The organism is Autumnicola tepida, assembly GCF_031846485.1.
Lineage (GTDB): Bacteria > Bacteroidota > Bacteroidia > Flavobacteriales > Flavobacteriaceae > Autumnicola > Autumnicola tepida.
The window spans coordinates 1-189,173 of the sequence record NZ_JAVRHQ010000005.1 but is presented as its reverse complement, the minus strand read 5'-3'; the positions used below and the strand labels follow the sequence as shown (position 1 = coordinate 189,173).

Here is a 189,173-nt window from a genome sequence, read left to right as displayed (position 1 = left end):
TTTATGTTTGTAGGGATTCTGTAAACCTAAAATTTATACTTCTACAATCTTATCCATATAGGGAATAAGATCTTCTTCTGAGGCCAGATCATCTGTGTAATAGATCATTTTCTCCTTTTCCTTAATGATAAATTGCGCCTTAAAATTTCCGTAGGTATCTGTTTTTATTCCTCTTACCTTTTCCTTTTTAAAAACAAATTCTGTACATATTATTTTTCTAAATCCAAATAATGCTGCTATTTGCCTTGCCGGCACTTCGGTGCAACCGGTGAGCAGCACATCGGCAGAGTTACTATTCCCGATTAAAGTGTGTCCAAGGGGAGTCAGGGAATCCATAAATTTTGGGCAGTAGACTTTTTCAAAATAGTTTTCCAGATCGGCTTTTTTCTGACCTTTAAAATAAATATTTATGAGCAGCCTTCTTGATTTGCTGGGATGATATTTTTTTGTGTAAATAAGGAAAATGGCTATAGCACGTCCTAAAAACAATCTCTCATATTTTTTTTTATATCGAAGAAAACCATGCGCAAAATCAAATGTGCTGTTAAGTGTTGATAAGGTACCATCCAGATCATAATAATGTTTTTCCGCATTTTCAGAAACCACATCTAACATAGGCTTTTCCTTAATTTTCATAAGTGCTGATGCTTTAAATTAAAAACTTTAATAGAACTAAGTATTTTCAAAAGTCATATTTGCAGAAACAGCCCTTGAATTGTCAAATTTTCGCTTCTCCCTCTTAAGCTCTTTCATTTTAATCTGAATTAGAAATTCGTAATAAGCCATGTTGGCACAGTAAATAAATCCCGGGGTTCCTTCAGTGAAACCAAGATTTAAGAAGTAGGCCTGGAAAAATCTCAAAAAAGGCCAACCAGGTATCCTGCTCAACCAGGATTTTAATGCCGGATTTCTTACACTGGCATCTTTGGTAAATATCTTTTTAAAAGGAGGGCGCTTCCCAGACCTGGCTACTGCTTCCTGCGTAGAATATTTATTATGACGCTCAATCCAGTAAAACCAGCCTTTTGAGAATCCATAGTGAAGATATGGCTCCTTTATATATTTAATTTCGCCATGCACTTTATCCTCTTTTTGCCCATGTCCAAAATCGGTAAACCTGGCTTTCCCTTTACGCATAAGCCGAAATTGCCATTTTGGAAAATTATCGCAGCGCTTCAGCCATTTTCCATAAAGCATCATTTTCCAGCAACAGTAGTATCCCGCAACATCTTCATCTGCATCCCGTATAGCCTTAATTAATTCTGCCTTAAATTTTTTAGTTACTACTTCATCTGCATCTAAAAAAAGTATCCAGTTATGAAGCTCCAGGTTATCCAGGGCGTAATTTCTTTGCTCTCCAAAGCTTTTAAAAGGATTGATACTTATTTTTGCTCCGTGTTGTATGGCAATATCTACGGTTCTGTCGGTACTGCCGGAGTCAAGAACATGAATATCTTTGCACCAGCTTACAGAATTAAGGCACCGGGGCAAATCTTTTTCTTCATTTTTGGTAAGGACCACTATTGAAATCATTTCCTGCACTTATAAATTTATTCCTTCCAGTTTTCTTTCTTTCACCGGAACGCATGGGTGGCCTGCACAAACCATCCATGGTGGCATATCCCGGGAAACCACAGCACGCGCGCCTATTACACTACCCTCCCCTATGTTAACTCCGGGATGCACAAAGGCTTCAGCAGCAATCCATGTATGTGCGCCAATTTTTACTGGCCTTGTAAACAATGGAAAACCTGGTTTTGTATAATCATGTGTGCCTGCAACGAGATGGGCTCCCTGGGAAATTACGGCGCGCTTTCCTATCACAATTTTTCCCTGGGAATATAAGGTTACCCCATTGGCTATTCCGCATTCATCCCCAAGCTCCAGGTTCCACGGAGCCCAGATCTTAACCCCGGGATAAACATGTACATTTTTACCCAGTTTCGCACCAAATAAACGTAGTAAAAAGGCCCTCCATGCATGAAAAGGATTTGGAGTGAACCTGAACAGAAAAAAACATACTAAGTTCCATATAAACCGTTTTAATCTGTTTTGAAAGCTGAAGGATGGCCCCGTAAAAGTATCTTCGTTAGTATTTGCTGAAAAATTTAAAACTGCCTTTTCCATGATCAACTAAAATTTTCTTTAAAATACAACCTCATCGAAATGAAAAATTTGTCCATTAAATTAAGAGTATCTTCTTCTTCAGTATTTATCTGTACAAGCTCTGACTGCCCGGTCTTATTAAATTCTGAAAGGCTGTTTTTAAACATATATTTTCCAGGACCTGCAAAATGAAAAATTGAACCTCCCTTTAACAGGTGTCGAAATTCTTCAAAGGAATTAATCATTCCTTTTTTGCCGAAGTACTTATACCCGTTACGCTGTATTTCCACAACAGATCTTTTACGCATACCAGAAGTAACTTTTACCTGATTACCGTTGAAAAGGACCCTTCGCTTACTTTTACCCGCAAGACATGACCAGGCAGATTGCTCAGACCACCAATAATCTTTACATGTTTTAAAATATTTGGAAACGATTTCTTCCAGATATGCAAAATCGATCACTTTGGGATTAACCGTTATAAGTCCTGCGTTAAGGGCGGGCACCATTTTCTCATTCCATGCTATATTCCATTTTCCCCTGTACGCCGGTACATCTTCTCTCATATAAGCAATATCAAAACCATTCATTGGAAGTATAACCTTGTCCTTTATATATACATCTGTATCTATAATGGTAATCTTCTCCACCTTCGGAAACAAAATGGCCGCATCAATAACTTTCCTCCAGGTACTATCTTTTATCCTTATTTCCTTTAAACAAGGATAGTCAGTAAGAAAATCTTCAACAACAGAATTAGAATTTAGCACCTGGAAATTCATTGAAGAAAAAACAACCTCCTCTCTGCTGCTCAAGGTATTATCCGGCAACACATAAAATTGTGAAGAAGAAATATTCTGGATATTTCCCCAACTCTTCATGCAGGGGATGGTCCAGTCATTATCTATATAATTAGAACCGTATAATGTAATTAATGGATTTTCTTTGTTCATATTAATAAAATTCAAGGCAGCTTAAAAAGAGAGGAAAATTCCGCTTCAAAAAAATCAAAATTTAATATGCTAATAATGAAGGTGCTTCTTTAAAAAGAAAGGACTCCTTCCATTGATTTACAAAAGAATCCATCGCATATTGGTTTTTATAGCATTCGGCAGCATTCAAACCTATTTTCGCTTTTTGCGGATCTGATAAGCCGAACCAGTTTTCTAACAATTTTATAGTTCCCGAAAGAGAAGCCGGTGCCACCATACCTGCAGAAGCCTCCTCAATTTCCCTCCAGATATTTACCTGGTCTGATATAAGTACAGCTTTTGCACAGGCGAGGGCTTCTACTATTGCAATACCAAAATTCTCCTGTTCACTGGGCAAAATAAAAGCTTCACAGCCATAAAAAGCCCCCCATTTATCCTTGGCAGTCAACATTCCTGGAAAAAATACCAACTCACGTAGCATTTGATTTTTTTCTACCATCTCTGTTACTTTCCTTCCATAGGAAGATTCTTTACCTGGCCCTGCTATTACCAAAGCGGGTAAGTCAGCCTGGTTTTTCTTTACTAGGAATTCATAAGCTTTTATAAGGTTTTCTACTCCCTTTTTCTCGTGGATCCTGCTCAGGAAGAGAATGTAAGTTCTCCCTTCCAGGTCACATTTTTTACCAAAAGCATGTGTCATGGACAACTCATAAGCGGGAGGGGCTTCAGTTCCCAGCCCAACTACAATTTCTTTCCCTGGTTTATAGGGATGGAAAGGTTCATGAGCCAAACGCCGCTCCTCCTCACAGGTAAATAAAATTCCATCTGCCGCATTAATAACTTTAGATTCAATAAATTTCCAGTACAAGGTATTTCGAACTGCTTTTATTTTCCTGGTACTCACTTTCTGGAAATAGGGATCCAACATTCCATGAGGCATGATGTAAAGCCGAGGGCATTTTTGATTTTTTAATCCTGATCTTTTTTGCTCTTTAAGATTTTTAAAGGCTTTATAAGTGGCGTAGGAATTATATAACCACAGGCCATGAATAATAACAAAATCATAATCCTCCAGGTTCTTTTGCAGCCATGGCACAAGCCCTTTACTATAGCTCCATGGAGATTTGGCTGGCCCCAGTGCATAGACAGGAAAGTTATCTTCTTTTAAAAATGCCGCTTCCGGATCATCAAGGCTCAAGACTTCATTTTTAACTTCTTCCCCGGAAAGCCCTTTTACAATGGTTCGTACCGCTTTGCATACTCCACCAAGCTGAGGATCCATTCCTTCTATAACGTGCAGAATTTTCATAATTTTTTATAGCTATCCAGGATTTCAGTATAAATTTGCTCAATATTGTCCAGTGCAATGCCTTTATCGAAACGTTTTGCATTATCAACCCCTTTTTTGATCATCTTTTTTCGATCTGCCGGCTGCAATGCCAATAACCGCTGCAACACTGCTGCTGCTTTAAAGGCCCATTCTTTAACCTTATCTCCTTCTGTTGGACGCCTGGGTATATAGAAAGCGGCCTTGCCTGCCACTTCCGTCATAGGAGCCTCACTGGTGGTTATAACTGGGCAGCCAGATGCCATCGCTTCAGCAATAGGCCACCCAAAACCTTCTGCGAGAGAAGGAAAAAGAAATACACTGGCTCCGCAATAGGCAAGCTTCACCACATCATCGGGGGCATTTTTAATAAAGTGGATATCATTTTTAAAGGGAGAAGCTTCAAAGACTTTTTCAAGCTCTGATGACGGTGCCTGCCCAACCAGGAGCAATGGCAAAGCGGCCCCGAAAGTTTCTCGCCAGGCATTATAAATTTCAATTACTCCAACTCTGTTCTTGTACCATTGGTTCCCCCCTACATGTAAGATATAACCATCATCTAACTGAAACTTCAATTTTTTACTCATTAATTTGCGGGCATTATCTGCATCCTGAGGAGAGAATTGTTGATTTAATCCATTGTAAACCACTTCTGACCGTTTGGGGTTAACTTTAATGAATTTGTCCAGATCCTGCTTTGTTTTCTCTGAAACTGAAATAAAGTTTTTCCCTGTGGAATAACCTTTTCTAATAAGTGCCTGGTATTGCCTGCCGGTCCAGGATGTTCTGTTTTCCTTAATTTCATTTAGTGCAGAACGTTGAGCTAAAAAATCGTGGCAATGTACCACATGAGGTTTATCTGCAACCAATTTTACCCATGGCCCTAACGCATGGTCTGTGAAGACAAATAAAGTTTCCCGTGGTAATGCTCTTTTTTTTCTACGAACCTGTACAGGAAAAATCAGATATTGATCAATATAACCCATCCATTTTTTAATGTTCTCTTTTAATGGAATTTTATGGAAATATTCCTGCGGAGACCATATTTCAACCTCATGATGCCTGGCTTCCATACCTTCTGCCAACATTTTGGCAAAGCGGGGCATGCTCTGGTGATTAAGAAATGTGGGGTGAGCAAAAAAAACGATTTTCATGTGGTTCCTTTTCAATGATGCTCCGGGCTTTCTAAAAATATTTGCTCTTCTATTTCTTCTTCCTTTTCCTTACTGTTTAAAGCACCCAGAACCAAGCCTCCTATTAAAGTACTAAATCCAAGCGAAGTGGGTTGTGCCCATTGCCCCTGCGGAATGGTTATTAAAGCAAAACTTAGCAAAATCCATGGTAACAGGTTGTCATATTTTAAGCTGCGATAACTTCTAAGGCTAATCTCAAAACAAAATGCCAGCCTTACAAGAATCACCAGGATACCTATTACAAATCCCATTTCACCTATGAGACGCGCCCATTCTCCTTCAGCTATAAGAAAGGAGCGCTCCCCCGTTAACAAAGCGCTGCCTGCATTTGTCCCCATTCCTAATCCATATCCAAAAAATGGCAGGTTATTACTATTGATTACTGCGGATATCATCCCTCCAAAATATCTTTCTATCAAGGAACTTGCTACTCCGCCTTCAATGCTACTGGCATCTTCAAAACGGGCAATAAAAGCTTCCATAGCGGTTTGAAAGAAAGAAGTTTGGCTTAGTGCGGCAAGTAATACGACCATGCAAACTCCGGCAATTAACATTCTTGAGAAATACTGAGGCTTCTGAGAAATAGCTATCCCGGTAAAAATGGCTGCAACTACAATCGAGAAAAAAAGACTCCGGCTAATGGATAGAGGAATAGAAGCAAGTACCGCCATAGTGGAAGCAAACAGTAAAAGCTTATCTATATTATGCCTGCTAACCCAGAAGTAAAGAACAAAGCAGCCAACCAGGCTAAAAAACATGGAGTTCCCGGTAGTAAAAGAAAAGGTTCCTGATGGCCGAAAAAAACCCATAGCGCCACTAAAACCAGAACCTTCTGTGTCCCCACCAATACCCCTGTTTACCCATGCCGATTGAGGACTATAGAATTGCAATGCCGTTAATATTACCAGTGGAATGGAAAGCCATAAAAGAACTTTTCCTATTTTTATTACATCATCTTTATTGAAAACACTTCCAATCACAAACATGAGGGGAAAATGCAGAATTAGGATACGTGCTCCAAAAAGACTAACAAACAGATTGCCATGGCCAAAAATAAGAGTAGTTGAAATTCCAATTATTGCAAGGGCAACCATTGCTGCAGCATAGATATTAAAAGGAACGATATCTTTTTTCCAGGCTAAAAACAGGATCCAGATCGCGATGGGATCCCTAACCACCAATAATGGAGCTGACAACGCTGGTATACCCCATTTTCTCAATGCTCCTTCAAAGATTAACAGAAGAAAATAACACCATATCCCGGCTTTGAGATACTTGTTTTTATCGGCATTTATCGAAACACTGTCATCGGTGCCGCCAATAAATGTGCTGGTCTCCTGCTGATGCCCCTGGATACTAATTGTAGATTTTTCGGATGTATAGGTCATTTCTTCCATGCAGGTTAAATCTTATGATTCTTGATTGCTTCTGCTAATTCCTCTCCATAAACACTCCATGGCCGCAATCTTGCGGTTTCTATAGCTGCTTTTCCCACTCTTGAAATTTGTTCAGGATTTGCGATAAGTTTTTCAATTTCATTCCGCAAAGCCTCAGTAGAAGCTGCTTTTACCAGCCATCCATTTTCATTATGAGTAATAAGATCTGGGCCGGCAGTACGATCTGTGGTTATCACCGGGGTACCCTGGGACATAGCCTCAGTAATTACCATTCCAAAGCCTTCAAAAAGAGATGGAAAAAGCAGTACATCATGTTCCCGCATTAATTTAAGAACTTCTGCATGAGGTAGTGTGGGAATCCAGTTATGTTCTGATAAGGCTTTATCCAGAGGCTTACAATTGTTAGAAGCTTTGTGGCCCACTATTGTTAAGGAAACATTGGCCTCCAGCCCTTTAACAGCTGCAAAAACATCGGCTATTCCTTTCCGTTGCGAAAGCCCTCCCACAAAAAGCAGCTTCAGCTTCCTATTCGTTTTAAGATCATTATATGCTCTTTTCTCCACAGCTGGTGGAAATCCATAGGGGATAATCTCGACAGGAGCCAACTGCCCCGGGAAATCCGCCAAACTCCTTGCGGTAAAGGTACTTGCAACAAAAATACGGTCTGCCATTTTTAATTCCTCATCCTTACGCTGTAATTTAGCTTCAGAATCTTTCATGCCCGTTAAGGTGGAAGACCATTCCGGCCAACGCTCCTCTTCAGCTTTCAGCAGTTTTTTTGCAGTACGCCAGTATCCTATTGGTAAATCATAAAAGCGGGAAATACCGTTCTTTTCTGCTTCCATAAAAGAAAACCATGCGCCATCCTCATAACCATAAACGGCATTGGCTCCATTGTTTTTTGCAGGTTTTAGCCTTGAAGCCACTTTGCGGTCCTGATTCGTGTATACGGCATCTACACAAAATACACCATCCTCATGCTTGGTCAACCGATCCATTCCTAACTTTTGTGCGGCCATACGGCCAGCTTCTTTCCATGGGCTGGTATATGTAAAGCCACTTAATTCAGGTTCAAAACCTCTTCTTTTTAAATCTGAAAGAGGGCGTAATGTTCCCATTCTATCAAGGAAGCTACCGGGAAAAGCAGCTATTGCTGTATGAAATTCATATAACATACCGGCATCCATTAATCCTTTTAATAATGCCCGGTTAAATTGGTTACTGGTGGGATGGGAAATAATCACTTTCATATATGGCAATAAGTCTATTGTTTTAGTACAATACTTCCTCTTTCTGCCGGATTGGCCGGGCAGTAAAATAAGCTTCTGGGCTTTTAAGCATTTCTTTCCAAATCTCCCAAAATGCCTTGTTACTGAAATGGTTTTTATATACCTGGTGAATTTCTTCTGCAGAAAAAGACTCAGCTTTTATACGCTCAATAAAAAGTTTTAAACTTTCTACCAGCTTTTCAGGTTCTTTCTCAGATACTATCATTCCGTTCTTGTTAATTTCTGCCACCTCTGGCATAGCCCCAATGGTAGTACATAAAATGGGGCGGCCATACCGCATGGCTTCTATTACAATCAATGGTAAGCCCTCTGTATCTACAGAAGGAATCACTACTCCATGGGATGCACTTATAATATCCGCAAATTCTTCATCTTCATAAAAGCCTTTCATAAACACCTTTTCTTCAAGGCCTTCCTTTTTTATGACTTGTTTTATAGCTTCTGCTTCAGAGCCTTTCCCGTAAATATCAAGAAGCAAATCTTTATCCCTGAATAATTCAGCACCAGCCTGAACAAATTGCCTGATTCCTTTGTTCCATTCCAGTCTTCCAAAGTATGCTAAGCGGATAGTATTGCGAGCTGGAGGAATAGCTTCAAAATAATCTGATTTATATTCTTTGGAAAAACATGGTAGCCATGCCACAGGTTTTTCAGAAGAAACATTTTTTTTAAAAACTTCAATCATTCCTTCTGTTTGCGGTGCAATCGCATCAAAAAGTTTTACCATTTTTAGCTTTAGCGGAATATTGTGTGCTTCAAAATGTACCTCTTCAAAAAGTTTAAAGGTTGAAGCAGGTAGTGAAGCTGCAACCATAGAGTATCCATGTCCATAACCTGTTGCTATAAAGATATCTGGATTAAATGATCTTGCTCTTTTACAGGCCTTTCGTAATTTAAAATATTTCCCCAGCTTCTTTGGAAGTGAATCTGTGATATAAGGCACAGAAATTTCCGGAACTTCATTATCTTCAAAAATACATGCGCCGCTATCGTTTACATTGATAAGGAGAAGCTCGTGGCCGGCTCTTCTAAGATACCTGCACAGTACGATATAGTGTACAATAAGCCCCCCCATAAGCGCATTATTGCCCATTACAATTATTTTCATCTTTAAATTTTAATTTTTTATATCTGGATAATGGCGAAATTCCTTTCTTGCCACTTATTTATTCTCGGTCAGCCTGAACTTTAATTTTTCAAAGGCTGCAGAGACCGGATTGCTAAACTTAAGGTTTTCGGTTTCCATAGTGATTATTCCGGGACTTTCCTGATAAATTAAATCGTTTACCCGGGCATAAATCTCTTCAAAACCTTCAAGCCTTTTTATAAGATGTATAGCAATGGTATCAGGTTTAATTTCATCCATGGAAGCCGGGATAATTGCCTGCTCCTTCCTCCATATTTTCCCGTTACAATTTGCTCCCAGCAAGGCCCATGCAGTTTGGTCTGCCAACGAAACCCTCCAGGGTTCCCTATCTTTAGGAAAATATTCTTCTTTGCTGAATAGCCATTCAAAAAGATCAAAGTCTATCGCTCCATTCCGCAGATAGTAAAAGCCCGCATTTATTTTATCAGGAAACTTAATTCTTGGATGTATAAACCTTTCAAAGAAATTAACGGAGTAATAGTCAAACCTATCGCTCATAAGCACAAGATCCTCCCTTCCATATTTGCCTCTCTCCAGGCCTACAAAAGGTTTAATGAAGAAAACATCAGAATCAAAATAGACATAATCATTATCTTCCACTACTGCCATGTCAAAAAGCTTGACTGTAAAAGCATTTTGGCCTCTCCATTTTTGGCAGAAGGGGTGAGACCTTAAAGCTTCATCAGCCAGGGCATCCACTTCTTTTTTATCCTTAATCTCAATTCCGGGAATCTCAAATAATTTTTCTTTATCCTCCGCAGTCAGGGAGCCATCTTCATAAACATGAATTTTATATTCATCCTTATAATTATGCACAAAAGATTTTAATGACATTAAAGCCATTTCTATATCTCTGTGACAAGCTAAAGTGGTGATTGTAATCATGGTATGGTTAGAAATTTTAAAGCTTTTACTAACTTAGTATATGGATTTGGCCCATGTTGCTACCTGGTGTAGCCCCTTATCCAGATTATATTCAGGTGTGAAGCCAAGGCTTTTTAATTTTGAAATATCTGCTTTCCAGTTTGCCGGATCGCCTTTAGGAACCTCGCCGTCAAATTTAATCTGTACTTCCACACCTAAATTTTTGATTAGAAGTTCAGCTACTTCATTGATGCTACTTTCCACCCCCGATGCAAGATTATATACTTCCACTCCTTCAGGATTGGATTTAGAAATAACCTTAAGCACCGCCTGGCAAACATCTTTAACATACATAAAGTCCCGGCTTTCTTTGCCTGTGCCAAAAAGTGTAATTTCCCTTTTTCCTTCTTCTTCAGCCAGGAGGGCTTTTTGGCTAACATCCCATATAAGTTGTTTCCTAAGCTCAGGCCCATATACCGAAAATATCCTGAAAATAGTTATTCCCACTTCAAAAACGCGTGCATAATGGGCTAACAGGGTTTCTGCCGTTGCCTTATGGATACCATAAGGAGAAATTGGCATTATTGGTGTTTCTTCAGTAATAGGCAAGATTTCCGGATTGCCATAAACGGCTGCGCTTGAAAAAAGAAAAAGCCTTGCCTGTGGCTGTGATTTTTTTAGAAAGGAGGCAAGCCGCGCGGTACCTGGTAACAAACTGGAGAAATCTCCATAAGGATCCTTTACAGAAGCAGCAACCGATGCCCCTCCTGCCAAATGGCAAACTGCATCTATTTTGTTGTTCTCCAATAAGGCATCCAAATCTACTGAATCCAGGGACGTGGTCGCAAAACCTGCCCATATTTGTGGCTGGAGAGGAGCTCTTAAATCTATCCCAAAAATCCTATGCCCTGCTTTGGCTGCCATTCGTGATAACCAGGTTCCCAGGAATCCTGAAGCTCCTGTAATAAGTATAGTTTTTGGTCGGGTCATATAATTAATTCTGATATTAGGTTATTGGATAGGGTAATTTGGCGAGGCTGATGTAAGCCTTTTTAGCTTCTTCAAATCTGTTCTCGTTTTTAAAATTTCCCGAGGCACTAAGGCTTTTATAGATATCCTCCTTGTCAAATATCTGGAAAACTCCTTTTGCTTCCATTTCCTTTTTGTACATGGAATCTTCAGAAGAAATTACTACAGGAATTCCTCTTTCCAGCCAGGCAATAGCAGAGCCGCTTTTGTCAAGTCCATCTATTCTTGTAGTTACTACTCCCAAATTAACTAAAGCCATAGCACGGTTGATAAGGGAAGCATCCAGCGCTCCGGTTTGCCAGTAAGCAGCATTAATATTTTTCGCCATTTTGCCAATTTCCTGCCCCCGTCCATGACCAATAGAAAGAATCCCAATTTGTTTCCCCAATCCTGTTGCAGCTTTCGTTGCCGAAATAAGTAAACCCTCAATATCCATATAACGGTAAACTGTACCAAAAAATCCCAGTATGAGCCAATCCTCTTTTTTATCTGTAACCTGACGAAGACATTTATCTTCTAAAATTCTATTCCATTGCTCATCTGAACCTCTTTTGTCTGTAGGGATATTACTAAAAACGGGAGTCAATTTTGACTGTACACCAATCTTCCTTAAATTTTGTAAGGAGGTTTGGGTGTTCGTAAATACCTCCCGGGGATTTAAGGTAGCGGACAGTTTCCTTATAAAAATTTTCTGAAGACTTCCTAAGATCCTCTCCTTTATTTTAGACTCTTTCGCTGCCCCACACCAAAGTTCATGAAACATTAAATGGAAATGATAATTTCCTAAAGTTTTTCTAAGGTTAAGTAATTCCAGCGGCAAACCATATTTATTAAAACCAAATCCAACATATTGCAAACTCACCCATTCTGGTGAGAAAGAATTAATCCACTCCTCTGCTGTACTTATCTTTTGCCCGCTGTTACAACCTGAAGGAATGCGTAAAACGTAATATTTAATGTTATCATCTGTTCTTTCTTCTATTTTTATTTCCGGAACGAATCGATCATTTAAAGCAATGACACCTGAAGTAAAGCCTTCCTTAGAAAGATTGAATGCAAGTCGGGAAACATAATCGCCAACCCCATCTTTACCTGGCTCCATACCAGGACATATGAATAGTAACCTCATTTATTTTATGATATTCAATAGTCTCCTCATCCCACCTAAGCTAAGGATCTGGCTCCTGTGCCACTTACTAAAGTATATGCTTAGTGCTTCCTTTCTTTTTCCCTTCTTAATGGCCTGCAGTATAGCAACAGGAGCTTTTCGCTTCAGAATAACATTAACAGGATCTGTTTTTCTACTATTTGTAGTTATACCAGCTTGTTGTATAATTTTAAAAGCCTGATATCCTGAATCTGTTCCGTTACGGGCAACAGAGGACTCAGTGATCCTGTACTTCGCGGTATACTCGTTAATAAAGTGTAGTTTAAAACCATGGACACCTAAGCGAAAACCAAAATCAAAATCCCCTGCATGCCCAATTTCATTTTTACTACGATAGTTTATTTTCTCAATTACAGTTCTGTCCACCATATAACAATCATTAGGGAATTGTTGCACCATCCCGGCTTCCAAAGGTGAAAGTTGATTTATACTGTAATGGGAAGTTCTAAAGTAGTAGGCATTCAAATCTTCGGAATGCTTCTCATCAACAGCACCCTTTTCATCAATTATGTACTGTTTGCCATACACTGCCTGTATAGTATCATCAGACTGGAAACATTTAATCATCTCCTCCAGGGCTGTTTCCATTAATAGATCATCATCGTGCAGTAAAACGACTTTTTCTCCGCTGGCATTTTTAAACAATCCATTGACGTTTGCAGCCTGTCCCAGTGAAGGTTCATTCTTGAAGTATCCTATTTTGATTTCTGATGCATTCTTGTAAGTTTCCACCAGCTCTCTTGTTTCGTTATTTGTGGAATCATCGCCTATTAAAATTTCGAAAGGTAAAAATGTTTGGTTAAAACAGGAATCCATCGCTTCTTTTAAAAGATCAGGCCGGTTGTAGGTAGGGATACAAACAGTTACTTTCATAAGTCTTATATTACTGTTAATTTAGATATTTCTTACGCTTCCCGAAGTCCTGCAATGCTGTTGGATAAATATAATAGAAGGTTTATAGAGCCTGAAAGTATACCCATGTATAAAACCCCGGTTAAGGTGGTTATATCGAATAGGAAAACACCCAACAAAATTCCTCCAATATCTGTTGGTATTTCCAGTAAGGGAGTAAATTTTATCCATCCCTTATTAAGATTCACGTTATGAACAATACCAATTAAAAATCCTATTGAACCTCCTATAATCATTAACAGAAGTTCATAAGACAAATTCTGATAACCGGCACCTAGAATCCAAAGGAAAAATTCAGGAAATAAAGCAACTGCCAAAAGAACTATTCCGCATATAACAAGAGAAGCTAAAATAGTCCCTGTATACATATTTCTTAACCTGTTTCCATTATTATTACGTGCAAACGCGGGGGCATAAATACTACGAAACAGTGCCGATATAATGGTAAAAATTAATGAAAATCTTGCCAGGGCACCTATTTCAGCAAGAGATTCTGTTGTGCCAAAAACTCCCAGCAAAAAGATGGAAATTTGTCCTTTAAAAGCAAAAAAGGCTGAATTATGCCAGTTTAGTTTGATGTAATATATAAGGGTCTTTTTATAATCTGCATTTATTTCTGAAATTTCCGCAAACCCCAAACCTTTACTTTTCCTTTTCACATAGAGATAGGAAGACCAGGCACTTAAACTGGTAATTAGGAAAATTACTGCTATTACATAATCCAGATTTAGAAAAAGTAAAATTCCAGCTATACCAATAAACCTCACCACATGTGCTACAAGTTCAGAAATTTGAACTAAAGCAACTTCTTTTTTCAACAACATCGCCGTCCGGAGAAAGGCGGTTTGTACTTCAGGTATTACAATGAGGAGCAGGCACAACAGAAACCAGATTATTCGGCTTATCTCTACCTCTTGCTTATACAAAATATATGCGGCATATCCGCCTACCAGTAAAAACGCTAAGCCAATAATTACAGGAGCAATATGTTTGGCAGTTCTAATAAGGCTCGACATTTTAAGAGTATCATTCCAAATCTCTCCTCCAATTTTCTTAAAACCAATAAATATTGCCGAATTGGATAAGGGCAGAAGCATCCCTTGTATGGTCAACAAAACGGTATAAACGGCATAATCTTCTTTGGAAAGTTCCCGCACCAGGAGTATACTTATAGCAAAACCCATGGCTTTGCCTATCATTTGGGAACCTAAGACCTGCCCTATTGGTTTAAGTGCCGACTTTGTAAAGTATGGACTTATTTGCTCTAATGTAACTCTCAATCTATTATTAATTCTATCATCATTTTGAATGGTTTTCAGAAACTATTTTTGAAAGGCTGCGGCCGGCCGACGATCCATTGCTTTTTTTTGGCCATAACCATAGCCATATGCATAGGCTTCTTTGGTTTTTGTACCATTAAGAACAACCATAGGACGTGTTAATTTATTTTTCTGATAAATATCTTCAATTATCCTAAGTTCAGATTTCTTAGTATAGTCATGCCTTATTACATACACACTTGAATCAACATAGGGAGCTAAAGCATATGCATCGGCCACTTTTCCTATTGGAGCCGAATCTATTATAACAAAATCAAAGCTTTGCTCAAGTTCTTTTATTAAAAATTCTATTTTTGGACTCAACATTAATTCCCCGGCATTAGGCGGAATAGCTCCTGAACCTATATAATATAATCCCTCTATTTCGGGTGAAGGAATTATAATATCTTCTATCTGCAGTTCATTATCTACCAGAAAATCAGTGATACCAAAGTCATCAGAAAGACCTACATCATTCATTAACTTGGGGGCCCTGAGGTCAAAACTCAATACAATAACCTTTTTGCCTGAGCTGGCAAGACTACTTCCCAGGTTTATGCTGAAAAATGTTTTCCCTTCTCCCTGTTTCCCTGAAGTCACAAGAATTGTCTTATTTTTTTTACCTGCAGAGATAAATTTTAGGTTAAACCTGATGAGACGAAAGAGCTCCGCTACTGGGGTGTTATTCTCTTTTTTGGCAACCAAAATTTCCTTCTCTCTATTATTTGCGATTTCTCCTAGAATAGGAACATTAGTGTACTCTTCTATTTCTGAGCGATCCTGAACTTTATCATTTATTTTTTCTTTAGCGTAAACTATCGAAAAGGGAAGAAAAAGTCCAAAAATGAGAGCTCCCAGATAAATAGAAGTTTTGTTTGGGCTAACCGGGTAACTTCCGGCCCTTGGAGCATCAACTATTCTTGTATTGGAAATAGGAGCTGCTAAAGACAAGGCTTCTTCCTCACGTTTTTGTAAAAGATAAAGATAAAGCTCCTGTTTGGTTCCCTGTTCTCTGTTAATAGCTAAAAGTTGCCTTTCTGCAGCCGGAACTTTTCTCACCTGGGACTCATATTGCTGTAAATTCTGCCTTACATTACGCTGGGCAATTACTAATCCATCTTTAATGTTTCTAAGATTCTCGAGGGTACTGGCTCTCAAATCTTTAATTTGCTGGTCTATTTCCACAACCAGAGGATTGTCTTTTGGTGTAGTACGCAGTAAACTTCTTCTTCTTAATTGAAGTTCATTTAATCTCGAAATGAGATTTACAAGCGTTGGATCTTCAATATTAAGTGTACTTGGGACTGTGGGAGCATTATCGCCTTGTTGCGCAAGATAAGTTTCAATAGAATTTAAAACATCTATTTGGGTTTGATAATCTGCCAGTTGCTGATTTGATTGGCTTGCCCGCTGTAAATAAAGCTCAGCATCTGAGCTCACATTAGTGAGTTCATTTCTCTGCTTATAATTTTCCACATTTTTCTCCACACTAGTAAGTTCTTCTGTAAGCATGGCCAGCCGCTCATCTATCATATTTATAGTATTGTGAGCAAGTTCATTATGGTAAAAAATGGACTTTTCTGTATAGGCCTTAATTAAATTTTCCATAATAAGTTTTCCTCTTTGAGGAAAAGGATCGGTTAAACTTAAAAACAAAAGACTTCCTGTGTCATTTACAGGTTCTACTGAAAGATTACCTGTGTAATAATCAGCAAGACCTTCCACACTATTAAATGTCACATAAATATTATCTTTAACAGATGCAACAGGGACTTCTTCATTACGGTTAACAGTAAAAGTACCGTATGGTTTTTGAATAAGCTCGCCAAACTGATAGACAGAAGATGTTCCATGCTCTCCATCATTTATTTCGGCTAGCACAAAACTATTATTATCTTTTATTTGTACGCTAAGGAAAGTTTGAGGCAACAGATAAGAAGAATCAGCCCTATTAATGCGTATTGGAAGATTGCCGGAATAGACTTCAACACCATCAAATTTTCCCTCTACGTAATATTTTACCTGCAGGTCCATTTGCTTAATTACTTTTTCCATTAATCCTGCAGAACGCAAAATACCAATTTCATCTTCTATATTCCTGGATGGTTTTATAAGCCCCAAATCTCCAAAAGATTCTCCACCTCCTGATGCGCCTTCTCCTTTATCTTTGTCTTTAATTAGAATGGTACTGCTAATTTGGTACTCTGGCACTGCCTTGTATCTTAGATACCAGAAAGCCAAACCTATACAAATACATAAACCTATTAAAAACAGATACCAATACTTTAAATATCCGGAAACTACAGTGCGGATATTTTTTCCTTCAGTTTTCCCTGCCATACTAGCTCGATTCATAATATTATTAATTTAAATTAAGTAGAATTAGGGAACCTACAGAGATAAGAGATAATATTAGAGAAATATTACTCCTGGTTAAACTAGCCTCCTCTTTTTTAGATTTTACTGGCTCAACATAAACTACATCATTAGGCCCTAAATAATAATAAGGCGAATTAAGAACTTCTTTTTTGTTCAAATTTAGCCTCACGGCCTGCCTAACTCCTTCTGATTCTTTAATTAGTAAAACATTATCTCTCTTTCCATAAACGGTTAAATCTCCTGCCATTCCTAATGCTTCTATAATGCTTATTCTTTCTGAAGGGATTATAAAAGTTGATGGGTTGTTGACTTCCCCAATTACTGTAATCCTGTAATTAGCATATCTGACGGAAATTATAGGATCCCCCAGATACTTCGAAAGAAGATTAGTAAGTTTATCTTTAACTGCTGACTTTGTAAGGCCTGCAACTTCGATTGCTCCTACTACTGGAAAATCTATATAGCCATTATTATCTACCAGATAACCATCCGTAACAGATGCTGATGCGTTCCCAACATCACCTGGGGAATTTCTATTGAAAGGAATATTTGCTTCAGGGTTTAGGCTCGTTACCTGTATATTTAAAATATCATTGGGCTGTATAACAGGCTCTTTGATTATTGAAGAAACGTCTTCAACAGTTACCACTTCCTTGTCTGAAAAATCACTAAAATAAGTAAGATTTCTGGGGCCTGAACAGGAAAAAACAAATGGTAATATCAGGAAAAAAAGTTTTTTTGAATTCATATTAAAAATTAGATTCGGTTTTTATTGATTGTTAGTTGTAGAGAAAATTTTAATGAAAAGAAATGAGCGTTTTAGTAGGCTTTCTCCTCTCCTTTTACTGCATTTAAAATGGTTTGATAAATAATGCTTAAATCCAGTAAGAGTGACCATTTTTCAAGATAAAATATATCCAGCCTTACCCGATTTACAATATCGGCTTTTTGAATAATTTCTCCTCTGTATCCTTTAACCTGGGCGAGGCCGGTAATTCCCGGTTTGGCAAAATGCCTTACTAGATATTTATCTACAGAAGAACCATATTCTGTTGTATGCCTTTGCATATGGGGCCTGGGGCCCACAACGCTCATATGCCCAAGAAATACATCTATAAACTGAGGAAGTTCATCTATACTGGTTTTCCGTAGAAACTTTCCAATTTTTGTTACCCGTGCATCATTTTTGGTAGCCATAGTGGTATGAGCATCACTACTAACAGTCATAGATCTAAACTTATGGCACCAAAACACCTTACAATTCACGCCATTGCGCTGTTGTTTAAAATATAAAGGGCCGGGTGATTCCAATTTTATAAGGATATATAAAATTGGAGTTATCCAGGATAACAGAAACAGGATAACCAATGAAGAGAAAACCACATCAAACGCTCTTTTTACAGTTCGCGCATATTGCCCTTCAATAGGAGTCCTTCTCATATTTAGAACCGGCACATTATCATACAGCTCTATAGACATCGCCCTTGTAAAAATCTCTTTATTATCAGGAATGATCTTTAGCTTCTTTAAATTGTTATCAGCAAAAGTGATAAGGTTTCTCAATTCGTCCTGGCTAAGTTTAGATACCATACAATAAATTTCATCCACCTGGTTATTTAATGCATACTGAAAACAATTTTCTATTGCTCCAAGATAAGTAGGGCTTGTTGACGGACTATTATCAAAATATCCCATATATCGATAGCCAAGATCCGGTTCATCAAAAACCTTTCTTATCTTTTTCAGATTTTTATCTCTCCCTACCACCATTACATTTCTAAAATTACCGCCTTCCAGCCGGTACCTGCTTCTCATCCAATAAAACATCCAGCGGTAGAGGAAAAGCAAAAGACAAATGATGAAGTATACAGAAATATGATAATTAAAAGAATAAAACTCTTGCTGCATGGCTCCCAAAAGCGCAAAATAAGCTAGGCCATAAACCATATATAGCTGGAGCAGTTTTGGAAAGTTGGTCATAAACCGCTCTTTTCTGCCGGTGGGATAAAAATCCAGGCTATAAGTAATCAGGAGCCAGGAGAAATTGTAGTATAAAATGTAATTTAAATTCAAATATATTTCCGGAATAAGCAAAAAGAGGCAGCCATTGATTATCAGCAAATGGATAACAATGGAAATCGGTATAATAAAAACTGACTTCTGCATTTTTAAGAAACTTATCATTAAGAAGTTGGTATTAGCAGCTAATTCCGGTGCTTTTTTCTTTTATTTCCTGGCTGTACCAATTGTAAACACGGCCTATACCTTCCTGCAATTCTACTTTATATTTCCAACCGAGGCTTTGTAATTTTGATACATCTGTGAGTTTTTTGAGCGTGCCATCTGGCTTTTCTGTATCAAAGGAAAATTCCACATTAGCATTAAGTACTTCCCTAACAAGAAAGGCTAAATCCTTAACAGATATATCCTGTCCTGTACCTATATTTAAATGAGTATTTCTTATTTGATTTTGCCGCGTGCTGCCCGTGCCCGCTGTAGAAACGAGATCCCCAAAATCACAGTTTTCCATAATATACACGCAGGCGTCAGCCATATCTTCACTCCATAGAAATTCTCTCATCGCTTTGCCTGTTCCCCATACTTCAACTGCAATACCCGATTCAGACTCTGTTGATCGATACACTCCGTGTTGTGCTAAAATTTGTACAATCTGGTCCCTGGGAGATTCTCCCGTAATTCCATTTACCGGACGGGTATTTAAATCGTTTCTGATGACATCCCAATTATCTTTTGCCAAAGCATCGCCCAGGTGTATCTTTCTAATTAAAGCTGGCAGCACATGTGATTTCTCCAAATCAAAATTATCATTAGGGCCATACAGATTTGTTGGCATAACTGATATAAAATTTGTACCATATTGAAGATTGTAACTTTCGCACAATTTTATTCCGGCAATTTTCGCTATGGCATATGGCTCGTTTGTGTATTCAAGAACATCTGTTAAAAGATATTCCTCTTTCATAGGCTGCGGAGCATTCTTAGGATATATACAGGTACTGCCAAGGAACATCAGCTTCTTAACATCATTTAAATAGCTCTGGTGAACCACATTGTTCTGGATCATCAAATTATCGTAAATAAATTCTCCACGGTAACTATTATTAGCTATAATTCCTCCTACTTTGGCCGCTGCCAGAAATACGTATTCTGGCTTTTCAGAAGAAAAGAAAGCGGCTACAGCATCTTGATTAGTCAAATCCAATTCACGGTGGGTCCTGGTAATAAGGTTGTTATACCCTCTGGATTTTAAAGCGGCAAGAATTGCGCTACCAACTAAACCCCTGTGCCCGGCAATATATATTCTGGATTGCTTTTGCATCTTATCTTTTCATTGTGTGACAGCAATTAATTTCTACTATTCATAATAATTATAAGTATCATAGCCCCCGGTTTGCAGATGTTTATCCTTTTGCATTAACTTCACATCCCACTCCATCATTTCACTTACCAGGGCCTTTAAATCATATTCAGGAATCCACCCCAATTTTGTCCTGGCTTTTGTAGCATCTCCAATCAATAAATCTACCTCAGTAGGTCTAAAGTACTTAGGATCTACTGCCAATACCTCTTTACCTGCTTTCAGCTGAAATTCAGGATTAGAACAGGATTTAACATATGCCTTTTCATTGACCCCTTCTCCTTTATATTCCAATTCTATACCCACTTCAGCAAAAGCCATCCGAACAAATTCCCGCACGGGAGTGGTTTTACCTGTTGCTATTACCCAATCTTCAGGTTTATCTGCCTGTAAGATCATCCACATCATTCTAACATAATCCCTGGCATGTCCCCAGTCCCTTTGGGCATCGAGGTTTCCGAGGTACAACTTCTCCTGTAGCCCTAATGCTATACGTGATGCCGCACGGGTTATTTTACGGGTAACAAAGGTTTCTCCCCTTAATGGTGATTCGTGGTTAAAAAGAATTCCGTTGCATGCGAACATGTTATAAGCTTCCCTGTAATTTACAGTTATCCAGTATCCATACATCTTAGCTACAGCATAAGGGCTCCTGGGGTAAAACGGGGTGGTTTCAGATTGTGGAACTTCCTGAACTTTTCCATACAGCTCTGAAGTGGACGCCTGGTAAATACGGGTTTTATTTTCTAAACCTAATAACCTTACCGCATCCAAAATACGAAGGGTTCCCAGGCCATCAGCGTTTCCGGTATATTCAGGAGTTTCAAAAGAAACCTGTACATGGCTCATCGCTGCAAGGTTGTAAATTTCATCCGGCTGTATTACCTGAATAAGTCTGATAAGGTTAGTACTATCTGTCATGTCTCCATAATGCAGGATAAAGTTCCTGTTTTCCACATGTGGGTCCTGGTAAAGATGGTCCACCCTGTCAGTATTAAATAAAGAGGCACGTCGTTTGAGTCCATGGACGATATATCCTTTACTTAAAAGGAACTCGCTTAAATAAGCACCATCCTGGCCGGTCACTCCGGTAATAAAAGCTGTTTTCATGTTGTTAGTTTATTGGCTAGAATACTTTCCTATAGATTATGTTCTAAACAAGTAATCTTATAGAAAAGGTTTTGAAGTTAATTATAAGTTTTAAACCCTCTAATCTGCGGAATCAGGTAGTGAGGTATTTTCCTTCCCACTTTAAAAAAGAGGGTGAATAAGCCCATCAAATTATGTTTCTTAATAATCTCCATATCTTCCAGGGATTTCTGTTTCTGCAATCTCATGGTGGTACTCTTACCCCCCAACCGCATTTTCACTATCCATTGATCAAGGTAGTATTTCTTTATCTTATCATTTTTGAACCACCTAAGAGAAATTTCGTAATCACTGGCTATATTGTAGTGCTGATCATACAAACCATATTTTTCATAAATCTCCCTTCGCACATAAATAGTGGGATGTAAAGGAATCCAACCAAAAAATAAATAATTTTTTCTAAATGGATCTGAAGGATAAATACGTTTAACATCAAATATATTCTTTTGATCTACAAAAATTCCTTTGCCGTAAAGAAGATCTGCACCAGAACTGCGGAAATTATCAACAATTTTTTCAATAGTATCGGTCTTGTACAAAAAATCATCAGAGTTTAGGATACCTATTATATCTCCTGTGCTTTTTTTTATTCCTTTGTTTAAGGCATCATAAAGGCCATTATCTTTCTCGGAAACATAATAGGCGATATCCTTCAGAAAAGGATCAATTATTGATTGAGTTCCATCTGTGGATCCTCCGTCAATAACAATATACTCTATATCAGCATACGTTTGGCTAAGGACTGACTGAATGCAGTCTTTTATACAATCTACATTATTGTACACTACGGTAATTAATGATACTTTCATCTTTTTGAGGATCAAATTATACGTAGTAGGAAAGGGTGGCAGATTGTAGGGGCTTTACTGACTGCCTGGGAGCCATTGAATTAATTGAGCTGCTAAGTAAGAGCCTTTCTTTTTTGCCCCAGAAGGGCATCAAAGTACTGGATTGTTTTGTACAAACCTTCCCTTAGCTCGATTCGCGGCTCCCAGCCGTTTAATTCTTTTTTTGCCAAACTAATATCTGGCTGCCTTTGCTTAGGATCATCCTGTGGGAGGGATTTAAAGCTTAGCTTAGAAGTAGAACCCGTAAGGTCCAGCACCGCCTCTGCCAGCTCCAGCATTGTAAATTCATTCTGATTACCAATGTTTACCGGACCTGTAAAATTCTCTGTTGCCATCATACGAACCATTCCTTCAACAAGATCGTCTACATATTGAAAGCTTCTCGTTTGCTGACCGTTCCCGAAGATTGTAATATCTTCTCCTTTTAAAGCCTGTACAATAAAGTTTGAAACCACCCGCCCGTCATCAGGATTCATGTTGGGGCCATAGGTATTAAAAATACGCACAATTTTAACATCAACGTTATTTTGATGATGATAATCCATAAATAATGTTTCTGCACATCTCTTCCCTTCATCATAACAGGACCGAGGCCCGATTGGATTAACATTCCCCCAATAAGTTTCCGTCTGGGGATGTACTTCAGGATCTCCGTACACCTCACTCGTGCTTGCCTGTAGCACCTTTGCTTTTACCCTCTTTGCCAGGCCCAGCATGTTAATTGCTCCCATAACGGAAGTTTTTATGGTTTTAATGGCATTGTACTGATAATGCACCGGGGAAGCAGGGCAGGCAAGATTATAAATTTCATCTACTTCAATCATAAACGGATTGGTAACATCATGGCGGATTAATTCGAAGTATGGATTCTCCATTAAAGGAACAATGTTTTTTTTGCTGCCGGTAAAGTAGTTATCAAGGCAGATAACTTCATTTCCCTCCTTAAGGAGCCTTTTACAAAGATGAGAACCTATAAAGCCCGCACCTCCAGTTACTAATATTCTTTTCATTTATTCTTTGGTTTTATAAGAAGAAAAAATTTCCGAATCGCAGAAAGAACATCAGGATTGGAAATATCAAATAAGTAGTTGTAACTACCTTACAAGGTCAGGATGATACTGTTCCAGATAGGAGTAAACTGCCTTTACGTCCTGGGAAGCAGATTTAGACACAATAAGATTTGCGTCTTTTGTAGAAATGAGAATGCAATTATTTACACCTACAAAGAATGTAGGTTTTGCTTCTCCAATTTGCATATTTTGATTAGCGTCAAGAACATAACCGTTTGCTCTAAAATATTCATATACGGCTTCAAATGATCCCATGTCACTCCATTCGAATTTTGCCGGAACCACTTTTATTCTTTCGCTCCTTTCCATTACCGCATAGTCCACGCTTATTGATGGTATTTCCATGGAAGCTTCCAGATGAAGGAATCCCTCATCGGCTTGTTCCCAGGCCTGCAATGATTTGTCATAGACCTCAGGAGCATACTTCTTTAGTTCATTAAGAAACACACTTGCTTTAAAACAAAACATACCGCTGTTCCATAAAAATTTACCAGATTCCAAAAAAGCCTTCGCATGCTCTATATCTGGCTTTTCTCTAAAGGAGATTACGTTGTCACCATCAAATTCAATGTAACCATAACCAGTCTCCGGGGTCAAAGGTTCTATCCCAAAGGTAACAAGGTAATCATCTTTTGCCAGCAGAATTGCATTTTCCACTGCTTTGGAATAAGCTTCTCCTTCCTGTATGATATGATCAGCAGGTGTCACCAGCAAAATATCATCAGGTCTGGCGGCAAAAGCAGCAAAAGCAATGGCCGGAGCAGTATTTCTTGGAGTCGCTTCCACTATATTGATAATATTTTCACAATCTGTTTTAGCAAGGATTTTTTCTGAAAGCATCTTATTGCCACTGTTACCAACTACAATGAGTTCCTGACAAAAAAGCCTGTTTCTTTCCAAAGCAAGCTGAAACAAAGATTTTTCTGAAAAAATTTCAAGATATTGCTTGGGTTTGGATTGTCTGGACAACGGCCATAGCCTGCTTCCAACTCCTCCGGTTAGTAGTACATGTGAAATTCCTGCCATATAAGATAAATTAAAATTTTAAGCCAAATGAATCCAGTTGCACCAAAAGTATTCAGGGGAAAAAAAGTGGGCGTTATCGATTCTGAAAGAGAATTTAGCTGGCCAGGGCAGTATTATCTGCCATAACTTTTATCGGCTGAGGTTTACCTATGCTTTTTAGTACAAAACCTATCCTCAACATTTCCTTGACATCAAGTAAGTTTCGACCATCGAAAACAAAGGCGGGTTTCAACATATTTTCATATATTTTTTCCCAGTCATATTCTACAAATTCCTCCCACTCTGTAAGGATTGCAATGGCATGGGCATCTTTGCAGGCATCATAGGGATCATTAGAAACTTTTAAATTCTTACGATTAGCTTCCTTGCTTCTAGTGTTGAGGTAATCTAAATCACTATAAACCTGATCTTTTTCAACTTTCGGATCATAAACAACAATTTCCGCTTCCTCATTTAAAAGATGATCAGCAACGTATATAGCAGCAGATTCCCGTGTATCATTGGTGTCCTTTTTAAAAGACCATCCAAGGACAGCGATTTTTTTTCCTGACACAGTATTGAACAAAGTTTTAATAATATTATCAGCAAATCTTCTCTTTTGATGATCATTCATTATAATTACCTGCTCCCAGTAATCGGCAACTTCATCCAATCCAAAAGACTTTGCAATATATACGAGATTCAAAATATCTTTTTGAAAACAAGACCCTCCAAATCCTACTGAAGATTTGAGAAATTTTGAACCTATTCTGGAATCCATCCCAAGTGCTTTAGCAACTTCATTAACATCTGCCCCGGTTTTTTCACAAAGTTCAGACATGGCATTTATACTCGACACCCGTTGAGCAAGAAAAGCGTTGGCGGTAAGCTTTGAAAGCTCTGAAGACCAGACATTTGTTGTCAATATTCTTTTTTCAGGAACCCATCTTGCGTAAACATTGCAAAGCGCCTTTACAGCCTCCAAACCTTCCTCAGTATCTATATCTCCTCCAATCAATACCCGATCTGGATTTAAAAGATCCTGAACAGCCGTTCCTTCTGCCAAAAATTCAGGATTAGACAGGATTTGATATTTTACCCCATTTCCGGTATTATAAAGAATATCCTTAAGGGCAGCCGCAGTACGTACAGGAAGAGTAGATTTCTCAATTATAATTTTGTCATCCTTTGCTATACAAGCAATCTGTCTGGCACATAATTCTATCCATTTTAGGTCTGCAGCCATTCCCTTTCCTATCCCATAGGTCTTTGTTGGAGTATTTACAGAAATAAATATCATCTCGGCTTTATCTATCGCACCGTCAACGTCTGTGGAAAAGAAAAGATTCCTTCCTCTTGCTTCAGCAACAATATCAGATAATCCTGGCTCATATATAGGAATGTTATTTACATTTTCATGATTCCAGGCAGAAATACGTTTCTCATTAATATCTACAACGGTAACATTAATATCAGGACATTTTTGAGCTATAACTGCCATGGTTGGCCCACCAACATAACCTGCTCCAATACAACAAATGTTTTTTATTTCCATAATTACATGCTTTATTTAAAGATTTTTCACTGGACCTTTCACGGCTTCGCCGCAGTAACTCCCAATGTGGATTACTGAATTTTTGAAGATTGAAAAGCCAGGCATTTTTGCGCAAATTCAGGTCTTGGTTTTCACCCTCAATTGCTTTAAATAAAAGTATAATATTTTTTCAATTAGCTTTTCCTGAGCAACTTCTTCAAATAATAAAAATCAAATTTTCCGGAATAATTTTTAACACAATTGATTTAACGCTATGTTTTATTCAAAAAAAAAGGCCTTTCAATGAGAAAAGATTAACAAAAGGAAGCGCTGTATCATAAAAAAGAAAAAAATTCAATCACTTCAGTAATGTTAAAATTGAGTTAAATAAAGACCGCAAGAATTCTGTTAAAATTTTGCTCGATAAACTGTTCATTTCTGTCTGTCAGGTACATGAAAAATGGAGAATATTTAAAATTGAAAGTGGCCAGAATATTTGATTTCAGGTGAAAAACGTCAGAAAAGAGAAACATGAATGCTAAAACAGGAGGAAATTTCTTGAATTAACCTCAGAAAATCACTTCTAGTTTTAGAACATGAGATGCGAAGAGTTGAATTATCGGAAACTATAATTAGTTGGACACCACTTAGGAAATTCCTCAAAGTAGGAAATTATTGAAATTTCCGATTTAGTTTTTGAAGGAAAGAAATTTTGTAGAGGAAATTGACGGTCGGGTTCCCAGTTAAATAGTGCAACAATTCTTTAACTTCAAGTATTCGCAAAAAGGCACCCTCCAAGCTTTAGCACATAGAATAAAAGTGCCTCTGTTTTAACGGGAACATGTAATATCTAATCAAATGGATTTTCTTAAAGCTTTGGGTCTTAGAAATAGCATCCTCTGCCACTTCTTCTTCCAGGATTGGCTTCGCTGTCAAATAACTTAAAGCTTAAACTTAAAAGGATCTGATTAAGGCGGGAGTCAGTGAAATTTGCCCTGTTAACACCAAACTGGCTATTAACGATGTCAACATCCTGATTTTGTTCTGAAGAAAGGGTCCTGTCATATCTGAAGTCTATTTCAAACCTGCCAAAGCCTGCTTTAACTCCAAGATGAGCTGATAAAGGGCTATTTTGCGCAACTACTTCAGAATTATTTAATTCATTCCCTTGCAGAGTAGCATTAATAATATTTGTATAAGCGGGACCTGCATATACATCTACTGGGCCAAAGATATTATATCCTATAAGAAGCGGGATGCTTAATTTATCTACAGCATAAACAGAAGGCCGTGTAGGGAAATCGAATTCGGTCTCAATAGTATTGTAGATCGCTTCAGGCCGGACAAGAAATTTTCCAAACCTAATTTCAAAGAATGCTCCCCCGTGGAAACCAATATTTGATTCAGCCTGGAAAGTATCTCCATTAAACCCTCCATTGGGAATTCCTGTTAATTCTCCTCCCATGGCACGGTTAATACCTGCTTTTAATCCGAAACTATATTCCTGCGCTTGCAGATTGCTTAGAGTAACTGAAGCGAAAAGAACAAATAAGAAGTACTTGATCATATTGTAGATTTATAGGGTGAAGTCTTTGCGGGTAAATATATTAATTATATAAACAAACTACTCTGGCTCCTAATATTTTTAACGACAAAAAATCCTATTAATTATATAGAAGTAGAAAAGCACCCAATTTAGAGGTGCTTCTTAACATTCCGTAATATCTTTATGAAGTCATTACAGTAGGATTCCTACTCATCCCCTTCCACATCTCCATTCCAGTTCATAAATCCCCCCGCCAGATTATAGGTTTTGGCGTACCCCATCTGGTCCAGAATATTACATGCCTGGGCACTTCGCTTTCCTGAACGGCAGTAGATATAGTAATTTTTATCCTTGTCAAGCTTTTCCACTTCATCTACAAAACCCTGTCCTTTATATATATCAATATTTTTAGATCCGGGAATGTATCCTTCATCCACTTCTTCTTCAGTTCTTACATCAAGAATAAAAGAATCTTTATCTTTTTCTAATTTTTCTCTCCACTCTTCCTGTGATAGCTCTATCATTTTTTTCCTTTTTTAAATGAAGAATAAAAATAAGAAAGTTAGCGGAATCCGCTTTAATTTTTCAAATACTTTTAAAGAATCTAAAACTGAAAATTTAACATTAATTTTTATATGAATTATAAAGAACAGCTGTATATTTGTACATACAAATGTTGTAAGAACATGAACGTAGAGAAAATTTTAAAAACAAATAAGCCGCTGCCTAAAAAAAAGAAGCTTGTCATTAATATGATGCTGGCCACTACTGAGGCTAATTCTATGGTGGCAGATGCGCTTAAACCTTTTGAAATTTCTACTCAGCAATTTAATGTTCTTAGAATTTTACGGGGGCAGCAGGGAAAACCTGCCAATCTCAATACCATCCAGGAGAGGATGGTTAACAAAATGAGCAACACAACCAGACTGGTGGATAAGCTCCTGGATAAAAAATTGGCAGATCGCTGCATTTGTGCTGAAAACAGGCGAAAAGTGGAAATAGCAATAACTAAAAAAGGATTAGATCTTCTTAAAGATATAGACCCCGTGATCGAAAGTACTGAAGATAAAATTACCGAGAATTTAACCGAGCCCGAAATCGAACAGCTAAACCAGCTGCTTGAAAAGATGAGAAAATAAAAAATTTTATATAAACAATTGTATATACAACTATTATGGATACATATATCGAGAACCTTGAATGGCGTTATGCCACAAAAAAATTTGATCAAACCAGGAAAATAGAAGCAAAGGACCTGGAAAAGCTTCTTAAAAGCATTCAACTTTCCGCTTCGTCTTATGGCATGCAGCCTTATGAAGTCCTGGTAGTAAAAGATCCGGAAATGCGGCAAAAACTTCAGCCTGTGGCATTCAATCAATCTCAAATCACTGAAGCCTCACATTTAATAGTTTTCGCAAGCCTCACCTCCATTTCCGAAGAACATGTGGATGCATATTTGGATAACATCAGTAAAATTCGGGATATACAGGTTGAAAAGTTAAACGGCTTTAAAGACATGCTGGCAAATACCGTTCTTAAGCAATCTGCTTCAGATCAAAAAGCCTGGGCAGAAAAACAGGCATATATCGCCCTCGGCAACCTGCTCTCTGCCGCGGCAAATTACAAGATTGATGCCTGCCCGATGGAAGGTTTTGATGCCGTAAAGTTTAACGAGATCCTCGGTTTAAAAGAAAAAGGCTTGTCTGCAACGGTGATTGCAACCATCGGCTACAGAAGCGAAAAGGATGTGGCCCAGCATGCCAAAAAAGTCAGGAAAAACGAAAAACAATTATTTCACCATATATAACTCTTCTTCAACATTACAATAGAGGAAACGAACAATATTAATTAGTAAAACAATCACTTAATTTATAATATCATGAGAAAAGAAGTAAATTCAGAACAAAGCAACGTCATTTGGAAAGGAAAAAAACTGGCTGGCTCTCATACTGGAACAATTAACCTCAAAGAAGGCTATTTCGAACTTCAGGATAATGAACCTGTTGGAGGCGAATTTCTAATAGATATGCCTTCAATTACCGTTACAGATCTTTCCGGAGACAGTAAAAATCAACTGGAAGGACACCTTAAAAACGATGATTTTTTCGCCGTAGATACATATCCTACTGCGAAACTTACCATCAAGAATGTGGTTAAGAAAGATAATGGCAATTACGGGATGTTAGGTGATCTTACCATTAAAGAAAACACACATCCGGTGACTTTTGAGCAGGAATGGAATGGAGATGCAGCTTTTGCAAAGGTGGTTATCGACCGGACCAAATACAATGTGCGATATGGTTCAGGTAGTTTTTTCTCTAATCTTGGAGATAATACCATTCACGATAATTTTGAACTTGACGTGGAATTAAAATTTTAAACTCCTTCAGAAAATAGCTTATTTTCAGGAGAGGCTGTCAAAAAACCATGTTTGGCAGCCTCTTTTTATGAACTAAAAGAAGAAAAATGTTTGCCGTTTAAAATTTCATCTTTATATTTGAGGCAATGAAAATTTTTACTGTACATACTTGGTGGTGGAACAATTTACGTCAACAGTCGTGAAGTTGCATTGCTATAGTATAAATCCATACAAAGGCTTGTCTCACGACAAGCCTTTTTTTATTAATAAAATGGCCATTTCCGCGAGAGCGGAAATCTGAAAAAGAAGGAAAGCTGCAAATTTAAAATTAAAGTCGCCGAAGCGAAAATTACAAACGATAACTATGTTCCAATTAAAAACCACTCATAAAAAACTGCTGGCAGATACCATTACCCCGGTAAGCGTGTATCTTAAAGTCCGGGACAAATATCCCAACAGCCTGTTACTGGAAAGCAGCGATTATCACGCCAGCGATAACAGCTTCTCCTATATTTGCTGCAACCCATTGGCCTCCATAAAGGTTAAAAATGAGCAAATTGAGGAAAGCTTTCCAGATGGCAGCACAAAAACCACCAATATAGACGCCGGGGTAAATGTGGTGGAAAAAATCCAGGAATTCTCCAGGCAGTTTAAAGCTGAAAATGCCGGTTTTAAATTTATCAACAACGGGCTTTTTGGCTATATCGCATACGATGGGGTGCGATATTTCGAAGATCTTGAGATCAGCAAAAAAAAGGGCGACCTGGACCTCCCAGATATGTATTATGCCGTTTACCAGAACATTATCGCCATTAACCACTTCAACAACGAAGCTTATATTTTTGACCACAGCTATAATACCAGCAGCAAAATCCCCGAAATTGAACAACTGCTGAAAGTGCGCAATTTCGCCACTTATAATTTTTCCCGCCAGGAAGAACCCGTTTCAAACCTGACTGACGAAGAATTCATAGAAAATGTAAAACTGGGCAAAAAACATTGTTACCGCGGGGATGTTTTTCAAATTGTGCTTTCCAGGCGTTTCTCACAGAAATTTAAAGGAGACGAATTCAACGTTTACCGCGCCCTGCGCAGCGTAAACCCCTCCCCATATTTATTCTATTTTGATTACGGCGATTTTAAGATCTTCGGCAGTTCGCCCGAGGCCCAGCTGGTGGTAAAAGATGGCCAGGCAGAAATTCATCCCATTGCTGGAACTTTTAAACGTACCGGCAACGACGAGCAGGATGCCGAACTTGCCAAAAAACTGGCTGCCGACGAGAAGGAAAATGCAGAGCATGTAATGCTGGTAGACCTTGCCCGTAACGACCTTAGCCGGCACGGCAGCAATGTAAAAGTCGAAAATTACAGGCAAATCCAGTTCTTTTCGCACGTCATCCACCTGGTAAGCAAAGTTACCGGCACCAAGCACCCCAGTACACCCACCATGCAGGTGGTGGCCGATACCTTTCCCGCAGGCACGTTAAGCGGTGCGCCCAAACACAGCGCGATGCGGCTTATTGAAAAGTACGAAAACGTGAACCGCGATGCCTATGGCGGCGCGATTGGATTTATGGATTTCGACGGCAATTTTAACCACGCCATCATCATTCGCTCCTTTGTAAGTAAAAACCACCAATTGCATTACCAGGCCGGCGCCGGGGTGGTTTCAGAATCTAAAGAAGAAAACGAATTGCAGGAAGTGTACAATAAATTAGGAGCATTAACCAAAGCGCTCGAACTGGCAGAAGATGTTTAATGTGGGCGTTGCCCTGCGGGCCGGGCTTTCGGTAGTCGCTTTTTAAAATTTGCCAATTTTAAAAGAGCTCCAACACTACCTCAATCCCTAACGCAAAAAAGAAGAAACTATGAACAAGAATTCAGAATTAGAAAAAACCATCCCCTCCCCTTCCGGCAAAAGTTCAGGCAGCGGGGCAAAAAAAATACTGGTGATAGACAACTACGATTCCTTTGTTTACAACCTGGTCCATTATCTTGAAGATCTGGACTGCGAGGTCACCATAAGAAGGAACGACCAGCTCCAACTGGAAGATGTGGAGAATTTTGATAAGATCTTATTGTCTCCCGGCCCCGGAATTCCGTCAGAAGCCGGACTTTTAAAGCCAATTATTGAAAAATATGGACCAACAAAAAGTATCTTTGGAGTGTGCCTGGGGCAACAGGCCATAGGCGAAGTTTTTGGCGGGAAGCTGGGCAACCTGGAGGCGGTTTATCACGGAGTAGCCACCAGCATTAAACTCTGTGTAAAAGACGAACCGGTTTTTAAAGATTTGCCAGATGATTTAAAAGTAGGCCGTTACCACTCCTGGGTTGTTCTTAAGGAACTGCCAGAGGTGCTTGAAGCCACTTCTTATGATGAGAGCGGGCAAATTATGTCCCTCAGGCACCGGGAATTCGATGTACGCGGGGTGCAGTTTCACCCTGAATCGGTATTAACGCCAGAGGGCAAAAAAATGATCGAAAACTGGGTAAATAGCCCTTCACCCAAAAAAGCCGGGGAAGCAGAGGCCTCTCCCGAAAAAACTGAAGTTTAATAAAAAAACCTTGTTGTTCTTTTTACAAAGAAACAACGAGAGGAATTATGAAAGAACTACTAAACCGACTCATAAACCACGAAACCATCTCCAAGGAAGAAGCCAAACAGGTGCTTTTCAATATTTCTGACGGGGACTATAACAGCAATCAGATTGCCGCTTTTCTAACGGTTTATATGATGCGGAGCATTACCATTGAAGAACTGGAAGGTTTTAGGGATGCCCTGCTCGAACTTTGCATTGCCATAGATTTAAAAGACTATAATCCCATAGACCTGTGCGGCACCGGGGGCGATGGCAAAAACACCTTCAATATCTCTACCACAGCCTCCTTTGTAACTGCCGGCGCGGGAGTAAACGTGGCCAAACATGGTAATTACGGGGTTTCTTCGGTAAGCGGGAGTTCCAATGTGATGGAACACCTGGGCATAAAATTCAGCAATAACCCTGAATTTCTGGAAAGGTGTATCGACCAGGCGGGAATATGCATTTTACATGCTCCCCTCTTCCACCCTGCCATGAAAAATGTGGCGCCGGTAAGGAAATCTTTGGCCGTAAAAACCTTTTTTAACATGCTGGGGCCTATGGTAAATCCGGCTTTTCCGCAGAACCAGCTGGTGGGTGTATTCAACCTGGAACTAGCCAGGATGTACGGCTATCTTTATCAAAACACCGATAAGAATTTCACCATTTTGCACGCGCTGGATGGCTACGATGAAATTTCCTTAACCGGAAAAACAAAGACCATTTCCAATAATTCTGAAGCCATGATTGGCCCCGAGGATTTTGAAGTCGAAAAACTTGATCCTTCGCAAATTGCCGGCGGCGGATCTATAGAAAGTTCCGCGGAGATCTTTATAAACATTCTCGGCGGCAAAGGAACCGAGGCCCAGAACAATGTGGTTTGTGCAAATGCCGGAATGGCTATTGCCACTGCGCAAAATATTTCTCCCAAAGAGGGTTTTGAAAAAGCCCGGGAATCTCTAAAATCCGGCAAAGGTTTAAATGCACTTAAGAAATTACAGGAACTGAGTAAATAAGAACCCGCCCTAAGCTGTCAGTTGGAGCCTGCCTGGCCGGCAGACGGGCAGTCGAAAACGATTGTCAGTTCGAGCGCAGTCGAGAACAAGTGCTGCGCCATTGCAGAATTAATAAAAAGGAATAATGAACATCTTAGATAAAATAGTAGCAGATAAGCGCAAAGAAGTTATTCTTAAGAAATCAATAACCCCGGCTTCACAGCTGGAGAAATCGGTACTTTTAGACAGAAAAACCGTTTCTCTTGCCAAAGCCTTAATCAATAGCAAAACGGGAATTATTGCCGAACATAAAAGAAGGTCACCATCCAAATCGGTTATAAACCAAAACCTGAATGTGGAAGATGTGGCCAAAGGTTACGAAAAAGCCGGGGTATCAGGAATGTCGGTGCTTACCGATGGCAAATATTTTGGGGGTTCGCTGGAAGATTTGCTTTTTGCCAGGGCCAGTGTAAAAATGCCTATTTTGAGAAAGGAGTTTATAATTGATGAATACCAGCTTCTGGAAGCTAAAGCTTACGGCGCAGATGTAATCTTACTGATTGCCGCGGTGCTGGAAAGGCCACAGATCAAACAACTTTCAGAATTTGCCAAAAGCCTGTACCTGGACGTTTTACTTGAGGTCCATAACGAAGAGGAACTTGAAAAATCTGTTATGCCAAGCCTTGACATGCTGGGGGTAAACAACAGGAATTTAAAGACTTTTGAAGTAAGCACCAATATCAGCAAATCGCTTTCAGAAAAAATCCCTGATGAATTTGTAAAAGTTTCCGAAAGCGGCATCAGTTCTGTAGAGACCATAAAAGATCTTAAAAATTATGGCTATAAAGGCTTCCTGATTGGTGAAAATTTTATGAAAACTGATCATCCGGGGAAGAGCGCGGCAGAGTTTATAAGGAGCTTGAAAGAATAGTTTTTTACGTACAGGATTATTATATTTACACGTAAATGTTTGAAGCATGGATACTAAGCTCACCTTAAGCCTTAATAAAGCAGTAATTGAAAAAGCCAAGAAATATGTCAGTGCTCATAACACCAGCCTTTCAAGAATGGTTGAATGTTATCTTGCTGCCGTTATAGAATCAGATGAAAAGAATTTAAATATCACTCCTCTTGTGGAGAGCCTATCTGGAGTTATAAATGTTGATGCAGATTTTGACTACAAAAAGGAATATGGAGAATATTTAACACATAAGTATAAATGAAGAGGCTGTTTATAGACACGAACATCATTTTAGATCTATTGGCAAAGAGAAACCCCTTTTATGCCGCAGCCGCCCAAATGTTTTCCCTTGCTGACAAAGGTGAATTGAAATTAGCGATTTCCTCTCTCAGCTTTGCAAATACTCATTACATCCTTTCCCGGTTGAAATCGACGAATGAAGCTAAATTCATTTTGCGCAAATTCAAAGTGCTGGTTGAGGTGTTACCGCTAAATGATAAAATTATAGAACTGGCCCTTAACGATAAGGATTTTAATGATTTTGAAGATGCAATGCAGTATTATACTGCCCTGGAGTTTCAGCACAGCATCATAATTAGCAGAAACCTGAAAGATTTCAGAAATTCCAAAATACCGGTGCTTACGGCGAAAGAACTTTTGGCTAAAGCGTAGATTAATTACTGAAAGACAACATCAATATGAATTCTTCTGAACCCCGTTCTTTAAAGCTTAAAATCTGCGGAATGAAAAACCCGGAAAATATTCGGGAAATCATAAAGCTCCAGCCAGATTATATGGGGCTGATATTTTACGAAAAATCTCCCCGTTTTGTTGAGGAAAAAATTCCGGAGGTATCTTCAGAAGTAAAAAAAACAGGAGTTTTTGTTAATGCATCTATAGATTTTATTCTGAATAAAATTGAAGAATACCAGCTGCAGGCCATTCAGCTGCATGGAGGAGAATCGGCTGTTTTCTGCCATGAGCTAAAAAAAAGGCTGCAGGATAATAATGTGGAAATTATCAAGGTCTTTTCGGTAAAAGATGAATTCGATTTTGCAGTTTTAAAGGATTTTGAGTCGGTTGTAAATTATTTCCTTTTTGATACCAAAGGCAAAAATAAAGGCGGCAACGGAATTACCTTTAACTGGAAAGTTTTAAAAAAATATCCTTCAACTATTCCATTTTTCCTTAGCGGAGGGATTGGGCCTGATGAAGCTGAAGAAATAAAAAAGCTCGCGGAATGGTTTCAGCAAAATAAAAAAGAAGAATTGCTGTATGCCATAGATTTAAACAGCAGGTTTGAAGACGCACCCGGATTAAAAAATGCCGAAACACTGAAGAGCTTTAAACAAAGAATGCTGAAAATTGAATAAATATGACCTACAAGGTCTTAGAGACCTTGCAGGATTTCCAACAGGAAACTAAGAAAATAGATGTAATCAGGTAGTGAAAAGTGTAGAAAAACTTCAACTATTTAAAGATTCTTCGGCAAAAATTTTAACTCAACTAAACCTACAAGGTCTTAAAGACCTTGCAGGATAGACAAAAAGAACAATATGACCTACCAGGCAAACGAAAAAGGATACTACGGCGAGTTTGGCGGCGCGTATATCCCCGAAATGCTTTATCCAAATGTAGAGGAACTGCGTTCGCAGTACCTTGATATTATGAAAGAGGAATCCTTTCAAAAAGAATTTAAAGCCCTGCTGAAAGATTATGTGGGGCGCCCCACCCCGCTTTATTATGCGGAACGGTTCAGCAAAAAGTACAATGCGAAAGTCTATTTAAAAAGGGAAGACCTTTGCCATACCGGCGCACATAAAGTGAACAACACTATCGGGCAGATTTTAATGGCGAAGCGCCTTGGCAAAAACCGGATAATTGCCGAAACCGGCGCCGGGCAGCATGGCGTGGCCACTGCCACAGTTTGCGCTTTAATGGGAATCGAGTGCATTGTGTATATGGGCGAGATCGATATTGAGCGGCAGGCACCAAATGTTGCCCGTATGAAGATGCTGGGCGCAAAAGTTGTTCCGGCAAAATCGGGTAGCCGCACGCTTAAAGACGCCACCAATGAAGCCATTCGCGACTGGATTAACAATCCGATAGATACACATTATATCATAGGATCGGTGGTTGGGCCGCATCCCTATCCTGATATGGTGGCGCGGTTCCAGGCGGTGATTTCAGAAGAAATAAAGCTTCAGCTTAAAGAAAAGGAAAACCGCGAAAACCCCGATTATGTTGTGGCATGTGTGGGCGGTGGCAGCAATGCCGCGGGGGCATATTTTCATTATATGGATACCCCGGAAGTAGGTATTATTGCCGTGGAAGCTGCCGGGAAAGGCATACAAAGCGGCGAGAGCGCGGCGACTTCAGCTTTGGGCAAAGAAGGCATTATTCACGGCAGCAAAACTTTGCTCATGCAAACCGAAGACGGGCAGATTACCGAACCCTATTCCATTTCTGCCGGCCTGGATTATCCCGGTGTGGGGCCAATGCACGCGAATTTGTTCCGAAGCGGCCGCGGGGAATTCATTTCCATCACCGATGAAGCCGCAATGAAAGCCGGCCTGGAACTGGCAAAACTGGAAGGAATTATCCCGGCAATTGAAACCTCCCACGCCCTGGCCATTTTTGAAGACCGAAAATTTAAAAAAGACGAGATTGTGGTGGTAAACCTCTCCGGCCGGGGAGATAAAGACCTGAATACTTATATTGATTATTTCAATTTATAAAATCCTCAAGCTGAATTTATCTCAGCTTTTAACTTTATAGATTCTGGAACAAGTTCAGAATGACGAAAAAGTTTAAGAAAATGAACAGAATTAGCAAAAAACTGCAGGAAGACAAGAAACTGCTTTCCATATATTTTACCGCGGGATACCCTGAACCCGAAGACACGATAAAAATTATAAAAGACCTGGAACGAAGCGGGGTGGATTTTATTGAAATTGGTTTGCCCTTTAGCGATCCGCTGGCCGACGGGCCTACTATTCAGGAAAGTTCTACGAAGGCACTAAAAAGAGGAATGACCACCAACCGACTTTTCAAACAGCTGGAAGGAATCCGGGATTCCGTGGAAATCCCGCTGATCATTATGGGCTATTTTAACCCTATCCTTCAGTATGGCGTGGAGAAATTCTGCCAGAAATGTGAAGAAACTGGCATTGACGGGCTCATTATTCCCGATCTTCCGGTAGATGTTTATAATGAAGAATACAAGGCGATTTTTGAAGCGCACGGGCTTCAGAATATTTTTCTCATCACTCCGCAAACTTCCGAAGAAAGAATAAAATTTATAGATTCTGTTTCCAACGGCTTCATTTATATGGTGAGTACCGCCAGCGTTACCGGCTCTACCAGGGGCTTCAGCGAAGAGACAAAGGCGTATTTTAAAAGGATTGATGGAATGAAGCTGAAAAATCCGCAGATCGTAGGTTTTGGGATTAGCGATAATGAGACCTTTCAGCAGGCAACGCGATACGCCAAGGGCGCCATAATTGGGAGCGCGTTTATTAAACACCTCAACCAAAACGGGACCGCTAAAATTGCAGATTTTGTGAATTTTGTTAAAGGACTTTAACCTAATGCTAACAGGATTTTAATAACAGGAAGTCACGGCATTTCTTATCTTAGAGTGAAATTTAAAAAAGAACTATTATGGGAGGACCTATTGAAGATAAGCACAGAGGGAAAAGAGACCGCAGAAGAAGTGACAATGACCCTCTTAGCGGCGAACTGGGAGATCGTGATGCACAACATAACGATTTTGATACAAACGAAAGAACTATTAAAGATCAAAAGAATAAAGGAGAATCTAAGTAATGGGCAGAGGCGATAAAAAAACCAAACGCGGTAAAACAGCGATCGGCACACATGGTAAATTAAGGCCTAAACGTAAAAAGTTTAAGGTAAAACCAACCACCATGGCCGATACCCAAAAGAAACAGTTGGAACAATAGTTAAAAATGTTCTTTATACTGTAGAACCCTGAAATCAATGGTATTGAATTCAGGGTTTTTCTTTTTCATCTCCTTATAGAATTCCATACTTCCAATGGCACGGTTGGCCGAACCTGATGGTGCGGTTAGGGATACGGTTTTAATAAGCCGCCCGTCCAGTACAAACTGATGAATTTTAGGCACATCATTAGAAATCACTTTCATCCTGATGTCGCTGCCTATTTCTTTTAAATGTCTTCGGAAAAAATATTCCGGTCCGTTTTTGCTATTCCCGCCGGTGAAAAGCAGCGTATCGATTTCAGGATTTTCCCGCAGGATCTGGATCATATTTCGAAGTTCTACCTGTTGCATCCCCAGATCTGAAGCATCAATCTTTTCGCGCCGGCTGCTTTCCACCATATCGCAAATCCCGATGCCCCGGCTTTTTAACCATTCCTTGCGGTGCTGTACCGCTTCTTCAGTGGTTTCGAACCTAAGCCCGATATCAAAGATCCTGTCCAGCACCAGCCAGAGCAAGCCATCCCTGCTTCCGTAGCAAAAATCTACGTCCCCTTCCCTTAACTGTCTTTTTGTAAAGCGTGGCGGGGGCAAAGTACCAACAATCAGCTTAGTGGCATTTTCAGGAATGAACGGGCGGTATGGATGGGTGTGGTGAAAAATAACTGTTGTGTGTTGTGTGTTGTGTGTTGTGTGTTGTGTGTTGTGTGTTGTGTGTTGTGTGTTGTGTGTTGTGTGTTGTGTGTTGTGTGTTGTGTGTTGTGTGTTGTGTGAAATTAAAATCGACTATAATACTAAAAAAATCCCGAAAAATTATCGAATAAAAACCGGTTCGTATTCCTTTTCGGTATGCTCTTCGCTAAAGCGGTAATCGTCATAATCATATCCTTTTATATCATCCAGGCTTCGGGCGTCTTTATCTATAATATAACGCACCATGGAACCTCTGGCTTTTTTGGCGTAAAAACTGATAATCTTCAGTTTCCCGTTTTTATAATCTTTAAAAACAGGAGAAATCACCGGCACTTTTAAAGCTTTCTCATCTATTGCCTTGAAATATTCGTTACTGGCCAGATTGAGAAAAAGTTCATCATCTTCCAGTTCATCATTCAATGCCTGGGTTACTTTTTTCTGCCAGACTTCATATAAATTCTTTTTTCTTTCAATGCCCATAGAAGTCCCCATTTCCAGGCGGTACGGCTGCATGAGGTCCAGCGGCCTTAATATTCCGTAGAAACCTGAGAGCATCCTTAGCGTATCCTGAAGTTTATCCAGTTTCTTGGTGGGAATGCTGTAGGCATCCAGCCCGGTGTACACATCACCGGCAAAGGCATACATGGCAGGACGGGAATTTTTCTTATTATGGTCTTCTTCAAACTCCTGGTAACGGGTGTAATTAAGGTCTGCCAGCTTATCGCTTATTCCCATAAGCTTTGAAATCTCCACCTTGGTCATCCGGGCGAGTTTCCGGTTCAGTTTTGCCGTGGTTTCTAAAAATTGCGGTTGCGTGCCGCGGGTAGTTGGTAATTTTGATTCATAATCCAGGCTTTTGGCCGGGGAAACAACAATTTTCATTTTTCTGAAGATTTTGCCCAAAGATAAGTTTAAGAAGAGGAAATGAAAACAGGAGTTTTAACTACTTCTTTATTTAAGGATAGAATGGGTTTATTACGATCGGAAGAGGGTATATTTATTCAATCCAAAAACCTCTATACAATGCCGAATCTCATTTATTCTAAATGTGACACAATAACCCTTAAATATTAAATCCCGAATTTCTTCCTGATCAAACTAAATGGACTTTCTGTATGAAAATGCTTGTTCTGAAATTTTTCTTACTTCAGCCAAAAGGTCATTTTTAAACTTGCGAGCTGCTTCAGGTTTATCTTTGGAGATGTAGCGAATCTGTTTTTCAAGCTTTAACTGAAAATTACCGGATAGCTTTATCTTCATATTGAGAAATGATTCTTTCCAGCTCCAAATCTACCTCATCTAAATCTGTAAATTCAGCCTTCCCTTCATTCATATTCTCGAGCTCCTTTTCAAGTTCACACTTTTGCTTTTCAAACTCAGTACCTGATACCAACTCAATTTCATTCTCTCCTATTTCCTGAAGAAGGTTCATCAATTCTTTATAAGCTTTTCTACTCTTAACTCTTAGAAGGATATTTTCCATATGCCAAAACTTTATTAAAAATAGCAAAAACCCGAATATGTGAAGCATAAAATCAGGAAATTCTCACAGCACCTCCTTCTGGTTCTTCGCGTAATTCTCCCACTTTGCTATACACTCCTGCATATCCTGGGGGATTTCGGTATTAAAACTCATCCACTCCCCTGTTTTTGGATGGGTAAAGCCAAGGGTTTTCGCATGTAATGCCTGCCGTGGCAGCACCTTAAAACAATTTTCTACAAATTGTTTGTACTTGGTAAAAGTGGTGCCCTTCAAAATCCTGTCGCCCCCGTAACGCTCATCATTAAAAAGCGTATGCCCAATATGCTTCATGTGCACCCTAATCTGGTGGGTCCTTCCGGTTTCCAGCTTACAGGAAATTAAAGTCACATAACCCAGCCGTTCCAGTACTTTATAGTGTGTTACTGCTTCTTTGCCTTTTTCGGCTTCTTCACCTTCATAAACGGTATTCTGAAGCCGGTTTTTCGGATGCCGCCCAATATTGCCTTCTACGGTACCTTCGTCTTCTTCCACATTTCCCCAAACAAGGGCAACGTATTCGCGTTCGCTTGTCTTATCAAAAAACTGTTTGGATAAATGCGCCATGGCTTCTTCTGTCTTGGCAACAACCAGGAGTCCGCTGGTGTCTTTATCTATCCTGTGCACAAGCCCCGGGCGATCACTGCTGTTATTTGGCAAATTTTCAAAATGATAAACCAGCGCGTTAATCAGCGTGCCGCTGTAATTGCCATGGCCAGGGTGTACCACCATGCCGGCAGGTTTATTAACCACCAGCAGGGTTTCGTCTTCGTAAACCACGTCTAAAGGAATGTTCTCCGGGGTTAGCAAAAATTCGTAAGGCGGGTGTTCGAACATCACCTGCACCACATCTCCGGCCTTGACCTTGTAATTCGATTTAACGGCCACTTCATTCACATAAATATTCCCGCTTTTGGCCGCTTTCTGAATTTTATTACGCGTGGCTTTTTCGATATAGTTCATCAGGTATTTATCTACCCGAAGCGGATTTTGCCCTTTTTCAGCTACAAATTTATGATGCTCGTAAAGCTCATCATCCTGTTCCTCTACATCGTTTATTTCTTCCTCTTCCCTCATTAAAATTCAATTTCTTCAGCTTCAGTATCTTCTTCTTCCTGATTGTAGCGGCCGGAACCATCACCAAGCACAAGGTCTATTTTCGAAGTTTTCATCAATTCATCGCCGGGCTCCACCAGTTCCCCATTATGCCTCATTTCCAGCACCGCGTCTTCAGCGATATCGGGCTTATAGGTAATTTCCCCAATTTCAAAACCTAAAGAACGAAGGGTTGGTTCCACCTGTCTCCTGGTTTTTCTAATCAGATCGTTCGGGATTGTTACCTTTCTGTATCCGGAAGGATTCAGCGTTAAATATATTTTGCGGTTTTCCTTTACAAATTTTCCCGGTGCCGGCACCTGCTCAATTACAGAATACCGCGGATATTCAGGATTAAAATTGGCGGAATCCAGGATTTCAAACCTCAGGTCCAGCTCGTCCAGCTTTTGGTCTACATTGTCCAGGGACATACGTCCCAGATCGGGCACTTCAATCCGCTGATCCTGGTTGGTGGAATAATCCAGCCATTGCAAGGCTAAAAATACAATAACCACAATGGCTATTGCCGCTAAAACCAATTGTATCAAAAAAGTTTTGCTGAAAATAAATCGTATCAATCCCATAGACCGGTTTAAAAAAACAAAGATATAAAACCCGCGGGTTTTGGATGCACCCGTTTTTAGTGATATTTTTGATAACGATTTAAATCCCGATATATTGACCAATGAAGAAGAAAATTGCCATTGCCATGGGCGGGTATTCCAGTGAATACCGCATTTCCATCAACAGCGGAAATATGGTTTACAAACACCTGGACCGCGAACTTTACGAACCTTACCGCGTGCATATCCTGCAGCGTGAATGGTTTGTAGTTGCCGATGATGATACCCCGTACCCCATCAATAAAAGCAATTTTACGGTTACAATCAATGACCAGCTCATTACTTTCGACTGTGTTTTTAACACCATTCATGGAACGCCTGGTGAAAATGGCCTGTTGCAGGCTTATCTTGAATTGATTGGAATTCCCCAAACTTCCTGCGGTTCTTACCAGGCGGCGCTAACATTCAATAAACGCGACCTGATAAGTGTCTTAAAGCCCTACGGAATCAAGGCTGCCAGGAATTATTTCCTCAATAAAGAGGATAATATTAATGTGGATGAAATTATAGAGACTGTGGGTTTGCCTTGTTTTGTGAAGGCAAATCGTGCGGGAAGCAGTTTTGGAATCACCAAAGTCAAAACAAAGGAAGCGCTGATTCCTGCCACAAAAACCGCTTTTAAGGAAGACGATGAAGCTATTATTGAATCTTTTCTTGACGGCACTGAAGTTTCGGTTGGCGTGGTGACTTACAAAGGAGAAGTTATGGCTTTGCCTGCTACCGAAATTGTTTCCCACAACGAATTCTTCGATTATGAAGCAAAATACCTCGGAAAATCCCAGGAAATTACTCCTGCCCGAATTTCAGAAGAACAAACGAAAAAGGTACAGGAAATCGCCGTGCTTATCTATAAGAAACTGAAGATGAAAGGCCTTACCCGGTCTGATTTTATTTTTCACAATAATGAGCCGCATTTTATTGAGATGAATACCACGCCCGGTCTAAGCCAGGCAAGCATTTTACCTCAACAGGCCGAAAAAGCCGGTATTAGCCTGAAAGAGCTTTACGGAAGCGCGATTGAAGCGGCCTTGGATTAGAAGTTATAACCAATCCTTAAGTGCAGATTAAATAAAGCTTCTCCCTGGTCTCCCCACACTTCCTCAAGGTACCAAAGATACCCCAGGCCAACTCCTGCCTCGTAATTAAAATGTCTCCCCAGGTTTCTTTTAATGCCCCATTTTGGAATAAAAGAAATTTGATTGATAATCCTGATATCATCCCCGTTAGTGGTAAGAACAAACCAATCTGGATGATAGGTGGTTTCCAAACTCAAAAAATTGGCCGCGTTATTAAAGGTTTTTTTAGCCTTATCTGCCCGTTTGTTCATATTATAATACCAGCGTGGCTCAACCGTGATCACAGGTACTAGGAGGAAATCCACACCCCTGTCACTATAATAACTGGAAAAGATCCCGGCATCCAGACCTACTTCAGTTCTAAACGTCCATTCTGTACCGAGACGCTGCTCATTATAACCCCAAACGCCAAGTAGACCTGTTTGGATCCCGGTTAAAGATTTTTCCACGCTTGAAGGGCTCTGCGCATGGGAAAAATTAAAGGAAATAAGGGCAATGAAAATGATGATAAATGATCGCATTTTTTGATTGATTTAAAATGAAGAGCGCAAAGAAATACTTTTTAGTCAATTGAAGCAAATTTTATTCAAAAATTGAAATTTTCACCTGTTCCATAACCATTATCCAAAGATTTTCCGGATTGCCTATATTTGCATAAAATGAAGGACTTCACCATGAAAAAAGCCGTTTTCCCGGGATCTTTTGATCCACTTACTTTAGGCCATACAGATATTATTGAAAGAGGCCTGCCGCTTTTTGATGAAATCATCCTGGCCATTGGCACCAATTCAGACAAAAAATATATGTTTTCCCTGGAAGAACGCCTTTACTTCCTGGAAGAAACCTATAAAAATGAAGAAAAAGTAAAGGTAACTACTTATAAAGGCCTGACTGTTGATTTTTGTAAAGACCAGGGCGCGGAGTTTTTGCTTCGCGGCCTCAGGAATGGCAATGACCTGGAATTTGAAAAGGCCATAGGACAAACCAACTTTAAAATGGCAGGAATAGAAACAGTTTTCTTTATAACCTCTTCAGGTAAAAGCCACATTTCCTCTACCGTGGTACGCGATGTGATAAGGCATGGCGGGAATTACAAATTTATGGTTCCGGATGTGGTAAGGAAATCGAGATCTTAATTTTTTTAACCACCTCGGGTACTCCTCCTTAAAAAAGAGGAGAGCTTTAAATACAGAGTTTAGACCTGACCGGTTTGAGAAACCTGACAGGTTTGGACACTTCTATTTTTAGAAATTGTACCTCAATCCTACTCCGCCAAAATAGTTACGGGGATTCCCCGGATAGTAATATCTTGGTGCCGCGCCGCCAAAGCCTACGGAATTGGTCACAATACTTGCCGCATAATTTTCATCCAGCAAATTATTTATTCCGGCGTTAAGGCTAACTTCAATATTTTTAGCCAGGATAAAATCATAAGCAGCCTTAATATTGAATAATTCATAATTATTGGTATAAGCTGAATTTTCATCATTTAGGGGCATTTCACCTACTGCCCTGAAATTGCTGTAAAAGGAAAGCCCAAATTCCGTGGAAAGGTCAAAGCCCACATTAACTGTGGATTTTGGCACTCCCGGCAGCTCATTTCCTGAGAAATCTTCCTCTTCATTTATAAATTCATCAAAATTGAAGAAATTAAAGGCTGCATTTACATAAGGCTTCCCGGTTAGCCCGCTACCAATATTAAAATTATACTTTGCCAAAAATTCAATACCGTTATGATCTGTCTTTCCGGCATTTATGCCCACATACTGATCCTGCCCCACCCGCTGCGCCACAAGCAAATTTTCAATCTGAATGGAATACAGCGCCAGCTCGGTATACAACCGGTTTTGAAACCAGTTCCCTTTAAAGCCAACTTCATAATTTAAGCCGGTTTCTGGTTCGAGGTCAGTATTTATCTGGCCTTCGGGCGTTAGGGTTTCAGCAACGGTAGGAGTGGAAAACCCATGGCTTAATGAGGCGTAGATGTTTTTTCCACGGCCAATTTCATAGGTGGTCCCTATACGTGGCGAAACTATTGTTTTAAAGCGATAATCTCCCGACTGGTCCACCTCATCTTCAGCATATAAATCGGTTAAGCTGTAGCTGGTAGTATTTACATTAAAGCCGGCTTCCGCATTCCATTTTTCAGTAATTTCAAGATTAATTTGTCCGAAGAAATTAGCATAATTCCGCTCCTGCTCATTATTGCTAAGCCGGGAGCCACGAACACTGCCAATGTTTTCAAAATCCTCATAAAGGTTTTCAAAAGTTCCAATCTCGTACCATTCGTTATAATATTCAGCTCCAAAACTCAATTGAGAAGCCATATCTCCCATGTGCGTATCAAGGCTAAACTTTGTCCTTGCTCCTGCGGAAAGCCGTTCTTCCTTTAAAATATCAAAAGGCCGGGGTTCATAACCGTTCCTGAAATTCATATAAATACTGGTGGTATTGCTGAAATTTTCAGAAAACTGATGCTTATACGCCACGCCTAATAATCCGCGATCGTAAGACTCATAACCTTGAGAAGCAGCCCAGGTAAAAGCGGCAGTTTCAGGATTATTCCTAAAATCTTCTTCATTTAAAGAGCTTGGAATAAAAGCTTTCAGGGTGGTGAAATTGGCCAGAAATGAAAGCCTATTATTTTCAGAAGTAAAAACCTTCGCGTTCACTAATGCAGATTTCCTGTCATAACTTCCATTTTCACGAAACCCGTCACTTTTTAAGTGGGAATAGTTAGCAAAAAGGCTGGTGTTTTCTGAATTATGAGCGGCGGAAACCAGTTTTTTGGAAGTATTAAAACTGGCGAGCTGATATTTTACTTTTCCGGAAGTACCTTCACTGTCAGGATTTGCAGAATATAAATTTATAGAACCTCCCAGGCCTGCGCCATAAATACTTGAAGTTGGGCCTTTAATTATTTCGATACGCTCCAGGGATTCCTGGTCTATATCATCTAAAGTCAGCTCACCTTCAGCAGTAGTTAACGGAATCCCGTCAAAATAGGCCTGGATGCGGTTGGTGCTGTACTGGGAGCGGGCTCCAATTCCTCGAATATTGATCTTGTTGGTATTTAACGCTCCCTGATTCACGTACAATCCTGGCACATAATTAAAATTATCCAGCAAGGCTATGGCATCTGTACGCTCTAAGTCATTTTGGGAAATCAGTCCTACAGAGGCAGGTATTTCCCTAAGTTCATTGGGAATTATGGTACTTCTTATAACTACCTCAGAAAGATCGTCCCGGTACGGTTGCAGCCGGATAATAATTTCTCCGGATGCTGAAGCAATGGTGATTACTTTATTCTGAAACCCGAGATAGCTCACTTCCAGGTTTACCGGGAAACCTTCAGCCTGAATCTGGAAATTCCCGTTTTCATCTGAAAATACCACAACTCCGGAAGCCAGATTTTCAATTCTTGCATCTGCAATCGCTTCCGAAGTTGTGGCATTTATAATTCTCCCGTCAATACTCTGACTATAAAATTTTCCGCAGCAAAGAAAAACGAATACTGCTAATAATTTATTTTCCAATATTTAGATTTTTATTCCGCAGAAACCCGCCAGATGGTATTACCGTCATCATCATTCACCAGCAACGATCCATCGGGTAAAGTAGTTACCGCAACGGGGCGGCCATAAACCCTGCTGGCATCCTCTTCAGCAATAAAACCGGTTAAGAAATCTTCGGGTTCCTGTGGCTGTCCGTTTTCGAAAGGTACAAATAATACCTTATAACCTGCCAGGGTCGCGCGGTTCCATGAACCGTGTTGGCCTACGAAGGCACCGTTTTTATATTTTTCAGGAAACTGATCTTTTGTGTAAAAATGCAGCCCAAGGGAAGCGCTATGTGAAGTTACCGGAACATCGGGAACTATTGCTTTTTGTACCTTATCCATGTGTGGATCTTCATTCCACCTTGGATCCTGTATCTGCCCGTAGTATGAAAATGGCCAGCCATACCAGCCGCCTTCTTTTACACTTGTTATATAATCTGGCACAAGGTGGTTTCCTAATTTATCCCGTTCGTTCACCGCGGCCCAAAGCTCCCCGGTTGCAGGATTCCAATCCATTCCCACGGGATTCCTTAGCCCGGCTGCATACACTTTCTCTCCTGAACCATCAGGATTTATTTCCAGGATATTGGCACGCCTTTCTTCCTTCTCCATCCCATGCTCCCCGGCATTACTGGAAGAACCTACAGAAATATAAATTTTACTGCCATCTTCATTGGCAATTATGTTCCGGGTCCAGTGATGATTATAACCGCCAGCAGGAAGTTTTACAATTGTCTCACCTTCAGCGTCTATGGAATTCTGGCCTTCTTTGTAGGGAAATCTTTTGAGGCCGTCTACATTGGCAACATAAAAGTAATCGTTCAAAATCAGCATCCCGTAGGGCTGGTTAAGATCTTCTAAAAACACATGCCGCTCATCTGCTTCCCCATCTCCGTTAGTGTCCCTCAATAAAGTAATCTGGTTCGCACTTTTTTTGGCATCGTTGGTCTCTGCCACAAAAATATCATTATTAGGCGCCACATAGGTAATACGCGGATGCTCAAGGTCTCCCGCAAATTTGTTGACCTTAAAACCTTCAGGCGCTTTTGGTGTATTCCCGTTGGACCAGCCAATGGCAGTACTTTCATTATTTACCGATTCTGAAGAATATGGAGGCACAAGCGTTAGCTCACCTATAGCAGTCTGCACCACATTCGGTTCTCTTTGGGCTATTTCCTCTTTCTTTTCTTCACTCACTTCCTCATACTGCGCAAAGGCAGATGTCCCCACACATGTGATAAGGAACAGACTTAAAATACTGGAAATTCTTCTCATATTAAATGCAATTTTTCTTAAAAATAAACCGAAATTTAAGTGTAAAAAAGTTTTTAAAGCTGATTAGGTTTCCTTTAACAACAACATGGATTCTCCGGCAAGAGATAGTTTTGGCTGCCTTGCGGGTTTTATTTAAGTTTACACCCTGTCTTTTAGAATTTTTTAGGATTAAAAATAAGATCCTGACTTGCACTTACAGCAGCGCCTATTTATCTTATATGAAAAGAGCATTCGCATTATTATTGGTCCTCCTGGTTTGTTTTTCCTGTGATTTATCCAAATACCAACTGGTAGTGGATTATGATTTTGAAACACAATTCGAAAAATCCGGAGGTACAGAAACAGCAACTTATCAACAGGTAATAGATTTTTATTCGGAACTGGAGGAAGTTTACCCCAGCATAACTTTTACTGAAGTTGGGGAAACCGATAGTGGAAAGCCATTGCACCTTGCGGTCTTTAGCCCTACAGAAGATTTTGACCTGGAGCAGTTAAGAAAGGATAAAACCATTATACTTATAAACAACGGTATTCATCCAGGAGAAAGTGACGGGATAGATGCCACCATGATGCTTTTTCGAGACCTTGCAGGAGATTCTATAAAGATCCCGGCAAATACGGTTATCGCCACTATTCCAATTTATAATGTTGGAGGGGCTTTAAACAGAAATTCCACCAGCCGTACCAATCAAAATGGACCTTTGGAATACGGTTTCCGCGGAAATGCGCAAAACTACGACCTTAACAGGGATTTTATCAAGGCCGATTCCAAAAACACCAGAAGATTTTATAAGATTTTTCAAAATTTAAAACCTGATGTTTTTATAGATACCCATGTTAGCAATGGAGCTGATTATCAATATACACTCACACATTTATTCACCCAACATAACAAACTGGGAGGGGAACTGGGCGAATATCTGGATGAGCGTTTAATGCCCGCCCTGGAAGATTCTTTAAAGGAAAAAGAGCTCGAAATTACGCCTTATGTAAATGTTTTTAATGAGGTGCCAGAAAAAGGTTTCAGTCAGTTCTTAGATCACCCAAGGTATTCAACGGGTTATGCCGCCCTGTGGAATACGCTGGCAATGATGGTGGAAACCCATATGCTCAAACCTTATGGCCAGAGGGTAAATGCCACGTACGAGCTGCTCCGGTCTATGATAAACATTACCGATGCTGAAACACCTGCCATAAAAGATTTAAGGGAGCGCGAAACCAAGAAATATCTTACGCAAAGATGGTATCCCATAAGGTGGGAACCAAATATGGAAAATCCCAGCATAAGGGATTTCCTGGGTTATGAGGGGCAAACTATGCAAAGTGATGTTACAGGGCAACCCCGTTTAAAATACGACCGCACAAAACCCTTCACCAAAGAAGTGCAATATTACGACAATTATATTTCCAAGGACAGAATCGAAATTCCAAGGGCATATATAATTCCGCAGGGATGGTGGCGAGTAACGAATCTCCTGGAGCTGAATAATATAAAAATGGAACCATTGGTAAGGGATACCACCATATACGTGGAAACTTACCGGATAGAAGACTATGAAACTGCAGAAAATGCTTTTGAGGGGCATTACCTGCATCATGACACGCACGTTTCAAAAACCATGGATTCTGTTTTCTTTAGAAAAGGAGATCTTTACGTGACAACATTCCAGGATGGGGCGAGATATCTTGTAGAAACTTTGGAGCCCACTACAGTAGATTCCTTTTTCAACTGGAATTTCTTTGATTCTGTATTACAGCAAAAAGAGCATTTTTCGCCTTATGTTTTCGAGGATATGGCGAAGAAATTGCTGGATTCCAACCCCGGCCTAAGAGAAGAGTTTGAGGAGAAAAAAAGAACTGACGCCGATTTCAGAAACAATGGCTATGCCCAGCTTGACTGGATCCATAAAAATTCAGCCTACTACGAAAAAGCGCATTTACGCTACCCTGTCTTTAGAGTGCCCAGGTAGAAATTCTTTTGGGAAAAGCAGTTTTATATTAGCATAGGATTTTTCGAGGGCTTTTTGGCTTTTTTTAAAATTCTTCCATTTAGCTTTTTCTATCCCTTCTTTTTGTTCAGGTTGAAGTTCGCCTTCATAAGAAGTGCGCATTTCGTACCAATGCGTAACCTTCAGCCTATATTTGCCTTTTCTTTTAAAAATGTGGTAAGTCTTCCGCAGAAATTTAGTGATCTGCAGGCCCTGTACCCCTGTTTCTTCTTCAACTTCACGAATAGCAGAATCTTCTATGCTCTCCCCTTTTTCAGTTTTTCCCTTAGGAAGGTCCCAGCGTTTATTTCTGTAGATAAAAAGAATTTCATCCTTATCATTCCGCACCATTCCACCGGCAGCAGTTACCACCCGAAGCTTTTTCAGAAGATATTTAAGAAGTTTTTCTTCATCTTCATGATACAGGTTCACATGCAGCAGCTTCCCTTTGTTGATCTTCTTGATCACCTTTTTCAATCTCACTTTTTTAATAGGAAAAGAAGTGTACTCTTCTCCAATATCTTTCTTTGTGGAGAGAATTATTGGGATATCATTTACAAAAACTTTATACATTTGTACTATGATTTTAAACAAAGAAACAGCAAAACAAACTGCTGAACTATTGCTGCAAATTAAAGCAATTAAATTAGAACCGCAAGAGTCCTTTACATGGGCAAGCGGCTGGAAGTCGCCAATATATTGCGACAACAGGATTATCCTTTCATATCCTGCTATCAGAAATTTTGTAAGGGAAGAATTTGCCAAACAGGTGGAAGAAATTTACGGGAAGCCAGATGTAATCGCTGCAGTGGCCACCGGTGCTATTGGAATAGGCATGCTGGTAGCAGAATACCTGAGCCTTCCGTTTGCTTACGTGAGACCGGAGGCAAAAGGACACGGCCGAAAAAACCAAATTGAAGGCAACCTTGAAGCTGGGCAGTCGGTTGTGGTTATTGAAGATCTCATCAGCACCGGCAAAAGCAGCCTTAATGCGGTAAAAGCCCTGAAAGAAGCCAAAGCCAACGTAAAAGGTATGATGGCCATTTTTACCTATGGTTTTGACACTTCACGCAAAAATTTTGAAGAAGCAGGGGTGGAACTTCATACGCTAAGTGATTACCAGCACCTCCTGGAAACCGCTCAAAAAACAAGATATATTAATGCTTCGGAAGCCGACCTCCTGGGAGAATGGCGGCACGACCCGGGCAACTGGAAAAATTAATTATGAATTTAGAAAGCCCAAAAGTAACCGCTGATAAAAGCCAGCAGGAAATGTTCAATTTTTTGACTAATGTTGAAAATTACGAACAACTGATGCCGGAAAGCAAGGAAAAATTTAAGGTAGTAGACCGGGAAACCTTCCTGTTTGGCCTTAAGGGAATGCCTGAAATAAAACTGAAAATCCAGGAAACCGATGAGCCTAAACTGGTGGTTCTTGGCTCCACTTCAGATAAGCTGAATTTTTCGCTTAACATTCATATAGAAGCCCTTAATCAAAACCAGAGTGAGGTTCAACTTCTTTTCCACGGAAATTTCAACGCCATGATGAGTATGATGGTAAAAAATCCGCTGCAAAAATTCATCAACAGCCTGGCAGAAAACCTTGGAAAGCTATAAGCCGAAATTGCCCAATTTCACAACCTCATTCCTAACCTGGATGAGGTTTTTCAGTTTTAGAAAAGCAGCCTGATTTCCTTTAAGTCGAAAGTCTTAAAAACCCCGTCTTCCACTTCTAACTTCAACAAACCCTCATCTGTCACCCCTCTTATAATCCCGGTTAAATGACTTCCGTCGGGAAGCTGAAAGGCAGAAACCACGTCCTTTTTAAACATTCTTGCTTCGTACTCCTGCAGCAGGCTTAGCCCGGAAAAAGAACCGAGATTTCGAAGTCTGGCGTCTAAAGATTTCAGCAACTTTTCCAGCAGGATGTCAGTATCATAATGTTTACCTGTCATCTGCTGTAAAGAACCTGCCTGCGGGAGGTTTGGGAAGAGCGTTTGGTTTACATTTAGGCCAATCCCAATTACAGAGGCAGAAATAGCGTCTTTTTTAAGGATGTTTTCAATTAAAATCCCACATATCTTACAATTTGCTGCCATTATGTCGTTAGGCCATTTTACTTTTAGTTTTGGAATATTACAAACTTCCAGAACATCCATAATAGCAAGAGCCACAGAAGCGCTTAATAAAAACTGCCTATCTGCTGCAATTCCTGTTTCCGGATACAACAGGCTAAATGTGAGATTTTCCCCGGGATTTGATATCCAACCAGCCCCTCTCTGTCCTTTGCCCCGGGTTTGGGTATGTGCGGTGAGACATACTGGTTCGAAGAGGGATTTGCCAGTGTAAAAATCCCTGGCGAGCTCGTTGGTAGAATTGATGGCATTAACTTTGATTGTACGCATGTGTGAACGTAAAATACTTAGGCGTTAAAATGTTACAAAGAACAGACATTAAAAAGACTAAAAAGTAATAACTTTGCGTAAAGAAAAAGATTTAATGGCAAAAACCGAAACGAACAGCGATCAACTTATTGCTCAAATTATAAAAGGAATAGAGGAAGTAAAGGGAAATGATATTGATATTCTTGACCTAAGGGAAATCGAAAATACAGTTTGTGATTACTTTATCATCTGCAATGGATCTTCCAACACGCAGGTAAACGCCATAGTAAATTCCGTTCAAAAATCAGTAAGTAAGGCTCTTAAAGACAAACCCTGGCACATTGAAGGCAGTGAAAACGCGGAATGGGTTTTAATGGACTACGTAAATGTAGTGGTTCATGTTTTTCAACGACATATAAGAGAGTTTTACGATATTGAGAGTCTTTGGGGTGACGCAAAGATAACCTCCATCGAGACAAATTATTAAATTTAACAGAATTAAGTAAGAATGGCGAAACAGCAACCGAAGAAAAGACTGGATCCAAAAAAGCCAAAGTTTAGTGCATACTGGATCTACGCAGCTATAATCATCATATTTCTAGGAATTAATTTCTTTACTGGTGGCGGCTTCAATGAACCCGCCCAGATAACTCCCAGCCAGTTTGAGGAATACTTAAAGGATGGCGATGTTAAGAAACTGGTTATTATCAATAATCAGAAAGCTAACGTTTACCTCACAGATGAAGCTAAGCAAAAAGACGAACATAAATCTGAAACCGATCCTAATATTTTTCCGGGTGGCGACAGCCCTGCCTACACCTTTAACTTTGGTAGCCTTGAAAAATTCCAGAATGATGTTGAAGAAATAGAAGAAGAATACGGGGTTTCAGCAAATCTTAACTTTAAAAGGGAAAGCAATGTTTGGGGAGAAGTATTCTTTACCCTTCTGCCTTTTATCCTGATTATTGGTATATGGATTTTTATTATGCGGAAAATGAGTTCTGGTGCCGGCGGAGGTGCCGGAGGCCAGATTTTCAATATTGGAAAATCCAAGGCAAAACTTTTTGATCAGAACACCGATGTTAAAACTTCTTTTAAGGATGTTGCAGGACTTGAAGGCGCGAAAGAAGAAGTTCAGGAAATAGTTGACTTTTTAAAACAGCCTGAAAAATACACTGCTTTAGGCGGTAAAATTCCCAAAGGTGCACTTTTAGTTGGCCCTCCCGGAACAGGTAAAACTTTATTAGCCAAGGCTGTGGCAGGAGAGGCAAAAGTGCCCTTCTTCTCTCTCTCGGGCTCCGATTTTGTTGAAATGTTCGTGGGTGTGGGAGCTTCAAGAGTACGGGACCTTTTTAAACAGGCAAAAGAAAAATCCCCATCGATTATTTTCATTGATGAAATTGACGCCATTGGTAGGGCAAGGGGGAAAAGCAATTTTTCCGGCTCCAATGATGAGCGGGAGAATACCCTGAACCAGTTGCTTACCGAAATGGATGGTTTTGGGACCAACACCAATGTAATTGTAATTGCCGCGACTAACCGTGCCGACGTGCTGGACAAAGCGCTAATGCGGGCGGGACGTTTTGACAGGCAAATTTACGTGGACCTGCCAGACCTAAATGAAAGACGGGAGATCTTTGAAGTACACTTAAAACCACTAAAAAAAGTTGCCGAGGAACTTGACACTGAGTTTCTGGCAAAACAAACTCCGGGCTTCTCCGGGGCAGACATTGCTAATGTTTGTAACGAGGCTGCGCTTATTGCCGCGAGAAAAGGGAATAAAGCGGTGGGCAAACAGGATTTCCTTGATGCGGTAGACCGTATTGTTGGAGGCCTTGAGAAAAAGAATAAGATAATCACTCCTGAAGAGAAAAAAGCCATAGCCTTTCATGAAGCGGGGCACGCAACCGTGAGTTGGATGCTGGAGCATGCCGCCCCCCTTGTTAAGGTCACTATTGTACCGCGTGGCCAATCTCTTGGAGCTGCATGGTATTTACCTGAAGAAAGATTAATTGTAAGGCCGGAACAAATGCTGGATGAAATGTGTGCCGCACTTGGAGGCCGGGCAGCCGAAAAGGTTATTTTTAATAAAATATCTACCGGGGCTTTAAGCGATCTTGAAAAGGTTACCAAACAGGCCCGGGCCATGGTTACCATCTATGGGCTTAATGATGCTGTAGGAAACCTTACCTATTACGATTCTTCAGGACAGAGTGAATATAATTTCACCAAACCTTACAGTGAGCGCACTTCAGAATTAATCGATAAGGAAATATCCAATCTTATTGAAACACAGTATCAGCGTGCCAGGGACCTTCTAACAGAACATAAGGACAAGCTAACCCAGCTGGCTGAAATTCTTCTGGACAAGGAAGTGATTTTTAAAGACGATTTACAACGCATTTTCGGGGACAGGCCTTATCAAAAGGAAAAACAAACCCTGGAAGGGCGACCTGCCAGAAAACCGGCGCCGGAAAGAAGAGATCCTGAAGCGACTTCTCCAATGAACAACGCAGAAGAAGCAGATTTGGAAGAGAACAACTCTGTAAATAAATAAGTTTTCCGCTACTTGTAAAAAATCTTAATTTGACCTAAGGTTAAATTAAGATTTTTTACCTTTGGTAGAAATGACATTGAGAACCACACCTAATTTTTATGAGTCTATTTAGAAGATTCCTGAACCCTAAATCTAAATCAGACAAGAGCCAGGAAAAACCTGAAAATGCTGATAGGGGTAAATATATGCCTGAGGTAAAACTTCCTACAGACGAAAGGTTCATGCTCAACTTCAGGAATAATGGTGGGAAATTTCTTTACTGCGAAAGCCAGGAAGAGGTGCTGGAAGCATTTGATAATATTTTACTGGAGAATGACTGGTACGAGAAAGAATGTTTTTGCTTTGATAAAAACCTCCAGGAAAAATTCAATGGTTTTAATTTAGATTTTAATCGTTCCTCCGGGGCACAATTTTTCCTTTCTACCTGTGAATATCTTATCGCTAATGATGGTTCGATTTTAATTTCGTCTAACCAGATAAAGGAAAGTAAGCTACATGATTTGCCGGCAAGCTTTGTTATTTTAGCTTCCACCAGTCAGTTAACAGACACTATAGGAGAAGGCTTAAGAGGAATAAAATTCAGAAACAAACAACATATCCCCTCTAATATTACCACCATTAAAAATTTCGAAACACAGAAGGAAGGTGATTTTATGAGTTACGGCAGTAGCACAAAAAACCTTTATTTACTTCTTCTGGAAGATCTTTAATATATGAGGGAAGCTATAATCAGAACCGTCTCGGGATTACTGTATATTTCCATATTGGTAGCTTCCATTCTTTCTTCTGAATTTATTTTTATCACTCTTTTTTACCTGCTGGGCCTGGTATGTTTAATCGAAATGCAGAAGTTGCTCAGGTTAAAAAGCTATGCTCTTTACGCGGTGCAGGCACTGTTATTTTACCTTTTCAGTTATTTAAAATTTAACCAGGACGCCACCGTTCTCCTGCTGCTTATCACCATTTTTGTAAACCTGTTTTTAGTCAAAGATTTAATGGTGGTGAACAAAATCCCGGTCTTCGAAAAAAAGAAGTACATCATCATTATATTTTATCTTATTTCCTCGGTTATATTTTTAACGCTGATACCTACTATTGAAGGCGTTTTTATTCCAAAACTGGTGGTGGGGATTTTTGTTCTTATATGGACCAACGACACATTTGCCTTTATCGTAGGCAAAAACTTTGGCCGCCGCAAACTTTTTGAACGCATCTCTCCCAACAAAACTATTGAAGGTTTTATGGGCGGACTTGTATTTAGCTGCGTTGCCAGCTACTTTATCTTTTTTTACACCCAGTTCTTAACTTTTCCCATCTGGTTGGGATTAGCCATAATATTGAGTATTTTTGGTACCCTGGGGGATTTGATACAGTCAAAATTCAAAAGGCAGGCTGGAGTTAAAGACAGCGGAAAATTAATGCCGGGCCATGGTGGCCTTTTTGACAGGCTGGACAGCATTATCTTTGCCAGCCCTTTTGTTTATGCCTATTTATACATGCTAGATTATGTTTCATAAAGAAGGTTACAAGATCATGACGCTTACTGCAATTTTACTAATTGCAATAAACATCATTACCTACACGTTAATAAATACCTACTGGATAAAATTTTCCATCCTGGTACTTTCGGTTATTTTGTTTTTATTGATCATTCAGTTTTTTCGGAATCCTACAAGAAGGACAGAGATTAACAGCCGCAATATTGTAGCACCGGTAGATGGAAAAGTTGTGGTGATTGAAGAAGTTTACGAAAAAGAATATTTTAAGGATAAGCGCTTGCAGGTTTCCATTTTCATGTCACCAATTAACGTACATGTTACCAGGCATCCTGTTGGGGGCAGGGTGAAATTCAGCAAATATCATCCCGGGAAATTTCTGGTGGCGTGGCATCCAAAATCCAGTGAAGAAAATGAACGCACTACGGTAGTTGTGGAAAATGAAGTTGCCGGGGAAATCCTTTACAGGCAGATTGCAGGAGCTATGGCCAAGCGTATTGTGAATTATGCCGAAGAAGGGCAGGAAGTTACCCAGGGAAGCGACAGCGGATTTATAAAATTCGGGTCTCGGGTAGACGTTTTTATGCCAATAGGCACTCCAATTGAAGTAGCACTTAATCAAAAGGTAAAGGGAGGATTAAGTGTTATTGGAAAAATACAGGATTAATTGAATTATGCCGGAAGATCTAGAAACAAAATTCCGAAAGGCCTATCGTATGGCCAGCAAAACACAGCAAAAATTTCCACCAGATGTTTTGCTCCACTTTTATGCTTATTATAAGCGTGCTACAGAAAAAAATGGTTTCTATATTCCTCCTACCAGCGAGGGCGACCTACGTTCGGCTTTTAAAGTAAATGCGCTTATACAGGTAAAGAACCTGAGCAAAGAAGAAGCTCAGGAAAAATACATAGAACTTGTAGAAGAAAATATTGGCAGCATTGAATAGTTTAACCAATAAGTTCCCGCTCTCAATCCGCGAAATTTAAAAAATAAGCCTGGCAGCTTTATCTTCCTATTTTCAACAGATAATTTAAATGTAGAAGTTAGCTTTCTTTCTTCAATTTAGCCGAAACCGGGATCTGTAGGGTCGTTATCCACATCGTAGGTAAAGCCCATTGCAAACATAAAAAGCCCGTAGCATACTGTACCAACAGCCACCAGTGCAAAAGGCAGTTTCCCCCAGTGGTCCCCTATAAAATTAAAAGCTTTATCTGTATTTACCACATACTGTTCATTATCTGTAAATCCGGCTTTTATAAAAAAGAAACCGATGATCCCCAAAATAATACCGCGGCATAAATAACCAATTTTTGCCAGGAGAAATATCAGCTTTTTCCACTCCTTTCTATAGCGGGCAATATCCAGGCGTTCCCTGTAGCCCCTCGTCATTCCATAAAATAACTGCACCAGCGCAGTTCCCATTATAACGATCCCAAGACTAATTACCAGCCACTCTCCCCAGTTTTTATGAAGCATCCCGCCAATCATTTCCCGCTGTTGTTCAGGCCTGCCGGTTTCTTCAAATTCACTCAGGCCCAGCAAAACCATAAAGGCAGAATAAGCTATTAAACCATCAGCTAATGAACTCAGGCAAATCCCGGCCCTGTGCCCTAGTCCTCTCCAGTTACTACCATATTTGTAAGGATCTTTAACACTTTCATATATCCGCCATGCAAAATAGCTTAGCATTCCTAACAGGATTAAAAATACCAGAACATTCCCGAAGGTGTAGTTACTTAAAGAGAGCAGGAAACTATTTTCGCTTGCACCTCCCTGTTTAATCCTTAAAAGCGAAAGAATAGCAATTACTCCCACGGCCACATAAATGACCCCTGTAGAGATACAGCCATAAATGGGAAGGTATCTGATAAACCTTTTCCGATTTCCTTTACCAGGTAATTGCGACATAAGTACAAGGTAAAGATTTTTGAATATTTTAAAAACCGGGATTTCTCAACAAAAAATTACAGCGCTAAGGAACTACACAACAAACTTTACTTTAAACTGGCCAGACTGGCTTTTAAGGCCTCTATTTTGGCTTCTGCGTCGGCTTTCTTCGCTTTTTCCACAGCCACTACTTTTTCTGGCGCGTTGTTTACAAAACGCTCATTGGAAAGCTTTTTATCTACAGATTTCAGGAAACCTTCAGTATAATTCAATTCCTCTTCCAGTTTTTTAATTTCAGCCTCCACATCTATGGCGCCGGTCACCGGGATAAAATAATCGTTGGATTTTACGCGGAAAGAAAGTGCTCCTTCCACCTGTTTTTCTACATATTCCAAGGCAGAAAGATTACCCATTTTAATTATTACGGGATCAAAATAAGTTGAAGTTCTTTCATTATTTAAAACTTTGAATTCCACTTCATTTTTAAATGAAATATTTTTCTCCTTCCTTATTTTCCTTATTCCTGTAACAACTTCAGAAGCCACTGCAAATTCAGAAATAATACCTTCATCAAAAGATTCCAATTCCGGCCATTCTGCAATTATTAAAGCCTCTGCAGGAGTTCTTCCAGTAATTTCCTGCCAGATTTCTTCCGAAGCGAAAGGAATAAAAGGATGTAAAATTTTAAGATTATCTTCCAAAATGGCAATAACTTCTTTAAAAGTTTCTCCATCTACAGGCTCTCCAAATCCAGGTTTTACCATTTCCAGGAACCAGGAACAGTAATCGTCCCAAACCAGTTTATAGGTCGCCATAAGGGCATCGCTAATCCTGTACCTGGAAAAATGATCTTCGATTTCCTGAAGCGTCTTCTGAAATTTCGCCCGGTACCATTTAATGGCAATTTTCGCTGTCTCCGGCTGCTCCTTTTCTTCAGAAACCTCCCAACCCTTCACAAGCCTGAAGGCATTCCAGATTTTATTGGTAAAGGCGCTTCCCTGCTTACAAAGATCTTCATCAAACATCAGATCGTTCCCTGCCGGCGAACTTAGAAGCATTCCCACTCTTACACCATCTGCGCCATATTGTTCAATTAAACCAAGAGGATCTGGAGAATTCCCAAGAGATTTAGACATTTTCCGGCGTTGCTTATCCCTAACAATTCCGGTTAAGTAAACATTTTTAAAGGGACGCTCGCCGCGGTATTCATAACCTGCCATGATCATACGGGCCACCCAGAAAAAGAGGATTTCCGGTGCTGTCACAAGATCGTTGGTAGGGTAATAATATTGAATTTCCTTATTTTCCGGTTCCAGGATTCCGTTAAAAACACTCATTGGCCATAGCCATGAAGAAAACCAGGTATCCAGCGCGTCTTTATCCTGAGTAAGGTCTGAAATTTGCAATCTTTGATTGCCTGTCTTTTCTTTCGCTTTTTCCAACGCAGCTTCCAAAGTCTCGGCCACTACAAATTCTTCTTTCCCATCACCATAAAAATATGCGGGGATCTGGTGCCCCCACCAAAGCTGACGGGAAACATTCCAGTCCCTCACGTTTTCCATCCAGTGCTTATAGGTATTCAGGAATTTGTCTGGAACCAGGTTAATATCGTCGCCAACCACAGCTTTTATAGCTGGTTGAGCCAGATCTTTCATTTTAAGAAACCACTGGTCGCTGAGTTTTGGTTCAATCACCGCCCCGGTACGCTCACTGGTCCCTACTTTGTTAGTATGCTCTTCAATTTTCTGTAATACCCCTAGCTCTTCCAGTTCTTTGGTAATTTCCTTGCGAACCACAAACCTGTCTTCTCCCTCATAATGCAGTCCGTAGGAATTAAGCGTGGCGTCATCGTTAAAAATATCGATCACCTCCAGGTTGTGCTTATCCCCCAGCATTTTATCATTTTCATCATGAGCCGGGGTCACTTTCAAACAACCCGTACCAAATTCCACATCTACATATTCATCTTCAATAACAGGAATTACGCGGTTGTTGATTGGTACAATTGCCTTTTTACCTTTTAGATGCGTAAAACGTTCATCATTAGGATTTATACAAATAGCGGTATCTCCTAATATAGTCTCCGGCCTGGTGGTAGCAATGGTTAGCGAATCTTCGCTTCCTTCAATTTTGTAGTTCAGGTAATAAAGATTCCCCTGCTTTTCCTGGTAAATCACCTCTTCATCAGAAAGCGTGGTTTTGGCCTCAGGATCCCAGTTTACCATACGGTAGCCACGGTAAATAAGCCCTTTTTCATATAAATCAATAAAGACTTTAATCACGGAAGCAGACATATCTTCATCCATGGTAAATTTGGTTCGCTCCCAGTCGCAGGAAGCACCAAGTTTTTTAAGTTGTTCCAGGATTATACCGCCATGTTTATGCGTCCATTCCCAGGCATGCTGTAGAAATTCCTCACGGCTAAGGTCATTTTTATTAATTCCTTCAGCTTTAAGTTTTGCAACCACTTTCGCTTCGGTAGCGATAGAAGCGTGATCGGTTCCCGGAACCCAACAGGCATTGTAACCTTTAAGCCGTGCCCTTCTTACCAGCACATCCTGTATAGTATTGTTAAGCATATGCCCCATGTGCAAAACACCGGTTACGTTTGGCGGCGGAATCACAATAGTATAAGGCTCCCGCTCGTCTACTTCAGAATGAAAATAGCCATTTTCCATCCAGTATTTGTACCACTTGTCTTCTACTTGTTTTGCGTTGTATTGGGAAGCAATTGCCATATCTTGGTCTGATTTTTGAAAATAAAGGCAAAAGTAATTATAACTAAAGGATTTTAAAAGAAGTTGAATTGATTATAATTTGGTCTATTTTTCAATTCGGAGTATCTTTACAAGATCTATTTAAACCAATTAATTATGAAAAATTTAATAATGATTGCCGTATTTATCCTAGCCGGAATAGGCACTGCCTCGGCCCAGGCTAAGATGGAGTTCAAGTCTGAAACCATTGATTATGGCACAATAAAAAGAGGAAGTGACGGCGTTCGCGTTTTCGAATTCACGAACACCGGGGATGAGCCCCTTGTTATTGAAGACGTAAAATCCAGTTGTGGCTGTACCATTCCCAAAAAACCAGGAAACCCCATTTTACCTGGCGAAACAGGAAAAATTGAAGTAAAATACGACACCAAACGGGTTGGGCCGATCAGGAAAACAGTAACTGTTTATTCTAATACTGAAGAACCTACCAAAGCTTTGAAAATAAAAGGCACTGTAGTGGAAGATGAGGGCTCTGAAAGCTAAATCCATTACACTTTATAATTTTTAGAAAACCTCCTGATAACCCGGGAGGTTTTTTGTTGGCTTGCGCTGGAGAACTAAAACCGCCCTCCTATTTATTAAGTTTAGAACTTATTATTCTTCTATTATTTTTGCACTTTTGCATTTCAATTAATTGAAACCATTATGCCTAGTATATCTCAAAAAGGCCTCCAAATGCCTGAATCTCCAATCCGTAAACTGGTTCCTTACGCGGAAGCAGCTATAGCAAAGGGAAAAACAATATATCAGCTAAACATTGGACAACCCGATATTAAAACTCCGGAAGTTGCCTTGAACGCTGTTAAAAATAGTGACCTGGAGATATTATCTTACAGCCATTCCGCAGGATTCCAGAGTTACCGGGAGAAGCTTGCCGCGTATTACAGCAAGCATAACATTCCTGTAAACAGCGATGAGATTATAATTACCACCGGTGGTTCAGAAGCTTTACTTTTTACCATGGGCAGCATAACAGATCCCGGGGACGAAGTAATTATTCCTGAACCTTTTTACGCTAATTACAATGGTTTTGCCACCGCTTCAGGCGTGAAAGTGGTGCCGATTCATGCTTCTTTTGAAGACAATTTCGCGCTCCCGGCAATTTCAGAATTCGAAAAGCTCATTACTAAAAAGACCAAAGCTATTCTTCTGTGCAACCCGGGCAATCCAACGGGTTATCTTTATACCAAAGAGGAAATTCAGCAAATTGCAGACCTGGCAATAAAACACGATATTTTTGTAGTTGCCGATGAAGTTTACCGCGAATTTGCCTACGAAGGAGTGAAGCATTATTCAATAATGAGCATTCCCGGCCTTGAGCAGCATGCCATTATGGTAGATTCGGTTTCCAAACGCTACAGCATGTGCGGTGCCCGCATAGGCTGCCTTGTTTCTAAAAACAAGGAAGTGATAAGCGCCGCCATGAAGTTTGCACAGGCCAGGCTTAGCCCTCCCACCTTTGCGCAAATTGCCAGTGAAGCCGCGCTGGAAACCCCACAGGATTATTTTGATGAAGTAATTGAAGAATATACCCTTAGAAGAAATATCCTTGTTGAAGGGCTGGAGAAAATTGAAGGCGTTAAAGTAGCCAAGCCTAAAGGTGCATTTTATTGCATCGCCGAATTACCTGTAGATGATGCCGAAGATTTTGCAAAATGGCTGTTGGAGGACTTTCAGTTAAATAATGAAACGATAATGGTGGCGCCCGCCGCCGGCTTCTATTCTACTCCCAATACAGGAATGAACCAGGTAAGGATTGCCTATGTTTTAAAGAAGGAAAACCTGGAGCGCGCCATAGAAATTCTTCAGGAAGCTTTAAAACAATATAAAAACCGATAGTATGCGGGTTGCGCAAAATGCTTCTTTAAAAGAATTCAACACTTTTGGAATAGATGTAAAAGCGAAAAAATTTATATCTGTAGATACTGTTGAAGAATTAAAAGAGGTGTTGAAGCAGACTTATGCCGAAGAATTGTTTATCCTGGGCGGCGGCAGCAATATGTTGCTTACAACAGATGTAAACAAAACCGTTCTTCACATAAACCTGAAGGGCAGGAAAATTATTTCTGAAACCGGCAACGAGGTTTTGGTAAAGGCTTGCGCAGGTGAAAACTGGCACCAATTTGTACTGTGGACATTAAAACAGGAACTGGGCGGTCTGGAAAATTTGTCACTTATTCCGGGAAATGTGGGTACTGCCCCAATCCAGAACATCGGGGCCTATGGGGTGGAATTAAAAGATGTTTTTGAGGAATGCGAAGCAGTAAACATCCAAACGTTGGAAAAGCGCAGTTTTAGCAAGGCAGAAACCGAATTCGACTACCGGAATTCCATCTTCAAAACTTCTTTAAAAGGACAATTTATTATTACCAGCGTGACGTTCAGGCTAACCAGAAATGAGCATATCCTGCGCACCAGTTATGGCGCTATAAAAAATGCCCTCGATCAAAAAAAGATCCTTTCCGCCAAAATAAAAGACATTTCAGACGCGGTGATTGCTATCCGGCAGGAAAAATTGCCCGATCCAAAGCTGCTGGGGAACAGCGGGAGTTTTTTTAAGAATCCGGTGATTGACCAGGAAGAATTTACCCGGCTTCAAAAGGAATTCCCGGAAATTCCGTCTTACCCGGTTGATCCGGGAAAAATTAAAATTCCGGCAGGCTGGCTTATTGAAAAAGCAGGTTTAAAAGGCTACCGCGAAGGAGATGCCGGGGTACATAAAAACCAGGCGCTGGTTCTTGTTAATTATGGTAATGCTACGGGAAGGGAAATTTTACAATTATCACAAAAGATTCAGCAGGAGGTAAAGGAAAAATTTGGTGTGGAACTCGAGCCAGAAGTAAATATCTTCTAGAAACCGGAGCTTTAGCAGGCTTACCTGCGAATTTAGTTCAAAAATTGCGTTAAATAATACAAAGATTATCATATTCTATTACCTTGTTTCCCCAAAGGTATTTTTATTCTTATTTTTGTAAACACAAAACAGAGACATGAAATTATTCTTAATAAGCTTCGTATTAATAGCCCTGGCCTTTGCAGGAATCGCAATTAAAATCTGGGGAAAGAAAGATGGCAAATTTGCAGGAACCTGCGCGAGCCAGAACCCATTTTTAAATAAAGAAGGCGAAGCCTGTAGCTATTGCGGCAAAATGCCGGAGGAAATTGGAAATTGTTCTTCAGACGCAAAAAAGGCCAGCTAATTTGAATGACCACAATTCTTTTGGCTGTATTTGTACTTTTTGCAGCAATTAACCTTACTTACTTTCTTACTTTTTTCAGTTTTGCCTCAGCACGGCAGCAAACGGCTTCTTCGCCAAAAACAGAAGCACCTGTTTCTGTTATCATTTGCGCAAAGAACGAGGCACAAAATCTCAATACTTTTCTTCCGGCAATTCTGGAGCAGGAATATCCACATTTTGAAGTCATTCTTATTAATGACGCTTCCGTAGACAATACCCTGGAAGTGATGGAAAAGTATCAGCAACTTGATGGCCGGATTCAAATTGTAGATGTGGTAAACAATGAAGCTTTTTGGGCCAATAAAAAGTATGCCCTCACCCTGGGTATCAAAAAAGCCAAATATCAACATCTTCTTTTTACTGATGCCGACTGTGCCCCGCAATCTAAGAATTGGATTAGTGAAATGTCTAAAAACTTCAACCCCGAAAAATCCATTGTTCTTGGATATGGCGGCTATTTTAAGAACAAATCTTCCATACTCAACAAGCTTATCAGGTTTGAAACCATGCTTACTGCGATCCAGTACTTTTCTTATGCAAAACTTGGCTCTCCCTATATGGGAGTTGGCCGCAACCTGGCGTACACTTCTGCCCAGTTTTACCAACAGAATGGCTTTGCCGCACACCTTCATTTAAGATCCGGAGATGATGACCTCTTCGTCAACGAATGCGCAACTGCAGATAACACCGCCCTTTGCTATAATCACTCGTCCATCACCAGGAGTGTTCCAAAAAACAGTTTTGGCAAATGGATCACTCAAAAGAGAAGGCATATTTCGGTAGCCGGACATTATAAAAAGAAACACCAGCTGCTATTGAGCCTTTTTTATATTTCCCAGGTAGGATTCTGGGTGTTTTTCCCATTTTTATTGCTTACTGCCTACTGGCAAATAGCATTGGCAATTTTTGGAGTGGTATTGATTACTAAGGGATTATTGTATTTTAAGTCCGCAGAAAAACTGGATGAGAAAGATGTGGTGTGGTTATTTCCTTTTATGGAATTGTTTCTTATCATTACCCAATTCGGTATCTTTATTGCAAATATTTTCTCAAAACCTACTCATTGGAAATAAACCCGGAAAAGCTCCTGAAAAAAATAAGGGAGGCGAAAGGCGGCAATCAGGCAGCATTTAATTATCTCCTGGATAGTTTCTGGAATGATGTTTATGGGTTTCAGCTTAAAAAAACCCGTAATGAATATGAAGCTGAAGATATTAGCATCCAAACATTTTCCAAAGCATTTAACCGCATTGAAACTTTTGATGAAAATTATTCTTTCAGCACCTGGTTAATCGCTATTTCCAAGAATATTCATGTAGACATGCTGCGGAAGAAAAATTCTTCAATAAGGTCGCGCACCACAACTCATGATGAAGATAAGGTTTATACCATTGCAGACGAAACGCCTTCCATAGAAGACAAACTTATTAATGAACAGAACCTTGCCCAGCTTTTAACAGATATCAAGCAGCTAAAACCTCATTACCAGGAAGTAATCAACCTTAGGTATTTTCAGGAGAAAAGCTATAAAGAAATCGCGGAAAACCTGGAAGAGCCAATGAATAACGTGAAGGTGAAACTGCTGCGGGCAAAGAAGCTTTTGGCCGAAATTATTGAAAACCGAAATCATTAGTAAGATCTGCCTTCGTCTTCGTCTAAACTTATGCAGTTTGTTATAAAATTGTATCTTTGAACAACAGAATATTGCTATGAGTACAGAGACTATTACGCCCGTAAAAAACAAGCCTCAGGGAAAACCGAAATGGCTGAGAGTAAAACTTCCTACAGGAAAAAAATACACTGAACTCAGGAGCCTGGTCGACAAATATGACCTTCATACCATTTGTACTTCAGGAAGCTGCCCTAACATGGGCGAATGCTGGAGTGAAGGTACCGCAACCTTTATGATCCTTGGAAACGTTTGTACCCGTTCCTGCGGATTTTGTGGCGTAAAAACCGGCAGGCCAGAAACCGTGGAATGGGATGAGCCGGAAAAGGTTGCCCGTTCTATCAAATTGATGAAAATCAAGCATGCGGTAATTACAAGTGTAGACCGGGATGATTTGAAAGATATGGGATCTATTATCTGGGCAGAAACCGTAAAAGCCATACGGCGAATGAATCCTGAAACCACATTGGAAACACTTATACCCGATTTTCAGGGGAATGAGCGAAATATAGACCGTATTGTAGAAGTAATGCCCGAAGTGGTTTCCCATAATATGGAAACTGTAAAAAGGCTTACCCGCGAGGTACGTATTCAGGCCAAATATGAGCGCAGCCTGGAAGTTTTAAGGTATTTAAAAGAACAGGGAATTAATCGTACAAAATCGGGAATTATGCTTGGGCTTGGTGAAAAAGAGCAAGAAGTGATCGAAACCTTGCATGACCTTCGCAAAGCTGGCGTGGATGTGGTTACCATTGGCCAGTACCTGCAACCAAGTAAAAAACACCTGCCGGTTAAACAATTTATTACTCCCGATCAATTTAAAAAATATGAAGCCATAGGGTTGGATCTCGGCTTCAGGCATGTGGAAAGCAGTGCCCTGGTTCGTTCTTCTTACAAAGCTCAAAAGCATATCAACTAAAACTTTATGAACTCCCCCATTAATATTGCCATTAACGGTTTTGGGCGGATCGGGCGTAGCTTATTCAGATTACTGGTAGACAACCCTGCAATTAATGTTGTGGCGGTAAACGATATTGCCAATGCCGAAACGCTCACCCATCTCCTTAAATATGATAGCATACACGGCAGACTGAACAAAAAGGTAATTGGGGAGAATTCTAAAATTACTATTGAAGGAAACATTACCAGAGTATTGAATTACTCTCACCCCAAAGAAATTCCGTGGCAGGAATACCATGTGGATTATGTAATTGAATGTTCAGGAAAATTTAAGACCACCGAAGCACTTCAACATCATTTAAAAGAAGGAGTGAAAAAGGTAATTCTTTCTGTGCCTCCGGAAGATGATTCCATAAAAATGATTGTTCTGGGGGTTAACGAGCATCTTTTGGACGGTTCAGAAAAAATTATTTCCAACGCATCCTGTACCACAAATAATGCCGCGCCAATGTTAAAGGTAATTCACGACCATCTGAGGGTGACCCAGGCATATATTACTACCGTTCATTCCTATACATCAGATCAAAGCTTGCACGATAAGCCACACCGTGATTTAAGGAGGAGCCGTGCCGCTGCCCAGTCCATCATCCCTACCACTACCGGGGCAGCCAAAGCCTTAACCCGTATCTTTCCCGATTTAAGTGAGGTAATTGGCGGCTGCGGAATAAGAGTGCCCGTTCCCAATGGCTCCCTTACCGACATGACTTTAAATGTCGAAAAAGAAACTTCTATAGCCGAAGTAAACAGGTTATTTAAGGAAGCTTCTGAAACTTCCCTAAAAGGAATTTTAAGCTATACCGAAGACCCTATCGTTTCAGTAGATATTCTGGACCAGACACCCAGCTGCGTTTTTGATGCCCAGATGACCTCGGTTATTGGGGGAAAACTGGTGAAGCTAATCGGCTGGTATGATAATGAAATAGGATATTCAAGCAGACTTCTGGATTTAATTTCTCTCATAAACAAGAATTAACTATATTTAGCAGCGTTAAGTTGCGAAAAACCCAAATGAAGAACTTAAACCTATCCCTGTTATTTTGTTTAATATGCTCTTTTGCCTTTGCTTATCAGGGTCAAGTAAAAAATGAAGACGAAGTAAGCGAAAAGATTCACCAGCTGCTAAGCGATGCCGAATCTTCAATCCTCCGATATAATTTTGACAATGCTATGAAGGAACTTGATTCTTCAATAGCCTTAGCGAAAACGATAGATCACAAACGTTACCTGGCGCTTTCAAACAGTATTCTAGCCAATCTGTACTATATAAAGCATGATAACAAAAAAGCCAGCGACCTTATAAACAATGCGATTTCTGTTCAGAAGGAAATTGGAGATGAGATAGGCCTGGCATATAGTTATCTCCAGTATGCTAAAATCCTGGATTTCCAGGGACAATATGGGAAGGCTTACGAATATCTCTCAAATGCCGAAGACATTTATGAAAAGCACGATAACCGGGAACAACTGGGCCTTGTTGCCCTAAACAGGGGAATTTTACAGCTGCATGAAGATTCAGATTATAAAGCTGCTTTAAATAATTTTAATAATGCAGAAATTTATCTTTCCGGAACTAGCAATGCCTATGAAAAAAGCCGCCTGAATTATTTTAAATCCAGTGCAAACCTTTATCTGAACAATTTAGATGAAGCTGAAAAAAATGCCAAAGAATCCCTGCAAATAGCCAATAATAACAGCTACGGCGGAATGATTATTAGCGGCAACAGGAGAATGAGCAAGATTTTTGAAATGAAAAATCAGCCAGATTCTGCCCTTGCCTATCTTCAAAAAAGCTATATTAAAAAAGACTCCATTTACAATATGAATGAGGAGGCACTTGCGCAGGAAGCGAACAGCAGATATGGGCAGGACGCTTTAAAAAATACTCTAAGCTCCCTCACTCTTCAAAATGCCGAGCAGGAAAAATCCCTGAAGGTTAACAAGCTTACCACTATTTTAAGTGTGGCTTTAATAACTATCCTCTCCCTTTTAACGCTTTCCCTTTATAAGAACAACAATTTAAGGGCACGGGCCAATGACCTCTTGCAAAAGAAAAACACCGAACTTACCCTTGCCAAAGAAAACGCTGAAAAGGCTTCGCTTGCCAAAGCACAATTTTTAAGCACCATTACGCACGAGCTGCGTACCCCGCTGTACGCGGTTACCGGGTTAACTCACCTTCTCCTGGAAGAAAGCCCTACAGAAAACCAGAAAGAACATCTTAACTCCCTGAAATTTTCAGGCGAATACCTGCTTTCTCTTATCAACAACATCCTGGATTTAAACAAACTGGAGGCTAACAAAGTGGAGTTGATGGAGAGCACTTTCAATCTAAAAAGAAGAATTTCTGACGTGCTTATCGCCCTGAAAAATTCCGCAGATGAAAAAGGAACTAAAATTCATTTTAATTTCGATAATTCCATCCCGGGTAAATTAAAAGGTGATCCACTTAAAATTTCGCAAATCCTTATTAACCTGATCGGAAATTCAATTAAATTCACTGAAAATGGTGACATCTGGATTAATGTGAACAAGCTTAACCAGAATGACAAAAAAGTCTACCTGGGGTTTGAAATTAAAGACAACGGGGAAGGCATCAGTAAAGAAAAGCAAAAAGCTATTTTCGAAAATTTCACCCAGGGCTCTACACAAATAAACCGCAAATTTGGAGGAACAGGACTCGGGCTGTCTATTGTAAAAAATCTTTTGAGCCTGCTGGATAGTGAAATTCACCTGGAAAGTGAATTAGGGAAAGGATCTAAATTCACTTTTGAACTTAAATTTGAAGCGTTGGAATCGGCTAAGAAAACCGCGTCTAAAAATGTGGATCAAGAAAAAACAGAAGCTCTGTCTAATGATATTATGATTGGTAAAAAGATTCTAATTGTAGAAGACAATAAAATTAACCAAATGATTACCAGGAAAATCCTGGAGAAGAATAAGGTTATTTGCGATGTTGCCGATAATGGGACCATTGCAATAGACAAGGTTAAAAACAACCATTTTGACCTTATTCTAATGGACATTCACATGCCGGGAATAAGCGGGATAGAAGCCACTATAGAAATAAGAAAGTTCAACGAAGAAATACCAATTATCGCCCTTACCGCTGTTACGCTGGATGAAAATCTTGATGAATTTTACCTCAACGGCTTTAATGATATTATTCCCAAGCCTTATAAAACCGAGGAATTTTTTCATAAAATTAACCGATATCTCGCTGCCCGCCAAACTGCGATATAAAGATTTGGCATATGCTTTGCAACAAACAGGCTAGTAGAATTATATAAGAAGACATATAGTTTGAATTAGCCAGAAAAGAATGAGGTGCTTCCCGCACCTCATTTTGTTTTGATTAATGTTTTATTCTTCTTCAACAGAAATTTAGTTTAGGAAGATAACACCGGTATTTCTGATGGTAGAAAATAAGCCTATAGAAAAATGTAGCCTTCATAAAATTCAGAAGCCCGGAAACGTACAGCATGTCTTTTACCTTTCGCTCTTACTTCTTCTTATTTATTCTCATTGGAAACTATTCGTAAATTCGTGGCAATAAAGAGCAAAAATTAGATGTATTAATCTTTTTTTTTCAAATATTTGTCTTTATAAATTTTTCCACTTCACTTTTGAAACCATTTTCCTTGGCTATAAATTTTGTGGTTATAGGAAGGTACCACAACTTTCCTGCGGGAATTCTGCTTTTCAATCTCATGTAATCTTTTTCTGTGGTAAGAATTAATTTTTTCGCTGATATTTCCTCAATTTCCGCGGAAGAAAAATTATGATGATCGGGGAACTTTAAATGTTGGAAGTTTAGTTTTTTCTCTTTTAAAAATGTCAGCAGCGGAACAGGATTCGCAATTCCCGTCACCAGGGTAAATTCCACTTTTTGAAGATCACTAACTGGTTTTGAAATTGCTTTTCCAAAAATTTCTTCAGCATAGGAAATATAGCTAAAGAATAATTTTTGATAGTTGCGCGGTTTAATTTTATTTCTGATTTGCTCCATTTCTGCCACCTTCAGTCCCGGAGGACATTTAGTTACCACTATCACCTCTGCTCTTTCAGCACCGGCGGAGGGTTCTCGCAGGTTCCCCGAGGGCAGCATCACATCATCAACATATAAATCATGATATGCTGTAAGTAAAATATTAAACCCAGCTTTAACCTTTCGATGCTGGAAAGCATCATCCAATAGAATAACTTCAGGGTTTTCTTCAGCTAAACAGGAAATCCCATTTCTCCTGTCGGCATCCACAGCTACAATTGCCTTTTCGTATTTGGTTTTAAACTGTAAGGGCTCATCCCCTACTTCTTCCGCAGATTCCTTTCCGCTAAGAACCGCATAGCCTTTACTTTTTCTTTTGTAACCCCTGGATAAAGTTGCCACTTTATATTGCGGCAGTAGCATTTTCAGCAAAAATTCTATCATAGGAGATTTTCCGGTGCCTCCCGTATTAAGATTACCCACGCAAATTACAGGGGTTTCATATTCTCTCGATTTAAAGATCCCGCTGTTATACAGGAAATTCCTCATCCAGGTAATTCCTCCATACAGCAAAGAAAATGGGAAAAGTAGTTTTCTAAGTATCACCATGGGCAGCAATGTATAATAAATCTATAATATTATCTTTGAAAGTACCGAAACAACCTATGCAAAAAGAGAAAAACATGCTTATAAAGGAAGTTATAGAACATATAGAAGAATTTGCGCCGCTAAATTATGCTGAAGATTTTGATAACGTGGGATTGCTTGTGGGAGATGAAGAAACTGAAGTTAACGGTGCGCTAATCACCCTCGATACGCTTGAAAGTGTTATAGATGAAGCAATCGCGAAAAACTGCAATCTCATCATTAGTTTTCACCCAATAATATTCGCAGGACTAAAAAAACTGAACGGGAAAAATTACGTGGAACGCACGGTAATAAAAGCCATCCAGAATAATATTGCAATTTATGCCATTCATACTGCACTGGACAACCAGTATAAAGGGGTAAATAATATGATTGCCGAAAAACTTGAGCTGAAAAACAGGAAAATCCTTATCCCGCAGAAAGGGAGCATTAAAAAACTCACCACTTTTGTTCCCGTAGAAAATGCAGAGAAGGTGAGAAATGCGCTTTTTAAAGCCGGTGCCGGCAGCATAGGAAATTACGATAATTGCAGCTTTAACCTGAAGGGCAGCGGCAGTTTTCGCCCAAATCAAGATGCAAACCCAGCCATTGGTGAGAAAGGAAAAATACATTTTGAAGAGGAAATGCAATTAGGAATCACTTTCCCATCTCACCTGGAATCAAAAATCCTCCAGGCACTTTTCAGCAGCCATCCTTATGAGGAAGTCGCATACGAGGTAATTACTTTAGAAAACCGGCACCAGCACCTGGGAATGGGAATGATTGGCGAACTGCAAGAGGAAATATCAGAAGAAAAATTTTTAGAATCTTTAAAATCTGTTTTTAATGCTGAAGTGGTGCGGCATTCTGCATTGCGGGGCAGACCGGTAAAGAAGATTGCTGTACTGGGAGGGAGCGGCAGCTTTGCCATAGAAAATGCGAAGCGTGCCGGTGCCGATGTGTATGCAACAGCAGATCTTAAATATCACGATTTCTACAAAGCTGAAGGAAAACTTGTTTTAGCCGATATTGGACACTATGAAAGTGAGCAATTCACAAAAAATTTACTATATTCTTTTCTTAGCAAAAAAATTAGTAATTTTGCACTTATTTTAGGAGACACAAACACCAATCCAATCAAGTATATTTAACTATGGCAAAAAAAAACGATGTTACTGTAGAAGAGAAGTTAAGAGCGCTGTACGATCTTCAGTTAGTCGATTCCCGAATTGACGAAATTAGAAACGTAAGAGGCGAACTTCCTTTGGAGGTTGAAGATTTAGAAGACGAAGTAGCAGGATTGAACACACGTTTGGAAAAATTAGAGGCAGATATTGAAGTTGTAGAGAACGACATTAAGACTAAGAAAAATCTTATTGATGAAGCAAAAACTACAATAAAAAAATATTCTGAGCAGCAGAAAAATGTGCGCAATAACCGTGAATTTAATGCCCTGAGTAAGGAAATTGAATTCCAGGAGCTGGAAATAGAACTGGCCGAAAAGCATATAAAGGAATACAAAGCGCAAATTGAACAAAAGAAAGAAGTGATTGCGCAAACCCAGGAACGTTTGGACGAGAGAAAAAAACATCTTGATCATAAGAAAAATGAACTGGATGAGATTCTTGCTGAAACTGAAAAAGAAGAGCAGGCTCTAATTGATAAATCTGCTGAATATGAACAAAATATCGAGGAGCGCCTGGTAAAAGCTTATAAAAGGATAAGGACCAACGTAAAAAATGGCCTCGCCATTGTTCCGGTTGAGCGTGGCGCCTCAGGAGGTTCTTATTTTACCATTCCTCCGCAGGTAATAATGGAAATTGCAGGCCGCAAGAAAATTATTACTGATGAACATAGCGGTAGAATTCTTGTTGACGAAGATTTAGCAAGGGAAGAGCAGGAAAAAATGGATTCCCTTTTCAAGAAGTTCTAAAGAACACCTTCTTTTAAAATTTAAACTGCCTGAAAATAACAGTAGGATCCTTGATCTGAAGCAAAAATTTCCAGGCAGTTTTTTATGCCCGGCCCCCACATTCCCTGTAGCACAGGGATTAACATGACTTTTACATAATTTTTTCCTCAAAGGCTTACCTTTAATAACAGAAACAACTACTGATGAAATTAAAATTGTACAGCCTGATGTTTTTTCTTGTATTGCTTTCCTGTAAAAACAACGGAGACAATAGTGGGAATGAATTAGAAGAGAACCCGGAAAATAGTGAATATAATGCTGTAGGTCCCGGAGTTCCCGTTGAGAAAGATGAAATCTACCAGGATGAAGAAAATCCCGAAGTTTCCCGCGAAAGCAAATCATCTCCAGCCATACAGGCAGGGAATTATATAAAGATCGGAGAAAATGCAACTTCCAATTGCCATTGTTATTGCCTGGATGTAAAACTTACGGGCACTTCAACAATATGCCTGGTGGAAAATGAAATGTACATTAATTCCAGATTTGAGAAAGCCGGCGAAAGTATTAATATTTTCTACACCGGCCCTTCTGAAGAAAACAACAGCAATGAACTTCCCTGGGACCAATTCGATAAAAATGAACCCGTGGCAGTGCTAAAACCACAGGAAAACGGGAAGGTGGAACTGGATTGGAAAGGCTTCAGTATTAATGGAGAACTAGCCGTAGACTATGCTATTTACGGCAAGAAGGCGCTGGAAGGAACTTACGAAAGAAAATTATAAAAATTAAAAAGCTATGAGAAGTTTCCTGAGTATATTCTTACTCTTATTTATGTCCTGTGGAAACGGGCAAAACAATTCTGCAACCAAACCCGAAATCGCCAATGCAGAACCCGTGGAAGTTCCAGCCCAGGATGGACTGGAAAGGGCCTATTTTTCCAGCGGTTGTTTCTGGTGCGTGGAAGCAATCTACGAGAGCGTGCAGGGCGTGGAAGAAGCTGTTTCCGGCTATGCCGGCGGCCACACCAAAAATCCAACCTACGAAGAAAGCAATACCGGCCGTACCGGCCATGCAGAATCTGTTGAAGTGATTTATGATCCAGATGTTGTAGATTTCAGAACGCTTGTAAGAGTATATTTTGGATCACAGGATCCCACGCAGGTAAACGGGCAGGGCCCGGATATTGGCTCGCAGTACAGGTCTATCGTATTTTACCAGAACCAGGAACAAAAAGAAATTATAGAAGAGGTAAAAGCTGAAGTAGCAGAAAAATATGACGAACCTATCGCTGCAGAAATCCTTCCATTTCAGAAATTCTGGAAAGCCGAAGCTTACCACCAGAATTATGAAGAAAGCCATCCGGAAAATCCATATATACAGAATGTTTCTATTCCACGAATCAACAGGTTTAAAAACAAATTCCCTGAACTTTTAAAAGAAGGAGCGCATTAAGTGAAAAATGGAGTTATCGTGCAGCAAGAAGTTTAAGGATCTTTTCTTCAATTTCCTGCTGATCCCATTTTTCCTTAATATTTTCGGTTTTCATCACTTCATCCATTATCCTTCTTTGCCTTTCCCCTATAGCAAGGGCTTCAGCATAAGGACGATCTGAGAAGGTAACCCTGGAATAAAGTGGAATCCAGTTTTCAGGATGCTTTTCACCAAAACGCTTTTCTATTTTCTTCCGAAGAAGAAATTCGGGATCTGCCGTTTTCCTGCTCATTTCGATAAAGTTCTGGTAACTAAGCTCCGCAATGGCATCGGCATTTGGCTTTCTTTCCTTTTGATATGCTTTAAAAATATTCTCCCAGTCATTTTCATGCTTCTTCATCTTGTCAAAAAGAACAGAAATATCTTCAAAACCAGCATTCATGCCCTGCCCGTAAAATGGAACAATGGCATGTGCCGAATCTCCAACAAGGGCAATTTTATCATTAAAGGCCCAGGGAAAACATTTTATAGTTACCATTGCACTTGTAGGATTTTTGAAAAAGTCCCGCTTTAAATTAGAAATTTCAGCCTTGATATCGGGAAAGAATTTTTCAAAAAAATCATCTGCTTTTTCTTCCGTGGTAATGGTGTCAAAGGAATATTCCCCTTCAAAAGGCATAAAAAGTGTGCACGTAAAACTGCCATTTAGATTTGGCATGGCAATAAGCATAAATTCCCCCCGCGGCCAGATATGGAAGGAAGCATTGTCCAGTTTATGGCTGCCATCTTCATTGGCAGGAATAGTTAGCTCTTTATAACCAACATCAATAAAATGCTGGGAGTAATTAAAACGGCTCTGCCTTTGCATTTTGTGCCGGATGCGGGAGAAAGCCCCATCTGCTCCAAAAATAAGCTCAAAATCATATTCCTTCCACTCGCTCTTTTCCGTTTCCCCGGTATATAATTTTGCTTCAGGCATGTCTATATCCCAAACTTTTTCCTCAAAGCGGAATTTCACACCGGCATCTTCAGCAAGGTCAATCATCTTTCGGTTTAAGACTCCCCGGGAAATGGAGAAAATCGCTTCTCCCTCTTTTCCATACTTCTGGAAGTAAAGCGGCTTATCATTTACATGCATGGCCCTTTTGTCCAGGGGCAGCGCAAGGTTTCGGATTTCTTCCTCTATACCAACTGTTCTAAGGGCTTTCCAGCCACGATCGGACATTGCCAGGTTAATGGACCTTCCGGAAAATTCAACTTTTCTAACATCTGGCCTGCGGTCGAAAACTGTTACCTGGTGGCCGGCTTTTTTTAAATACAGCGCAAGCAGCGAACCAACAAGTCCGGAGCCAACAACTGCAATATTTTTTTGTTCCTGCATTTGCTTCTGTTCTCAGAGGATAAAGATCTCTCTGCGAAAATACTCATTAATTCTGAGATGCTTTTCCCATGGATACTTGTATGGCAACTATAAATAAGCAAAAACACCTCCTGCTTCCCGATTAACAGAATTAGATGGGTTAAAATGAATAATTATCAGCTAATAATGCTTAAATTAAAGAAATTCAAAAAACATTTACTTATGGACCAACAAAAACTGGATCAAATGCGTGCCACCCTTAGCAAACTGGAAGATATAAGGAACAGCCAGGAAAGCGTTATTGATAAAATTAACCATGTAATCACAGACCTTTTTCAGAACCCGGACAAAGACCTGGAAAACGCCATGGATGCCGCGCATCAAAAGGCATCAGACAATGTAGATGAAGTGAGGCAGGCCATTGATGCTTTTGAAATGAAGATTAATAAACTGGAAAATCAGGACTAAATTAAAAAAGCATTAACAGACATTTTTGTGAGTGATTAGTAACTTGAGGTGCATTAATCAACTAATCTTTTCATGAAACATATTACTGCCGGTGACATTAAGGGGATGGAAAAAATTTTCCGGCTTAATCTAATCAACAGCTGCACAGGATATAAATCTGCCAACCTTATTGCTACTAAATCCAGGAACAATCTAGTAAATGTGGCCGTTTTTAGTTCTGTCACCCATCTGGGGAGCGATCCCGCGCTCCTTGGCTTTGTGACCCGCCCAACCCATGTCCCCAGGAATACTTATAAAAATATAAAAGAAAGTTCCTGTTTCACGGTAAACCATGTACAAGAGAACATGATTGAAAGCGCCCATCAAACCGCCGCGAAGTATGATGAAGATGTTTCCGAATTTCAAAAAACAGGTCTTGAGGAAGAATATCTGGATGATTTTTTTGCGCCTTACGTTAAGCAGTCAACAGTAAAATTGGGCTGCAAATATCGTAATGAGTATCATATTAAAGAAAACAACACTCTGCTGGTAGTTGCGTCTATTGAACATATTTATTTTGATGAAAGCATACAGGCGCCAGATGGTTGGCTTAGACTGGATGATGCCGGTACAGTGGCAGTGAACGGGCTGGATGGCTATGCTTTGCCCAGCCTCCTCGACCGTTTTCATTATGCCCGGCCCGGGCAGGAAATAAAATCCTTCTTTAAAAATAAAAGCTCGGCTGAAAATTAAAAATTTCGTCCCGGATTCATGGCTGAAAATGAAAAAACACTTCGATTAATACTGGGAGATCAGCTCAATCACCATCATAGTTGGTTTAAGGAAGAGCAGGAAAACAAGATCTATGTTTTTATGGAAATGCGCCAGGAAACCAATTATGTGGTGCACCATATTCAGAAAATCGCTGCTTTTTTCAGCGCCATGAGAAATTTTGCAGCTTACCTGCGCAAGCGGGAACATAAGGTGCTTTACTTCAGCATTAACGATAAAGGAAATAAGCAGGACCTGGCCTTTAACCTTCAGCAACTTATCAAAAAACACAATTTTAGCAAATTTGAATATCAGCTGCCGGATGAATATCGCCTGGATAAACAGCTTGATGAAATATGCAAAAATCTAGATATTCCTTCTGAAGTTTTTGATACAGAACACTTTTTTACCAGCAGAACAGAACTAACGAGGTTCTACGAAGGCAAAAAAGAGTTGACGATGGAATATTTTTACCGCTACATGCGGAAAAAACATCACATCCTGATGCTGAACTCCAAAGACCCGGAAGGAGGAAAATGGAACTACGATAAATCCAACAGGCAAAAATGGAAAGGAGAGGCGGACATTCCTCCTGAAAAAGATTTCAGCAAAGAGATTTCCGGGATTGTGGAAGAAATTGAAGCCGCCGGAATTAAAACTATGGGCAGCATTGATGCAAAAAAATTCAGCTGGCCCACCTCCCGGGAAGAGGCACTTTCTGTCCTAAATTACTTCTGCAAAAACCTGCTGGTTCATTTTGGGGATTTTCAGGATGCCATGCATACCAAAGAAGCTTTCTTATTTCATTCCAGGCTTTCTTTTAGTATGAATTCCAAAATGATCAATCCAAGGGAAGTTATTAATTCGGTTGTAGATTACTGGCATGAGCATCATGAGGAAATTGATATCTCACAGGTAGAAGGCTTTGTAAGACAGATACTGGGCTGGAGGGAATATATGCGGGGAATTTACTGGAAAGAAATGCCAGGTTATGCGCAGAGAAACAAACTCCAAAATAAGGCTCCCCTACCGCAGTTTTACTGGACTGCAAACACAAAAATGAATTGTTTGCATCACTCTATAAAACAAAGCCTTGAAAAAGCTTATGCCCACCACATCCAAAGGCTAATGATCACTGGAAATTTTGCCCTGCTAACACAGTGCGATCCAAATGAAGTTGATGCCTGGTACCTGGGAATTTACATTGACGCCATAGAATGGGTAGAAATCACCAATACCCGCGGAATGAGCCAGTTTGCCGATGGCGGGATCGTGGCTACAAAACCATACGTGTCCAGTGGCAGCTACATCAATAAGATGAGCAATTACTGCAAAAACTGCCATTATGATGTAAAGAAAAAAACCGGCGAAAACTCCTGCCCGTTTAATAGCCTTTACTGGAATTTTCTTGATGAAAAAAGAGAATATTTTAGAGACAACCAAAGGATGAAGATGATGATGAGCCTGCTGGATAAAAAATCTTCTGAAGAAATGGAAGACATACATACCCGTGCTTTAAGTATACGGGAAAACCCGGATAATTACTAGCGGCAAGTTAAACAGGAGTTAAACTTTAACTTTTGATTGATTGATTATATAACTTCGTTAATGCAACTCGCTTAATACGCGCCTAATAGCAGTATAAGCACTTGCAAAGGACCTTTTATTAACCAATACGCGACGAAAGTTGCCTAATCCCAACAATTATGAGAGATCTAATTTGGCTTATTATCGTACTATTAATTATTGGATGGCTTATAGGCTATTTCGCCTTTCCGGATTTAGGTGCCATTATCCACATTCTTATTGTGGTGGCAGTAATTCTTATTCTGTACAAATTGTTGACAGGACGAAGGCTTTAATAATTGAACTTTCTTAAAAACCCTCTGCATTCCGGAGGGTTTTCTATTTACTAAAGAAACTTTATCTTCATTAAAAAAATTATGTGGAATTTAAAAAACAGGAAAGCTGTTATTACGGGAGGAACAAAAGGTATTGGAAAAGCAGCTGTACTGAGTTTTCTGGATTTGGGGGCAGAAGTACTTTTTACCGCCAGAAATACTGAAGAAGTACAGATATTTGAAGATGAATTAAAAGAATAAAATTTACCAGCCACTGGCATCGCTTCAGATTGTTGCCTGCAGGAAGACCAGCAAAAGCTCGTAAACTGGATTGAACAAAACTGGGGCAGCCTGGATATCCTGGTAAACAATGCCGGGATAAATATCAGGAAAAAGGCAGCAGATTATTCTGAAGAAGAGTACCGGAAGGTGCTGGAGATAAACCTTATCGCTCCCTTTCAATTAAGCCGCAAATTATATCCATTCCTTAAACAATCAGGAAATTCCTCTATAATTAACGTAGCCTCTTCAGCAGCAATACAGGATGTGGGCACGGGTGCCCCTTACGCCATGTCTAAAGCAGGCTTATTGCAGCAAACACGTAGTCTGGCGGTGGAATGGGCTAAAGACGGGATAAGGGCGAATGCCATGTCACCCTGGTTTACGGAAACACCACTTACAAAAACTTACCTTGAGCAACAGGAAAAGATAGCACCTATTCTACGGCGCACTCCACTTAAAAGGATTGCCCGGGCAGAAGAAATGGCCGCTATTATCTCATTTTTAGCAATGGATAAATCTTCCTATATCACAGGACAAAACATTGTTGCCGATGGTGGTATGAGTATAAATGCTATTTGATAAGTTTAATTTGCTACCTTTAGATGAAAACAATGTTGCAAAGCGCAGTAAAAATCCTTTAAAATGAAAAACCTCCTCATCTTCACTTTACTGATAATCCTGGCCACGGGATGTAAAAATAATAACAACGGAGATTCGGTTGCTTCTGCAGAAAGACCAGCTATTGCCCGTGAAATTGCAAAAGCCAATGGACTGGATAAATTTAATGATGTAGAGCAAATTAATTTCACCTTTAATGTTAAGGTCCAGGATAGTCTAAGATCACAACGGAGTTGGCAGTGGAAACCAGAAACCGATGAAGTTACACTTACCGAAAATAATACTTCCACAACCTATAAGCGGGACGGGGAGCTTAACGAAGATGAAAAGAGCGCAGATCAAAAATTTATAAACGACACCTATTGGCTGCTTTTCCCTTATCAGTTGGTATGGTCTGATGCTGATATTTCTAAAGAAGAAAATGCCACCGCTCCTATAAGCGGTGAAAAAATGGACAAGCTTACCGTTTCCTATACCGGAGATGGCGGATATACTCCCGGCGACACTTATGACATTTACTATGATGATGACCTGATTTTACGGGAATGGGTTTACAAAGCAGCGGACGGCAACAGGGAAATGGCTACTACCTGGGAAAATTACGAGGACTTTAACGGACTGAAAATAGCAAAAAACCACAAGTCTCCTGATGGCAGTTTTGAGCTTTTCTTTGATGATATTGCTGTAAAATAAACTTCAGATATAACAATATCACCTAAAAAACCCTATCAGGTATTAACTATGAATTTCCGTAATGCCTCTTTTTAAGATCTGACCAAAATTATAAACATCTTCAAATGAACAGTAAAAAGGTGCCGGTGCCAGGCGGATCACATTTGGCTCCCGCCAGTCAATATATACTCCATTCTTCATAAGATAATTAAAGAGCTCCCGACCTTCTCCATGTAGAAAAACAGAAATCTGCGTCCCTCGTTCGTTTTGATTTGAAGGTGTAATTACTTCAAAAGTGCTGTCTACTTCTTTATCTATTTCATGTAGTACAAATTCCAGGTACGCCACAATTCTATTTCTTTTCTTAATCAAGGCCGGCATTCCCACCTCATCAAACATTTCCAGCGAAGCCAGGTATGGAGCAAGCGCCAATACGGGGGCATTGCTTATTTGCCAGGCATTGGCATCTGGCTCGGGTTGAAACTCAGGTTCCATAAGGAAACGGCGGTCTTTATTATGTCCCCACCAGCCTTCCATCCGGGGCATATCTTTTATATTATGATATTTTTCATTTATAAAGCAACCGGAAGCATTTCCCGGCCCGGAATTCATATATTTATAACTGCACCAGGCGGCAAAATCTACATTCCATTCACTTAATTTTAGTTTTACATTTCCGGCGGCATGCGCCAAATCCCAGCCCACTATTGCACCGGCTTCATGGCCAGCTTTGGTTATGCTTTCCATATCAAACACCTGCCCGGAATAGTAATTTACCCCGCCAATAAGTACCAGCGCCAGCTCCTCTCCCACCTCTTCTATTTTCTTCAGGATATCTTCTGTACGGAAATTGTTTTCACCTTCCCTTTTCCTTACTTCCACTATAGCTTCTGAAGGTTGATAACCATGCAGCCTAACCTGGCTTGACAACATATATTGATCACTGGGAAAAGCTTTTTCTTCACATAAGATTTTGAACCTTTTTCCTGAAGGGCGGTAAAATGAAACCATCAGCAAATGAAGGTTTACTGTTAAAGTATTCATTACAGTTACTTCAGAAGCTTTCGCCCCAACAATTTTCGCCAGTTTTCCTGAAAACCGCTCATGATAATCCCACCAGGATTTTTCAGCACGAAAATGTCCTTCCACTCCTAAATTGGCCCAATCCTGCATAATCTCATTTACATAATTTTTTGCGGTCTTCGGCTGCAGGCCAAGGGAATTACCAACAAAATAAATCACGTCCTTTCCATTTACCTGCGGAAAGATAAACTGATGGCGATACTTGGCTAATTCATCTTCAGAATCCATTTTCCTGGCGATTTCCAGGCTGTTTTCAAACTTCATATTGTGCGGTTTTCGGTAAAAATACAATTTCAGGAATAAATTAGCCATTGAAATTGCAGAACCAATTTACGTAGCTTTGTAAAAAATGATCTTATGGATTTTCTACCTCGGGATATAGAAGAATATATAACGCAACATTCCCAAAAAGAGCCGGAATTTTTAGCTAAACTTAACCGGGAAACACATCAAAAAATTCTACAACCCCGTATGCTTAGCGGCCATTACCAGGGAAGGGTACTTAGCCTTTTGTCCAAAATCATTAGGGCTCAATGCATTTTAGAAATAGGGACCTATACAGGATATTCCGCTTTAAGCCTTGCGGAAGGACTTCCCGAAAATGGCATTTTACATACTATAGATATAAATGAAGAGCTTTTCGATTTTCAGAAAAAATATTTTGATGCCTCGCCATACCGGGAGAAAATAAAACAGTACCTGGGAAATGCTGTAGAAATCATCCCGGAGATTGAGGATAATTTCGACCTGATTTTTATAGATGCCGATAAACCCAATTATCCTGCATATTTCGAAATAATTATAGAGAAACTTAATCCCGGAGGTGTTATTCTTTCTGATAATGTTCTTTGGAGCGGAAAGGTTGTGAAAGATATAAAACCAGATGATGAATCTACAATGGCTTTGTTGAAGTATAATAAAATGCTGGCCACAGATGAACGTATTGAAACTGTTATTTTACCTATAAGGGATGGCCTTACCTTAAGCAGAAGAAAATAAACAGAATACTAGATATAAAAACGTTTACCCGATTTTTGGTAGAGCCAGAAGAAAATATGCGCCATAATTACCCCTACCAGAGCTCCAACTAAAATGTCGCCGGGATAATGTACGCCCACAAATATCCTACTGAGTACAAAAATTATAGGCCAGATGTAGGCCAGGAAGATCCAGTTGGATTTCTCTTTTAGGGCTAAAACAATAAAAGTTACTGCTGCAAAAGAAGTAGAAGCATGCCCCGAAAAAAAACTGTAGTTAGTGGGTTCCTGTAAAATACGAATAACCTCCACCAGGTCCGGAGTATTATTAGGACGCAACCTAAGCGCTATCCCCTTTACAACATTTGTGAATCCCCAGGTGGTAAAAACTGCGGCAAGCAGGAAAAGTGAGGTTAAAACAGCCTTTCTCCAATGAAAAGAAAGGAAGAACAATGCGAAAAATAAGATATGAAGTGGAATCCAGTGTTCGGGTTGGGTAACAAAGATCCAGAAATCATCATAAGACTCAACTCCCAGACTGTTCAAATAAATAAATAATTCCCTATCCCACTGTTTTAATTGTTCCAACATCTATAAAAGCGGATTAAAATCTACGCTTTACCGATCCGGTTATTTCATCTATATCCTCTTTCACCTTATCAATCTCCCCTTTGATGTCTTTGGACAGATTTTTATCTATGCCCTGTTTTTCAGCGCTTCGCTGAATTTCACTCTTGATATCGTTAGATGCATTGCGGAGTGTTTTCATTCCCTGCCCAAGGCCTCGGGCAATTTCCGGAATTTTATCAGCTCCAAATACCATTACCAGAATAAACATTATAAAGGCAATTTCAGCTCCGCTGATGAATAATGGAAGTATCAACATAACACAACAAATATAAATACAAATATCACGAAAAAAGAAGCCGACTCGTTAAAGTCGGCTTAAATTATTTTTAGTCTTCTGCACTGGCTTTAAATTCTTCAAATTGATTTTTGGTTTCATCTTTTGGCCAGGCATTATTGCTAAGATCTACATCTGCTGTTTCCAAATCGGGATCTATCACAATTTTTGTAATTTCCCTACTGCTTGGAATAACTTTGCTAACTTCAGCATTATTCTTTCTCCAGATTTGAACAGGATAAGTGATTTTTTCTGAAGTCCCATCAGCATAAGTAATCTCTACAATAAGTGGCATTATCAAACCTCCCGGCTTTTCAAAAGTTACCTGGTAGAAATACTTAGGAGCATTAAGGTTTTTTCTTTCTTCCTCGCTAAAGTTATCCATAACAAACTCCTGAAGGGTAGAAGAACTCTCCAGCATGCTTTTCTCCTTCAGGTCCTTGCTAAACTCTGGGTCGTCTTCCTTTACAACATAAAGGGCCTCTACTTCTGAAGGAGAAGCATTATAATAACGCTCCAGCATTTCTTTACCTGCTTCAGTAGGAGTATCTGTAATATAATATTTGTTTACTTCCTTAATACCGAGATCTACATTATCTGTAGAATAGAACCAGCCTCTCCAGAACCAGTCCAGGTCTATAGCCGAAGCGTCTTCCATAGTCCTGAAGAAATCCTCCGGGGTAGGATGTTTAAACATCCACCTGTGTGCGTAAGTGCTGAAAGCATAATCAAAAAGTTCACGCCCCATCACAGTTTCACGCAGAATATTTAAAGCTGTTGCCGGTTTTCCATAGGCATTGTTCCCTAACTGGTAAACTTCTTCGGGATTAGACATAATGGGCGCGATAAATTCCTGATTGCCTTTCATATAAGGTACAATTTTATGCGGCTGGCCCCTTCTGGAAGGATAATTTTCCTGTGGCGCGATTGCCTCAGGATACCGTTCTCCAAATTCCTGCTCTGCCATGTACTGCACAAAAGTATTTATACCTTCGTCCATCCAGCCCCACTGGCGCTCATCACTGTTCACGATCATTGGGAAAAAGTTATGTCCAACTTCGTGGATGATCACGCTCATCATCCCAAACTTAACACGATCGCTATAATTGCCATTTTCATCGGGGCGGCCATAATTCCAGCAGATCATCGGGTATTCCATTCCCTGGTTCTTCGCATTTACTGAAACTGCTTTGTGGTAAGGATATTGGAAAGTATGGTTGGAATAACTTTTTAAAGTACTCGCAACCACCCTGGTGGACCATTGTTCCCAAAGTGGGTTTCCTTCTTTTGGATACAGGGAAACAGCCATAACCTTTTTGCCCATTACATCTGTAGCCATCATGTCCAGGATAAATTTTCTAGATGTGGAAAATGCGAAATCACGAACCATATCGGCTTTATAGTGCCATGTCTTTGTTTTGTTTGTAGATCCATTTTCTGCTTTTTCAGCTTCTTCAGGAGTAACAATAAGCACAGGCTTGTCATAAGAATTTCTGGCTTCTTCATATCGCCTCATCATTTCTCTTGAATATACTTCTTTGCGGTTTTGAAGTTCACCTGTAGCCTCCATAACATGGTCTGCAGGTACAGTAATATTCACATCATAAGAACCAAAAGGAAGGGCAAATTCCCCGCTTCCCCAAAACTGCATATTCTGCCATCCTTCCACATCGTTATAAACGGCCATTCGTGGAAAGAATTGGGCAATTACATATGCCCGGTTATCATCTTCAGGAAAATATTCGTATCCTGAACGTGCACGGTTAGTCACGTGGTTATTGATGTTATAATTCCATTTAATGCTAAAGCTGTAATCTTCTCCAGATTTCAATGGCTGCGGCAAATCTATACGCATCATGGTTTGATTGATGGTATATTTTAGCGCATTACCATCTTTAGACACTTCCATGATATTGAACCCGCCATCAAAGGGTTTCTTAAGATATCTCTCTGAAAATCTTGATGGAGTGGCTACAGGTGAAAGACCTTCGCTATCTCTTTGCAGAGCAGGAGAATTCTTCTCCCTGATATTTTGATCTAACTGCACCCACAAATATTCCAGTTCCTGGGGAGAGTTGTTATGATAAGTGATAGTTTCCTCTCCAGACAACATGGTGTTCTCATCATCAAGCACCACATCTATCTTATAATCTGCCTGATTTTGATAATATGCCGGCCCCGGAGCACCCGAAGCAGTTCTATATTGATTTGGAGTGGCAAACTCCATATACATTTGCCGGAATTTGTTCTCGTTCGTATGACCTTCCTGTCGTTCCTGTTGCTGGGTTTCCTCCCCGTTATCCTGGGCGTAAACTCCGGCAAACAAGAACATAAAAAGCGCCGAACACACTAATTTTGTTGTTTTCATTAAGTAAGATTTAATTAAAGATTGCTAAAAGTAACCAATTTCCTTTTTTCTGAAAATTAATCCTGGAAATTTATAGTCCCCATCTCCCTGTCAAGTTCGAGTAAGAGACTTTTAATCTCATCTCCCACCTCTACATGCACCACGTTTTTCTGCTCACTGTAGAGGTCGGTCAAAATTGCATTAGTTACGGTAACCTGATGAAAAGGAGGCACGCCTTCCACTTCTATGTAAAGCACCAGCTGGTCCTCCTCATATTCTTTGCCCAGGTAATGAAGTTCCAGTTCTTTTCCGTCTACAGAAATTTGAAGTTTTTGGGCAAGATATTTTGCGATTGTCTCCTTAACATTCCCCTCTTCCTTCTCGTGAGAAAGGCTAAGATGAGTGCCGTATCTTTTGTTCAGAACTTTTTGAATATCATCAATAAAAACCCTGCTGATAATCTGGAAAGTTCCTGGATCTTCTTTGTAAGCTATTTCAGTAACACTAACATAAAATTTATGCTTTTCAGCAGAAAAAGAAGAGAACGCTAAAAAGCAAGTAAGGAGGACTGCAAATTTCTTCATTCAGTTTTTTGGGTAAAGCTAATCAAACTTCAGTCCAAATCCTGAAGATCCAGGAATTCGCTGGCATGTTTTTTCAAGAACTGCATAAATTCCAGTTCCATCCCCTCTTCAAGATAGGGTTTCAGGCTATAAGTTTCAGCACAATAATAAAGATAGTTCATGATCATGGATTCCTTTAAATTCAATTCTTCGAGATAATAAGAGGCGGGGGCGATATCCCTCGCCTTCTCTACGAGGGCGTACAGTTTTTCATTTTCCCTCAGCTTTTTCAGCATTTTTATCTCCCCGTTCAGGTGGCCTAATAACAAATCTACAGGGCTACCTCCATAAACTGTCATTTTTCTTTCGCTAAGCGTTCTCTCCCTTACATTACGTCTTTTTAAACCATAATTTGGCACCTCATTCACCTCAATATCACCTATATCCCCGGCTAGGTTTCCTGTAAGGGAAATGTTGCTGATTTTAACTTCGTCCAGTTCGGTGAGGCCCGGCAGGAGTTCAACTTCGAGGTAAGCGGCTTCAAAAGTAAGGGCTGTAATCACCACTTCCAGCTTTTTGTATTGTATGGCAGAAAATTCGAGCGTATCCCCTTTTCGCACCCTGATGGAAAAATTTCCAGAAGCTGAATTTATGGTTCCCGTACCGGTATTTTTATTGATAATGTTAATAAAGCTGCCATCCAGCGAATCGTTAAGGATTTTCCCCTCAAGCAGGATACTTTCCTGGCCATACATGAGAACAGGAAACAGAAACAGAAAGCCAACAAAAAAGGTTTTGAAATTTCTGAATAGAAATAGCCGAACTTTAGAAGTAGTGATCAAACCGAAAAATTCCTTCATACTTTATTTTATTCTGAAGCGCGCAATTTGAGAAATTCCACGGCATATTTTTGATAAAATTCCAGCAGGTCCAGTCTCTTTTCATCTTTCAGCAAATACTTTAACTGATGGTTTTCGGCGCAATAGTAGACGAAATTCACTATTTGCTCCTCCGGAATTTTAAGGTCTTTCACAAAGAAATTCACAGGAAAAGCTGCGATTCCCTGCTCTACCAGCCCCTGCAGTTTCTCATTTGCCACAATTTTTTTCAGCTTCTTCGTCCTGCCGGAAATGGCATTTAGCAATGGATCCAAACCTACGGCGCCACCACTGCCCGTAAAGCCAGGATTCCATGAAGAGGCCGTGTGCAGCCGACGCTCTGCCGCCGTAATAGGCTCCCGATTCAAATTAGGAATTCCAAAATCTGAGATAGTATAATTATCCATACTGCCGATGTCGGCGCCCAAATCTCCGCTCAGGGTGATATTACTGATTTTAACCTCGTCCAGTACATTTACACCCGGGATAAGTTTTACCTCCAGATATCCAGATTCCATCAACAAAGGAGTTACGGCTATTTCCAGTTTTTCATACTGAATAGACGAGAACAGCAGCGTATCATTTTCCCTTACCTTTATCTGGAATTCTCCTGAAGAAGAATTTATAGTTCCCGTTTTCAGGGTCTTATTGATTATATTAATAAAAGCACCTTGCAAAGAATCATTAATAATTTTTCCTTTAAGCTGAACGGGGTCCTGTGAAAATGCTGAAAATGAAGAAATAAAAAGGAAGGCTAAAAGTAAATTTTTCAGCATAAAAATGGTTGATTGACAGATTATTGTGGTTGGTGGCTATACATCTCTTTTTGTTCAAAAAGGTACTGCATAATTTCCAGCTCATTACTGTTCTCAAGCATTTGCTGGGTAAAACCATTATCAATAACGTAAAAAATGAAGCTGCTCGTATGTGCTCTCTCTAGATTTAAAGATTCTACATAAAAATTTTCTCCCATTTTGTAGAATAATTCATCTGCCAGTTCTTCCCTGGAAAGCTTCCTGGATTTTTCCTCTTTTTCACCAAAAAGACCAAAAACAGATTTAAAAATGTTTACAAAATTAAGCCCCTGGAAATCACTTGCAGTTTTATTCCCCATTGCATCATTACGTACATAATTGGCTTTATACCGTTGGGGCATACTCGCCAGATTGCGCATTTCTATATTAGAAACCATATTCATGCGGGTATCCATAGTACGAATTCGATTCACATCCACTTCCACAATCCCGCTTAGGTCCGAAAGCCTTACTTCTGGCAGGTCATTTACTGCCCGGTTCAGGTTAACCGTCATGGTGCCCAGTTCAGCAAGATGTTCAGACATTACAATAGTAAAAGCTTCAAACTGCACCGCTGAAAAAATTAAACTATCTCCCCGCCTTGCCAAAATCGCAAAATCACCTTCTGCATTGGTCGCAGTACCACGACCGGCATTTTTATTAAAAATCGTAATTCCTCCTACCTCATCACCCGGCGGGACCAGTACGCTGCCATTTATTATTTCTCGCGGTGCCTGGGCAAAACCGTTAAGAGCAATACCGAAAAAAACAAAAAGAGATAGAAAGAAAGAAAATTTATTCATTATATACTTTAGGCGCAGATTTTTCCAATGGACCTTCTCTTAATCTGCGGAATTTTAAAAAAATATTATTGAAGATAATAAAGAAACAATTATCTTCCTTACCAAAGGCTTCAGCAAGAGGAAATTTTTGTTAAAAAACCTAATTCGCTACTTTTACAAAAACATATTTTATGATTAATGCTATCTTAGCGAGCACTTCTACTTTGCATGGAGAAGATTACCTGCAATATCTTATTCCGGAGATAAAAGAATTGTACAAAAACATTTCTGAAGTAATCTTTATTCCCTTTGCCCGTCCCGGGGGATTAACACATGATGAATATACAGCGAAAGCCGCTGAAGCATTTGAAAAAGCCGGATTGCAGTTGAAGGGTATACATGAGTTTTCCACCCCTGAAGAGGCATTAAGAAATACCGGCGGAATTTTTACAGGTGGCGGCAATACTTTTTTACTGGTTTCTGAACTCTACAGGAATAAACTTATGCAACCTCTAAGGGAAAGTATTCTGCATGGCGCGGCTTATCTTGGCACCAGCGCAGGGACCAATATTGCAGGACTTAGCATGCAAACCACCAATGACATGCCCATAATATATCCTCCAAGTTTTAAAACCCTGGGGATCATCCCTTTTAATATAAACCCTCACTATTTAGATCCCGATAGTAATTCTACTCATAAAGGAGAAACCCGGGAAACGAGAATTAAAGAATTTCATAATTTAAATTCACCACCAGTGGTAGGATTGCGGGAAGGAAGCTGGCTACAAATTGCCGATAATAAAATATCGTTAAAAGGAAAGCTGTCTGCCAGAATTTTTGAAAAGGAAAAAGTACCTTACGAAACAGACACAGGGAGCGACCTCTCCCATTTGAATTAATTATGGATTACCAGAATATTCTCAATACCATTCACAGTGACATGAACTATCGTGATGTTGGGGGCAAAGTCGCTTCCTACATCCCGGAATTGGCCAAAATCGATCCCAGAAAATTTGGAATGCACTTGTACTGCGGGGAAAACCGCCATTACGGCTTTGGAGACAGCGAGGAAAAATTTTCCATTCAAAGTATTTCCAAGGTTTTTACGCTTTGTATGGCTATGAACATAATGGGAGAAGACCTTTGGGACCGGGTAGATGTGGAACCTTCAGGAAATCCTTTTAATTCGCTTACGCAGCTGGAACAGGAAAACGGGATTCCCCGTAACCCTTTTATCAATGCAGGTGCGTTGGTAATTTCAGACATACTGGTAGACCATCTGAAAAATCCCAAGGAAGAACTGCTTGCTTTTGTGCGGAAAATAACCGGTGATTCAGATATCAACTACGACAATACAGTGGCTTCTTCAGAAAAATCTACGGGATTTCGCAATATTGCCCTGGTAAATTATATGAAGGCCCTGGGCAATATTAAATGTGAAGTAGAGCCTATTGTAGATTTTTATTTTCATCAATGTTCCCTTGCCATGTCCTGCAGGCAATTAGCCAAAGCTTTCATGATTTTTGCAAATAAAGGCAGGATCCTTGAAACCGGCGAAGAAATTATGAGGCCGGAAGTCGTAAAGCGTATAAACGCCTTAATGCAAACCTGCGGATTCTATGATGAAGCTGGCGAATTTAGTTTTGAAGTGGGGCTGCCCGGCAAAAGTGGCGTAGGCGGCGGGATTGTGGCAATTCATCCAGAGCGTTATTCGGTAGCAGTATGGAGCCCGATCCTTAATGAAAAAGGCAATTCCGAATTGGGCATGAAAGCCCTGGAACGATTAACAACCCTTACCGGCGTCTCTGTATTCTAGAAAAAAACAACAAATAAAAAATGCCTCCTGTTTTCACAGAAAGCATTTTCCTATAAATTGAACACTGTTGTATATTAAAGCGCTGCTACGTGCTTAGTCAATTTTGACTTAAGGTTAGAGGCTTTATTATCGTGAATAATATTTTTCTTTGCTAATTTGTCTACCATAGAAATCACAGAAGGCAATAAAGTTTCAGCTTCTTCCTTCCCGGCTTCCTTCAGTTTTTTAATCGCATTCCTTGTAGTTTTGTGTTGGTAGCGGTTTCTAAGACGCTTAGCCTCATTACTACGGATTCTCTTTAACGATGACTTGTGATTTGCCATTACAAATTCTTTTTAATTATTTTTTTAAAGTAGTCCGTAGGGGAATCGAACCCCTGTTACCAGGATGAAAACCTGGCGTCCTAACCCCTAGACGAACGGACCATTAGATATTTCAAATTTAAGCTTTTCAGCTTAGCTCAGGCACGAATAATCTTTTTGCACCTCTTGTAGTCCGTAGGGGAATCGAACCCCTGTTACCAGGATGAAAACCTGGCGTCCTAACCCCTAGACGAACGGACCATTTTTTGCTTAATTGCGGATGCAAAAATACAACTATTTTTGAATGCTGCAAATGTCCAACAAAAAATTTTAAAAAATTAATATGCCTTTGCGAAAAGCACTCTCTGGGAAGAAGGTTTCCCGGTAAGCACGCAGCTCCCTTCTTCTTTCTCCTGATTAAATGGCACACAGCGAATTGTAGCTTTTGTGAGGTCTTTTATCTTGTTTTCAGTTTCAGAAGTACCATCCCAGTGCGCCGAAATAAAGCCTCCTTTTTCCTTCAAAACCTTTTTGAATTCATCAAAAGAATCTACCTTGGTAATGTGGCTATCCCTGTAATCTCTTGCTTTATTGAATAAGCTCTCCTGGATTTCAACCATTAATGCATTCACCTTTTCCACCACCTCTTCCTGCTTTACAAATTCTTTGGTCAGAGTATCTCTTCTGGCAAGTTCCACTGTTCCCTTCTCCAAATCTTTAGGTCCAATAGCCAGCCTTACCGGCACACCCTGCAGCTCATATTGGGCAAATTTCCAGCCCGGCTTTTGCGTATCGCGGTCATCATATTTTACGGAGATTCCTTTCGCTCTTAAATCGGCAGCCATTTTACTGGCAACTTCAGAAATTTGCTCCAGTTGCTCGTCCCCCTTATATATAGGAACAATAACCACCTGAATTGGCGCAAGTTTAGGAGGCAAAACCAATCCGTTATCATCACTATGTGTCATGATAAGCGCTCCCATAAGCCTGGTGGAAACCCCCCAGGAAGTTGCCCAGACATGTTCCAGATTTCCTTCTTTTGAAGCGAATTTTACATCAAAGGCTTTTGCAAAATTTTGGCCAAGGAAATGGGAAGTACCGGCCTGTAAGGCTTTTCCATCCTGCATTAAAGCTTCTATGCAGTAGGTCTCTTCAGCCCCCGCGAAACGTTCATTTTCGGTTTTGCTTCCTTTAACCACCGGTATAGCCATAAACTCTTCAGCAAAGGTGGCGTAAATATCGTTCATCTGCATAGCTTCATCTAAAGCTTCCTGTTTCGTGGCATGCGCGGTGTGCCCTTCCTGCCATAGAAATTCGGCCGTACGCAGGAAAAGCCGTGTCCTCATTTCCCAGCGCACCACATTGGCCCATTGATTAATAAGTATAGGCAGGTCCCGGTAAGACTGCACCCAGTTTTTATAGGTGTTCCAGATAATCGCTTCAGAGGTTGGCCTTACCACCAGCTCCTCTTCGAGCTTGGCTTCGGGATCCACCACCAGTTTCCCGGGATCATCGGGATTGTTCTTTAATCGATAGTGAGTTACCACTGCACATTCCTTGGCAAAACCTTCGGCATTTTTTTCTTCAGCTTCAAAAAGATTTTTAGGAACAAAAAGGGGGAAATAGGCATTCTGGTGCCCTGTTTCTTTAAACATCCTGTCCAGCTGGGCCTGCATTTTCTCCCAGATCGCGTAACCGTAAGGTTTTATAACCATACATCCACGAACAGCAGAGTTTTCGGCTAAATCTGCTTTTACAACCAGTTCATTATACCATTTTGAATAGTCTTCTGCTCTCGTGGCTAGTTTCTTCCCCATTATAAGTTATTTGGCATAAAACTTGTGAATTAGTTAACACAGGTTAAATACTCTGTTAGTTAGCGCAAAACTAACTATTTTTGTAATGTTCAACAATAAAATACAAGCTAATGATACGCAACTATAACTTTATTAAAAAGCTCCCCTTTTTCATGGCTCCTGTATTTTTGCTATTGTTAGCATCCTGCGGTTCTTATGAGTATTCCGGTTATGGAAATGACGGAATATATGGAGATGCGAATCCCGGAAATCAAGATGATAGAAGAACCGGCAACCGATTGGAGCAATATGCAAAAAAGGAGCAGAGCAATACTAATAGCGCCTACTATAAGAACCTTTTCGCTGAAAAATCGCAAATGTACCAGGATGCCCTGGACGGCGCGATATTTACAGATGTGGAGAGTTATTCTTCAACTGAAGGACAGGAGGGCGAATACTACGACGATTCTGTAGCTTATACCGGCGGTTACGCTCCCTGGGGTGAAGACCCGGATGAGTACACTATCAATTTCTACAACAATAACTACGGCTATGGCTTTTATAATCCTTACCGTTGGGGTTGGGGCTATGGCTCCCCTTACTACGGGTACGGCTATGGATACGGAGGTTACTGGGGTTACCCTTCTTATTACGGCAACTTCTGGGGGCCATCATGGAGAGTAAGCTTCGGAAACCCGTTTTGGGGCCCTTCCTTTGCATATAGCTATGGATACAGCGGGTTCTTTAACCCTTACTTTTTCAATGGTTACGGATACTACCCTCATTACGGAGGTTATTATGGACACCGATATAACAGAAATGATGTGGCATACAGCACAGGCAGAAGAAACGCAACTTCGTCTTACTCCGGCAGGAGCAACAGAAGCTATTCTGATGCCAGCAGTGGAAGAAACTCTTCTTACTCCAGAAGCATAAGGGAAATAAGAAGCAACAGAAGCTCCGATTATCGAAATTCAAGAAGCAGATCGGTAAGATCTTCTGACAATTCCAACATATACAGCAGAAGCACCCAACGTTCCGCTACAGTAAGAGAAAACAGGGGGAGCGTAAGAAGCAATTCTTATGAGCCAAGCACAAGAAGAAGCACCAGCACAAGTTCTGGTGTAAGAACTTCTTCCCCCACTAGAAGCAGTGGTTCTGTTAGAAGTTCCAGCAGTTCTTCGAGAAGCAGCTCCGGAAGCCGTAGTTCTGGCGGAGGACGCTCTTCTTCCAGAGGTGGACGCGGATAATCCCTACTTCACTCCATGAAATTTCAAACAACTATAACCGACCTTACAGTCAAAAACTGTAAGGTCTTTTATAAAAAATAAACTTCAAATAAAATACAGCTATGAAAAAGCTATTATTAATATTAACTGTAGGACTATATAGCGCTTTTACCGCAACTGCTCAAACCACCGTTGACGCCTACAGATACTCTTCGGAAGAACTTTCTGGTACCGCCCGGTATCAGGCTATGAGTGGCGCTTTTGGAGCGCTGGGCGGAGATCTTTCGGCTTTAAGTGTTAACCCTGCGGGATCTGCGGTTTTTCTAAACAGTTTTGCCAGTTTTACTGCCAGCAGAAGAAGTTCTGAAAACGAGGTAGGCTATTTTAACCAGTATAATTCTAACGAAAATTCAGATTACAATTTCTCCCAGGCAGGAGGAGTCCTTGTTTTTAACGGTAATAATGATGGTAACTGGAGAAAATTCACACTTGGTGTGAATTACACCGAAACCAATAATTTTGACGATAATTTTATAGCCTCCGGAGTAAACAGTAGATCCATCGATAATTATTTTCTTGGATATGCCGAAGGTGTTCCACTGGATTTACTGGAAACTGTAGAAGATGAATCTGTTGCCGACCTTTACTCTTACCTTGGAGAAAATTATGGCTATGGAGAACAACAGGCTTTATTGGGCTATCAGGGATATATCATCAATCCGGTAAGCAATGAACTTGAGAACACATCTTACACTTCTGCTATTGCAGGTAACACTTTTAATCAGCGCTACTCCTTTGCTTCCACAGGGTTGAATGGAAAACTGTCTTTCAACTTCGCAACCCAATACCAGGATTTTCTTTATTTGGGAATTAACCTGAACAGCCATTTCCTGAATTATGATAGCTCCAGTATTTTTACAGAATCCAACAATAATACGGGAAGTGAAACAAACTATGTGAATTTTCAAAACCGACTAAGCACCACCGGAGACGGATTTTCCCTGCAGGTTGGTGCCATTGCAAAAGTAGGAGAGATGTTAAGAATTGGAGCCGCTTACGAATCTCCAACCTGGTACAACATTAGAGAAGAAGCAGCACAAAGCCTGGAAACAGACAATGCCACTGAAGGAACTTCAATAATAAATCCAGGTATTGTTAATGTTTATCCTGATTACACCCTGCAAACTCCCGGAAAGTTAACGGGTAGTGCAGCCGTTTTGTTTGAAACAAGAGGATTAGTAAGTTTTGATTATTCTTACAAGGATTATACTACTATGGAATTTCGCCCGGAAAATGATATTGATTTTGAAATCCAGAACAGGAATATCGAGGACAACTTTAGAGCAGCTTCCTCTTACCGTTTGGGTGGAGAATACAGGTTTAATAATTTGAGCCTGCGCGCCGGGTACAGATTTGAAGAAAGCCCTTATGCAAATGAAACAACAGTGGGAGAGTTAACCGGATATTCAGGTGGATTGGGTTACAACTTTGGGACGGTAAAACTGGACCTGGCCTACAGCCGCGCGGAATATTCCACCGCCACTCCTTTGTTTAATGTAGGATTAACTGATGCCCCGGAGATTGACAGGAACCTCTCAAATTTTGTCCTTTCCCTTAGCTTCGGACTCTAAACCTATATTGTACCAAAAAAAATAGAGCGCCTGGTTAGCGCTTTATTTTTTTACCTAATTAAACTAAAGTGACCACTGTATTCATTTAATTCCCCATTTTCTTCGTTCAGAAATTTTATTTTGAACCAGTAATCATCTGCCGGCATATTTCGGCCATTAAAGGTGCCGTCCCAACCTGACCCATTGGGTGAAATTTGTTTAAGCAATTTTCCATAACGGTCAAAAATATAAAGCCCCTCTACTTCCAAATCATCAGCAAAAACCAAGTTCCAGGAATCATTATAACCATCTGAGTTAGGAGTGAAAAATCTCATGTAGCCTAACAAATCAAAACTTCGAGATGCTGTTGCTCCACAGCCATTTATATCTCTTGCATTCACCATATGCGTTCCAGGCTGTACCTCTTCAAACACATTGCCGGATTGCCAGTTGCCATTGTCCAGCTGGTATTCATATTCGGTTTCATTCCCGGGACCGGGTACAGCTTCCGCCGTAACAATATAACCTCCGTCAAAGTCACTTCCAGTTATTTGCACAAGCACTTCAGCCGGTGCAGAAAAATATTCCAGGCTGGTTTGGTAAGTACGGGTACAACCTGTCCCGTTATCAGTTAACACCAAACTAACTTCATCAGACGTTGGAATAGTATTTAAAGTTAAAACAGGATTAGTAGATATAAGCGAACTTCCCTGGAACCATTCATAAGAATATTGCGAACCAAGATCTGAACCCATAATTATATTATTCAGCAGGTTGCCCTGGCCGTCTGTACACACCGCGGTTATTTCTTCCAGACCGGGATCGTCAAAATTAAAATTGATAATTTCAAAAGAAATAGTTTCAGATTTACATCCACTTTGCTGCCCAACCACATTAGCAAAAACTTCAGCATTACCACCCCATTCATAAGCCTGCGGAGTATTAATTGCCTGCCCTTCTTCAGCCGCCTCTTCAGTCTCGTAATAAATAACCTGATAATTTTCCTGTGCAGAATTTCCGGATAAAATAGCAGCATTAGCCTGGGTTAAATCTACGCTACCTTCCTCTGTGGCACATGCTACAAAATTTTGCGGCAAAGCAGCTACCGGTTCATTATAGAAAGAGACATTAACATCATCCTGCGCTGTACTCCCGTCACTAGAATCTGTTACCACCACCCGATAATTTCCATCTGCCGTAACTTCCAGGGTTGGATCTGTCTCCCCTGGAATGAGATTATAATTTCCCGCATTTTCATCATACATATACCATTCATAATCTGTAGCTTCATCAGACGAGCCATCTAAAACTATGCTATTCTCTCCACAAACCACCCGGTCTTCACCAAGGGCACTTTCAAGAATACTACAATCTGTAGCACCGGCGCCGGGCTGACTGCTATTTGTTTGTTGAAGGCTTATATAACCCTGGGACCTGGAAAAGTTTGTAATAAGCACAACATAAATATCCCCGGCCTGGGCATTACTAATGGTAAGATTCTCCCTTGCCGCTTCCGAATAACTGCAGGAAACCATATTGCCGGAGCTAAGAGCGGTATTGTTACAATAATCATCCTCTCTGTCAAAAGGCCCCCAGGCTATATAATCTACATCCAGCTGTGCACCCGTCCCATCCTGATTTTGAAACTGGGAAATCATAAAACTTAAATTCCCTGAACTTTCTATCTGCAAAAAGAACCACGCGGGATAAGGCTGGGTAAGTAAACAGCCGTAATCCGGACCGACCTGCCCGTTAGGGACACCACCATTAAACGGGTTAGAATTTTCAAATACCAATTCTTCACTGCCGGCACAAAATGGCTCAATGCTTTCACACAAACCACCCTGCGCATAAAGCTCACTACCATTCCAACCACATAGCAGGAAGATTAAAGTTAATATAAGAAGTCCCCGTTTCATTAAAAATGACTCTGCCCGCAAATTAAAGAATTAAATCAATACAATTTGTAATGCTTTCAATTTCCCGGCCTGTAAAAACCTGATAAATATGTATCTTTGCAAGCTAAACTATCAGTTTACGACTATTATTGTAAAAAGTAGATGAAAATAGATAAGATTTTGAATGAAATAGATGAAATGGGAGAAGCGCATGCCAGTAGTAGCGCAGAAACTCCCCTTCGTGATGATGCTTTTGAAAAAACCGATCTGGAAAAGATCGAACTTATAAAACAAGATGTAAATCACATTATGAAAACTCTTGGGCTGGACCTTACAGACGATAGTTTGAAGGGAACCCCCCAAAGAGTGGCTAAAATGTTTGTAAATGAAATTTTCTCCGGCCTAGATCCCAAAAGGAAGCCAAAAGCCTCCACTTTTGCGAACAAATACAAATATGGAGAAATGCTGGTAGAAAAAAATATTACCGTTTACTCCACATGCGAACACCATTTACTACCAATTGTTGGCAAAGCACATGTGGCTTATATCTCAAACGGCTCTGTGGTTGGTTTGTCTAAAATGAACCGGATTGTAGATTACTACGCAAAGCGTCCTCAGGTTCAGGAACGTCTTACCATGCAAATTGTACAGGAATTACAACGGGTATTAAAAACCGATGATGTTGCCTGCGTGATAGACGCAAAACACCTGTGTGTTAACAGCAGGGGAATCCGGGACATTGAAAGTAGTACCGTTACCAGCGAATTTGGCGGGGCTTTTAGCAAAAAAGAAGTAAAACGGGAATTTCTGGACTACATTAAACTGGATACTACTTTCTAAAACGCTTATTCAAATTTTAAAATTTTCAGGCATTTATGGCGCTTTACCAGGAACAAAGCTTAAAGATTTATAATTCCATGACGGGTGAAAAAGAGACTTTCACCCCTATAAATGAAGGTAATGTAGGCATGTATGTTTGCGGGCCTACGGTTTACAGCAATGTTCACCTTGGCAACTGCCGCACCTTTATTTCCTTTGACCTTGTTTTCAGGTATCTGAAGCATTTGGGATACAAGGTACGTTATGTGCGAAATATTACAGATGCAGGCCACCTGGAAAACGACGCCGAAACCGGGGAAGACCGGATCGCTAAAAAAGCACGTTTAGAGCAAATAGAGCCTATGGAAGTGGTGCAGCGCTACACCATAGATTTCCATAACATCCTGGAAAAATTCAACAATCTTCCGCCAAGCATAGAACCTACAGCTACAGGACATATTGTTGAGCAAATCGAAATCATAAAGACAATTGTTGAAAAAGGCTTTGCTTACGAGGCTAATGGTTCGGTTTACTTTGACGTGCTTAAATTTAATAAAGAACATAACTACGGAAGGCTTAGCGGCAGGTCCCTTGAAGACATGATCGCCAATACCCGCGAGCTTGCAGCACAAAGTGATAAAAAGAATCCGCAGGATTTTGCCCTCTGGAAAAAAGCAGAGCCACAACACATTATGCGCTGGCCTTCACCCTGGAGCGATGGTTTTCCCGGCTGGCACCTGGAATGTACTGTAATGAGCACCAAATATTTAGGTGAGGAGTTTGACATCCATGGAGGCGGGATGGATCTAAAATTCCCACATCATGAGTGTGAGATTGCACAGGGAGAAGCCGCCACAGGAGTAAACCCGGTGAATTACTGGATGCATGCCAATATGCTTACCCTTAACGGCAAAAAAATGGCAAAGAGTACCGGCAATAATATTCTTCCCAATGAGATCTTCAGCGGGAACAATGATGTGCTGGACAAAGCCTTTTCCCCTAATGTAACCAGGTTCTTTATTCTGCAGGCACATTACAGGAGTATTCTTGATTTTTCGAATGAAGCGCTTTCTGCAAGCGAAAAAGGCTTTAACCGCCTTATGGAAGCTTTTCAGGCAATTGAAGGCCTTCCAGTAAGTGATTCTTCTTCTTTTTCTTTTGAAGAATGGAAGCAATCATGTTATGATGCCATGAATGACGACTTTAACAGTCCAATCCTTATTGCGAAACTCTTTGATGCGGTCAGAAATATCAATAATATCAAAGAAGGAAACCAGAAAATTTCTGCGGAAGATAAATCCAAGCTCAAGCAAAGCATGTCTGATTTTATGTTTGACGTATTAGGCCTGAAAGAAGGTGAAGAGAAAATTAATGAATCTGGCGATAAACTTTCGGGAATCGTGGAATTGTTAATAAACCTGAGAGCTGAAGCCAGGGCAAATAAAGATTTTGCCACCAGCGATAAGATACGCGACCAGTTACAGGAAATGGGCATCCAACTGAAGGATGGCAAAGACGGAACTACTTTCTCTTTAAATTAAAATCTAGGAAAGGATATGACACATGATAAATAAGATGCTGGCATATCCTTTTATTTTACTGGTAAGATTTTATCAGAAATTCATCTCGCCCATTACCCCCGCCACCTGCCGTTACGCTCCTACCTGCTCTCAATATACTCTTACGGCATTGCGCCGTTTCGGCTTTTTTAAAGGAGGCTGGCTTGGTTTAAAAAGAATTTTAAGTTGCCATCCCTGGGGAGGTTCCGGGTATGATCCTGTACCTACAAAATCTGAAGGGAATTAGCGTGATAGAAACGCTCAAATATGTATCTTTACCCATCCAATTTTTAAAGTACCTCAAATGTTATTGAATGCCATACACTGGAATCCTTCAGAAGGCTTTGATCTGGGATTTTTTACCCTCCATTATTACAGTTTAATGTTCCTTATCGCCTTTGGCCTTGGATGGTACATCATGAAAAGCATTTATGTAAGGGAAGGTATAGAAATTGAAAAACTGGACTCCCTTTTTATTTACACAGTACTCGCTACTCTAATTGGAGCAAGATTAGGCCATGTAATTTTTTACGACTGGGAATATTTCCAACACCACCTGCTGGAGATTTTCCTTCCGGTGAGATTTGAACCGGAATTCCAGTTTACCGGATTTCGGGGACTCGCCAGCCACGGTGCTGCAATAGGAATTATAGCCGCGATGTTCCTATATAAAAAGAGAGTTTTAGATAAACCTGTTTTGTGGATACTGGATAGAGTGGTTATTCCAGTTGCCTGCGGAGGAATTTTTGTTAGGATTGGAAATTTTATGAATTCTGAAATCATAGGAAAACCCACTCATAGCGACTATGGAGTTATTTTTGAAAAGCTTGGTGAATCTTTCCCCCGGCATCCTGCCCAGTTATATGAGTCTGCGTGTTATGTGGCGATATTTCTCTTTTTATGGTACCTGTACTGGAAAACCGAAAAACGTTTTAAAATTGGCTATATTTTTGGAATGTTCCTGGTCCTGTTATGGACGGTGCGTTTCTTTATCGAATTTATAAAAGAACCACAGGTAGAAGAAAGAGCTACATGGCTTTTAAACACAGGCCAGTGGTTGAGCATTCCGTTTATTCTGGCCGGCTTCTATTTTATGTACCGCCCCACCAGACAAAGAAGAACCGTGTGATAAAAAAGAATTTACTTCTGGCACTGGCAATTACGGGAACGTTTTTTACGTCCTGTAAAGATTCTTCTGATGAAAACCAGGAAATAGAAACAGATCCTATAGAATTTACAAAGGAAGCCGAGCTTTACCTCATTAAAGCTGAAGGAGACACTATTCAAAAGCTGGAGGTGGAAATTGCCGATAACGACTATGAGCGGGAAACCGGCCTAATGTATCGCACCGAAATGGCCGAAGACCGCGGAATGCTGTTCGTGTACGACAACGCATCCCTGCACAATTTTTACATGAAAAACACCTATATCCCGCTGGACCTTATTTTTTATGGCTCAGATAGTACAGCGGTAAGTTTTCAGGAGAATGCAACACCGCTGGACGAATCTAATTTACCTTCGGGGAAACCTGCGCAATTCATTCTTGAAATCAATGCGGGACTTGTTGAAGAATGGAATATAGAAATTGGAGATAGATTTTCTGTTGAAGAAGTTCCTTAAGCTAGAAAAGGATTATTTAGCTTATCCTGTGATTCGATTTTACTCCGCTTAGTAGCAAGGCCAAATAAGAAATAGCCGGCATCATAATCCTTCTTTTAGCTATTACTGAATAAATCCTCATCAGTAGAATGGTTTAATGAGTTGACTATTGCGACTGAAACAGGCTTGCTTTGCTATTGAAAAAAGATTACTAACTGCTGAAAAGTACCAGCGCAATCCAACATTACCCTACGCTTAAGATAGCTGTTCCAGCTCATGCAAGTGTTAAACTGAAAACAAGCACATCTTTACATAGAAGCTATTGGTGTATTCGGGCTTTCCAATGTTCCTATATAACAGATCCCTTAACACACCTTAACCACTGAGGAATCTCACAATTTTCATCCTCCCGGAGTAATTTCTCCCTTGCACGGCCACGAAGGATCTGATCAGGACACATCCCAAAAAATTTACATCCTATAACGAGAAAAATACAATCCTAGAAACAAAAAAGGCTCTCCTTGCGGAAAGCCTTTTATTAATTTAGATATATCCTATTTAAGCTGTTGTAGTTTCAGCTTCTTCTATTTTCTTCTTTTTCTCGATTTTGGACTTGTCACTAACGCTGTCAAACATTATTGGAGTCGCAATGAAGATAGAAGAATAAGTACCCACAATCACACCTACAATAAGTGCGAACATAAAGCCCCTTATGCTTTCCCCACCAAAAATGAAGATGGCAAGCAATACAATTAAGGTGGTAAGGGAGGTGTTTAATGTACGGCTTAAAGTACTATTTAAGGCACTGTTTACTGTTTTGCCCAAAGGCCAGCTCGAATGCTCCTGTACGTATTCCCTAATCCTGTCAAACACCACCACGGTGTCGTTAAGTGAATAACCAATTACTGTAAGAATAGCGGCGATAAAAGCCTGGTTAATCTCCATGCTGAAAGGCATAATTTTGTATAGTAATGAAAATATCCCCAGTACAATTAATACGTCATGGAATACCGCCACCACGGCACCTAAACTAAACTGCCATTTTCTAAACCTTAGGAGGATATATAGGAAAACCACTATTAATGATCCTAATACCGCCCAGAATGAAGCATTTTTAATATCATCGGCAATAGTAGGCCCAACTTTCATAGACTCCATAATTCCCACCTCTTTTTGATCGGAACCATTTGCGAAATCATCATAAGTTATATCTGCCGGCAAATAAGGCTGTAAAGCCTCGAAAAGAGTCTGCTGAATCTCTTCATCAACTTGAGCTCCTTCATCATTCACCCTGTAATTGGTGGTGATCTTTAACTGGTTATTCGGGCCAAAGGTTTTGGCTTCAGCATTTTCGAAAACCGCTACCAGGTCTCTTTCTACTTCAGTAGGAGTAACGTCATGATCAAACCGCACCGTATAAGTTCTACCTCCAACAAAATCAACCCCCTGGTTAAGCCCCTGTACAAGAAGGGAACCAACACTTATTATAATTAAAGTTCCGGAGATGATATAAGCCATTTTCCTTTTTCCGAGGAAATCATTATTCATATTGGAGAACAAGCGCTGAGTTGCACCTGTTGAGAATTTAAGGGATTTCCCGTTTTTGCCGTAGCCATCAATAAACAGCCTGGTAACGAAAATCGCTGTAAAAAGGGAAGTCGCAATACCAATAAGCAAGGTAGTGGCAAAGCCTTTAATTGGCCCGGTTCCTAATATCAACAAAATAAAACCAGTAAGCCCGGTGGTTATATTAGCATCAAGGATAGAAGACAATGCATTGCTAAAACCATCTTTAATAGCTTCCACCTGTGTTTTACCCTTTGCAAGTTCCTCCTTGATCCTTTCGAAAATAAGCACATTGGCATCTACAGACATACCAATGGTTAAAACAATACCCGCAATACCTGGTAAGGTAAGCACCGCACCAAGTCCCGCCAGGATTCCGAAGATAAACAGGATATTCACTACCAGGGCGACATCTGCAAACCATCCGGCTTTGCCATAGTAAAAGATCATCCAAATAAGCACCAAAACAAGCGCAATAAGGAAAGAATTCACACCACTGTTAATGGCTTCCTGCCCTAAAGAAGGTCCCACTATTTCACTCTGGATTATTTCTGCGGAAGCAGGTAATTTCCCGGCACGTAGTACGTTGGCTAAATCCTGCCCTTCAGTTATAGAGAAATCCCCTGTAATCTCACTTCTTCCTCCTGAAATAGGACCGGTTGAAACCCCAGGCGCAGAATAAACAATATCATCAAGTACAATAGCAATATTACTTTGCTGGCTGGAAGCCTGCCCGGTCATTTCTTCCCAGATCTTAGCTCCTCTCCCATCCATCTGCATAGAAACAGCAACCCTGCCTAACTGGTCATAAGTTTGCTGCGCATCGGTAATTACACTTCCACTAAGTGGCGGCTCCATTCCCCTGTTTCCTTTAAGCGCATAAAGGCCAACTGTTCCACTTTCTTCATCGGGTACTCCCCATACAAATTTAGCAAACCGCTGCTCTGTTGGAAGCAAAGAGCGCACCTGTGATCTACTCAAATAATCATTTACTTTAGCAGTATCTGCAACAGCAAAAGTTGCCAGTACCGGGCTACCTTGATATCCCGGAGCTTTAATTAATTCGAAAAGCGGATTGTTCCCGGTTGCCACCTCGGTAGTATCTTCAGCATCTGCTAAAAGTTCGCTTAATTCCTCATCTTCAGCGGCTGTAGTGTCGGTTTCAGCTTCAGCAGCCTGTGCCTCCTCTTCCTGATTTCCAACAAGATCGGCTAAAACAGTATTGGCTTCATACAAGAAATTCCCCAGTTCTGTGTTTTTATAAACATGCCAGAACTCAAGCTGAGCGGTACTTTGTAACAGGTTTTTGATCCTGGTTACATCTTTGGCGCCCGGAAGCTCTACAAGAATTCTTCCTGAATTACCCAATCTCTGGATGTTAGGCTGTGTAACTCCAAATTTATCAATACGTTTCCTTAACACTTCAAATGCTGAAGTAATGGATTCATTTACTTTTTCCCGAATAACATTTTCCACTTCCTGATTAGACATATCAGGATTGATCTCATCACTTAATGCTTTATTGAAGAACACATCTGGCGAAGCAAGTTTTGCATCAGGAATACTGTTGAATTCTTCAAAGAAAAGATCTATATAATCCTCCTGGCTATCTGCCTGTGCTTCATCGGCCTGGGCAATAGCCTGGTTAAATGCAGGATCATTTGTATTATCTGCAAGTCCTCTTAATATATCCTTAACCGAAATTTGAAGAATAACGTTGATCCCTCCTTTAAGGTCAAGTCCTTTATTTAATTCTTTGTCCTTAGCTTCATTATAGGTAATCCCTGCAATTACTTCTTCATTTCCAATGGAATCCAGATACCTCTGCTCCATCATGTCCCTCACATCAGAGTAATCTTCTACATCTTCCCCAACTTCCTGAATAGCAAACTCTTCAGCTTCCTCTTCAACCTCGGCGGTAATGAAGGTAAATGACAGCTGATAAAGGCATACTAATCCAAATAAAATTGCAAAAACTTTAATGAGTCCCTTGTTCTGCATTATTCTTTAAATTATAATTAAATAGGTCATTTTTAAAAACGGACAAATATAGGGTTTCAAAAATGAAATCCCAATATTTTTTTTTTGAATATTTTAACTTTTTCGTATAAAAAAAGACCGCCGAATGGCAGTCCTTTTTTATTAAAATTCCACTGATACTTTACAGCCTATATTTCAAGCAAACCATTGGTTTTCTTAACCCCTTCGGCGCTTTCCTGCATCTTGTTCATCTCGGCTTCATCAAGTTCAATTTCCACTATTTTTTCCAGGCCATCTTTTCCAAGAATTACGGGAACTCCTATACATATATCATTAAGCCCATATTCCCCTTCGAGAAGCGCTGAACATGGGAACATTTTCTTCTGATCGCAGGCGATTGCCTGTACAAGGCCAGACACTGCAGCCCCGGGAGCATACCAGGCACTTGTTCCTAATAATTTGGTTAAGGTCGCACCGCCTACTTTTGTATCTTCTGAAACCTGGTTAAGCCTTTCTTCAGATAAAAAGGCGCTTACAGGAACACTGTTTCGCGTAGCAAGCCTGGTAAGCGGCACCATGCCCGTATCGCTATGCCCGCCAATAACCATCCCGTCTACATCCGAAGGAGGGCATTCCAGGGCTTCACTAATTCTATATTTAAATCTTGCACTATCCAAAGCACCACCCATTCCTATAATTTTATTCTTCGGAAGCTTGGTTGTTTTATGCACAAGATAAGTCATGGTATCCATCGGATTACTCACCACAATAATAGTTACATCAGGCGAGTGCTTGATAAGATTGGAAGATACTTCTTTAACAATCCCTGCATTAATCCCGATAAGTTCCTCCCTGGTCATTCCAGGTTTACGTGGAATCCCACTGGTAATTACAGCAACATCGCTGCCTGCAGTTTTTGAATAATCGTTGGTACTTCCGGTAATTTTGGTATCAAAACCATTAAGCGTAGCCGTTTGCATCAGGTCCATCGCCTTACCTTCTGCAACTCCCTTCTTAATATCTACCAAAACCACTTCTGAAGCAAAATTCTTGATGGCCACATATTCTGCGCAGCTGGCACCTACCGCGCCGGCTCCTACTATTGTAACTTTCATTATTTAATTTTTATCGATTAATAGCTGGTCACGAAAATACAAATTATGTTAATGAATTTGTAATAATGAATGGTTAAAGTGGCCGGCATTAAATCCTAAAATGCAGGCCAATGTTAAGGTTGAAGAATTTACCCGCTGTAGCCATGGTGCTGATTTTAAAATCCTGAAGATAAACATTAAACCCAATATCCCCTTTGAACTGCGCCTGAGAATCTCCTAACTCCTGAATTCGTGAATTTACTTCAGAAAGAGCCGCACCACTACCCTGCATCATATACGCGAAATCTGAATTTGCGACTCCAAGCGCACCAAAAATTTCAAAATTTTCATATCGCTTAGAGCCTAAAAGCTCCGCTACCCATACATCGGCATCTACCTCAATAGCATTAAATTCCCCGAATGCATCCAGATTTAAAGGATCGAAAGCATACTCCACATCAAATAAACTATAAGCTACAAATGCCGAAAACTGAAAATCCTCCGGCCTGTTATAACGTAAATACTGACTAAAATTATGTTTAATTCCTGCGCCATAAGTACTTACCTGCACATCATTTAAGGTTATTTTAGGCATCGCCCTTATTGCAAACTCGGTTTCAGCCGGCAATCCAATGGTAACCTGCGCGAAAGGATGACCAACAAAACTTTTATCCACTCCTTCTATAGCATCAAACTCAAAATCATTGCCCAGTACAGATCCCTCAAACGCAACATCTGAAGCCCCACCAAAAGCTGTAGGAATACTTGCATTGCTGCTTCCCTGAACATTTATGGCCTGGAAATCACTATTGCTAATAGTAAAACTTTTCCTGCTGGAGGGCACAAAAAGAGCATTTGCATGAACCGAAACTTCCACTTTCCAAGGCTCCAGGGATTGTGCTGAAGAAAACCAACCCCCATTTGCTTCATAAGCCACACTATTGGCAGCCGGAGCAGCAAAACCATCCGCAATAACAAGCAAATCTTCAACCACATCATCCGGGCTTTGGGAAAAGCCTGCGACAGGAATAGAAAAGATAAAAAGACAAAGATATTTCCGTAAGTTTTTCATAGGTGATTCAGGTTTATATGAATGTAAAAATAGTAAAAATAATGATCGATGTTATTTTCAGTAAAAATAAAGGAGGCCTGCAGTTTTGCAGGCCTCCTTTAAAAATATTTATTATAAAAGCTATGCGTCAATATTGGCATATTTGGCATTTTTCTCTATAAACTCTCTTCGTGGAGGAACTTCATCTCCCATTAGCATGGAGAAAATTCTGTCGGCTTCACTACTGTTTTCAATAGTAACCTGTCTAAGTTTACGACGTCCCGGATCCATGGTGGTATCCCAAAGCTGCTCTGCATTCATCTCCCCAAGACCTTTATAGCGCTGTATTTGCACACCACCGCTGTAGCTTTGGGCAATTTCATCCCGTGCTTCTTCAGACCATGCATATTGTTTTTTGCTACCTTTTTTCACCAAATATAATGGTGGAGTAGCAATATAAATATGGCCGCCCTCAATAAGTTCCTTCATATACCTAAAGAAGAAAGTAAGGATAAGTGTTTCGATGTGGCTACCATCCACATCCGCATCACACATAATCACGATTTTATGATAACGCAACTTAGATAAATTCAAGGCCTTACTATCATCTTCAGTACCTATAGTAACTCCCAGGGCAGTGTAGATATTTTTAATTTCCTCGTTGTCAAAAACACGGTGAGTCATGGCCTTTTCAACATTCAGGATTTTACCCCTCAACGGCAAAATAGCCTGAAATTTACGGTCCCTTCCCTGTTTGGCGGTTCCACCTGCCGAGTCCCCCTCAACAAGAAACACTTCACAACTTGAAGGGTCCTGCTCGGAACAGTCGGATAATTTCCCGGGCAAACCACCGATACTCATCGCGGTTTTACGCTGGACCATATCGCGGGCCTTCTTGGCGGCGTTCCTGGCCTGGGCGGCAAGAATAACCTTCTGGATGATGGTTTTGGCATCATTGGGGTTTTCTTCAAGGTAATTCTCCAGCATTTCAGACACCGCCTGTGATACGGCAGAAGTCACTTCCCTGTTCCCAAGCTTGGTTTTGGTCTGCCCTTCAAACTGCGGCTCTCCTACCTTTACGGAAATAATGGCGGTAAGGCCCTCGCGAAAATCATCCCCGGTAATTTCAAATTTCAGCTTGTCCAGCATTCCCGAAGCATCAGCATATTTCTTCAGGGTTGTTGTAAGCCCTCTACGGAAGCCGGAAAGGTGCGTTCCACCTTCATGTGTATTGATATTATTAACGTAAGAGTGCAGATTTTCATTAAAAGAAGTATTGTAAACCATGGCTACTTCTACGGGGATGTCATTTTTCTCCCCTTCCATGGAAATCACATCAGCAATTATAGGCTCACGGTTACCGTCTAAAAACCTTACAAACTCCTTCAATCCATCTTCAGAAAAGAAGGTTTCCGAAAGAAATTCTCCTTTATCATCAGTAACCCTCCTATCGGTAAGGCTTATGGTAAGGCCTTTATTCAAAAATGCAAGTTCCCGCATCCTGCTGGACAGCGTATCATAGCTGTACTCGGTAGTTTGCTGGAAAATACTTGGGTCTGGCTTAAAGGTTACAATAGTACCGCTTAGCTCTGTTTCCCCAACCGGTTTTACAGGATAAAGCGGCTTTCCTAATTCATATTCCTGCTCCCAAATTTGCCCATCGCGGTATACAGTAGCTTTAAGTGCAGAAGAAAGTGCATTCACACAACTAACCCCAACACCGTGAAGCCCACCGGAAACTTTATAAGAATCTTTATCAAACTTACCACCGGCACCAATTTTGGTCATTACAACCTCAAGAGCAGAAACGCCTTCTTTTTTATGAAGATCAATAGGGATACCCCTTCCGTTATCTTCAGTTGTTACGGAGTTATCTTCGTTAATTGTAACTTTAATGGTATCACAATGACCAGCCAGGGCTTCGTCAATAGAGTTGTCTACTACCTCGTAAACCAAATGATGGAGACCTCTTACGCCGGTATCCCCAATATACATTGAAGGACGCATACGTACGTGCTCCATCCCCTCTAAGGCCTGTATACTGTCTGCCGAGTAGAGTTTTTTCTTGGCTTCTTCGCTCATTTATTTTGTAAATTAAATTCGTGTAATTTTGGTAACGAACAAATATAACAAAACCCGCCTTTTTAGACTGATAGCGCGAAGCTTAAAGCCCTGAAGTTATTAACAATTTATGTGGAAAAAACCCGTAGTGAACAGGATTAAAAACCAGCCACTACGGGTTGAACAAACCACACGAAACTTTTGCCTAAACTTTGGCCAATTCTTCTAATTGTTTTTTAGCTGTTGAAGCCACGTGGGAAGTGTTTGCCCTTCCACTCGGATCTAAATCTGCCTGCCATTTTGGAACCCACTTTTTCACTGTTTTTGCAGCGCTTTCCTGCGGAAAGTGACTGTGGAAAATTTCCCTGTAAAAATAGGCTTCTTTAGTTGTAGGGGTATTGAATGGATATTTTTGCTCTGCTGTTGCCATTTGCGTATCGCTAATTTGCGCTGAAGCATGGGCGATAAGCTCATCTATCCAGCTGTAACCTACACCGTCGCTAAACTGCTCTTTTTGCCTCCAAAGCACCTCATCTGGTAAAAATGGACGCTCGGGAGTATCGAATGCCTTACGAAGTATGTATTTTTCCACTCCATCGTAGGTTTTTGGCATTTTTGCTGAAGGCTCTGTTTCCATGGCGACTTTAAGAAATCCTTTATCTAAAAATGGCACACGCGCCTCAAGACCATGGGCCATGGTGGATTTATCTGCCCTTAAACAATCTGCCGTGGCAAGCCTTTGTACCCTTCTAATGGTTTCCTTCTGAAATTCTTCAGCAGAAGGCGCATTTTTAAAATAAAGGTAGCCTCCAAAGATCTCATCGGCCCCTTCCCCGGAAAGCACTACCTTCACCCCTTTTTCAGTAATTCCTTTTGAAAGGAAATACATGGGAGTACTCGCCCGGATAGAAGTAACATCGTAAGTTTCAAGATGCCATACCAGCTTTTTAAGTATTTCTATACCTTCTTCAACAGTAAAATATAATTCTGAATGTTCTGTACCCAAAAATTCAGCAACTTTTTTTGCCGCCACTAAATCGGGGGCATTCTCATCCAGCCCGATTGAAAAGGAATGCAGTTTTTGCCCCGTACCTTCCAATAACCTTGCTGCAATAGAAGATGTTAAAGAAGAATCCAAACCTCCGCTTAACAATACTCCAAGCGGCACATCGGCCATTAAGCGCTTTTTAGTTGCCGCAATAAGACTTTCCCTTATTTTTGACAAATCCAGTGCTTTATCTCCTTTCTTATAATCGTACCAGTCCGGAGTATAATATTCCACAAAACCGGTTTCGGGAGTGTAATAGTGACCAGGAGGAAAAGCGGCAAAGCTTGTACATTGGTCGGCAAGTGCTTTCATTTCACTTGCAAACCAAATGGCACCGTCTTCATCTGTTCCATAATAAAGAGGTTTTACCCCAATTGGGTCACGGGCCACAATAAAGTCTTTCCCGCTTACAACTACAAACGAAAACACCCCATCTAACTTATCAAGAAAATCATATCCATATTCTTCATATAAATGAACAATAACTTCTGAATCTCCCGTAGTCCTGAATTTATGATGTTTCAGTTCATTATCCCTTAATGACTGATGATTATATATTTCCCCATTATGAATCATCCAGGCTTCTGAAGTTCCCTGGATTGGTTGTTTACCTGTTTCTAAATCTACAATAGAAAGTCTTTCGTGACTAAGCACATAACCTTCTTCAGTTACATGCACATCACTCTCATCTGGCCCACGGTGAGACATTCTCTTAGACAGGCTGCTTACTTTCTCTTTACTTAATCGGTCGCCGATTACTGCTAAAATTCCACACATGACATTTGCTTTATTAATTTGATTCAAATATGGGCAGAAGATTACATTAAATAAATATAACTAAGCATATTGATTTCAAATGAAAAGAAAAAAAAGAATATTTACATCTTGTATAAAATAGAATAGAGACTTCTCCTGAAATTTGTTGACAGATGTAAACCCTAAGAATTTTAACAGCACCTAAGTACTTTTTTAACAATAAAGCCGCTATACCTGTGTATCTTTATAAAAAATAATAAATTCGTAGTCAAAAATTAAATCGCAATGAAAAAAATATTTGTAGTAGCATTGGGAATAATGCTTTGTACAGGAATAAGTAATTTACAGGCACAAAACGACAATTCTGAAACTCCTAATTTCTCCAAACTGGATGCAAGCCCCATGGACCTTGCCTTATACAGAAACCAGGAGAATGAACCTATGGCAAGAATAATATACAGCAGGCCACAGAAAAGGGAAAGGGAAGTTTTTGGAAAACTGGTGCCTTACGGGGAAGTTTGGAGAACAGGCGCAAATGAAGCCACTGAACTTACTCTTTATGAAGACATGAAAGTTGCCGGGGAAACTGTTCCTAAAGGTACTTACACCTTGTACACTATTCCAGAGGAAAAAGAGTGGACTGTAATCTTAAACAAGAAAACACATACCTGGGGAGCATATGAATATGCCAGCGAAGAGGATTTTGTAAGAATAAACGTTCCAGTAAGAAAAGCACCTAACAACATTGAAGCTTTATCTATGGCTTTTGAGCAGGTAGAAGACGGTGCAAACCTTTTAATTGGATGGGATGACAGGTATATAAAAGTTCCTTTTAAAGAGAGCATGTAACCTCATCCATTTCAGAAAATAGAAAAGCGCCACTAAGGCGCTTTTTTTATGGAATATTAAGATATTTATGGGTTTGCAGGGACACTTTCCATTTAGGATTCTGCATGACATAATCTACAATCTGCGGCATCATTTTTTCCCGGTTGCTCCATTCCGGCTGTAGATAAAGAATACAATCTTCGTTGACCCTTACAGCCTGTTCTTCGGCAAATTTAAAATCATGTTTATTGAAGACAATGACCTTTAATTCATTGGCCACTTTATAAATTTCTTCTGTAGGGAGTTTTATCTTTTTTGGGGACAGACAAATCCAGTCCCATGTTCCGGTTAATTTATATGCTCCTGAAGTTTCGATATGAACTTTGCAGCCTTTTGCTTTTAAAGCATCGGTGATCTTAGTCATATCCCAGGTAAGGGGCTCACCACCGGTAATAACCACTGTTTTACTTAAAGAACTTGCTTTTTCCACAATTTCACCAATATGGGTGGGCGGATGAATTGCAGCATTCCAGCTTTCCTTTACATCACACCAGTGACAACCTACATCGCAACCTCCTATTCTTATAAAATAAGCAGCCGTTCCTTTATGGAATCCTTCCCCCTGGATCGTATAAAAATCCTCCATTAGCGGAAGCATAATCCCCTCATCAACCAATTCCTGTGTCTCTTTTGTAATCATAGCGTGCAAAGATACAGAATCTCTTAGTTTTAATTTCCTGTTTTGCCTTAGATTAAACCACCAGCTAATTTTCCAGTAAAATTATAAAATAGCACCCCCAAAAAGATAGTCAAAATTTTCCCACCACCTCCTCTATTATCTCATGAATTTTTACATTTACCCTGATCAAAGTCACACCTATTCATACCTTAAAAACTATCACTTTGAAAATAACCCTACCCCGCCACCCGATTTTCTATTTCCTGCTTTTAACCCTATTTTTCTCGCCTCCTGTTCAGCTACAAGAAAAACCCAGCAGCGCATCAATACCACTTTAGAAACTTCCCCTGTTTTTAAAAAAGGTTTTGCTGGGCTTGCCATTTATAACCCCTTAAAAGGTGATTTTCTCTACGCTCATAATGAAGAAAAATACTTTACCCCCGCATCCAACACCAAACTATTCACCTTTTATACAGGACTGAAGATCCTGGGAGATTCGGTTCCGGCATTGCGATATACCATTAAAGCCGATAGCCTGATCTTTACAGGCACCGGCGACCCTTCCTTTCTTAATCCGGAATTACCAGATTCCAATGTGCTTTCATTTTTGAAGAATTCGGGTAAAGAACTTTTTTACTTGCCGCCGGTTTATACTGAAAAGCACCTGGGCCCAGGATGGGCCTGGGACGATTATGACGCGTATTATTCCGCGGAAAGAACAGATTTTCCGCTTTACGGAAACCTGGTAAACTTTAAATTCAAAAAAGGGGATACCATCCCGCAGGTTTTTCCTGAAATTTTTAAAGATTCCCTTTCTATTCAAAAAAGTTTTGCTGAAAAAAATGATAATATCAGCCGGGCTATAGAGAACAATACTTTTTACTTTCAAAATTTTCCACGCATTGAAGAAGACGAGCAGGATATTCCTCTCAAATTTTCTTCGGAATTACTTGCAGCGGTCTTAACCGATACGCTTCAGCAAAAAGTTCAAATATTAAAGGAGAGACCAGAGCAATTTCAGCTAAATAAGAAACTTTACAGCATTCCCACAGATAGTATTTACAAGCGAATGCTGGAAGTAAGCGATAATTTTATAGCTGAACAAATTTTACTAATGGCCTCCAATGAAATTGCAGATACGTTAAAATCCAAAATAGCCATAGATTATATGAAGGAAAATTATTTGCAGGACTTACCGGACGAACCTATGTGGCATGACGGCTCCGGACTTTCCCGCTATAATCTCTTCACGCCACGGACTATGGTAAAACTGCTCGAAAAAATCCTGGCTGAAGTGCCACAGGAAAAACTGTTCAGCATGATGGCCACTGGCGGAAAATCGGGTACGCTGGAGAATTATTATAAAGCGGAGGAGCCTTATATTTTTGCCAAAACTGGCACTTTAAGAAATAACCACAGCCTTAGCGGTTACCTTAAAACCAATAGCGGCAAAATTCTAATCTTCAGCTTTATGAACAGTAATTATACTGTTCCCACTTCACAACTTAAGCAGGAAATGGAGCATATCCTGAGGTTTATAAGGGACAATTATTGAAAATAAATTCTTCAAAAAGGCTCTAAATTGCCTATTTTCGGGTTACATGAACCTTGCAAAATGAAAAGAAGAAATTTCATCAGGAACATCGGAACGGCTGGAATGGCCATTCCGCTCAGTTCTTTCAGCAGCAATTTTAATTTTCACACTTCCGAAGAAATCATCCGTCCGCAGGCGCTTAAAGAAGGGGATACCATAGGAATTATTAGCCCTGCCAGCGCCATTTTTGAGTCTGAACCTTACGAGATCGCGCGGGAATCTTTTGGAGCCATGGGCCTAAAGGTGAAATTTGGCAAATTTGCCAAAAGCAGGTACGGCCATCTTGCCGGGACAGACGAAGAACGTGCTGCAGAACTTAATTCTATGTTTGCCGATGATTCCATAAATGCCATTATCGCGCTTAGAGGCGGCTCGGGCTCTGCACGAATTCTGGATAAACTGGATTACAATCTGATAAGAAAAAATCCTAAAATATTTATTGGCTACAGTGATATTACCGCTTTGCACCTGGCTATCTTTAAACAAACCGGGCTGGTGACTTTCCACGGGCCTGTGGCCGTTTCTACATGGAACCCCTATAGCGCGGGACATCTAAAAGCACTGCTTTTTAATAAAGAAGCCCCTCTTTTGAAGAATCCTTCAGATAAAGGGGATGAACTGGCCCAAACAAAAAACCGCATTCGTACCATAACCCCGGGAACAGCAAAAGGCCGGCTGCTGGGCGGCAATCTTTCCGTATTAACCGGAATAGTAGGAACAGAATATTTTCCGCAGGACTGGAAAGGTAAAATCCTTTATATTGAAGATGTGGGCGAGAAAATTTATGCCGTAGATAGGATGATGTCTCAATTGCGATTGGCAGGTGTCCTTAAGCAAATTAGCGGATTTATTTTTGGCAAATGTACCGATTGTGATCCCGGTGGCAGCGGCTACGGTTCCCTTACCCTGGAAGAAGTGCTGGATTCTTATATTAAACCTCTGAATATTCCTGCTTTTACGGGTGCCATGATTGGCCATATTGATGATAATGTAACTATTCCCAACGGAATTGAGGCTGAAATTAATGCTGAAAAAGGTACTATCCAATTGCTACAGCCTGCTGTGGTTTAAACTATACTTCCATGAAAAGTGAAAAGGATTTTATTACGCATATCGCTGAGGGCTATAAACCCAAAGGGGGTTACATCTTTTTAGGCGCGGCTATGCACCAGGGAAAAACTTTTCCCGATGCCGCGGTAAAAATCCCATTAAAAACAATGAACCGCCACGGCCTTATTGCCGGCGCTACAGGAACAGGAAAAACCAAAACTTTACAGATCCTCGCTGAAAACCTTTCAGAAAAAGGAGTGCCGGTGTTAATGATGGACGTTAAGGGTGATCTTAGCGGGATCGCAAAAGCTTCCGATGGTGAAGAATTTTTATATGAGCGCCATGAAAAAATTGGATTCCCATATAAACCAAATGCCGCACCTGTTGAATTATTGAGCATTTCTGAACAAAACGGCGTACGGCTTCGGGCCACAATAAGCGAATTTGGGCCGGTGCTGCTTTCCAGGATCCTGGATGTTTCTCCCACTCAGGCTGGCATTTTAGCCATTATATTTAAATATTGTGATGACCATCAACTCCCATTGCTCGATCTCAAAGATTTAAGAAAGGTACTGCAATATGCCACAGCCGAAGGCCGGGAAGAAATCGAAAAGGAATATGGCCGCATCTCTTCAGCCTCCACAGGCGCTATTTTGCGAAAAATCGTAAGCCTGGAACAGCAGGGAGCCGAACGCTTCTTTGGCGAACGCTCCTTTGAAGTGAAAGACCTTACCCGGAAGGACGAAAGCGGAAAAGCTTACGTAAACATCATCAGGCTCACCGATATCCAGGACAAACCGGCTTTGTTTTCTACATTTATGCTTAGCCTGCTGGCCGAAATCTACAATACCTTTCCCGAGAAAGGAGACAGGGACAAGCCGGAGCTGGTAATGTTTATCGATGAAGCCCACCTTATTTTCGATGAGGCTTCTGAAGCCCTGCAGGACCAGATTGAGAGCATTGTAAAACTCATACGCTCCAAGGGCGTGGGAATTTATTTTGTAACCCAAAATCCCACCGATGTACCCCTGGAAGTACTGGGGCAATTGGGCTTGAAAATTCAGCATGCGCTAAGGGCTTTTACGGCAAAAGACAGGAAAGCCATCAAACTTACGGCAGAAAATTATCCCATTTCAGAATTTTATGATACAAAAAATGAAATAACGGCGTTAGGAATTGGGGAAGCTCTGGTCACGGCACTGAACGAAAAAGGAAGGCCTACGCCTCTCGCGGCTACTATGTTGCGGGCGCCTATGAGCAGGATGGATATCTTAACCTCTTCAGAATTAAAAGAGATTATTGACAATTCCCACCTTGCAGCCAAATACAACGAGGAGATCGACAGGGAAAGCGCGCACGAAATCCTGACTGAAAAAATAGAACAGGCAGCCAAAGAAGAGGCCCTAGAAAAGGCAAAAACGGAGCGCAAGAAAGTTAAGAAGGCCACTACAAGAAGAAGGTCTTCCACTTCAAAAACCGAAGGAGCCATAATTAAAGTTTTAACCAGCGCCACTTTTATTCGCGGAGTAATGGGCGTACTAAACAAACTACTGAAATAAGCAATAATGAAAAAAAACCTGCTATTACTACTACTATCCGGGGTAATGTTTTATTCATGTACCAGCGATGAAGATAATCCCTATTTAATCACTCCCAAACAGGTGGGGAAATTGAAGAGGGAAACAAAGCTTAACCAGCTGGATTCGATTTTTAAAGAAGATTCCATTATTACCCAAACCAGCGGTGCCGAGCAATTGCGGTCTACAGACGAAATAAGGGTTTACGAAAAAGGAGGCCAGCCGCTCCTGTATCTAGAACCTTTGCAGGAATTCGATTCTACCAGCACCATTGGCTATATAAGGATTATGGACCCCAGGTTCGAGACCAAAGAAGGCCTTAACACAGGCAGCACTTTTAAAGACATTGTTACTAATTACAACATTTCCAGGATAGAAAATACGATGACTTCTGCCGTGGTTTTTCTTGACGAGATCAATGCCTATGTGACCATAGATAAGAAAGAATTGCCTTCCAGCCTTAGATATGATACCGAAACTAAAATAAGAGCTTCACAGATTCCGGATGAAGCAAGGATCAAATATTTTATGATTTACTGGAATTAATATTTGCCAAAAACTGTTAAGCCTAAAGGTTGTTAAAGATCTTTACCTAACTTTACCTTATAACCAATATTTTAATATTATGATTAAGATTATAGGATTAATTATGACTATTGGAGGCGCAATTGCTTTGGTATTTGGCATGCTGGGAATTTTTGGCAGCATCGCCCTTATGTTCAGCCCCTGGGCTTTGACTATTCTTGGATTTATATTTTTCTTTGCGGGAATTTCCCTTATTAAACGTGCAAGCGATAGCCAAAAAGCAAATACATAAAGATTAAGCTGGTTTTCAGGTATAAAAAAAAGGTTCCGGATGTTTTTTTATTCGGAACCTTTTCTTTTGAATTCAACAGGTGTTATTAATCTACATTATCATGTAAAAAGGAATTGTTTCTCCTAAACTGCAGATCGTCGTTATCATCCTTTCCAATACTTGTCCTGGAAAGTTTACCTTCTCCCGGTTTGCTATGGTCCAGATCTACTCCCTGCCGTTTGTAGGCCGGCTGTTTTTCTATCTCATCAATCTGGGCGGCATTACTGCGGAATTTATAATTGAACTCCTTCATTTTAGCACGGCGTTCTGCGGCACGCTCGATAAGCATTTCCGAAATAGGATTGTTAAAAGGATCCTCATCATCTGCAGGCGCTTGTTTTTCAGGTTCAGGAGCTACCGTTTTCTTTTCGAAAGCTATGGTTTCGTCCTTAGGCTCTTCTTTCTTCGCTGGCTTAGAACTTTCAAGTTTCTGCTCAAACTCCATGTAATCGTCCAGGCTGTAACGCTTCACCCCTTTAGCTGAATTCTCGGTTACCGGTACGATCTCTACAGGTTCATTCACCTCAATATTCCTGGTCTCCCTGGCGCCATGCGCTTCTTCCTCCCTTTTTGCTTCTGTTCTTCTTTCCTGTGGAGCGGCCTGCCTGCTGGGCTCCTTTTTTTCTTCGTTTATAGGGAAATCGAAAGTAAACATGATCTGGTCTTCATTTTCTGAAGGTTGCTCTTCCGGCGTATGCATCTCCATTTCCTGAACTTCTTCAGAAGTATCATTAATTATAAAATCTTCCGGATCTATTTCCTCATAGACCACATCCATTTTTTTTGCAAATGGAGGGGTATATAAAGGATTCTCCTTTTTCTCCTCCCGCTTTGGGGCTATATTCCCAACTTCGTCTACCTCTTCCACCTCATCATCGAGCGTATGAACAATTTTTTGTTCTTTGGGCTCTTCCTTTTGTTCCTGGGGAGCTTCTGCCTTGTCTTCCAAAGCAGGAGAATAATAACCGGTTTTCTTTGGAGTTAATTCATGTTCCGCTTTTTGTTCGTCCTCAAGGGTGTGGATAATTTTTTTGGTTTCGGTATTAACGATCTCATCCTGCTGCTCTACGTTAAAACCGGTGGCGATAATGGTGACTGAAATGGCATCATCAAGGGCTTCGTCTTCCCCAACCCCCATAATAATATTGGCGCTGTGGCCCGCTTCTGCCTGGATGTGGTCATTAATTTCCCCAATTTCGTCTATGGTGATTTCTTCGGAACCTGAAACGATAAGCAGTAACACGTTTTGAGCCCCGGTAATTTTATTGTCATTAAGCAGCGGGGAATCCAGCGCCTTACGAATAGCATCATTGGCACGATCTGCCCCTGAAGCACTCGCAGAACCCATTATGGCAGTACCACTATTGCTCAGCACCGTCTTGGCATCGCGCAAGTCGATATTTTGGGTGTAGTGATGGGTAATGACCTCGGCAATACCCCTGGAGGCTGTCGCCAGAACTTCATCAGCTTTGGAGAACCCGGCTTTAAATCCAAGGTTACCGTAAACTTCCCTAAGCTTATTATTGTTGATAACGATTAATGAATCTACATGAGAACGCAGTTTTTCTACCCCCAGCTGGGCCTGTTCGTTACGCATTTTTCCTTCAAACTGAAAAGGAATGGTAACGATTCCCACGGTAAGGATGTCCATATCTTTCGCCTGCTTTGCGATTACCGGGGCTGCACCCGTACCGGTACCACCTCCCATTCCGGCAGTGATAAACACCATTTTGGTATTAACATCCAGCATTTGCTTGATCTCGTCAAAACTCTCTACTGCAGCCTGCTCCCCAATACTGGGGTTTGCACCTGCACCAAGCCCTTCGGTAAGGCTAACCCCCAGCTGGATTTTATTGGGCACCGCGCTATTTTCCAATGCCTGCGCATCGGTATTACAAACCACGAAGTCTACTCCCTTTATTCCTAACTGAAACATGTGGTTAATGGCATTGCTGCCACCACCTCCTACGCCAATAACTTTTATGACGTTTGATTGATTTTTTGGTAAATCGAATGAAATGTCTCCAAACTCTGTACTGCTCATAAATTCAATTTTACTGGTTGTATCTCTATTACTCTGCGTTATCTAAAAAATCTTTAAACTTCTCTGCCCATTTGTCAAAAATGCTTTTCCTGGGCGGTTTTTCCTGGGATTGCACACTTTCTTCTGAAGCCGCCTGATCTTCAGGCTCGTCAGAAAGTTCCTCTCCCGGCTCGTGCGCATCATCTTCTTTTTTAAGCACCACCTCTTCCTGAAATCGACTTTTGCTTTGTTCCAGGCTGTTCATTACGAGCCCCACCGCGGTAGCGTAAACTGGGCTGGTGGTTTCAGAATTGTTATTTCCGGCAAGATGCTCATTAGGATAGCCAATACGGGTATCCATTCCGGTAATATATTCTGCCAGTTGCTTAAGGTGCTTCAGCTGGGCGCCGCCACCTGTTAGCACCATTCCGGCAATAAGTTTTTTCTTTTGTTCTTCGTGGCCGTAATTTTTTATTTCCAGGTACACCTGCTCAATAATTTCCACCACCCTGGCATGGATGATTTTTGAAAGGTTTTTAAGGGTGATTTCCTTCGGCTCTCTTCCGCGTAAACCGGGAATGGAAACAATCTCGTTATCCTTATTTTCACCGGGCCATGCAGAGCCAAATTTAATCTTCAGCAATTCGGCCTGTTTTTCGATAATAGAACAACCTTCCTTGATGTCTTCGGTAATCACATTTCCGCCGAAAGGAATCACCGCGGTATGCCTGATGATGCCATCCTTGAAAATTGCCAGATCTGTGGTACCGCCACCTATATCGATTAAAGCCACCCCGGCCTCTTTCTCTTCCTGGCTTAAAACCGCATTTGCCGAAGCCAAAGGTTCCAGCGTAATGGCCGATAACTCAAGGCCGGCACTTTTTACACATCTGCCAATATTCCTGATGGAAGACACCTGGCCCACCACCACGTGAAAATTGGCTTCCAGCCTGCCGCCATACATGCCAATAGGCTCTTTAATTTCAGCCTGGCCATCCACTTTAAATTCCTGCGGAAGCACATGTATGATTTCTTCCCCCGGAAGCATTACCAGTTTGTGCACCTGGTTGCAAAGGGTATGGATATCATCATTATCAATTACTTCTTCAGGGTTAGGCCTGGTAATATAATCGCTATGTTGCAAGCTTCTTATATGCTGACCGGCAATTCCGACAACCACATCTTCTATCTTTAAACCTGAATCTGCTTCAGCTTCCTGTATAGCCTGTTGAATAGACTGGATAGTTTGGGTAATGTTATTCACCACCCCACGATGAACCCCAAGACTTTTGGACTTCCCGATACCAACAATTTCCACCTTGCCGTACTCGTTCTTACGCCCAATCATCGCCACAATCTTGGTGGTTCCTATATCTAATCCTACTGCTATCTCCTTATGTTCCATAAATTACTTTTTAGTGCAAACAACCTGGTTTCCAAATTGCAAGTTCACTTTCCTGTAGGCTCCTAACTTATCATCCTTAAGCGCTTTTTTATAAAAAGCCTTAAAATTGTTGAACTTCAGTTCAATATTTTCAGCGTCACCCATGTACACGGTAAAATCCATTTTCCTCATTTGCAGGTTAAACCTTCCCGGTTTTACCCGTGTAATTCCTGTAATATGCTGGGTTAAAAATTCGTCTTTCCTTATGTATTCCAGAAGCGGATATACTTCTTTTACATTCCCGCCGTCAAATCCCATCAACAACGGCACACGTGCGGAATAATATTGGGAAAGCGGCATAAGCTCCCCGTTCCTGTCCAGATAAAATGAAGAATTACCCACTACTCTTCCAATGGGTTTTCGCTGACTCACATTTGCCTCGAGTTTCCCGTCCAGCGTCACGTAAACTTCAGCGTTTTCAATCATTTCATGTTTATTCAAAAGCCCCTCAACCCTATTCAAATCTAAAGTTTCTTTGCCTATACCCGAGGAAGGCACTTTATTTTGTATCAACAATTTATTAACCGCTTCTTCAGTGACATACAGATTTTCAGTATCAGTAAATTTTACCGCTACTTCACTGATTTTACGGGACTTTTGCCGTTTTTCAGCAAAACCGAAAAGAAACGCCACCAGGGCGATAAGCAAAATAGCCTTTATGTATCCTAAACTCGCTCTCATTCCAATGCTTTTTTCACCTTTTCAACTTCTTCTCCAATATCGCCGGCGCCCATCATCACCACTACTTCAGCCTTAACAGACTTTATTTTTTCTGAAAGATTCTCCTTCTGAACCAGCTCTTTTTTAGGATTGCCGATTTTTTCCAAAAGCCATGCTGAAGTAATCCCCTCTACAGGGAGTTCCCTGGCCGGGTAAATATCCAGCAGCAGGATCGCATCAAATTTGTCCAGGCTTTCGGCAAATTCATCAGCAAAATCTCTCGTACGGCTAAAGAGGTGCGGCTGAAAAACCCCCAGCACCTTTTTGGTCGGGTGCATTTCCCTTACCGCCTGGTACACCGCAGCAATTTCGGCGGGATGGTGCGCATAATCGTCTATAAGCACCAAATCTTCAGTATTGATTTTATAGGAAAACCTGCGTTTCACCCCCTTAAAACTATATAAAGCCCTGGCCAGGTGGTTCGTGGGGGAACCATATTCAACAGCCATTGCCAGGGCTGTCATAGCATTTAGCAAATTGTGTTTGCCGGGTAGAAAAAACTGTAAATTCTTAATGGTTTCCTGCGGAGTCTTAAAATCGAAATGATAAGCCCCGTTTTCTATTTTTATATTGACTGCGGAAAAATCAGCATTATCGTCTATCCCCACGGTTAATCCTTCCAACGGCAGGCCATTGCGCACAAACAGCTTTCCGCTTTCGGGAACCAGCGAAGCAAATTTCCTGAAGGATTCCTGAAGCTGTTCCTTTTCCCCGTAAATATCAAGATGGTCTGCATCCATAGAGGTTATGGCAGCGATATTGGGCGATAATTGTAAAAACGAGCGGTCAAATTCATCAGCTTCGGCCACAATTACCTCGTCTCCCTGCATGATTAGATTGCTTTGGATATCTTCACTTATACCGCCTAAAAAAGCAGTGACCTTCGCACCCGTTTCCTTTAAAATATGGGCTAAAATTGCCGTGGTGGTGGTTTTGCCATGGGTGCCGGCAACAGCCAGGGTAAATTTATTCCTGGTTACCAGCCCCAGCACCACCGAACGTTTTCTTATGTTATACCGCTCCTTAAGCAAATAATCATACTGCTGGTGCCCGCCCGGAATGGCCGGGGTATAAACAACAAGTGCATTTTTATCTTCTAAGATGTGCCGCGGAATTTGCCTTATTTCATCTTTGTAAACAACAACAATGCCTTCTTCCTCGAGCTTTCGGGTAAGTGAAGTGGAGGTTTTATCGTAACCGGAAACATTTTTGCCCTTAGCATTAAAATACCTCGCCAGGGCGCTCATGCCTATCCCGCCAATGCCGATAAAATAGAAATTTTGTATGTTATTTAAATCGCTCAAATTTTGTTATTTCTTATCCTCTATTCTTATTTAGCATCATTTTTACTTTAGACCTACAAGGTTTTGAAAACCTTGCAGGTGCTTTTGTTTTAGTTTCAGTATTATTTACCAGCCAGCTTTTCCACCTCATCCACAATTTTTGCCGTGGCATCGGGCAGGGCCATTTTTTTTATGTTTTCACTCAGCTCCCTCTGTTTTGCTTCGGAATTAACCAACCCGAAAAATTCTTCTTCAAAATCCTGCTCCAGCTGCTCTTCAGTAAGGGTAATTGCCGCCTTGTTTTTACTAAGGGACATGGCGTTTTTCGCCTGATGGTCTTCAGCAACATTTGGTGACGGGATAAAAAGCACCGGCTTGCCCACCACACATAATTCGGAGACGCTGCCTGCCCCGGCCCTGCTTATAATAATATCTGCCGCGGCATAGGCCCAATCCATCCTGTTTAAGAATTCATAAGTCTGCACCAGGTCACTGTTATATTTTTTATATTCATCGTAATACAGCCTCCCTGTTTGCCAGATCAACTGAATGCCCTCTTTTTCAAATTTCGGCACCCAGGTTTCAATAAGCTGATTTATTCTTCTCGCGCCTAAACTTCCGCCTAAAACAAGGACGGTTTTTTTCTTTTTATCAAGATGGAAAAACCGCTGCGCTTCTTCCCGCTTTTCATTCACCTTCAGCAAATCGAGCCGTACAGGATTTCCTGTAATTACCGTCTTCTCCTTCGGAAAAAACCGGAAGACTTCTTCATAAGCCGCGCAAATTTTATCAGCCTGTTTTGCAAGAATCCTGTTGGTGATGCCGGGAAAGGAATTCTGTTCCTGGATAAGCGTTGGGATTTTCTGTGACACCGCCACTCTTAACAATGGGCCACTGGCAAATCCACCGGTACCAATCACCACATCCGGCTGAAAACTTCTGATAATCTTGCGGCTTTTACTAAGGCTGCTCATCAGCTTGAACGGAAACATCAAATTTTTAAGCGATATCTTCCGCTGAATTCCACTAATCCATAAACCTTCAATATCATATCCCGCCTGCGGCACTTTTTCCATTTCCATACGGTCCCTGGCCCCAACAAAGAGGATTTCAGCTTTGGGATACCGCCTGCGTATTTCATCAGCAATAGCAATTGCCGGGTAAATATGACCCCCGGTTCCTCCTCCAGACAATATGATTTTTAAATGCTCCTTCACTTAAATCGCTTCACTTAATATATCCAACGGGTTTTCCTCATCATCTTCCTGAGCTTCCGCTTCTTTAATTTCTTCTCTCTTAGCACTAACGCTTAAAATTATTCCAAGGGCCATGCAGGTCATCCAGATAGATGTTCCCCCACTACTTATAAGCGGCAGGGTTTGGCCCGTAACCGGGAACAATTCCACCGCCACTGCCATATTCACCAGTGCCTGGAATACAATGGGAATTCCCACGCCCATCACCACCAGTTTTCCAAAAACCGTGTTGGCCTTAGTCGCCACAATCACAATCCTGAAAAGCAACAGCAAATAGGCAAACATTACCCCAAAAGCGCCAATTAGCCCCATTTCTTCCACAATTATCGCATAGATAAAATCTGATGAAGATTGCGGCAGGAAGTTCCTTTGCACAGATTTGCCTATGCCGGTACCGGCAATGCCTCCACGGGCAATGGCGATTTTTGCCTTCTCTATCTGGTAATCTGCTTCGGTATCTTCATCGCTCATAAAGCTATCTATCCTGCTGGCCCAGGTGTCTACCCGGCTGGGCAGAACTCCCGGAAAAGCCTTCGCGGTAAGGATAAACATCGTCAACATTAAAAAGCCCGCGGCCACAATTGCGGCCAGGTATTTTACAGGGTAACCTCCTATAAACATCAGCACCAGCGTCATTGCAAAAATGATCGCAGCCGTTGAAAAGTTGGCCGGCAAAATTAAAGCTAAAATCAGGAATACCGGCAACCATAAAGGCAAAATTGTTTCTTTAAAGTTCACGGTTTTATCGGTGATTTTAGATAAATATCTGGCAACATAAACCATTAACACCACCGCCGCCAGCGTAGACGTCTGGAAAGTTACGCCCAGCACGGGGATTTGCACCCATCGGCTGGCGTAAGCACCACCAATAATGGTTCCCTGCGCCACAGTGTAAAGCAGCAAAACGATTATTACCGGCAACAGTAAAATTGACAATCCCCGAAAATAGTTATACGGCACCCTGTGTACTGCAAAGAGCAGGCAAAATCCCAGGAGCAAATGGAAGAAATGCACCACCAGGTAGTGGAAGGTGCCTCCGTCCCCATGCAGATAGGCAAGGTTACTACTGGCGCTGTAAACCGGCAGGAAAGAAAAAATTGCCAACAGCCCTGCGGTCGCCCAGATAACCTTGTCTCCTTTAAGATTTGAAAATATACTGCTCATTTTTTTAATTCTTGTTCCAGACCTCACAGGTTTTGAAAACCTGTTAGGTCTTTTTGCCTGGCTTATAAATTCCGCACTGCTTCTTTAAACTGCCTTCCCCTGTCCTCATAATTTTCAAATAGATCAAAACTTGCACAAGCCGGGGAAAGCAAAACAGTTTCATTTTTTTCAGCTATCTTGTAAGCAATCTTTACTGCTTCATCCATAGACTGTGTTTCCACCATCACATCTACACAATTCCCAAAAGCATCTATAATTTTAGCATTATCAACACCCAGGCAGATAATAGCTTTTACCTTTTCATTCACCAAAGGCAGCAAATCACTATAAACATTACCTTTATCTACCCCACCAACAATCCAAACCGTGGCGCTTTCCATACTTTCCAAAGCGTAGAAAGTGGCGTTAATATTGGTCGCCTTGGAATCGTTAATATAAAGCACATTATTGATCTTAAGAACCTTTTCAAGACGGTGCTCTACTCCCTGAAAATTTTCCATACTTTCCCGAATAGTCTGCTTTCTTATTCGAAGAAGTTGTGCAACCGTAGCGGCCGCCATCGCGTTTTTAGTGTTGTGCTTGCCCTGAAGGCTAAGATCTGTTGTTGGCATATTAAACTCGGTATTATTTATTTTTATAATTATTTGGTTGTTTTCCAGATATGCGCCGTTGTCAAATTTTCTTTCTAATGAAAACGGCAGTTTTTGAGCTTTTACGGGATTTTTCTTCAGCCAGGTTCTAATATTTTCATCATCGGCATCATAGATAAAATAATCATCTTCTGTCTGATTCATGGTAATCCTGAATTTGGCAGCGATATAATTTTCCAGCTTATTATCATACCTGTCCAGATGGTCTGGAGTGATATTGGTTAAAACCGCTATCTCAGGCCTGAAATTCACAATACCATCCAGTTGAAAACTACTTAATTCCAGTACGTACCAGTCATAATCATTTTCAGCTACCTGTTTGGCAAAACTATCTCCCACATTGCCCGCCATTCCTGCGGAAATGTTTCCGCTTTTCAGGATATGATGGGCAAATTTGGTGGTGGTGGTCTTCCCGTTGCTTCCCGTAATCCCAATAATTTCTGCGGAAGTGAATTCTGAAGCGAATTCAATTTCAGAAATTACCGGAATATTTTTCTCCTTCAGTTTTAAAACCAAAGGAACATTTTCCGGAATACCGGGGCTTTTCATCACCACATCTGCATCAAAAATTTTTTCTTCAGAATGCTGTAATTCTTCCCATTCAATCTCAAGATTTTCAAGAACTTCCTTGTATTTATCTTTAATCTTTCCTTTATCGGAAAGAAAAATTTTAAAACCTTCCTTTTCGGCTAAAATCGCTGTACCCACACCACTTTCTCCTCCTCCCAGGATTGCAATTTTCTTTTGCTTCAAAGCCTTTTCCTGCATTTACATTTTCCTGTTTTGTTCTGCCTGACTTATTATATATCTATTTATACCTACAAGGTTTTAAAAACCTTGCAGGAGGTCTTTTATCTACTATCTCAACTTCAGCGTTACCACCGTTACAATGGCGAGGAAAATGCCTACAATCCAAAAACGGACTACAATCTTACTTTCATGATGTCCTTTTTTCTGATAATGATGATGCAAAGGCGACATCAGGAAAATTCTCCTGCCCTCTCCATACTTCCGTTTGGTAAATTTAAACCAGGAAACCTGCATCACTACCGAAAGGTTCTCCATGAGGAAAATTCCGCAGAGAATGGGGATAAGCAATTCTTTTCTCGTGGCCACGGCCAAAACGGCAATTATCCCCCCAATGGTCAAGCTTCCCGTATCGCCCATAAAAACCTGCGCGGGATAGGTATTGTACCAGAGAAATCCCACCAGCGCTCCTGCAAAAGCGGTGATATAAATCGTCATTTCCCCCGATTTTGGGATATACATGATGTTGAGATAATCTGAAAAAATAATGTTACCCGAAACCCAGGCAAAAATACCCAGCGTAAGCACAATTATTGCTGAAGAGCCCGCCGCCAGTCCATCTATCCCATCGGTTAAATTGGCGCCGTTAGAAACCGCTGTCACAATAAAAATCACAATCGGAATAAATATAATCCAGGCATATTTTTCATAATCCTGATTGATCCATGTGATAAGGCTGGCATAATCAAACTCATTGTTTTTTACAAAAGGAATGGTGGTGGTAGTGCTTTTTTCTTCCGGCCCCATTTCACGAATATCCCCAACTTCACTCAGTTCCCTGCCCGGAACCGCGTTATTAGCCTCTTCCTTTACCGTAATGCCGGGGTGAAAGTACATGGTAGCACCAATGATAAGTCCCAGCCCAACCTGCCCAATCACTTTAAAAATGCCCTTAAGGCCTTCTTTATCCTTTTTAAAGATTTTGATATAGTCGTCTATAAAACCTATGGCGCCCATCCAAACGGTGGTAATCATAAGCATGATCACATAAATATTTTCCAGCCTGGCAAACAGCAAAACCGGGATAAGGGTGGCAATTATAATTATAACCCCTCCCATAGTTGGTGTGCCGGCTTTTTCGCTTTGTCCTTTTAACCCAAGTTCACGGACACTTTCTCCAACCTGTTTGGTAAGCAGGTAATTAATGATCTTTTTCCCGTAAATGGTAGAAATAGCCAGGGACAGGATAATAGCCATTGCCGAGCGGAATGAAAGATACTGAAACAGCTGAGCCCCGGGGACCTGGTATTCAGATTCTAAATATTGAAATAAATAGTATAACATGCGTTACTTTTCGATTTTCCGCTGAAAAATCCTTTTTATCTATTCTGTTGTTTTAAAAATTCGTTCACGATCTTGAAGTCATCAAAATCTGAACGTTCGCCGTTTACCTCCTGATAGGTTTCATGACCTTTGCCGGCTATGAGGATAATATCGTTTTTACCGGCCAGCTGGCAGGCTGTTTTAATTGCCTGTTTCCTGTTGGCAATAGACATGGTTTTTTTGAAATTCTGAGGCGCTACTCCTGCCTCCACGTCTTCTATAATTTTTTCAGGATCTTCAGTGCGAGGGTTATCACTTGTAAAGATCACTTTTGTGCTTAGAGCTGAAGCAATATGCCCCATTTTTGGCCTTTTGGTCTTGTCCCTGTCTCCGCCACAGCCTACCACCGTAATTAACTCTTCATTTTTTGTCCTGATCGCGTTGATGGTTTCCAGCACATTTTTAAGAGCATCGGGCGTGTGGGCGTAATCCACAATTGCCGTGATTTTGTCGTTTGGCGATACCACGTATTGAAACCTGCCGTTTACGGAATTCAGCTCACTTATAATCTTCAGGCTTTCCAGAGTTTCGAGGCCAAGCAGTTCTGAAGCCGCATAAATTGCCAAAACATTGTAGGCATTAAAATTGCCAATTAGCTTAGACCATACTTCCTGGTCATTCACCTTCAGCAGCAATCCGGTAAACTGGTTTTCCAGGATCTGCGCCTGGTAATCGGCATAAGATTTTAGTGCGTAAGTATATTTTTTCGCCTTGGTATTCTGAAGCATCACCAGCCCGTTCTTATCGTCGGCATTGGTAAGGGCAAAAGACGAAGCGGGCAATTCATCAAAAAAACGCTTTTTTACATCCCGGTATTCCGCGAAATCTTTATGATAATCCAGGTGATCGTGAGACAGGTTGGTGAAAATCCCGCCGGCGAATTCCAAGGCAGTTGTCCTGTGCTGGGCGATGCCATGGGAACTTACTTCCATAAAGCAGAATTCCACGCCCTCATCATTCATTTGCTTTAAGTAGGAGTTTATGGTAATAGAATCTGGCGTAGTTCTTATTGCTGAAAATTCCTTTTCTGCAACCATTACCTTTACGGTGGAAAGAAGCCCAACCTTAAAGCCGGCTTTGGTAAAAAGATCATAAAGCAGCGTGGCAATAGTGGTTTTACCATTTGTACCGGTTACCCCCACCAGCTTTAATTTTTCTGAAGGATTTCCATAATAGTTGGCCGCCATGTAAGCGAGCGCCATTTTTGAATCCTCCACCTGAACATAAGTGACGCCGTTAACTATATCTTTTGGCAATTCTTCGCAAACCACCACAAGAGCACCTTTGTTTACGGCCATTTTTATATAGTCGTGGCCATCAGAAAGAGTACCTCTAATAGCAACAAACGCGTCATTCAATTCCACTTTTCTGGAATCAAAATGCAGCTTATTAATGGTAACGCCGGTGTTTCCAACCACGGCTTCCATCCCCACGCGATATAAGATGTCCCTTAACACTATCAACTTAAATTCAGTTTTACTTTTAGTTCCTGATCTTTTTTTATTTCTCTTCCTGCCGCAACAGATTGGGAACGCACTTTGCCTTTACCATTAAGAGCCACCTTAAATCCCAGGTTTTCCAAAAGCGAAATCGCGTCCATGGCAGGCATGCCTGTTACGTCTGGCATCAGGATTTTCTCATTTTGCACTTTGCTGTAATACTTTTGAAAATCTTTTTCCACATTTTCATTTTTTATATCCAGGCCAGGCAACTCGTCCATAATAGGCGTATCGGTATAAATTTTTTGTGCTATACTTTTAAAAACCGGGGCCGCAACGATATTCCCGTAATAACCCTTGCTGCGTTTTGGCTTATGAATAACCACGATGCAGGAATATTTAGGATTATCTGCAGGAAAATATCCTGAAAAAGAAGCGATGTACCTGCCGGGCTCAATCCAGTATTCGGTCTGGCAGGTTCCTGTTTTCCCGGCCATCGAAAAATTAGGCGTATAAATATTGGCCGCTGTGCCTCTCAGCACCACATTCTCCATCATCTTCCTTACTTTTTTGGCTGTTGCCGGCGAACATACTTCAGGGTTCATGATTTCGGTATCCATTTTAACAATGGTCTTATCCCATTCTTTTACTTCCTTTATAAAATGAGGCTTAACCATTACCCCGTTATTGGCAATAGCATTGTAGAATGTTAAAATTTGCAGAGGTGTAAGGGATACCCCGTAGCCAAAAGCCATCCAGGGCAGGCTCAATCCACTCCAGTTTTTATCATTGGGATGCGGAATCCTGGGCTGGCCTTCCCCGTTAATATCGAGCCCGATTTTTTTGTTCAGCCCCATATCATAAAGCCTGTCCACAAACCTGGAAGGGTCATTTTTATAACCTTCAGTAATAAGTTTTGTGAAAGCGGTGTTTGAAGAAAGTTCGAAAGCCCTCGCCGCTGAAATTTTTCCGTAGCCGCCATGATGTGAATCCCTTACTGCACGGCCATAAAACCTTACCACCCCGTTTTCGGTATCCACAACCTGGGAGGTATCAATCACTTTATCTTCCAGGGCGGCCACCATGGCCATCAATTTAAAGGTAGAGCCAGGTTCGTGGGATTCATACACCGCGTAATTCCTTTTTTCAAAATAAGTTCCTTCTGAAGTACGGCCAAGGTTGGCCATCGCTTTGATTTCTCCGGTAGCGGTTTCCATCACCACCACGGTACCATGATCGGCTTCAAAATATTCCAGCTGCTTCAACAAAGCATGGTGCGCGATATCCTGAATATTAACATCTATGGTGGAAATTACATCGTAACCGTCTTTAGGCTCCACTTCGTTATTATCGCTGATAGGCTTCCACTGCCCTTTAGAAATTTTTTGTTTTAAACGCCTGCCATCTATTCCCCTAAGGTAATTCCCAAACGCGCCTTCAAGCCCCACCCTGGTATAATAGCCTTCTTCATCCTTACGCTCATACCCAACGGTACGTTCCCCCATTTTACCAAGCGGATGTTCCCTTACCGTTCTTTGCTCTACAATAAGGCCACCTTTATAGGCGCCAAGTTCGAACATGGGAAAGCTCTTAAATTTCAGATAATCTGAATAACCCAGGTTTTTAGCTATTAAAAGATATCGTTGATGATTTGCCCTGGCCGCACGAAGTTTTTGCGAATAATAGGTGGAAGGCCTTCCAAAATATTTACCCAATTCTTCGGAAAGAGGGCCAATATTTTTTTCAAAATTTTTATCAGAAACAGTAACCGCATCAAACCGGATGTCATACTTGGGAACCGAAGTAGCCAGCAAACTGCCATTGGCATCATAAAGGTTACCACGGTTAGCGGGAATTTTGAAATTGCGGTAAGTGCGTTCTTCTGCCAGTTCCTTATAGTATTCGCCATCCACAAACTGAATATCCATCAATTTAAAGCCAACACCCAAAGCGAACAGGAACATGCAGCCTGCCACAAAATAGAGTCGGTTTAATATGTTTTTTTCAGTAGTTGCCATTTAAGCTTACTCCTTTATATTTACTTTAATCTTGAAAGGCGGCGTTTCGGAAGGCGCTATTCCTGTACCGCTTAGCTGATTAATTATAGTGGATTCCATTTTAATACGCATAAGGGCCGATCTGCGGTCTACAAATTCACTCCTTAATTCCCTAACTTCGTTATTGAGCCTCGCGATCTGGTGGACTTTACGCTCTGCACTATGGGAACTGGCAATCATGATAATAGCGAGAAGCGTACAAAAAACAATGAAGCGCCAGTTGTTAACCGCATCACTGTTAATTAGAAAATTCGCTTTTAATATGTTATAAATTCCCTTCTTCATTCTTATAACATTTTTAACCAACAGCCTCTTGGGGAGGAGGCTATTGATTAGAGTTTTTCGGCAACCCGAAGTTTCGCGCTCCTGGCGCGGTTATTTTTTGATATTTCCTCTTTTGAAGGAACAATCAATCCGTTTACTTTCTTAAAAGGCACTGAAATATTTCCGTAGAAATCCTTTTCCGGTTCGCCTTCAAAAAGCCCACTCCTTATATATCTTTTTACCAGGCGATCTTCCAGGGAGTGGTACGAAATTAAGCTCAGCCTCCCGCCCGGCTCCAGCATATCTTCTGTTTGCAGAAGAAATTCCTTTAAAGATTCTATTTCCTGGTTCACCTCTATCCGGATAGCCTGATAGATCTGCGCCAGGATTTTATTTTCCTTGCCTTTAAAAAGAGCAGGTTTCAATAATTCATTCAATTGCTCACTGCTCACAATTGGCCTTTGGGCCCGTTCTTCCACGATTATCCTGGCAAGCTTTGGCGCGTTTTTCAAATCGGCATACTCATAAAAAAGAGATTTAAGCTGCCCTTCCTCATAATCATTAATTACTTCATAAGCACTCACCTTGTTGTCCTGGTTCATCCTCATATCAAGCTTCGCATCAAACCGGGTGGAAAAACCCCGTTCCGCTTTATTGAACTGATGAGAGGAAACCCCAAAATCCCCTAAAATCCCATCAACTTTTTTTATTCCGTAGAAACGCAAAAAACGTTTCAGAAACCTGAAATTTTCGTTGATGAGGGTAAAACGACGATCCTCAATCTTATTATCCAAAGCATCCTTATCCTGATCGAAAGCGTAGAGTTTCCCCTCAGGACCCAGGTTTTTCAATATTTCCCGGGAATGCCCGCCACCTCCAAAAGTTACATCCACATAAATCCCGTCCGGCTTAATATTAAGCCCGCGAACGGTTTCCTCAAGCAATACCGGTTTATGATATTCCATCAAAATCATCATTTCCCATTACCTCTTCAGCCAGATCTGCAAAATCATCTGAAGCGGCTTCAATGGCGTTTTCATACTTTTCCTTATCCCAAATTTCTATGATGTTGATCGCGGAAGAGAGCACAATTTCTTTCTCAATCCCCGCGAATCCCACCAGGTCTTTTGGAATTAACAACCTCCCGTTGGCATCAACCTCAACAGTTTTTACGCCCGCGGTAAACCTTCGGATAAAATCATTATTCTTCTTCTTGAAGCGGTTGAGCTTATTGATTTTCTGCATCATTTCGTCCCACTGTTCCATAGGATACAATTCCAGACAGGGCTGGAAAACGGCACGCTTCAACACAAAACCTTTTTGAATCAGAGGAGCAAGTTGCTTTTTTAATGCGGAAGGAACCATTAAGCGGCCCTTCGCGTCTACCTTGCACTCGTATGTTCCAATAAGATTTACCACTCCTAAGTTTGTAGATTCAAATATATTGAAAAATATTCCACTTTTTACCACTTTATACCACATTGTTGATAAGTTTTACCACTGTATCCACCTGAAAGCCTTTAAAATAGCTGTAGTTACTTAGGATTCAGAAAGTTGGTTACGGTGGGAGATTTTTAACTCAAAAAGAGCGAAAACTGCCCTAAACATAGGAGGAAAGCTTTGCCCAAAAACTCTTTACCTTTAGTCAAAAATGATTATACTTGTATTGAAATCGCTATATTTGCGATTGCAAACTGCAAAGGGTATCAATGAAAAATCACTTAAAGCAAGAAGGAAAGTTCACATACTTGGAAGAAGGAGAAGGTACTCCAATAGTTATTCTACACGGGCTAATGGGAGGCCTTAGTAATTTTGACGGGGTGGTGGAATATTTTCCTGCAAACGGTTATAAAGTGTTAATTCCTGAATTGCCTTTATATTCCATGTCCCTTCTAAAAACCAGTGTGGCAACCTTTGCAAAATACCTGAAGGAATTTATTGAAATGAAAGGCTTTAAGGAGGTTATCCTTTTGGGAAATTCCCTTGGAGGGCATATTGCCCTTGTTGCAACAAAGCTATACCCTCACCTGGTAAAGGCGCTGGTAATAACAGGTAGTTCCGGCTTATATGAAAACGCGATGGGAGAAAGCTATCCCCGCCGCGGCGATTATGAGTTCATCAAGAAAAAAGCCCAGAACGTATTTTACGATCCGGGAGTGGCCACCAAAGAAATTGTGGATGAAGTTTATGAAACAGTGGGAGACCGTAACAAACTGGTAAAAACACTGGCTATTGCCAAAAGCGCCATCCGGCACAATATGGCAAAAGATCTTCCAAAGATGCTTACGCCCACCTGCATTATCTGGGGCAAGAATGATAATGTAACTCCCCCTGAAGTAGCCGAAGATTTTGACCGCCTGCTCCCGGACTCAGATCTTTACTGGATTGACAAATGCGGCCATGCCGCTATGATGGAACATCCTGAGCATTTCAACAAACTGCTTCACTCCTGGCTAAAAGAGAGAAATTTCTAACACCATTACCGGTTTTAAATAGTGAGCTATGGAAATTAAGAATGCTGAATTTGTAGTAAGCAACAGCAGTGTTGCGCAGTGTCCAAAAAGTCAACTTCCAGAATATGCCTTTATTGGAAGAAGTAATGTTGGAAAATCTTCCTTAATCAACATGCTTACCGGAAGAAAATCTTTGGCCAAAACTTCATCAACCCCTGGAAAGACCCAGCTTATCAACCACTTTCTCATCAATAATAACTGGCACCTGGTAGATTTGCCGGGCTATGGTTACGCGAAGGTTTCAAAATCTACAAAAAATACTTTTCAGAAATTTATTACGGCTTATTTTGAAAAAAGAGAGCAGATGCTTTGCGCATTTGTACTTATTGATTCCCGCCACAATCCTCAAAAAATAGACATGGAATTTATGCAATGGCTGGGAGAACATCAAATCCCCTTCTGCATTATTTTTACAAAAGCCGACAAATTGAAACCTAAAGAACTGCAGCGCAACCTGGAAATTTATGAAGGGGAAATGTTGCAGACCTGGGTGGAAATGCCGCAGTATTTTGTTACGTCAGCCAGCTCCGGATTAGGGAAAAATGAGGTCCTGGATTATATTGAAGAAACCAATAAAGCCCTCTCCAAAAAACTTTAACTGCTCCTTCTTTCAATTAGCCCAATAAGTTCTTTTTCTGAAGAAACTTGAGATAATTCTTCCCTGGAAATAAAAATTTCCAAACCACTAATCCCTTCTGCCAGCACTACAGGAAAATTAAATTTATGTCCGAATTTGGAAGCATACTGCCTTTTAAATTCATCTGCATGAAGAAATTCCATTTCCCTGCATGAAGCCTTCCTGAAGTTTTTCCAGGCCTTCTTCTCTCCAAAAGCCCCATGAGTGATTTTACACAGGCTGCACTTATAGCTCTCCGGATTAAAAATTTTATGCAGCGAATCCAGCACACCCTGCAAAGCACCGGATTTCGCGTTGTAAATAAAAAGGAGTTTTCCAGACAACAGGCCTATTCCTTTTTAAGGTTCATCTTTTCGGCAAAATAATCACAAAAATCCTGCATGGTAGCCGTCATTCTTTCATCCTGAGTGGCCCGGTTAAAAGTATGGCTCATGGCTACCAGGGTTTGGTGAAAAAACTTTTTCATCTCATCCACAGGCATATCTTTTGTCCAAAGGTCTATCCTAAGTGTTTCCTGTGCTTTACTATCCCATACCGATAACATTAAAGCTTTGGCCTGTTCATTATAAACATTTCCATCTTCCGCAGACCATGCGATCTCCTCCGGCACATGGTTTTCATCGGTTATAACTTCTATATTAATATTCGATTTTTTATACTCTGCCATCTTGTTTAATTATATTTTTTCCTAAAGTTATCAGGAACGTTTTTCTGGTTTATAATTCGCTTTATTAAAGATTTTATCAGCACTGGTATTGAGCATTTCCTGCACGCTCACCTCATTTTTATCCATGTATTGTTTTATAATCTGCCAGCCAATATATTGCCCCATCCTGTCCGGCGATTCACTGTCCAGCAGCAAATAGAATTTGGAAAAAGGCGCGGGATAAAGAAACCGGCTGTAAAGTTCAGAATCGGTATCAAAAATAACTTCATTTTCAACAAAATACCGCCAGGCCTGTGCCTCGTTGTTCCTGGCCCACTCCAACTCGTCTTCAGTATAACCAATTATCTCAGCATCAGCTTCCGCAGGCAACCATATCTTTTTAAGATAAAGCAGCTTTCCGTAATACAGCATGTGGGCAAGAAAGGTGCGGGAATCTGGCCGCGGCACCAAACTTTCGGCTATTGCATTTGCGGCATCCGGTATTATTTGTTCTTTCCTGAAATTCTTCTTCAGAAATTCCTGCAGGCTGATATAAAAAGGATGATTTTCGCCTAAATAGGTATCCAGCGAAATTAAGAGTTTATCGCCGGTGTAAATTACCTTGTTCTTATAATCCACTTCTGAAGTTACCGTGTAAACATCAGGCGCTTCAAAGGCAGGAAAGTAATATTTTATATGCTGAAAAAGGCTGTAAAGCTCATCTGTTTCTTCTGAAAATTCAGGAAAAACTGAAGCCACTTCCGTATCAATTTCATTCTGTATAGAATCTGAAAGTTTATTGATCCAGACACTATCGGGATAGCGGGTGGGAAAGAAAAAAGGATATTCGGCTTTAAGGGAATCGAGGGTTTTGAGTGTTGCCCTGGCAAATTTCTGATCAAATCTCACCAGCTGAAAATCGACTTCTATAGCGTCAATTTCCTTTTCTTTGTCAGATTTTTCCTCACATCCAAAAAAGGCAAAAGCCCATAAAATCAAGATAAATTTCCTCACTACTCCCCTTAATTATGAAGGCTTTAACGCCGGCCCCTTTTATAAATAATGTTTAAATAGTAGATTTGTGTACAAAGGTATCATTTACAAACTAAATCACCCAACATTATGCAGACGGAAAAGGTAGCCAACCATATTATACAATGGCTTAAAGATTATGCCACTAAAGCAAATATGAAAGGTTTTGTAGTAGGAATAAGTGGCGGAGTGGATTCTGCAGTAACCTCAACACTTTGTGCAAAAACAGGGTTACGCACACTTTGCGTGGAAATGCCAATTCACCAAAACCCTGATCATGTAAGCCGGGCGCAAAAACACATTGAAGCTCTTAAGCACAATTTTGCCAATGTTACCAGCGTAAATGCCGATCTCACTTCAGTCTTTGAAGAGTTTAAAAAGGTGTTGCCAGACAGCCAGAACAACGAACTGCTGGACCTTAGCCTTGCCAATTCCCGGGCCAGGTTAAGAATGACCACCCTTTATTACTTTGCCGGGCTGCACCGCTACCTGGTAGCCGGCACCGGAAACAAGGTAGAAGATTTTGGTGTTGGTTTTTACACCAAATACGGAGACGGCGGGGTAGATTTGAGCCCCATTGCAGACCTTATGAAAAGCGAGGTGTACAAATTGGGCGAGTACCTGCAGGTTTCGGATACCATCCTGAACGCGGCTCCAAGTGATGGCTTGTTTGGCGACAGCCGCAGTGATGAAGAACAGTTGGGGGCCAGTTACGACGAGTTGGAATGGGCCATGAAAATGCACGAGGAAGGAAAGCGCGAAAGTGACTTCTCTGGCAGGGAAGCAAAGGTGTACAGGCTTTATGAGATCCTTAATACAAAGAATAAACATAAGATGGATCCAATTCCCGTGTGTGAAATACCCCTTCATCTAAAGAAGTAAACATTTTATCGAAAATACATGATAGCTTCCTGATTTATAAGCTTTATCTATTATTTTTAGGATACCAACATGTATACAAAATCTCCCCCGGTTTGATACATGCAATTTCAGCCTAAAATTATGTATAAAGTATTAGTTGCAGACCATCATCCAGTGATCAGCCGTGGAATAGGTTGTATCTTAAAGAACAATCCGGCACTGGAAATTATTGGTAATATCACGAGCGGGGACGAGTTATTTAAATTTCTTCAGAACGGGGTTCCGGATGTGCTTATTATCGAACTCGATTTACCGCAAATAAACGGTATTAACGCCCTTCGGAAAATCAAACAGGAATATCCTGGAACCAGGATGCTAATCTTCAGCACACATCCCGAAGAAATGTATGCTTTAAGCACCATAAAAGCCGGTGCAGCAGGCTATATCTCCAAAACCACCGATCCTGAAACGCTGGAAAAAGCGATCTATCAGGTGGCGCGGGGAGGAATTTACCTCAACAAGAAAATTACAGAGCGGCTTAATTCCGGGATTTCACAAGGAAAAGGCCTTGTAGCTAAATTTAAGCGATTATCCACCCGTGAAACTGAGGTTTTAAACCTCCTGTCTTCTGGCAAACGCAACAAGGATATCGCGGAAGCCCTGGATATTAATGAAAAAACCGTTAGTACTTATAAGACGCGCTTGTTGAAAAAACTGAAAGTAGACAATGTAGCCGATCTTATTACACAATCCCGGCTGCTCCAGTTAAATATCACATAACGCGGTTGAGCTTATTGGAAAGTACTTTATTCAGGCTTAGGTAATCCATAACATCCTGCAGGGTAGCGGAATTATCATCCTGCGCAGTTTCTTTTATTTCCTGCTTAAGCTCTTCAATTTTTTGCGAAACCAGATAGCGGCGAAGATTTAGGATAGTCTCACTTACTAACCTGGAAATGCTTTCCTTCTTATCTTTTACAAAAATGTCATTGCGCTCCCAGTTATGTAGCTGGTACTGCTCCTCTTCCATAAGGATATTGGTAATTTCTGAAGCCTCTTCTGCCGGCACATCATTAATAAAACTTTCTATGGCAAATTCTCCCCCGCTGTTGAGCTTCTGAATTAAAAGATTATAAATTTCCCGAAAATGAGGGTTTGCAAAAGCAATTTCATCTTCCTGCAGATCCAGAAAAATCTTTTCAAAAACCTTTGCATTTTGCTTTTCAGGCTCCAGGCTCAATTCTCCGGTTTCGGTCTGTTTAAGCACAAGGTCTTCAAATTCTTCTTCCTGCTTTCCATACAAAAGCAAAAGACTGATGATCGTTTTCTCCAGTTCGTAAAGCTCATTTACCCTTAGCCCGGGTTTATCCTTAGCATCTTCCCGAACCACATCCATAGACCTTTGCGGACGCTTTTTTCCTGCTGCTTTTCCGGAATCTTTTGAGGTTAGCTGCGCAAGCGTTGTAAAAAGCACATCTTCTGAAATATCCATTAACCGCGAACATTCCTGCACGTAAATTTCCTGCTGGATATTATCAGGAATTTTAGCGATACTCCCCACCATGTCCCTTATTACCTCAGCTTTTTTCACAGGATCGTTTTTTGCTTCCTGCACTAGCAAAGAAGCTTTGTAGGTAATAAAGTCCTTGGAGTTTTCAGCTAAATAAAGCTTCAGCTCTTCTTCATCATATTTTCTTGCAAAACTATCGGGGTCTTCTCCTTCAGGAAATGTACAGACTTTCACGTTCATCCCCTGTTCCAGGATAAGGTCTATTCCGCGTAAAGAAGCACGTGTTCCCGCCGCATCCCCGTCAAAAAGAACAGTTATATTGCGGGTAAGCCGGTTGACCAGCCTGATCTGTTCCGAAGTTAAAGCCGTTCCGGAAGAAGAAACCACGTTTTCTATCCCCGTTTGGTTAAACTGAATCACATCGGTATAACCCTCCACTAAATAACAATTATCTTCTTTGGCAATGGCCTGCTTGGCATGGTAGATTCCGTAGAGAACTTTACTTTTATGGTAAATATCACTTTCTGGAGAGTTAAGATATTTTGCCGCTTTTTTATCATTGGTAAGAATACGGCCACCAAACCCAAGAACCCTGCCAGACATGGAATGGATTGGAAACATCACCCGGCCTTTAAACCGGTCAAATTGTTTTTCTCCTTTTACAATGCTAAGGCCGGTTTTCTCCAGGTATTCCAGTTTGTATCCGCTACCTAAGGCTTCTTTGGTAAACGCGTCCCACTCGTCCAGGCAATAACCCAGATCAAATTTTTCAATAGTTTCTGCTGTAAAGCCGCGCTCTTTAAAATAGCTTAAACCTATCGCTTTTCCCGCATCGGTTTTATAAAGGATTTTTTGAAAATACTTGCTGGCAAATTCAGAAACCAGGTACATGCTTTCCTTTTCATCGGCCTGCTGCTTCTGCTCATCGGTCTGCTCGGTTTCTTCAATTTCTATCCCGTATTTCTTGGCGAGATATTTTATAGCTTCAGGATAGGTAAAATGCTCGTGCTCCATAAGGAAAGCGATCACATTCCCTCCTTTTCCACTGGAAAAATCTTTCCAGATTTGCTTTACGGGCGAGACCATAAAACTGGGAGTGCGCTCATCAGTAAACGGACTCAGGCCCTTTAGGTTGCTACCGGATTTTTTAAGCTGAACAAAATCGCCGATCACCTCCTCCACCCGGGAAGTTTCAAACACATTATCTATGGTGGCCTTTGAGATCAAATTTTTTATAAATATAAAAATATCCAGACCTCACATGCTTTAAAAACCTGTGAGGTCTTAGATTGGCAAAATTACAAATTATAGTTGGCTAATCCAGATCGAAGCGAAGCCCTAGAGAAAAATTATTCAGTTCAGGATTAGGGTCGGAAAGAATAGGATTGATGTCATATTTTGCATACAGGGAAGTGCCGCCCCAGCCTATATATGTGCTTAAGCCGTATACAAAATCATTAGTATTGTAATCGTTTTTAAGTTTTTCCTTTCTATCATCCCCATCTACCTCATATTTCAACTTTTGGCGCTCTCCAATATTAAAGCCGGCATATCCCCCCAGCCCAATTTTGAACATATTGTTAGTAGTAAATTTTACTCCTTTAGAAGATTCATATCTTTTAGAAGGTCCAAATTCAAAATGCACAGGAATAACGAGATTGTCCATCCTAAATTTAGATTTGTCAAGATCCTGCTCAAATTCAGCCAGGTAGGTTTCATCTTCATCCTCTACAAAATAGCGGTTATCGGTAGGTTTCAGGCCATTAAACTGAAATGAAACTCCATATTTTACTCTCAGCCAGTTACTTTTATTGAAAACACGTGTTTTCCATGCCCAGCCAATTTCAAAGAACCTGCTCCCGCCAATTTTAAAATCGGAATCTTCAATAGATTGCCCGTCCAAAAGCGCGTTGTTAAGGCCGGCGGCTACTACAAGTTCAGATACAGTACGGGCATAATAATCGTCATCATGATCCCCGTTATTTTCACTATTCTCCTCATCGTCAGAACCCCATTTGAATGTCCAGGTTTTATGCTTATTCTCCTCAGCAAATCCTTCATCCTCTTCATTACGGGTAAGCAGGGAGATTTTGTTGTCGATAATCGCTATTTTATTCTCTATATTCAGGGCATGTTTTTTAGCAACCTCTTTTTTAAGTTCCTCTGCTTCATCCCAGGAAATCTCTCCTTTTTCGGCCTGGGAGTTAATTTTCTCAACTTCATTTTTTAAGGCAGCTTTTTCTTCAGCAACAATTTCCTCCTTCTGCTTTACAAGGTGTTCTATTTTTTTAGAATTGCTTCCAATATTTTGTTCATTCCCAGTTTGCGCGCCACAAACCGCTATATTAAACAGGCTAAATACTACGTAAAAGATAATTGTTCTCATGATGTTTGGTTTTAGATAAAGCACTTCTGTACTTCCATTGATTAATGAATAACCCTTTTCGGGATGTGATGATTTTTATTAATTATTTCTGGTTGCAACCGCTGTTCTCGCTTTTATCACGCCATCTTTTAGCATTTCAAAAACCTTTTGCCTGAAAGATTCGTCCAGTTCGCCTTCCACATCTTCAAGTAACGCACTGGCGTCTACCATTCCTGTGGAATATTCCTTACCGGATTCCCGGCTAATTTCCTTCGCAGCCTCAGCAAGAAGCGCGTTTACCTCAGCATCGGTAATTCCTCCTTCTTCTGTTTCTACGGAATTTACCGCTGCAATGACTTCTTCCAGCTTACTTCTGAAAACTGCTTCTTCAGGATTCTTTTGCGTTGCCACATGAGCAGGAACAGAATCTGTTATAATTTCCTGTTTTACACCTTGCGCTTCCACGATTTCGCTCTGCGTATTTTCCGGTGGCTTTTGAAAACCGGAAGTTCTTTCTGAAGTTTTCTTTACCTCAGGTTGCTCTTCAACTTCTTCCAAAGCAATTTCTATTTCAGCTTTGGATTTTTCTTTAACTGAAGGAGCAGAAAATTCTTCAACCGGCTGCTCTACTATTGGCGGAGTATTTATTTTATCTTCCGTAGTAAAAACAAAGCCTGCTATTACCAGCGCTGCCACAACTGCTGCCGCTATGCTTATCCACCATTTAGAATTCCCCCCGCCTTTGCTTTCAGCGGCATCTAACCTGGCTTCCAGCTTGTCCCAGCCAGATCCTGAAGGCTGAATTCGTCTTTTTTCGAGCTGCTCTTTTATGTGATCTTCAAATTTAATTGGTGCCATAACCTGTTTCGTTTTGTAATTTTAGCTGCTCCTGCAACATCTTTCTCGCTTTAAATAACTGTGATTTTGAAGTGCCTTCAGTAATATTCAGCATTTTAGCAATTTCACTGTGCTTATATCCTTCTACGGCATACATTACAAAAACCACTCTGTAACCTTCCGGCAGATGGTCAATCATCCGTTGGATATGGGCGACTTCCAGTTCTGAATTTATATTATTCCCGCTTTCAGAATAATTCATCATTTCCTCCTGCTCGAATTCCACTTTCTTATTTGCCCTTAAAAATGAAATAGCCTCCCGTATCATAATTTTCCTTATCCAGCCTTCAAAACTTCCTTCTCCCTTAAAAGAACATATATGGGTAAAAACTTTAAAAAACCCATTCAGCATTACTTCTTCCGCATGGTGGAGATCTTTAATATACTGCCGGCAAACACTCAGCATCTTGCCCGAATGAATCTCATACAAGCGTTGCTGTGCCTCGCGGTTGTTTTTGGCCGCCCGCTTTATTAATTGGGTTTCGTTTTTAAAAAGTTGAATTACTTTCACCTGTTTCAGTTATTAAAGGCCTTCTATTTACATAGACGGGGAAAAGTTACAAAAGGTTGCCTGACCCGTTTATTTTTTATGGAATTTTCTTGTTTCTTCGACTATAACCTTGTGCATATCGCCCATAAGTTGGTCGCAGATTGCCTGTTTTCACGGCGTTAAATCTTGTATCTTTGCAACAGAATCTTTTTTATGCCTGAACAAAATCTTACAAGAATAAACAAATTTTTAAGCGAAGCCGGTTTCTGTTCCCGTCGGGAAGCAGATAAATTAATCAACCAGGGCAGGATTACTTTAAATGGGAAAGTTCCTGAAATGGGAACAAAGATCGCCCCGGGAGACGAAGTAAGAGTTGATGGAAAACTGGTTTCGAAACAGGAATTGAAAGGGCCAAATGTTTATCTGGCTTTTAATAAGCCCGTGGGAATTGTTTGCACTACCGATACCCGCGTGGAAAAAGACAACATCATAGATTTCATCAATTATCCAAAGCGCATTTTTCCCATAGGACGACTGGATAAACCCAGTGAAGGGCTTATTTTTCTTACCAATGATGGCGATATTGTAAATAAAATCCTGCGCGCACGGAACAATCATGAGAAAGAATATATAGTAAGCGTAAATAAACCCATTACCCCAGATTTTATTAAAAGAATGGGCTCAGGAATTCCAATTCTTAATACCGTAACCCGTAAATGTGAAGTGGAACAGCTGGGAAAATATGAATTCAGAATTATACTTACCCAGGGACTGAACAGGCAAATCCGGCGGATGTGCGAATTTTTAGGCTATGAAGTTACTTCGCTTAAGCGTATAAGAATAATGAATGTACAGCTTGATGTTCCTGTGGGAAAATGGCGGGATTTAACAGCCGAAGAGCTAGAAACCATCAATAGTATGGTGGATGAATCTGTAAAAACGGAAGAAGCTTCTGCCCCGGCAGGAAGAGCAAAAAATAAAACTTCAAAAGACTTTCCGAAGAAAAATTTTAGAAAGAGAAGGCCCCAAAAAGGCAAATCTTAACAGATTATTAGCTGCTGATAAAGGCTGCATGTGAAGTTATCTCACTAATTTTAATAAAATTGAAATTATTCTTAATTTCAAGGAAAGACTAGTTTTAATTTTTAAAAACAACAGCCAACCATGAAAATACAACCTTTCCACCTTGCCATTCCTGTTTCGAACCTGGAGAAATGCCGGAAGTTTTACAAAGAAACCCTTGGATGCGGTGAAGGAAGAAGTAGCGAGCACTGGGTGGATTTTAATTTTTTCGGGCACCAGCTGGTCATACATTATAAACCTGCCGAAGAAACTGCAGCCACACATTCTAATCCCGTAGACGGGAAAGATGTGCCGGTACCGCATTTTGGAGTAGTGCTTCAATGGGATGTTTTCCAGGAATTTTCAAAATTACTCCAGGCCAAAGGAATTGAATTCGTGATCGAGCCATACATCAGGTTTAAAGGGCAGGCGGGAGAACAGGCCACGATGTTCTTTAAAGATCCCTGTGGAAATGCTTTGGAATTTAAAGCATTTAAAAATATGGACCAGCTTTTTGCCAAATAACAACAACTAACCAATCCCTATATGAACACCTTAAAACCGGCGCTGGTACGGCAAATATTCGTACTTCTGCTTATTCTCTTTTTAACGGTTTTAATATTTAGGGAAATCGTGCCTTATCTTTCCGGGGTACTGGGGGCAATCACGCTTTACGCGCTTCTTAGGAACTGGATGAGGACATTAATGAGAAAAGGCTGGAAACCACCTGTTGCTGCGGCATTACTTATGACGGGGTCTTTTGTAGGCATTCTTGTGCCAATTACGCTCATAATTTTGATGCTTTCCTCTAAAATAGGCAAAGCGGTAGCTAATTCAGAAAGAGTAATTAGCGCGGTAAAAGAGCAAACCAATCACCTGGAAGAATATGTTGGCTACAATGTAAGCAGCAGCATAGATACCTCCTCGGTCACCGGTTGGGTTTCTTCCAACCTCCAAAGCCTGGCTGGCGGCACCTTTGATGCTTTTATTGCAATTGGGATTATGTATTTTATGTTATATTACATGTTAATCAACCAGAATACCCTTAGAGATTCTCTTATAACTTATATTCCGTTAGGCAAGGAAAACCTAACTATTATAGGAGAGGAAAGCAACCAGTTGGTAAAATCCAATGCTTTGGGAATTCCGCTTGTGGCCCTGTGCCAGGGAATAATTGCCTTAATTGGCTTTTTGATAGTAGGAGTACCAGATCCTTTTTTCTGGTTTGTGATTACCGCCGTGGGATCCATGATTCCTTTTATTGGAACGGCCATTGGTATTCTCCCCGTGACTATACTCCTTGCTGCCCAGGGACAAAACTGGCAGGCTATAGCTATCCTTATTTATGGCTTTGTGGTGGTTGGGGCTACAGACAATATAATAAGGCTTTATGTTTTGGAAAGGTTGGCAAGTGTCCATCCTTTAATCACTCTTTTCGGCGTGGTGGTGGGAGTGCCGTTATTTGGATTTATAGGGTTGATATTCGGACCCATCCTGATTTCCCTCTTCCTCCTAATTCTGAAAATTTACCGGAAAGAGTATGGAAATTCTCACGATAGATTATAACTTGAATTAACTAAAACCATAGAATATGCTTAAAGAGAAAATGAAAGAAATAGACGAAGAATATGTAAAAAGCGGCGTAGCCCAGATAAAAGATGGCGATGTGGAAGTTGCCGCCAACAGCCAAAAGGAAGTTTCTGAAAAAATCCTTAATTCGGGGATGCTCAAAAAGTATTCTGAAATTGTAAAGCTTATGTTTGGGATGCTGCAGGATTACCGTAAAGGAGTTTACAGCAGCGTTCCATGGTTCACTATTGCTGCAACTGCATTTGCTGTACTTTATATCCTGAACCCTATGGACATTGTACCCGATTTTATTCCGGGGCTGGGCTATGTAGATGATTTTGCTGTAATGACCATAGGCCTTAGGTTTATAGAAACTGACCTGCACAAATATCTTGACTGGAAGCTGGCAGAATAAAAAAAGAAAAGGAGAATATTAAACTTTTTCCTTCTTCATTGCCCTGTGACGTTCCCTTGCCAGCAGCGTGTTTTTAAGCAACATAGAAACGGTCATAGGGCCAACCCCACCGGGGACAGGAGTGATATAGGAGGCTCTTTTACTTACGTTTTCAAAATCAACATCTCCTTTAATCACATAGCCCCTTTTGGCATTTTCATCTGGCACACGGGTAATACCCACATCAATGATAACGGCATCGTCCTTGATCATTTCCCCTTTCAAAAAATTAGGGATTCCCACGGCGATTATAATAATATCGGCCTGGGAGGTGATTTGGGTAATGTTCTTGGTAAATTCGTGAGTTAATGTAACGGTGGAATTCCCTGGAAAACCACTTCTTCCCATTAATATACTCATGGGCCTGCCCACAATATAGCTGCGCCCGATTACCACAGTATGTTTTCCTTTAGTAGGAATATCGTAACGTTCAAGCAGTTCTAAAATCCCGAAAGGAGTAGCGGGGATAAAAGAGGTCATATCAAACGCCATTTTCCCAAAGTTGGTGGGATGGAAGCCATCCACATCTTTATCTGGGTCTACGGCTAAAAGAACTTTCTGGGTATCAATCTGCTTCGGCAAAGGCAGCTGGACAATGAAACCATCAATATCATCATTCTGGTTTAATTCCTCAATTTTATCCAGCAACTCCAATTCGCTTATCGTGGAAGACATTCGGTAAAGTGAAGATTCAAACCCCACCTCTTTGCAGGATTTCACTTTACTATTCACATACGTCATACTGGCGCCGTCGTTCCCAACAATAATTGCCGCCAAATGCGGCACCTTTTCGCCCCGCTTTTTTATTTTTGAAACTTCTTCAGCAATTTCATTTTTAATATCGTTGCTGATTTTTTTACCGTCCAGTATTGTCATAATCAGTTAGCAGTATTCAGTCCCAGTCTGCAGTCATTCTTTACTTACTCCAAACTTAACTGGATTGTTTATCATATAGTTTAGTAGCCTTCCAACTTCTAAACTTTTTTGGTTTAGTTCTTCTTTGGTATTTTTATCAATATACTCACAAGCATAAGCAAACTCTAACCAGCTTTGTGTTTCAGCATTTTCAGCATCACTATCACTTAATTTGCTTATAAAATGATTTGGATACCGCCGCTTTCGATAAGCTTCCGCAACATTTGCACACACCGAACGCGAACTTCTTCTGATCTGGTCTGTTAAAGAATATTTTTCTTCTTTTGGAAATTCTTTTGTCAGATTAAAAATATCCATAGCAAGGCCAAAACTAATTTCATAGACTTTTAAAGATCTAAAATCCATTAACCCAAAATTTACTGCCTACTGCCCCTGCAAGCTGCTCACTACTTCATCCCCTTCATCATATTCATCATCTGTCGGCCACCACCGCCCTGCATCATTTTCATCATTTTTCCCATCTGGTTAAATTGCTTTAACAGCTGGTTTACTTCCTGTACAGAAGTACCGGAACCTTTACCTATTCTCTTTTTCCTGCTGGAATTTATAATTTTTGGATTGCTCCTTTCTTCCGGTGTCATGGAATAAATAATCGCTTCGATTCCTTTAAAGGCGTCGTCATCAATATCTACATCTTTCAGCATTTTTCCCGCTCCGGGAATCATTCCGAGGAGATCCTTCATAGATCCCATTTTCTTTATCTGGTGAAGCTGATTCAGAAAATCGTCAAATCCGAACTTATTTTTGGCAATTTTCTTCTGTAGTTTTCTCGCCTCTTCTTCATCATACTGCTCCTGGGCACGCTCCACAAGAGACACCACATCTCCCATCCCCAGAATCCTATCTGCCATACGGGAAGGATAGAAAACATCTATAGCTTCCATTTTTTCGCCGGTACCAATAAATTTTATGGGCTTGTTGACAACAGATTTAATAGAAATGGCCGCACCACCACGGGTATCACCATCCAGTTTGGTAAGGATTACCCCATCAAAATTAAGGCGCTCGTTAAACGCTTTGGCCGTGTTCACCGCATCCTGACCGGTCATGGAGTCTACCACGAACAAAGTTTCATGCGGCTCGATTGCCTGGTGAATATTAGCAATTTCGGTCATCATGGCTTCATCTATCGCCAGGCGACCGGCGGTATCGATTATCACCACATTATGGCCATTCTCCTTTGCATGGGCAATTGCCGCTTTGGAAATCGCCACGGGATCCTGGTTTCCTTCTTCAGAATAAACCTCAACTCCAACCTGCTCCCCAACAACATGCAGCTGATTGATCGCTGCCGGCCTGTAAACATCACAGGCTACCAAAAGTGGCTTTTTAGTCTTTTTATTTTTAAGGTAATTCGCCAGTTTACCGGAAAAAGTGGTTTTACCACTACCCTGCAGTCCAGACATGAGGATCACAGAAGGATTTCCACTAAGGTTTACCCCGGCAGCTTCGCCTCCCATCAGGTCTGTAAGCTCATCTTTTACAAGCTTCACCATCATCTGGCCGGGCTTTAAAGCGGTAAGGACATTCTGTCCCAATGCTTTTTCCTTAACCGTATTGGTAAATTCTTTGGCAATTTTATAGTTAACATCGGCATCTACCAAAGCGCGCCTTACCTCTTTAAGAGTTTCGGCAACGTTTATTTCGGTAATCTGTCCATGCCCTTTTAAGACATGAAAAGCATTATCTAACTTATCGCTTAAATTATCAAACATAATCTTGCTCCGTTTTTAAGAATTGCAAAGATAAGGATTGGTTGTTTAGTTACAAAGACGGTCAGAAAGAAAGATTTAGGCGCCCGCCAGTAGTTGAGAGTTCAAAGTCCGGAGTTCGAAGCCGACTTGCAATCGCTATTCACTTTTACTTTTCACTCAGTTTCTCCTTCTGCCAACTCCTCCTTGAGGTTTGGACGATCTATTTTTACGGCCACCTCTTTGCCGGGCCTTGTTCTCTGCCTTTCTTTCCAGCACTTCCTGAAGGTTTTCAGTAGGTTCAAACCCATCAAGAATTTCTTTTTCCAGGGATTCTCCTAATAATTTTTCTATACCTCGTACATGTTCGTTTTCATCCACGCTTACCAGAGAAATCGCCTGGCCACTGGCTCCTGCCCTGCCAGTACGGCCTATGCGGTGTACATAATCTTCCGGCACATTAGGAAGTTCATAATTAATAACATGCGGCAAAAGCGGAATATCCAGCCCACGAGCGGCAATATCTGTTGCGACTAAAACACGAAGTTTTCCTTTTTTAAAACCATCCAGGGCTTTTGTTCTTGCACCCTGACTTTTGTTGCCATGGATTGCTGCGGAAGTGATCCCGCTTTTTTCCAGTTTCTGGCTTAGCCGGTTAGCCCCGTGTTTTGTCCTGGTAAATACCAGCACCTGTTCCCAATTGCCCTCTGAAATCAGTTTGGTGATTAGAGCGGTTTTTTTGGATTTATTGGTTTTGTAAATTTTCTGGTCTACTTTCTCTGCAGTAGTATTTTCCGGAGTGGCTTCAACTAAAACAGGTTGTGTAAAAAAGGTATTGGCCAGCTTCTTTATATCCTTTGAAAAGGTTGCCGAAAAAAGTAAATTCTGCCTTTTCTCCGGCATTAGCGCGAGAATTTTTTTAATATCCCTCAAAAAGCCCATATCGAGCATCCTGTCGGCTTCATCTAAAATCAGAATTTCAATGTTTGCAAGGGAAAGCGCTTTTTGCTGGTGCAAATCCAGCAACCGGCCAGGCGTTGCCACTAAAACATCCACGCCTTTGCGTAAACTTTTTATCTGTGGCGCAGCACTTACTCCACCAAAAATCACATTGGAACGTATATCCAAATATGTACTATAACTTCTCACATCTTCCAGCACCTGTGCGGCAAGTTCGCGGGTGGGAGTTAACACCAAAGCGCGTACAGGCCTTTTTCTTAGAATTTCCCCTTCAGATAAAATCTGAAGCATAGGCAAAGTAAAACCTGCAGTTTTTCCTGTTCCTGTTTGTGCCGATGCCAGCACGTCCCTTCTTTCTAAAATAAATGGAATTGCCTTTTTTTGAATAGTTGAAGGCTTAGTGTGTCCTTTTTTGCTGATCGCTCTCAGCAGGGGTTCAGACAAACCCAAAGAATTAAATGACATAAAAATTGTTTAAAAAATGACAATTTCAAAAGCAATGCCATTTTTATATAAGTTGCAAAGGTACAGTTAATTCCTGAGGTAATCTATTTATGTATTTTTTCAGCAACAGAAGCGAATTCTACACCAATCTCCAGCTTTAATCTTTCCTCTTTTGCCCAATTCTGATTACTTCAAAAAATCACATCCGCTCCGGCACCTGGATTCCCAGTAAAGCGAAAGATGATTTTATTACATTGCCCACCGCCTGTGATAACTGTACCCTGAAAACCTTCTGCTCAAGCTCGTCTGCACCCAGAATGGTAATATTCTGATAGAAGGAATTAAATTCCTTTACAAGCTCGTAGGTATAATTGGCAATTAAGGCCGGACTATGATTTTCGGCAGCTAATTGCACGGTTTCAGGGTAAAGCTGAAGCTGTTTTATAAGCTCCTTTTCTTTTTCATGAAGATCATAGCCTGCCGGAATTTGCCTGCTGTAATCAAAATCGGCTTTCCGGAGGATAGACTGTATCCTCGCATAAGTATACTGTATAAACGGGCCGGTATTTCCCTGGAAATCTACAGATTCTTTGGGATCGAATAGAATTCGTTTTTTAGGATCTACCTTCAGGATGTAATATTTTAAAGCGCCAAGGCCTATAACGCGGTAAAGCTCTTCTTTTTCTTCTTCAGAATACCCGTCAAGCTTCCCTAATTCTTCAGAAATAGTACGGGCGGTTTCCTTCATTTCATCAATAAGATCATCGGCGTCTACTACGGTGCCCTCGCGGCTTTTCATTTTTCCGCTGGGCAGGTCTACCATTCCGTAACTAAGGTGATAAAGATAATCTGCCCAGTCAAAGCCCAATTTCTTCAGAATCAAAAACAGCACCTTAAAATGGTAATCCTGCTCGTTCCCAACGGTGTAAACCATGCCGTTAATATCAAAATCCTTCACCCGCTGAATGGCCGTACCAATATCCTGCGTCATATAAACAGCCGTACCGTCGCTTCTAAGCACAATTTTTTCATCAAGGCCTTCATCGGTAAGATCTATCCACACACTGCCGTCTTCCTTTTTGAAAAAAACGCCATTTTCCAGGCCTTGCGCCACCACATCCTTGCCTAAAAGATAAGTGTTGCTTTCATAATAATTTTTATCGAAATCGACCCCCAGGGCATCATAAGTCTTTTCAAACCCGTCATAAACCCATTGGTTCATTTTTTCCCAAAGGGCAACCACTTCAGGATCCCCTGCTTCCCATTTCAACAACATTTGCTTGGCTTCCACTAAAATGGGGGCTTCGGCTTTCGCGGCTTCTTGCGATAGGCCTTTCTCTTTCAGCTCAGCGATTTGCTTCTTATATTCCTGGTCAAATTTTACGTAAAAATTCCCTACCAGCTTGTCTCCCTTTATCCCGGCAGATTCAGGCGTCTCTCCGTTCCCGAAACGCTGCCAGGCCAGCATAGATTTGCAAATATGAATTCCGCGGTCATTAATAATCTGCGTTTTGTAAACCTTATTTCCCGCAGCTTTAAGTATTTCTGAAACCGAATATCCCAAAAGGTTGTTCCTAATGTGGCCTAAATGCAGTGGCTTGTTGGTATTGGGCGAAGAGTATTCCACCATAATGCCCTGAGCATCTGAAGAAGGCGGTATAATACCAAAATCTTCCCTGTCTTTCATATTTCCGAAGAAATCAAGATAATAAGAATTGCTAAGGACGATATTTAGAAAACCCTGCACTACATTAAAATGAGAAACCTCAGCGACATTTTCTTCAAGATACTTGCCGATTTCCTCCCCAAGCTTTACCGGACTTGTTTTCACCTGACGCAACATAGGAAAAGTCACCAGCGTTACATCGCCTTCAAAATCCTTCCGGGTAGGCTGAAATTCTATATTTTCAAGATCAACATCATGAATCTTTTTTACAGCTTCTTTTACATGAGTTGCAAGAATACTCTGAATTGCCATTTTATCCTGTGTTTATTCGGTTAAAGAGCTGCAAAGATAAGAGAAATTAGAAGTTTGCCTGCAGGCTTTAGGCTCAATTCTCTATCTTTAATTACTGCTGATGCGTTCGTACATGCGAATTAATTTTTTAAACTATGTTGATTTTGTAAAAAACTCTTATTCATACAATTATGATAAGTAATAAATTGTTATTCCCTTTCAAAAGTCAAAATCCAATTCAAATCCAAAAAAGCCAAAATGATCGGGAGGCTCTGTAATTACTAGCTTATGAAGGATTATTTAAATTTAAACGCATCACTACTAATCTTTAATCTTTTGTGAAAAGTGGAAAGTTCGGAGTTCAAAAGAACATTGCTCCTCTTCCCCTAAGGGATTATAACCAAATAAATTAATATTTATGCTGCAGAACATTTCGTACAACCGCCCTGCCATTAAAAGAAAAATAGACACCGAGGTTGGAAAGACTTTTACCCTTTTGGAACGCATGAGATTAAATGGCACGGGGTCGCCCAAACTTCATATTACCTCCGCCAGCATCGATATTCATAACCTGCTAATCCTGGACAAATACACGAATACCTGCAATGTGGAGATGCGGCCAAACGGGATTATTGTAATGTTTCGCAGCCTATTGGAAACCTATGCACTTATTATTCCTTACCATAAATTAACGCTTTATAAAGGCAAAGCTGAAGAATATTCCATTTACAGAGACCAGTATTTTATTAAAGTGAAAGCCGACAAACCGGCTATTCATAAATTCTTCAGAAAGATAATCGATTATAAAGCCGATAATGCGCCCACTCAAATTGATGATCTTTAGGCAATTATTTTTACTGAAAAAGAGGCGAAAATTTAAAATAACAAGTAAAAAAGCGAAGAGGGAAAGAGAAAGTGCTTTTCCACTTTCATTTGAAGCTACGGCTAACTAGTTAAATATATATCCCTGTATTTGTGGGGAAAGAGTAGAAAGTAACCTATGTTAATTATCTTCTGCGAAAAGCCAGGCCGGCAATAAGCGCCAAAACCCCAAAGCCAATCATCGCATAAGACTGCGTATTATCGCCGTGGGCTTCTACCTGCACCGGCCCCGCGTTAATGGCAAATTCAGGGGTAATAATGGCATAAAGCCCATAAGCAATAAGGCCGACCCCAATAATAAGCAGCACTATCTTCAGCACATTATTCATTTTATAAAATTTTACTAATCTGGGGTGAAAGTACTAATTTAATTCCTAATTTATTCATCTAAACTCTCCACATGCGTATACTGCTTACAGGTGCAAACGGTTATATTGGCATGCGCCTGCTCCCCGAACTTTTAGAGCAGGGCCATGAGGTGGTTTGCGCGGTGAGGAATAAAAACCGCTTTTCTTCTTCCAGGGAACTACGGGACCAGGTGGAGCTCGTGGAAATCGATTTCCTGAAAGATAAAAAAGCCCCGGCAAAAATCAAAAATATAGATGTTGCCTATTATCTTATTCACTCCATGACCGCCTCAACAAAAGATTTTGATGAACAGGAGATGAAGGCCGCGAAAAATTTCAATAAAATGATGGGCGGCACCTCGGTGAACCAGGTAATTTACCTAAGCGGGATTATTAATGAAGAAAAACTCTCCCGGCACCTTGCTTCCCGCAAAAAAGTTGAAGAAATTTTATATAAAGGCCATTTTCACACCACCGTGTTAAGGGCAGCGATTATTATTGGCTCCGGCAGTTCCTCGTTCGAGATTTTAAGGGATTTATGTGAAAAACTCCCTGTAATGATCACCCCGCAATGGGTAAGAACAAAATGCCAGCCCCTTGCCATAAGAGACGTTATTCAATTTCTCACCGGCGTTATTGGAAGGAAAGAATGTTTTAACCAGTCTTTTGATATTGGTGGGCCAGATATTTTAAGTTACCAGGAAATGATGGAGCAGTACGCGAAGGTGCGAGAGCTGAAATTGTGGATTTGGAGCGTGCCGGTAATGTCTCCAAAATTATCTTCTTACTGGCTTTATTTCATCACCTCCACGTCCTACAAACTTGCTCAAAACCTGGTGGACAGCATGAAGGTGGAAGTGGTGACCAAAGATACCCGGCTGCAGGAACTGCTGGGGATTGCCCCTTTACATTATACCGAGGCCATAAAATTTGCCTTTCACAGGATAGAGCAGAACCAGGTAGTTTCCAGCTGGAAGGACTCCCTTAGCAGCGGCCGCTTTAAAAAGGAACTCAACAAATACATACAGGTGCCGGAATATGGCTGCCTTACTGATAAACAAGCTGTAAAAATAGAAAATCCCGAAGAGGTGCTGGACCGTATTTGGGCCATTGGCGGATTAAATGGCTGGTACTACGGCAACTGGCTGTGGAAATTTCGCGGGTACATAGACAAGTTGTTTGGAGGCGTGGGCCTTAGAAGAGGAAGAACGCACCCCCAGCTCATTAACAGTGGCGATTCCCTCGATTTCTGGCGGGTTTTACTTGCCGACCGTGAAGAGAAAAGGCTGCTGCTTTTTGCTGAAATGAAAGTGCCGGGCGAAGCCTGGCTGGAATTTAAAATAGACGCAGAAAACATACTGCACCAAACAGCTACTTTCCGCCCAAAAGGCCTTTGGGGCCGGTTGTACTGGTACTCCATGTATCCCTTTCATTACTTTATCTTTGAAGGTATGCTGAATAAAATCGCCAAAGGAGAACCACAAAAAGCCCTGCCCGATTCTTGAAAAAATTTCGAAAAAACATAGCTGAAAATCCACTTTTTTACCTCTCAACGGCAATCCTGCTGGTATTCTCTCTTTTTATATTTCTTTACACGGAACTATTTTACATCCTCATTGAGAAAGGTTCTGTATGGGTACGCGAGCTATTTGGCGCGTTCTATTTATGGCTGGGGCTTCTTTGCGTCCTTTTTCTTTTATTCATCGCCTTTTCGAGGCTTGGAAAGATAAAACTGGGAAATTCCCCGCCAGAATTCGGCAGGTTGTCCTGGATTGCCATGCTCTACAGTGCGGGAATGGGAGCCGGGATTTTGTTGCGGGCCGTTCAGGAACCGGTGTTCATGTACCTAAACCCTCCCATTGCAACCGCAGCCCCTAAAGAAGTTATTGCCCTGGAATATACATTTTACCAGTGGGGCTTTACAGCATGGGCTTTCTACGGAATTTTTGCCATTGTTATTGGCTACTCCATATTTGTTAAAAAAGAAGATGTACGCTTAAGTTCCGGCATTGGGAATTTCAGAAAAATACGTTTTCTACCCCAGGCAACAGACCTCCTTACCATCCTTACCACCGTTTTTGGCCTTGTGGCGGCAATAGGCCTGGGAACCACACAAATTGAAGGAGGCATAAGCCATTTAACCAGTAGCGCGCCCGGCAACCTGGCGCCGGTTATGGGAATGGTACTTTTAATCTGCCTGCTAGCATTTATTTCTGCTTACGCAGGGGTGCAAAAGGGCATTAAAGTTATCTCAAACTGGAATATTTACATAACCGTCCTCCTGATGTTCTTTGTTTTTTTCCTGGGCGATTTTTCCGAAATAATGGCAAATTTCCTTAGCTCATTTTATCGTTATATCATCGATTTTGTCCCGCTGAGTATTGCCTGGGGAGATTATGATCCCGGAAAACAATTTTTAACCGACTGGACCTACTATTACTGGGCCTTCTGGCTGGCCTGGGCTCCATTTACAGGTATCTTTATCGCGCGTATTTCCAAAGGAAGGAGTTTAAGGGAGATGATTTTAGGCGTTTTGCTGATTCCTTCTTTAGGAAGCTTTTTCTGGTTCAGCGTTTTTGGAACTTCGGCTTTTGATGTTATAGCCCAAATGCCAAATTACAACGGCGAATTTGGGAATGTTTTCACTTCTATGTTCGTGTTTTTTGCGAACCTGCCATTTTCTGAAATCACCAATGTAATCGTGATCCTGTTACTCATCAGCTTTCTGGTAACTTCTGTAGATTCTGCCATCTTCGTGCTAAGCATGTTTAGCGACAAAGGCAAAGAAGAGCCCAATAAGAAATTTCGCCTTATCTGGGCCGCTCTCATCTTAATCTTTTCAGAAGCAATTATCGTCCTGGGGAATATAAAACCAGAGAGTGACGTGCTCTCGGCAATGCAAAAATTCCTAATCATCAGCTCCCTTCCTTTTGCCATTTTTACGGGAGCAATGCTGGTTATTTTCCTGGTTAACTTATTCAGAAAAACTTAGGCTTTCGGAAGAAAAACCTCTGCCATCATACACCGGGCGCTTCCCCCGCCACAAGTCTCAATCATATGAAGGTCACTGCTTAATATTTCACAATGCTTCTCTATTTTTGAAATCTGGTCTTTATTTAAACCGGCATGAGCCCTCGCGCTCATTACAAGATATTTTTTTTCTGAGCCCTGTACCTGCAGCATGTTTCCTGCGAACTCGTGCATTTGCGCCTCAGAAATGGCAATTATTTCCTTGCCGTCCTGCTTTAAGTGCTTTATTACATTCTTTCGCTCTTTCGCATTGTCTATGCTATCCAGGCAAATGACCGCGAATTCCTCGGCCATACACATCATTACGTTGGTATGATAGATTGGCTTCCTTTTCCCATCAACGCTCTGGTTGGCGGTAAAAATAACGGGTGTAAATTCAAAATCTTCGCAAAATTCAATTAGCAGGTCTTCATCGGCACGGGGGGAGATTGCACAGTAAGCCTTCTGGTTTACCCTGTCCAGAATCATGCTGCCGGTACCTTCAAGAAAAACATCATCCTCTTCCGCAGCAGTATAATCTACGATATTGTTAATTTTAAAGCCTGCGTCTTCCAGCTGTGCGAAATACTCCAGCCTGCGTTCCTTTCTACGGTTAGGGGCAAACATGGGATAAAGGGCGATATTTCCGTCTTCATGAAACGAAACCCAGTTGTTGGGAAATATGGAATCTGGCGTGTCATCTTCCACAATATCATCCACCACAACAGTTTGGACCCCAACACTGTTCAGCTTTTTCACAAATTCATCAAACTCCTCCTGGGCCTTCTTATTTACATCAGAATTTTGAATATCTTCCTGAAAATAGTTGTTTACAGCGGTTTGCTCATTCATCCTGAAGGCCACAGGCCTAACCATTAACAACGTGTTTGTTATCTGCTTCATAAATCTTTTTATTCGCGTATTAAAGGTAATGTTGAACAACGCAACAATCCTTCCTGTTTTGCAATTTCGGCATATGGCACTTCTTCAACTGCAATATTATTGTCTCTCAGCCAGTTATTAAGCCTCTTAAAGTTTCTTTCTGAAATAACCACGTCTTCAGAAATGGAAAAAACGTTGGAGAACATATTGTACATCTCATCGCGCGTGATTTCAAACATGTTTTCCTTTCCGAAGAGTTTAACCAGCCACTCATATTCCTTCTCATCCAGAAATCCGCCTTTGTAAATAATGGCCTTATCTTTTCCCACCGGCTGGAAACAGCAGTCCAGGTGCAGGGCATTGTCCCGTGGCTCTACATTAGATTTTTTCAGGTTAAAGGGCACTACTTTTTTCTGCGGAAAAAGATCTTTTAAAGCCTGAACGGCCTCTTTGTTTGTTCTTGCCGTGATAAAACTCTTATAATCTTCTTTGGTGTAGGTCCCTACCAGGATATAATCGCCAAAAGGCATTACATCCCCACCTTCTATATGGGCATTTTCAGGAAGCTCAATTACATTTTCTGAAGGAATCTGGTTAATCACATGGCTTATGGCCTCAATCTCCTGCTCCCTGTCTGGCAGGATATTGGCCATTATGAACTTATCTTCTATAACAAAGGCAATATCCCGGGTAAAAATCTGGTTGTAATTTTTAATGAGTTTTGGCCTGTAAACTTCTACATCGTGTTTCTTCAGCACATCGGCAACAGATTCGACTTCGCGTATCATATCCTCTTCTTTAGGATATGTGCCCATTTTTATATGTTCAATCGACTTTGGGTCGTAAGCTTCGGAAATATTAGGAATCCCGCCAACACTTTCAGCGGTTCCAAGCACAACGGCTTTAAGGCGTGAAGTTTCATTATTTATATGCAATTTCATCCCGGTGGTTTTTGGCAAATATAGAAAAAGCCTCATACCATGATGAAGCTTTTCCTGAAATTATATAAGGTGTTTTTCTATCTCTGGTCAAGAGGTTTGAAATCCCTGTGGCCCTCGCCAATGTATATTTGTCTTGGCCGGCCAATAGGTTCTTTCATCAACCTCATTTCCCTCCATTGGGCGATCCATCCCGGCAAACGTCCCAGGGCGAACATAACCGTAAACATTTCTACGGGGATTCCAAGTGCACGGTAAATAATTCCGGAATAGAAATCGACGTTTGGATAAAGTTTTCTTTTCACGAAATAATCGTCTTCCAACGCTTCTTTTTCAAGGCCTTTGGCAATATCCAGCACAGGATCGTTCACTCCCAGCTGGCCAAGCACCTCATCTGCAGATTTCTTAATAATCTTGGCGCGGGGGTCGAAATTTTTGTATACCCTGTGCCCAAAGCCCATTAACCTAAATGGGTCTTCTTTATCTTTGGCTTTAGCCATAAATTTCTTGGTGTCTCCGCCATCTTCTTTTATCCTTTCCAGCATTTCAATCACGGCCTGGTTAGCACCACCGTGCAGTGGCCCCCATAGCGCTGAAATACCAGCTGAAATTGAGGCGAAGAGACCGGCGTGTGAAGAACCTACCATTCTTACGGTAGAGGTAGAACAGTTTTGCTCATGATCTGCATGAAGGATAAGAAGTTTATCCAGCGCATTGATCACCGCTTTATCAACATTATATTTTTTTCCCGGCTTTTCGAACATCATTTTATGCAGGTTCTCTACATAGCCCAGAGAATCATCGCCGTAATTTAGAGGATCGCTCTTTTTCTTTCTTAAGGTCCATGCGGCAAGGACCGGGAATTTGCCCAGTATTTTCACAATAGCTTTATACATATCAGCTTCTGAAGAAACATCTACAGAAGAAGGGTTAAAGGCAATAAGGGCACTGGTTAATGAAGAAAGCACTCCCATGGGATGGGCCGATTTTGGAAAGCCGTCCAGAATTTTTTTCATCTCTTCATCTACTTCAGATTCTTCCTGGATATCTGCATAGAATTTATCAAGCTGCTCCTTTGTAGGCAATTCGCCAAAAATCAGCAAATAAGCAACTTCAAGAAAATCGGCCTTTTCTGCCAGATCCTCTATAGCATACCCACGGTACCTAAGCACTCCTTTTTCACCGTCCAGGAAGGTAATCGCGCTTTCGCAACTACCGGTATTTTTATAACCGCGATCCAGGGTAATAATCCCTGCTTCAGAACGCAGGGTTTTAATATCGATTCCTATTTCATTTTCGGTACCCTTTACAACCGGAAATTCATATTTTTTTCCTTGATATTCTAGTGAGGCTTTATCTGACATTTTGATAATTTTCTTTTTAATTTGATATGATTGCGAATTTAAGAAAAACTGACAAGTATATCAATTGTTAAAACTCATTTAAGGTATTATTAACAGCGGGTTTCAGAAAGTTCTTGTATAGAAAAAATACTGTCCCGGTTAAAACTTACTTCCCCTTGGCTGGAAGAAAAATAGATAGAATAGATTGAAAAAAAAGAATTTTTCCCGCGGAAGTATTTTAGGAGATAATCTCGCTAAAATTTACAAGCAGGACAATTTCTGTAGTCAAAGACTCGAGTCTTTATGAAGTTGAAGTAACCTGTTATTCTTTAACATCCAAGGCATAGAGATATTTGTAATAGTCATCAACCGATTTTTCCCAGGTGAATTTTTGTTTTTTCGCGTTGGCTGAAATTTTTTTCCATTCCTTTTTATCATTGAAGAAAAGGTCTACTGTTTCAGAAAAAACCCTTACAAAATCTGCTATTTTTTCCTCCAGGGTATCGCCGGTAAAACTAAAGCCGGTTTTCCTGTGAATTACAGTGTCTTTTAACCCGCCGGTATGATGCACGAGGCAAGGCTGGCCATTCCTCATGGCGAGCATCTGGCTTATGCCACAGGGTTCAAAAAGGCTCGGCATTAAATAAAGATTAGATTCCTGGTAAAGCATATCAATAATACTTTCTGACTGCGCATTGATGAAAATAAAATTTTTATGCTCATAACTGGCTGCCCTGAAAATAGCCTCATATTCTGGGGCGCCCGTGCCTAATAGAATAAAAATACCATTGGTTTCCGTAAGTTTTGCTATCAGTTTTGGCAGGAGAGTAGGATCTTCCCTGAAGAAATAAAACTTCTGCTCGGTAAGGCGAGCGATACTGGTGCAGATAAAATCTGGCTTATCCTGTTGAAATCTTGTGAGCTTTTCCCCCGTATGTGCCAAGTAATGGGCTTTATAATCTTTCTTTTCTTCCTGCAACCACCGGAACAACCTCCGGATACACTGCCTGAACAAAATTCCCTTTTCTGCTGTATTAATATTTGAATAATTGGCACCATTCAGGATCCCAAATAAACGTCCCTCTTTATCTGCCTGTTTTAAATCCTCTTCCAGCCCTTCACCTCCAATAAATTCTGGCGGCGCACTGGGCTTCAGGATATCTTCTTTATAGGATGGGGAAACGGTTTGTACAGCATCGGCAAAGCGTATCCCTATAGCCATAAGGTTTATACAATCGTGATACCTTGGGTCCTGTAGTTCTTCGTAATTGAGCTGAAGTTCAGGAAACCAGTTTTCAACAGAAGAATAACTCCCAGAGAAAGGGCGAATTCCCTGGATGGCAAGGTTGTGAATAGTGTACACAAACCTGATGGATTTAAGAACTTCGTAAGCCGGATGGAACCTCCTTAAAAAAAGCACCAGGCTGGAGTGCCAGTCGTGCAGATGTGCAACATTCAGTTTACCAAATGCACCGCTCTTAATAGCTTCGGCAACACCGGCACAAAAAATAAAGAACTTTACGGCATCTGTAAAATATGGCTCGGTTAGGTCGTTATGATAAATGTGCGCAATATCACCAGCCTGGATTTCAGGATGATGAATCACGTAATGATATATATTTTCAAATTCCTTTTTTGGCTGAACTTCATAGAGTTCTGCTTTATAGATTTCTCCTCTTAACTGAAAGTTTAAATGTGCTTTAAAACTGGCATTAGTATGAAGCCGGGAATATGAGGGAACAACCACATGCACCTTATCTCCCCTTCCGGCAATCTGGCGGGGCACATCCCTTACCACATCACCCATTCCGCCCGCCTTACAACGTGCTATAGCATCATTCTCAGCAGCTACAAAAAGAAAATTGTTCATATAGAACCTAAGATTGGTTAGAACGAGAAGTTAATTATTCTATTGTTAATTTTTAACTAAATTTACAGAAATAATCATAAAAAAACCCCTCTGGTTTAGAGGGGTCTCAAATATAAGAGCTTAAAATTATTTAATCTTGAATGCCTTCTCCTTTGGGTAGTACGCGACATCACCAAGTTCCTCTTCTATTCTCAGTAGCTGATTATACTTAGCCATTCGGTCACTACGTGAAGCAGAACCGGTTTTAATTTGTCCCGTGTTAAGTGCAACAGCAAGGTCTGCAATGGTGTTATCTTCAGTTTCCCCTGAACGGTGTGACATTACAGAAGTATAACCGGCATTATGGGCCATATTTACCGCCGCGATAGTTTCGGTTAAAGTTCCAATCTGGTTAACCTTAATCAGTATCGAATTTGCTATCCCTTCTTCAATACCTCTGGAAAGACGTTCTACGTTGGTCACATATAAATCGTCCCCAACCAATTGCACTTTATCCCCAATTTTATCGGTTAAAGCTTTCCAGCCATCCCAGTCATTCTCATCCATTCCATCTTCAATAGAGATAATTGGATATTTAGAAGAAAGTTCTGCAAGATATTCTGCCTGCTCTTCGCTGCTTCTTACTTTTCCTTTATCTCCTTCAAATTTGGCGTAGTTGTATTTGCCATTTTCATAGAATTCAGCTGCAGCACAATCCAGGGCGATCATTACATCATCACCGCCTTTATAACCTGCTTTTTCTATCGCTTTCAGGATAGTATCCAGCGCATCCTCAGTTCCGTCCAGGGTCGGCGCGAAACCTCCTTCATCCCCAACAGCGGTACTAAGGCCCCTGTCATGCAAAACTTTTTTCAGGTTATGGAAAATTTCCGTACCCATCTTAAGAGCATGAGAGAAATTCTTTGCTTTCACCGGCATGATCATAAACTCCTGAAATGCGATAGGAGCATCACTATGGGAACCACCGTTAATGATATTCATCATTGGAACAGGAAGCGTATTGGCGCTCACCCCGCCTACATAGCGGTAAAGAGGCAAACCTAGCTCGTTAGCCGCAGCTTTTGCAGCAGCAAGGGAAACCCCGAGAATGGCATTTGCACCAAGATTGGATTTGTTTGGCGTACCATCAAGGTCTATCATGGCCTGGTCAATCAGGTTTTGTTCAAATACAGAGTATCCAAGCAGTTTTTCAGAAATGTTCTTATTTACATTTTCCACCGCCTGTGTTACTCCTTTTCCCATAAAATCACTACCGCCATCGCGAAGTTCTACCGCTTCATGCTCCCCTGTTGAAGCCCCTGAAGGAACTGCTGCCCTACCAAGGATTCCATTTTCTGTAATTACGTCTACTTCTACAGTTGGATTTCCTCTGGAGTCGAAAATCTGGCGTGCATGAATATCTATTATCACACTCATATTTTTATTTTAAATTGGTTAATTGATTTCTTTGCAAGATACGAATTGAGTGCTAAAAATGCGAGTAAAAGGCGCAGTAATAAGGAATTGGCAACATCTTTTTACTTAATCGTTTTCGAAAGAAAAGCATTTTTCTATATCAGCTTATTCCTTAAAGAAGATAATTCTTAGAAAATCTTATAGATAATATTTGACCTTTCACAGTTTAAAACCTAACTGTAAACTAACCAGCGGCGCCAAATAAGAATCTACATCGTTAAAACCGTAGCCCAGACCCAGATTGAGGTTAAGCTTGAATGTTTTCCCATATACCCTTTGCAGTCCCCAGGCAGGCCCTACAAATCCATCGTAATTACTGCTAAGGTCCAGGTCTCCAAGTACCGAATTCCCACTGGAAAGCAGAGCTACTGCCGCAATATAATTCCCGCTATTATTTGAGACATTCTTAGCTTTTCTAATTCTGTTTTTAAAATTATAATAATACCGGTACTGCCCCATAAACTGAGGGAAAATACCATAGTCGGATTCGTCGAATACATGACGGTATGCAAAAGCGACACCTCCAATAAAATCTACAGAAGCATTATCTCCCACAGCTAATTCATATTCGGCTGAAGGCGTTAAAAAATTTAAAGAAAACTGATTGGTGGTTTGTTGCCCAAAAGAGCTGAGCCCTGCAAAAAGGGCAAAAACAAGTAATAATTTTTTCATTGTTGATTGATAAATATATTGAAGTCCTAAAACTAGAGCAATTATCAACAACAACAAATTTATTTTAGAGGAAAACGTTAAAAGTAAAAGGGCCGGAATTATACCATTCCGGCCCTTCGATTAAATTTTAAATCATTTTATGCCTTTGCCCCCTGCAGCCGCTGCATGAACTCATCGAATAAGTAGTGCGCATCATTAGGCCCCGGGCTTGCCTCAGGGTGGTATTGTACCGAGAAGCAGTTCTTATTTTTCATTTTAAGCCCGGCCACTGTATTGTCGTTTAAATGCGTATGGGTAACTTCCACACCGGGATGCGATTCGGTTTCCTCTTTATTAACTGAAAAACCATGGTTTTGAGAAGTGATTTCCCCTTTCCCGGTTTGCAGGTTAAGAATAGGATGATTTATCCCGCGATGCCCCTGATGCATTTTGTAGGTGCCAATTCCATTTGCAAGCGCTATAATCTGATGCCCCAGACAAATACCAAAAAGGGGCCTATCTTCTGCCATAATATCCTTGGCCACCTGGATAGCATTATCCAGTGGTTGCGGATCCCCGGGCCCGTTAGACAGCAGGTATCCATCAGGCTCCCAGGCTTTCATTTCAGCATAACTTGTATCGTATGGAAAAACTTTACAATAAACATCCCTGTTAGCAAGATGCCTGACAATGCTTCTTTTAACCCCCACATCCAAAACTGCAACTTTATAGGAAGCATCTTCTTTTCCGAAGAAATAAGGCTCTTTTGTAGAAACTTTTGAAGCCAGTTCAAGGCCGTTCATATCGGGAACTTCGGCCAATTGTTTTTTAAGGCCTTCAATATTATCCACATCGGTAGAAATAATAGCGTTCATGGCGCCATTTTCACGGATGTAAGTTACCAGCGCCCGTGTATCTACATCAGAAATAGCAAACAGGTCGCTCTTATCCAGGAAATCCTTCAACGGCATATCGGCTGCCGGCCGCGAATGGTAATAACTGAAGTTTTTACACACCAGCCCCGAGATTTGGGCAGTATCTGCTTCCTCTTCATTCTCGTTAGTCCCGTAATTCCCAATATGGGCATTGGTGGTCACCATGATCTGACCGAAATAGGAAGGGTCAGTAAAAATTTCCTGATAACCGGACATTCCGGTGTTAAAGCAAACCTCTCCCACGGCACTACCGTCTTTATCTCCCACCGCTTTGCCATGGAAGATGGTTCCGTCTGCCAGTAAAATAATCGCCTTTTTTCTTGTTTGATACTTCATCGTTAATCCTGCTTAACTGGTTGTTGTGTTGTTATTTTTATTTACCTTCAGTAAAGGCTAAGATACTATTATATAAAAAAAGGATAAACTCACAGAGCTTATCCTTTTTAAAATTATCGATGACTTAAAAGATTCATTTTTATTCCTCTTTTTTATCTTCTTTAGGTTCTGAATTTGTTTCCTCAGATTTTGTTTCTGCCTGCGGTGCAGTTTCAGTAGAAGAAGTAGTAGCTTTTTTTCTACCTGCTCTACGAGTAGATTTCTTCTTCTCAGGCTTCTCAAGGTTGTAGGTCTCATTATAATCTACAAGTTCTATCATAGCCATATCTGCATTATCCCCAAGCCTGTTCCCCAGTTTTATGATCCTGGTGTATCCTCCCGGACGGTCACCAACTTTTGGTGCCACATCGCGAAACAATTCACTCACTGATTCTTTACTGCGAAGTTTACTGAAAACAATCCTTCTGTTATGAGTGGTATCCTCTTTAGACTTGGTTACTAAAGGCTCTACAAATACCCTTAAAGCCTTAGCTTTGGCAACAGTGGTATTTATTCGTTTATGCTCAATTAGGGAACACGCCATATTCGCCAACATAGACTTGCGATGCGCAGTTTTTCTTCCTAAATGATTTATTTTCTTTCCGTGTCTCATTTTTATAAGATGTTAGATGTTAGAGTTAGATTTTAGACGACGCCACACAAAAGTCTCACGCCTTCAATCTAAAGTCTTACGTCTAATTTTAGTCTTTATCTAATTTATATTTTGAAAGGTCCATACCAAAGTTTAAACCTTTGTTGTTAACAAGCTCTTCAAGTTCAGTCAAAGACTTCTTACCAAAGTTTCTGAATTTCATAAGATCATTCTTGTTATACGATACAAGGTCACCAAGGGTATCCACTTCAGCTGCTTTTAAACAATTCAACGCCCTTACTGAAAGGTCCATATCAACCAGTTTGGTTTTCAATAATTGCCTCATGTGAAGGGATTCTTCATCATAAGTTTCAGTTTGAGCAATTTCATCAGCCTCCAAAGTTATGCGTTCATCAGAGAACAACATAAAGTGGTGGATTAGTGTTTTTGCAGCTTCGGTTAAAGCATCTTTAGGGTGAATAGAACCATCGCTAATAATTTCAAAAACCAGTTTTTCATAATCGGTTTTCTGCTCTACACGATAGTTTTCAATACTGTACTTCACATTCTTAATGGGAGTGTAAATAGAATCTGTGAAGATAGTACCTAAAGGCGCATTGGACTTTTTATTTTCTTCAGCCGGAACGTAACCTCTACCTTTTTCAATAGTGATTTCCATGTTGATGTTTACCTTTTTGTCCAGGTGACAAATTACAAGATCAGGATTTAACACCTGAAAACCTGAGATAAACTTCTGGAAATGACCAGCGGTAAGTTGATCCTCACCGGAAACAGAAATTGTAACGGCTTCGTTATCTATTTCATCAATTTGCCTCTTAAACCTGACTTGCTTCAGATTTAGTATAATTTCTGTTACATCTTCTACCACTCCCGGGATAGTAGAGAATTCGTGCTCAACTCCTTCAATACGAACTGAAGTGATCGCGAATCCTTCTAATGAAGATAACAGCACTCTTCTTAAAGCGTTACCAACAGTTAATCCATAACCAGGTTCCAAAGGGCGAAACTCAAATTTCCCTTCAAAATCTGTTGAATCAATCATTATAACTTTATCGGGCTTCTGAAAATTTAGTATTGCCATATTACGACTTCTGTGAATTATTATTTCGAATATAATTCGACGATGAATTGTTCATTTATATTTTCCGGAATCTGAACCCTTCCTGGTACAGACACGAAAGTTCCTTCTTTTTTCTCATTATTCCAGGTAATCCACTCATAAACACTGCTTGAATTTGCCAGTGAATCCTGGATTGCCTGTAAAGATTTAGACTTTTCTCTTACGCTTACAACATCTCCCGCCTTCAAATGGTAAGAAGGAATATTAACTAACTCCCCATTTACGGTTATGTGCCTATGAGACACTAATTGCCTTGCAGCCCTTCTGGAAGGTGCAATGCCCATTCTGTAAACAACGTTATCCAAACGTGATTCACATAATTGTAAAAGCACCTCACCGGTAATTCCGTTTGATCTGGTTGCTTTTTCAAACATGTTTCTGAATTGACGCTCAAGGATACCGTAGGTATACTTTGCTTTTTGCTTTTCCATCAACTGGATAGCGTATTCAGATTTTTTCCCGCGACGACGGTTGTTACCGTGCTGTCCCGGAGGATAATTTCTTTTTTCAAAAGACTTGTCATCTCCGAAAATAGCTTCACCGAATTTACGGGCTATTTTAGTCTTTGGACCAGTATATCTTGCCATTAAATTGTAATTTATAAGAAAGGGATTATGAATTAAGGTCGCTTTCCTTCGATAATCGTAATTTCCTTTCCTGTTGTTTATACGTGTTTATTAAACTCTACGTCTCTTAGGAGGACGACATCCGTTGTGTGGAAGTGGAGTAACATCTACAATCTCGGTAACTTCTATCCCGCTATTATGAATAGAACGAATTGCAGATTCCCTACCATTCCCAGGTCCTTTTACGTAAACCTTTACTTTACGCAATCCAGCCTCATGAGCTACTTTAGAAGCATCTTCCGCAGCTAACTGTGCAGCGTAAGGAGTGTTCTTTTTGGAACCTCTAAAGCCCATTTTTCCAGCTGAAGACCAGGAAACCACATCTCCTTTTTTATTTGTCAAAGAGATAATGATATTGTTGAAAGAAGCAGTAACATGAGCCTCTCCATTAGCCTCAACGTTAACTTTACGTTTCTTCTGAACAGTTTTTTTAGTTGCCTTTGCCATATTACTTACTATTTAGTTGCTTTTTTCTTGTTAGCAACTGTTTTTCTTCTACCTTTTCTGGTTCTTGAGTTATTTTTGGTTCTCTGACCTCTTAGCGGCAAACCAGATCTATGCCTGATCCCTCTGTAACATCCAATATCCATCAGACGTTTGATACTCATTTGAACCTCAGTACGTAATTCTCCTTCGATTGTATAATTACCTACAGCTTCACGAATACGGCCAATTTCATCATCGTCCCAATCGGAAACCTTTTTACTCTCATCTACTTTAGCCTCTTCCAGGATGCTTTGAGCCCTGCTTTTGCCAATTCCGAAGATATAGGTCAATGCTATAACTCCTCGCTTTTGTTTAGGTATATCAACCCCTGCAATTCTTGCCATAATTAGCCTTGTCTTTGTTTAAATCTAGGATTCTTTTTGTTAATTACGTAAAGGCGCCCTTTCCTGCGTACAATTTTGCAGTCGGCACTTCTTTTCTTTATTGATGCTCTAACTTTCATCTCTTCAGTTTTTTATGTTTACCGGACATAAAATCGTAACTCTACGTCCAATATGTTCGGCTACATAATTTTTTCAGGTTGCAAAAGTACTGAAAATATATTAAATAGCTAAAATTTTTGAATTTAGTATCTGTATGTAATTCGCGCCTTAGTTAAATCGTAAGGACTCATTTCAAGTTTCACCTTATCCCCTGGCAATAATTTAATGTAATGCATGCGCATTTTACCAGAGATATGAGCGGTGACCACGTGGCCGTTTTCCAGTTCAACGCGGAACATCGCATTGGATAATGCTTCAATTATAGTCCCATCCTGTTCAATTGCCGGTTGTTTTGCCATATTTACTTTATAGTTTAGTTGTTAGTTCGTAGTTTTTAGATTTTCATTTCATGCATAACCATCCTACGCATTTCTAATGACTAATTACTAACTACTACTCTCTAATTAAGCTACTGCTTTTCTGTTTTTACCTGATTTCATTAGTCCGTCGTAATGCCTGTTAAGCAGGTACGAATTCACTTGCTGCATAGTATCTATTGCAACTCCCACCATAATTAAAAGCGAGGTACCACCAAAAAACAATGCCCATCCCTGCTGCACACCCAACAGTGATACCACGATTGCCGGGAACACGGCAATCAGGGCCAGGAATATGGATCCCGGTAAGGTGATTTGAGACATTACCCTGTCTAAAAATTCAGCCGTTTCAGTTCCCGGGCGAATACCAGGAATAAAACCTCCGCTCCTTTTCAGATCATCAGCCATTTTATTTGTAGGTACTGTGATTGCCGTATAGAAATATGTAAAGACAATAATCAACAACGCAAACACAAGATTGTACCAAAATCCGAATATATCGCTGAAAGCTGTGGCTACTCCCTGAGCAGTATCAGAGTCTGAAAGACCTACAACGGCCATAGGGATAAACATGATGGCTTGCGCAAATATAATTGGCATAACCCCGGAAGCGTTAAGCTTTAAAGGAATGTACTGGCGTGAACCAAATACATTCTTCTCATAACCACCAGAAGCACTCCTTCTTGCATATTGCACAGGAATTTGCCTTACTGCCATTACCAGCATCACTGCGGCCATTATAATGGCGAACCAGATAACAAGCTCGATAAGGATCATGATAAGCCCACCGTTAGATTCGAATACCCTAGATGCGAATTCCTGCATGAACGCCAAAGGCAGCCTTGCAATAATTCCAACCATAATCAACAACGAAATCCCATTCCCAATACCTTTATCTGTAATTTTCTCTCCCAGCCACATCGCGAAGATTGTACCGGTGGTAAGAATAACAACAGAAGAAGCCACAAAGGTTATAGTATCTCCTAACAAGAATGCACCCTGCGGAAGGGTGGCAAACAAATTATAGATATAACCGGGCCCCTGTACAAGGGTAATAGCTATTGTTAACCAACGGGTGATTTGATTGATCTTTCTTCTACCGCTTTCGCCCTCCTTTTGCAGCTTTTGCAAATAAGGAATGGCAATTCCCATCAATTGTACCACAATAGAGGCAGAAATATAAGGCATAATCCCTAAAGCAAAAACGGAGGCATTGGAAAACGCCCCTCCAGTAAATGCATTAAGAAGGCCCAGCAAACCACTATCGGTTTGACTTGCCAGGTTAGACAATTGTGAAGCGTCTATCCCGGGAAGTACAATCTGGGCGCCAAAGCGATATACCAGGAGTAAACCGAGGGTCACTAAAATTCTACTTTTTAGCTCCTCGATTTTCCAGATATTCTTAATAGTATTGATGAATTTCATTTTGATTATCTATTATAAAGTAACAACTTCACCTCCGGCAGCTTCTATAGCTTCTTTCGCTGAGGCAGTAAATTTATGAACAGATATTTTCAACTTTGCCTTTAATTCACCTCTACCTAATATCTTAACAAGCTCGTTTTTTCCGGCAAGGCCGTTTTCCACAAGCACGTCCATATCAACGGTGTCCTTAATTCTACCTTCATCTACAAGAGCCTGAAGCGTATCAAGGTTTATACCCTGGTATACTTTACGGTTCCTGTTATTGAAACCGAATTTTGGAACACGACGCTGCAGCGGCATCTGGCCTCCTTCAAATCCAATCTTCTTGGAGTAACCAGAACGGGATTTAGCCCCTTTGTGTCCTCTGGTTGCCGTACCTCCTTTTCCGGATCCTTCTCCGCGGCCTACACGCTTGCTGTTACTTTTAACTGAACCTTCTGCAGGTCTTAAGTTACTTAAATCCATGTGTATTATTATTTTGTTTCTTCTACAGAAACTAAATGTTTAACTTTATTTACCATACCAAGGATGTTTGGCGTGTCCTGGTGCTCTACCGTCTGACCAATTTTCTTAAGTCCTAAAGACTCAAGAACAAGTTTTTGGTTTTTAGTACGGTTTATAGCACTCTTTACTTTTGTAACTTTAATCTTTCCCATCTCTGTCCTTGATTTATCCTTTAAAAACTTTCTCTAAGGAGATTCCTCTTTGCTTGGCTACAGTTTCTGCACTACGCAATTGTAACAAAGCATCAAAAGTTGCTTTTACCACGTTGTGAGGGTTGGAAGATCCCTGGTTTTTAGAAAGTACATCATGTACTCCCACAGATTCCAGTACCGCACGAATTGCACCACCGGCAATTATACCAGTACCGGTAGCAGCCGGAAGCAATAAAACCCTTGCTCCGCCATACTTACCTTTTTGCTCATGAGGCAATGTACCCTTGTTCAAAGGAATACGTACCAAATTCTTCTTAGCATCTTCTACAGCCTTGGAAATAGCATCTGCAACTTCTTTAGATTTACCTAAACCTTGTCCTACAACACCATTTTCATCCCCAACTACTACAATAGCAGAGAAACCAAATGCTCTACCACCTTTTGTAACTTTTGTAACACGCTGTACACCTACAAGACGATCTTTTAGCTCAAGTCCTCCCGGTTTTACGTGCTCTACGTTTTTATAATCTTGATACATAATTTCTTAGAATTTTAGTCCTCCTTCGCGAGCACCTTCTGCTAATGATTTAACTCTTCCGTGATATAAGTATCCACCTCTATCGAAAGAAATGGTATCAATCCCAGCCTTTTTAGCTTTTTCAGCAATGGTTTTACCTACCAATGTAGCCTGTTCCATTTTGCTTTCAGCTGCATCTGAAATTTCTTTATCTCTTGAAGAAGCTGCCACTAAGGTATTACCGGCAACATCATCTATTATTTGAGCATAAATTTCTTTATTACTTCTAAAAACAGATAATCTTGGACGGCTTTCAGTTCCTGTTATATCCCTGCGGATACGCTTCTTTATTTTTTGTCTTCTCTTTTCTTTTGAAAATGCCATATCTAAACTTTATTAAGCTGATTTACCTGCTTTTCTTCTTAATTGCTCTCCAACAAACTTAATACCTTTACCTTTATAAGGTTCTGGTGTTCTAAAGGAGCGAATTTTAGCCGCAACCTGTCCAACTAACTGCTTATCGTAAGAAGTAAGCTTCACTATAGGGTTCTTCCCTTTTTCAGAAACTGTCTCCACTTTAATTTCGGGAGCCAAATCTAGCACAATATTGTGGGAATACCCAACGGCCAAATCCAGTTTTTGCCCCTGGTTAGATGCTCTGTAACCAACACCTACAAGCTCCAGTTGTTTAGTATATCCTTCAGTGACACCGGTAATCATATTGTTTACCAAAGCACGGTATAAACCGTGTTTTGCTTTCTGGTCACTTTTTTCAGAAGAACGCTCAAAATAAATAACCCCGTCTTCGATTTTAAATTCGATATCGTTTATTTCCTGTTTTAGCTCTCCTAATTTTCCTTTTACCGTAATCACGTTTCCTTCGGTCTTAATATCAACACCTTCGGGAATTGTAATCGGGCTTTTACCTATTCTTGACATTGTTTAAGTCTTTTAAGTATTAGTAAACGTAACACAATACTTCACCACCAACTTTCTCGGCCTGTGCCTGCTTTCCTGTCATTACTCCGTGAGAAGTAGACACAATAGCTATCCCTAAACCATTTAGAATTCTTGGCAACTCGTTGGCTCCGGCATACTTACGTAAACCAGGTCTACTTATTCTCTGTATATCTTTAATTACAGAATCTTTAGTACTTTTATCGTATTTAAGAGCTATTTTAATGATTCCCTGGGCGGTACTGTCATCAAATTTGTAACTAAGGATATACCCCTGATCGAATAATATTTTGGTAATCTCCTTCTTAAGATTAGAAGCCGGGATCTCAACCACCCTGTGGTTAGCCGCTACAGCATTTCTAATTCTTGTTAGGTAATCTGCAATTGGATCTGTATTCATTTATATTAATTTGCGGAAGTGGTTTTCATTTCAATTAAGATGAACCTTCCTCCAGTTTATATTCTTACCAACTAGCTTTTCTAACGCCTGGAATTAATCCGTTATTAGCCATTTCCCTAAACATTACCCGGGAAAGACCAAATTGTCTCATATATCCTTTAGGCCTGCCAGTTAGCTTACATCTGTTATGCAACCGTACAGGTGAAGAGTTTTTTGGCAATTTTTGAAGTGCTTCCCAGTCACCAGCCTCCTTAAGAGCCTGACGCTTCTCTGCATATTTCTTTACCAGTTTTTGTCTTTTCACCTCACGGGCTTTCATTGATTCTTTAGCCATAATTAACTCTTTTTAAATGGTAATCCTAGTTCGGTTAACAATGATTTCGCTTCCTTATCGGTAGCAGCAGTGGTAACGAAAGTGATATCCATTCCGGCAATTCTGTTTACCGCATCAATATCAATTTCAGGAAAAATAATCTGCTCGGTAATCCCAAGGTTATAATTTCCCCTACCATCAAAACCGTTAGCCTTAATACCATTAAAATCACGTACTCGTGGTAACGCTGTGGTAATAAGCCTGTCCAGGAATTCATACATTTTGTATCCACGTAAAGTAACTTTAGCGCCAATAGGCATTCCTTTACGAAGTTTAAATGAAGCAACATCCTTTTTAGAAATGGTAGAAACCGCTTTTTGACCACTAATAGCTGTTAATTCATCAACAGCATGGTCTATTAGCTTTTTATCTGCTACAGCTCCACCAACTCCACGGCTTATAACAATCTTCTCAAGCTTTGGCACTTCCATTACATTGGAATAGCTGAATTCTTCGGTAAGAGCAGACTTTACTCTGTCGTTATACTCTTGTCTAAGTCTTGGTACGTATGCCATAACTATATTACTTCATTAGATTTTTTGGAAAATCTTACTTTTTTTCCATCCTCCATTCTGTAACCTACCCTTGTAGTCTCACCGTTTTTATCGATAAATGCCAGGTTGGAAACATGAATAGGAGCTTCTTTCTTTTTAATACCGCCCTGTGGATTGGCTGCGCTTGGTTTCTCATGTTTAGAGATCTCATTTACACCTTCCACAATAGCTTTATTTTTTTCAAGGAGTACTTTCTGCACTTTACCTTCCTGCCCTTTATGCTCTCCGGCAATAACGCGAACAGTATCTCCTGATTTTATCTTAAGCTTTGTCATTTTCTTAATGTATTAAAGCACTTCTGGTGCCAATGATACAATTTTCATGAATTGCTTATCACGAAGTTCTCTCGCCACCGGTCCAAATACACGTGTACCGCGCATCTCACCGGTTGGGTTTAAAAGAACACAGGCATTATCATCAAAACGGATATAAGAACCGTCTGGCCTGCGCACTTCTTTCCTGGTACGCACAACAACTGCTGTAGAAACCGCACCCTTCTTAATATTTCCGTTAGGTGTAGCTTCTTTAACGCTGACAACTATCTTGTCTCCAACAGAAGCATATCTTTTCTTTGTACCTCCTAATACACGTATAGCTAAAACTTCTTTAGCTCCGGTATTATCTGCTACTTTTAGTCTGGACTCTTGTTGTACCATGGTTTACTTCGCTCTTTCAATTATTTCTACTAATCTCCAACATTTAGATTTACTTAAAGGTCTTGTTTCCATGATCCTTACAGTATCTCCTTCGTTGCAGTCGTTTGTCTCGTCGTGTGCTACGTACTTCTTAGTTTTTAAAACGAACTTTCCGTACATAGGGTGTTTTACTTTCTTAACCTCAGAAACCACGATAGATTTCTGCATTTTATTACTGGTAACTACACCTATACGCTCTTTTCTTAAATTTCTTTTTTCCATCTTTCAGCAGAATAACAATTATTGTTGTTCTCTTTTAGTTAACTCTGTAGCAAGCCTCGCTATATCTCTTCGTACAGTTCTAAGCTGTATTGGGTTCTCTAATGGCGAAACTGCGTGAGCCATTTTTAAATCTGAATATGCTTTTCTAGATTTTCCAAGCTCTTCCTGTAATTCTGCCACAGACAGTTCTTTTACTTCTGATTGTTTCATAATTATATATATTAAGCTTGATAATCTCTAGCTACAACAAATTTAGTCCTAACCGGAAGTTTTTGAGCTGCAAGACGCAATGCCTCTTTTGCAACATCCATTGGCACACCGCCAATTTCAAACATAATTCTTCCCGGTTTCACAACAGCTGCCCAGTATTCCACGGCACCTTTACCTTTACCCATACGTACTTCAAGAGGTTTCTTTGTAATTGGCTTATCTGGAAAGATTTTTATCCAGATTGACCCTTCCCTTTTCATATAGCGGGTAGCAGCAATACGTGCAGCTTCTATTTGGCGTGATGTAATGAAACTGGAATCAAGAGACTTGATACCGAATGTTCCATTTGAAAGTCTATGCCCTCTTCCGGCATTTCCTTTCATGCGGCCCTTTTGTTGCTTACGATATTTTGTTCTTTTAGGTTGTAACATTTTTCTTTACTTTAAAAAATTACTTTCTACGACGTGATTTATTACCACCTCGTCCGGATCCTCCTTTTCCTCCTTGTTTCTTAGCAAGACCAACAAGCGGGGAAAGTTCTCTTTTTCCGTACACTTCGCCTTTCATGATCCATACTTTAACACCCAATCTACCATAAGTAGTGTGCGCTTCAATTAAAGCATAATCAATATCGGCCCTAAAAGTCGACAAAGGAATTCTTCCATCTTTGTAAGATTCTGAACGTGCCATTTCAGCTCCGTTCAAACGTCCGGAAATCTCAATTTTGATCCCTTCAGCATTCATCCTCATTGCAGCCGCAATAGCCATTTTTATCGCACGACGGTAAGAGATACGATTCTCAATTTGTCTTGCAACACTGGATGCCACTAAATGCGCATCAAGCTCTGGCCTTTTAATTTCAAAGATGTTAATTTGAACCTCTTTATCGGTAATCTTCTTAAGCTCTTCTTTCAGCTTGTCTACCTCCTGGCCACCTTTCCCAATAATGATACCAGGACGGGCAGTGGTGATAGTAACGGTTACAAGCTTAAGGGTACGCTCAATAATCACCCTGGATACACTCGCTTTCGAGAGGCGAGCATGGATATACTTTCTAATCTTATCGTCTTCGGCTAATTTATCGCCGTAGTCATTTCCTCCGTACCAGTTGGATTCCCATCCTCTGATAATCCCAAGGCGATTCCCGATTGGATTTGTTTTCTGTCCCATACTCTTCTTAGCTTTGTGTATTGTTATTTGCTCCAAGCACCAATGTTACGTGATTGGATCTTTTTCTAATTCTGTGTGCACGACCCTGTGGAGCAGGACGAAGTCTCTTTAACATACTCCCTCCGTCTACACGAATCTCTTTCACAAATAATTCAGCTTCCTCAAGATTTGCATCTTCATTCTTCGCCTGCCAGTTAGCAATTGCCGAAAGCAAAAGCTTCTCTACACGACCTGAGGCTTCTTTTTGACTGAATTTTAATATCTGAAGCGCTTTTTCTACTTTCTCTCCACGAACCAGATCCGCAACTAAGCGCATCTTTCTTGGCGAAGTAGGGCAGTTATTTAACTTTGCAAAAGCTACCTGTTTCTTGGCTTCTTTTATTTGCTCTGCTCTTTCTCTTTTACGAACTCCCATAGCTTCAATTATCTTTTACCTTTATTTTTTGCACCAGCGTGACCTCTAAAGGAACGTGTTGGTGAAAATTCTCCTAGTTTATGACCTACCATGTTCTCAGTTACATAAACAGGAACAAATTGTTTCCCATTATGAACCGCGATAGTTTGCCCAACGAAATCTGGAGTAATCATGGAAGCGCGTGACCATGTTTTGATAACCGCTTTCTTTCCAGATTCAACGTTTTCTGAAACTTTCTTATCTAATTTATAGTGAACGTAAGGTCCTTTTTTTAATGAACGTGCCATATCTTATTATTTCTTTCTACGTTCTACAATATATTTATTACTCGCTTTTGTCTTAGACCGGGTTTTGAAACCTTTAGCAGGTAAACCTTTTCTAGAACGTGGGTGACCTCCTGAGGCCCTACCTTCACCACCACCCATTGGGTGATCTACAGGGTTCATAACAACAGGTCTTGTTCTTGGTCTTATACCCAACCAGCGTTTTCTACCGGCTTTACCAGAGATCTGTAACTGGTGATCACTGTTGGAAACAGCACCGATTGTAGCCATACACGTAGAAAGTATTCTTCTAATCTCCCCTGAAGGAAGTTTAATGGTAGCATACTTACCCTCTCTTGCCAAAAGTTGAGCGAAAGCACCGGCACTACGAGCCATAACTGCTCCCTGGCCAGCTCTAAGCTCTATACAAGAGATAACAGTACCAAGAGGAATATTTGCCAAAGGCATTGCATTACCAATTTCCGGAGCCGCAGCTTCGTTACTGGAAACAACATTTTGACCTACCTCAAGTCCGTTTTGAGCAATAATATACCTTTTCTCTCCATCCTGATAATTCAACAATGCAATAAAGGCCGTTCTATTTGGATCATATTCTATACTCGCCACAGTTGCAGGAATACCCTGCTTGTCACGTTTAAAGTCTATAATTCTGTAACGTCTTTTATGACCACCACCTTTATAGCGCATGGTCATTTTTCCCTGACTGTTTCTACCACCCGACTTTTTGATCGGAGCCAAAAGGCTTTTCTCCGGCTTATCAGCAGTAATGGCGTCAAACCCATTAACTACTCTAAAACGCTGTCCAGGTGTGATTGGTTTTAATTTTCTAACTGACATTTTTTAATCTTAAAGATTACTGTATAAATCAATAGTTTCACCTTCCGCCACCTGTACCATAGCTTTTTTATAAGCTGAAGTTTTACCAGTGATCATACCAGATTTTGTGTACCTGGTTTTACGATCCGGGCGGACATTAATTGTGCGAACTTTAGTAACTGAAACGCCATAAGCAGACTCAACCGCGTCTTTAATTTCAATCTTATTCGCCTTATTATTTACTACAAAAGAATAGCAGTTGTTCAACTCACTATCGGCCGTAGCCTTTTCTGTAATAATAGGTTTTATTAAGATACTCATATCGCTTATTTACTTAAATTCGACTCAATTCCTTCCAGAGAACCCTCTAAAAACACAATATTACCCGCATTTAAAATTTTGTAAGTGCTTAATTCTGAGCTATTTACAACCTCGGAGGTCTCCAAATTTCGTGATGACAAATATACGTTTTTATTTGATTCACCCAACACTATCAGGGATTTTTTACTCTGAATGCCAAGGGCTTTCAAGATTTCCTTGAAATTTTTGGTTTTTGGAGCATCAAACTGAAAGTCTTCCACAACGATAATAGCATTGTCATTTGCTTTAATTGATAAAGCAGATTTTCTCGCCAAACGTTTGAGGTTTTTATTCAGTTTAAATCCGTAATTTCTGGGCCTTGGTCCAAAAACGCGGCCTCCTCCTCTAAAAACAGGAGACTTAATGCTACCTGCACGCGCTGTACCGGTACCCTTTTGTTTTTTAATCTTGCGGGTACTACCAGAAATCTCTGCACGCTCTTTGGCAGCGTGTGTTCCCTGGCGCTGATTGGCCAGATACTGCTTAACATCAAGATAAACAGCATGGTCATTTGGCTCTATAGCAAAAACAGCGTCAGAAAGGTTTGCCTTTCTCCCTGTTTCTTTTCCTTTAATATCTAAAACTGCTACTTCCATTACTTGCTAATGATTACGTATGAGTTTTTGTGACCAGGCACACATCCTTTAACAACTAAAAGATTTTTGTCTGCAACCACTTTTAAAACTCTCAGGTTTTCAACTTTTACTTTTTCTCCACCCATTCTTCCGGCCATCTTCATTCCTTTGAAAACTCTCGCAGGATAAGATGCAGCACCAATAGAACCAGGAGCTCTTAAACGGTTATGCTGACCGTGGGTAGACTGACCCACACCACCAAAACCGTGTCTCTTTACAACTCCCTGAAAGCCTTTTCCTTTAGATGTACCTGCGATATCCACAAATTCACCTTCTCTAAAATGCTCTACAGTTACAGAGTCACCTAATTTAAAATCTCCTTCAAATCCCTGGAATTCGACAACTTTACGCATTGGAGCGACTCCTGCTTTTTTCGCGTGCCCTGTAGCAGCTTTATTTGCAGTCTTTGCGTCATCGAAACCAAGTTGAAGCGCTTCGTACCCGTCAACCTCATTGGTTCTGACTTGGGTAATTACACATGGACCCGCTTCAATAACGGTACAAGGGATGTTTTTCCCGTTCTCGTCAAAAATGCTGGTCATGCCAATTTTCTTTCCTATTAACCCAGACATAATTATTATTTATTATTAATTGTTTACTTAAAAAAAATCAGGGCAGAAAAATACTATCGCCCTGATTGTATTTTTCACCGTTTTTCCCTCGCTCGCAGCTCAGGACATGTAGCCCTCCCCTAAATCCACTCCCAAAGGGAAGGGGACTTAAAACGTTATTCCCTCTTCGGGGGCCAGGGGGCTTAAACCTTGATCTCTACTTCTACCCCACTCGGTAATTCCAGCTTCATCAAAGCATCGATGGTTTTAGATGAAGAACTGTAAATGTCAAGAAGCCTTTTATAAGAGCTTAACTGAAACTGCTCCCTGGATTTCTTATTTACGTGTGGAGAACGCAAAACAGTAAAGATTTTTTTATGCGTAGGCAGCGGAATTGGCCCGGTAACCACAGCACCCGTAGTTTTTACGGTTTTTACTATTTTTTCAGCAGACTTATCTACCAGATTATGATCGTAAGATTTAAGTTTTATTCTGATTTTCTGACTCATTTTCCTAAAATTATTCGTTAGCTGCTCCTTTTGCTGCTTTCATCACCTCTTCAGAAATATTTGAAGGAGTTTCAGCATAGTGAGAGAATTCCATAGTTGATGTTGCCCTACCTGAAGAAAGAGTTCTTAATGTAGTTACATATCCAAACATTTCAGAAAGTGGCACTTCAGCCTTAATTACTTTAGCTCCAGACCTGTCGGACATGTTATTTACCTGACCTCTTCTCCTGTTAAGGTCACCAACGATATCACCCATGTTTTCTTCTGGTGTTACCACCTCTACTTTCATGATTGGCTCAAGGATTACAGCACCTGCTTTTTTAGCAGCGGCTTTATAACCCATTTTTGCAGCCAGTTCAAACGAAAGCTGATCGGAATCCACAGGGTGGAAAGATCCATCCTTAAGGACAACTTTTAAAGAATCCATGGTAAATCCTGCTAGAGGACCATTTCGCATAGCTTCCTGGAATCCTTTCTGAACAGAAGGCACGAATTCTTTAGGAATACGACCACCTTTAATTTCATCTACAAACTGAAGCCCTTCTCCTTCAAAATCTTCATCTACCGGCCCTAATTCAAAAACGATATCAGCAAACTTACCTCTACCACCAGATTGTTTCTTATAAACTTCTCTATGATCGGCATTTCTGGTAACAGTTTCTTTGTACTCTACCTGAGGCTCACCAACATTTACTTCAACCTTAAACTCACGCTTCATACGGTCGATAATAATTTCCAGGTGAAGCTCACCCATACCGGAAATAATCGTCTGACCAGAGTTTTCGTCTGTCTTAACGGTAAATGTAGGATCCTCTTCAGCCAGTTTACCAAGAGCCATTCCCATTTTTTCCACATCAGCCTTTGTTTTAGGCTCAACCGCAATACCGATTACCGGCGCAGGGAAGGTCATGGACTCAAGAACAATAGGATGGTTCATATCGGTTAAGGTATCTCCTGTCTTGATATCTTTAAACCCTACAGCAGCTCCAATATCCCCGGCTTCAATCTTGTCAATAGGCTCCTGTTTGTTAGAGTGCATCTGGTAAATTCTTGAAATACGCTCTTTCTTACCGGAACGAACGTTCAACACATAAGAACCAGCTTCAAGTGTACCTGAATATGCGCGGAAGAATGCCAAACGACCTACGAAAGGATCGGTAGCAATTTTAAACGCAAGCGCAGAAAATGGAGAATCCACATTTGGCTTACGGCTTTCTTCATCACCACTATCAGGATTTGTACCTGTAATAGCTTCAACATCTACAGGAGAAGGCAAATAACGCATTACTGCATCAAGCATAGCCTGCACCCCTTTGTTTTTAAATGCTGAACCACACATCATTGGAATAATAGACATATCTATGGTAGCAGCTCTCAGCGCAGCGATAATTTCATCTTCGGTAATAGAATTTTCATCCTCGAAGAATTTTTCCATCAAAGCCTCGTCATATTCAGCAACAGCTTCCACAAGCTCTGCACGATATTTATCAACGTCAGCCTGAAGTTCTTCCGGAATATCGATGGTATCATAGGTCATCCCCATATCCTCATCATTCCAGATAATCGCTTTCTTGGAAATAAGATCAACCACACCTTTAAAATCGGCTTCGTCTCCAATTGGCACCTGAAGAGGGACAGGATTACCTCCAAGCATTTCCCTTACCTGACGGCAAACGTTGAAGAAATCTGCACCCTGACGGTCCATTTTGTTCACAAAACCAAGACGCGGTACACGATATTTATCTGCCTGTCTCCAAACAGTTTCAGACTGAGGCTCAACCCCGTCTACTGCCGAAAACAAAGCAACAACTCCATCAAGTACACGAAGCGAACGCTCTACCTCTACGGTAAAGTCAACGTGCCCGGGAGTATCAATTATATTTACGGTATATTCCTGATCCCTGTAAGGCCAGGTACAATGGGTAGCCGCAGAGGTAATGGTAATACCACGCTCCTGCTCCTGCTCCATCCAGTCCATAGTGGCTGCACCATCGTGCACTTCACCAATCTTATGACTAATACCTGTATAATAAAGGATACGCTCTGTTGTGGTGGTTTTACCAGCATCAATATGCGCCGCAATCCCTATATTTCTAGTAAATTTTAAATCTCTTTGTGCCATGTTGTCTTTTTAGAATCTAAAGTGAGAGAATGCTTTATTAGCTTCCGCCATCTTATGAGTATCTACCCGCTTTTTAACCGCAGCACCTTCTTCTTTGGCAGCAGCAAGAATTTCTGAAGCCAATTTTTGAGCCATGGATTTTTCATTTCTCTTGCGAGCAAAGCTAATCAACCACTTCATAGCAGTTGACACTTTTCTATCTGGCCGGATTTGCATAGGTATCTGGAAGGTTGCACCTCCAACTCTCCTACTTCTCACTTCCACGTGAGGCATCACATTAGAAAGAGCATCTTTCCACAATTCCAAACCAGTTTTTTCGTCGTCCTGTTTCTTTTGTTCCACAACATCTATTGCGTCGTAGAAAATTTTGAAGGCAACCGATTTTTTACCATCCCACATCATCATATTAACGAAACGCGTTACCAGCTGATCGTTAAATTTTGGATCTGGTAAAAGAGGTCTTTTTTTAGCCTGTCTTTTTCTCATTTCTTCTTTTTGAGTTAATTGCCTGCCTACCGGCAGAAAGGTTAATTGTTGTCGATTAAAAGGAAAACAAAAAGTCTAACTTCTAATTTCTAACTTCTAACTTCTAATTTTACTTCTTAGGGCGTTTTGCTCCGTACTTAGACCTACGTTGCGTCCTACCTTCAACACCTGCTGTGTCCAGGGCACCACGAACAATGTGATATCTAACTCCCGGCAAATCCTTCACCCTTCCGCCTCTAACCAATACTATCGAGTGCTCCTGTAAATTGTGACCCTCTCCCGGAATGTAAGCATTCACCTCTTTTCCGTTAGTCAACCTTACCCTGGCAACTTTTCTCATCGCCGAGTTTGGTTTCTTAGGAGTGGTAGTATACACTCTTGTACACACACCTCTCCTTTGAGGGCACGAATCCAAAGCAGCCGATTTACTCTTCTTGGTTATTTTGGCTCTTCCTTTTCGTACTAATTGTGAAATTGTTGGCATAATTTCTCTTACCTAATTATTGATTAAATTTTACCTCCCTTTTTTAAGGGTTTGCAAAGGTAGAAATAAAACTGAATAATTCAAATCTTAAATAATTAATTTTCAAGAGGCTAATCTGGATTTATTTACAGAAAAATACTTCAGTAAAATAAAAAAATTAAAAAAAACAACTAAAACTAAAAATACCCTGAACTTTCTACAACAATTACTTCAAAACAATGAATATTCTTTATACTATTTCTCTTAAAGCTAAACAGCGGCGAAAAATTAACATAAACGCAATTTTCTCTTAGATACTATTAACGAAGCTCCTGTACTCATTATTTAACATTTTATTAATACTGCGAAAAGAATTTGAAAACAAAAGCTTGTTTAATTAACCATTTATTATCACTTTTGGCGTTGGCTAATTCAAATAAATTTAAAAATGAAAACAAAGTTTAGTAGTATTTTGACGCTATTACTGGCGTTTGTTGTGCAAATTACGTTTGCACAACAACAAACCGTACGAGGGACGGTGACTGATGAAGACGGACTACCGCTACCCGGGGTTAACGTTATTATTCAGGGTACCTCAACAGGAGTACAGACAAATTTTGATGGCGAATATGCCATTGAAGCCTCTATGGGGGATGTGTTGGTTTTTTCCTTTATAGGAATGGAAACAGCAGAGTATACCGTTGGCACCAACAATGAAATTGATGTCACTCTTTCGGCAGATGCCGCACAATTAGACGAAGTTGTGGTAACTGCTTTAGGTATAGAAAGAGAAAAGAAAGAAATTGCCTACCAAACAGAACAGGTGGACAATGAAATTCTTAACCTTTCCCAGCCAACCACTGCAACTGAAGGTTTAGTAGGTAAGGTAGCGGGTATGGCTGTAAACATTCAGAATAATGGGGTTAATCCACAAACGCAGATCAACCTTCGTGGTTTCAGATCTATCTCCCAATCAAGCACACCATTATATGTGATAGACGGAGCTATAGCAACCGCAGGTGCTTTTAATGATTTGAACCCGAATGACATTCAGGATATGAACATCCTTAAAGGCGCCACCGCAGCTGCTCTGTATGGTTCTCAGGCAGCAAATGGCGCTATTATTATCAACACCAAACGTGGAGTATTTAATGACCGTTTTACTGTAGGTGTAACTTCAACATCTACATTCCAGGAGGTTGCATACATGCCTGATTTTCAGGATGAATATGGGACCGGATGGCAAGGATCTTATGAGACTATCGAAAACACGAACTGGGGACCAAGGTTTGATGGCGTTGTAAGGCAGGTAGGACCTACCTTTGAAGATGGCACTTATCAGGAGCTTCCCTATTCTGCCGTTGAAGATAATTTAAAAGATTTCTATGACACTGGCATAACCTTACAAAATACTGTTTACGCATCAGGTGGAGGTGAAACCAGCCGCTTCTATGCTTCCATTGGGGACCAAACCACCCAAGGTATTGTTCCCGGAGATGAATATGAAAGACAAACTTTCAGGGTAAATGCAAGTAAAAAACTAGGTGATCTTGAGATAACTCTTAACTCTACGTACTTCCGTGATAACACAAGTGTAGTTGGCGATGATATAGGTTCGCAGGAAAGGCCACTTTACTGGTTTGTGTTAAACACATCAAACAATATCCCTTTGAGCAACTATAGAGATTGGCAGAACGATCTATATGCTTCACCCAACGGTTACTACAATGGGTACTATCAGAACCCTTATTGGGCAGTAGATACAAATCGGGATAATGATGAAACAGAAAGATTGGTTTCCAATTTGCAGGCTTCCTGGGATATCAACGAGTGGTTGAATTTAACAGGGCGGCTAGGTGTTAACTCTACTACAGGGTTAGGCCACGAATGGAGAGCAGAACAGGATTATACTACTGCATATACCAGACCTGATCCTGTCTCATCATTCGTTACCGAAAGCCAATACAGGTCTCTACAATATACCAGTGACATTTTATTAACCGGTGAATTAGATCTTTCTGATGATTTTAGTTTGAGGGCTATATTAGGTGCCTCTAACTTCACAAGCAAGTATAATTTTCAGTCCGTAAGAGCAAACAACTTGAGTATTCCCGGATTTTATGATATCTCTAATGGAACAGGAGCTCTCGTAGGTAGCGTGAATGAAGAAAACGAGCGATATTACGGAGTGTATGGAGATTTCACTTTTGGCTTTAGAGATTATTTGTATCTTGATATATCTGGTAGAAATGATTGGACTTCTACTCTCCCATTTGAAGACAATGCTAATAGTTATTTCTATCCAGCTGCAGGTTTATCTTTTGTTGCAACTGATGCTATTCCTGCAATTAAAGGAGAGGCCCTCAACTATTTAAAACTTACTGCAAATGGATCGATCGTTTATAATGACTTAGATCCTTACCAAACTAATGAGATCTTCATACAACCGGGTCCGGGACAATCTGCTTATGATGATTTAACTTTTCCATATGGTAACATCAACGGTTTTACCGTTGCTAATACTGCAGTAGATCCTGACATTAAACAAGAGAAAGTCAGCAGTTTAGAGATTGGCGCGAATTTTGGATTCCTTAACAACAGGATCACCTTGAATGCCTCTTATTTTAATACAAAAATTGAAGATTTGATCACTCGAACTTCAACAGCTCCTTCTGCCGGTAGCTATACTTTAGCGACCAACTTAGGAGAATTAAAAAATGAAGGATATGAATTTTCCTTAGGAGCTCGATTGTTCCAGAGCAATGACTTCTCCTGGAATGTAGATGCCAACTTCACACATTTTGAAACTACAGTAGTAGATATAGATCCTAACAACCCGGATGCTACTGAAATATCAATTGCATCTTATGGAAGTTATGGAATATATGCTATAGAAGGAATGGCATTCCCACAGGTGAAAGCTCTGGCTTATGAAAGAGACCCACAGGGAAGAATTGTGATTGATCCTGCTACCGGATACCCACAACAGGCAGATGCACAAAAAGCTTTTGGAAAAACTACTCCTGATTACACTGTTGGATTGGTTAATACATTCCGATACAAAGGCCTAAGTTTAGCTGCAACATTTGATTACCGTACAGGCCATGTGTTCTACTCTCAGTTAGCTGACTTTATGGAATTTACAGGACGTTCACAGGAAAGTGTATCTGCAAATCGCCAGGATTTTATAATTCCAAATACGGTATATGAGAATGAAAATGGAGAATACGTAGAAAACACCAATATCCCTGTTAATGGTGGCTTACAAACTTATTGGACCGATCAGTATAACGTAATTAAAGAAAACTACGTAAGGGATGCAACAGCACTTAAACTTAGAGAAGTTGCATTAAACTACAGAGTTCCGGAATCCTTATTTCAAAACACAGCAATTTCAAAGATCTCTTTAGGTTTGGTAGGTAGAAACCTGGTAACCTGGTTACCGGAAGAAAACAGGTTCTCAGATCCTGAATTCAATAACTCTTTTGCTAATAGCAATACTCAAGGTGTTAGTGGCTACTTACAATCCCCGCCAACAAGGTCTTATGGATTTAATGTTAATATCGAATTTTAAAAAAATTTAGAAAATGAAAAATATAAGTATATATCTCATCCTGCTTGTGGCCGCATTAAGCGTCACCTCTTGCAGTGACGATTATCTGGATATGAATGATGATCCAAATAATCCGACTTCAGTGAGCCCGGATCTTATACTTCCGGTAGCTCAGGCTTATTCCGCGAACCTTATTTTTTATGATGGTCCAGGCGCCCGGCATGCCAATACACTTGGTAACCTAATGGTATACAACTGGAGCCAGGCTGATGGCTATTCCTGGTATTATGATGAATTCCAGTACCTGGTAAATGCTAATTTCTATGATCAGATATGGGATGACACTTATAATCAACCTCTCAGAAACTATCAGGAACTTCTAAATTATGAAGGGGCTATTTACAATAACTATAAGGCTATCGCTAAAGTAATGATGTCTTACCATTTTCAAATGCTGATAGATGCCTATGGGGATATCCCTTATACAGAGGCTTTACAAAGAGGTTCTAATACCACTCCGGCATACGATGATGCACAGGCGGTATATGACAGCCTCATTGTAGACTTGACAGAAGCCATTGATTTAATTGACGAGGCAGATAATGTAGAAAATGTTTTGAACCCAGGAGCAGCAGATGTTATGTACCAGGGTGATATGGAGGCCTGGAAAAGACTGGCCAACACTGTTAAGTTGAGAATACTTATCAGGGAATCTGGCTTAAGTGATAAACAGGCTTACATTCAGGAAGAAATCAACCAGATTGTAAACCAAGGTTCTGGTTTTATAACTGAAAATGCAAGTGTAAATCCAGGTTATCAAAATGAGGAAGGCAAACAAAACCCTTTCTGGAGAAGTTTTGGACTCACAGTTGCTGGAAACACCCAAAATAACTATCAGGCCACAACTGCCACGCCTTATGTACTGGATATGCTAAGCAGCAACAATGATCCCCGTATAAATTATATATACGAGCAACCTGATTCAGGCCATAAAGGAGTCCCACAAGGACTTCAAGCTTATCCAGATGAACTTACTTCCGAATTTGTTTCAAATATAGGACCTGGTTTATTAAAGTCTCCAGACCAGGATGCACCTATTCTTACTGCTGCAGAAAGCTATTTTCTTCAGTCTGAGGCTGCCTTAAAAGGCTATTTAGATGATGACGCGCAAACTTTATATGAATCTGGCATAGCCGCATCTTTTGATTATTTGGAGACAATGGATCTTGTAGATACTGATAATGATCCATCAACAGAACCTGAACTTATAGAAGCAGATCCAGCAGATTACTATTCTCAAAACATAGAAAACGTAGGATGGGACGCATCAAGTGACAAACTTGAAGCTATTATTACCCAAAAATGGATTGCATTAAATGGAATTAATGGATTTGAGGCTTGGATTGAATATAATAGAACTGGTTATCCGTCGAATTTACCTATCTCCCTTTTGGCTCCTGGAGATAACAGGCCTGTAAGGCTATATTATCCATCTTCTGAAAGGGCTATTAACGCTAGTAATGTTCCCGCCCAACCTAACGCTTTTACTGATAAGATATTTTGGGCAAATTAAAAAAATACAGATATGAAAAGACTAAATAAATATTTCCTATTTACAGTTTTGTTAAGTGTTTCCTTGACATCCTGTTTAGTAGATGACACCGCTATAAGTGATGCATATGACGAGGGAGCAAATCTTGTTAGTTTTACCGACGAGAGCTTAACTCTCAGTGCAGAGACTAATGGAGAAGAATATCAAAGATCTATACCTATTGACATAATAGGGCCAACATTCGATGAAATAGAAGAACCTGTAACTGTTGAAATAAGTGTTGATCCCAGTTCAACTGCTATTGAAGGAGTGCATTACAGATTAGAATCTACAACTTTGACTATTTCTCCCGATGATGATCTGCCAAAAGCTTTACCTATAACTATTCTTACTGATGGATTACAGGCGCCTTTAGCAGAAACCCCGGTTTTAAACATTTCTATTACAGAAGTATCTTCTGATGCCGATATTGTTATAAATGGAAAGAATGACGAGTTGTCTGTTCTTCTTGCTTATGCATGCCCTTTCAAAATAGAAGATTATGAGGGAACTTACATAGCTACCACTGATCAATTTGGAATATACACAGGAGATCCTGTACCTTTTGAAGTTGTTGCTGGTCCTGGTGAGAATCAAATTACTCTTCAAAATGTTGCAGGACATCCTGAAGAATATGACGTAGTTGTTGATGTAGATCCTGAGACGGGTAATTTAACAGTACCTTATCAGCCTGCATTGAACACCAACAATATAGGCTACAGCTATGGGGAACTTCGCTGGGAAGGTAGCGGTAGCTCAAGTGCTTCACCTGGAAATTGCATAGGAAATTTAGATATCACTTCTGCTTATACTGTAGATGCAGGCTCTTTCGGATCTTATAGAACCGTTTTTGAAAAAGTTCAGGAAGAAGGAACAGATACTGATACAGATACCGAAGGAGAAGAGGAAACAGAATAATTAACACTCTTTTTGTTTAACAAGAAGCTGTCTCATTAATTTGAGGCAGCTTTTTTCATTTTATTAGTTCTTAACTTTTGATTATCTGGAGGTTTTTTATTATTTTTAAGTACTGATAATCAGATAAATGAGCCATAAATTTAAGGTCTATAACCAACAGCAAAACTGGCTTTTTCCTCCTTCCATTGAAGAATTG

Annotated in this window: 194 protein-coding genes, 2 tRNA genes and 1 pseudogene; 74 read left to right on the top strand and 123 right to left on the bottom strand. The window is 40.6% G+C overall.

Annotated features, from left to right (window positions below):
• Positions 1-33 precede the first annotated feature (33 nt).
• From RM553_RS06675 to RM553_RS06555, 25 genes are all read right to left on the bottom strand, one after another.
• Entirely contained in the window at positions 34-636 is a 603-nt protein-coding gene (locus tag RM553_RS06675) for an HAD family hydrolase (RefSeq protein WP_311534180.1), read from the bottom strand.
• A 36-nt stretch (positions 637-672) separates the two neighbouring features.
• Complete coding sequence (locus tag RM553_RS06670) at positions 673-1,533, bottom strand: glycosyltransferase family 2 protein (protein WP_311534179.1); 861 nt, start codon at positions 1,531-1,533, stop codon at positions 673-675.
• A 9-nt stretch (positions 1,534-1,542) separates the two neighbouring features.
• A complete protein-coding gene (locus RM553_RS06665) occupies positions 1,543-2,127 on the bottom strand; it encodes a DapH/DapD/GlmU-related protein (protein WP_311534178.1) in 585 nt (194 codons plus the stop codon).
• Positions 2,128-2,129: 2 nt separating this feature from the next.
• On the bottom strand, positions 2,130-3,059 hold the full coding sequence (locus RM553_RS06660; RefSeq protein WP_311534177.1) for a hypothetical protein: 930 nt from the start codon (positions 3,057-3,059) through the stop codon (positions 2,130-2,132).
• Between the two features lie 61 nt (positions 3,060-3,120).
• Positions 3,121-4,347: a glycosyltransferase gene (locus RM553_RS06655; protein ID WP_311534176.1), complete on the bottom strand. Its 1,227-nt coding sequence runs from the start codon at positions 4,345-4,347 to the stop codon at positions 3,121-3,123.
• Positions 4,344-5,519, bottom strand: a complete 1,176-nt coding sequence (locus RM553_RS06650) for a glycosyltransferase family 4 protein (protein WP_311534175.1) — start codon at positions 5,517-5,519, stop codon at positions 4,344-4,346. Before RM553_RS06650 ends, RM553_RS06655 begins: the two co-directional genes overlap by 4 nt.
• Positions 5,520-5,530: 11 nt before the next feature.
• Complete coding sequence (locus tag RM553_RS06645; protein WP_311534174.1) at positions 5,531-6,946, bottom strand: hypothetical protein; 1,416 nt, start codon at positions 6,944-6,946, stop codon at positions 5,531-5,533.
• Positions 6,947-6,960: 14 nt separating this feature from the next.
• Positions 6,961-8,205, bottom strand: a complete 1,245-nt coding sequence (locus tag RM553_RS06640; RefSeq protein ID WP_311534173.1) for a glycosyltransferase family 4 protein — start codon at positions 8,203-8,205, stop codon at positions 6,961-6,963.
• 22 nt (positions 8,206-8,227) lie between these two features.
• A complete protein-coding gene (locus RM553_RS06635; RefSeq protein WP_311534172.1) occupies positions 8,228-9,352 on the bottom strand; it encodes a glycosyltransferase family 4 protein in 1,125 nt (374 codons plus the stop codon).
• A 54-nt stretch (positions 9,353-9,406) separates the two neighbouring features.
• On the bottom strand, positions 9,407-10,276 hold the full coding sequence (locus tag RM553_RS06630; protein ID WP_311534171.1) for a hypothetical protein: 870 nt from the start codon (positions 10,274-10,276) through the stop codon (positions 9,407-9,409).
• Between the two features lie 33 nt (positions 10,277-10,309).
• Positions 10,310-11,245, bottom strand: coding sequence for an NAD-dependent epimerase/dehydratase family protein (locus tag RM553_RS06625; protein ID WP_311534170.1), 936 nt, complete (start codon positions 11,243-11,245; stop codon positions 10,310-10,312).
• A 16-nt stretch (positions 11,246-11,261) separates the two neighbouring features.
• Positions 11,262-12,413 carry a hypothetical protein gene (locus tag RM553_RS06620; RefSeq protein ID WP_311534169.1) on the bottom strand — a complete coding sequence of 384 codons (1,152 nt, stop codon included), beginning with the start codon at positions 12,411-12,413 and terminating at the stop codon, positions 11,262-11,264.
• Positions 12,414-13,325: a glycosyltransferase family 2 protein gene (locus tag RM553_RS06615; protein WP_311534168.1), complete on the bottom strand. Its 912-nt coding sequence runs from the start codon at positions 13,323-13,325 to the stop codon at positions 12,414-12,416.
• Between the two features lie 32 nt (positions 13,326-13,357).
• Complete coding sequence (locus RM553_RS06610) at positions 13,358-14,644, bottom strand: lipopolysaccharide biosynthesis protein (RefSeq protein ID WP_311534167.1); 1,287 nt, start codon at positions 14,642-14,644, stop codon at positions 13,358-13,360.
• A gap of 42 nt (positions 14,645-14,686) precedes the next feature.
• Positions 14,687-17,038: a GumC family protein gene (locus tag RM553_RS06605; RefSeq protein WP_311534166.1), complete on the bottom strand. Its 2,352-nt coding sequence runs from the start codon at positions 17,036-17,038 to the stop codon at positions 14,687-14,689.
• A gap of 7 nt (positions 17,039-17,045) precedes the next feature.
• Positions 17,046-17,810, bottom strand: coding sequence for a polysaccharide biosynthesis/export family protein (locus tag RM553_RS06600; RefSeq protein WP_311534165.1), 765 nt, complete (start codon positions 17,808-17,810; stop codon positions 17,046-17,048).
• A 71-nt stretch (positions 17,811-17,881) separates the two neighbouring features.
• Positions 17,882-19,228 carry an exopolysaccharide biosynthesis polyprenyl glycosylphosphotransferase gene (locus tag RM553_RS06595; RefSeq protein ID WP_311534164.1) on the bottom strand — a complete coding sequence of 449 codons (1,347 nt, stop codon included), beginning with the start codon at positions 19,226-19,228 and terminating at the stop codon, positions 17,882-17,884.
• A 31-nt stretch (positions 19,229-19,259) separates the two neighbouring features.
• Positions 19,260-20,402 (bottom strand): GDP-L-fucose synthase family protein, encoded by a 1,143-nt coding sequence (locus tag RM553_RS06590; RefSeq protein ID WP_311534163.1) that lies wholly within the window; start codon positions 20,400-20,402, stop codon positions 19,260-19,262.
• A 36-nt stretch (positions 20,403-20,438) separates the two neighbouring features.
• Positions 20,439-21,551 carry a GDP-mannose 4,6-dehydratase gene (gmd, locus tag RM553_RS06585; RefSeq protein ID WP_311534162.1) on the bottom strand — a complete coding sequence of 371 codons (1,113 nt, stop codon included), beginning with the start codon at positions 21,549-21,551 and terminating at the stop codon, positions 20,439-20,441.
• 77 nt (positions 21,552-21,628) lie between these two features.
• Positions 21,629-22,399 (bottom strand): glycosyltransferase family 2 protein, encoded by a 771-nt coding sequence (locus RM553_RS06580; protein WP_311534161.1) that lies wholly within the window; start codon positions 22,397-22,399, stop codon positions 21,629-21,631.
• A gap of 92 nt (positions 22,400-22,491) precedes the next feature.
• Entirely contained in the window at positions 22,492-23,448 is a 957-nt protein-coding gene (locus tag RM553_RS06575) for a UDP-glucuronic acid decarboxylase family protein (RefSeq protein ID WP_311534160.1), read from the bottom strand.
• Positions 23,449-23,532: 84 nt separating this feature from the next.
• On the bottom strand, positions 23,533-24,534 hold the full coding sequence (locus RM553_RS06570; protein WP_311534159.1) for a mannose-1-phosphate guanylyltransferase: 1,002 nt from the start codon (positions 24,532-24,534) through the stop codon (positions 23,533-23,535).
• Positions 24,535-24,628: 94 nt separating this feature from the next.
• Entirely contained in the window at positions 24,629-26,068 is a 1,440-nt protein-coding gene (locus RM553_RS06565; protein ID WP_311534158.1) for a nucleotide sugar dehydrogenase, read from the bottom strand.
• An 862-nt stretch (positions 26,069-26,930) separates the two neighbouring features.
• A complete protein-coding gene (locus RM553_RS06560; protein WP_311534157.1) occupies positions 26,931-27,614 on the bottom strand; it encodes an outer membrane beta-barrel protein in 684 nt (227 codons plus the stop codon).
• A gap of 185 nt (positions 27,615-27,799) precedes the next feature.
• Positions 27,800-28,117 (bottom strand): rhodanese-like domain-containing protein, encoded by a 318-nt coding sequence (locus RM553_RS06555; protein WP_311534156.1) that lies wholly within the window; start codon positions 28,115-28,117, stop codon positions 27,800-27,802.
• Positions 28,118-28,279: 162 nt separating this feature from the next.
• On the opposite strand from RM553_RS06555, the gene RM553_RS06550 reads away from it, so the two are divergent.
• The 14 genes from RM553_RS06550 (at position 28,280) to RM553_RS06485 (ending at position 38,452) form a co-directional block, all read left to right on the top strand.
• Positions 28,280-28,732: a MarR family winged helix-turn-helix transcriptional regulator gene (locus RM553_RS06550; protein WP_311534155.1), complete on the top strand. Its 453-nt coding sequence runs from the start codon at positions 28,280-28,282 to the stop codon at positions 28,730-28,732.
• Between the two features lie 35 nt (positions 28,733-28,767).
• On the top strand, positions 28,768-29,400 hold the full coding sequence (locus RM553_RS06545; protein ID WP_311534154.1) for an NAD(P)H-dependent oxidoreductase: 633 nt from the start codon (positions 28,768-28,770) through the stop codon (positions 29,398-29,400).
• A 72-nt stretch (positions 29,401-29,472) separates the two neighbouring features.
• Positions 29,473-29,973, top strand: a complete 501-nt coding sequence (locus RM553_RS06540; protein WP_311534153.1) for a YceI family protein — start codon at positions 29,473-29,475, stop codon at positions 29,971-29,973.
• 343 nt (positions 29,974-30,316) lie between these two features.
• Complete coding sequence (locus RM553_RS06535) at positions 30,317-31,711, top strand: anthranilate synthase component I family protein (RefSeq protein WP_311534152.1); 1,395 nt, start codon at positions 30,317-30,319, stop codon at positions 31,709-31,711.
• Between the two features lie 109 nt (positions 31,712-31,820).
• Positions 31,821-32,507 carry an anthranilate synthase component II gene (locus tag RM553_RS06530; RefSeq protein ID WP_311534151.1) on the top strand — a complete coding sequence of 229 codons (687 nt, stop codon included), beginning with the start codon at positions 31,821-31,823 and terminating at the stop codon, positions 32,505-32,507.
• A 47-nt stretch (positions 32,508-32,554) separates the two neighbouring features.
• The gene (gene trpD / locus RM553_RS06525; RefSeq protein ID WP_311534150.1) at positions 32,555-33,547 is read left to right on the top strand and encodes an anthranilate phosphoribosyltransferase; all 993 of its coding nucleotides are present in this window, start codon (positions 32,555-32,557) and stop codon (positions 33,545-33,547) included.
• A gap of 124 nt (positions 33,548-33,671) precedes the next feature.
• Positions 33,672-34,457 carry an indole-3-glycerol phosphate synthase TrpC gene (gene trpC, locus RM553_RS06520; protein WP_311534149.1) on the top strand — a complete coding sequence of 262 codons (786 nt, stop codon included), beginning with the start codon at positions 33,672-33,674 and terminating at the stop codon, positions 34,455-34,457.
• A 46-nt stretch (positions 34,458-34,503) separates the two neighbouring features.
• Complete coding sequence (locus RM553_RS06515) at positions 34,504-34,749, top strand: DUF6364 family protein (RefSeq protein WP_311534148.1); 246 nt, start codon at positions 34,504-34,506, stop codon at positions 34,747-34,749.
• Complete coding sequence (locus RM553_RS06510; protein ID WP_311534147.1) at positions 34,746-35,159, top strand: type II toxin-antitoxin system VapC family toxin; 414 nt, start codon at positions 34,746-34,748, stop codon at positions 35,157-35,159. Before RM553_RS06515 ends, RM553_RS06510 begins: the two co-directional genes overlap by 4 nt.
• A gap of 26 nt (positions 35,160-35,185) precedes the next feature.
• Positions 35,186-35,860: a phosphoribosylanthranilate isomerase gene (locus RM553_RS06505; protein ID WP_489752712.1), complete on the top strand. Its 675-nt coding sequence runs from the start codon at positions 35,186-35,188 to the stop codon at positions 35,858-35,860.
• 183 nt (positions 35,861-36,043) lie between these two features.
• Positions 36,044-37,225, top strand: a complete 1,182-nt coding sequence (gene trpB / locus RM553_RS06500; RefSeq protein WP_311534145.1) for a tryptophan synthase subunit beta — start codon at positions 36,044-36,046, stop codon at positions 37,223-37,225.
• A gap of 80 nt (positions 37,226-37,305) precedes the next feature.
• Positions 37,306-38,073: a tryptophan synthase subunit alpha gene (gene trpA, locus RM553_RS06495; protein ID WP_311534144.1), complete on the top strand. Its 768-nt coding sequence runs from the start codon at positions 37,306-37,308 to the stop codon at positions 38,071-38,073.
• Between the two features lie 77 nt (positions 38,074-38,150).
• Positions 38,151-38,315: a hypothetical protein gene (locus RM553_RS06490; protein WP_311534143.1), complete on the top strand. Its 165-nt coding sequence runs from the start codon at positions 38,151-38,153 to the stop codon at positions 38,313-38,315.
• A complete protein-coding gene (locus RM553_RS06485) occupies positions 38,315-38,452 on the top strand; it encodes a 30S ribosomal protein THX (protein WP_311534142.1) in 138 nt (45 codons plus the stop codon). Before RM553_RS06490 ends, RM553_RS06485 begins: the two co-directional genes overlap by 1 nt.
• Here the strand turns inward: RM553_RS06485 and RM553_RS06480 are convergent, their stop codons facing one another.
• The 5 genes from RM553_RS06480 to RM553_RS06460 form a co-directional block, all read right to left on the bottom strand.
• On the bottom strand, positions 38,453-39,112 hold the full coding sequence (locus RM553_RS06480) for a uracil-DNA glycosylase family protein (RefSeq protein ID WP_311534183.1): 660 nt from the start codon (positions 39,110-39,112) through the stop codon (positions 38,453-38,455).
• A gap of 150 nt (positions 39,113-39,262) precedes the next feature.
• Positions 39,263-40,024, bottom strand: coding sequence for a peroxide stress protein YaaA (gene yaaA / locus RM553_RS06475; protein WP_311534141.1), 762 nt, complete (start codon positions 40,022-40,024; stop codon positions 39,263-39,265).
• 355 nt (positions 40,025-40,379) lie between these two features.
• Entirely contained in the window at positions 40,380-40,625 is a 246-nt protein-coding gene (locus tag RM553_RS06470) for a hypothetical protein (RefSeq protein ID WP_311534139.1), read from the bottom strand.
• Positions 40,626-40,688: 63 nt separating this feature from the next.
• Entirely contained in the window at positions 40,689-41,738 is a 1,050-nt protein-coding gene (locus RM553_RS06465) for an RluA family pseudouridine synthase (RefSeq protein WP_311534138.1), read from the bottom strand.
• Entirely contained in the window at positions 41,738-42,340 is a 603-nt protein-coding gene (locus RM553_RS06460; RefSeq protein ID WP_311534137.1) for a PASTA domain-containing protein, read from the bottom strand. Before RM553_RS06460 ends, RM553_RS06465 begins: the two co-directional genes overlap by 1 nt.
• A 101-nt stretch (positions 42,341-42,441) precedes the next feature.
• Here RM553_RS06460 and RM553_RS06455 point away from each other — a divergent pair, with 101 nt between their 5' ends.
• Positions 42,442-43,416, top strand: a complete 975-nt coding sequence (locus RM553_RS06455) for a D-alanine--D-alanine ligase (RefSeq protein WP_311534136.1) — start codon at positions 42,442-42,444, stop codon at positions 43,414-43,416.
• On the opposite strand, the gene RM553_RS06450 is transcribed toward RM553_RS06455, so the two are convergent.
• The gene (locus tag RM553_RS06450) at positions 43,413-43,976 is read right to left on the bottom strand and encodes a hypothetical protein (RefSeq protein WP_311534135.1); all 564 of its coding nucleotides are present in this window, start codon (positions 43,974-43,976) and stop codon (positions 43,413-43,415) included. The two genes, RM553_RS06455 and RM553_RS06450, sit on opposite strands and share 4 nt — an antisense overlap.
• A 153-nt stretch (positions 43,977-44,129) precedes the next feature.
• Here RM553_RS06450 and coaD point away from each other — a divergent pair, with 153 nt between their 5' ends.
• A complete protein-coding gene (coaD, locus tag RM553_RS06445) occupies positions 44,130-44,591 on the top strand; it encodes a pantetheine-phosphate adenylyltransferase (RefSeq protein ID WP_311534134.1) in 462 nt (153 codons plus the stop codon).
• Between the two features lie 108 nt (positions 44,592-44,699).
• Here the strand turns inward: coaD and RM553_RS06440 are convergent, their stop codons facing one another.
• Both RM553_RS06440 and RM553_RS06435 read right to left on the bottom strand, forming a co-directional pair.
• Positions 44,700-46,991, bottom strand: a complete 2,292-nt coding sequence (locus tag RM553_RS06440; protein WP_311534133.1) for a TonB-dependent receptor — start codon at positions 46,989-46,991, stop codon at positions 44,700-44,702.
• Between the two features lie 11 nt (positions 46,992-47,002).
• The gene (locus RM553_RS06435; protein WP_311534132.1) at positions 47,003-48,289 is read right to left on the bottom strand and encodes a PQQ-dependent sugar dehydrogenase; all 1,287 of its coding nucleotides are present in this window, start codon (positions 48,287-48,289) and stop codon (positions 47,003-47,005) included.
• Between the two features lie 218 nt (positions 48,290-48,507).
• On the opposite strand from RM553_RS06435, the gene RM553_RS06430 reads away from it, so the two are divergent.
• A complete protein-coding gene (locus RM553_RS06430; protein ID WP_311534131.1) occupies positions 48,508-50,259 on the top strand; it encodes a M14 family metallopeptidase in 1,752 nt (583 codons plus the stop codon).
• Here RM553_RS06430 and RM553_RS06425 read toward each other — a convergent pair.
• On the bottom strand, positions 50,227-50,850 hold the full coding sequence (locus RM553_RS06425) for an NUDIX hydrolase (protein ID WP_311534130.1): 624 nt from the start codon (positions 50,848-50,850) through the stop codon (positions 50,227-50,229). The genes RM553_RS06430 and RM553_RS06425 overlap by 33 nt on opposite strands.
• A gap of 7 nt (positions 50,851-50,857) precedes the next feature.
• Here RM553_RS06425 and pyrE point away from each other — a divergent pair, with 7 nt between their 5' ends.
• Positions 50,858-51,499 (top strand): orotate phosphoribosyltransferase, encoded by a 642-nt coding sequence (pyrE, locus tag RM553_RS06420; protein ID WP_311534129.1) that lies wholly within the window; start codon positions 50,858-50,860, stop codon positions 51,497-51,499.
• 2 nt (positions 51,500-51,501) lie between these two features.
• Positions 51,502-51,894, top strand: coding sequence for an SRPBCC family protein (locus tag RM553_RS06415; RefSeq protein WP_311534128.1), 393 nt, complete (start codon positions 51,502-51,504; stop codon positions 51,892-51,894).
• A 56-nt stretch (positions 51,895-51,950) separates the two neighbouring features.
• Here RM553_RS06415 and RM553_RS06410 read toward each other — a convergent pair whose 3' ends face one another.
• Entirely contained in the window at positions 51,951-52,682 is a 732-nt protein-coding gene (locus tag RM553_RS06410) for a biotin--[acetyl-CoA-carboxylase] ligase (RefSeq protein WP_311534127.1), read from the bottom strand.
• 94 nt (positions 52,683-52,776) lie between these two features.
• Here RM553_RS06410 and rsfS point away from each other — a divergent pair, with 94 nt between their 5' ends.
• The 6 genes from rsfS to RM553_RS06380 all read left to right on the top strand — a co-directional run bounded on the left by rsfS (position 52,777) and on the right by RM553_RS06380 (position 57,661).
• Positions 52,777-53,148 (top strand): ribosome silencing factor, encoded by a 372-nt coding sequence (gene rsfS / locus RM553_RS06405; protein ID WP_311534182.1) that lies wholly within the window; start codon positions 52,777-52,779, stop codon positions 53,146-53,148.
• 21 nt (positions 53,149-53,169) lie between these two features.
• On the top strand, positions 53,170-55,218 hold the full coding sequence (gene ftsH / locus RM553_RS06400) for an ATP-dependent zinc metalloprotease FtsH (protein WP_311534126.1): 2,049 nt from the start codon (positions 53,170-53,172) through the stop codon (positions 55,216-55,218).
• A gap of 98 nt (positions 55,219-55,316) precedes the next feature.
• Positions 55,317-55,928: an LUD domain-containing protein gene (locus RM553_RS06395; RefSeq protein WP_311534125.1), complete on the top strand. Its 612-nt coding sequence runs from the start codon at positions 55,317-55,319 to the stop codon at positions 55,926-55,928.
• 3 nt (positions 55,929-55,931) lie between these two features.
• Positions 55,932-56,735 (top strand): phosphatidate cytidylyltransferase, encoded by an 804-nt coding sequence (locus tag RM553_RS06390; protein WP_311534124.1) that lies wholly within the window; start codon positions 55,932-55,934, stop codon positions 56,733-56,735.
• Positions 56,725-57,381, top strand: a complete 657-nt coding sequence (locus RM553_RS06385) for a phosphatidylserine decarboxylase family protein (protein ID WP_311534123.1) — start codon at positions 56,725-56,727, stop codon at positions 57,379-57,381. The genes RM553_RS06390 and RM553_RS06385 overlap by 11 nt, the downstream gene beginning before the upstream one ends.
• A gap of 7 nt (positions 57,382-57,388) precedes the next feature.
• The gene (locus RM553_RS06380; RefSeq protein ID WP_311534122.1) at positions 57,389-57,661 is read left to right on the top strand and encodes an acyl-CoA-binding protein; all 273 of its coding nucleotides are present in this window, start codon (positions 57,389-57,391) and stop codon (positions 57,659-57,661) included.
• Positions 57,662-57,777: 116 nt separating this feature from the next.
• Here RM553_RS06380 and RM553_RS06375 read toward each other — a convergent pair whose 3' ends face one another.
• Both RM553_RS06375 and RM553_RS06370 read right to left on the bottom strand, forming a co-directional pair.
• Positions 57,778-58,623 (bottom strand): DUF1206 domain-containing protein, encoded by an 846-nt coding sequence (locus tag RM553_RS06375; protein WP_311534121.1) that lies wholly within the window; start codon positions 58,621-58,623, stop codon positions 57,778-57,780.
• Positions 58,624-58,709: 86 nt separating this feature from the next.
• On the bottom strand, positions 58,710-61,340 hold the full coding sequence (locus RM553_RS06370; protein ID WP_311534120.1) for a valine--tRNA ligase: 2,631 nt from the start codon (positions 61,338-61,340) through the stop codon (positions 58,710-58,712).
• A gap of 135 nt (positions 61,341-61,475) precedes the next feature.
• Between RM553_RS06370 and RM553_RS06365 the strand changes: the two genes are divergently transcribed.
• The 9 genes from RM553_RS06365 to RM553_RS06325 all read left to right on the top strand — a co-directional run bounded on the left by RM553_RS06365 (position 61,476) and on the right by RM553_RS06325 (position 70,487).
• Positions 61,476-61,862, top strand: coding sequence for a DUF1573 domain-containing protein (locus tag RM553_RS06365; protein ID WP_311534119.1), 387 nt, complete (start codon positions 61,476-61,478; stop codon positions 61,860-61,862).
• 162 nt (positions 61,863-62,024) lie between these two features.
• Positions 62,025-63,218, top strand: coding sequence for a pyridoxal phosphate-dependent aminotransferase (locus tag RM553_RS06360; protein ID WP_311534118.1), 1,194 nt, complete (start codon positions 62,025-62,027; stop codon positions 63,216-63,218).
• A 1-nt stretch (position 63,219) separates the two neighbouring features.
• Positions 63,220-64,233 carry a UDP-N-acetylmuramate dehydrogenase gene (gene murB, locus RM553_RS06355; protein WP_311534117.1) on the top strand — a complete coding sequence of 338 codons (1,014 nt, stop codon included), beginning with the start codon at positions 63,220-63,222 and terminating at the stop codon, positions 64,231-64,233.
• Positions 64,234-64,369: 136 nt separating this feature from the next.
• Complete coding sequence (locus tag RM553_RS06350; RefSeq protein ID WP_311534116.1) at positions 64,370-64,579, top strand: membrane or secreted protein; 210 nt, start codon at positions 64,370-64,372, stop codon at positions 64,577-64,579.
• A gap of 5 nt (positions 64,580-64,584) precedes the next feature.
• On the top strand, positions 64,585-65,691 hold the full coding sequence (locus RM553_RS06345) for a glycosyltransferase (protein ID WP_311534115.1): 1,107 nt from the start codon (positions 64,585-64,587) through the stop codon (positions 65,689-65,691).
• A complete protein-coding gene (locus RM553_RS06340) occupies positions 65,682-66,251 on the top strand; it encodes an RNA polymerase sigma factor (protein WP_311534114.1) in 570 nt (189 codons plus the stop codon). The genes RM553_RS06345 and RM553_RS06340 overlap by 10 nt, the downstream gene beginning before the upstream one ends.
• Before the next feature lie 76 nt (positions 66,252-66,327).
• Positions 66,328-67,206 carry a lipoyl synthase gene (lipA, locus tag RM553_RS06335; RefSeq protein WP_311534113.1) on the top strand — a complete coding sequence of 293 codons (879 nt, stop codon included), beginning with the start codon at positions 66,328-66,330 and terminating at the stop codon, positions 67,204-67,206.
• A gap of 6 nt (positions 67,207-67,212) precedes the next feature.
• On the top strand, positions 67,213-68,220 hold the full coding sequence (gene gap / locus RM553_RS06330) for a type I glyceraldehyde-3-phosphate dehydrogenase (protein ID WP_311534112.1): 1,008 nt from the start codon (positions 67,213-67,215) through the stop codon (positions 68,218-68,220).
• 35 nt (positions 68,221-68,255) lie between these two features.
• The gene (locus RM553_RS06325) at positions 68,256-70,487 is read left to right on the top strand and encodes a tetratricopeptide repeat-containing hybrid sensor histidine kinase/response regulator (protein ID WP_311534111.1); all 2,232 of its coding nucleotides are present in this window, start codon (positions 68,256-68,258) and stop codon (positions 70,485-70,487) included.
• Between the two features lie 346 nt (positions 70,488-70,833).
• Here RM553_RS06325 and lpxK read toward each other — a convergent pair whose 3' ends face one another.
• The gene (gene lpxK / locus RM553_RS06320; protein ID WP_311534110.1) at positions 70,834-71,841 is read right to left on the bottom strand and encodes a tetraacyldisaccharide 4'-kinase; all 1,008 of its coding nucleotides are present in this window, start codon (positions 71,839-71,841) and stop codon (positions 70,834-70,836) included.
• Positions 71,842-71,915: 74 nt separating this feature from the next.
• On the opposite strand from lpxK, the gene RM553_RS06315 reads away from it, so the two are divergent.
• The 4 genes from RM553_RS06315 to msrA all read left to right on the top strand — a co-directional run bounded on the left by RM553_RS06315 (position 71,916) and on the right by msrA (position 75,223).
• A complete protein-coding gene (locus RM553_RS06315) occupies positions 71,916-73,010 on the top strand; it encodes a Nif3-like dinuclear metal center hexameric protein (protein WP_311534109.1) in 1,095 nt (364 codons plus the stop codon).
• Between the two features lie 2 nt (positions 73,011-73,012).
• On the top strand, positions 73,013-73,792 hold the full coding sequence (locus tag RM553_RS06310) for a zinc ribbon domain-containing protein (protein WP_311534108.1): 780 nt from the start codon (positions 73,013-73,015) through the stop codon (positions 73,790-73,792).
• 182 nt (positions 73,793-73,974) lie between these two features.
• Positions 73,975-74,553 (top strand): hypothetical protein, encoded by a 579-nt coding sequence (locus tag RM553_RS06305; RefSeq protein ID WP_311534107.1) that lies wholly within the window; start codon positions 73,975-73,977, stop codon positions 74,551-74,553.
• A 13-nt stretch (positions 74,554-74,566) separates the two neighbouring features.
• The gene (gene msrA, locus RM553_RS06300; protein WP_311534106.1) at positions 74,567-75,223 is read left to right on the top strand and encodes a peptide-methionine (S)-S-oxide reductase MsrA; all 657 of its coding nucleotides are present in this window, start codon (positions 74,567-74,569) and stop codon (positions 75,221-75,223) included.
• A gap of 13 nt (positions 75,224-75,236) precedes the next feature.
• Here msrA and RM553_RS06295 read toward each other — a convergent pair whose 3' ends face one another.
• Positions 75,237-76,583: an FAD-dependent oxidoreductase gene (locus RM553_RS06295; RefSeq protein WP_311534105.1), complete on the bottom strand. Its 1,347-nt coding sequence runs from the start codon at positions 76,581-76,583 to the stop codon at positions 75,237-75,239.
• A 201-nt stretch (positions 76,584-76,784) separates the two neighbouring features.
• Here RM553_RS06295 and RM553_RS06290 point away from each other — a divergent pair, with 201 nt between their 5' ends.
• From RM553_RS06290 to RM553_RS06265, 6 genes and pseudogenes are all read left to right on the top strand, one after another.
• Positions 76,785-77,030: a hypothetical protein gene (locus tag RM553_RS06290; RefSeq protein ID WP_311534104.1), complete on the top strand. Its 246-nt coding sequence runs from the start codon at positions 76,785-76,787 to the stop codon at positions 77,028-77,030.
• Positions 77,031-77,102: 72 nt separating this feature from the next.
• Complete coding sequence (locus RM553_RS06285) at positions 77,103-77,762, top strand: flavin reductase family protein (RefSeq protein ID WP_311534103.1); 660 nt, start codon at positions 77,103-77,105, stop codon at positions 77,760-77,762.
• 18 nt (positions 77,763-77,780) lie between these two features.
• On the top strand, positions 77,781-79,328 hold the full coding sequence (locus RM553_RS06280) for a cryptochrome/photolyase family protein (protein ID WP_311534102.1): 1,548 nt from the start codon (positions 77,781-77,783) through the stop codon (positions 79,326-79,328).
• Positions 79,329-79,486: 158 nt separating this feature from the next.
• Positions 79,487-79,642, top strand: coding sequence for a lmo0937 family membrane protein (locus tag RM553_RS06275; protein WP_311534101.1), 156 nt, complete (start codon positions 79,487-79,489; stop codon positions 79,640-79,642).
• 81 nt (positions 79,643-79,723) lie between these two features.
• Positions 79,724-80,482 (top strand): annotated as a pseudogene (locus tag RM553_RS06270) (SDR family oxidoreductase).
• 63 nt (positions 80,483-80,545) lie between these two features.
• On the top strand, positions 80,546-81,214 hold the full coding sequence (locus RM553_RS06265) for a hypothetical protein (RefSeq protein WP_311534100.1): 669 nt from the start codon (positions 80,546-80,548) through the stop codon (positions 81,212-81,214).
• Positions 81,215-81,256: 42 nt separating this feature from the next.
• Here RM553_RS06265 and kynU read toward each other — a convergent pair whose 3' ends face one another.
• Entirely contained in the window at positions 81,257-82,540 is a 1,284-nt protein-coding gene (gene kynU / locus RM553_RS06260) for a kynureninase (protein WP_311534099.1), read from the bottom strand.
• A 93-nt stretch (positions 82,541-82,633) separates the two neighbouring features.
• Here kynU and RM553_RS06255 point away from each other — a divergent pair, with 93 nt between their 5' ends.
• Entirely contained in the window at positions 82,634-83,275 is a 642-nt protein-coding gene (locus RM553_RS06255) for an O-methyltransferase (protein WP_311534098.1), read from the top strand.
• An 8-nt stretch (positions 83,276-83,283) separates the two neighbouring features.
• Here the strand turns inward: RM553_RS06255 and RM553_RS06250 are convergent, their stop codons facing one another.
• The 7 genes from RM553_RS06250 to RM553_RS06220 all read right to left on the bottom strand — a co-directional run bounded on the left by RM553_RS06250 (position 83,284) and on the right by RM553_RS06220 (position 89,542).
• Positions 83,284-83,844 carry a phosphatase PAP2 family protein gene (locus tag RM553_RS06250; RefSeq protein WP_311534097.1) on the bottom strand — a complete coding sequence of 187 codons (561 nt, stop codon included), beginning with the start codon at positions 83,842-83,844 and terminating at the stop codon, positions 83,284-83,286.
• 13 nt (positions 83,845-83,857) lie between these two features.
• Complete coding sequence (locus tag RM553_RS06245) at positions 83,858-84,139, bottom strand: Sec-independent protein translocase subunit TatA/TatB (RefSeq protein WP_311534096.1); 282 nt, start codon at positions 84,137-84,139, stop codon at positions 83,858-83,860.
• Between the two features lie 70 nt (positions 84,140-84,209).
• Positions 84,210-86,525 (bottom strand): M1 family metallopeptidase, encoded by a 2,316-nt coding sequence (locus RM553_RS06240; protein ID WP_311534095.1) that lies wholly within the window; start codon positions 86,523-86,525, stop codon positions 84,210-84,212.
• A 56-nt stretch (positions 86,526-86,581) separates the two neighbouring features.
• A complete protein-coding gene (locus RM553_RS06235; protein ID WP_311534094.1) occupies positions 86,582-87,088 on the bottom strand; it encodes a DUF6702 family protein in 507 nt (168 codons plus the stop codon).
• A gap of 29 nt (positions 87,089-87,117) precedes the next feature.
• A complete protein-coding gene (locus RM553_RS19770; protein ID WP_489752713.1) occupies positions 87,118-87,363 on the bottom strand; it encodes a hypothetical protein in 246 nt (81 codons plus the stop codon).
• A 572-nt stretch (positions 87,364-87,935) separates the two neighbouring features.
• Complete coding sequence (locus RM553_RS06225) at positions 87,936-88,721, bottom strand: peptidase associated/transthyretin-like domain-containing protein (RefSeq protein WP_311534092.1); 786 nt, start codon at positions 88,719-88,721, stop codon at positions 87,936-87,938.
• 20 nt (positions 88,722-88,741) lie between these two features.
• Entirely contained in the window at positions 88,742-89,542 is an 801-nt protein-coding gene (locus RM553_RS06220) for a peptidase associated/transthyretin-like domain-containing protein (protein ID WP_311534091.1), read from the bottom strand.
• Positions 89,543-89,712: 170 nt separating this feature from the next.
• On the opposite strand from RM553_RS06220, the gene pepE reads away from it, so the two are divergent.
• Together pepE and RM553_RS06210 are read left to right on the top strand one after the other, a co-directional pair.
• Complete coding sequence (gene pepE, locus RM553_RS06215) at positions 89,713-90,420, top strand: dipeptidase PepE (protein WP_311534090.1); 708 nt, start codon at positions 89,713-89,715, stop codon at positions 90,418-90,420.
• Between the two features lie 2 nt (positions 90,421-90,422).
• Entirely contained in the window at positions 90,423-91,337 is a 915-nt protein-coding gene (locus RM553_RS06210) for a glutaminase (protein WP_311534089.1), read from the top strand.
• A gap of 74 nt (positions 91,338-91,411) precedes the next feature.
• Here the strand turns inward: RM553_RS06210 and rpsT are convergent, their stop codons facing one another.
• From rpsT to proS, 4 genes are all read right to left on the bottom strand, one after another.
• Positions 91,412-91,660: a 30S ribosomal protein S20 gene (rpsT, locus tag RM553_RS06205; RefSeq protein WP_311534088.1), complete on the bottom strand. Its 249-nt coding sequence runs from the start codon at positions 91,658-91,660 to the stop codon at positions 91,412-91,414.
• Between the two features lie 30 nt (positions 91,661-91,690).
• Positions 91,691-91,762, bottom strand: a tRNA-Glu gene (locus RM553_RS06200).
• Between the two features lie 66 nt (positions 91,763-91,828).
• Positions 91,829-91,900: transfer RNA gene (locus tag RM553_RS06195), tRNA-Glu, on the bottom strand.
• Positions 91,901-91,977: 77 nt separating this feature from the next.
• Entirely contained in the window at positions 91,978-93,456 is a 1,479-nt protein-coding gene (gene proS, locus RM553_RS06190; RefSeq protein ID WP_311534087.1) for a proline--tRNA ligase, read from the bottom strand.
• A 152-nt stretch (positions 93,457-93,608) separates the two neighbouring features.
• Here proS and RM553_RS06185 point away from each other — a divergent pair, with 152 nt between their 5' ends.
• On the top strand, positions 93,609-94,685 hold the full coding sequence (locus RM553_RS06185) for a hypothetical protein (protein WP_311534086.1): 1,077 nt from the start codon (positions 93,609-93,611) through the stop codon (positions 94,683-94,685).
• 101 nt (positions 94,686-94,786) lie between these two features.
• Positions 94,787-96,295, top strand: coding sequence for an OmpP1/FadL family transporter (locus tag RM553_RS06180; RefSeq protein WP_311534085.1), 1,509 nt, complete (start codon positions 94,787-94,789; stop codon positions 96,293-96,295).
• A 50-nt stretch (positions 96,296-96,345) separates the two neighbouring features.
• On the opposite strand, the gene RM553_RS06175 is transcribed toward RM553_RS06180, so the two are convergent.
• Positions 96,346-98,193 (bottom strand): T9SS type B sorting domain-containing protein, encoded by a 1,848-nt coding sequence (locus tag RM553_RS06175; protein WP_311534084.1) that lies wholly within the window; start codon positions 98,191-98,193, stop codon positions 96,346-96,348.
• A gap of 141 nt (positions 98,194-98,334) precedes the next feature.
• Between RM553_RS06175 and folE the strand changes: the two genes are divergently transcribed.
• From folE to RM553_RS06150, 5 genes are read left to right on the top strand one after another with little or no spacing between them, the layout of a single operon-like run.
• Positions 98,335-99,012, top strand: coding sequence for a GTP cyclohydrolase I FolE (gene folE, locus RM553_RS06170; protein WP_311534083.1), 678 nt, complete (start codon positions 98,335-98,337; stop codon positions 99,010-99,012).
• Positions 99,013-99,047: 35 nt separating this feature from the next.
• Positions 99,048-100,532: a cysteine--tRNA ligase gene (gene cysS, locus RM553_RS06165; RefSeq protein ID WP_311534082.1), complete on the top strand. Its 1,485-nt coding sequence runs from the start codon at positions 99,048-99,050 to the stop codon at positions 100,530-100,532.
• Positions 100,533-100,554: 22 nt separating this feature from the next.
• A complete protein-coding gene (gene yidD / locus RM553_RS06160) occupies positions 100,555-100,797 on the top strand; it encodes a membrane protein insertion efficiency factor YidD (protein ID WP_311534081.1) in 243 nt (80 codons plus the stop codon).
• 57 nt (positions 100,798-100,854) lie between these two features.
• Complete coding sequence (gene lgt, locus RM553_RS06155) at positions 100,855-101,679, top strand: prolipoprotein diacylglyceryl transferase (RefSeq protein WP_311534080.1); 825 nt, start codon at positions 100,855-100,857, stop codon at positions 101,677-101,679.
• The gene (locus RM553_RS06150) at positions 101,676-102,170 is read left to right on the top strand and encodes a DUF192 domain-containing protein (protein WP_311534079.1); all 495 of its coding nucleotides are present in this window, start codon (positions 101,676-101,678) and stop codon (positions 102,168-102,170) included. Before lgt ends, RM553_RS06150 begins: the two co-directional genes overlap by 4 nt.
• Positions 102,171-102,707: 537 nt before the next feature.
• Here RM553_RS06150 and secDF read toward each other — a convergent pair.
• From secDF to asnB, 5 genes are all read right to left on the bottom strand, one after another.
• On the bottom strand, positions 102,708-105,716 hold the full coding sequence (gene secDF, locus RM553_RS06145) for a protein translocase subunit SecDF (protein WP_311534078.1): 3,009 nt from the start codon (positions 105,714-105,716) through the stop codon (positions 102,708-102,710).
• Between the two features lie 167 nt (positions 105,717-105,883).
• Entirely contained in the window at positions 105,884-106,810 is a 927-nt protein-coding gene (gene mdh, locus RM553_RS06140) for a malate dehydrogenase (RefSeq protein ID WP_311534077.1), read from the bottom strand.
• Positions 106,811-106,898: 88 nt separating this feature from the next.
• Entirely contained in the window at positions 106,899-107,861 is a 963-nt protein-coding gene (locus tag RM553_RS06135) for a DUF6588 family protein (protein ID WP_311534076.1), read from the bottom strand.
• 120 nt (positions 107,862-107,981) lie between these two features.
• A complete protein-coding gene (gene gyrB / locus RM553_RS06130) occupies positions 107,982-109,922 on the bottom strand; it encodes a DNA topoisomerase (ATP-hydrolyzing) subunit B (protein ID WP_311534075.1) in 1,941 nt (646 codons plus the stop codon).
• 184 nt (positions 109,923-110,106) lie between these two features.
• A complete protein-coding gene (gene asnB / locus RM553_RS06125) occupies positions 110,107-111,726 on the bottom strand; it encodes an asparagine synthase B (RefSeq protein WP_311534073.1) in 1,620 nt (539 codons plus the stop codon).
• Positions 111,727-111,990: 264 nt separating this feature from the next.
• On the opposite strand from asnB, the gene RM553_RS06120 reads away from it, so the two are divergent.
• The gene (locus tag RM553_RS06120) at positions 111,991-112,554 is read left to right on the top strand and encodes a DUF2911 domain-containing protein (RefSeq protein WP_311534072.1); all 564 of its coding nucleotides are present in this window, start codon (positions 111,991-111,993) and stop codon (positions 112,552-112,554) included.
• Between the two features lie 46 nt (positions 112,555-112,600).
• Here RM553_RS06120 and RM553_RS06115 read toward each other — a convergent pair whose 3' ends face one another.
• Positions 112,601-113,233, bottom strand: coding sequence for a 7-carboxy-7-deazaguanine synthase QueE (locus RM553_RS06115; RefSeq protein ID WP_311534071.1), 633 nt, complete (start codon positions 113,231-113,233; stop codon positions 112,601-112,603).
• Positions 113,234-113,375: 142 nt separating this feature from the next.
• Between RM553_RS06115 and RM553_RS06110 the strand changes: the two genes are divergently transcribed.
• The 5 genes from RM553_RS06110 (at position 113,376) to RM553_RS06090 (ending at position 118,250) form a co-directional block, all read left to right on the top strand.
• Complete coding sequence (locus RM553_RS06110; protein WP_311534070.1) at positions 113,376-114,767, top strand: D-alanyl-D-alanine carboxypeptidase/D-alanyl-D-alanine-endopeptidase; 1,392 nt, start codon at positions 113,376-113,378, stop codon at positions 114,765-114,767.
• A gap of 60 nt (positions 114,768-114,827) precedes the next feature.
• The gene (locus RM553_RS06105) at positions 114,828-115,877 is read left to right on the top strand and encodes a S66 peptidase family protein (RefSeq protein ID WP_311534069.1); all 1,050 of its coding nucleotides are present in this window, start codon (positions 114,828-114,830) and stop codon (positions 115,875-115,877) included.
• 11 nt (positions 115,878-115,888) lie between these two features.
• Positions 115,889-117,415, top strand: a complete 1,527-nt coding sequence (locus RM553_RS06100; protein WP_311534068.1) for a helicase HerA-like domain-containing protein — start codon at positions 115,889-115,891, stop codon at positions 117,413-117,415.
• Between the two features lie 6 nt (positions 117,416-117,421).
• Positions 117,422-117,979 carry a hypothetical protein gene (locus tag RM553_RS06095; RefSeq protein WP_311534067.1) on the top strand — a complete coding sequence of 186 codons (558 nt, stop codon included), beginning with the start codon at positions 117,422-117,424 and terminating at the stop codon, positions 117,977-117,979.
• A 79-nt stretch (positions 117,980-118,058) separates the two neighbouring features.
• The gene (locus RM553_RS06090) at positions 118,059-118,250 is read left to right on the top strand and encodes a hypothetical protein (RefSeq protein WP_311534066.1); all 192 of its coding nucleotides are present in this window, start codon (positions 118,059-118,061) and stop codon (positions 118,248-118,250) included.
• 85 nt (positions 118,251-118,335) lie between these two features.
• On the opposite strand, the gene ftsZ is transcribed toward RM553_RS06090, so the two are convergent.
• The 13 genes from ftsZ to mraZ form a co-directional block, all read right to left on the bottom strand.
• Positions 118,336-120,333, bottom strand: coding sequence for a cell division protein FtsZ (ftsZ, locus tag RM553_RS06085; protein ID WP_311534065.1), 1,998 nt, complete (start codon positions 120,331-120,333; stop codon positions 118,336-118,338).
• 28 nt (positions 120,334-120,361) lie between these two features.
• Positions 120,362-121,717, bottom strand: a complete 1,356-nt coding sequence (ftsA, locus tag RM553_RS06080) for a cell division protein FtsA (protein WP_311534064.1) — start codon at positions 121,715-121,717, stop codon at positions 120,362-120,364.
• A 3-nt stretch (positions 121,718-121,720) separates the two neighbouring features.
• The gene (locus RM553_RS06075; RefSeq protein WP_311534063.1) at positions 121,721-122,437 is read right to left on the bottom strand and encodes a cell division protein FtsQ/DivIB; all 717 of its coding nucleotides are present in this window, start codon (positions 122,435-122,437) and stop codon (positions 121,721-121,723) included.
• A complete protein-coding gene (gene murC / locus RM553_RS06070) occupies positions 122,434-123,780 on the bottom strand; it encodes a UDP-N-acetylmuramate--L-alanine ligase (RefSeq protein WP_311534062.1) in 1,347 nt (448 codons plus the stop codon). Before murC ends, RM553_RS06075 begins: the two co-directional genes overlap by 4 nt.
• Before the next feature lie 101 nt (positions 123,781-123,881).
• Positions 123,882-124,976: an undecaprenyldiphospho-muramoylpentapeptide beta-N-acetylglucosaminyltransferase gene (gene murG / locus RM553_RS06065; RefSeq protein ID WP_311534061.1), complete on the bottom strand. Its 1,095-nt coding sequence runs from the start codon at positions 124,974-124,976 to the stop codon at positions 123,882-123,884.
• Entirely contained in the window at positions 124,977-126,179 is a 1,203-nt protein-coding gene (locus RM553_RS06060) for an FtsW/RodA/SpoVE family cell cycle protein (protein ID WP_311534060.1), read from the bottom strand. It abuts the gene before it with no gap.
• A gap of 62 nt (positions 126,180-126,241) precedes the next feature.
• Positions 126,242-127,597, bottom strand: coding sequence for a UDP-N-acetylmuramoyl-L-alanine--D-glutamate ligase (murD, locus tag RM553_RS06055; RefSeq protein ID WP_311534059.1), 1,356 nt, complete (start codon positions 127,595-127,597; stop codon positions 126,242-126,244).
• Positions 127,598-127,687: 90 nt separating this feature from the next.
• Positions 127,688-128,920, bottom strand: coding sequence for a phospho-N-acetylmuramoyl-pentapeptide-transferase (mraY, locus tag RM553_RS06050; RefSeq protein ID WP_311534058.1), 1,233 nt, complete (start codon positions 128,918-128,920; stop codon positions 127,688-127,690).
• 35 nt (positions 128,921-128,955) lie between these two features.
• Entirely contained in the window at positions 128,956-130,422 is a 1,467-nt protein-coding gene (locus RM553_RS06045) for a UDP-N-acetylmuramoyl-L-alanyl-D-glutamate--2,6-diaminopimelate ligase (protein WP_311534057.1), read from the bottom strand.
• Positions 130,419-132,416 carry a penicillin-binding protein gene (locus RM553_RS06040; RefSeq protein WP_311534056.1) on the bottom strand — a complete coding sequence of 666 codons (1,998 nt, stop codon included), beginning with the start codon at positions 132,414-132,416 and terminating at the stop codon, positions 130,419-130,421. The genes RM553_RS06045 and RM553_RS06040 overlap by 4 nt, the downstream gene beginning before the upstream one ends.
• Positions 132,417-132,422: 6 nt before the next feature.
• A complete protein-coding gene (locus tag RM553_RS06035) occupies positions 132,423-132,740 on the bottom strand; it encodes an FtsL-like putative cell division protein (RefSeq protein ID WP_311534055.1) in 318 nt (105 codons plus the stop codon).
• A 47-nt stretch (positions 132,741-132,787) separates the two neighbouring features.
• Positions 132,788-133,684, bottom strand: coding sequence for a 16S rRNA (cytosine(1402)-N(4))-methyltransferase RsmH (gene rsmH, locus RM553_RS06030; RefSeq protein WP_311534054.1), 897 nt, complete (start codon positions 133,682-133,684; stop codon positions 132,788-132,790).
• On the bottom strand, positions 133,671-134,138 hold the full coding sequence (gene mraZ, locus RM553_RS06025) for a division/cell wall cluster transcriptional repressor MraZ (protein WP_311534181.1): 468 nt from the start codon (positions 134,136-134,138) through the stop codon (positions 133,671-133,673). The genes rsmH and mraZ overlap by 14 nt, the downstream gene beginning before the upstream one ends.
• Positions 134,139-134,428: 290 nt before the next feature.
• Here mraZ and RM553_RS06020 point away from each other — a divergent pair, with 290 nt between their 5' ends.
• Positions 134,429-135,193, top strand: a complete 765-nt coding sequence (locus tag RM553_RS06020; protein WP_311534053.1) for an alpha/beta fold hydrolase — start codon at positions 134,429-134,431, stop codon at positions 135,191-135,193.
• Positions 135,194-135,221: 28 nt separating this feature from the next.
• Positions 135,222-135,830, top strand: coding sequence for a ribosome biogenesis GTP-binding protein YihA/YsxC (gene yihA / locus RM553_RS06015; protein ID WP_311534052.1), 609 nt, complete (start codon positions 135,222-135,224; stop codon positions 135,828-135,830).
• Here yihA and RM553_RS06010 read toward each other — a convergent pair.
• Genes RM553_RS06010 through gldB form a run of 3 tightly spaced genes read right to left on the bottom strand, consistent with a single transcriptional unit; the run spans position 135,827 to position 137,529 of the window.
• The gene (locus RM553_RS06010; protein WP_311534051.1) at positions 135,827-136,192 is read right to left on the bottom strand and encodes a GTPase; all 366 of its coding nucleotides are present in this window, start codon (positions 136,190-136,192) and stop codon (positions 135,827-135,829) included. The two genes, yihA and RM553_RS06010, sit on opposite strands and share 4 nt — an antisense overlap.
• 5 nt (positions 136,193-136,197) lie before the next feature.
• Positions 136,198-136,536 carry a gliding motility protein GldC gene (gene gldC / locus RM553_RS06005; protein WP_311534050.1) on the bottom strand — a complete coding sequence of 113 codons (339 nt, stop codon included), beginning with the start codon at positions 136,534-136,536 and terminating at the stop codon, positions 136,198-136,200.
• A gap of 30 nt (positions 136,537-136,566) precedes the next feature.
• Entirely contained in the window at positions 136,567-137,529 is a 963-nt protein-coding gene (gene gldB / locus RM553_RS06000) for a gliding motility lipoprotein GldB (RefSeq protein ID WP_311534049.1), read from the bottom strand.
• Between the two features lie 108 nt (positions 137,530-137,637).
• On the opposite strand from gldB, the gene nadE reads away from it, so the two are divergent.
• On the top strand, positions 137,638-138,429 hold the full coding sequence (nadE, locus tag RM553_RS05995; RefSeq protein ID WP_311534048.1) for an NAD(+) synthase: 792 nt from the start codon (positions 137,638-137,640) through the stop codon (positions 138,427-138,429).
• Positions 138,430-138,549: 120 nt separating this feature from the next.
• The gene (locus tag RM553_RS05990) at positions 138,550-139,188 is read left to right on the top strand and encodes a response regulator (RefSeq protein ID WP_311534047.1); all 639 of its coding nucleotides are present in this window, start codon (positions 138,550-138,552) and stop codon (positions 139,186-139,188) included.
• Here RM553_RS05990 and dnaG read toward each other — a convergent pair.
• From dnaG to RM553_RS05970, 4 genes are all read right to left on the bottom strand, one after another.
• Positions 139,181-141,145, bottom strand: coding sequence for a DNA primase (gene dnaG / locus RM553_RS05985; protein WP_311534046.1), 1,965 nt, complete (start codon positions 141,143-141,145; stop codon positions 139,181-139,183). The two genes, RM553_RS05990 and dnaG, sit on opposite strands and share 8 nt — an antisense overlap.
• A gap of 88 nt (positions 141,146-141,233) precedes the next feature.
• On the bottom strand, positions 141,234-142,304 hold the full coding sequence (locus RM553_RS05980; protein WP_311534045.1) for a hypothetical protein: 1,071 nt from the start codon (positions 142,302-142,304) through the stop codon (positions 141,234-141,236).
• A gap of 78 nt (positions 142,305-142,382) precedes the next feature.
• A complete protein-coding gene (locus tag RM553_RS05975) occupies positions 142,383-143,141 on the bottom strand; it encodes a hypothetical protein (RefSeq protein ID WP_311534044.1) in 759 nt (252 codons plus the stop codon).
• Positions 143,128-143,691: an RNA polymerase sigma factor gene (locus RM553_RS05970; protein WP_311534043.1), complete on the bottom strand. Its 564-nt coding sequence runs from the start codon at positions 143,689-143,691 to the stop codon at positions 143,128-143,130. The genes RM553_RS05975 and RM553_RS05970 overlap by 14 nt, the downstream gene beginning before the upstream one ends.
• A gap of 192 nt (positions 143,692-143,883) precedes the next feature.
• Here RM553_RS05970 and rluF point away from each other — a divergent pair, with 192 nt between their 5' ends.
• The 4 genes from rluF to RM553_RS05950 all read left to right on the top strand — a co-directional run bounded on the left by rluF (position 143,884) and on the right by RM553_RS05950 (position 146,716).
• A complete protein-coding gene (gene rluF / locus RM553_RS05965) occupies positions 143,884-144,714 on the top strand; it encodes a 23S rRNA pseudouridine(2604) synthase RluF (RefSeq protein ID WP_311534042.1) in 831 nt (276 codons plus the stop codon).
• A gap of 120 nt (positions 144,715-144,834) precedes the next feature.
• Positions 144,835-145,257, top strand: a complete 423-nt coding sequence (locus tag RM553_RS05960) for a VOC family protein (protein ID WP_311534041.1) — start codon at positions 144,835-144,837, stop codon at positions 145,255-145,257.
• A gap of 21 nt (positions 145,258-145,278) precedes the next feature.
• Positions 145,279-146,298: an AI-2E family transporter gene (locus RM553_RS05955; protein WP_311534040.1), complete on the top strand. Its 1,020-nt coding sequence runs from the start codon at positions 145,279-145,281 to the stop codon at positions 146,296-146,298.
• Positions 146,299-146,323: 25 nt separating this feature from the next.
• Positions 146,324-146,716, top strand: a complete 393-nt coding sequence (locus tag RM553_RS05950; RefSeq protein ID WP_311534039.1) for a YkvA family protein — start codon at positions 146,324-146,326, stop codon at positions 146,714-146,716.
• An 18-nt stretch (positions 146,717-146,734) separates the two neighbouring features.
• On the opposite strand, the gene RM553_RS05945 is transcribed toward RM553_RS05950, so the two are convergent.
• From RM553_RS05945 to argS, 5 genes are all read right to left on the bottom strand, one after another.
• A complete protein-coding gene (locus RM553_RS05945; RefSeq protein WP_311534038.1) occupies positions 146,735-147,631 on the bottom strand; it encodes a bifunctional 5,10-methylenetetrahydrofolate dehydrogenase/5,10-methenyltetrahydrofolate cyclohydrolase in 897 nt (298 codons plus the stop codon).
• Between the two features lie 33 nt (positions 147,632-147,664).
• Positions 147,665-148,036 carry a four helix bundle protein gene (locus tag RM553_RS05940; protein WP_311534037.1) on the bottom strand — a complete coding sequence of 124 codons (372 nt, stop codon included), beginning with the start codon at positions 148,034-148,036 and terminating at the stop codon, positions 147,665-147,667.
• Between the two features lie 41 nt (positions 148,037-148,077).
• On the bottom strand, positions 148,078-149,406 hold the full coding sequence (gene ffh / locus RM553_RS05935; RefSeq protein ID WP_311534036.1) for a signal recognition particle protein: 1,329 nt from the start codon (positions 149,404-149,406) through the stop codon (positions 148,078-148,080).
• 156 nt (positions 149,407-149,562) lie between these two features.
• Positions 149,563-150,807, bottom strand: a complete 1,245-nt coding sequence (locus tag RM553_RS05930) for a DEAD/DEAH box helicase (RefSeq protein ID WP_311534035.1) — start codon at positions 150,805-150,807, stop codon at positions 149,563-149,565.
• A 178-nt stretch (positions 150,808-150,985) separates the two neighbouring features.
• Positions 150,986-152,764: an arginine--tRNA ligase gene (gene argS / locus RM553_RS05925; RefSeq protein ID WP_311534034.1), complete on the bottom strand. Its 1,779-nt coding sequence runs from the start codon at positions 152,762-152,764 to the stop codon at positions 150,986-150,988.
• Between the two features lie 397 nt (positions 152,765-153,161).
• Between argS and RM553_RS05920 the strand changes: the two genes are divergently transcribed.
• The gene (locus tag RM553_RS05920; protein ID WP_311534033.1) at positions 153,162-153,587 is read left to right on the top strand and encodes a hypothetical protein; all 426 of its coding nucleotides are present in this window, start codon (positions 153,162-153,164) and stop codon (positions 153,585-153,587) included.
• Between the two features lie 163 nt (positions 153,588-153,750).
• Here RM553_RS05920 and RM553_RS05915 read toward each other — a convergent pair whose 3' ends face one another.
• Positions 153,751-153,954, bottom strand: coding sequence for an LPXTG cell wall anchor domain-containing protein (locus RM553_RS05915; RefSeq protein ID WP_311534032.1), 204 nt, complete (start codon positions 153,952-153,954; stop codon positions 153,751-153,753).
• Positions 153,955-154,025: 71 nt separating this feature from the next.
• Between RM553_RS05915 and RM553_RS05910 the strand changes: the two genes are divergently transcribed.
• Positions 154,026-155,477, top strand: coding sequence for an SDR family oxidoreductase (locus RM553_RS05910; protein ID WP_311534031.1), 1,452 nt, complete (start codon positions 154,026-154,028; stop codon positions 155,475-155,477).
• The gene (locus tag RM553_RS05905) at positions 155,474-156,964 is read left to right on the top strand and encodes a BCCT family transporter (protein ID WP_311534030.1); all 1,491 of its coding nucleotides are present in this window, start codon (positions 155,474-155,476) and stop codon (positions 156,962-156,964) included. The genes RM553_RS05910 and RM553_RS05905 overlap by 4 nt, the downstream gene beginning before the upstream one ends.
• Here the strand turns inward: RM553_RS05905 and ctlX are convergent.
• The 39 genes from ctlX to rpsL form a co-directional block, all read right to left on the bottom strand.
• Positions 156,961-157,884, bottom strand: coding sequence for a citrulline utilization hydrolase CtlX (gene ctlX / locus RM553_RS05900; RefSeq protein WP_311534029.1), 924 nt, complete (start codon positions 157,882-157,884; stop codon positions 156,961-156,963). The two genes, RM553_RS05905 and ctlX, sit on opposite strands and share 4 nt — an antisense overlap.
• A gap of 8 nt (positions 157,885-157,892) precedes the next feature.
• Complete coding sequence (locus RM553_RS05895) at positions 157,893-158,804, bottom strand: dimethylarginine dimethylaminohydrolase family protein (protein ID WP_311534028.1); 912 nt, start codon at positions 158,802-158,804, stop codon at positions 157,893-157,895.
• Positions 158,805-158,881: 77 nt separating this feature from the next.
• The gene (locus RM553_RS05890) at positions 158,882-160,165 is read right to left on the bottom strand and encodes a citrate synthase (RefSeq protein WP_311534027.1); all 1,284 of its coding nucleotides are present in this window, start codon (positions 160,163-160,165) and stop codon (positions 158,882-158,884) included.
• 301 nt (positions 160,166-160,466) lie between these two features.
• The gene (locus RM553_RS05885; protein WP_311534026.1) at positions 160,467-162,014 is read right to left on the bottom strand and encodes a glycogen synthase; all 1,548 of its coding nucleotides are present in this window, start codon (positions 162,012-162,014) and stop codon (positions 160,467-160,469) included.
• Positions 162,015-162,140: 126 nt separating this feature from the next.
• On the bottom strand, positions 162,141-163,430 hold the full coding sequence (gene eno / locus RM553_RS05880) for a phosphopyruvate hydratase (RefSeq protein WP_311534025.1): 1,290 nt from the start codon (positions 163,428-163,430) through the stop codon (positions 162,141-162,143).
• 198 nt (positions 163,431-163,628) lie between these two features.
• Positions 163,629-164,141, bottom strand: a complete 513-nt coding sequence (locus RM553_RS05875) for a DUF3575 domain-containing protein (protein WP_311534024.1) — start codon at positions 164,139-164,141, stop codon at positions 163,629-163,631.
• Positions 164,142-164,278: 137 nt separating this feature from the next.
• Entirely contained in the window at positions 164,279-165,391 is a 1,113-nt protein-coding gene (gene carA, locus RM553_RS05870) for a glutamine-hydrolyzing carbamoyl-phosphate synthase small subunit (RefSeq protein WP_311534023.1), read from the bottom strand.
• 139 nt (positions 165,392-165,530) lie between these two features.
• A complete protein-coding gene (gene rplQ, locus RM553_RS05865; RefSeq protein ID WP_311534022.1) occupies positions 165,531-166,043 on the bottom strand; it encodes a 50S ribosomal protein L17 in 513 nt (170 codons plus the stop codon).
• 88 nt (positions 166,044-166,131) lie between these two features.
• Positions 166,132-167,124: a DNA-directed RNA polymerase subunit alpha gene (locus RM553_RS05860; protein ID WP_311534021.1), complete on the bottom strand. Its 993-nt coding sequence runs from the start codon at positions 167,122-167,124 to the stop codon at positions 166,132-166,134.
• A gap of 20 nt (positions 167,125-167,144) precedes the next feature.
• Positions 167,145-167,750 (bottom strand): 30S ribosomal protein S4, encoded by a 606-nt coding sequence (rpsD, locus tag RM553_RS05855; RefSeq protein ID WP_311534020.1) that lies wholly within the window; start codon positions 167,748-167,750, stop codon positions 167,145-167,147.
• Positions 167,751-167,840: 90 nt separating this feature from the next.
• On the bottom strand, positions 167,841-168,236 hold the full coding sequence (gene rpsK / locus RM553_RS05850) for a 30S ribosomal protein S11 (RefSeq protein WP_311534019.1): 396 nt from the start codon (positions 168,234-168,236) through the stop codon (positions 167,841-167,843).
• Between the two features lie 8 nt (positions 168,237-168,244).
• The gene (gene rpsM / locus RM553_RS05845; RefSeq protein ID WP_311534018.1) at positions 168,245-168,619 is read right to left on the bottom strand and encodes a 30S ribosomal protein S13; all 375 of its coding nucleotides are present in this window, start codon (positions 168,617-168,619) and stop codon (positions 168,245-168,247) included.
• Between the two features lie 2 nt (positions 168,620-168,621).
• Positions 168,622-168,738: a type B 50S ribosomal protein L36 gene (ykgO, locus tag RM553_RS05840; RefSeq protein ID WP_010519235.1), complete on the bottom strand. Its 117-nt coding sequence runs from the start codon at positions 168,736-168,738 to the stop codon at positions 168,622-168,624.
• Between the two features lie 123 nt (positions 168,739-168,861).
• Complete coding sequence (gene infA, locus RM553_RS05835) at positions 168,862-169,077, bottom strand: translation initiation factor IF-1 (RefSeq protein WP_014031991.1); 216 nt, start codon at positions 169,075-169,077, stop codon at positions 168,862-168,864.
• A gap of 105 nt (positions 169,078-169,182) precedes the next feature.
• Positions 169,183-170,520 carry a preprotein translocase subunit SecY gene (secY, locus tag RM553_RS05830; RefSeq protein WP_311534017.1) on the bottom strand — a complete coding sequence of 446 codons (1,338 nt, stop codon included), beginning with the start codon at positions 170,518-170,520 and terminating at the stop codon, positions 169,183-169,185.
• Between the two features lie 12 nt (positions 170,521-170,532).
• Positions 170,533-170,985: a 50S ribosomal protein L15 gene (rplO, locus tag RM553_RS05825; RefSeq protein ID WP_311534016.1), complete on the bottom strand. Its 453-nt coding sequence runs from the start codon at positions 170,983-170,985 to the stop codon at positions 170,533-170,535.
• 8 nt (positions 170,986-170,993) lie between these two features.
• Positions 170,994-171,176 carry a 50S ribosomal protein L30 gene (gene rpmD / locus RM553_RS05820; protein WP_311534015.1) on the bottom strand — a complete coding sequence of 61 codons (183 nt, stop codon included), beginning with the start codon at positions 171,174-171,176 and terminating at the stop codon, positions 170,994-170,996.
• Positions 171,177-171,189: 13 nt separating this feature from the next.
• A complete protein-coding gene (gene rpsE, locus RM553_RS05815; RefSeq protein WP_311534014.1) occupies positions 171,190-171,714 on the bottom strand; it encodes a 30S ribosomal protein S5 in 525 nt (174 codons plus the stop codon).
• Positions 171,715-171,720: 6 nt separating this feature from the next.
• Positions 171,721-172,077: a 50S ribosomal protein L18 gene (gene rplR / locus RM553_RS05810; RefSeq protein ID WP_311534013.1), complete on the bottom strand. Its 357-nt coding sequence runs from the start codon at positions 172,075-172,077 to the stop codon at positions 171,721-171,723.
• 12 nt (positions 172,078-172,089) lie between these two features.
• Positions 172,090-172,632 (bottom strand): 50S ribosomal protein L6, encoded by a 543-nt coding sequence (rplF, locus tag RM553_RS05805; RefSeq protein WP_311534012.1) that lies wholly within the window; start codon positions 172,630-172,632, stop codon positions 172,090-172,092.
• Between the two features lie 19 nt (positions 172,633-172,651).
• Complete coding sequence (gene rpsH, locus RM553_RS05800; RefSeq protein WP_311534011.1) at positions 172,652-173,050, bottom strand: 30S ribosomal protein S8; 399 nt, start codon at positions 173,048-173,050, stop codon at positions 172,652-172,654.
• Between the two features lie 64 nt (positions 173,051-173,114).
• Complete coding sequence (gene rpsN, locus RM553_RS05795) at positions 173,115-173,384, bottom strand: 30S ribosomal protein S14 (RefSeq protein ID WP_311534010.1); 270 nt, start codon at positions 173,382-173,384, stop codon at positions 173,115-173,117.
• A gap of 2 nt (positions 173,385-173,386) precedes the next feature.
• On the bottom strand, positions 173,387-173,938 hold the full coding sequence (rplE, locus tag RM553_RS05790; RefSeq protein ID WP_311534009.1) for a 50S ribosomal protein L5: 552 nt from the start codon (positions 173,936-173,938) through the stop codon (positions 173,387-173,389).
• A 2-nt stretch (positions 173,939-173,940) separates the two neighbouring features.
• Positions 173,941-174,252 (bottom strand): 50S ribosomal protein L24, encoded by a 312-nt coding sequence (rplX, locus tag RM553_RS05785; RefSeq protein ID WP_311534008.1) that lies wholly within the window; start codon positions 174,250-174,252, stop codon positions 173,941-173,943.
• A gap of 12 nt (positions 174,253-174,264) precedes the next feature.
• On the bottom strand, positions 174,265-174,633 hold the full coding sequence (rplN, locus tag RM553_RS05780; protein WP_081208845.1) for a 50S ribosomal protein L14: 369 nt from the start codon (positions 174,631-174,633) through the stop codon (positions 174,265-174,267).
• 3 nt (positions 174,634-174,636) lie between these two features.
• Complete coding sequence (rpsQ, locus tag RM553_RS05775) at positions 174,637-174,894, bottom strand: 30S ribosomal protein S17 (RefSeq protein WP_037319236.1); 258 nt, start codon at positions 174,892-174,894, stop codon at positions 174,637-174,639.
• Positions 174,895-174,912: 18 nt separating this feature from the next.
• Entirely contained in the window at positions 174,913-175,104 is a 192-nt protein-coding gene (gene rpmC, locus RM553_RS05770; RefSeq protein WP_156283750.1) for a 50S ribosomal protein L29, read from the bottom strand.
• An 11-nt stretch (positions 175,105-175,115) separates the two neighbouring features.
• A complete protein-coding gene (gene rplP / locus RM553_RS05765; RefSeq protein WP_311534007.1) occupies positions 175,116-175,535 on the bottom strand; it encodes a 50S ribosomal protein L16 in 420 nt (139 codons plus the stop codon).
• A 19-nt stretch (positions 175,536-175,554) separates the two neighbouring features.
• Positions 175,555-176,274, bottom strand: coding sequence for a 30S ribosomal protein S3 (gene rpsC / locus RM553_RS05760; protein ID WP_311534006.1), 720 nt, complete (start codon positions 176,272-176,274; stop codon positions 175,555-175,557).
• 7 nt (positions 176,275-176,281) lie between these two features.
• Positions 176,282-176,689 carry a 50S ribosomal protein L22 gene (gene rplV, locus RM553_RS05755; RefSeq protein ID WP_311498300.1) on the bottom strand — a complete coding sequence of 136 codons (408 nt, stop codon included), beginning with the start codon at positions 176,687-176,689 and terminating at the stop codon, positions 176,282-176,284.
• A gap of 8 nt (positions 176,690-176,697) precedes the next feature.
• Positions 176,698-176,976 (bottom strand): 30S ribosomal protein S19, encoded by a 279-nt coding sequence (gene rpsS, locus RM553_RS05750; RefSeq protein WP_311534005.1) that lies wholly within the window; start codon positions 176,974-176,976, stop codon positions 176,698-176,700.
• 6 nt (positions 176,977-176,982) lie between these two features.
• Positions 176,983-177,810, bottom strand: coding sequence for a 50S ribosomal protein L2 (gene rplB, locus RM553_RS05745; protein ID WP_311534004.1), 828 nt, complete (start codon positions 177,808-177,810; stop codon positions 176,983-176,985).
• Between the two features lie 9 nt (positions 177,811-177,819).
• Complete coding sequence (gene rplW, locus RM553_RS05740; RefSeq protein WP_311534003.1) at positions 177,820-178,110, bottom strand: 50S ribosomal protein L23; 291 nt, start codon at positions 178,108-178,110, stop codon at positions 177,820-177,822.
• Positions 178,111-178,115: 5 nt separating this feature from the next.
• Positions 178,116-178,745: a 50S ribosomal protein L4 gene (rplD, locus tag RM553_RS05735; RefSeq protein ID WP_311534002.1), complete on the bottom strand. Its 630-nt coding sequence runs from the start codon at positions 178,743-178,745 to the stop codon at positions 178,116-178,118.
• Positions 178,745-179,356 (bottom strand): 50S ribosomal protein L3, encoded by a 612-nt coding sequence (gene rplC / locus RM553_RS05730; RefSeq protein ID WP_311534001.1) that lies wholly within the window; start codon positions 179,354-179,356, stop codon positions 178,745-178,747. The genes rplD and rplC overlap by 1 nt, the downstream gene beginning before the upstream one ends.
• 182 nt (positions 179,357-179,538) lie before the next feature.
• Complete coding sequence (rpsJ, locus tag RM553_RS05725) at positions 179,539-179,844, bottom strand: 30S ribosomal protein S10 (RefSeq protein WP_007094989.1); 306 nt, start codon at positions 179,842-179,844, stop codon at positions 179,539-179,541.
• 10 nt (positions 179,845-179,854) lie between these two features.
• Positions 179,855-181,966, bottom strand: a complete 2,112-nt coding sequence (gene fusA / locus RM553_RS05720; protein WP_311534000.1) for an elongation factor G — start codon at positions 181,964-181,966, stop codon at positions 179,855-179,857.
• Between the two features lie 9 nt (positions 181,967-181,975).
• On the bottom strand, positions 181,976-182,452 hold the full coding sequence (gene rpsG / locus RM553_RS05715) for a 30S ribosomal protein S7 (protein ID WP_311533999.1): 477 nt from the start codon (positions 182,450-182,452) through the stop codon (positions 181,976-181,978).
• A gap of 109 nt (positions 182,453-182,561) precedes the next feature.
• The gene (gene rpsL / locus RM553_RS05710) at positions 182,562-182,936 is read right to left on the bottom strand and encodes a 30S ribosomal protein S12 (protein WP_010230128.1); all 375 of its coding nucleotides are present in this window, start codon (positions 182,934-182,936) and stop codon (positions 182,562-182,564) included.
• A 427-nt stretch (positions 182,937-183,363) separates the two neighbouring features.
• On the opposite strand from rpsL, the gene RM553_RS05705 reads away from it, so the two are divergent.
• The 3 genes from RM553_RS05705 to RM553_RS05695 are packed head-to-tail and all read left to right on the top strand — an operon-like array spanning position 183,364 to position 188,977.
• Positions 183,364-186,489 carry a SusC/RagA family TonB-linked outer membrane protein gene (locus RM553_RS05705; protein ID WP_311533998.1) on the top strand — a complete coding sequence of 1,042 codons (3,126 nt, stop codon included), beginning with the start codon at positions 183,364-183,366 and terminating at the stop codon, positions 186,487-186,489.
• Between the two features lie 13 nt (positions 186,490-186,502).
• A complete protein-coding gene (locus RM553_RS05700; RefSeq protein ID WP_311533997.1) occupies positions 186,503-188,041 on the top strand; it encodes a SusD/RagB family nutrient-binding outer membrane lipoprotein in 1,539 nt (512 codons plus the stop codon).
• A gap of 12 nt (positions 188,042-188,053) precedes the next feature.
• The gene (locus RM553_RS05695) at positions 188,054-188,977 is read left to right on the top strand and encodes a hypothetical protein (protein ID WP_311533996.1); all 924 of its coding nucleotides are present in this window, start codon (positions 188,054-188,056) and stop codon (positions 188,975-188,977) included.
• Positions 188,978-189,173 lie beyond the last annotated feature (196 nt).

Coding starts and splice junctions, on each gene's coding strand:
- RM553_RS06675 (WP_311534180.1), bottom strand. CDS start 636: ATGAAAATTAAGGAAAAGCCTATGTTAGATGTGGTTTCTGAAAATGCG.
- RM553_RS06670 (WP_311534179.1), bottom strand. CDS start 1,533: ATGATTTCAATAGTGGTCCTTACCAAAAATGAAGAAAAAGATTTGCCC.
- RM553_RS06665 (WP_311534178.1), bottom strand. CDS start 2,127: ATGGAAAAGGCAGTTTTAAATTTTTCAGCAAATACTAACGAAGATACT.
- RM553_RS06660 (WP_311534177.1), bottom strand. CDS start 3,059: ATGAACAAAGAAAATCCATTAATTACATTATACGGTTCTAATTATATA.
- RM553_RS06655 (WP_311534176.1), bottom strand. CDS start 4,347: ATGAAAATTCTGCACGTTATAGAAGGAATGGATCCTCAGCTTGGTGGA.
- RM553_RS06650 (WP_311534175.1), bottom strand. CDS start 5,519: ATGAAAATCGTTTTTTTTGCTCACCCCACATTTCTTAATCACCAGAGC.
- RM553_RS06645 (WP_311534174.1), bottom strand. CDS start 6,946: ATGACCTATACATCCGAAAAATCTACAATTAGTATCCAGGGGCATCAG.
- RM553_RS06640 (WP_311534173.1), bottom strand. CDS start 8,205: ATGAAAGTGATTATTTCCCATCCCACCAGTAACCAATTTAACCGGGCA.
- RM553_RS06635 (WP_311534172.1), bottom strand. CDS start 9,352: ATGAAAATAATTGTAATGGGCAATAATGCGCTTATGGGGGGGCTTATT.
- RM553_RS06630 (WP_311534171.1), bottom strand. CDS start 10,276: ATGATTACAATCACCACTTTAGCTTGTCACAGAGATATAGAAATGGCT.
- RM553_RS06625 (WP_311534170.1), bottom strand. CDS start 11,245: ATGACCCGACCAAAAACTATACTTATTACAGGAGCTTCAGGATTCCTG.
- RM553_RS06620 (WP_311534169.1), bottom strand. CDS start 12,413: ATGAGGTTACTATTCATATGTCCTGGTATGGAGCCAGGTAAAGATGGG.
- RM553_RS06615 (WP_311534168.1), bottom strand. CDS start 13,325: ATGAAAGTAACTGTTTGTATCCCTACCTACAACCGGCCTGATCTTTTA.
- RM553_RS06605 (WP_311534166.1), bottom strand. CDS start 17,038: ATGAATCGAGCTAGTATGGCAGGGAAAACTGAAGGAAAAAATATCCGC.
- RM553_RS06600 (WP_311534165.1), bottom strand. CDS start 17,810: ATGAATTCAAAAAAACTTTTTTTCCTGATATTACCATTTGTTTTTTCC.
- RM553_RS06595 (WP_311534164.1), bottom strand. CDS start 19,228: ATGCAGAAGTCAGTTTTTATTATACCGATTTCCATTGTTATCCATTTG.
- RM553_RS06590 (WP_311534163.1), bottom strand. CDS start 20,402: ATGCAAAAGCAATCCAGAATATATATTGCCGGGCACAGGGGTTTAGTT.
- gmd (WP_311534162.1), bottom strand. CDS start 21,551: ATGAAAACAGCTTTTATTACCGGAGTGACCGGCCAGGATGGTGCTTAT.
- RM553_RS06580 (WP_311534161.1), bottom strand. CDS start 22,399: ATGAAAGTATCATTAATTACCGTAGTGTACAATAATGTAGATTGTATA.
- RM553_RS06575 (WP_311534160.1), bottom strand. CDS start 23,448: ATGAAAAGAATATTAGTAACTGGAGGTGCGGGCTTTATAGGTTCTCAT.
- RM553_RS06570 (WP_311534159.1), bottom strand. CDS start 24,534: ATGGCAGGAATTTCACATGTACTACTAACCGGAGGAGTTGGAAGCAGG.
- RM553_RS06565 (WP_311534158.1), bottom strand. CDS start 26,068: ATGGAAATAAAAAACATTTGTTGTATTGGAGCAGGTTATGTTGGTGGG.
- RM553_RS06560 (WP_311534157.1), bottom strand. CDS start 27,614: ATGATCAAGTACTTCTTATTTGTTCTTTTCGCTTCAGTTACTCTAAGC.
- RM553_RS06555 (WP_311534156.1), bottom strand. CDS start 28,117: ATGATAGAGCTATCACAGGAAGAGTGGAGAGAAAAATTAGAAAAAGAT.
- RM553_RS06550 (WP_311534155.1), top strand. CDS start 28,280: ATGAACGTAGAGAAAATTTTAAAAACAAATAAGCCGCTGCCTAAAAAA.
- RM553_RS06545 (WP_311534154.1), top strand. CDS start 28,768: ATGGATACATATATCGAGAACCTTGAATGGCGTTATGCCACAAAAAAA.
- RM553_RS06540 (WP_311534153.1), top strand. CDS start 29,473: ATGAGAAAAGAAGTAAATTCAGAACAAAGCAACGTCATTTGGAAAGGA.
- RM553_RS06535 (WP_311534152.1), top strand. CDS start 30,317: ATGTTCCAATTAAAAACCACTCATAAAAAACTGCTGGCAGATACCATT.
- RM553_RS06530 (WP_311534151.1), top strand. CDS start 31,821: ATGAACAAGAATTCAGAATTAGAAAAAACCATCCCCTCCCCTTCCGGC.
- trpD (WP_311534150.1), top strand. CDS start 32,555: ATGAAAGAACTACTAAACCGACTCATAAACCACGAAACCATCTCCAAG.
- trpC (WP_311534149.1), top strand. CDS start 33,672: ATGAACATCTTAGATAAAATAGTAGCAGATAAGCGCAAAGAAGTTATT.
- RM553_RS06515 (WP_311534148.1), top strand. CDS start 34,504: ATGGATACTAAGCTCACCTTAAGCCTTAATAAAGCAGTAATTGAAAAA.
- RM553_RS06510 (WP_311534147.1), top strand. CDS start 34,746: ATGAAGAGGCTGTTTATAGACACGAACATCATTTTAGATCTATTGGCA.
- RM553_RS06505 (WP_489752712.1), top strand. CDS start 35,186: ATGAATTCTTCTGAACCCCGTTCTTTAAAGCTTAAAATCTGCGGAATG.
- trpB (WP_311534145.1), top strand. CDS start 36,044: ATGACCTACCAGGCAAACGAAAAAGGATACTACGGCGAGTTTGGCGGC.
- trpA (WP_311534144.1), top strand. CDS start 37,306: ATGAACAGAATTAGCAAAAAACTGCAGGAAGACAAGAAACTGCTTTCC.
- RM553_RS06490 (WP_311534143.1), top strand. CDS start 38,151: ATGGGAGGACCTATTGAAGATAAGCACAGAGGGAAAAGAGACCGCAGA.
- RM553_RS06485 (WP_311534142.1), top strand. CDS start 38,315: ATGGGCAGAGGCGATAAAAAAACCAAACGCGGTAAAACAGCGATCGGC.
- yaaA (WP_311534141.1), bottom strand. CDS start 40,024: ATGAAAATTGTTGTTTCCCCGGCCAAAAGCCTGGATTATGAATCAAAA.
- RM553_RS06470 (WP_311534139.1), bottom strand. CDS start 40,625: ATGGAAAATATCCTTCTAAGAGTTAAGAGTAGAAAAGCTTATAAAGAA.
- RM553_RS06465 (WP_311534138.1), bottom strand. CDS start 41,738: ATGAGGGAAGAGGAAGAAATAAACGATGTAGAGGAACAGGATGATGAG.
- RM553_RS06460 (WP_311534137.1), bottom strand. CDS start 42,340: ATGGGATTGATACGATTTATTTTCAGCAAAACTTTTTTGATACAATTG.
- RM553_RS06455 (WP_311534136.1), top strand. CDS start 42,442: ATGAAGAAGAAAATTGCCATTGCCATGGGCGGGTATTCCAGTGAATAC.
- RM553_RS06450 (WP_311534135.1), bottom strand. CDS start 43,976: ATGCGATCATTTATCATCATTTTCATTGCCCTTATTTCCTTTAATTTT.
- coaD (WP_311534134.1), top strand. CDS start 44,130: ATGAAAAAAGCCGTTTTCCCGGGATCTTTTGATCCACTTACTTTAGGC.
- RM553_RS06435 (WP_311534132.1), bottom strand. CDS start 48,289: ATGAGAAGAATTTCCAGTATTTTAAGTCTGTTCCTTATCACATGTGTG.
- RM553_RS06430 (WP_311534131.1), top strand. CDS start 48,508: ATGAAAAGAGCATTCGCATTATTATTGGTCCTCCTGGTTTGTTTTTCC.
- RM553_RS06425 (WP_311534130.1), bottom strand. CDS start 50,850: ATGTATAAAGTTTTTGTAAATGATATCCCAATAATTCTCTCCACAAAG.
- pyrE (WP_311534129.1), top strand. CDS start 50,858: ATGATTTTAAACAAAGAAACAGCAAAACAAACTGCTGAACTATTGCTG.
- RM553_RS06415 (WP_311534128.1), top strand. CDS start 51,502: ATGAATTTAGAAAGCCCAAAAGTAACCGCTGATAAAAGCCAGCAGGAA.
- RM553_RS06410 (WP_311534127.1), bottom strand. CDS start 52,682: ATGCGTACAATCAAAGTTAATGCCATCAATTCTACCAACGAGCTCGCC.
- rsfS (WP_311534182.1), top strand. CDS start 52,777: ATGGCAAAAACCGAAACGAACAGCGATCAACTTATTGCTCAAATTATA.
- ftsH (WP_311534126.1), top strand. CDS start 53,170: ATGGCGAAACAGCAACCGAAGAAAAGACTGGATCCAAAAAAGCCAAAG.
- RM553_RS06395 (WP_311534125.1), top strand. CDS start 55,317: ATGAGTCTATTTAGAAGATTCCTGAACCCTAAATCTAAATCAGACAAG.
- RM553_RS06390 (WP_311534124.1), top strand. CDS start 55,932: ATGAGGGAAGCTATAATCAGAACCGTCTCGGGATTACTGTATATTTCC.
- RM553_RS06385 (WP_311534123.1), top strand. CDS start 56,725: ATGTTTCATAAAGAAGGTTACAAGATCATGACGCTTACTGCAATTTTA.
- RM553_RS06380 (WP_311534122.1), top strand. CDS start 57,389: ATGCCGGAAGATCTAGAAACAAAATTCCGAAAGGCCTATCGTATGGCC.
- RM553_RS06375 (WP_311534121.1), bottom strand. CDS start 58,623: ATGTCGCAATTACCTGGTAAAGGAAATCGGAAAAGGTTTATCAGATAC.
- RM553_RS06370 (WP_311534120.1), bottom strand. CDS start 61,340: ATGGCAATTGCTTCCCAATACAACGCAAAACAAGTAGAAGACAAGTGG.
- RM553_RS06365 (WP_311534119.1), top strand. CDS start 61,476: ATGAAAAATTTAATAATGATTGCCGTATTTATCCTAGCCGGAATAGGC.
- RM553_RS06360 (WP_311534118.1), top strand. CDS start 62,025: ATGCCTAGTATATCTCAAAAAGGCCTCCAAATGCCTGAATCTCCAATC.
- murB (WP_311534117.1), top strand. CDS start 63,220: ATGCGGGTTGCGCAAAATGCTTCTTTAAAAGAATTCAACACTTTTGGA.
- RM553_RS06350 (WP_311534116.1), top strand. CDS start 64,370: ATGAAATTATTCTTAATAAGCTTCGTATTAATAGCCCTGGCCTTTGCA.
- RM553_RS06345 (WP_311534115.1), top strand. CDS start 64,585: ATGACCACAATTCTTTTGGCTGTATTTGTACTTTTTGCAGCAATTAAC.
- lipA (WP_311534113.1), top strand. CDS start 66,328: ATGAGTACAGAGACTATTACGCCCGTAAAAAACAAGCCTCAGGGAAAA.
- gap (WP_311534112.1), top strand. CDS start 67,213: ATGAACTCCCCCATTAATATTGCCATTAACGGTTTTGGGCGGATCGGG.
- RM553_RS06325 (WP_311534111.1), top strand. CDS start 68,256: ATGAAGAACTTAAACCTATCCCTGTTATTTTGTTTAATATGCTCTTTT.
- lpxK (WP_311534110.1), bottom strand. CDS start 71,841: ATGGTGATACTTAGAAAACTACTTTTCCCATTTTCTTTGCTGTATGGA.
- RM553_RS06315 (WP_311534109.1), top strand. CDS start 71,916: ATGCTTATAAAGGAAGTTATAGAACATATAGAAGAATTTGCGCCGCTA.
- RM553_RS06310 (WP_311534108.1), top strand. CDS start 73,013: ATGGCAAAAAAAAACGATGTTACTGTAGAAGAGAAGTTAAGAGCGCTG.
- RM553_RS06305 (WP_311534107.1), top strand. CDS start 73,975: ATGAAATTAAAATTGTACAGCCTGATGTTTTTTCTTGTATTGCTTTCC.
- msrA (WP_311534106.1), top strand. CDS start 74,567: ATGAGAAGTTTCCTGAGTATATTCTTACTCTTATTTATGTCCTGTGGA.
- RM553_RS06295 (WP_311534105.1), bottom strand. CDS start 76,583: ATGCAGGAACAAAAAAATATTGCAGTTGTTGGCTCCGGACTTGTTGGT.
- RM553_RS06290 (WP_311534104.1), top strand. CDS start 76,785: ATGGACCAACAAAAACTGGATCAAATGCGTGCCACCCTTAGCAAACTG.
- RM553_RS06285 (WP_311534103.1), top strand. CDS start 77,103: ATGAAACATATTACTGCCGGTGACATTAAGGGGATGGAAAAAATTTTC.
- RM553_RS06280 (WP_311534102.1), top strand. CDS start 77,781: ATGGCTGAAAATGAAAAAACACTTCGATTAATACTGGGAGATCAGCTC.
- RM553_RS06275 (WP_311534101.1), top strand. CDS start 79,487: ATGAGAGATCTAATTTGGCTTATTATCGTACTATTAATTATTGGATGG.
- RM553_RS06265 (WP_311534100.1), top strand. CDS start 80,546: ATGAAAAACCTCCTCATCTTCACTTTACTGATAATCCTGGCCACGGGA.
- kynU (WP_311534099.1), bottom strand. CDS start 82,540: ATGAAGTTTGAAAACAGCCTGGAAATCGCCAGGAAAATGGATTCTGAA.
- RM553_RS06255 (WP_311534098.1), top strand. CDS start 82,634: ATGGATTTTCTACCTCGGGATATAGAAGAATATATAACGCAACATTCC.
- RM553_RS06250 (WP_311534097.1), bottom strand. CDS start 83,844: ATGTTGGAACAATTAAAACAGTGGGATAGGGAATTATTTATTTATTTG.
- RM553_RS06245 (WP_311534096.1), bottom strand. CDS start 84,139: ATGTTGATACTTCCATTATTCATCAGCGGAGCTGAAATTGCCTTTATA.
- RM553_RS06240 (WP_311534095.1), bottom strand. CDS start 86,525: ATGAAAACAACAAAATTAGTGTGTTCGGCGCTTTTTATGTTCTTGTTT.
- RM553_RS06235 (WP_311534094.1), bottom strand. CDS start 87,088: ATGAAGAAATTTGCAGTCCTCCTTACTTGCTTTTTAGCGTTCTCTTCT.
- RM553_RS19770 (WP_489752713.1), bottom strand. CDS start 87,363: ATGCTGAAAAAGCTGAGGGAAAATGAAAAACTGTACGCCCTCGTAGAG.
- RM553_RS06225 (WP_311534092.1), bottom strand. CDS start 88,721: ATGCTGAAAAATTTACTTTTAGCCTTCCTTTTTATTTCTTCATTTTCA.
- RM553_RS06220 (WP_311534091.1), bottom strand. CDS start 89,542: ATGAATAAATTTTCTTTCTTTCTATCTCTTTTTGTTTTTTTCGGTATT.
- pepE (WP_311534090.1), top strand. CDS start 89,713: ATGATTAATGCTATCTTAGCGAGCACTTCTACTTTGCATGGAGAAGAT.
- RM553_RS06210 (WP_311534089.1), top strand. CDS start 90,423: ATGGATTACCAGAATATTCTCAATACCATTCACAGTGACATGAACTAT.
- rpsT (WP_311534088.1), bottom strand. CDS start 91,660: ATGGCAAATCACAAGTCATCGTTAAAGAGAATCCGTAGTAATGAGGCT.
- proS (WP_311534087.1), bottom strand. CDS start 93,456: ATGGGGAAGAAACTAGCCACGAGAGCAGAAGACTATTCAAAATGGTAT.
- RM553_RS06185 (WP_311534086.1), top strand. CDS start 93,609: ATGGCTCCTGTATTTTTGCTATTGTTAGCATCCTGCGGTTCTTATGAG.
- RM553_RS06180 (WP_311534085.1), top strand. CDS start 94,787: ATGAAAAAGCTATTATTAATATTAACTGTAGGACTATATAGCGCTTTT.
- RM553_RS06175 (WP_311534084.1), bottom strand. CDS start 98,193: ATGAAACGGGGACTTCTTATATTAACTTTAATCTTCCTGCTATGTGGT.
- folE (WP_311534083.1), top strand. CDS start 98,335: ATGAAAATAGATAAGATTTTGAATGAAATAGATGAAATGGGAGAAGCG.
- cysS (WP_311534082.1), top strand. CDS start 99,048: ATGGCGCTTTACCAGGAACAAAGCTTAAAGATTTATAATTCCATGACG.
- yidD (WP_311534081.1), top strand. CDS start 100,555: ATGATAAATAAGATGCTGGCATATCCTTTTATTTTACTGGTAAGATTT.
- lgt (WP_311534080.1), top strand. CDS start 100,855: ATGTTATTGAATGCCATACACTGGAATCCTTCAGAAGGCTTTGATCTG.
- secDF (WP_311534078.1), bottom strand. CDS start 105,716: ATGCAGAACAAGGGACTCATTAAAGTTTTTGCAATTTTATTTGGATTA.
- mdh (WP_311534077.1), bottom strand. CDS start 106,810: ATGAAAGTTACAATAGTAGGAGCCGGCGCGGTAGGTGCCAGCTGCGCA.
- RM553_RS06135 (WP_311534076.1), bottom strand. CDS start 107,861: ATGAAAAACTTACGGAAATATCTTTGTCTTTTTATCTTTTCTATTCCT.
- gyrB (WP_311534075.1), bottom strand. CDS start 109,922: ATGAGCGAAGAAGCCAAGAAAAAACTCTACTCGGCAGACAGTATACAG.
- asnB (WP_311534073.1), bottom strand. CDS start 111,726: ATGTGTGGAATTTTAGCAGTAATCGGCGACCGATTAAGTAAAGAGAAA.
- RM553_RS06120 (WP_311534072.1), top strand. CDS start 111,991: ATGAAAAAAATATTTGTAGTAGCATTGGGAATAATGCTTTGTACAGGA.
- RM553_RS06115 (WP_311534071.1), bottom strand. CDS start 113,233: ATGATTACAAAAGAGACACAGGAATTGGTTGATGAGGGGATTATGCTT.
- RM553_RS06110 (WP_311534070.1), top strand. CDS start 113,376: ATGAATTTTTACATTTACCCTGATCAAAGTCACACCTATTCATACCTT.
- RM553_RS06105 (WP_311534069.1), top strand. CDS start 114,828: ATGAAAAGAAGAAATTTCATCAGGAACATCGGAACGGCTGGAATGGCC.
- RM553_RS06100 (WP_311534068.1), top strand. CDS start 115,889: ATGAAAAGTGAAAAGGATTTTATTACGCATATCGCTGAGGGCTATAAA.
- RM553_RS06095 (WP_311534067.1), top strand. CDS start 117,422: ATGAAAAAAAACCTGCTATTACTACTACTATCCGGGGTAATGTTTTAT.
- RM553_RS06090 (WP_311534066.1), top strand. CDS start 118,059: ATGATTAAGATTATAGGATTAATTATGACTATTGGAGGCGCAATTGCT.
- ftsZ (WP_311534065.1), bottom strand. CDS start 120,333: ATGAGCAGTACAGAGTTTGGAGACATTTCATTCGATTTACCAAAAAAT.
- ftsA (WP_311534064.1), bottom strand. CDS start 121,717: ATGGAACATAAGGAGATAGCAGTAGGATTAGATATAGGAACCACCAAG.
- RM553_RS06075 (WP_311534063.1), bottom strand. CDS start 122,437: ATGAGAGCGAGTTTAGGATACATAAAGGCTATTTTGCTTATCGCCCTG.
- RM553_RS06060 (WP_311534060.1), bottom strand. CDS start 126,179: ATGAGCAGTATATTTTCAAATCTTAAAGGAGACAAGGTTATCTGGGCG.
- murD (WP_311534059.1), bottom strand. CDS start 127,597: ATGCAGGAAAAGGCTTTGAAGCAAAAGAAAATTGCAATCCTGGGAGGA.
- mraY (WP_311534058.1), bottom strand. CDS start 128,920: ATGTTATACTATTTATTTCAATATTTAGAATCTGAATACCAGGTCCCC.
- RM553_RS06040 (WP_311534056.1), bottom strand. CDS start 132,416: ATGGCAACTACTGAAAAAAACATATTAAACCGACTCTATTTTGTGGCA.
- RM553_RS06035 (WP_311534055.1), bottom strand. CDS start 132,740: ATGAAGAAGGGAATTTATAACATATTAAAAGCGAATTTTCTAATTAAC.
- rsmH (WP_311534054.1), bottom strand. CDS start 133,684: ATGGAATATCATAAACCGGTATTGCTTGAGGAAACCGTTCGCGGGCTT.
- RM553_RS06020 (WP_311534053.1), top strand. CDS start 134,429: ATGAAAAATCACTTAAAGCAAGAAGGAAAGTTCACATACTTGGAAGAA.
- yihA (WP_311534052.1), top strand. CDS start 135,222: ATGGAAATTAAGAATGCTGAATTTGTAGTAAGCAACAGCAGTGTTGCG.
- gldC (WP_311534050.1), bottom strand. CDS start 136,536: ATGGCAGAGTATAAAAAATCGAATATTAATATAGAAGTTATAACCGAT.
- nadE (WP_311534048.1), top strand. CDS start 137,638: ATGCAGACGGAAAAGGTAGCCAACCATATTATACAATGGCTTAAAGAT.
- RM553_RS05990 (WP_311534047.1), top strand. CDS start 138,550: ATGTATAAAGTATTAGTTGCAGACCATCATCCAGTGATCAGCCGTGGA.
- RM553_RS05980 (WP_311534045.1), bottom strand. CDS start 142,304: ATGAGAACAATTATCTTTTACGTAGTATTTAGCCTGTTTAATATAGCG.
- RM553_RS05975 (WP_311534044.1), bottom strand. CDS start 143,141: ATGGCACCAATTAAATTTGAAGATCACATAAAAGAGCAGCTCGAAAAA.
- rluF (WP_311534042.1), top strand. CDS start 143,884: ATGCCTGAACAAAATCTTACAAGAATAAACAAATTTTTAAGCGAAGCC.
- RM553_RS05960 (WP_311534041.1), top strand. CDS start 144,835: ATGAAAATACAACCTTTCCACCTTGCCATTCCTGTTTCGAACCTGGAG.
- RM553_RS05955 (WP_311534040.1), top strand. CDS start 145,279: ATGAACACCTTAAAACCGGCGCTGGTACGGCAAATATTCGTACTTCTG.
- RM553_RS05950 (WP_311534039.1), top strand. CDS start 146,324: ATGCTTAAAGAGAAAATGAAAGAAATAGACGAAGAATATGTAAAAAGC.
- RM553_RS05945 (WP_311534038.1), bottom strand. CDS start 147,631: ATGACAATACTGGACGGTAAAAAAATCAGCAACGATATTAAAAATGAA.
- RM553_RS05940 (WP_311534037.1), bottom strand. CDS start 148,036: ATGGATTTTAGATCTTTAAAAGTCTATGAAATTAGTTTTGGCCTTGCT.
- ffh (WP_311534036.1), bottom strand. CDS start 149,406: ATGTTTGATAATTTAAGCGATAAGTTAGATAATGCTTTTCATGTCTTA.
- RM553_RS05930 (WP_311534035.1), bottom strand. CDS start 150,807: ATGTCATTTAATTCTTTGGGTTTGTCTGAACCCCTGCTGAGAGCGATC.
- argS (WP_311534034.1), bottom strand. CDS start 152,764: ATGGCAATTCAGAGTATTCTTGCAACTCATGTAAAAGAAGCTGTAAAA.
- RM553_RS05920 (WP_311534033.1), top strand. CDS start 153,162: ATGCTGCAGAACATTTCGTACAACCGCCCTGCCATTAAAAGAAAAATA.
- RM553_RS05915 (WP_311534032.1), bottom strand. CDS start 153,954: ATGAATAATGTGCTGAAGATAGTGCTGCTTATTATTGGGGTCGGCCTT.
- RM553_RS05910 (WP_311534031.1), top strand. CDS start 154,026: ATGCGTATACTGCTTACAGGTGCAAACGGTTATATTGGCATGCGCCTG.
- ctlX (WP_311534029.1), bottom strand. CDS start 157,884: ATGAAGCAGATAACAAACACGTTGTTAATGGTTAGGCCTGTGGCCTTC.
- RM553_RS05895 (WP_311534028.1), bottom strand. CDS start 158,804: ATGAAATTGCATATAAATAATGAAACTTCACGCCTTAAAGCCGTTGTG.
- RM553_RS05890 (WP_311534027.1), bottom strand. CDS start 160,165: ATGTCAGATAAAGCCTCACTAGAATATCAAGGAAAAAAATATGAATTT.
- RM553_RS05885 (WP_311534026.1), bottom strand. CDS start 162,014: ATGAACAATTTTCTTTTTGTAGCTGCTGAGAATGATGCTATAGCACGT.
- eno (WP_311534025.1), bottom strand. CDS start 163,430: ATGAGTGTGATAATAGATATTCATGCACGCCAGATTTTCGACTCCAGA.
- RM553_RS05875 (WP_311534024.1), bottom strand. CDS start 164,141: ATGAAAAAATTATTACTTGTTTTTGCCCTTTTTGCAGGGCTCAGCTCT.
- carA (WP_311534023.1), bottom strand. CDS start 165,391: ATGAAGTATCAAACAAGAAAAAAGGCGATTATTTTACTGGCAGACGGA.
- rplQ (WP_311534022.1), bottom strand. CDS start 166,043: ATGAGACACGGAAAGAAAATAAATCATTTAGGAAGAAAAACTGCGCAT.
- RM553_RS05860 (WP_311534021.1), bottom strand. CDS start 167,124: ATGGCAATACTAAATTTTCAGAAGCCCGATAAAGTTATAATGATTGAT.
- rpsD (WP_311534020.1), bottom strand. CDS start 167,750: ATGGCAAGATATACTGGTCCAAAGACTAAAATAGCCCGTAAATTCGGT.
- rpsK (WP_311534019.1), bottom strand. CDS start 168,236: ATGGCAAAGGCAACTAAAAAAACTGTTCAGAAGAAACGTAAAGTTAAC.
- rpsM (WP_311534018.1), bottom strand. CDS start 168,619: ATGGCAAGAATTGCAGGGGTTGATATACCTAAACAAAAGCGAGGAGTT.
- ykgO (WP_010519235.1), bottom strand. CDS start 168,738: ATGAAAGTTAGAGCATCAATAAAGAAAAGAAGTGCCGACTGCAAAATT.
- infA (WP_014031991.1), bottom strand. CDS start 169,077: ATGGCAAAACAACCGGCAATTGAACAGGATGGGACTATAATTGAAGCA.
- secY (WP_311534017.1), bottom strand. CDS start 170,520: ATGAAATTCATCAATACTATTAAGAATATCTGGAAAATCGAGGAGCTA.
- rplO (WP_311534016.1), bottom strand. CDS start 170,985: ATGGATTTAAGTAACTTAAGACCTGCAGAAGGTTCAGTTAAAAGTAAC.
- rpmD (WP_311534015.1), bottom strand. CDS start 171,176: ATGGGAAAGATTAAAGTTACAAAAGTAAAGAGTGCTATAAACCGTACT.
- rpsE (WP_311534014.1), bottom strand. CDS start 171,714: ATGTATCAAGATTATAAAAACGTAGAGCACGTAAAACCGGGAGGACTT.
- rplR (WP_311534013.1), bottom strand. CDS start 172,077: ATGGCATTTTCAAAAGAAAAGAGAAGACAAAAAATAAAGAAGCGTATC.
- rplF (WP_311534012.1), bottom strand. CDS start 172,632: ATGTCAAGAATAGGTAAAAGCCCGATTACAATTCCCGAAGGTGTTGAT.
- rpsH (WP_311534011.1), bottom strand. CDS start 173,050: ATGAATACAGATCCAATTGCAGATTACCTAACAAGAATTAGAAATGCT.
- rpsN (WP_311534010.1), bottom strand. CDS start 173,384: ATGGCTAAAGAATCAATGAAAGCCCGTGAGGTGAAAAGACAAAAACTG.
- rplE (WP_311534009.1), bottom strand. CDS start 173,938: ATGGCATACGTACCAAGACTTAGACAAGAGTATAACGACAGAGTAAAG.
- rplX (WP_311534008.1), bottom strand. CDS start 174,252: ATGACAAAGCTTAAGATAAAATCAGGAGATACTGTTCGCGTTATTGCC.
- rplN (WP_081208845.1), bottom strand. CDS start 174,633: ATGGTACAACAAGAGTCCAGACTAAAAGTAGCAGATAATACCGGAGCT.
- rpsQ (WP_037319236.1), bottom strand. CDS start 174,894: ATGGAAAAAAGAAATTTAAGAAAAGAGCGTATAGGTGTAGTTACCAGT.
- rpmC (WP_156283750.1), bottom strand. CDS start 175,104: ATGAAACAATCAGAAGTAAAAGAACTGTCTGTGGCAGAATTACAGGAA.
- rplP (WP_311534007.1), bottom strand. CDS start 175,535: ATGTTACAACCTAAAAGAACAAAATATCGTAAGCAACAAAAGGGCCGC.
- rpsC (WP_311534006.1), bottom strand. CDS start 176,274: ATGGGACAGAAAACAAATCCAATCGGGAATCGCCTTGGGATTATCAGA.
- rplV (WP_311498300.1), bottom strand. CDS start 176,689: ATGGGAGTTCGTAAAAGAGAAAGAGCAGAGCAAATAAAAGAAGCCAAG.
- rpsS (WP_311534005.1), bottom strand. CDS start 176,976: ATGGCACGTTCATTAAAAAAAGGACCTTACGTTCACTATAAATTAGAT.
- rplB (WP_311534004.1), bottom strand. CDS start 177,810: ATGTCAGTTAGAAAATTAAAACCAATCACACCTGGACAGCGTTTTAGA.
- rplW (WP_311534003.1), bottom strand. CDS start 178,110: ATGAGTATCTTAATAAAACCTATTATTACAGAAAAGGCTACGGCCGAT.
- rplD (WP_311534002.1), bottom strand. CDS start 178,745: ATGGAAGTAGCAGTTTTAGATATTAAAGGAAAAGAAACAGGGAGAAAG.
- rplC (WP_311534001.1), bottom strand. CDS start 179,356: ATGTCTGGGTTAATAGGAAAGAAAATTGGCATGACCAGCATTTTTGAC.
- rpsJ (WP_007094989.1), bottom strand. CDS start 179,844: ATGAGTCAGAAAATCAGAATAAAACTTAAATCTTACGATCATAATCTG.
- fusA (WP_311534000.1), bottom strand. CDS start 181,966: ATGGCACAAAGAGATTTAAAATTTACTAGAAATATAGGGATTGCGGCG.
- rpsG (WP_311533999.1), bottom strand. CDS start 182,452: ATGAGAAAAAGACAGGCTAAAAAAAGACCTCTTTTACCAGATCCAAAA.
- rpsL (WP_010230128.1), bottom strand. CDS start 182,936: ATGCCAACAATTTCACAATTAGTACGAAAAGGAAGAGCCAAAATAACC.
- RM553_RS05705 (WP_311533998.1), top strand. CDS start 183,364: ATGAAAACAAAGTTTAGTAGTATTTTGACGCTATTACTGGCGTTTGTT.
- RM553_RS05700 (WP_311533997.1), top strand. CDS start 186,503: ATGAAAAATATAAGTATATATCTCATCCTGCTTGTGGCCGCATTAAGC.
- RM553_RS05695 (WP_311533996.1), top strand. CDS start 188,054: ATGAAAAGACTAAATAAATATTTCCTATTTACAGTTTTGTTAAGTGTT.